At 55.4% G+C, this 230686-nt stretch carries 187 protein-coding genes, 1 tRNA gene and 1 riboswitch (1 of these 189 cut by a window edge); of the genes, 79 read left to right on the top strand and 109 right to left on the bottom strand.

Annotated features, from left to right (window positions below; all coding sequences use genetic code 11):
• The 8 genes in view from GOW92_RS08230 to GOW92_RS08195 are tightly spaced (at most 48 nt apart) and all read right to left on the bottom strand, a layout consistent with a single transcriptional unit that may run on beyond the window.
• Positions 1-976, bottom strand: the 5' portion of a protein-coding gene (locus GOW92_RS08230; RefSeq protein ID WP_170559728.1) for an acyl-CoA dehydrogenase family protein. It extends 794 nt beyond the left edge of the window; the window shows 976 of its 1770 coding nt (coding positions 1-976); the start codon lies at positions 974-976; the stop codon falls past the left edge of the window.
• A 12-nt stretch (positions 977-988) separates the two neighbouring features.
• A complete protein-coding gene (locus tag GOW92_RS08225; RefSeq protein WP_170559727.1) occupies positions 989-3289 on the bottom strand; it encodes a 3-hydroxyacyl-CoA dehydrogenase/enoyl-CoA hydratase family protein in 2301 nt (766 codons plus the stop codon).
• Positions 3290-4471: an acetyl-CoA C-acyltransferase gene (locus GOW92_RS08220; RefSeq protein ID WP_170559726.1), complete on the bottom strand. Its 1182-nt coding sequence runs from the start codon at positions 4469-4471 to the stop codon at positions 3290-3292.
• 24 nt (positions 4472-4495) lie between these two features.
• Positions 4496-6145 carry a long-chain-fatty-acid--CoA ligase gene (locus tag GOW92_RS08215; protein ID WP_170559725.1) on the bottom strand — a complete coding sequence of 550 codons (1650 nt, stop codon included), beginning with the start codon at positions 6143-6145 and terminating at the stop codon, positions 4496-4498.
• Positions 6146-6184: 39 nt separating this feature from the next.
• Positions 6185-7573, bottom strand: a complete 1389-nt coding sequence (locus GOW92_RS08210) for an amidase family protein (protein ID WP_170559724.1) — start codon at positions 7571-7573, stop codon at positions 6185-6187.
• Positions 7574-7607: 34 nt separating this feature from the next.
• Positions 7608-7985 carry a nuclear transport factor 2 family protein gene (locus GOW92_RS08205; RefSeq protein ID WP_170559723.1) on the bottom strand — a complete coding sequence of 126 codons (378 nt, stop codon included), beginning with the start codon at positions 7983-7985 and terminating at the stop codon, positions 7608-7610.
• 48 nt (positions 7986-8033) lie between these two features.
• Positions 8034-8681 (bottom strand): 3,4-dihydroxy-2-butanone-4-phosphate synthase, encoded by a 648-nt coding sequence (ribB, locus tag GOW92_RS08200; RefSeq protein WP_170559721.1) that lies wholly within the window; start codon positions 8679-8681, stop codon positions 8034-8036.
• Between the two features lie 10 nt (positions 8682-8691).
• The gene (locus GOW92_RS08195) at positions 8692-9825 is read right to left on the bottom strand and encodes an LLM class flavin-dependent oxidoreductase (RefSeq protein ID WP_170559719.1); all 1134 of its coding nucleotides are present in this window, start codon (positions 9823-9825) and stop codon (positions 8692-8694) included.
• Positions 9826-10004: 179 nt separating this feature from the next.
• On the opposite strand from GOW92_RS08195, the gene GOW92_RS08190 reads away from it, so the two are divergent.
• From GOW92_RS08190 to GOW92_RS08170, 5 genes are all read left to right on the top strand, one after another.
• Positions 10005-10976: a TetR/AcrR family transcriptional regulator gene (locus GOW92_RS08190; RefSeq protein ID WP_170559717.1), complete on the top strand. Its 972-nt coding sequence runs from the start codon at positions 10005-10007 to the stop codon at positions 10974-10976.
• A 250-nt stretch (positions 10977-11226) separates the two neighbouring features.
• Entirely contained in the window at positions 11227-13323 is a 2097-nt protein-coding gene (locus tag GOW92_RS08185) for a hydantoinase/oxoprolinase family protein (protein ID WP_170559715.1), read from the top strand.
• Positions 13323-14975 (top strand): hydantoinase B/oxoprolinase family protein, encoded by a 1653-nt coding sequence (locus GOW92_RS08180; protein ID WP_170559713.1) that lies wholly within the window; start codon positions 13323-13325, stop codon positions 14973-14975. The genes GOW92_RS08185 and GOW92_RS08180 overlap by 1 nt, the downstream gene beginning before the upstream one ends.
• Positions 14972-16039, top strand: coding sequence for a pyridoxal phosphate-dependent aminotransferase (locus GOW92_RS08175; RefSeq protein WP_170559711.1), 1068 nt, complete (start codon positions 14972-14974; stop codon positions 16037-16039). The genes GOW92_RS08180 and GOW92_RS08175 overlap by 4 nt, the downstream gene beginning before the upstream one ends.
• A complete protein-coding gene (locus tag GOW92_RS08170; protein WP_170559709.1) occupies positions 16036-16773 on the top strand; it encodes a maleate cis-trans isomerase family protein in 738 nt (245 codons plus the stop codon). Before GOW92_RS08175 ends, GOW92_RS08170 begins: the two co-directional genes overlap by 4 nt.
• A 54-nt stretch (positions 16774-16827) precedes the next feature.
• Here the strand turns inward: GOW92_RS08170 and GOW92_RS08165 are convergent, their stop codons facing one another.
• From GOW92_RS08165 to GOW92_RS08155, 3 genes are read right to left on the bottom strand one after another with little or no spacing between them, the layout of a single operon-like run.
• Positions 16828-17625 carry an iron chelate uptake ABC transporter family permease subunit gene (locus GOW92_RS08165; RefSeq protein WP_170559707.1) on the bottom strand — a complete coding sequence of 266 codons (798 nt, stop codon included), beginning with the start codon at positions 17623-17625 and terminating at the stop codon, positions 16828-16830.
• A complete protein-coding gene (locus tag GOW92_RS08160) occupies positions 17625-18371 on the bottom strand; it encodes a metal ABC transporter ATP-binding protein (RefSeq protein WP_170559704.1) in 747 nt (248 codons plus the stop codon). The genes GOW92_RS08165 and GOW92_RS08160 overlap by 1 nt, the downstream gene beginning before the upstream one ends.
• 2 nt (positions 18372-18373) lie before the next feature.
• Positions 18374-18886, bottom strand: coding sequence for a Fur family transcriptional regulator (locus GOW92_RS08155; RefSeq protein ID WP_170559700.1), 513 nt, complete (start codon positions 18884-18886; stop codon positions 18374-18376).
• 56 nt (positions 18887-18942) lie between these two features.
• On the opposite strand from GOW92_RS08155, the gene GOW92_RS08150 reads away from it, so the two are divergent.
• Positions 18943-20088, top strand: a complete 1146-nt coding sequence (locus tag GOW92_RS08150; RefSeq protein ID WP_170559698.1) for a zinc ABC transporter substrate-binding protein — start codon at positions 18943-18945, stop codon at positions 20086-20088.
• A 169-nt stretch (positions 20089-20257) separates the two neighbouring features.
• Here GOW92_RS08150 and GOW92_RS08145 read toward each other — a convergent pair whose 3' ends face one another.
• Together GOW92_RS08145 and GOW92_RS08140 are read right to left on the bottom strand one after the other, a co-directional pair.
• Entirely contained in the window at positions 20258-21508 is a 1251-nt protein-coding gene (locus tag GOW92_RS08145) for a M24 family metallopeptidase (RefSeq protein WP_368040264.1), read from the bottom strand.
• Complete coding sequence (locus tag GOW92_RS08140) at positions 21505-22290, bottom strand: HalD/BesD family halogenase (RefSeq protein WP_170559696.1); 786 nt, start codon at positions 22288-22290, stop codon at positions 21505-21507. Before GOW92_RS08140 ends, GOW92_RS08145 begins: the two co-directional genes overlap by 4 nt.
• Before the next feature lie 99 nt (positions 22291-22389).
• Here GOW92_RS08140 and GOW92_RS08135 point away from each other — a divergent pair, with 99 nt between their 5' ends.
• From GOW92_RS08135 to GOW92_RS08100, 8 genes are all read left to right on the top strand, one after another.
• Positions 22390-23280: a LysR substrate-binding domain-containing protein gene (locus tag GOW92_RS08135; RefSeq protein ID WP_170559693.1), complete on the top strand. Its 891-nt coding sequence runs from the start codon at positions 22390-22392 to the stop codon at positions 23278-23280.
• A 159-nt stretch (positions 23281-23439) separates the two neighbouring features.
• Positions 23440-24204, top strand: a complete 765-nt coding sequence (locus tag GOW92_RS08130) for an enoyl-CoA hydratase-related protein (protein ID WP_170559691.1) — start codon at positions 23440-23442, stop codon at positions 24202-24204.
• A 308-nt stretch (positions 24205-24512) separates the two neighbouring features.
• A complete protein-coding gene (locus GOW92_RS08125) occupies positions 24513-25001 on the top strand; it encodes a CBS domain-containing protein (protein ID WP_170559689.1) in 489 nt (162 codons plus the stop codon).
• Positions 25002-25025: 24 nt separating this feature from the next.
• Complete coding sequence (locus GOW92_RS08120) at positions 25026-26390, top strand: sodium:proton antiporter (protein ID WP_170559686.1); 1365 nt, start codon at positions 25026-25028, stop codon at positions 26388-26390.
• A 137-nt stretch (positions 26391-26527) separates the two neighbouring features.
• Positions 26528-26633: riboswitch (TPP riboswitch) on the top strand.
• A gap of 33 nt (positions 26634-26666) precedes the next feature.
• Positions 26667-27647 carry a thiamine ABC transporter substrate binding subunit gene (gene thiB / locus GOW92_RS08115; protein WP_170559684.1) on the top strand — a complete coding sequence of 327 codons (981 nt, stop codon included), beginning with the start codon at positions 26667-26669 and terminating at the stop codon, positions 27645-27647.
• Positions 27623-29170: a thiamine/thiamine pyrophosphate ABC transporter permease ThiP gene (locus GOW92_RS08110; RefSeq protein ID WP_170559681.1), complete on the top strand. Its 1548-nt coding sequence runs from the start codon at positions 27623-27625 to the stop codon at positions 29168-29170. The genes thiB and GOW92_RS08110 overlap by 25 nt, the downstream gene beginning before the upstream one ends.
• Entirely contained in the window at positions 29157-29849 is a 693-nt protein-coding gene (locus GOW92_RS08105) for a thiamine ABC transporter ATP-binding protein (protein WP_170559679.1), read from the top strand. Before GOW92_RS08110 ends, GOW92_RS08105 begins: the two co-directional genes overlap by 14 nt.
• A 66-nt stretch (positions 29850-29915) precedes the next feature.
• Positions 29916-31778 (top strand): adenylate/guanylate cyclase domain-containing protein, encoded by a 1863-nt coding sequence (locus tag GOW92_RS08100; RefSeq protein WP_170559677.1) that lies wholly within the window; start codon positions 29916-29918, stop codon positions 31776-31778.
• A 46-nt stretch (positions 31779-31824) separates the two neighbouring features.
• On the opposite strand, the gene GOW92_RS08095 is transcribed toward GOW92_RS08100, so the two are convergent.
• The 6 genes from GOW92_RS08095 to GOW92_RS08070 form a co-directional block, all read right to left on the bottom strand.
• Positions 31825-32790 (bottom strand): GlxA family transcriptional regulator, encoded by a 966-nt coding sequence (locus tag GOW92_RS08095; RefSeq protein WP_170559675.1) that lies wholly within the window; start codon positions 32788-32790, stop codon positions 31825-31827.
• 245 nt (positions 32791-33035) lie between these two features.
• Positions 33036-34013 carry an HpcH/HpaI aldolase/citrate lyase family protein gene (locus GOW92_RS08090; RefSeq protein WP_170559673.1) on the bottom strand — a complete coding sequence of 326 codons (978 nt, stop codon included), beginning with the start codon at positions 34011-34013 and terminating at the stop codon, positions 33036-33038.
• 145 nt (positions 34014-34158) lie between these two features.
• Positions 34159-35130 carry a 2-hydroxyacid dehydrogenase gene (locus GOW92_RS08085; protein WP_170559670.1) on the bottom strand — a complete coding sequence of 324 codons (972 nt, stop codon included), beginning with the start codon at positions 35128-35130 and terminating at the stop codon, positions 34159-34161.
• Positions 35130-36020, bottom strand: coding sequence for a succinate--CoA ligase subunit alpha (gene sucD / locus GOW92_RS08080; protein ID WP_170559668.1), 891 nt, complete (start codon positions 36018-36020; stop codon positions 35130-35132). The genes GOW92_RS08085 and sucD overlap by 1 nt, the downstream gene beginning before the upstream one ends.
• The gene (locus tag GOW92_RS08075) at positions 36020-37216 is read right to left on the bottom strand and encodes a malate--CoA ligase subunit beta (RefSeq protein WP_170559666.1); all 1197 of its coding nucleotides are present in this window, start codon (positions 37214-37216) and stop codon (positions 36020-36022) included. Before GOW92_RS08075 ends, sucD begins: the two co-directional genes overlap by 1 nt.
• A 28-nt stretch (positions 37217-37244) precedes the next feature.
• Positions 37245-38486, bottom strand: a complete 1242-nt coding sequence (locus GOW92_RS08070) for an aminotransferase class V-fold PLP-dependent enzyme (RefSeq protein ID WP_170559664.1) — start codon at positions 38484-38486, stop codon at positions 37245-37247.
• Between the two features lie 220 nt (positions 38487-38706).
• Here GOW92_RS08070 and GOW92_RS08065 point away from each other — a divergent pair, with 220 nt between their 5' ends.
• Positions 38707-39336: a response regulator transcription factor gene (locus GOW92_RS08065; protein ID WP_254452957.1), complete on the top strand. Its 630-nt coding sequence runs from the start codon at positions 38707-38709 to the stop codon at positions 39334-39336.
• On the opposite strand, the gene GOW92_RS08060 is transcribed toward GOW92_RS08065, so the two are convergent.
• From GOW92_RS08060 to GOW92_RS08040, 5 genes are all read right to left on the bottom strand, one after another.
• Complete coding sequence (locus tag GOW92_RS08060) at positions 39333-40817, bottom strand: oligosaccharide flippase family protein (RefSeq protein WP_170559661.1); 1485 nt, start codon at positions 40815-40817, stop codon at positions 39333-39335. The genes GOW92_RS08065 and GOW92_RS08060 overlap by 4 nt on opposite strands.
• Before the next feature lie 62 nt (positions 40818-40879).
• Positions 40880-41572, bottom strand: a complete 693-nt coding sequence (locus GOW92_RS24760; protein WP_217356526.1) for a glycosyltransferase — start codon at positions 41570-41572, stop codon at positions 40880-40882.
• 572 nt (positions 41573-42144) lie between these two features.
• Complete coding sequence (locus tag GOW92_RS08050; RefSeq protein ID WP_170559657.1) at positions 42145-43023, bottom strand: glycosyltransferase family 2 protein; 879 nt, start codon at positions 43021-43023, stop codon at positions 42145-42147.
• A 287-nt stretch (positions 43024-43310) separates the two neighbouring features.
• Entirely contained in the window at positions 43311-44123 is an 813-nt protein-coding gene (locus tag GOW92_RS08045; RefSeq protein WP_254452956.1) for a sugar transferase, read from the bottom strand.
• Positions 44124-44256: 133 nt separating this feature from the next.
• Positions 44257-45531 (bottom strand): hypothetical protein, encoded by a 1275-nt coding sequence (locus GOW92_RS08040; protein WP_170559655.1) that lies wholly within the window; start codon positions 45529-45531, stop codon positions 44257-44259.
• A gap of 195 nt (positions 45532-45726) precedes the next feature.
• On the opposite strand from GOW92_RS08040, the gene GOW92_RS08035 reads away from it, so the two are divergent.
• Entirely contained in the window at positions 45727-46848 is a 1122-nt protein-coding gene (locus GOW92_RS08035) for a methyltransferase, TIGR04325 family (RefSeq protein ID WP_170559653.1), read from the top strand.
• Here GOW92_RS08035 and GOW92_RS08030 read toward each other — a convergent pair.
• Complete coding sequence (locus GOW92_RS08030; protein ID WP_170559651.1) at positions 46824-47531, bottom strand: 4'-phosphopantetheinyl transferase family protein; 708 nt, start codon at positions 47529-47531, stop codon at positions 46824-46826. The two genes, GOW92_RS08035 and GOW92_RS08030, sit on opposite strands and share 25 nt — an antisense overlap.
• 68 nt (positions 47532-47599) lie before the next feature.
• On the opposite strand from GOW92_RS08030, the gene GOW92_RS08025 reads away from it, so the two are divergent.
• Positions 47600-49378: a CocE/NonD family hydrolase gene (locus GOW92_RS08025; protein ID WP_170559650.1), complete on the top strand. Its 1779-nt coding sequence runs from the start codon at positions 47600-47602 to the stop codon at positions 49376-49378.
• A gap of 24 nt (positions 49379-49402) precedes the next feature.
• Here GOW92_RS08025 and GOW92_RS08020 read toward each other — a convergent pair whose 3' ends face one another.
• From GOW92_RS08020 to GOW92_RS08010, 3 genes are read right to left on the bottom strand one after another with little or no spacing between them, the layout of a single operon-like run.
• Positions 49403-50500, bottom strand: coding sequence for a glycosyltransferase (locus GOW92_RS08020; protein ID WP_170559648.1), 1098 nt, complete (start codon positions 50498-50500; stop codon positions 49403-49405).
• A gap of 27 nt (positions 50501-50527) precedes the next feature.
• On the bottom strand, positions 50528-52747 hold the full coding sequence (locus tag GOW92_RS08015) for a GumC family protein (RefSeq protein ID WP_170559647.1): 2220 nt from the start codon (positions 52745-52747) through the stop codon (positions 50528-50530).
• Entirely contained in the window at positions 52744-54015 is a 1272-nt protein-coding gene (locus GOW92_RS08010) for a polysaccharide biosynthesis/export family protein (protein WP_170559646.1), read from the bottom strand. The genes GOW92_RS08015 and GOW92_RS08010 overlap by 4 nt, the downstream gene beginning before the upstream one ends.
• A gap of 296 nt (positions 54016-54311) precedes the next feature.
• On the opposite strand from GOW92_RS08010, the gene GOW92_RS08005 reads away from it, so the two are divergent.
• Genes GOW92_RS08005 through GOW92_RS07995 form a run of 3 tightly spaced genes read left to right on the top strand, consistent with a single transcriptional unit; the run spans position 54312 to position 59981 of the window.
• Positions 54312-56807 carry a condensation domain-containing protein gene (locus GOW92_RS08005; RefSeq protein ID WP_170559645.1) on the top strand — a complete coding sequence of 832 codons (2496 nt, stop codon included), beginning with the start codon at positions 54312-54314 and terminating at the stop codon, positions 56805-56807.
• The gene (locus GOW92_RS08000) at positions 56797-58338 is read left to right on the top strand and encodes a glucosamine inositolphosphorylceramide transferase family protein (protein WP_170559644.1); all 1542 of its coding nucleotides are present in this window, start codon (positions 56797-56799) and stop codon (positions 58336-58338) included. The genes GOW92_RS08005 and GOW92_RS08000 overlap by 11 nt, the downstream gene beginning before the upstream one ends.
• Entirely contained in the window at positions 58335-59981 is a 1647-nt protein-coding gene (locus GOW92_RS07995; RefSeq protein ID WP_170559643.1) for a hypothetical protein, read from the top strand. The genes GOW92_RS08000 and GOW92_RS07995 overlap by 4 nt, the downstream gene beginning before the upstream one ends.
• On the opposite strand, the gene GOW92_RS07990 is transcribed toward GOW92_RS07995, so the two are convergent.
• On the bottom strand, positions 59976-69818 hold the full coding sequence (locus GOW92_RS07990) for a non-ribosomal peptide synthetase/type I polyketide synthase (protein ID WP_170559642.1): 9843 nt from the start codon (positions 69816-69818) through the stop codon (positions 59976-59978). The two genes, GOW92_RS07995 and GOW92_RS07990, sit on opposite strands and share 6 nt — an antisense overlap.
• 707 nt (positions 69819-70525) lie before the next feature.
• Between GOW92_RS07990 and GOW92_RS07985 the strand changes: the two genes are divergently transcribed.
• Complete coding sequence (locus tag GOW92_RS07985; RefSeq protein ID WP_438826331.1) at positions 70526-70822, top strand: cryptochrome/photolyase family protein; 297 nt, start codon at positions 70526-70528, stop codon at positions 70820-70822.
• Between the two features lie 8 nt (positions 70823-70830).
• Here GOW92_RS07985 and GOW92_RS07980 read toward each other — a convergent pair whose 3' ends face one another.
• Entirely contained in the window at positions 70831-71838 is a 1008-nt protein-coding gene (locus GOW92_RS07980) for a GlxA family transcriptional regulator (RefSeq protein WP_368040263.1), read from the bottom strand.
• Between the two features lie 171 nt (positions 71839-72009).
• Between GOW92_RS07980 and GOW92_RS07975 the strand changes: the two genes are divergently transcribed.
• Positions 72010-72690, top strand: a complete 681-nt coding sequence (locus GOW92_RS07975; protein ID WP_170559640.1) for a GntR family transcriptional regulator — start codon at positions 72010-72012, stop codon at positions 72688-72690.
• A 13-nt stretch (positions 72691-72703) separates the two neighbouring features.
• Here the strand turns inward: GOW92_RS07975 and GOW92_RS07970 are convergent, their stop codons facing one another.
• The 7 genes from GOW92_RS07970 to GOW92_RS07940 all read right to left on the bottom strand — a co-directional run bounded on the left by GOW92_RS07970 (position 72704) and on the right by GOW92_RS07940 (position 80440).
• Positions 72704-73660 (bottom strand): ABC transporter ATP-binding protein, encoded by a 957-nt coding sequence (locus tag GOW92_RS07970; RefSeq protein ID WP_170559638.1) that lies wholly within the window; start codon positions 73658-73660, stop codon positions 72704-72706.
• Positions 73657-74634: an ABC transporter ATP-binding protein gene (locus GOW92_RS07965; protein WP_170559636.1), complete on the bottom strand. Its 978-nt coding sequence runs from the start codon at positions 74632-74634 to the stop codon at positions 73657-73659. Before GOW92_RS07965 ends, GOW92_RS07970 begins: the two co-directional genes overlap by 4 nt.
• 4 nt (positions 74635-74638) lie before the next feature.
• Positions 74639-75541: an ABC transporter permease subunit gene (locus tag GOW92_RS07960; RefSeq protein WP_170559634.1), complete on the bottom strand. Its 903-nt coding sequence runs from the start codon at positions 75539-75541 to the stop codon at positions 74639-74641.
• Positions 75541-76548 carry an ABC transporter permease subunit gene (locus tag GOW92_RS07955; RefSeq protein WP_170559632.1) on the bottom strand — a complete coding sequence of 336 codons (1008 nt, stop codon included), beginning with the start codon at positions 76546-76548 and terminating at the stop codon, positions 75541-75543. The genes GOW92_RS07960 and GOW92_RS07955 overlap by 1 nt, the downstream gene beginning before the upstream one ends.
• Complete coding sequence (locus GOW92_RS07950) at positions 76548-77642, bottom strand: M24 family metallopeptidase (protein ID WP_170559630.1); 1095 nt, start codon at positions 77640-77642, stop codon at positions 76548-76550. The genes GOW92_RS07955 and GOW92_RS07950 overlap by 1 nt, the downstream gene beginning before the upstream one ends.
• Positions 77643-77710: 68 nt before the next feature.
• Positions 77711-79294: an ABC transporter substrate-binding protein gene (locus GOW92_RS07945; RefSeq protein WP_170559628.1), complete on the bottom strand. Its 1584-nt coding sequence runs from the start codon at positions 79292-79294 to the stop codon at positions 77711-77713.
• A 225-nt stretch (positions 79295-79519) separates the two neighbouring features.
• On the bottom strand, positions 79520-80440 hold the full coding sequence (locus GOW92_RS07940; RefSeq protein WP_170559626.1) for a LysR family transcriptional regulator: 921 nt from the start codon (positions 80438-80440) through the stop codon (positions 79520-79522).
• 329 nt (positions 80441-80769) lie between these two features.
• Here GOW92_RS07940 and GOW92_RS07935 point away from each other — a divergent pair, with 329 nt between their 5' ends.
• From GOW92_RS07935 to GOW92_RS07925, 3 genes are read left to right on the top strand one after another with little or no spacing between them, the layout of a single operon-like run.
• Complete coding sequence (locus GOW92_RS07935; RefSeq protein ID WP_170559624.1) at positions 80770-84504, top strand: beta strand repeat-containing protein; 3735 nt, start codon at positions 80770-80772, stop codon at positions 84502-84504.
• Between the two features lie 59 nt (positions 84505-84563).
• The gene (locus GOW92_RS07930) at positions 84564-86321 is read left to right on the top strand and encodes a type I secretion system permease/ATPase (protein ID WP_170559622.1); all 1758 of its coding nucleotides are present in this window, start codon (positions 84564-84566) and stop codon (positions 86319-86321) included.
• On the top strand, positions 86318-87688 hold the full coding sequence (locus tag GOW92_RS07925; RefSeq protein WP_170559620.1) for an HlyD family type I secretion periplasmic adaptor subunit: 1371 nt from the start codon (positions 86318-86320) through the stop codon (positions 87686-87688). Before GOW92_RS07930 ends, GOW92_RS07925 begins: the two co-directional genes overlap by 4 nt.
• 71 nt (positions 87689-87759) lie before the next feature.
• Here GOW92_RS07925 and GOW92_RS07920 read toward each other — a convergent pair whose 3' ends face one another.
• The gene (locus tag GOW92_RS07920) at positions 87760-88377 is read right to left on the bottom strand and encodes a TetR/AcrR family transcriptional regulator (RefSeq protein WP_170559618.1); all 618 of its coding nucleotides are present in this window, start codon (positions 88375-88377) and stop codon (positions 87760-87762) included.
• A 206-nt stretch (positions 88378-88583) separates the two neighbouring features.
• On the opposite strand from GOW92_RS07920, the gene GOW92_RS07915 reads away from it, so the two are divergent.
• The 5 genes from GOW92_RS07915 to GOW92_RS07895 all read left to right on the top strand — a co-directional run bounded on the left by GOW92_RS07915 (position 88584) and on the right by GOW92_RS07895 (position 93036).
• Positions 88584-89513, top strand: coding sequence for an AEC family transporter (locus GOW92_RS07915; protein ID WP_170559616.1), 930 nt, complete (start codon positions 88584-88586; stop codon positions 89511-89513).
• A gap of 101 nt (positions 89514-89614) precedes the next feature.
• Positions 89615-90448, top strand: coding sequence for an S-formylglutathione hydrolase (fghA, locus tag GOW92_RS07910; protein ID WP_170559614.1), 834 nt, complete (start codon positions 89615-89617; stop codon positions 90446-90448).
• 3 nt (positions 90449-90451) lie between these two features.
• A complete protein-coding gene (sthA, locus tag GOW92_RS07905) occupies positions 90452-91909 on the top strand; it encodes a Si-specific NAD(P)(+) transhydrogenase (protein ID WP_170559612.1) in 1458 nt (485 codons plus the stop codon).
• Positions 91906-92361, top strand: a complete 456-nt coding sequence (locus GOW92_RS07900) for a YaiI/YqxD family protein (RefSeq protein ID WP_170559610.1) — start codon at positions 91906-91908, stop codon at positions 92359-92361. The genes sthA and GOW92_RS07900 overlap by 4 nt, the downstream gene beginning before the upstream one ends.
• A 54-nt stretch (positions 92362-92415) precedes the next feature.
• On the top strand, positions 92416-93036 hold the full coding sequence (locus tag GOW92_RS07895; RefSeq protein ID WP_170559608.1) for an HAD family hydrolase: 621 nt from the start codon (positions 92416-92418) through the stop codon (positions 93034-93036).
• A 1-nt stretch (position 93037) separates the two neighbouring features.
• On the opposite strand, the gene GOW92_RS07890 is transcribed toward GOW92_RS07895, so the two are convergent.
• The gene (locus GOW92_RS07890) at positions 93038-94273 is read right to left on the bottom strand and encodes an MFS transporter (RefSeq protein WP_170559606.1); all 1236 of its coding nucleotides are present in this window, start codon (positions 94271-94273) and stop codon (positions 93038-93040) included.
• 146 nt (positions 94274-94419) lie between these two features.
• On the opposite strand from GOW92_RS07890, the gene zapE reads away from it, so the two are divergent.
• Positions 94420-95478: a cell division protein ZapE gene (gene zapE / locus GOW92_RS07885; RefSeq protein ID WP_170559604.1), complete on the top strand. Its 1059-nt coding sequence runs from the start codon at positions 94420-94422 to the stop codon at positions 95476-95478.
• A gap of 79 nt (positions 95479-95557) precedes the next feature.
• Here the strand turns inward: zapE and GOW92_RS07880 are convergent, their stop codons facing one another.
• From GOW92_RS07880 to GOW92_RS07865, 4 genes are read right to left on the bottom strand one after another with little or no spacing between them, the layout of a single operon-like run.
• Complete coding sequence (locus GOW92_RS07880) at positions 95558-96832, bottom strand: bifunctional folylpolyglutamate synthase/dihydrofolate synthase (protein WP_170559602.1); 1275 nt, start codon at positions 96830-96832, stop codon at positions 95558-95560.
• The gene (accD, locus tag GOW92_RS07875; RefSeq protein ID WP_170559600.1) at positions 96829-97761 is read right to left on the bottom strand and encodes an acetyl-CoA carboxylase, carboxyltransferase subunit beta; all 933 of its coding nucleotides are present in this window, start codon (positions 97759-97761) and stop codon (positions 96829-96831) included. The genes GOW92_RS07880 and accD overlap by 4 nt, the downstream gene beginning before the upstream one ends.
• 60 nt (positions 97762-97821) lie before the next feature.
• Positions 97822-98718 carry a CPBP family intramembrane glutamic endopeptidase gene (locus tag GOW92_RS07870; RefSeq protein WP_170559598.1) on the bottom strand — a complete coding sequence of 299 codons (897 nt, stop codon included), beginning with the start codon at positions 98716-98718 and terminating at the stop codon, positions 97822-97824.
• On the bottom strand, positions 98711-101809 hold the full coding sequence (locus GOW92_RS07865) for an ABC transporter transmembrane domain-containing protein (protein WP_170559596.1): 3099 nt from the start codon (positions 101807-101809) through the stop codon (positions 98711-98713). The genes GOW92_RS07870 and GOW92_RS07865 overlap by 8 nt, the downstream gene beginning before the upstream one ends.
• A 246-nt stretch (positions 101810-102055) precedes the next feature.
• Here GOW92_RS07865 and GOW92_RS07860 point away from each other — a divergent pair, with 246 nt between their 5' ends.
• The 3 genes from GOW92_RS07860 to GOW92_RS07850 all read left to right on the top strand — a co-directional run bounded on the left by GOW92_RS07860 (position 102056) and on the right by GOW92_RS07850 (position 104805).
• Positions 102056-102817 carry a DUF6478 family protein gene (locus GOW92_RS07860; RefSeq protein WP_170559594.1) on the top strand — a complete coding sequence of 254 codons (762 nt, stop codon included), beginning with the start codon at positions 102056-102058 and terminating at the stop codon, positions 102815-102817.
• Between the two features lie 11 nt (positions 102818-102828).
• On the top strand, positions 102829-103188 hold the full coding sequence (locus GOW92_RS07855; protein ID WP_170559592.1) for a hypothetical protein: 360 nt from the start codon (positions 102829-102831) through the stop codon (positions 103186-103188).
• A 90-nt stretch (positions 103189-103278) separates the two neighbouring features.
• A complete protein-coding gene (locus tag GOW92_RS07850) occupies positions 103279-104805 on the top strand; it encodes an MFS transporter (RefSeq protein ID WP_170559590.1) in 1527 nt (508 codons plus the stop codon).
• 48 nt (positions 104806-104853) lie between these two features.
• Here GOW92_RS07850 and GOW92_RS07845 read toward each other — a convergent pair whose 3' ends face one another.
• The 6 genes from GOW92_RS07845 to GOW92_RS07820 form a co-directional block, all read right to left on the bottom strand.
• Positions 104854-106194 (bottom strand): S41 family peptidase, encoded by a 1341-nt coding sequence (locus GOW92_RS07845; protein ID WP_170559588.1) that lies wholly within the window; start codon positions 106192-106194, stop codon positions 104854-104856.
• 6 nt (positions 106195-106200) lie between these two features.
• Entirely contained in the window at positions 106201-107331 is a 1131-nt protein-coding gene (locus tag GOW92_RS07840; RefSeq protein ID WP_170559586.1) for a murein hydrolase activator EnvC family protein, read from the bottom strand.
• Positions 107328-108845 carry a 2,3-bisphosphoglycerate-independent phosphoglycerate mutase gene (gpmI, locus tag GOW92_RS07835; protein ID WP_170559584.1) on the bottom strand — a complete coding sequence of 506 codons (1518 nt, stop codon included), beginning with the start codon at positions 108843-108845 and terminating at the stop codon, positions 107328-107330. The genes GOW92_RS07840 and gpmI overlap by 4 nt, the downstream gene beginning before the upstream one ends.
• A 103-nt stretch (positions 108846-108948) precedes the next feature.
• Positions 108949-110622, bottom strand: a complete 1674-nt coding sequence (locus GOW92_RS07830; protein WP_170559582.1) for a sulfatase-like hydrolase/transferase — start codon at positions 110620-110622, stop codon at positions 108949-108951.
• Positions 110623-110697: 75 nt separating this feature from the next.
• Positions 110698-110934, bottom strand: coding sequence for a (Na+)-NQR maturation NqrM (gene nqrM, locus GOW92_RS07825; RefSeq protein WP_058277146.1), 237 nt, complete (start codon positions 110932-110934; stop codon positions 110698-110700).
• Positions 110935-110949: 15 nt separating this feature from the next.
• A complete protein-coding gene (locus GOW92_RS07820) occupies positions 110950-111975 on the bottom strand; it encodes an FAD:protein FMN transferase (protein WP_170559580.1) in 1026 nt (341 codons plus the stop codon).
• A gap of 374 nt (positions 111976-112349) precedes the next feature.
• Between GOW92_RS07820 and GOW92_RS07815 the strand changes: the two genes are divergently transcribed.
• The 3 genes from GOW92_RS07815 (at position 112350) to tviB (ending at position 115269) form a co-directional block, all read left to right on the top strand.
• Positions 112350-112874 (top strand): CBS domain-containing protein, encoded by a 525-nt coding sequence (locus GOW92_RS07815; RefSeq protein WP_170559578.1) that lies wholly within the window; start codon positions 112350-112352, stop codon positions 112872-112874.
• A gap of 84 nt (positions 112875-112958) precedes the next feature.
• Complete coding sequence (locus tag GOW92_RS07810; RefSeq protein WP_170559576.1) at positions 112959-113972, top strand: NAD-dependent epimerase/dehydratase family protein; 1014 nt, start codon at positions 112959-112961, stop codon at positions 113970-113972.
• A gap of 13 nt (positions 113973-113985) precedes the next feature.
• Positions 113986-115269 (top strand): Vi polysaccharide biosynthesis UDP-N-acetylglucosamine C-6 dehydrogenase TviB, encoded by a 1284-nt coding sequence (tviB, locus tag GOW92_RS07805; protein ID WP_170559574.1) that lies wholly within the window; start codon positions 113986-113988, stop codon positions 115267-115269.
• 44 nt (positions 115270-115313) lie between these two features.
• Here the strand turns inward: tviB and nqrF are convergent, their stop codons facing one another.
• Genes nqrF through GOW92_RS07775 form a run of 6 tightly spaced genes read right to left on the bottom strand, consistent with a single transcriptional unit; the run spans position 115314 to position 121176 of the window.
• Positions 115314-116537, bottom strand: a complete 1224-nt coding sequence (nqrF, locus tag GOW92_RS07800) for an NADH:ubiquinone reductase (Na(+)-transporting) subunit F (protein WP_170559572.1) — start codon at positions 116535-116537, stop codon at positions 115314-115316.
• A gap of 12 nt (positions 116538-116549) precedes the next feature.
• A complete protein-coding gene (nqrE, locus tag GOW92_RS07795) occupies positions 116550-117158 on the bottom strand; it encodes an NADH:ubiquinone reductase (Na(+)-transporting) subunit E (protein WP_170423419.1) in 609 nt (202 codons plus the stop codon).
• Complete coding sequence (locus tag GOW92_RS07790; protein ID WP_170559570.1) at positions 117158-117811, bottom strand: NADH:ubiquinone reductase (Na(+)-transporting) subunit D; 654 nt, start codon at positions 117809-117811, stop codon at positions 117158-117160. Before GOW92_RS07790 ends, nqrE begins: the two co-directional genes overlap by 1 nt.
• A complete protein-coding gene (locus GOW92_RS07785) occupies positions 117811-118626 on the bottom strand; it encodes a Na(+)-translocating NADH-quinone reductase subunit C (RefSeq protein ID WP_170559568.1) in 816 nt (271 codons plus the stop codon). The genes GOW92_RS07790 and GOW92_RS07785 overlap by 1 nt, the downstream gene beginning before the upstream one ends.
• Positions 118619-119827 carry an NADH:ubiquinone reductase (Na(+)-transporting) subunit B gene (locus GOW92_RS07780; RefSeq protein ID WP_170559566.1) on the bottom strand — a complete coding sequence of 403 codons (1209 nt, stop codon included), beginning with the start codon at positions 119825-119827 and terminating at the stop codon, positions 118619-118621. The genes GOW92_RS07785 and GOW92_RS07780 overlap by 8 nt, the downstream gene beginning before the upstream one ends.
• 5 nt (positions 119828-119832) lie before the next feature.
• Complete coding sequence (locus GOW92_RS07775; protein WP_170560751.1) at positions 119833-121176, bottom strand: Na(+)-translocating NADH-quinone reductase subunit A; 1344 nt, start codon at positions 121174-121176, stop codon at positions 119833-119835.
• Between the two features lie 288 nt (positions 121177-121464).
• On the opposite strand from GOW92_RS07775, the gene GOW92_RS07770 reads away from it, so the two are divergent.
• The 3 genes from GOW92_RS07770 (at position 121465) to GOW92_RS25140 (ending at position 123406) form a co-directional block, all read left to right on the top strand.
• Positions 121465-122580, top strand: a complete 1116-nt coding sequence (locus tag GOW92_RS07770) for a THUMP domain-containing class I SAM-dependent RNA methyltransferase (RefSeq protein ID WP_170559564.1) — start codon at positions 121465-121467, stop codon at positions 122578-122580.
• A 94-nt stretch (positions 122581-122674) separates the two neighbouring features.
• Positions 122675-122751: transfer RNA gene (locus tag GOW92_RS07765), tRNA-Pro, on the top strand.
• Positions 122752-123163: 412 nt separating this feature from the next.
• Positions 123164-123406, top strand: coding sequence for a glycine zipper 2TM domain-containing protein (locus GOW92_RS25140; RefSeq protein WP_170559562.1), 243 nt, complete (start codon positions 123164-123166; stop codon positions 123404-123406).
• Positions 123407-123956: 550 nt separating this feature from the next.
• On the opposite strand, the gene GOW92_RS07755 is transcribed toward GOW92_RS25140, so the two are convergent.
• The 8 genes from GOW92_RS07755 to GOW92_RS07720 all read right to left on the bottom strand — a co-directional run bounded on the left by GOW92_RS07755 (position 123957) and on the right by GOW92_RS07720 (position 131520).
• Positions 123957-125054, bottom strand: a complete 1098-nt coding sequence (locus GOW92_RS07755; RefSeq protein WP_170559560.1) for a M56 family metallopeptidase — start codon at positions 125052-125054, stop codon at positions 123957-123959.
• Positions 125041-125436, bottom strand: coding sequence for a BlaI/MecI/CopY family transcriptional regulator (locus tag GOW92_RS07750; RefSeq protein ID WP_170559558.1), 396 nt, complete (start codon positions 125434-125436; stop codon positions 125041-125043). Before GOW92_RS07750 ends, GOW92_RS07755 begins: the two co-directional genes overlap by 14 nt.
• A 66-nt stretch (positions 125437-125502) precedes the next feature.
• Positions 125503-125772, bottom strand: a complete 270-nt coding sequence (locus GOW92_RS07745) for a DUF2160 domain-containing protein (RefSeq protein ID WP_438826330.1) — start codon at positions 125770-125772, stop codon at positions 125503-125505.
• A gap of 143 nt (positions 125773-125915) precedes the next feature.
• On the bottom strand, positions 125916-126713 hold the full coding sequence (locus GOW92_RS07740) for a carbohydrate ABC transporter permease (protein ID WP_170415418.1): 798 nt from the start codon (positions 126711-126713) through the stop codon (positions 125916-125918).
• Positions 126710-127573 (bottom strand): carbohydrate ABC transporter permease, encoded by an 864-nt coding sequence (locus GOW92_RS07735; RefSeq protein ID WP_085807799.1) that lies wholly within the window; start codon positions 127571-127573, stop codon positions 126710-126712. Before GOW92_RS07735 ends, GOW92_RS07740 begins: the two co-directional genes overlap by 4 nt.
• Positions 127573-128646 carry an ABC transporter ATP-binding protein gene (locus GOW92_RS07730; RefSeq protein WP_170559554.1) on the bottom strand — a complete coding sequence of 358 codons (1074 nt, stop codon included), beginning with the start codon at positions 128644-128646 and terminating at the stop codon, positions 127573-127575. The genes GOW92_RS07735 and GOW92_RS07730 overlap by 1 nt, the downstream gene beginning before the upstream one ends.
• A 1-nt stretch (position 128647) precedes the next feature.
• Positions 128648-129697 carry an ABC transporter ATP-binding protein gene (locus tag GOW92_RS07725; protein WP_170559552.1) on the bottom strand — a complete coding sequence of 350 codons (1050 nt, stop codon included), beginning with the start codon at positions 129695-129697 and terminating at the stop codon, positions 128648-128650.
• Between the two features lie 83 nt (positions 129698-129780).
• Positions 129781-131520, bottom strand: coding sequence for an ABC transporter substrate-binding protein (locus GOW92_RS07720; protein WP_170559550.1), 1740 nt, complete (start codon positions 131518-131520; stop codon positions 129781-129783).
• A gap of 559 nt (positions 131521-132079) precedes the next feature.
• On the opposite strand from GOW92_RS07720, the gene GOW92_RS07715 reads away from it, so the two are divergent.
• Positions 132080-133339: an aminotransferase class V-fold PLP-dependent enzyme gene (locus tag GOW92_RS07715; RefSeq protein WP_170559548.1), complete on the top strand. Its 1260-nt coding sequence runs from the start codon at positions 132080-132082 to the stop codon at positions 133337-133339.
• Between the two features lie 130 nt (positions 133340-133469).
• Here GOW92_RS07715 and GOW92_RS07710 read toward each other — a convergent pair whose 3' ends face one another.
• The 7 genes from GOW92_RS07710 to GOW92_RS07680 all read right to left on the bottom strand — a co-directional run bounded on the left by GOW92_RS07710 (position 133470) and on the right by GOW92_RS07680 (position 139989).
• On the bottom strand, positions 133470-134396 hold the full coding sequence (locus tag GOW92_RS07710; RefSeq protein ID WP_170559546.1) for a 3-hydroxyacyl-CoA dehydrogenase NAD-binding domain-containing protein: 927 nt from the start codon (positions 134394-134396) through the stop codon (positions 133470-133472).
• Positions 134396-135136 (bottom strand): SDR family NAD(P)-dependent oxidoreductase, encoded by a 741-nt coding sequence (locus GOW92_RS07705; RefSeq protein WP_170559544.1) that lies wholly within the window; start codon positions 135134-135136, stop codon positions 134396-134398. Before GOW92_RS07705 ends, GOW92_RS07710 begins: the two co-directional genes overlap by 1 nt.
• On the bottom strand, positions 135136-135402 hold the full coding sequence (locus GOW92_RS07700; protein ID WP_170559542.1) for a hypothetical protein: 267 nt from the start codon (positions 135400-135402) through the stop codon (positions 135136-135138). Before GOW92_RS07700 ends, GOW92_RS07705 begins: the two co-directional genes overlap by 1 nt.
• Positions 135399-136193 (bottom strand): SDR family NAD(P)-dependent oxidoreductase, encoded by a 795-nt coding sequence (locus GOW92_RS07695; protein ID WP_170559540.1) that lies wholly within the window; start codon positions 136191-136193, stop codon positions 135399-135401. The genes GOW92_RS07700 and GOW92_RS07695 overlap by 4 nt, the downstream gene beginning before the upstream one ends.
• Complete coding sequence (gene betC, locus GOW92_RS07690) at positions 136190-137725, bottom strand: choline-sulfatase (RefSeq protein WP_170559538.1); 1536 nt, start codon at positions 137723-137725, stop codon at positions 136190-136192. The genes GOW92_RS07695 and betC overlap by 4 nt, the downstream gene beginning before the upstream one ends.
• On the bottom strand, positions 137722-138861 hold the full coding sequence (locus GOW92_RS07685) for an aromatic ring-hydroxylating oxygenase subunit alpha (protein WP_170559536.1): 1140 nt from the start codon (positions 138859-138861) through the stop codon (positions 137722-137724). The genes betC and GOW92_RS07685 overlap by 4 nt, the downstream gene beginning before the upstream one ends.
• A gap of 138 nt (positions 138862-138999) precedes the next feature.
• Positions 139000-139989: a GlxA family transcriptional regulator gene (locus GOW92_RS07680; protein WP_254452954.1), complete on the bottom strand. Its 990-nt coding sequence runs from the start codon at positions 139987-139989 to the stop codon at positions 139000-139002.
• A 279-nt stretch (positions 139990-140268) separates the two neighbouring features.
• Here GOW92_RS07680 and GOW92_RS07675 point away from each other — a divergent pair, with 279 nt between their 5' ends.
• Both GOW92_RS07675 and GOW92_RS07670 read left to right on the top strand, forming a co-directional pair.
• On the top strand, positions 140269-141966 hold the full coding sequence (locus GOW92_RS07675; protein ID WP_170560750.1) for a type I secretion system permease/ATPase: 1698 nt from the start codon (positions 140269-140271) through the stop codon (positions 141964-141966).
• Positions 141966-143282 (top strand): HlyD family type I secretion periplasmic adaptor subunit, encoded by a 1317-nt coding sequence (locus tag GOW92_RS07670; protein WP_170559532.1) that lies wholly within the window; start codon positions 141966-141968, stop codon positions 143280-143282. Before GOW92_RS07675 ends, GOW92_RS07670 begins: the two co-directional genes overlap by 1 nt.
• Before the next feature lie 13 nt (positions 143283-143295).
• Here the strand turns inward: GOW92_RS07670 and GOW92_RS07665 are convergent, their stop codons facing one another.
• Complete coding sequence (locus GOW92_RS07665; protein WP_170559530.1) at positions 143296-145347, bottom strand: dockerin type I domain-containing protein; 2052 nt, start codon at positions 145345-145347, stop codon at positions 143296-143298.
• A gap of 156 nt (positions 145348-145503) precedes the next feature.
• Between GOW92_RS07665 and GOW92_RS07660 the strand changes: the two genes are divergently transcribed.
• The 5 genes from GOW92_RS07660 to GOW92_RS07640 are packed head-to-tail and all read left to right on the top strand — an operon-like array spanning position 145504 to position 155039.
• Positions 145504-149385 carry an Ig-like domain-containing protein gene (locus tag GOW92_RS07660; protein WP_254452953.1) on the top strand — a complete coding sequence of 1294 codons (3882 nt, stop codon included), beginning with the start codon at positions 145504-145506 and terminating at the stop codon, positions 149383-149385.
• A 60-nt stretch (positions 149386-149445) separates the two neighbouring features.
• On the top strand, positions 149446-150252 hold the full coding sequence (locus GOW92_RS07655) for a SapC family protein (protein ID WP_170559528.1): 807 nt from the start codon (positions 149446-149448) through the stop codon (positions 150250-150252).
• Between the two features lie 2 nt (positions 150253-150254).
• On the top strand, positions 150255-151610 hold the full coding sequence (locus GOW92_RS07650) for a TolC family protein (RefSeq protein ID WP_170559526.1): 1356 nt from the start codon (positions 150255-150257) through the stop codon (positions 151608-151610).
• Positions 151598-153745 (top strand): type I secretion system permease/ATPase, encoded by a 2148-nt coding sequence (locus GOW92_RS07645; protein ID WP_170559524.1) that lies wholly within the window; start codon positions 151598-151600, stop codon positions 153743-153745. Before GOW92_RS07650 ends, GOW92_RS07645 begins: the two co-directional genes overlap by 13 nt.
• 22 nt (positions 153746-153767) lie before the next feature.
• On the top strand, positions 153768-155039 hold the full coding sequence (locus GOW92_RS07640) for an HlyD family type I secretion periplasmic adaptor subunit (protein WP_254452952.1): 1272 nt from the start codon (positions 153768-153770) through the stop codon (positions 155037-155039).
• Positions 155040-155110: 71 nt separating this feature from the next.
• Here the strand turns inward: GOW92_RS07640 and GOW92_RS07635 are convergent, their stop codons facing one another.
• The 3 genes from GOW92_RS07635 to GOW92_RS07625 all read right to left on the bottom strand — a co-directional run bounded on the left by GOW92_RS07635 (position 155111) and on the right by GOW92_RS07625 (position 159337).
• Positions 155111-155809 carry a response regulator transcription factor gene (locus GOW92_RS07635; protein WP_170559520.1) on the bottom strand — a complete coding sequence of 233 codons (699 nt, stop codon included), beginning with the start codon at positions 155807-155809 and terminating at the stop codon, positions 155111-155113.
• Positions 155809-157674 (bottom strand): hybrid sensor histidine kinase/response regulator, encoded by a 1866-nt coding sequence (locus GOW92_RS07630; protein ID WP_254452951.1) that lies wholly within the window; start codon positions 157672-157674, stop codon positions 155809-155811. The genes GOW92_RS07635 and GOW92_RS07630 overlap by 1 nt, the downstream gene beginning before the upstream one ends.
• 130 nt (positions 157675-157804) lie before the next feature.
• Entirely contained in the window at positions 157805-159337 is a 1533-nt protein-coding gene (locus tag GOW92_RS07625; protein ID WP_170559516.1) for a sulfatase-like hydrolase/transferase, read from the bottom strand.
• A 295-nt stretch (positions 159338-159632) separates the two neighbouring features.
• Here GOW92_RS07625 and GOW92_RS07620 point away from each other — a divergent pair, with 295 nt between their 5' ends.
• Genes GOW92_RS07620 through GOW92_RS07605 form a run of 4 tightly spaced genes read left to right on the top strand, consistent with a single transcriptional unit; the run spans position 159633 to position 163543 of the window.
• Entirely contained in the window at positions 159633-160757 is a 1125-nt protein-coding gene (locus GOW92_RS07620; RefSeq protein ID WP_170559514.1) for an ABC transporter permease, read from the top strand.
• A 1-nt stretch (position 160758) separates the two neighbouring features.
• The gene (locus GOW92_RS07615; protein ID WP_170559512.1) at positions 160759-161574 is read left to right on the top strand and encodes an ABC transporter ATP-binding protein; all 816 of its coding nucleotides are present in this window, start codon (positions 160759-160761) and stop codon (positions 161572-161574) included.
• A gap of 5 nt (positions 161575-161579) precedes the next feature.
• Positions 161580-162896 (top strand): MlaD family protein, encoded by a 1317-nt coding sequence (locus GOW92_RS07610; RefSeq protein ID WP_170559510.1) that lies wholly within the window; start codon positions 161580-161582, stop codon positions 162894-162896.
• Positions 162893-163543, top strand: coding sequence for an ABC-type transport auxiliary lipoprotein family protein (locus GOW92_RS07605; RefSeq protein WP_170559508.1), 651 nt, complete (start codon positions 162893-162895; stop codon positions 163541-163543). The genes GOW92_RS07610 and GOW92_RS07605 overlap by 4 nt, the downstream gene beginning before the upstream one ends.
• Before the next feature lie 42 nt (positions 163544-163585).
• Here GOW92_RS07605 and GOW92_RS07600 read toward each other — a convergent pair whose 3' ends face one another.
• From GOW92_RS07600 to GOW92_RS07590, 3 genes are read right to left on the bottom strand one after another with little or no spacing between them, the layout of a single operon-like run.
• The gene (locus GOW92_RS07600; protein ID WP_170559506.1) at positions 163586-165514 is read right to left on the bottom strand and encodes a vWA domain-containing protein; all 1929 of its coding nucleotides are present in this window, start codon (positions 165512-165514) and stop codon (positions 163586-163588) included.
• Positions 165511-166050, bottom strand: coding sequence for an RNA polymerase sigma factor (locus tag GOW92_RS07595; protein ID WP_170559504.1), 540 nt, complete (start codon positions 166048-166050; stop codon positions 165511-165513). Before GOW92_RS07595 ends, GOW92_RS07600 begins: the two co-directional genes overlap by 4 nt.
• 60 nt (positions 166051-166110) lie before the next feature.
• On the bottom strand, positions 166111-167691 hold the full coding sequence (locus tag GOW92_RS07590; RefSeq protein WP_170559502.1) for an FMN-binding glutamate synthase family protein: 1581 nt from the start codon (positions 167689-167691) through the stop codon (positions 166111-166113).
• A 216-nt stretch (positions 167692-167907) separates the two neighbouring features.
• Here GOW92_RS07590 and GOW92_RS07585 point away from each other — a divergent pair, with 216 nt between their 5' ends.
• Positions 167908-168315: a CrcB family protein gene (locus GOW92_RS07585; protein ID WP_368040262.1), complete on the top strand. Its 408-nt coding sequence runs from the start codon at positions 167908-167910 to the stop codon at positions 168313-168315.
• On the top strand, positions 168312-168674 hold the full coding sequence (locus GOW92_RS07580; RefSeq protein WP_170559500.1) for a fluoride efflux transporter FluC: 363 nt from the start codon (positions 168312-168314) through the stop codon (positions 168672-168674). The genes GOW92_RS07585 and GOW92_RS07580 overlap by 4 nt, the downstream gene beginning before the upstream one ends.
• Here GOW92_RS07580 and GOW92_RS07575 read toward each other — a convergent pair.
• The 6 genes from GOW92_RS07575 to GOW92_RS07550 are packed head-to-tail and all read right to left on the bottom strand — an operon-like array spanning position 168671 to position 175205.
• Positions 168671-170194: a DHA2 family efflux MFS transporter permease subunit gene (locus GOW92_RS07575; RefSeq protein WP_170559498.1), complete on the bottom strand. Its 1524-nt coding sequence runs from the start codon at positions 170192-170194 to the stop codon at positions 168671-168673. The two genes, GOW92_RS07580 and GOW92_RS07575, sit on opposite strands and share 4 nt — an antisense overlap.
• Positions 170191-171174, bottom strand: a complete 984-nt coding sequence (locus GOW92_RS07570) for an HlyD family secretion protein (protein ID WP_170559496.1) — start codon at positions 171172-171174, stop codon at positions 170191-170193. The genes GOW92_RS07575 and GOW92_RS07570 overlap by 4 nt, the downstream gene beginning before the upstream one ends.
• 33 nt (positions 171175-171207) lie before the next feature.
• The gene (locus tag GOW92_RS07565) at positions 171208-171534 is read right to left on the bottom strand and encodes a cytochrome o ubiquinol oxidase subunit IV (RefSeq protein WP_170559494.1); all 327 of its coding nucleotides are present in this window, start codon (positions 171532-171534) and stop codon (positions 171208-171210) included.
• On the bottom strand, positions 171527-172159 hold the full coding sequence (locus GOW92_RS07560; protein WP_170559492.1) for a cytochrome c oxidase subunit 3: 633 nt from the start codon (positions 172157-172159) through the stop codon (positions 171527-171529). The genes GOW92_RS07565 and GOW92_RS07560 overlap by 8 nt, the downstream gene beginning before the upstream one ends.
• Positions 172156-174246: a cbb3-type cytochrome c oxidase subunit I gene (locus GOW92_RS07555; RefSeq protein WP_170559490.1), complete on the bottom strand. Its 2091-nt coding sequence runs from the start codon at positions 174244-174246 to the stop codon at positions 172156-172158. Before GOW92_RS07555 ends, GOW92_RS07560 begins: the two co-directional genes overlap by 4 nt.
• Positions 174243-175205 carry a ubiquinol oxidase subunit II gene (locus GOW92_RS07550; protein WP_170559488.1) on the bottom strand — a complete coding sequence of 321 codons (963 nt, stop codon included), beginning with the start codon at positions 175203-175205 and terminating at the stop codon, positions 174243-174245. Before GOW92_RS07550 ends, GOW92_RS07555 begins: the two co-directional genes overlap by 4 nt.
• 185 nt (positions 175206-175390) lie before the next feature.
• Between GOW92_RS07550 and GOW92_RS07545 the strand changes: the two genes are divergently transcribed.
• The 7 genes from GOW92_RS07545 (at position 175391) to GOW92_RS07515 (ending at position 184913) form a co-directional block, all read left to right on the top strand.
• Positions 175391-176626, top strand: a complete 1236-nt coding sequence (locus tag GOW92_RS07545; RefSeq protein ID WP_170559486.1) for a lytic murein transglycosylase — start codon at positions 175391-175393, stop codon at positions 176624-176626.
• Between the two features lie 402 nt (positions 176627-177028).
• On the top strand, positions 177029-178657 hold the full coding sequence (locus GOW92_RS07540; RefSeq protein ID WP_170559484.1) for a peptide ABC transporter substrate-binding protein: 1629 nt from the start codon (positions 177029-177031) through the stop codon (positions 178655-178657).
• 66 nt (positions 178658-178723) lie between these two features.
• Complete coding sequence (oppB, locus tag GOW92_RS07535) at positions 178724-179647, top strand: oligopeptide ABC transporter permease OppB (RefSeq protein ID WP_170559482.1); 924 nt, start codon at positions 178724-178726, stop codon at positions 179645-179647.
• Positions 179648-179657: 10 nt separating this feature from the next.
• Entirely contained in the window at positions 179658-180587 is a 930-nt protein-coding gene (locus GOW92_RS07530) for an ABC transporter permease subunit (RefSeq protein ID WP_170559480.1), read from the top strand.
• Position 180588: 1 nt separating this feature from the next.
• The gene (locus GOW92_RS07525; RefSeq protein ID WP_170559478.1) at positions 180589-182394 is read left to right on the top strand and encodes an ABC transporter ATP-binding protein; all 1806 of its coding nucleotides are present in this window, start codon (positions 180589-180591) and stop codon (positions 182392-182394) included.
• 310 nt (positions 182395-182704) lie between these two features.
• Entirely contained in the window at positions 182705-183598 is an 894-nt protein-coding gene (gene galU, locus GOW92_RS07520; protein WP_170559476.1) for a UTP--glucose-1-phosphate uridylyltransferase GalU, read from the top strand.
• Between the two features lie 238 nt (positions 183599-183836).
• Positions 183837-184913, top strand: coding sequence for a DUF2793 domain-containing protein (locus GOW92_RS07515; RefSeq protein WP_170559474.1), 1077 nt, complete (start codon positions 183837-183839; stop codon positions 184911-184913).
• Positions 184914-184946: 33 nt separating this feature from the next.
• Here the strand turns inward: GOW92_RS07515 and fcl are convergent, their stop codons facing one another.
• From fcl to GOW92_RS07490, 5 genes are all read right to left on the bottom strand, one after another.
• Entirely contained in the window at positions 184947-185924 is a 978-nt protein-coding gene (fcl, locus tag GOW92_RS07510; protein WP_170559472.1) for a GDP-L-fucose synthase, read from the bottom strand.
• Positions 185925-185934: 10 nt separating this feature from the next.
• On the bottom strand, positions 185935-187059 hold the full coding sequence (gene gmd, locus GOW92_RS07505; protein WP_170559470.1) for a GDP-mannose 4,6-dehydratase: 1125 nt from the start codon (positions 187057-187059) through the stop codon (positions 185935-185937).
• A gap of 127 nt (positions 187060-187186) precedes the next feature.
• On the bottom strand, positions 187187-188071 hold the full coding sequence (locus GOW92_RS07500) for a phytanoyl-CoA dioxygenase family protein (RefSeq protein ID WP_170559468.1): 885 nt from the start codon (positions 188069-188071) through the stop codon (positions 187187-187189).
• Between the two features lie 271 nt (positions 188072-188342).
• A complete protein-coding gene (locus tag GOW92_RS07495; protein ID WP_170559466.1) occupies positions 188343-189212 on the bottom strand; it encodes a DUF5666 domain-containing protein in 870 nt (289 codons plus the stop codon).
• Between the two features lie 2 nt (positions 189213-189214).
• Entirely contained in the window at positions 189215-190045 is an 831-nt protein-coding gene (locus GOW92_RS07490) for a DUF6502 family protein (protein WP_170559464.1), read from the bottom strand.
• 153 nt (positions 190046-190198) lie between these two features.
• Here GOW92_RS07490 and GOW92_RS07485 point away from each other — a divergent pair, with 153 nt between their 5' ends.
• From GOW92_RS07485 to GOW92_RS07475, 3 genes are read left to right on the top strand one after another with little or no spacing between them, the layout of a single operon-like run.
• Positions 190199-191824, top strand: a complete 1626-nt coding sequence (locus tag GOW92_RS07485; RefSeq protein ID WP_170559462.1) for an amino acid adenylation domain-containing protein — start codon at positions 190199-190201, stop codon at positions 191822-191824.
• A complete protein-coding gene (locus GOW92_RS07480) occupies positions 191824-193137 on the top strand; it encodes a hypothetical protein (protein ID WP_170559460.1) in 1314 nt (437 codons plus the stop codon). The genes GOW92_RS07485 and GOW92_RS07480 overlap by 1 nt, the downstream gene beginning before the upstream one ends.
• Positions 193138-193139: 2 nt before the next feature.
• Positions 193140-193916 (top strand): enoyl-CoA hydratase-related protein, encoded by a 777-nt coding sequence (locus tag GOW92_RS07475; RefSeq protein ID WP_170559458.1) that lies wholly within the window; start codon positions 193140-193142, stop codon positions 193914-193916.
• 63 nt (positions 193917-193979) lie between these two features.
• On the opposite strand, the gene GOW92_RS07470 is transcribed toward GOW92_RS07475, so the two are convergent.
• The 4 genes from GOW92_RS07470 to GOW92_RS07455 form a co-directional block, all read right to left on the bottom strand.
• Positions 193980-195086 (bottom strand): lyase family protein, encoded by a 1107-nt coding sequence (locus tag GOW92_RS07470; RefSeq protein WP_170559456.1) that lies wholly within the window; start codon positions 195084-195086, stop codon positions 193980-193982.
• The gene (locus GOW92_RS07465) at positions 195079-196593 is read right to left on the bottom strand and encodes a tripartite tricarboxylate transporter permease (protein WP_170559454.1); all 1515 of its coding nucleotides are present in this window, start codon (positions 196591-196593) and stop codon (positions 195079-195081) included. Before GOW92_RS07465 ends, GOW92_RS07470 begins: the two co-directional genes overlap by 8 nt.
• 6 nt (positions 196594-196599) lie before the next feature.
• Entirely contained in the window at positions 196600-197067 is a 468-nt protein-coding gene (locus GOW92_RS07460; protein ID WP_170559452.1) for a tripartite tricarboxylate transporter TctB family protein, read from the bottom strand.
• Between the two features lie 69 nt (positions 197068-197136).
• Positions 197137-198096 carry a tripartite tricarboxylate transporter substrate binding protein gene (locus GOW92_RS07455; RefSeq protein WP_170559450.1) on the bottom strand — a complete coding sequence of 320 codons (960 nt, stop codon included), beginning with the start codon at positions 198094-198096 and terminating at the stop codon, positions 197137-197139.
• Between the two features lie 100 nt (positions 198097-198196).
• On the opposite strand from GOW92_RS07455, the gene GOW92_RS07450 reads away from it, so the two are divergent.
• From GOW92_RS07450 to GOW92_RS07440, 3 genes are all read left to right on the top strand, one after another.
• Positions 198197-199111, top strand: coding sequence for a LysR family transcriptional regulator (locus GOW92_RS07450; RefSeq protein ID WP_170559448.1), 915 nt, complete (start codon positions 198197-198199; stop codon positions 199109-199111).
• A gap of 155 nt (positions 199112-199266) precedes the next feature.
• Positions 199267-200025 carry a hypothetical protein gene (locus GOW92_RS07445; RefSeq protein ID WP_170559446.1) on the top strand — a complete coding sequence of 253 codons (759 nt, stop codon included), beginning with the start codon at positions 199267-199269 and terminating at the stop codon, positions 200023-200025.
• A gap of 186 nt (positions 200026-200211) precedes the next feature.
• On the top strand, positions 200212-201210 hold the full coding sequence (locus GOW92_RS07440; protein ID WP_170559444.1) for a LacI family DNA-binding transcriptional regulator: 999 nt from the start codon (positions 200212-200214) through the stop codon (positions 201208-201210).
• Here the strand turns inward: GOW92_RS07440 and GOW92_RS07435 are convergent, their stop codons facing one another.
• Together GOW92_RS07435 and GOW92_RS07430 are read right to left on the bottom strand one after the other, a co-directional pair.
• On the bottom strand, positions 201211-202344 hold the full coding sequence (locus tag GOW92_RS07435) for a Gfo/Idh/MocA family protein (protein ID WP_170559442.1): 1134 nt from the start codon (positions 202342-202344) through the stop codon (positions 201211-201213).
• A gap of 39 nt (positions 202345-202383) precedes the next feature.
• Entirely contained in the window at positions 202384-203487 is a 1104-nt protein-coding gene (locus GOW92_RS07430; RefSeq protein WP_170559440.1) for a Gfo/Idh/MocA family protein, read from the bottom strand.
• Between the two features lie 115 nt (positions 203488-203602).
• On the opposite strand from GOW92_RS07430, the gene iolC reads away from it, so the two are divergent.
• From iolC to GOW92_RS07415, 3 genes are read left to right on the top strand one after another with little or no spacing between them, the layout of a single operon-like run.
• Complete coding sequence (gene iolC, locus GOW92_RS07425; protein ID WP_368040261.1) at positions 203603-204583, top strand: 5-dehydro-2-deoxygluconokinase; 981 nt, start codon at positions 203603-203605, stop codon at positions 204581-204583.
• A 9-nt stretch (positions 204584-204592) separates the two neighbouring features.
• Positions 204593-205429 (top strand): 5-deoxy-glucuronate isomerase, encoded by an 837-nt coding sequence (locus tag GOW92_RS07420; RefSeq protein ID WP_170559436.1) that lies wholly within the window; start codon positions 204593-204595, stop codon positions 205427-205429.
• Positions 205426-206265 (top strand): class II fructose-bisphosphate aldolase, encoded by an 840-nt coding sequence (locus GOW92_RS07415; protein ID WP_170559434.1) that lies wholly within the window; start codon positions 205426-205428, stop codon positions 206263-206265. Before GOW92_RS07420 ends, GOW92_RS07415 begins: the two co-directional genes overlap by 4 nt.
• Before the next feature lie 9 nt (positions 206266-206274).
• Here GOW92_RS07415 and iolB read toward each other — a convergent pair whose 3' ends face one another.
• The 9 genes from iolB to GOW92_RS07370 all read right to left on the bottom strand — a co-directional run bounded on the left by iolB (position 206275) and on the right by GOW92_RS07370 (position 216310).
• Complete coding sequence (gene iolB, locus GOW92_RS07410; RefSeq protein WP_170559432.1) at positions 206275-207081, bottom strand: 5-deoxy-glucuronate isomerase; 807 nt, start codon at positions 207079-207081, stop codon at positions 206275-206277.
• A gap of 48 nt (positions 207082-207129) precedes the next feature.
• The gene (locus tag GOW92_RS07405) at positions 207130-208311 is read right to left on the bottom strand and encodes a phytanoyl-CoA dioxygenase family protein (RefSeq protein WP_170559430.1); all 1182 of its coding nucleotides are present in this window, start codon (positions 208309-208311) and stop codon (positions 207130-207132) included.
• 47 nt (positions 208312-208358) lie between these two features.
• Positions 208359-209258 carry a myo-inosose-2 dehydratase gene (iolE, locus tag GOW92_RS07400; protein WP_170559428.1) on the bottom strand — a complete coding sequence of 300 codons (900 nt, stop codon included), beginning with the start codon at positions 209256-209258 and terminating at the stop codon, positions 208359-208361.
• Positions 209255-211087 carry a 3D-(3,5/4)-trihydroxycyclohexane-1,2-dione acylhydrolase (decyclizing) gene (gene iolD, locus GOW92_RS07395; protein ID WP_170560747.1) on the bottom strand — a complete coding sequence of 611 codons (1833 nt, stop codon included), beginning with the start codon at positions 211085-211087 and terminating at the stop codon, positions 209255-209257. The genes iolE and iolD overlap by 4 nt, the downstream gene beginning before the upstream one ends.
• Positions 211088-211169: 82 nt before the next feature.
• Complete coding sequence (locus tag GOW92_RS07390) at positions 211170-211988, bottom strand: ATP-binding cassette domain-containing protein (protein ID WP_170559426.1); 819 nt, start codon at positions 211986-211988, stop codon at positions 211170-211172.
• 1 nt (position 211989) lies between these two features.
• Positions 211990-213114, bottom strand: coding sequence for an ABC transporter permease (locus GOW92_RS07385; protein WP_170559424.1), 1125 nt, complete (start codon positions 213112-213114; stop codon positions 211990-211992).
• Positions 213115-213196: 82 nt separating this feature from the next.
• Entirely contained in the window at positions 213197-214138 is a 942-nt protein-coding gene (locus tag GOW92_RS07380) for a sugar ABC transporter substrate-binding protein (RefSeq protein ID WP_170559423.1), read from the bottom strand.
• A gap of 136 nt (positions 214139-214274) precedes the next feature.
• On the bottom strand, positions 214275-215273 hold the full coding sequence (gene iolG / locus GOW92_RS07375) for an inositol 2-dehydrogenase (protein WP_170559422.1): 999 nt from the start codon (positions 215271-215273) through the stop codon (positions 214275-214277).
• A 134-nt stretch (positions 215274-215407) separates the two neighbouring features.
• Positions 215408-216310 carry a LysR substrate-binding domain-containing protein gene (locus GOW92_RS07370; RefSeq protein ID WP_170559421.1) on the bottom strand — a complete coding sequence of 301 codons (903 nt, stop codon included), beginning with the start codon at positions 216308-216310 and terminating at the stop codon, positions 215408-215410.
• A gap of 172 nt (positions 216311-216482) precedes the next feature.
• On the opposite strand from GOW92_RS07370, the gene ugpB reads away from it, so the two are divergent.
• The 8 genes from ugpB to GOW92_RS07330 all read left to right on the top strand — a co-directional run bounded on the left by ugpB (position 216483) and on the right by GOW92_RS07330 (position 223432).
• Positions 216483-217793 carry a sn-glycerol-3-phosphate ABC transporter substrate-binding protein UgpB gene (ugpB, locus tag GOW92_RS07365; protein WP_170559419.1) on the top strand — a complete coding sequence of 437 codons (1311 nt, stop codon included), beginning with the start codon at positions 216483-216485 and terminating at the stop codon, positions 217791-217793.
• Between the two features lie 61 nt (positions 217794-217854).
• A complete protein-coding gene (gene ugpA / locus GOW92_RS07360) occupies positions 217855-218736 on the top strand; it encodes a sn-glycerol-3-phosphate ABC transporter permease UgpA (protein WP_170415890.1) in 882 nt (293 codons plus the stop codon).
• Positions 218737-218756: 20 nt separating this feature from the next.
• A complete protein-coding gene (ugpE, locus tag GOW92_RS07355; RefSeq protein WP_170560746.1) occupies positions 218757-219593 on the top strand; it encodes a sn-glycerol-3-phosphate ABC transporter permease UgpE in 837 nt (278 codons plus the stop codon).
• Positions 219594-219596: 3 nt separating this feature from the next.
• Positions 219597-220652, top strand: coding sequence for a sn-glycerol-3-phosphate ABC transporter ATP-binding protein UgpC (ugpC, locus tag GOW92_RS07350; RefSeq protein ID WP_170559417.1), 1056 nt, complete (start codon positions 219597-219599; stop codon positions 220650-220652).
• Entirely contained in the window at positions 220652-221596 is a 945-nt protein-coding gene (locus GOW92_RS07345; protein ID WP_254452950.1) for a glycerophosphodiester phosphodiesterase family protein, read from the top strand. The genes ugpC and GOW92_RS07345 overlap by 1 nt, the downstream gene beginning before the upstream one ends.
• A gap of 191 nt (positions 221597-221787) precedes the next feature.
• Positions 221788-222207 carry a hypothetical protein gene (locus tag GOW92_RS07340; protein WP_217356524.1) on the top strand — a complete coding sequence of 140 codons (420 nt, stop codon included), beginning with the start codon at positions 221788-221790 and terminating at the stop codon, positions 222205-222207.
• A 98-nt stretch (positions 222208-222305) separates the two neighbouring features.
• Complete coding sequence (locus GOW92_RS07335; RefSeq protein ID WP_254452949.1) at positions 222306-222734, top strand: cupredoxin domain-containing protein; 429 nt, start codon at positions 222306-222308, stop codon at positions 222732-222734.
• Complete coding sequence (locus GOW92_RS07330) at positions 222731-223432, top strand: RNA polymerase sigma factor (RefSeq protein ID WP_170559414.1); 702 nt, start codon at positions 222731-222733, stop codon at positions 223430-223432. The genes GOW92_RS07335 and GOW92_RS07330 overlap by 4 nt, the downstream gene beginning before the upstream one ends.
• 120 nt (positions 223433-223552) lie before the next feature.
• Here the strand turns inward: GOW92_RS07330 and GOW92_RS07325 are convergent, their stop codons facing one another.
• From GOW92_RS07325 to GOW92_RS07305, 5 genes are all read right to left on the bottom strand, one after another.
• Positions 223553-224401: an enoyl-CoA hydratase/isomerase family protein gene (locus GOW92_RS07325; RefSeq protein WP_170559412.1), complete on the bottom strand. Its 849-nt coding sequence runs from the start codon at positions 224399-224401 to the stop codon at positions 223553-223555.
• An 85-nt stretch (positions 224402-224486) separates the two neighbouring features.
• Positions 224487-225275: an SDR family NAD(P)-dependent oxidoreductase gene (locus GOW92_RS07320; protein WP_170559410.1), complete on the bottom strand. Its 789-nt coding sequence runs from the start codon at positions 225273-225275 to the stop codon at positions 224487-224489.
• Between the two features lie 12 nt (positions 225276-225287).
• Complete coding sequence (locus tag GOW92_RS07315) at positions 225288-226253, bottom strand: LLM class oxidoreductase (protein WP_170559408.1); 966 nt, start codon at positions 226251-226253, stop codon at positions 225288-225290.
• 13 nt (positions 226254-226266) lie between these two features.
• Positions 226267-227043 (bottom strand): CmcJ/NvfI family oxidoreductase, encoded by a 777-nt coding sequence (locus GOW92_RS07310; RefSeq protein WP_170559407.1) that lies wholly within the window; start codon positions 227041-227043, stop codon positions 226267-226269.
• A 54-nt stretch (positions 227044-227097) separates the two neighbouring features.
• Positions 227098-227793, bottom strand: coding sequence for an NAD(P)H-dependent oxidoreductase (locus GOW92_RS07305; RefSeq protein ID WP_170559405.1), 696 nt, complete (start codon positions 227791-227793; stop codon positions 227098-227100).
• Between the two features lie 110 nt (positions 227794-227903).
• On the opposite strand from GOW92_RS07305, the gene GOW92_RS07300 reads away from it, so the two are divergent.
• On the top strand, positions 227904-228818 hold the full coding sequence (locus GOW92_RS07300; protein ID WP_170559403.1) for a LysR family transcriptional regulator: 915 nt from the start codon (positions 227904-227906) through the stop codon (positions 228816-228818).
• Positions 228819-229032: 214 nt separating this feature from the next.
• Here the strand turns inward: GOW92_RS07300 and GOW92_RS07295 are convergent, their stop codons facing one another.
• Positions 229033-230199 (bottom strand): nucleotide sugar dehydrogenase, encoded by a 1167-nt coding sequence (locus GOW92_RS07295; protein WP_170559401.1) that lies wholly within the window; start codon positions 230197-230199, stop codon positions 229033-229035.
• Between the last annotated feature and the right edge of the window lie 487 nt (positions 230200-230686).

Raw genomic sequence — 230686 nt, 5'->3', positions numbered from 1 at the left:
CCGCGCGTCCCTGAAGGCGTTCGTGGGCATATGATGTCGCAGTCTGAACTGCAGCTTCAGCCACGCCCAACCCTTGCAGGCCAACGGACAGGCGCGCGGCGTTCATCATCACGAACATCGCGGCCAGACCCTTGCCCTCTTCGCCGACAAGCCAGGCTTTAGTGCCCTCGAAGGAAATGGCGCAGGTGGGTGATCCGTGGATACCCATCTTGTTCTCGATCCTGGCAATGGTGATCGTGTTTTGCTCGTTCGTTGTGTTGTGGTCTGCATCCAGCATGTATTTCGGCGCCAGAAACAGCGACAGCCCACTTGGGCCAGGCTGGGCCCCTTCGACCCGTGCAAGGATCAGGTGGGCGACATTTTCCGACATGTCGTGATCGCCCCAGGTGATGAAGATCTTGTTGCCGGTGATGGCATAATACCCGTCATCATTGCGGACGGCCTTGGTGCGGATCAGACCAAGGTCGGTGCCGCAATGCGGCTCGGTTAGGTTCATGGTCCCGGCCCAATTGCCGCTGGTTAGTTGTTGGCAATAAACGATCTTCTGCTCGTCCGAACCATAGGCCATCAAGGCCTCAACAACGCCGAAATTCAACTCGTGGATCAACGCGAACGCCAGATTGGTTCCGGCCATGCCTTCGCGCAGGGCTGCGTGCAGGACAAAGGGCAGTTGCTGACCGCCATACTCTTCCTCCAGCGCCAACGCATTCCAGCCGTCTTCGCAGAACACTTTGTAAGCGTCGCCAAACCCGGGGGCGGCATAGACCTGGCCATCTACCAGCCGAGCGCCGGGGTTGTCGCCGGCCTCGTTGCAGGTGGCGAGATTATCGCGCACGAAACCATTGATCGCATCTACAACGGCAAAGAACGTGTCCTTGTCGCAATGCTCGTAGCCCGGCAGCGCCAGAGTTCTGTCGAGGTCCAGCACCTCATCCAGCAGAAACGCGATATCCCGTTGGGGAAGTTGATAATCCATTCTGCGCTTCCCTTAATTTTTCAGCGGTTTGCCAGTGGTCATAGTGTGGCGCATCCGCTCGATCGTCTTGTCCTGGCGGATCAGACGCATCATGCCCTCGGCTTCCAGCTTATGCAGCGCTTCTTCATCCAGCGTGCCACCATCGCCACCAGCCAGAACATGCGCCGTTTCACGAGCGATCTCGACCGTATAGGGCGCATCTGCCGTCGCTTCGGCCAAAGCGGCCAGCTTTGGTTCCAGCGCAGCGTTGATCGCAGCAGCGTCCAGCGCGATTTCGGCCTTGGCCGGAGCGGCATAGCCATTGACCAGTTCCAAGGCGGCCGATTTCGCGTCCGCCAACAACCGGTCCCGGTTCATCACCACACCATCGCCTGTACGCAGATAGCCGGCATGTTGCGCCATGGGGGCAGACCCCACCATCAGCGCCTTCGAGATGACATCAAATGCAGCTTCGGCCCCTTTTACCGGATCGCCCAATTCCGCTGTCTTGCGCAGCAACAGGGCCGTGGTTCCACCCCAGGCGGGCAACAGACCCACATTGGCCTCGACCAATCCGATGTTGCTTTCCAGCGCGGCCACGACCCGATCTGAATGCATCAGGATTTCACATCCACCACCCAGGGCCAGTCCGCAGGCAGCCGAGATAACAGGAAACGGCGCGTATTTGATCTTGCGCATCGTAGCCTGACCGATGGCAAGTTGCCCTTCGACCAGAGCCAGCTCTCCGGCATCTGCGCGGTCCAACGCCTTTTTAAGGTTGGCACCAACCGAAAAGTGATTGCCGTCCGAACCGATGACCATCGCACTGAAATCACGCCCGACAATTTCCAGCACATCACCGACGCCGGTCATGACCTGATCGTCCAGGGCCGCATTGGGAGCGGTGATCGTCAGCAGCGCGACACCATCGCCCATGTCACGCAGGGCAACGGCTTCGGTGGAGAAAACCGGATCATCCGTGAGGTCCGACGCAAAGATCACTCCGGGTCCGCGCGGTACATCCGCCTGTTGACCTAAGGGCAGCAGAACTTTGCGATCCCGGCCCTGCCCCGAATAGAAGCCGCCACGTTCCGCCGCCAATGCCAGCAAGGGCGGTACGTCCTGACCTTCTTCAGCAAGACGGGCAACAATCTTGGCTACGCCGATCTTATCCATCAGGCGGAACGGGCCCATGCGCCAGTTGTATCCCAACTCCATCCCCGCATCGACGGCCGCCGGGCTGCCGGTGATTTCAGGCACGCAATAGGCAGCATAGGAAAGGGTCGCACTCATAACGGCCCAGGCGTAGTCAGCCAGCCGGTCACCCTTTTGGTCGATGAAATCAATTCCAAAAGTCTTCGCCAGTTCCGGCGCCTTGGTTCGAGGGCGGTACTCCAGCGTGGTAAGGTCGATGGCTTGGGCAACGGTCTTTCCCGCCACGTCTCTGGACCGGCGATAAAACCCCGATCCATCACCTTTACGCCCGACATAACCTTTTGCCGCCATCCGATCGAACGTATCGACACCCTCGGTGTGGATCTGTTGCGGATCGTCGGCCTCAAGCAGCGACCGCATCGACAGGCGCGACTTGCCCATCAGGTCGATGCCTACCAGGTCGAACAGACCAAAAATCCCAGTTCCGGGAACACCGAAGGGGCGCGACAGAACGGCGTCGGCCTCTTCAACCGCGATACCACGCGCGACGGCCTCTCGGACAGCAGCGTTCATCCACAGTCCGCCCAGACGGTTGGCGATAAATCCAGGGCGGTCGTTGCAGGGCACAACGGTTTTGCCCAGTCGTTCATCACTATAGGCACGTGCGCGTTCCGCAACCGACGGATCGGTGTCGGGACCCGTCACGAGCTCAAGAAGGCGCATATATCGCGGTGGGTTGAAGAAATGGGTGATAATAAATCGTCTGCCCAACCCTTCATCCAAATCAGCCACCAGATCTGCCAGCGGTATTGTCGAGGTATTCGAGCTCAGGATAGCGTCATCGCGCAAATTCGGTGCGATTTTGGAATAGAGCTCACGTTTGACCCCGACATCCTCCAACACAACTTCGACCACCCAATCGCACGTCGAAAGCTGATCCAGATCATCGTCCAGATTGCCAGCTGTTAGCCGCCCCGCGTAAGCGGGATCAGCCAGTTGCGGAGTGAGGCCCTTGGTCATACGTGCGATGGCGCCCTTGGCCAGCGCAGAACGATCCTCTGCCCCTTCGGGCACAATATCCAGCAGAACCACCTGCGCGCCGGCATTGGCGAAATGCGCGGCGATACCCGCGCCCATAACGCCCGAGCCGATAACTGCGACTTTGTTAATCTCGCTCATTTACAGGACCTCAAACAGGCCAGCCGCGCCCATGCCGCCGCCAATACACATGGTGGCGACAACATACTTCGCGCCGCGTTTCTTGCCCTCGATCAGCGCGTGGCCGACCATGCGAGTGCCCGACATGCCATAGGGGTGGCCCACGGAAATCGCGCCGCCATCGACGTTCAAGATTTCATTCGGGATACCAAGTTTGTCACGGCAATACAGGGCCTGTGACGCAAACGCCTCGTTCAGTTCCCACAGGCCTATATCGTCCATCTTGAGGCCATTGCGTTCCAGCAATTTCGGCACTGCAAACACCGGGCCAATACCCATCTCATCGGGTTCGCAGCCTGCAACGACATAGCCCACATAACGACCCAGCGGTTCCAGTCCCCGCTTTTCGGCCAGCTTTTCTTCCATCACGACCTGCGCCGAGCCACCGTCGGACAGCTGCGAGGCGTTCCCGGCCGTGATCCATTTGTCCTCACCCATGACCGGAGCCAGAGCCTGCAAGCTTTCCAGCGTGGTCGACGGGCGGTTGCATTCATCCTGAGCCAGCGTGACCTCTTCATAGGTGATCTCGCCGGTTTCCTTGTTCTTGTTCGCTTTGGTGACGGTGATCGGAACGATCTCGTCATCGAACTTGCCCGCCTCTTGCGCCGCGGCAGTGCGCTGTTGCGACTGCAGGGCAAACGCGTCCTGCGCCTCGCGGCTGATACCGTAGCGGTCGGCAACGGTATCAGCGGTCTGGATCATCGGATCATAGAAACCGGGGATGTTTTGGTCGATCCAGCCCTCTTTCAGTCGATAGGTGTTGTCGCGCCCCATCACCAGCGAGATGCTCTCGGCACCACCGCCGACAACCATGTCACAGCCGTCGACCATGACCCGTGAACAGGCGCGTGTCAAAGCCTCAAGGCCCGACGAGCAGAACCGATTGATCGTCTGGCCCGACGCGGTGACGGGCAGGCCGGCGCGCATGGCAACCTGGCGGCCCAGATTTCCGCCATTCGCCCCTTCCGGCACGGCGTTACCAATGATCACATCTTCGATCTCGGACGGATCAACACCGGCGCGTTTAACTGCCTCGGAAACGGCGTAGCCACCATAGACGGCGGGGTGCGTGTCATTGAAGGCACCGCGGAAGGCTTTGCCAATGGCTGTACGGGCGGTCGAGACGATAACGGCAGAACGCATGGTTTTGATCCTTGAAGGCAGAAATTAGTTGTCTGTTGGAAGCTTGTAGTTCGCGAATTGCTCACGCAGGTGCAGCTTCGAGACCTTGCCAGTCGCGGTGTGCGGAAGCTCGGCCTGGAACACCACATCGTCGGGTGTCCACCACTTGGCAATTTGACCGTCATAGAGCGCCAGAACATCCTCGCGGCGAACATCCGATCCCTCACGCTTGACCGCAACGATTAACGGGCGTTCATCCCATTTTCGGTGCTTGGCGGCGATACAGGCGGCTTCCAGAATGTCCGGGTGGCTCATGGCGATGTTTTCAAGATCAATCGACGAAATCCATTCGCCGCCCGATTTGACGACATCCTTGGTCCGATCCGTCAGACGCAGATAGCCCTTGGGGTCGATCGCCGCGACATCACCGGTGATGAACCAGCCGTCTGCGGTAAAGGCATCGGCACCGGCCCCACCCCAATAGCTTTCAGCAACCCAATGGCCGCGCACCTGCAACATGCCAGAGGCAACACCGTCATGTGGCAGCCGCTCGCCTTCGTCATTGACGATACGCATCTCGACGCCATAAAGCGCGCGCCCCTGTTTGGTCTTCAGTGCGAGGCGGTCATCGATCGGCAGTTTATCCTCGCCCCATTTGGGCACCGAAAGCGTGCCGACGGGGCTCAATTCGGTCATGCCCCAACCATGCACAACGTCGATCCCGTGCCCTTTCTCGATTTGCTCGATCAGGGACAGCGGCGCGGCCGATCCCCCCATCATCGCGCGTTTGACCGTTTTCAAAGTGGTGCCCTGCTGATCCAAGTATTCAAACAAGGCCAGCCAGACAGTCGGCACACCCGAGATAATCGAGACCTCTTCATCGTCCATTAGTTCCAGAAGAGAGGCCGGGTCCATCCCCGGTCCCGGCATAACCAGCTTGGTGCCGTTCATCACGGCCGCATAAGGAATTCCCCAGGCACAGGCGTGGAACATGGGCACCACCGGCAAGGTGGCGTCGCGAGAACTCAGCGCCAGCCAGTCGCCGCCGGACACGCCCATAGCATGCAACACGGTTCCACGGTGGGAATACAGAACACCTTTGGGATTGCCGGTTGTGCCAGATGTGTAGCACAGCGCCATGGCTGCATTTTCGTCCAGGTCAGGCCAATCATAGGTCTCGGGCCTGCCCGCAATCAGGGATTCATAATCGCTGACTGTTGTCCTCATCTGGGGCACCTGATCCGGGCAGGTCAGGCTGTACCAACCGCGAACGCTGGGGCAGCGAGCCGAGACCGCATCAATCAGCGGCGAAAAAGTCGTGTCGAAGAACATATGCATATCTTCGGCGTCATTGATGATGAACGCGATCTGATCAGGATGCAGACGCGGGTTGATCGTGTGACAGATCGCGCCGATGCAAGCCAACGCATAGTACAATTCAAGATGGCGATTGTTGTTCCAGGCCAACGTCGACACACGGTCACCCGGCCCCACGCCCAGCTCGGTCAAAGCATGTGCCAGTTGTTGTGTCCGCCGACCCATGTCCGCAAAAGTGTAGCGGTCAATGGTCATGTCCGTATTGCGCCAAACGATCTGAGCCTCGGGATGAGCACCCATTCCGTGACGGAAGATGCTGGTCACAGTCAGCGGCATCGTCATGATCTGGCCGGTTAGCGTTGTCTTTTCAGTGCTCATTCGTAACTCCCAATGGGTATTGCCGCGCAACTGTGTCGGTCACAGAGGTGCGGTTGGCATTTCTCCGATGTCCTGTTCGATCTGCCAGGACATCTGCAAGACGCCCAGATCGTCAAAGCGGCGTCCGACCAATTGAATACCGATCGGCAGACCGTTTCGGTCCAGTCCGACCGGGATGCTGGATGCGGGTTGCTCGGTCAGGTTGAAGAGAAATGTATTGGCCCAGCTTTCGAACGGTTTTTTGGGATCAGACCCCGGCAGTTCGGCAGCAAAAGCGGTGTCAGGGGTCGACGGCAGCAGGACAAAATCATAACCGTCAATCAGCGCCAGCGCCCGTTCACGCAATGCCTGCGTATGGTCGTAGTTCCGCTGATGCTCGACCGCAGATAAAGCGCGTGCATCATTGGTCCAGTTCCGGATGTAGGTCGTTTTTGCCTGCTCAGTCTCGGGCCGACGCATCAGTTCGGACAGAGTTCGGATCTTGTAGAACGCTTCGGTAGGGGCCCAATCTGTACGGCTGAACGGCGCGGCTTCAAGATAAGAGATCCGAACGCCCATATCTCGCAAAACCTGCGCTGTCCGTTCCAGCGCCGCCTGCACATCCTCAGCCACCGGTTCGCCCAGACCAAGCTCGGGGACAACCAGAACCGACATGCCATTATTGTCTCCCCGCGTCAGACGCGAGACATAGTTCACGCCGTCCCGCTCTAAAGCCGCGAAATCGCGCGGATCTTCACCGGTCAGCACGTTCATATGCAGCGCGACATCGCCAAAATTGCGCGCCAATGGCCCTGCCGTGATCGCCGGGCTGTTGCAGACATAGTAGGGCACCCGTCCCTGGCTGGGTTTCAGGGCGGTTAACCCGCAATACGAGGCCGGAAGGCGGATCGATCCCACTATATCGGTGCCAATTGAAACCGGCTCGATCCCCGCGGCAACACTCGCGGACGCCCCCGAAGACGATGCACCCGTCGTGCGCGACACATCCCATGGATTGCGGGTAACGCCGTGCTTTGAACTCACGCCACCCGCAAGAATGCCATAGTCGCACATTGTGTTCTTGCCCAGGATCACGGATCCGGCCTCGCGCATACGCGCAACGGTCGGGTGATCAGTTGTGCTGATCACGACTTCGCCTGCTGCCGATCCGCGATAGGCGGGCATACCGACACAATCTATTGCGTCTTTGACTGTTGTTGGCACGCCGTCCAGCGGCCCCAACGGAATGTTGTCGTGCCAACGCTTTTCCGACGCTCTGGCTACATCAAGCGCATGCTCGGCATCCACATGGTAAATCGCATTGATCTGGGGATTGACCGCTTCGATACGGTCCAGCGCAGCCTGCGTGACCTCGACCGGGGAAAGCTCCATCCGGGCAAAGGCCTGCACCATGGCACGCGCCGAAAGTTGAGAATAAGGGGCCGTCATTTGTTGGAATACTGGCTCGATCAGATAGGGGGGATCAGTCTTCGGTGCGCTGGACGTAGTAGACCTTGGCTGCAATCTTCCAGCCCTCGACAGTGCGCACCAGCGACAGGTAGTCGATGAAGTATCGCGGCTGAACTGCGCAGTCGATCTTGACAAAGGCCGTGTTCGGCCCTGATTGGTCGATCGAGATTGTATGGCCATAAACCGGATATCCTTTGGATTTCGGGCTTTCGCGGCCGCCGATAACCTCTTTGTATTTCTTCAGCGTCATGTGGGTATAACTGCCATCCTCGTTGGCACAGCAAAGATCACACTCCGGCAGAAACATTTGGTCGGTTTTGCTGATGTCTCCGTCATGCAGGTTTTTGATGTACGCCTGCATAAGGGTTTCAATCTCGGCGAATGCGGTCATGCTATGTCCTTGGTCGTGAGTGTCGTGAAACGCGGATGGCGTTGGCCGTCAGGCCGCCTTGTCGGCAAGCAAAGCCCGACGGTACCTTTTCAGGTCTTCAATCGAGCCGACCTTCAGGCCATGTCGGGCTCCAAACTCGAGCAGATCTGGCAGGCGCGCCATTTCACCCTCATCATTCATTATCTCGCAGATCACACCGGAATCTCCCTGCCCGGACAGACGGGCCAGATCGACTGCGGCCTCGGTATGGCCTTCGCGCTGCAGAACGCCATCCGGTTGCGCCACCAATGGAAACATGTGCCCGGGTGAGATCAGATCTGTCGAACAACCGCTATCGGACGCCAAAAGCGCGATGGTCCGCGCCCGATCGCTGGCGGAAATACCGGTGGTGGTTCCCTCTTTCGCGTCTACCGAAATGGTGAACGCCGTATGATGCGGATCCGTGTTGAACGCTGTCATCGGCCTAAGGCTGAACTGCTCCGCCCGATGGGGCGGAATAGCCATGCAGATCAGACCCCGGCCATATCTTGCCATGAAGTTCACAGCGGCCGCATCCGCGCAGGCTGCCGGGATCACCAGATCGCCTTCGTTTTCGCGGCTTTCATCGTCGACAAGGATCACCATGCGGCCTTGTTCACAATCCGCGATGATCTCCTCGATGGGCGACAGCCGGTAAACCTCATGCAGGTCAAACATTGTCTTCCCCTTATCCGTTCAGAGGTTTGATAACGCCTTCGGCAAATTCGATCAGGGCTTCCTGCTCGATCTCATCGCCAAAGTAATTCACGTGGTGCCAGACAAAGAATTCCTCGATCTGATACCGCTCGGCCAGTTCACCGACCTGATCCAGAACCTGCTGGCGCGAACCATCCCAGACGCGACCCAGCGGCACGTGATACGGCGGCGCGTCATAGGCCGAGAACCAAAGGTTATCGAACATTTCGCGATACTGTTTGGTCTTGGCTGGGGTCTTGCCCATCATCAGATGCGCACCCAGTGCTAGAACATCGTTGTTGGTGGTTTGCGGCAGCCCGTTTTCATGTGCGGCCTTCAGACAGCTCTCAAGGATCACCGGCATGAATTCTTCTTTATCGGCGGTTACGAAGGATACCATCTTGGCCCCTTCCGACGCCCAGAACTTGGCGGTTTCCATCGAGTAGGAGAACGGCGCGTACACTTTCGGGTGTGGCTTCTGCAGCGGGCGCGGAACGATGCCCGACTTGCGCAGAATCTTGTTTTCATCAACCGGGCTGTCACCACCCCACAGCTTTGTCGGGTTGAACTCCCACTCGACGTTCGACGGGAAGTTCCAGAACTCGCCCTGATGTTCGGTCAGGTCGTCGGTCCATAGCGACTTGATCAGGCGCCAGTTTTCATACAGCGCGCGGCGGTTGCGCTGATCGGCCTCGGATTTGTCGGATTCAGCCGAGGTGATGTCCAGATGCTGGCCCATGGTTGCGGTCCAGCGCGGCGTGTTCCCCCGCGAGAAACCTGCGAACACGCGGCCGCCGGTCATGTGGTCCAGCATTGCGATGTCTTCAGCCGTTTTGATTGGGTTCATCGCGGTCAGGTTCATCCCCAACTGACCCACCGTGAAGTTCTTGGTGTGCTGGGCGATGTACATATTCCAGAACAGCGGGTTCGTGGTGCATTCAACGCCTTCGACCTGCATGTGATGTTCGGTCAGACAGAAGCCATCATACCCAAGCTCTTCGGCCAGAACCATCTGATCACGCAGGGTGAGCATCATCTTGTTAAACCGCGCTGGATCACGTCCGGCAAGCTGAGTGTCCTCACCATGTTGGCGTGCGAATGGAATGGCGAGAATCTTGAACTTCATGCAGGCGTCTCCCAGCGTGTTACTGAACGTTCACTAACATTCCCATATGACCAGTAATTCCGTCAAGCCCCGAAATGAGTTTCCCGACGTCGCCACGATGCTGCGACGATTTCCAACTGGACAACACATAGGGATTTCAACATGTTGCCTTCAGGTAAGGACCCAAGGAGGCAGACCGGGTGTTTTTGTATTCCGCCGCGCAAGTTGATGAATTTATTAAGAAATCGCAGCTGGATGGCGTTTGTGTCGCGTTAGCGATTGAAGCCGCACGCGAAGAACTCAAACGCCTTGGGGAAACACTGCGCCCGACACTGGTCAATACTTCCGCGACGAATCTGGCAACCCCTGGACAGGGGCAGGTCGAAGCTCAGGCCATGCGCATGTCGCCAGAGGATTCGTCGCTGAGTTCGTACCGTGTCTCGATCGTTCAAGCCGGGCACAATCCTGGCGAGGCCACCACGCTGATGGAAGTGACGTGCACGTTCTCTGTCGATGCGCAACTGGCAGAGACGCCAAAACCCGCTCTGCCCGAAAAGCCGCCCCGCGCTCTGTCGGACACCGCCGAGGAGCGGAGACGGCAGATATTTGAGGGCGCGTGCAAAGTGATTGCCAAACACGGATTCGGCAATGCTTCCATGCGCGAGATCGCCAAAGAATCCGGCCTGTCGGTTCCGCTGATGTACAAATATATCAAGGACAAGGACGACATACTGCACCTGATCACGACGATGTGCATGCAGGACATCATCGACTTTTTCGATACCGGGAAGCTGTTTACAGGACCCGCGGATCAGAACCTTGAAAAAGCGATAGATCGGTACATCGACTACATCGGGAAAAACCGCCGCTATATCAATCTGGTCTATTCGGAAACCCGGTCGATGTCCGCTGAGAACCGTGCGCGCGTTTTCGATATGGAACGTGATTTCATGGGGCGCTGGAAAGGTATTCTGGACAAAGGGGTCGAGCAGAAAGTGTTCCGCCCCATGAACACAGAGTTGATGGCCAACTATCTGTATTTCCTGTGCAACGTCTGGTCACTCCGGCATTGGAGCATCGGAAAGTTCCCGGAAAGCGAGATCAGGACCAGTCTGAAGGCGCTCATCATGGATGGGGTTTTGGCAGAAGCAGGCTCGGCGAAGAAGTCCTGAGTCACCCTAGTTGGCCTATATGCAACCCCCCTGAGTTCCAAGCGCAAGTTCCTGTCGCTTCTGGGCTATTTGGTCGCAAACCAACTTGCGGCACTTAGCGGCCGTGTCAAACTGCGTATATGACACCGCTCAGTAGTCCAAACCCTCTGGATCGCCGTGCAACCGGTTGTGACCTCGTCGTCAGTGGATGATCGCAGGCGTTCAGCGCCCATTGCTTTCTGCCCAGATAACGGACACTTCGGACAGCTTCATGACATCTCAATCCCTGCGCCTGGCCATAGATATCGGCGGCACCTTTACCGATACAGTACTCGTCTCGGGCGAAGAGGCCATATTAGCCTCGACCAAGACGCTCACGACGCATCAAAATCCAGCCGATGGCGCGATGGAGGGCGCAAAACGTGTCATGGCACAATCGCGCCGGTCGCTGAATGAGGTGACTGGCTTCATCCACGGCACGACACTGGCGACCAACGCGTTGATCGAACGTCGCGGCTCTGTTGTGGCGACCGTCACGACCGAAGGTTTTCGCGATATTCTGGAAATCGCGTATGAGCGGCGGTATGCGCAATATAACATCAACCTTGAAAAGCCAGACCTGCTGGTGCCACGCGAACGGGCGTTGACCATTCGCGAACGGATGGATGCCGGAGGGGATGTACTGATCCCGTTGGACACCAGCGCAATTGATGCGCTGCTGATTGAATTGGATGCCAGCGGGGCGGATGCTGTCGCAATCTGTTTGTTGCATGCCTATGCCAACCCATCGCACGAACGCAGGTTGCGCGACATTCTGGCGGAAAAACGCCCCAGCCTGACAGTTTCAATTTCCTCTGATGTAAGCCCAGAGGCGCGCGAGTTTGACCGGCTTTGCACTACGGTCGCCAATGCCTACATCCAACCGTTGATGGAAAGTTACCTGGCGCGGTTTGCCACTCGGTTTCAGGCAGAAGGCGTGAAATGTCCGATCCTGATGATGACGGCCAGTGGCGGAATGTGCACCGTTCAGACGGCCTCGCGCTTTCCGATCCGCCTGGTCGAAAGCGGCCCGGCAGGCGGGGCAATTTTGGCCGCACGCATCGCAGCGCGATCCGGGATTGACGGGGTGTTGTCTTTCGACATGGGCGGGACGACCGCGAAGCTTTGCCTGATTGACAAGGCAAAGCCGCAAACTTCGCGTCAGTTTGAAATCGCGCGCGCGGCGCGGTTCATCAAGGGATCGGGCATGCCTGTGCGCATCCCTGTTGTCGAAATGATTGAGATCGGGGCGGGTGGCGGTTCCATCGCCGGGGTCGACCGGCTGGGGCGTTTGACTGTGGGCCCAAAATCGGCCGGATCAGAACCCGGTCCCGTTGCCTTTGGCCGTGGGGGTACCGAACCAACCGTGACCGACAGCGACATAACCTTGGGCTATATCGTACCCGACACATTTGCCGAAGGGTTTATCAAAATCGATTCAGAAGCACCGAAAGCCGCGCTGAGCCGGGTCATCGGGGCGCGACTGGAGACAGACGCCGCAGGGGCCGCCGACGGTGTCAGTCGTATCGTCGATGAAAGCATGGCCAGCGCTGGCCGGATGCATGCCGTGGAATCGGGCAAGGACCTTGGATCGCGTACGATGATCGCGTTTGGTGGCAACGGGCCCCTGCACGCAAGCCGAGTGGCGCGTTCAGCCGGGGTTAGCCGCATCGTGATTCCGCCCAATCCGGGCGTCGGCTCGGCAGTCGGATTTCTGTTTGCTCCGGTCAGTTTTGAGATCGTCAGATCTCGCTATTCTCTGCTTGAAACGTTGGATCTAAACGGCGTCAATACCCTGCTCTCCGACATGATCGATGAGGCAAGCGGCGTAGTTGCCCAAGGCGCAGGTGGTGCGCCCACCAGAGTACAACGCACAGCCTTCATGCGCTATAACGGTCAGGGGCACGAGATCGAAATCGCCCTGCCCGACCGAGACTTAAACTTGAACGATGTGGAACCTCTCACCGCTGCGTTCGAGGCGGAGTATCGCAAGCAATTCTCGCGCCCAGTACCGGGGATGCAAATCGAGATCCTGAATTGGGCCGTCCGGGCCGCGACACCTGACGCGGAAATTCCAATGTTGCCGGAAACACCTACTTTGACAACGATCACTCCTGCCCAAACCCGCCCGATCATCTGCGACGTGGATGGTCAGATCAAACAAGCTGGTTTTGTGTCACGCGACATCCTGAATCCTGGCGACCGGATCTACGGACCAGCGCTGATTACGGAAACGCAGACCACCACTTTGGTCTCAGCTGATTTCTCCGCGCATGTGGACGCAATGGGTAACCTCATCCTTATCCAAGACAAGAAAGGAGGCGCATGATGGCTGCCGATCTTTCCCCTGCCCACCTGCAAGTCATGTGGAACCGACTGCTTGCGGTGGTCGAAGAACAGGGCCAGACACTGATCCGCGCCGCGTTCTCACCCATTGTGCGGGAATGCGGTGATATCTCAGCCGGAATCTTTGACGCCGAAGGTCGGATGCTCGCACAGGCGGTCACTGGAACACCGGGACACATCAACACGATGGCCGCGGCCGTGATGCACCTGCGCGACCATTTCCCGGTTCAGGACATGAAGCCCGGCGATATCTACATGACCAATGACCCATGGTTGGCCTCGGGGCATTTGAACGACTTTCTGCTGATGATGCCCGTTTTCAAAAACGGGCGGGTCGTTGGCTTTACCTCGTGCACATCGCATCTTGTGGATCTTGGCGGTCTTGGCATGGGACCTGAAGGGTCTGATATCTATGATGAGGGCCTGCTGATCCCGCCTTGCAAGCTGGTCGATCAAGGAGTGCCGAACGCCCTGCTGCTGGACATTGTCCGCGCCAACAGCCGCGAGCCCATCGCAAATGAAGGCGACATATACGCGCTGATCGCCTGCTGTGAAGCGGGCGGTGTTCGTCTGCTCTCAATGATGGATGAGTTCGGGGTTGGCGATCTGGATCAACTGGGCAGCTATATTATCGACACCTCGCGTCGCGGAACGCTTGAGGCGATCGCTGAAGTTCCGGCAGGTGTTTATGAAAACCTCTTGAAGATGGACGGCTATGAAAGCGAGTTGGAGCTGCACGCTACCTTGACGGTCAGCGCGCAGGGTATGCACGTGGACTTTACCGGAACCTCGGGCTGTTCGCGTAAGGGCATCAATGTTCCATTGAACTATGCCACTGCCTATACCGTATTCGCCCTGCGCTGTATCGTGGGGTCCGATATCCCGAATAACGCCGGATCATTGGAGCCATTTACTGTGGACGGTCCAATAGGGTGCATCCTGAACGCTCAGCGCCCTGTACCAGTCGCGATGCGGCACACGCTTGGGCAGGTCACACCAGATCTGGTGCTGGGTTGCCTACATCAGGCCCTACCAGATCAAGTGCCCGCCGAGGGTGCGTCCTGCATGTTTGATCTGCCGATGCGGCACGCCCCCGAAGTGGCCCGCGACGGCGGTCAGGAATTCGCGGTCGAGCCTGTGCATAATGGCGGCACCGGCGCGCGGCCACACGCGGACGGCCTGTCCGCAACCGCATACCCTTCAGGCGTGTTCGGATCACAAGTCGAAATCACGGAAAGCGTGGCCCCCGTCACTATCTGGAAGCGCGAGTTGCGCCCGGACTCCGGGGGCGCAGGCAAGTATCGCGGTGGTCTGGGCCAGCGAATTGAGATGACATCAGCCAATGGGGCGCCATTCATCGTATTCTTGTCGGTCGAGCGCCTCAAGTTCCCCGCCCTTGGTCGCATGGGCGGGCGCCCCGGCGCACCAGGGCGTATCCGTTTCCGCGATGGTGATAACGACATCCCAGGCAAAGGGGAACTGCGCGTCGAAGCCGGCGACTATCTGATCTTTGAAACTCCTGGCGGCGGTGGTTTTGGCGACCCGGTTCAACGGGATCCGCAGGCAATTTCCCTTGATCTGCATCGAGGGCTGATCAGCGCAGAAGGCGCAAACTCTTACAGAGGTACATCATGATCCGTCCGGTTCCGCACATTGGGTCGATGGCGGCCTATGCTTTGGCCGACCTTGGAGATGAAGACACCATCTCGCTGGCCCAGAATGAAAGCGCTTTTCCCACAAGCCCCGCTGCCATCAAAGCGGGCCGCGACGCAATGAGCGATCTGCAACTGTACCCCGATCCGGAATGGTCGGACCTACGCGCTGCAATCGCCGAAGTGCATAACGTCGATCCGACACGAGTGCTTTGCGGTGCGGGCTCGATGGAGCTTATTGGCTGTTTGATCCGCGCTTTTTCCGGGCGCGGCGACAGGGTTCTCGGCACAGATTATGGGTATGCTTTTGTCGCCTCAGCGTCTGCTCAGGTTCAGGCCGACTACGTCAGGGCGCGCGAGGTGGACCTGACAGTATCCGTAGACGATATCATTGTCGCGGTGACCCCCGAAACGCGGATCGTGTTTGTTTGCAACCCCGGCAACCCGACCGGCACTCTGATCCCCAACTCCGAAATCTTACGCTTGCGAGACGGCTTGCCCGCTGATGTTCTACTAGTCGTTGATCAGGCCTATGCTGAATTTGCCGATCAGATACATGACCCGGCAGAAGTCTTCTCGCTGACCGATCGGGGGGACACAGTGGTCTTACGCACCTTTTCCAAAGCTTATGGTCTGGCGGCTGCGCGCGCAGGGTGGGGGTATTTCCCCTCAGAGATTGCGACGGAGCTGCGCAAATTGCTCAACCCGAACAATATTTCCATTGCTTCGCAGGCAGCGGCGGCGGCTGCGATCCGCGATCAGGCGCATATGCAGGATGTGGTTGCCCGAACGGGTGAAATACGAGACCGATATGCCGAAGAATGTCGCGCGTTGGGCCTGACCGTTCCCCAAAGCCACACGAACTTTGTGCTATTGCGTTTTGCCTCGACCCAAGAGGCACAACGGGCAGATTTAGCGCTGCGGGCCGACAATCTTCTGATGCGCGGCATGGGAGGTTACGGTCTAAGCGACTGCCTGCGCGCCACAATATGCGAGGAAGCGGTCATGGATCGATGCCTTTTAGCCTTAAAAGGAGCGCTCGCATGACCGAAACACGAACTGCCGCAAAAATCGGTGTTCTGGTGCCCTTCACAAACACAAATCTAGAACCGGATTTGGAATTACTGAGACCGCCTAATACCACAATCCATTTTCAACGCATGGGCGGGTATGACGTGGATGAAATCCCCGGCTCGGACCAGATGGCGGGGTTGGGCGCATCGGATATCAGTCACGACTTGCGAATGATCTCGGGCGTGCGACCGGATGTTGTGTTGTATGGCTGCACCTCGGCGACGCTGACGCATGGGCCATCCTTTGACGCAGAACTGGCACAACAGATTAAGGCAGGATCTGGCGCGATTTCTCTGACCGCCGCGGGTGCGCTGATCGCAGGGATCAAAGCCGTCGGCGCGACAAAGGTTGGCTTTTCGTCACCCTATTTGGGCGAAATCAATTTACAGGCGATGGATTTCATGGCCCGCAACGGAATTTCGACCGTCAATTGTGCAGACGTGGGCCGCGAACTTGGCAATTATGGGCAAGGTGAATTAACCCCGGACGAGGTTTTTGAACTGGCCTGCCAGGCCGATCACCCGGATGCGCAAGCCATCGTGCTAAGCTGCACAGACATGCGCTCAGTCGAAGCGATCGAACAAATTGAGGCCGCGCTGGACAAACCCGTCATCACCTCAAATCAAGCGATGGTCTTCTGCCTGATGAAGGCATTGAACCTGCCGCAACACGAAGCATTGCCCGGGCGTCTGTTCGACGCCCTGTGACCCGCAGATGGCGGTTTGCGTCACACCAGCAGGATAGCAATGTTTGAATAATGTTCAGGACCTTGAATGACGCTGCCACCCAATCAAGCTGAAAAAGGCAAACAAAATGGCGGCGACACAGACGATGGAAGGTCCTGCGGGCGTGTCAAAAACATAGGCCGCCCGCAACCCTGCTACGGCGGACGTCGCCCCGATTGCTGCAGCAATCAGAGCCATGGTTTCAGGCGACCGTGCCAGACTGCGCGCTGCAGCGGCCGGTATTATTAGCATCGCCGCGATCAACAGAACGCCCACAACCTTGATTGCAACTGCCACCGTGATTGCCAGTGCAATCGTCAGGATCAATTGTTCACGCTTGGGGTCGAACCCACTGGCATAGGCCAGTTCTTCATTCAACGTCGCTGTCAACAGCTGGGACCAGCGCCAGGCGATCAAAACGACGACCAGTGCGGCTCCACCCCAGATAACGGCCAGATCCGAGCGTGACACGGCCAGGATATCGCCAAACAAATAGGCCATCAAATCGATCCGGACACCAGAAAGGAATGAGACCGCGACAAGACCAAATGCCAAAGCGGAATGCGCCATGACCCCCAGCAAGGTATCCATTGCGTACCCGCGACCTGCCAACAATGTCACCGTCAGTGCCATCAGCAGTGCAACAGCCAACGCTCCTGTAAAAACCGATATCTGAAAGGTTAGCGACAGGGCGATGCCAAGGATGGCGGCGTGCGCTGTGGCATCGCCGAAATAGGCCATACGTCGCCATACTACGAAACACCCCAGCGGCGCTGCAGCAAAGGCCACGCCCACTCCGGCCAGTGTGGCCCGGGTCATGAAATCATCAAGCATTATTCTGCGGCTTCCTGTGAGTCTTTTCCATGATGATGATCGTGGTTGTGATCATGGTCATGGCGGTAAAGAGCCAGCGCACCCCCCGTTCCGGTTCCGAACAACGCGCGGTATTCCGGGGCCGAGGCCACCACCGCCGGAGATCCCTCGCAACAGACATGGCCGTTGAGGCAGATCACTCGGTCGGAGGCACTCATAACCACGTGTAGTTCATGGCTTATCATGATGATTGCGCACCCTGTTTCGCGGCGCACATCTTCGATCTGGCGGTAAAACGCAGCCGATCCGGGCTGGTCCAACCCTTGCGTAGCCTCATCCAACAGCAGGATTTCTGGTCGGTTGATCAATGCCCGCGCCAGCATCACGCGCTGGAACTGACCACCCGAAAGCTGCGACATCTGGCGCTTGAGAAGATCAGGTACGCCCGCTGTATCCAACGCCGTCTTGCAATCCTTCTTGGACGCACGATGGGTCAACCGCATGAACCGTTCAACGGTGATCGGTAGGGTCGGGTCGATATGAAGCTTCTGTGGGACATACCCAATTTTCAACCCCGGCTTTCGTTTTACCTGTCCTGCAGACGGTTTGGTCGCACCGATTATGGCGCGCAGAAGACTTGTCTTACCCGAACCGTTGGGACCGACAATTGTCACGATTTCGCCAGGCTCGACACCCATGTTGACATGCTTCAACACAGTATTGGCCCCATAGCTTACGCTAAGGTCTTCTACGGTAATCAGGTTCATTTCTACGCCTTTTCGGTGCAGTCGGGGCAAACACCTTCGGCTTCTACAACGGTCCGTTCAATCTCGAAACCCACCGCCCGTGCCGCCGCGCCCAGCTCTCCTTTTGCAGGTGCGGAATGAGTTTCGGCGACGGCATCACATTTCCTGCAGATCATGAAGGCCGGGGAATGTGTCGCCCCGGGGTGGGCGCATGCGACAAACGCGTTCAAACGTTCGATTTTGTGGACAAACCCGTTGTCGACCAAAAAATCGAGGGCGCGGTAGGCTACAGGTGGCTGCGACCCGAAGCCTTCGTCGCGCAATCGATCTAGTATCGAATAAGCGCCAAGGGCCCGATGTTCCTGCAGCAGCATTTCCAGAACCTTGCGCCGAACGGGCGTCAGGCGCAGACCTTCTTCTTTGCACCGAGTTTCGGCAACAGCAAGGCTGCTTTCGACGCAATGGGAGTGGTCATGCTTTTGAAATCCGACGAGGGCGGAGTCATCAGCAGGTGCAGGTCTCGTCTCACTTGTCATGTTATTCCATATCATGTATGCCGCCGGCAACGTTATAAAATCACATAGAGGGTTTGATGTCCAGAAAGCTTCTTCCTGTTTCGATCACGGCTGCGTTGATGGGGGGCACAGCGATGGCCGACGCCCCGAGTGTTGCAGTTGATATTGCACCGGTGCATTCGCTGGTGGCGCGCGTAATGGAGGGTGTAGGTACACCAAACCTGATCGTGCAACCCGGCGCATCCCCGCATGAATACAACCTCCGTCCTTCCGAGGCCGACGCGCTTCAGAACGCAGATCTGGTCTTCTGGATTGGCGAAGACCTGACACCTTGGATGGAAGGCGCAGTCGAAACGCTGGCCGACGGTGCAACGGTCACAACACTGCTGGAAGCTGACGGGACCGTCCTGCTGGACTTCCGCGAAGGTGCTCTGTTTGAGGCGCACGATCACGGCGATGATGAGCACGCTGAAGGTGATGATCATGATGACCACGGCGACGAGCATGCCGAAGGCGAAGATCATGACGACCACGATCACGAGGATCACGCTGACGAAAAAGATCATGACGATCACGACCACGGCGATGAGCATGCCGAAGACAAGGATCATGATGACCATGACCACGGCGACGAACATGCCGAAGGTGAAGATCATGATGACCACGGCGACGAGCATGCTGGCCACGATGACCATCATGACCACGCGCATGGCGATCACGATCCGCATGCCTGGCTTTCGCCGGAAAATGCCAACAACTGGCTGAACGTGATTGCTGCGCAGCTTTCCGCGGCGGACCCAGACAATGCAGGCGCCTATTTCGCAAATGCAGCTGCGGCACGTGAAGAGATGGCAGCACTCTCAGCAGAGATCAACCAAGCTCTGGAACCCGTTCGCGGTGGCAACTTTATCGTTTTTCACGATGCCTATCAGTACTTTGAGAACGCCTTTGATTTCCCGGCGTCAGGTGCGATTTCCATCGGGGATGCTTCAGACCCCAGCCCAGCGCGGATTGCCGAGGTCCAGGGACGCATTCGTGAAGAAGGGATAAATTGCGTTCTGTCAGAGCCTCAGTTCAACCAAGGCCTCGTCGCCACCGTCATGGATGGGACTGAGGCGAAAACGGCAGTGATTGACCCGCTTGGTTCTGACCTTGAGCCCGGAGCGGCGCTCTACCCGCAAATGATCCGGAACATCGCGAAAACACTGGCTGACTGCCTGTGATCTGATCTCTCAGCCCGTTTTGTTTAAATTCCGGAACGGGCTGGTTATCACCGGGGGCAACAAGGTATCTAGTACACTTGTGTTGGCGCGTCTTGTTGTCCCCGGTGCGCGTACACGAATGCCCAATACATATGGCTTCTGTACAGCTTTTAAGCGAAACAGGAGAAATCTATTCGAATGGAAAACTATCCAGCCGTTCGCTGCCTGTTTCGGTGACAAGAACCTGCGTTTCCAGTTTAATGCTTTCTGATCCCTGCTCGGCAATCAAGCTTTCGACACACACGACCATGCCGGGTTCAAAACGCCCCGACATTGCTCCACCCCCCCAATCCACATGCAAGGGAACCACCGGCCATTCGTCGGCCATACCGACACCGTGAACCGCCAACGAATACCGATACGGAATGTAAGGATCAGGTATCCGCCAGCTTTTGTTGTTGAATTCGGCAAAGCTGACACCCGGGCCCACCAGTTCAAGGTTGTGGTGAATCTGCTGCAGTGCGGTGTCGTACAGGCGACGCTGTGCGGAAGACATGGGCGTGTAACCGCATGTCCATGACCGCGAAAGGTCGGCGCAGTAGCCGTACGGGCCGATCATGTCGGTGTCGAATGAAATCATCTCGCCCAGCTGGCAGGGCCGATCCGAACATTCTTGGTACCAAGGGTTCGTCCTTGGACCACATGTCAGCAACTTTGTTTCAAGCCAATCACCACCCGATCGCGCGTTTTCGAAATGCAGATGCGCCCAGAGTTCGCGCTCAGTCTTGCCGGGCGTGGAATGTTCGTAGATCCGCGCCATGCCCGCCTCGCACACGCGGATCGTCCAGCGCATCAACTCAATTTCATCATCTGATTTGATCGATCGCGCGATCTCTGTAAGGGGCGAGCCTGCTATAGGATTGAGACCGCGTGCTTTCAAAGCCTCGACACCGCTGCTTTCGAGCGTGTCGCAAGCAATCCTAAGATTATCCCCACCATACTGCCGGACGAGGTCCGCAATCTCATCTGCCCAAAGGTCTGTTGCCCTGTCCGTCTTGTCACCTGAAGCCATGAACATCCAGGTTTTGGCGATCCTCAATTCATCGATCCCGGGCAACCCTTCGCTTTGGTGAAGGCAACCCTTGAACTCGAACATAATAGACGGGCCATTGTTCAGGATCAGCGCATAACGCATGGGGTTATGCAACGTCCAAACCTGCATGTTGGAACAGTCGAACGCATAGCGGATATTGCAGGGATCATACAGCAGCAACGCCGCACAATTCACCTTGTCCATTTGCTGGCGAAGACGCTGCAGCCGATAGTCCCGTGCCTTATCCAGAACCACAGCGGGCACCGGGCTTTTCAGCGGTTTCTCCGCGCCTTCGCTGTTCAGGTAGGTCAGCTTACGCTCGTCCTTGAATGCGCCATCCCGGATCACGACGCGCGCCCATAAAATCCAATGCGTTCTTCGTCGGTGAATTGGACATTTGGCCGTTCATAGTATGAAAACACAGCGATGATGCGGTCGCGGTTGCCTTGCACAGGCGTGACACGGTGCGCCGTGTTTTTGCCCTTGAAGATGTTCAACATCCCAGGCTGGAGCTTCATCTGTGTTGGTTTGCGCCGGCCTTCCAGCAAATCCGCCACCCCATTGTAGTTCGGGTTGTCATCTGCGCGCAGGTCCTTTTCGTACTCAAACTCACCCCCCGCAAGCGGGGCCTGCAGCAGTAGTGTTGTGGTGAATTCCGACCTGTCGAAATGCCAATTCAGGGCCTGCCCAGCTGAGTATGCCATGACGTTCACACGGGCCAGCGGGTCGTCCATGACAAAAAGCTTGGGCTTTCCCATGACTGCTGCCAAAAATTGCGAAAATGGCGGCCACTCATAAAGACGTATCACTACGGCCTGCCCCAGCTGATCGGCACAAATCGTCCGGTTGGAAGTTTCAAACTGGGTCAGGGCCGGATGGTCATTACTGAGACCCTCGATTGACGTCTTGAAATAGATGTTGTGCCGCCGCTCATGGACAAACGCGTTTTCGTCGAAAACCGGCCGCAGATCAGAAACCGCAGATTGCAGTGCGTTGTCCCGAACAAAACCAGGCAAGTTGAACAATCCGTTCTGTGAAAGCTCGGACTTGCACCGTTCAATCAGGTCTTGCCAAGCCGCGCTGCCCGGCTGGTCCAGCGGATATAAGTCCAGATTGATGATCTCGCGCATCTTCGACCCTCCCTGTCTCCTATCCTGAGTAGGACTTGAAACAGAGTTTTATCAATAGGTATTCTTTTTATGATACGTAAGAATTTCTAAAGGTTGAACATGAAGCGAATTGCCCCGTTGAATGCGCTACGTGCGTTTGAGGCCGCAGCCCGGACCGGGTCATTTACCAAGGCCGCGCGTGAATTGAACGTCAGTTCGGCAGCCATTAGCCAGCAAGTAAAACTGCTGGAGGAGTTTTGGGAGGAAACGCTGTTCATCCGGCAAGGTAACCGGATCTGGCTGACGGATTCCGGGCAAACGGCCTATCCTGAACTTGCAGCCGCCATGACGCGCCTGTGGGATTTGTCCGACCGGATGCAGCGAACAACAAGTCGCCGAAAGCGCCTGATCCTAAGCGCGCCCCCATCTGTTGCCGAAACATGGCTGGCCTCAAAGCTATCCACACTGGACCTAAACAAACTTGAAACCCCGCTACACATTCGCGTCGAGGATGATCCCGTGGACTTTCAGTCCGACCAGATCGACATGCGGGTATTTTATGGTCATGATCTTTATGGGGATTTTCAGGTGGTCCCTTTGTTTTCCGACGTCATGATCGCGGTGGCCGCCCCGCAATATGCCGTCCAGTTCGACCACAAGCTTGATGATGTACCAGATCAGAACTTTATTCACACAGACTGGGGACCGGGTTTCGCCTCCTCCCCGGACTGGAACACCGCCTTGGACGGGCGGCGGATCATTGACCGCTCGGCCGGGCAACTTGTAGGACACAGCAGCACCGCGTTACGCTTTGCGCGCGGCAGTTTGGGCGTGGCTCTGGTTCCGCAGGAAATGGCGGCGATGGATTTGAAATCGGGCACCGTTGTCAGGATGAAATTGACGCCAATCCCACTGCAGCAGGACTACCGGATAGCGCACCCAAAGAGACTGAGCTCTCATCCAAGTGTTCAAATGGTCGTGGCCGCACTCCAGAGTGGAACCACCAACTGAGCTTTAGGCGAGGATCACACCGCACCATCCTGCAGCGACGTGAGGTAACCACCCAGATTTGTTGACGACAACCGTTTGCCCGCATACGAACTTGGCCAAACGCAGGAAACCAACACGCGACGCGGCACAGACCTCGCTGAACTCCCAAGGAATAACTCCATGAGCGAAAACATCATCGTCAGCACTCAGGATCGCGTCACCACAGTGACGATTTCCCGCGAAGAAAAGAAAAATGCGATCACTTTCGCCATGTATTCCAAGATGGCAGAGACCATCGAAAAATACGGTCAAACCGATGAAGCCCGGGCGCTGGTTATCACTGGTACCGGGGACATGTTCACAGCCGGGAATGACCTGCAGGACTTCATGACAGGCGGCCTACCCGTGGGCGACCAGGAAAATCCGATCGTACGGTTCCTGAACGCAATCCGGGATTGTCCGAAACCCCTGATCGCCGCCGTTAACGGGCCTGCAATTGGTGTTGGTTTAACCATGCTACTGCACTGCGATTTGGTCTACTCCTCGCAAAGCGCCACCTTCAGCGCGCCATTTGTCCAACTTGGTCTGGTGCCTGAGGCCGGATCCTCGATGTTGCTGCCAGCATCGCTGGGCATGGCCGTCGCGAACGACGTCTTGTTGGCCGGACGGGTCCTTACCGCAGCCGAAGCCTTGAACCATGGTTTGGTCGCGCGTGTCTTTCCCGACAGCGAGTTGATGGGCAAAGTGCAGGCGATCGCATATGCTATTGCGGCTTCATCCCCAGTTGCACTCAGGCAGTCCAAGGCGCTGATCCGCAACCAGCGTAACGAAGTTGCCGGACACATGGCCGCAGAAATCAAGATTTTTGCTGCGCAGCTGCAGTCTGCAGATTTCGCCGAAAGCGTTGCTGCCAAACTACAAAAACGAGCACCTAACTACGGCTAGTCGGCTTTCTTTGATCGACAATGGCTGACCATAACTCACAAGCAGCGCGAGTTACTTGCAAGGGCGCGCGGGCCTGCCAACAAAACGCAAACTGAAACCAAACTCGCGTCAATGGCCCGGCCAGCAAATGACTAAGCCCTAGCGACTTAATTTCATTACTGGGCTGGTCAATCCCGCCCGGCAATGAAATCAGTGCGCATCAACAAATTTTGATTCGCCCCAATCGGCTTTCGTAAGTCGCGCAGGGCGTATTCTGTGGCTTTAGGATGGCGCTTCACCCGAAAGCCGCTTGAAGTCAGAGGAAAAGCATGGGCCTAACCTGCTATGACGTGATGGTACCGCCAGAGGTACAAAAGACCATTCTGCCGGATGAAAGCATCGCCACGGCCTTTAACATCATCAGAGACAGCCGGGCACGGTTCCTGCCTGTCGTCGCCGAAGATGGAACTTATGTCGGTGTCTTTACCGCTCCGACTTTGCTGAAACTGATCCTGCCGAAAGCAGCGACAATTGGCTTGAACGATGATGCGTCGCGCGTGCCGATTGAATCTCTGAGTTTTATGAACCTGACGCGGGATGATTTCGAACAACAGCTGGAACGGCTGAAGTCCGAAAAAGTTCGCGACAACATGTCGAGGCCGTCAAACATCCCTGTTGCTGCACCCGACACACCGGTGATGGAAGGCATCTTCCTGATCTACAAATACAAACGGCACGTGATCCTTGTTGAACCGGAAACCAACCGTTTCGTTGGCACCGTAAGCGCCAACTCGCTTTTGGATCGCGCACTCGACTAACCTAATACGAACCGGACAAATACCTTGGCTACGCATTCGACGTCACACGGAGAGGCCGCTCTCTCTGTTCCACAACTATTGGGCATTGATCCGCTTTGGATCGCGACCGGAATTCTGATTTTGGTGTATGCGGTTCTGATCACCGAAAAGGTCAACCGCGCCATTTTGGCGATGCTGGGCGCGTCGCTGATGGTTCTTTTTGGCATCATCAATCAGGAACAGGCCGTAGCAGGTGTGGATGCCAACACTCTGGCTCTGCTTATCGGTATGATGGTGATCGTGGGGATCACCAGCAAATGCGGACTGTTCCAATATGTGGCGATTAAGGCTGCAAAAGCGGTGAAAGCCAATCCCACAGGCATCCTGATCATGCTTACGCTTATCACGGCTGTATTCTCGGCACTGCTGGATAACGTGACAACAGTTTTGTTGATCGCGCCGATTACACTGCTGATCACCGAAGCACTGGAAACTCGGGTCTTTCCGTTCTTCATCGCAGAGATTCTGGCTTCGAACGTCGGCGGCACCGCCACACTTATCGGTGACCCGCCCAATATCATTATTGGCTCTGCAGCGGGCCTGAGCTTCAACGAATTCGTCGTGAACCTGGCCCCTATCTCGGCCATATGTCTGGTTGTCCTGACCGGTATTATCTACCTGATGAACCGTAAGGAACTGGCCAGCATTCCGAAATCGGCAAGTGAACGGATCATGGGGTTCAACGAATCCGAGGCGGTCACCGATGTGGTCCTGATGATCAAATCTCTGGCTGTTTTGGCGCTGGTTTTGCTGGGCTTCACGCTGGGGCATAGCTACGGCATTCAACCAGGTACGTCGGCGCTGGCCGGAGCGGGTCTATTGATGTTGCTGGCCTACGGTCATCAAAGCGGTGAAGAGCAATCCGAGTCGGTTCACCACATCTTTGGCGAAGTCGAATGGGTCACGATCTTTTTCTTCGGCGGACTATTCGTCATTGTTGCTGGTGTTGAACATGTCGGTCTGCTGGCATTCTTCGGTGAGAAAGTGCTGGAGTTGACCCAGGGCGACATGATGTGGACCGCGTTCTTCATCTTTTGGGCCTCCGGCATTTTGTCCGCAATCCTCGACAACATTCCCTTCGTCGCAACGATGATCCCACTGATCGAGTCCACCGCAGACACGTTTGGCGGCAAGGACGCGATTGAACCTTTGTGGTGGTCGCTGGCGCTTGGGGCCTGTCTGGGCGGCAACGGCACACTGTTAGGGGCAAGCGCCAACCTGACGGTGGCCGCTTTTGCAGAAAAGGCCAAGCAGCCTATCGGCTTTATCGCCTTTGCGAAGATCGCGTTCCCGATCATGATCCTGACCCTGATGATCGCAAACGTATACATCTGGCTGCGCTACTTCTGACCCTTTAGCCCTTTGAGCCAAACGTGTTGCTGGTTCAAAGGGCGTCTGGTTCCGACAGGCCTACCCCGACAAATGGAAATCACACGGCGTTGAGACACCAATTTTGGTTGTCTTTTTGGTCAATCCCCCCTAGTGACGGCCTCACCTCGGGGAGCACGGCCTGCCGCGCTGAGATGCTTATCAAGCGAACCCGTAGAACCTGAACCGGCTAGAACCGGCGGAGGGAAGGGTTTCGGTTTCATCCATCCTTACCCTCTCGCCGCAATGGAGGATGACATGAAACATCTGCTAATTGCTGCGGGACTTCTGAGTGCAACTTCGGCCATCGCCGCCGACAAGCCTCAGCTAACCGTTTACACCTATGACAGCTTTGTATCCGATTGGGGCCCCGGCCCGCAGGTCAAAGAAGCCTTTGAGGCAACCTGCGACTGCGAGCTAAACCTCGTAGGCGTCGAAGATGGTGCCGCACTTTTGTCGCGTATCCGGCTTGAGGGTGAAAACTCTGACGCCGACGTCGTGCTTGGGCTGGATACCAACCTGATTACAGCGGCCCGGGAAACCGGCCTGTTTGCGCCCAACTCTGTCTCCGCCGACTTCGCTCTGCCGATCGAATGGACCGATGACACATTCACTCCGTATGACTGGGGCTACTTCGCGTTTGTTCACAAAGCGGATGCGACAGCGCCTGCGAACTTCCGGGAGCTGGCGGATAGCGATACCAAGATCATCATCCAGGATCCTCGTTCGTCCACTCCCGGTCTGGGTCTGTTGATGTGGGTAAAAGCGGCGTATGGTGATGATGCACCCGAAATCTGGGCTGGTCTTTCCGACAATATCGTGACGGTCACAAAAGGCTGGTCCGAAGCGTACGGCCTGTTCCTTGAGGGCGAGTCGGACATGGTTCTCAGCTACACGACATCTCCGGCTTATCACCTGATTGCCGAGGACGATGGCAGCAAGGCCGCGTCTGCTTTTGACGAGGGCAACTATCTGCAAGTTGAGGTTGCGGCAAAGCTGGCCGCAACAGATCAGGCCGAATTGGCGGATCAGTTTTTGCAGTTCATGGTCTCGGATGCGTTCCAGCAAATTATTCCGACAACCAACTGGATGTACCCGGCCGTAACCCCGGCAGAAGGTTTGCCTAAAGGGTTCGACACCCTGACAGTGCCGGCGAAGTCTCTGCTGTTTTCTCCCGATGAAGCCGCCGCTGTGCGGGATCAGGCACTTGCAGAATGGCAGAACGCGCTCAGCCAGTAAGCCAATGGCCAGGCATTGGCGCGGCGGCCCTGGTCGCTGCGCTGATCCTGGGCACCCTGGCAGCGGTTGCAGCTCGCGCTGAGACCAGCGGCGGCTTCACATCTGCCGACTGGGCTGCACTGCGCTTCACGCTAACCCAGGCCACGATGTCCGCATTTTTCAGCGTGGCGTTGGCCATACCGGTTGCGCGGGCTTTGGCCCGCAGGCGGTTCCGCGGGCGCCGGGCTTTGATTGCACTTCTGGGCGCACCCTTCATCCTTCCGGTGATTGTCGCAATCCTTGGTCTTTTACAGGTCTTTGGGCGGTCCGGATGGATCTCGGACATTATGGGCGTTTTCGGCCTGCCCCCCATACGGATCTACGGCTTGCATGGCGTCGTGTTGGCCCATGTGTTCTTCAATCTGCCTTTGGCCACGCGACTTGTGCTGCAAGCCTGGCAAGAAATTCCCGCCGAACGATTTCGTCTGGCCGCGCAGCTGGGCTGCAACGGAATGGCCATGTTTCGGCTGATCGAAATGCCAATGCTTAAACGGACCCTACCGGGTGTTCTGGCCGTGATCTTCGCCATTTGCCTAACCAGTTTCGCAGTTGCCTTGACCTTGGGCGGAGGACCACGGGCCACGACGATCGAGTTGGCGATCTATCAGGCCTTCACTTACGACTTCGACCTTGGCCGTGCAGCCCTGTTATCCGCACTACAACTTGCCCTGACAGCTGCGACCGCTTTGGTGGCACTAAAGTTCTCACGCGGGGATGGATTTGGAACCGGACTAGATCGCGCCTTGCGCCGTTGGGACGGAGGCTTGCCTGCCATAGATACCTTCTGGATACTCGCAGCGGCGGTCTTTCTGATGCTGCCGTTGGCGTCAGTGGTGATTTCAGGAATTGCTGGTTTTTTTGATATGCCTGCGATCGTGTTTCGGGCCGCGCTGATCTCGGTCCTGGTTGCCGCGGCAAGCACCGCAGTCCTGCTTTTGCTAGCCTTGCCAATGGCCACCGCTGCGGCCAGCGGCCGGTATGGATTTGTGGAACTCAGCGGTATTTTGGGTTTGGCGGCATCTCCACTGGTCATCGGTACGGGCCTGTTCATTCTAATCCGACCCATTGCAAATCCGACCACACTGGCATTGCCTGTCACTGCGCTGGTGAATGCCGCAATGGCCCTGCCCTTTGCATTGCGAATTCTGGTACCCGCAGCCCAAGACATAACCGCGAGACACGGGCGCTTAGCGCTTTCATTGGATATGGGAAAGTGGACGTTTTTCACTCGCGTTTTACTGCCGCGCATGCGTCCGCAGATCGGTTTCGCTGCAGGCCTCGGGGCGGCGCTGTCGATGGGGGATCTGGGTGTCATTGCACTTTTTGCCGATCCGCAGATCGCGACCCTGCCTTTGCAAATCTACCGCCTTATGGGTGCCTATCAAATGCAGGCCGCTGCAGGTGGGGCATTACTGCTTTTGTTGCTGTCTATGGGCGCATTCTGGCTTTTGGACCGAGGAGGGCGCTGGCATGCTGAAGCTTGATTGCTGTGTGATTGAAAACGGGAATTTCACACTAAGTGCCGATATTCAGATCAAGGTTGGCACCCGCGTTGCCATTATAGGTCCGTCCGGGGCGGGCAAATCCACTTTGCTGGAAACCATCGCCGGATTTCGAGATCTGAAACAGGGCCAAATCTTCTGGAACGGTCGACAGATTTCCAACCTACATCCCGGCAAGCGCCCGATGGCGATGCTGTTTCAGGACGGAAACCTGTTCCCGCATCTGACGGCAGATGAAAACGTTGCCTTGGGTCTGCGCCCGAATGGCCGTCTAACGAAAGAAGAGCAAACACAGGTTAGGTCTGCTCTCGACCGGGTTGCACTGCATGGTATGGGCGAGCGCAAACCCTCAGAGCTATCAGGAGGGCAGCAAAGCCGGGTCGCGCTTGCCCGCGTGCTGGTGCAACGGCGCGAACTACTGATTTTGGACGAACCTTTTGCCGCCCTTGGCCCGGCCTTGAAAGCCGAGATGCTGGATTTGGTAGCGGATCTGGTGGCCGAAACCAAAACGACCCTGCTGATGGTTAGCCACGATCCTCAAGATGCACGCCGTATAGCCAACCAAACGGTACTTGTCGCGGACGAGACGGTGTTTGCGCCCACTCAGACAGAAGAACTTCTTGAAAACCCACCGCCTAGCCTACGCGCCTATCTGGGCTAGTGGCGATCCGACGCGGTACGCCAACGAGGCGTTGAATCAGGTCGCCAAGCTAAATATCGTTCAAAGATGGTCAATGAAGTCGAACATTTGGAACGTCCCGACAAAGTCGATCCCAATGCCGTGCCGCGTCACAGCCCTCGGTCAAAGTTCAAAATCAAAATTTCTACACTGCTTGCGCTGACCATCGGTGGGCTTGTGGCGATTTCGGCAGGCGCAGTGTTGTTCCTTTCGACATTCGCTAATATTCGGAACACATCCGAGTTGCTGAACACCTCTGCCACGATGATCGTTGAATCAATCGAAGACGATATCTTCAGTCTGACAACTCCAATCGAGGAATTGACGAAAGCTCTTCAAAAGGATGCAAGCATCGGTGAAGTCGATCTGAACGACACCGATTTCCTAAAGGCCTATTTCAAAGGTGTAGCTGCGTCGGCGCCCTATTTGACAGACCTTGCCGTGGTCTATCCTGACGGCAGCCTTTTCATCACAACCCATATTGCTGGTCCGGACGGACCTTCGTTCGTCTCAGCTACTGAACCACCGGCAGCCGGCACGCTTCGATATCTTCAGGACGTCAAAGATTATGGCGAATTTTTCTGGAACGAGCCGTTCTTCGATCAGGGCAGAACACATATCTCAGCTGCTGTTCCCGCTTTTAAAGACGGCAAATTCCTCGGCGCAATTCTAGTGTCCTCTACAGTTCATCATTTCTCAGGCATTGTTGGCGAGCTTGGAAGCAAATTTGGCGCAACAGGTTTCATCCTCTATGGCAATAACCGGGTTCTGGCTCATCCCAAATTACTGGAGCTGTCGGCAAACGATCTGAATTCTGACACGCCCCTGCATTCAATCGCCGCACTGGACGATGCGGTCATCACACAAATGCTTATGCAATCCCCCGAATTCCATGGCATCGACGGCAATTTTGATGGGTATGTTGTCGAAATCGCCGAAGGCGATCACTTGATCCTGACCGTCACTGTTGACGATTTCGGATCGGAACCTTGGATTATTGGACAGTATTCCCCACTCAGCGACTGGAGCAATCAATGGACGCGGCTGAGTGATACCGCCTTTGTCAGCATTGGCCTGCTGTTGGTTTCTGTTATCGCAGCACTGCTACTGGCAAGAAGATTGGCGGCCCCAATCCGCAGATCAACCGAAGAAGCCACCAAGATCAGCGAACTCAATCTGGATCAGATCGACTATCTTCCACCGTCGCGCGTTACCGAACTGAATCTACAGGCATCCGCGTTCAACAAGATGCTCGACGGGTTGCGCTGGTTTGAAACCTACCTACCCCGGACCCTTGTGCGGCAGTTGCTAACGACCGGGGACACCAACCTTGTCGAACCCCGCGAAGTCGAGCTGACGGTCATGTTCGCCGACATCGTCGGATTTACGCCTGCATCCGAAGCCATGACCCCCCAAGCAACGGCCGCAATGCTGAACCGTCATTTCGAAATCCTGAACCGCTGTATCGAGGCCGAGGGCGGGACGCTCGACAAATACATCGGCGACGCAGCGATGGCGTTTTGGGGGGCACCGCAGGATCAAACGGATCATGCGGAACGCGCCTGTCGGGCGGCAATAGCAATCAAGCAAGCGTTAACTGAGGCTGAGGTCGACTACCGCGTCAAAATCGCGGTTCATACCGGGCCGTTGATTGTTGGTAACATCGGTGCGGTTGATAGGATGAACTACACCGTGATCGGCGATACGGTGAACACCTGTGCCCGGATCGAAACCCTGGTTGGCGATCTGCCAAGCGATGAGCAAACCCGGATATTAATCAGCGACGCAACGGCGCGCCTTATCAGCCCGTCATTCCATCTGATCCACTTCGGCGAATTCACTGTCAAAGGACGGTCGAAGAAGGTGAATGTCTATCAAATTGGCAATGCCGACGAGGCCAAACCAATCTAAAACCCTGTGGTTTATAGCACCAGAAAACCCTAAAGCGCCGATCGTATCACTCGGAACGACGCAACTGCTTTGGAGTCTTGCCGTATTCTGACTTAAACGTCTGGGCAAGCGTAGATGTTGAAGAGAAGCCACAGGCAATGGCGATGTCAATGATCGGCATTTGCGAATTCGAGACCAAGGTAAAGGCCTTTTTCAACCTGATTTTTCGGTAAAATTTGCCGGGCGATGTGCTCAGATGCAGCATGAACTGGCGTTCAAGCTGGCGGGTAGAAACGCCCACACGGCGGGCAAGGCTGGCTGTTGGCAGCGGGTGTTCGGTGTTTTCTTCCATAATGCGGATTGCGTTCTGCAACCGCTTTTCCAGAAAATTCGGGTTGGCACTAAGGCCCTTAGGCTGCTCTTGTGCGTGGCCACGGACGTCGTTCAGCATCAATTGACACGCCAGTTCTGCCCTGTCCTGAGGCTCCAACACCTCTGCCAGAATACCGATGATCGCTTCGGCGGTATGACCGTGTCCGGCGCAGGTCAAAACTGTTCCATTCCGGGCGACCAGGCTTTCGGAAAGCGTCGGGTAATCGCCAATTTCGCGCAGCAAACCAATGTCGCGCCAATGCGCCGTAACCGGTCCCGACTGTTGCGCTGTAGCCTTTATGTATTCGCGCGCTGCATCCGAAAACAACGCAACTGGCCGGTTGTGTTTTTGCATTGCTCGGACGCGCCGTATCCATGCGCTGACATCGCCCAATCGGCCGCCAACGACACACAGACAATCGCTTAAATACTGGTCGGCAATGGCGGGTTTTGCCCGTACAATCAGGTCTGAACTGCTGGACAACAGGCCAGGCGTGTCCGACTTAATCTGCCATCGAAAGAGATCACGGTTAAGGACATCGTTGGCCGTCTGCAAAACGGCAATGATGGATGACAGCTCCAGATAGGCAAACTCTGCCTGAACGAAAATCTCGAACGTTATCTGCTGTTCGGTATTTGGTTTGTCTGTGGGTGCTAACATTCGACGAGATCTTATTCTTCTTTGCCAGCGCGATGGCCCCAAAAAAGACCCGATCATTTTTGAGGGCAGCCGAACATTAATTGGCGAGGACCCAGTTTGAACCGATCATTTGACCGAAAGCAAGGCGCAAGTCCGCCAACCCTTCCGCTGCAGCCGTTGCGGTCAAACCTTTCCAACCGCATTCATAGATGCCAAAGCGCAGGACCCGAAGCCCCCACGCTGAGGAAAACCTGAGTTACAACGGCTCATGCCGCTGCAATTTGACCGGCCTTTTCGACCAATACTTCTGCCTGACGGATCGAGGCATAGTCGATCAATCTTCCATCCAGCGACACGGCCCCTTTCCCGGATGCCTCAGCGTCGGCCATGGCAACAAGGATTCGCTGCGCTTTGTTCACTTCAGCGTCGGATGGGGACATGACCTCATTCGCCAATGCGATCTGGCTGGGATGGATGGCCCATTTGCCTTCGCAACCCAGAACGGCCGCACGTTTTGCCGCCGCCGTGTAGCCGTCAGGATCCTGGAAGTCACCGAAAGGCCCGTCAATCGGGCGAAGACCGTTTGCGCGGGCTGCAACCACCATTCGGGCCAATGCATAGTGCCACATGTCGCCCCAATGGGTCAGACGGCCACCATCCGCATCCGCATCTGTCAGAACCGAGTAATCTGGGTTCACCCCACCGATAATCGTCGTCCGCGCGCGGGTTGAAGCGGCGTAGTCGGCCACACCGAAGTGCAGGCTTTCATTGCGTTTTGAAGCCGCAGCAATTTCACCGACATTCTGCATGCCCAATGCGGTTTCGATGATGTGCTCGAAACCGATCCGTTTCTTGTATCCCTTGGCATCCTCGATCTGAGTGACCAGCATATCGACGGCGTAGACATCGGCCGCGGTTCCAACCTTGGGGATCATGATCAGGTCCAGCCTCTCACCAGCCTGTTCGACCACATCGACCACGTCGCGATACATGTAATGTGTGTCCAGTCCGTTGATCCGCACAGACATGGTCTTGGCGCCCCAATCAATGTCATTTAGCGCCTCGATGATATTCTTGCGCGCCTGCTCTTTCTCGTCAGGGGCGACCGCGTCTTCAAGATCAAGGAAAATGACGTCCACATCCGATTTCGCGGCCTTTTCGAACATACCGGGCTGGCTGCCGGGAACAGCCAATTCGCTGCGGTTAAGGCGGGCGGGTGCTTGTTCGATGGAATGAAAGCTCATGTTTGTTGGTCCTTCGTCTTAGAGGGTCAAAGTGTGGGGATTGGGTAAAAAACCCACTGTTGAAACGGGGCAGTTTTGATCACGGGTCGTCCAAAAAAGCCGCCCACCCGAGACAGTTCGGCAGGCGACCAAGTTGGGGATGCACTCAGATCACGCGATCTCTCGGCGCGCGCCCAGCAAAAAAATCGCTGAGATTGTCCAGAACGCGGAACCCCATCGCTTCGCGCGCCTCGCGTGTTGCGCTGCCCAGATGCGGCAGCATCACAAGATTATCGCATTGCAACAGGTCAGGACTGATGCGGGGCTCGCCATCGAATACGTCCAAAGCCGCGCCGCCGATCATATCGAACATCAACGCCTGGATCAGCGCCCATTCATCAATCACCTCGCCGCGCGCGGTGTTGATAAGAAAGGCATCAGGCTTCATTAGGCTCAGCCGGCGCGAGTTGATCAGGTGCCGGTTCGCAACACCGCCCGGGCAATGCAACGACACAAAATCACACTGCGGCAGAAGATCATCAATCTCTTCTACCTGAGTTGCGTTGCACCGCGCCAGCACATCCTTTGCCACTTTGCTGCGATTGTAGACGAGGATGTCCATACCAAAGCCGTGATGAGCACGACGCGCCATCTCTTGTCCGATGCGTCCGTACCCTACGATGCCCAATGTCTTGCCGCTGACCTTCGTACCCACCAGATGCGTAGGCCGCCAGCCGGTCCAGTTGCCCGAGCGCAGTTCACGCTCACCTTCGCCTGCGCGCCGGGCCACCATCAGCAGCAAGGTCATCGCAATGTCAGCTGTGCACTCTGACAGAACGTCAGGTGTGTTTGTCACCGTCATACCCAAGTCCCGCGCCGCGGGTTCGCAGATATGGCTGTAGCCAACGCCATAGTTGGCAAGGATTTTAGTCTGCGCGCCAGTCACATCCAAGGCTTCGGCGTTCAGCGTGTCGGTAACCGTGGGCAGAACCGCATCATACCGCTTTAACGCGTCGCGTATCTCAGACGGAGACATGGGTTTGTCCCCGGTGTTGAGTACGGCGTTGTAACTCTCGGCCAGTTGCGCCTCAACGGCGGCAGGCCAACGCCGTGTTACAAGAACAGAGGGTTTTGTCATCACGCAGCCTTTCCCAAAACGCGGGCGATCGTTTCTCCGATGACAGCCGGGTTATCGGCAACCGTGACACCTGCGGCCGACAGGATTTCAACCTTTTCAGACGCACTTTCACCAAAGGCCGAGATGATCGCGCCCGCATGGCCCATGGTCCGGCCCTTGGGTGCGGTCAGACCGGCGACATAGGCGACTACCGGCTTGGTCACATGATTGCGGATGTACTCAGCGGCCTCGGCCTCTTGCGGACCGCCAATCTCGCCGATCATGGCGATGACTTCGGTGTTTTCGTCCTGTTCAAACCGCTCAAGAATATCCCGGAAGGAAGACCCGTTGATGGGGTCACCACCAATTCCCACGCTTGTAGAAACGCCAATGCCGCGTTCCTTGAGCTGGGCTGCGGCCTCGTACCCAAGGGTGCCCGAGCGGCCAATGATCCCGACATTGCCGGGCAAATAGATGTGTCCAGGCATGATCCCCAGCAACGCTTTGCCCGGGCTGATCGTTCCGGCACAGTTCGGGCCAGTCAGCACCATACGCTTGTCCTTGGGATAGCGGTACATGTAGCGTTTAACCCGGATCATGTCCTGGGCAGGGATGCCATCCGTGATGCACACGCAATAGCGAATCCCTGCGTCGGCCGCCTCCATAATGGAATCCGCGGCGAACGGTGGGGGTACGAAAACAAGGCTGGCATCCGCTCCGGTGGCTTCGACGGCTTGCTTGACGGTGTCAAATACCGGCACACCTTCGACGGATTCGCCACCCTTGCCGGGGACAACACCACCAACGACGTTTGTCCCATAGGCCAGCATGTCCTTTGTATGGAAACGCGCCATGCGTCCGGTGATGCCCTGAACGATAACGCGCGTGTCGCGGTCGAGAAGAATGCTCATTACACAGCCCTCATCTTGGTGTTTTGGGACAAGTCATTGCGCCATGCGCCGACCGCTCGTTCTGCGGCCTCCATCAAAGTAGTGGCACGGATGATCGGAAGGCCGGATTTGGCCAGAATTTTCTGACCCTCTTCGACATTCGTTCCGGCAAGACGCACAACGACCGGAATGTCGATCTCGATCTCGCGCAGTGCCTGGACGACACCTTCGGCAACCCAGTCACAGCGATTGATCCCAGCGAAGATGTTGACCAGTACCGCCTGAACATTGTTGTCCGACAGAACCAGCCTGAACGCCTTTGCTACTCGTTCTGGAGACGCTCCACCACCGATGTCGAGGAAGTTTGCGGGCTCTCCTCCGGCCAGCTTGATCGTATCCATCGTGGCCATAGCCAAACCGGCGCCGTTCACGATGCAACCGATATTGCCTTCCAGCCCAACATAGGAAAGACCGCGATCCGCCGCGCGGCTTTCGCGCGGATCTTCCTGGCTTTTGTCGCGCAGTTCAGAAATCTGGGGATGCCGGAACAGGGCGTTGTCATCAAAGCTCATCTTGGCATCCAGGGCCAACACGCGGTCATCACCTGTGACGACCAGCGGGTTGATTTCAACCATCGTGGCGTCCAGCTCACTGAACGCGGCATAGCAACCCTGCAATGTCCTCACCATTTGCTGAACCAGACGCGGTTCCAGCCCAAGGTTGAAAGCGATCTCGCGCGCCTGAAACTCTTGCAGGCCGACGGCAGGTTCCACAATAGACCGCACGATGCTGTCGGGGCGCTCGGCCGAGATGTCTTCGATCTCCATCCCACCTTCAGACGACGCGACGATCATCACCCGCTGGCTGGAGCGATCCAGCACGAAGCCCAGATAAATCTCGCGGTCGATTGGCACGGCAGACTCGACATAAACGCGGTAGATACCCTTGCCTTCGGGGCCTGTCTGATGTGTCACAAGCTTGCGGCCAAACAGATCGTCGCAGGCTTGATAGATCTCGTTTTCAGTGTTGCACAGCTTGACGCCGCCCGCTTTGCCGCGACCACCGGCATGGACCTGCGCTTTGACGATCCACTTGTCACCGCCCAGTTCGCGCGCGCGGTAGGCTGCCTGTTCAGGGCTGTAAGCCAAAGCGCCCGACGGCACGGCGACACCAAAATTCGAAAGAACCTCTTTCGCCTGATATTCATGAATATCCATCTGCAATCCTCCCGTTCATGCAGTGTGATTAAGCCGCGATCGACGTGCCGTACCGGCTTTCGAGCAGCGCCTCGATCTCTTCGAAATCGACCTGACAGCCCAATTCCTGCATCGCCTCGGCAAAGAGACGTACGATGCGGCTGACGGCCTCTCGGTTGAGCTGATTAAGGATACCGATCCGCACTTGCACAGGCGCGCTGAGCGTTGGCCAGATACCAAATCCTCTTGCCCGGCAGTTCTGCACCAGTTCCATCTCGCGACCAGCCAGTTCCGGCGGCAGATTGAGCACAACGAGGCTGGGCATATCCGACGTCACCTGACATCCCATGGCCGTCACGGCGTCGCGCAGAACACGTTCGTGGGTTTTGTACGAGGTCGATCGCCTGGCCAAACCTTCCAGCAATGTCAGTCGCAGAGCCTCATGGAATGCGGCGACGGCGTAGCCAGAATGGGTTCTGTGGTAAGTCCCTTTCTCAACGTCCTGACCGTCTACAATGCCCCAGTGCCGGGCTTCGAAAATCGGATTGTGTACGTAAGTGTAAGCACCAGTGGTCCTGAGGGATTCGATATAGGCGTCCGTAAAACTGACGGGCGCATATGTCAGTGGCAGGCAACAAAGCCCCTTTTGCGGGCATGAGGCCCAACCAGCGATCCCCGGATAGTCGTCAATCGAAAAATCCTCGACGCCCATCGATGAAACCGCATCGATCAAACCCATGACGCCGTGACGTTCACACGCATCCGAAAAGCCGCGCAGGTCGTTAACACGGCCAGACCCGGTTTCCCAATGCGCCATGAAAGCCCACTTGGGCTGGTGTTCAGCCAACGTGGTCTCGACTATTTCACCAGTTACCGGCTGGCCATGCGCAACATTGATGACGGTGACGCTAGCGGCCTGAGGATCCAGCGGATTGGCCTTATGTTCCTGAGGCGTGGCCGCTTTGATCCGCAAAGTCAGCGCGTCAATCCCGGAAAATGTCCCATTGGCAAAAGCCACGACCTTGTCGCCCGGCATAACGGCAGAGAACATAGTGTCCAACGCGCTCCAACCTGTACCGGCGACGGCGAACGTATAGGCATTCTGGGTGCCCCAGATCTTGCGAAGCATATGCTTACATTCAACCATGCCTCTGAGGACATCGCCCTGCATGTGATCGGCCACACCCGCATTGGCGAAGGCTTGCAGAACACGTGCATCGGTATTGCCTGGTCCCGGACCTGCAGCCAGAGTCTCAGGGATCTCAAGCGGAGGGAAAATCTGAATTGTCATCTGTTAACATCCTCGGCTGTGGACCGGGCACCAAAGCCCGTCATGTTGCATTGGCGATTAGGAAACGCGGACTTGCCCAACGACGCAACGTAACTTACTACTGCTTTAGGATGTCTATTTGTGTGGGGATATAACTACCCATTCAGGTAAAAATACCAAAGTATACCAAAAAACCACCCACCCATATGGGTAGTTTTTGCAGAAATTGGGTGAATATCAAATGGTTGAAACCACACAAGAACCGATTGACGTCATGCTGGCCGATAGTAATCCTTTGGTCCTGTCCGCCATGTCCGAGATATTTGAACGCGACGCACGATTCTCGCTTGTGGCCACCTCAGCGACGGCCGAAGGGTTTTTGGGTACGGTGATGCGGGTTCCTGTGAAAGTTGGCGTTATCGACTGGAACCTTCCCATTCTTGGAGCGGCCAAACTGATCGAGGTGCTGCGCGAACAGGCCAATGCCCCGCGATTTGTAGTTTACGGCGATACTTCCGGTGACGTTCCAAGGCTGGCAATGCAAGCCGGGGCTGCAGGGTTTGCTGCACGATCTGGCGAGGTCGAAGGCTTGTTGAAAACCTGCGCCGACGTTGCGGCCGGCAAGATGGTTTTTCCATTCATTGACGTCCGCAAAATGCAGCAGGATCCCATCCAAAGCCTGTCCCGCAAGGAACGCGCCATTCTTGAGGCATTGGCACAGGGCATGTCCAACCGGGATATGTCAAAAGAGCTGCAGATTTCCACCAACACGGTCAAATTTCACCTGTCCAACATCTATGAAAAACTGGCCGTGAAGAACCGAACACAAGCCATTGCATATTTCTACTCCTCGCAGATGTCGCGCGACTAGACTGAGTGTTCGGTCGCATCTGCTGTCGCTGGTTCCGGAAAATGTCTCTTTCGCAATGCAGGCCAAAGGCTTCTGTCAAAGACTAAAATGGCTGGTGCGAAGAAGACCATCATGCAGAACCCGATGAGCACAAATCGGATCAGATCGTGCAGGCCCGATAAAAGGTCAAAATGGTCTGCCAAAAATACCGGAAGGCACGCCACGACCAGTGCCGGCAGGACGGCCCATGATCTTAACAGGATGGTTTCCCACGCAATCCCTGCATAGCGCTTCATGATGATGGCGTTAATAACAAAGACAATTGCCGCCGCCACCAACTCAGCCGCGGCAATTGCTGTGATTCCAAAAGGCGCTGCTGCAAGAACCGCCCCTATCGCGATTACCGAATACAATGCCGTCACCCTAGGCAAAAGCCGTACTTGCCCGGCCAAAGTTAAAATCGCCAAACTCGCATGCCCGTTACACCGGATCAGCGCCGCAACGGCCAGAATGCGCAGCACAGGCGTGGCAGCCTCCCATCCGGGTCCAAGAATTCCAGCGGTAAGCATGTCCGCCATGATGAACACGCCAGTAAACAGAGGCACGGCTCCGTAGTACAGGATGGGGAAGAACCGCAAAGAGAGCGCGCCAAAGCCTGCGTGGCCGCCGTACTTGTCGCGAACCCGCCGGAAGAGGTTCCAAGACAATACACGCGTGGGCTCGCTCACGATCTCTTCAAAGGCTGCAACAATTCTCTGGGCGGCCCGGAAATAGCCAACAGATGTTGCTCCTAAAAACCCTCCAATGATTAAAGTCGCAGCGTAAATTCGGACATTCACAACGACCCGGGTCAAAATGATTTTCCAAGAAAACTCAGCGGCCTCGCGCAGTGTCGCAGGACCAACCATTTTGGGCGTGACTCTGCAGACAACAAAGCCGCTGACGCTCCAGATCACTGCGCTGGATAGACGGCCCCACGCTAGGGCTAATACACCATAGCCCTCAATCAGAGCCCAGATTGCGATGATCAGGTTTGCAAAGTCTGCCAATAGCGTGAGCATTGCGCCTGCTGTCAACCGGTTCTGCCAGATCAATACTCCGCTATAGGCTGCGCCGATCGAAGTAAAAATGACACTCACCGACAGAATCTGAATAAGCGGTTTGGCGGCCGGTTCGGAGACCATTGCTCCAACTGCACCACCGCCGGCCACACCAAGCGCAGCAATTGTGACCCCGCAGAAAATTGCGACGCTAAGGGTTTCTCGTATACGGGCCGGATTCCCATGCCATTGCATGATGTACTCTGGCCAACCAGCAGTTGATACCTGAGTCAGTATGACCACTACTGCCGCGGCAAGCGCAAAGATACCGAATTCGGCGGGCGTCATCAGGCGCACAGCTACCATAAAGATTGCGAACTGCGTCAATTGGGTGAAGACTTTGGACACCATTGTCCAAAGCCCGCCTTGCAGCACACTTTCTTCTTTCTTAGCCGCTGTCATTGGTCATTCCTGACGGATGAAGCACCCATTGCGCAGATGCTCGGGCCACTTTAAAACTCCCTTCACGAAACAGCTCGGGAATAGTCATCTAGAGCCCTCCGTGGTTCATTCTGCCCCCGCAGTATTTTGCCGTACAATTTCAGCAACTCTGCGCACCAATTATCTGGCGTTAAGGAGATTTCGCGGCCTCCACGAATAGCGTTTCCAGCCATCTTCCCAATGGTGGCATCATCCCTGGAAAACTCGAGCATTGCTGTCGCAAGCGCATCTCTGTCACCGGCCAAATAACTGGCCCCCATGTGTTGCGATCGGATGTCTTGGCTGAGCAATAGGCTATCAGACGCAAGGACTGGCACACCGCACAGAAGAGCTTCGACCGGTGCCAAGCCAAAGGGCTCCGGTCCTAAAGTCGGCGCCACAAGCATTCGCGCGTCACTCATCGCATGTTGCAATCCGGCGCGGTCTTGCCAACCGTCGAACTGATGTTCGGGAAAACTGGCGCGTAGCTGGATTAGATCTTGCCCGTCCCCGACAAAACGCACCTTTACACCGGCCTGCCTTCCTGCTTCGGCCAACACAAAAACACCTTTGTAGGCGTGTATGTCACCAACATATAGAAACTCACTGTTCAACTGGCTGGTAACCGGTTGGGGTAACAGAGGTTCTGACGGGTTGGCTATAGCAATGACCGGGCCCGGCGTGCCGTTCGGAAACAGTAGGCGTTCCATGCCCGGGTGGATTAACAAGGTCGTCACGTCCGGTAGTAACTTGCGTCGTGCCTGATTTTGCAGCGCTTGCCGCGACACCCGCCAAAGTTTCTGTCCATAACTACGCTTGTCACAGTTGTGCAGTATACATGACGCTGACATCGCAACGCGTGGACAGGTGTTTTGCTTGCGGAAATCAAAAAAAGCACCATTTGGGCAGCTTAGAAAGTAGTCGTGGGCATGCATAACTACCCGGCCTCTCACCGGCTTTAGAGGCCACAAAAGCGACGGCGACAATGTCTGGTGATACCCGTGGACATGGTAGAGGGTATCCGGGCAATCATTTCTTTTGACCCATGCGGCTAAGCGCTTCTGAACCTTCTGATTCCAAAGTCCCGACGCCGCTGCCGACAATCCACCCTGATCCAGCAGGCTTTGACCACCCATAGATATCAGCTCGATACCTAGAGGCATCTGATCGCCATCGTCGCCACAAAAAAATGTAACAGGGATGCCCTGTCTTGCAATCAACGCGGCCTGAAGAACTGCAAGCTTGGAAGCCCCACCTCGAACTTTTGCGAAGTCACTAAGTATTACCACGCGACTTGGAGCACGGCGCGTCATTTGAAACGCGCCACTTCTTCAGGATTAAGCCTGCCGCGCGCCAAGTCACCGAAGGCATGCAGGTTTCCTTTCAGGCGTCCAAACCGGTCGATTTCAGGCTCGGCCTTGAATGACCTGACAAAATTGCTTGCCAGATTCCTCCACATGATATTGAAAGCGCGATTAAACGCCATGGTCCGTTTTTTATACAGATAGACCGGGTTGGCAATTTGCGAGTATCCAATACACAACCCGTTTGATCGCCCAACCTTGGTTCCCAAATGGACACCTCGCAAATTGCTCGAACGCACGATGCGACCATGCGCAGCCATCTGACGTGAGAAATCTACATCCTCGAGCCAAGCATAAAGCTTGAGCCGCGTATCAAATAGTATTTTGTCCAACAAAGCTGGTGCAGCACGCAGCGCCATGTTGCAACCATAGCAATTGTAGACGTCTGTAATGTCGGGAGTATTGGTGGGCGTTGTTCGCGAGACCATACTCAATCCTCGCAAGTGGCTAATTCCTGGACCGTGTATTCCATCGGCCAACACTGTACCGGTTGCCATAACGACATCTTTCCGCGTCTTGAACAGATGTTCGAGGTTCGCCAGATAATCCGGCGCCATTAAAAAATCGTCATCTAAATACAGCAGGACATCATCTTCGTGCAGCATGCTCAAGGCTGTATTTCGTTGAATACAAGTGCCCCGTTCGCTTTGAACGATGCAGACCGGGAATGGCAAATCCGCAATTTTTTGAGCGTCAATGTCGTCGGCTCGGGCAACAACTACATTTACCAAATCTGGAAATCTCTTTTGGCGCGCTATGTCCAAAACTGTAGGAACCACAATTTCCGGGCGGTTTGTAGTCGGGATAGAAACGATTAATCGCATGATGCTAACACACTTTAGACATAATATTGCCGATAAACCGCCGCCACAGCCTGCATTGTTGACAGGTATTCGAACTCAGCGTAGCCGTGGTATTAATCATGAAAAAGAAAAGTCGAGCATAGCAAATGGCCCTCGTTCACGAGAATAAAACGTTGCGTTTCAACATCATCGAAATGATAGAATCCGCGTCACCTAAGTTACTACGCAGGCTGGTGATAGGCGGTTGTCTCCTCTTCTGGTTAGTCGTGATTTTATTTGTTTTCTTCTGACCGCAGTCCCGGGTTCCGCTACCGAGCGCCATCGCTCATGATCATCACTTTTATCGTCTTGAGAATGATCTCGATGTCGCGTCCAAATGACCGGTTGTTCACGTATTCAACATCCATTTGTACTCTTTCGGCATAGGTAGTGTTGCTCCGCCCACTGACTTGCCAATACCCGGTAATCCCCGGTTTGACCGAAAGGTAATCACTGAAATGCTCGCCATAGTGCGACGCTTCCGCAGCAACAACCGGGCGAGGTCCGACAATCGCCATGTCACCCACCAAGACGTTCCAGAATTGCGGCAGTTCGTCCAAGCTAGTCTTGCGAAAAAATTCTCCAACTGTAGTGATCCGCGGGTCATCATCCAGTTTCTGTTGGGCTTCCCACTGAGCGCGTGCTTCGGCGTCAGATTCCAGGATCTTTGCCAAACGCTCTTCGGCGTCTCGTGCCATCGTTCTAAATTTGAGGCAGTTGAATTCTTTGCCATCTCGACCGATGCGTTTGTGCCCAAAAAAAATGGGACCACCGTCCGTTATCAAAATGACAAGTGAGATCAGAATGAGAAAAGGGGAGAAAAAGATCAGCGCAAAAAATGCGAACAAGCGGTCAAACAACGATTTGAGAAAAGTGTCTGAACCACCGTTGTACTTCTTTAATCGACCAGAAGATGAGCCACTGAGCAATGAAGACTCTACCTCAGCCCCACGATTAAAATTCGTTCTCATTACACAGCCAATCGTTAATACAATAAAAAACACGCGTGACCCGGAAAACATCGGCCCGCAGTACAATTCCCCGCCATTCAAAGTATAAGTAAATCCCTGCCCAAGCCGCAACTTTTTTGTAAAATTGAGGAAGGGCAGCAGGCGTCCTGTGGATAACCTACTTCTTCAAGTCAGTTTGTCGCCAGAAGATCAACAGTACTCAAGTTTACCTCCGGACTGTTCCAGACAAAAAAATCCAACAAAGCTAAACGCGATTCGAAAACCCTTCGGCAGAAGGTGCTAGCGGCTCAATCGTGCGGCCCGCGAAAACCTGTTCACGGGCAACGACGCACAGCCCCGAAACCGCCATGAGAAGCAGAGTTGGATCCGGTGTCGTTGCTGAAACTAACATGGCTGTCAATAATGTCAGCGCGCAAACGCGACCAGCGCTAAACAACCGTAGCGTGCCGCGATCGGCTCCTGTAGCTGGCAAACCAATTGCGCTGAAAATGAACATCAAAAAAGCAATCGTTCCGGGAAAGCCCACACTTCCCAAAAGAACGGATGCAATGCCATTCCCCCGCAATGAGCCGACTCCGGCCCCAAGCCCCCAGGTTTGGAAGAAAGTGTCAAACCCAGCCGCGGCCCACGCACCGCGTTCCCGTCCTGATAGGGAATCTTGTTTGGAAAAAACCAAACGGTCTAGAATATCTGAAACGCTATCCATTACGACTGGCACCAAAAGTAACGCACTGATCGCAATGGCGAGAAACGAAACACCTATGACCATGAGATGCCCAAACCCACGAGACATACTGAAGCCCAAGAAAACTCTGAAATGCAGAGTCACGAAGAATATCCCCGCGGCAAGAGCGGCAATGCCTGTGCTGGACATGGCCAGCAAGGCGCCAACAAAATTGGCTGCTGCCAAGATGCCGTGGCTTTGCGTTCTGACAACCAAGTAAGACATGAAAAAGTAAGTAAAGAACGCAGCCGAAGCGGCCCCATAAGCGGACGCTTCGGCATATCCTCCGATCACCCTACTGAACGGCCCCACGAGATGTTCGTTTAGAAGGGTATAGTCGGCAGTTCTGACTAGGCTCAAAACCGCATCGGCACCCAGAAAGTCTAAGAGTCCAAGAACCACGTTAAGCGAGGCGGCCCAAACCAGTCCTTTTTCAATGAACTCTGCCCCGCGCCGTCTGGCGACAAAAACTGTCGCTAGAAAGAAGGCAAAGGACAGCAGGATATAGACCGATTGGGCTATGTTGGAGTTTGTAGGCCGAAGCGGCAGCATTACAGAACTGAAGAAGTTACTGACCTGTGGCCCTCTGTTTGTCACCGTCATTGGGAAAACAAGAAACTGCCCCTCGAAAAGGCGCACAAGGACGATTCCAGAGAAAACAGAGTAAAACGCAAAAACAAGAAGATAGATACCCGATGGAGGCAAACGGAAATCCGCCGACCCAGGCGCATGCGTAATCCGCCGTAAGATCAATAGAAAGATCGAAAGAATAGCCAATAAATTGGCAATGATCATTGAGAGACCACCGGCAACCAACGCGGCGAACATCCCAAATGGGATGACCGCTATGGCCATCAAAATCCCATTGTCAGCATTTCGTGCGCTGAGCCAAAGCCACAATAGCAAGAATGCGGCTGCAGCAGGATAAACAGCCATTATCGTCCTCGCTTACAATCTCGAGGCGTGAACCCCGAACGGAACATTTTTAAATTGGTCAAATTCACTGTTTCGTCTGTTACTCCGACAGGCATCGCAGCCCGAATCGGTTATAGGCAAGCGGCATATCGAAAATCGTTCTCTGTCAAAGTAACTGAGCATATTCAGATCGCGAACTGGAAGCACTATCACCCCAAAATTCGAGCAGCAATTGCCAACTATCCCTCACAATGTTTCCGAAATGTTAACAGTAACGAGCGCATTTGGCCTTTAGGTTTTCCCGAATCCGGTTTGAAAGTAGTTTGGCGGAGTATTTCTTTCGGGCTCAGAATTCATACTGGCGGTTTTTCTCGCTTTTTGTGCGGTGGTAAAATTTTGTTTAAATCACGAGAAACCCTAAAATTTAGCTTAAGTCTTTTGAAACGTGGGATTGGGCTCCCGGTTTCAGCGGCTTGGGCTCGGCTAATGACGACCGGCATTCGCCCTCCGGCCATGGTTGGCGCTTACCCAAACTATGCAACGGCCGCAGTTAAAGCCCACGGCAACGGGTATAATGATAAGGACGTGGCACAGGTGAACACCGACCTGATGCGCAAAACCGTTGTCTGGGATTACCCGGTCATTCATTGGATTAACGAAGTTTTTAGCGAAGGAATGCACCTGCTGGATGCAGGGGGGCATTTCGGGTCGAAATACATCGCCTTTCGGGATTTGTGTCCAATCGACAGGTTGCAGTGGACAGTTTACGATTTGCCCGTAACTGTCGATCTGGCCCGCGCCGCACAGGAGAGTCAGGAGTTACCTGCTGAAATTGTGTTTCAAGACGACCTTGCGAAAGTTGGTCAGATAGACGTGTTGCTAGGGTCGGGTCTGATGCAATACTTGGATATTTCTCTGGCTGAATTGATCGGCAAGCTCGACGCCCCACCCAAATACATCTTGCTAAACAAAGTCGCGACTCGCTGTGGCCCGACCGTTGTAACACTAGAAAAGATCGGGCCTGGCCGGGTGCCCTATCAAATCAGAAACAGAAATGACTTTGAAAAAAACCTAACCGAAATGGGCTATGTAATACGCGATCAATGGGACATCCCGTCTCTTGGTCGTATCATTTCAACGCATCCCGGTTTGGGCCCAAGTGTCAGCCGAGGCTATTTTCTGGAACGGCGTGAGTAGGCTCGGACGATCGGATCACCGGATCGCCACCGAAGCTCGACAGGGCCGCCTGTATCGCGCAGAGCCAACGCGCCAACCCAACCCGGCGCAGGTTCGAAATGAGTTAAAGTCCAACGTAAAGGGTCGTCGTCTTCAATCCGCGTCAATCGGGGGGGGACATCGGGCGAGAGGGTCACGTCGAAAGAATCAAGGGGCATGTACAACCCATGCCCCAGTGATTTCAGAACAGCCTCTTTTCTGGTCCAGCAGCGGAAAAACCCTTGCAACCAATCCGACGGTTGCAAGCACGACAACTCGGCGTATTCCACTGGAGAGAAATGATGTCTAGCCACCGCATCTTCGATAGGTCGCACCAACTCGATATCGAGACCCGGATGGGCATGCGAGCACACTGCCAATGCAGCCCGACCGCCAGAGTGACTGAGGTTAAACCCAGGGCCATTTTGCAGAAACGGCTTGCCATGCGGCCCGTACTCAAACTCGACCGCCTTGGCGTCGAGGCCAATGTAATCCGCCAAGATTCTCCGCAATCCGGCCCGACCTACAATGTACATGCTCCGATCACTGGATTTGACAAAACGATCGGCCCTTCGCAGTTCGTCAACCGACAGATCCTTACCAAAATGGTCGAGGTGTTCGTCCGCTTCTTCCAGAGACCACAGCCAAAGATCCACACTGAGCACGCAAAAAGTCCTTTCTTCTGATACCGAAACTACTCGTGGCGAACCCAGCAAGTCGATAGGGTGTTTAAATGAAACGCAAGGTTGTTCTTGTTATCTGTTCCGTGATTGCAATTGGTTGTTTAGTCCTGTTGGGCAAAACCCTTTTGGACAAAAACCGAAATCAAATCGCGTGGTGGGTACAAGCTGGTGCACCGGATTTTGCGGATGTCATGGTGACGGCGCCTGACGGCGTGCGCCTGGCGACGGATGTCTACCTTCCGGCTGAATCCGGTCCGCGCCCAACGGTTTTGATGCGCCTTCCCTACGGCAAACGAACCTACGGCGAAGTGCGGTTTTGGGTTGGAGAGCTGACACGCCGGGGCTTCGCTGTGGTCGCTCAGGACATGCGCGGACGGCACGGCTCAGAAGGGACATTTGCCCCATACCCCAACGAAGGTTCAGACGGCGCAGCCACGCTAGACTGGATCATTAATCAACCGTGGTCAAATGGACGGGTTGGAACGCTGGGTTGTTCAGCTTTGGGGGAATCCCAACTCATGTTAGCGGCTCAAGGACATCCAGCCCTTCATGCCATAGTTCCAATCGCAGCAGGCGGCGCAATCGGGTCGGTCGAAGGAAAGAACGCCTACTTCAGTGCCTTTGAAGGCGGGATCTTCAATCTGGCCGCCGGCGTCGGTTGGTTCGGTGCTGAAGGCGGCAAAACCGCGCCCACGTCTGGCTATCGTCCAATTGAACCGGGCGATGTACTCGACGGACTTCCTGTCAACGGCCTTGTCGAACGATTGCGCTCGGACGAGACCGATTATGAAGCTTTTTTGCAGAACTTCGACAATCCTCAATACTGGAAGGACGCCGGCTATATCACGGGCAACGAGTCGTTCTCGGTACCGGCACTATTCATTGATACCTGGCACGATCTCGGGATAGATTCGAGCCTAACTCTTGCCAAAACGTTGCAAAATAAGGGCGCATCTGTAAAGACCATCATCGGCGCTGGAACGCACTGCAACTACCTCGGTACGGACGGCGACACCGTGGTTGGCGATCTACCGGTCTCGCCAGATCGCCGCATCGGCTATGTTGATCTCATTAGCCGGTTTCTGGCTTGGCATCTGGGGGATGGACCCGTCGTTGATCTGCCCGCCTACACCTATTTCACACTCGTCGAAAATCGGTGGCACGAGGCCAAGAAATGGCCGCCTGCCGACACAACTCAAAAGCACCTGTATTTAAGCGCGGATCAGTCTTTGCTCTGGAAAAAAAGCGAAATTTCGGACTTAAAGAGCAACATTCTTTCCGACCCCGAAAACCCTGTTCCCTCGATCGGCGGCCCGATTTGCTGCACTGGAAATCCCGAAGATCTAGAAGGGCCTGTAATGCAGAACTCGATAGAGGCACGAGACGATGTGCTGTTATTCTCCTCCGCACCGCTGGAACAGCCAATGACAGTCGCAGGCCCAATCCAGGCAAAGCTAAGAGTCACCATTTCAACTCCGGATTCCGACCTCGTCTTGCGCATTACGGATGTAGATACGCAAGGAAATTCACTATTGGTGCAAGAGGGCGCATTAAGGTTGCGATACAGGGATGGATTTGAAGCACCCGACCTGATGACACCCGGACAGATCTACGAAGTAACAGTCGACATGCGCCAAATCGCATACAAGTTCGAAGCTGGTCACCTAATCCGGTTGCATGTGGCCGGAACCAGCTTTCCACGCCTTACGAGAAACACCAACACAGGCGGCCCAATCTATTCTGAAACAGAATTCATATCTACCGAGATCACCATTCTCAGTGACAATGACGAACCCTCCGCGCTGATCCTGCAAACCCTGCCGAATTGAAATAGGTCAAAAACAGCGAAGCGCCTAGACGGCCCAATCACTAAGGACAGCGTCAACGACGTTGGAGAATTCGCGCCGAAACCGTTCTGCACCGAACCCGCTTGCGTGTTCGCTAATGTCTCTGGAATTAAATTGCGCGCGTTCAAACCGATGAATAGTTTCCACAATCGAACTGCTTGATTGATCGTCGAAGAACAGGCCTGTACGGCCCTCAACAACACTGTCGCGCACACCGCCTTGGCCGTAGGCCAACACAGGTGTCCCGCAGGCCATGGCTTCGACAGGGACAATACCAAAGTCTTCTTCGGCCGGGAATATCAACGCTTTCGCAGTCTGATACAGACCCGGCAAGTCTGCACTGGGGACACGACCCAGCAACCGAACATTTGGAGGAAGGTTCTGCTCTAACTCGGACCGCTGGCTACCATCACCTACGACAACCAGTTGCCGGTCGAGATCACGAAAGGCCTCGATGACCAAGTCCGCCTTTTTGTAGGGAACCAGTTCAGAGACAAACAAGTAGTGGCTGCGTTTATTGGTCTCGTCAGGTAGGTGGTAGGCATCAAGATCGACCGGCGGATGCACAACTTGTGCGTCACGATGATAGTAACGCCGTATTCTCTGTGCCACAAAATTGGAATTGGCCACAAACTTGTCGACGCGGGCCGCAGTGCTGACATCCCAAATTCTAAGCCTGTGCGCGAGATGCGAAAAATACATCTTTTCGATCCGTGACAACCGCTTGCTATAGGCACCGTACTGATCCCAGATGTATCGCATCGGCGAATGTGTATAGCAAATATGAGGCGTGCCCGGTGGTGAGATGATACCTTTGGCCGGCCCACTTTCGGATGAAATGATCAGATCATAGCCCGACAGATCCAGTTCTTCGAGCGCCCGAGGCATAAAAGCCAGGTACTTTTGATAGTGGCGTCGCGCGCCCGGAAGCCTGGCAATGAATGTTTCATGGATGGGACGGCTTTTGAGCCCAGGTGACAGTTTGTCTGGATCGGCAACATGCGTGAATAGGTCAGCTTGAGGAAATAGGTTGACCAATTGTTCCAACACGTGCTCGCCACCGCGCATACCAGTCAACCAATAGTGAACAAGGGCAACTTTCATAACATCACTGTCTTACAAACACTCAAATCAATAGTTGTATTTGTACGAATAGCTCCCAAGATCACGCGCTGCTACATCCTGGCGACGTACCATTGTCATCACCGTTCCAAACACCTGCTGCCCATTCTCCTCCAACCTCGCAATCGAGCCAAGCACCACTTTGGCCGGTGTCTTTCCACTACGCACGGCGACCAGGGTTGTGTCGGCATGTTTGGTCAGCAGAATTGCATCTGACAAATACAGCACAGGCGGCGCGTTTACGATGATGACGTCGTAGCGAGCACTTACTCGGCTAAGCAATCCGGAAAACAAATTAGACGACAGCAAATCCGCAGCGCTCGCGCTTTCAGACGATGGTGAAATGACATCAACGCCAGCCAGATCGGATCGGATGGGTAAGTCCTTAATCTTTGCATTTCCATTAAGGTATTCTACCAAACACGGCCCGTCGGACGGTAGGTCCAATGCTTTTCGTACATCCGGATGCCGAAGGTCAGCATCCAACAACAAGACGGACGTTTTTGAAGTACTGATTGCCCGCGCCAAAGCACAACATAGCGACGATTTTCCTTCTGCCGGAACAGAAGACGTAATCATTATTACTTTGGGCTGACGGGATTTCCCCAGCCCGAACAGGCTCGTGCGAATGGTGCGCACGTTCTCCATGAACTGTGATTTTTCCACGCCCGACAGTTCTTGTCGCAGCCATCTGTACCTGCTCCCAAAATGCCGGACGTATGGGAGCAAAGCCAGATTGCGGCGCTGTGTCAGCGCTTCCAATTCATCCGCGGTGTTCACCGGCGACCGCGCCAGATTTCGCAAGAACACGAAAGCAGTAGCTGCAGAAAGGCCGAAAACAAAGGCCGCGATCATGTGCAGGGTCTTGCGCGGACCAGAGGGCACAGACGGAACCTCGGCCTGACCAATAATACGCGCTTCTGGAAGCTGGAAATCCGCCTGTGCGCTGGTTTCCTTGAAGCGCGAAAGAAAGTTTTCGTAGACTAGGCGGTTGGCATTAGCCGCCCGTTCCAGTTGCCCTAAACGTACCGAGGCCTTGGCCAGTGAATCCGCCCTCTCAGATACAACGGCGATCTGGCTCCTCAAAGCGTTCTCTCGATTGGTGGTCACGATAACGTCACCCCGCATTTCTTCGATCCTACGCCGCAATTCGGTATCAATCGATCGGTCAATATTCGCGATTTGCGCGTTAATTCGAACCATATCCGGATGCCGACGCCCGAGGGTGCTGGCCAATTGAGCCTCATTTGTCGTCAATTCCGCTCTTTGCTGGGTCAATGTTTCCAAAAGCGGTGAGGTCACAACATCTGATACTGCACGTAAACCGCCAAGACTTTGTAGCGCCTCAACTTGAGAGAGGCGCACTTCAGCATCCGCGCGCTCGGTTGAGCTGCCGACCAATTTAGTATTTAGTTCGGCCAATAGCTGGCTGATGCTTTCTTCATTGCCATCCGCGATTTCGATCATCTCGGCCTTGAAATCAACCACCGCTGCGTCTGCAGCTTCAAGTTGAACGCTCAATTCGGCCAACCTGTCAGATAGCCAAGAATTGGCACGCAATGTGGCATCCATTTTCGAGTCAAGTTGACTGTTAATGTACTGGTTTGCGATGGCATTGGTTATGTCTGCAGCAAGTACCGGATCGGTGCTCTGAAAACTCACTCCAATCACATAGGACACTCCAATCTGCGTTACAGACAGATTGTCTCGCACCGCATTGATAAGCCATGAACGTAGCGTTTCTTCGGGCAATCGCGCAGCGACCACATGTGGCGGATCGTCTCCGCGCAATAGACGTTTGGCCCGGCCGAATAGGCTTTCGCTGCGCTGTTGGCGGGGGTCGTATCGGGGATGCTCCAACAAACCCAATTCGTCGACAACCTGGCCAATCAGCACGTTCGACCGCATCGTCACGACCTCACCGGCCAGGACCGAGCTGTTCAGATTAAGGTCAGAAACCACTTCCTCGACAGGCGATACACTTTCTTCGCGCGTGTCGAGAATGATCTGCGAATAAGCGGTGTAAGTCGGAGGAACAAAGAGTAGATAAATAAACATCGCTGCGGCGCACCCGATGGCGGCTGCGGAAATCAATCGTGCATTGACCCGTAAAATCGAGAACAGATACATCACGTCGATAGATTGGTAAGCTAGGAAACCGGCATTCGATTTGGCAGCGCGACCCACTTCGCGCGGGTTGGACGACTCCGGGTTTCTACGCACGTTCATTGTAGTTCACCCAACGTTTCGGGTGGCTTCACCACGATAACCAGTAAGTCGCCCGGCGAAAGCTCGTCCCCGGGTCGCAACAGTAGCTTGCGAACACCGTTGTCTTCGCGTCGGCGCACTTGGAATTCGAGCAGCATTTCGCTCTCTAAACCAGAGGCCGCATTCATCCACTGATCCAAAAGCCCCAATCTATCTTCGATAGAATTTCTATTTGAAATCAGCTTCTTGATCTCGTTCCATATCCGCTGGGATTCGTTGAGCCGCTTCTGCTCCAGATCCGAAGCGAATTGGGACAATCGTCCCTTGAGAGTTGCAAGTTGCACCAATGCCTCGGACTGTCGCTCGCGTTGGTCCAACAGGCTGCTTTCTGCCTGAGAAGTCTTAAGCTCAAAGTCTCGGACATCAAATTTTGGGATCAAACCTCGGGCCGCCAGATCAATCATTCTCTCCAGCTCGGTTTGAGAAACATCCACAATCCTTTGCTGCACGACTTCGCGCTGCCGCAGGATGGCGATCTGGCTTTCAGCTTCGGACACGGCCTGTGTCAGAAGCTCATGCTGGGTTACCGCATTCTGCGTCTCCAACGTGATAACCTGATCTTCACTTGCTTTATGTTCGTCAAACAACTCTCGGTTCACTCCCGGGCGCAGGTCTGGCGGCAGGTTAGACCAATTCAAACTGTCCTCACCTTTCAACAATGCCTGAGCCCGTGCATATTGGGCGGCCAACAATGCAAGATCGTATTCAAGGCTGTTCAAGGTGCCTTTCAGATTTCTACGCTCTAGAACACGGGCTTCTTCGTTGTTTGCAGAAATCGCTGGACCCCCAGCCAAACCGACGGCTTGTTCTGCAGTCATGAAAGGCTGGTAGTCGAAGTTTCCCGGATTCTTAACATCCCCCAAAACCGAAATCGGCCGGAAACTTGCAACCGAAAGCTCGATCAAGGGGTCCACAAAAATCTCATTTTTAACGTATGTGCGATGAATCAAATCCCTCGCATCGCCAACCGCAATGGAAGATACCTGTAGACCGCCGATGTAAGGTAACTGCACCTCACCATCGAGGCCTACAGTAAATCGCTGCGGTGGTTCATTATCATCGAGAATATCCAACTCGAGCTCGTCACCCACGTTTATCAGATATCCATCAGGGGTTGTGGCCCGGCCAATACCGCCGACCATCACTGCGCTTACAAAAACGGAAACAGCGCACAGGCTACGCACGAGATTTCGCGCCGAAGCTAAATCAGAACCCTTAAGCCAAATCATCGAATCGCTTACAACTAAATAACAACTGTCACATGATAGCGAATAATTGTGCCCTGTCAGGAGCGTTTAACCCCGTAAGTTGCGAAGTGCGGGCTTAAACTTATGTTCGTTGCACGGCACCTGCAGTATTTAGCGAGTTTTATTTGACTCGCGCGACTGCGGCAGAGAAACTTGGATTGTGTAATTAGTACCCGCATTTTGCCCTGTTCGCCGCATGCCGGGAGTTTTTTGGCTCGTAGTAGCTTGCGAAACGTTTTTCCGCGTCCAGGGTGATTGGGTTTAGCGGAGCGATTTTAATGAAGGCATTGAAGCAGCAGCAGATAGTCGGAACCTTTCCCACTTCTGTTACCCAAAAACGGTGCTGGTTTATGGAGCAGATTCACCCCGGTAATAAGGGACTGAATCTAGCCGTACGGTGGGAATTGCGAGGACCGGTAACCAGCGACATGGTTCAAACTGCGTTCCAGAAGATCATCGACCGGCATGAGATTTTTCGAACACGTTTCGTAGAACAAAACGGCGAGCCTGTGCAGGAAGTCTTCGCACATGTGGAATTCAAACTCGATCTCGTTGATATCCTAAATGTCCCCGAAGCCGATCGCGCAGAGCGGATTAACTCGATTGCCATTGCACATTCAGAACAGCCATTCGACCTATCTGAACCCTGTCTCTTTCGCGTTGCGATGGTTCCAATGGAAACGGAACGCGCAGCTCTGTTGATTTCGGTACATAACAGCGTGTTCGATGGATACTCAATCGGTGTTCTGGGTCATGAACTGGGCGTACACCTCGAAGCGCTGCAGACTGGTACTGATCCTGATCTGCCAGAATTAACACTGCAATACGGTGACTTTTCTATGTGGCTTTCTGATTACGAACAGAGCGGCGCCATGGATGAAGAGGAAGAGTACTGGAAGCAAACCCTCGGTGGCATGGAATATTTCGAACTGCCGCTTGATCGACCGCGTGCGGCCTCAGAGCCCCTGCCCAAGTCCTTTGCAAGGGAACTTCCGCAGGACTTCGAAACCAACCTTTCTGAAACCGCAAGAGAGCTGGATACCTCAGTCTTTGCCCTGGGCGTTTCCGCTTTCAGCACGGCGCTAGAACGGTTTTCTGGCCGCAATGATGTAAGCTTTGCCATCCAGGTCGCAGGCCGAACAGAAATAGATTTGGAACCACTGATCGGGATTTTCACTAACCCCATCGTCATGCGTCTCGACATTGACGCAAGCAGATCAGTAATCGATCAAGGTCGCGCTGCTCGTGAGGTCGTAAATGGCGCTTTGGCACACCAGACATTGCCTTTCGATAAGCTGGTTCAGGTACTAAACCCACCGCGTGACCCGTTACGTATCCCGTTGGTTTCGATCATGTTTAACCTTCAGCGCGTTTTCTTAAACGAAAGAAAATATGGCGATGTAGAACTGGTTTCGGTTCAATCACACTCACCTGGTACGCTCTACGATCTCAATGTGAACATAATAGGTCGAAATTCGGGATGGCGTCTGGCGATAGACTACAATGCCAACCTGTTTGACGAGTCCACTATTCAGGCGTTTTCTGACCTTTTGCTCGAGGTGTTCCAAGCCTTAATGCGACGCGACCCCGCTCCGACCTCAGCGATAGCAGCAAATCGACCCACTAAGGTAAAAAACCCTCCGCTAAATCTGAATGGGTTTACGTCACTTGCAAAGCCAACACCGTCCCCGAACAACGTCAAAGCTCGACTGGCCTCCTTGTGGTCCGACATTCTTGCGCTGCCTGTTGATCACGTCGACGGAGATTTCTTTGATCTAGGCGGCTATTCCGTACTGGCTTTGCAAATGTTGTCGCGCGTAGGAGAGACTTTCGAAACCAGACCAAGCCTGCACGCGTTTTTGAATGATCCGACTCTGGACGGGCTAGCCAATCTACTGGGACAGACCGAACCTGTTGTAACAAAGCATCCAGCGCCTCGAGACGAAACGACGCCCGATTCAATCTGGTCTCTGGCCGAACTCAAATCCGCACCTGAAACCGCGCCCATCTTGCTGACGGTTAATCAACCATTCCTGTACCAATCACTAGGCAAAGAGATCGGAGCAATTTGCGCTGTTGCCAATATCGGTATCGCTGATCGGGCGCAGCTCAATGCACTGTCTCAAGCCGGATTCGACCCGGCGATTGAAGAAGCGGCATCAATTGTTCAAGACCGATACTCAGGGCGGGACATACTTTTGTGCGGGCTTTGCGTCGATGGTCGTGTCGCGTTACGGCTAGCCGAACAACTAACTGCTTTAGGCGAGCGGGTGCGTTGTGTTGGTATGATTGACACTTGGGCCCCCGGCGCAATTGGCAAGTTTTCACGGTCTCAACGCATACGCGATAAATGGACCGTTAGAATGCGCAGGCTTCGGTACTACCTAAGTCTACGGTGGTCTGGAAAGATCAGTACAACAGATCTCCTCGGTCAAAACGATTTTGCACAGCGCTTTCTCCAAGCCACAGAGCTCGCACCGCCGGCGTCTCCAACCGAAACGCTAGTCGACGAAACCGTGGATGTTTTAGTAAGCCAAACGCGGGCCTACAGCTTTGAACCATATGACGGCGAAGTTGTTCTTTTTATCACAAGATCTCAGGCGATGGTTCCTGAAGATGGCGTATTGGGTTGGTCGGAGCTGCTTTCGGCGGACACAGCTGTCTATCCGGTGAATGGCTGGCATGGTGACTCCCTCATGCGATCGGGCTTTGGCCGGATATCCGAAGTCTTCGATGCGAAGGCACGCCGATTGGAGAGCAACAGTGCAATATGAAAAGCTTAAAGTTGCACTGGTAACACCCTCGGGACTGTTTGGCTTGCAGGATTGGCAAGCGATATTGATCGACCGATTGCGAAGTGATCCCCGGTTTGAAGTTACGGGTCAGATTGTTGGCGGAATTGATCGGCGGGACCGTTCAGGAACACTTTTGATGCGCTTGTTAATGCGGGCCGAACAGGTTTTGGCTGCGCGACGTATTCTGCCTTATGATACTCAGGCTGCCGCAGATTTCCTTAGCACTCTCCCGGTTACCCAAGATCAGGCTGACCTTGCGCTTGCGCTTGGTCCAGCTTCGTTGACAAAGTATCAGTTGGCCCAGCTCCGCTTCGGAGAATGGGCAATTGCATTTGGCGGTATGAGCGACCCATTCAAGGCTGGCATGACAACTGGAGCGCGCCGCGCCCCCCATGTCCAAGTCGAAATCCATTCGAAATCCTACGAAGACCCAACTCAACGTGTTTTTCGGCAAACCAGCTACAACCGCAAACCAGGTAGTGTTTTGACGGGAGCGTTTGTAGCTGAAAAGTCGATCCTCTTTCTGTTCCATGCAATGAATGAATTGGCAGAGCGTCGCAGTGTGCCTGAAGCCAGGCAGCTTCCCGAGGCTACCGAGGCAAAACCTGACTTTGAATCCTCTCTCGTCTATGCATTCAACCTTGTAAGTGACGTGTCAGAAAAACTGAAATCTGAACGCCTTGCACGAGCCGGACAAATCAGAGAGTCTTGGCAACTTGGTAGCTCATCCGGTCCGGTCTCGGGGTTTCATCCAGGAAAGGCAAAAGGCCTGCCGCGATCGTCTTGCATAATGGCCGATCCCTTCCTGTTCGAGCATCAAGGGCAACAGTGGGTTTTTTTCGAAGCCATGAATGCCGAAGATATCAATGGTCGCATAGAGGTGGCGCGTCTGGAAGGAGACTGTCTCACCGAACCCGTTACCGCGTTGAAGTGTACTTATCACCTTTCCTTTCCTTTCGTGTTTCGGGCGGGAGACTCTATCTTTATGATGCCCGAAACCCAGGCAGCTAAACGCCTTGAGATATGGCGTTGCACCAAATTTCCAGAAGAATGGGAATTGCATGCCACAGCATTCGAGGGTCAGTACTTAGCAGATTCCAGCATGTATCTTGGGGATGATGGGCGGTGGTGGCTGATTACCAACTTATCTGATCATTTTGCTTTTCAGGATCATTCCAGCGAACTGTATCTGTTTGAGGTCGATGGCCCGGATCTCAAAACGATCAAACCTCATCCAAAAAATCCTGTCGTGTTTGGGTCAGACTGCGCCAGAAATGCAGGGGCAATCATCCGGCAAGGGGATCGGCTATTTCGGCCGTCGCAAAACAACAGTCATGGCGTGTACGGTTTTGGCCTGAACCTCATGGAAATTATCAAGCTTGACGAAAAAGATTACGAGGAGCGGTTTATCCGGCAGTTCACGCCCAAGGATCGACCTGGTGTCAAAGGCATGCATCATCTGAGTGTTGCCGGCGGCAAGATCGTGATGGACTGGAGCAGCGCAGAATGAAGTGGAATCTTGCGATCTCAGTTGTGTTTCTGGCGGGTTCAGCCATCGCCGACGAAGATGAGTTCAATCTTGGCGTACAAACGCATCTGGAACAGGGATGGAGCAGAGCCGCCCTCGATCTGGCGCAAGATCTGGGTGCAAGGCACCTTCGTGATGAGATTGGGTGGGCCACGGCGGAACAACGGCCAGGCGTTTACAACTTTGCGGTCGCGGACAAGTACATGTTGCCCCTGATTGAAAAAGGTATGGTACCGCTTATCGTCATCACCGACAGGAATCCTTTGTACGACAACGGCGATACGCCGCACAGTAAGGAGGGTCGCGAAGGTTTCGCCGCCTGGGTAAGCGCCATTATCAGCCACTATGGAGTCGATAATCTAAAGATCGAAATCGGGAATGAATTCAACTCGAGCGATTTTATCAGAGGTCCATTTACCCAGAACCCACCGGCATATCTGGCTGCACTGGTTCGAACGGTACGCGCGCGCCTGAAGAAAGATCATCCCGAAGCCAAGATCATTTGCAGCGGCTTAAACACAATTGCGATCGGGTTCTATCGAGAGTTTTTTCGTCAGGGCGGCCTGCAAGCCTGCGATGCGATTTCTGTTCATCCTTATCGCGACAACCCCAATACCGTCCTGCCAGAACTGAACCGTCTGAAGGCTTTGATGCAGGAATACGGTGGAGAGCGCCCAATCTACGTAACCGAGTTCGGCAATTGGTTTGAAGATCAGAGTGATGCACCTGATTACATGGTCTTGATGGTGACACAAATGGCGGCATCCGGGATAAACGACGCGTATTGGTATGCGTTGCTGGATGAGCCTTGGTGGCCCAACATGGGATTGCGCACGCAAAACGCTGAAAAACGAAAACCCGCAGCTGACTCATTTGAGTTTCTACAGCGAGAGCTCCTGCCATTCGGCCGTCCTGTCGCACGCGAAACGATTGAACCAGCGCGGATCTACGAATTTGGAAAGAACGGTGAAGCATTCGTCGCGTGGGGCAGCGGCGTGCTCGAAGTGAAAGGAGTGGCTGAGTTTTTTGACGCTCGCGGCCGCCCCATTGATCCTGTGAACACTCTGACAGATTCGCCAATTCTGATCATTGGACAGAATCTGAAAGTCGAGTTGTCAGTACAAACAGTACACGCGGACACGCGATACCAGTTCAATCAGGCACCATGGAGCTACTTTGCCAGACGCCCCAGCATCGGTCTGGTTCCGTTGGAAATCATCGATTGGTATTGGCCGAGCTACCGCGGCGCACCTGATCTTTCGCCTCTTCGCATCACTGACGACGGCGTGACGACCGCGCGGTTCAATGGCAATCCTTATACCGCCATAGAACGATTTACGGCACAAATGGATGGTCAATTTATAGTGAATGGGCAGTGGAAAGCCTCCTCAGAGACCGAACCATCGCGCCTGTCTGTCTTGCACAACGGAACACCTGTTCACGAGGCCGAGGTCACAAACGATGGCTATACTTTGCCCGAGATTGGATTGGAATTGCAATCTGGTGACACGGTGGATTTCGAAATCGCACCGACAGGCCCAAATGGCGATGGATCCGTAAAACGCCGGATCAAGATATCAGGGCCACCCGTTTCGCATCCGGGTGGCTCCGAAAATCGCTTATAGCCCCCGTCGGGCACCGCGACGATAGGATTTCAGCGAAGGTTTGCGCGGTGCGCTGTCCTCCTCTACCCGATTGTCAGCAAATGCGGCAAGGCGCGCAATTGAGGGGTATTCCAATAGGTGCCTCGCCTCAACGTTCAAATCAGCATCGATCATGCGCGCGGCAATACGGAATACTGTTAAGGAATCTGCGCCCAACGCAAAAAGGGTTTGCGACGTTGAAATTTGATCGATACCCAGAGCGTCTTCCCAGATTTTTGCCATTTTCTTTTCCGTCGGCGTACTGGGCTCAGTGTACAATGCGGTGACTGTAGCAACGACATCCGGATCAGGCAGAGCTTTGCGATCCAATTTTTCGTTGCCGGTTTTGGGCAGATTACTGAGGAATACCCAAGCAGTCGGCACCATGTAGTGCGGCAGCCGGTCGGCCAAAGCCGTAGTCAGGCTTTCCGGTTTGGGGTCATGTCCTGGCTCGGCAACGACATATCCGACCAGCTGCTTGTCTCCACGCGGCGAAGGACGCAAAGTCGCGGCGGCCGCCTGAACGCCGCGCACCGCGCGCATTGCCGTTTCAATCTCTCCAAGCTCGATGCGGAAACCGCGCAATTTGATCTGCCCATCATTGCGACCCAACACTTGGATTGTGCCGTCGACCAAACGACGGGCAACATCGCCGGTCTTATACAAAAGACGTGGGTGCCCGTTCAGGGACACTTCACGAAATGCTGCTTGTGTTAGATCGTCGCGTCGGAAGTACCCCTTGGCCAACCCTGTACCACCTATGTTCAGTTCGCCCTCAGCCCCGATTGGCAACGGCTGGTCGTCAGGACCAAGCACATGCAATTCAGTATTGGCTATGGGATGACCAATCGTAATCAGTTCGCCCGAATGAACCTTGGAAACAGCAGACCAGATCGTGGTCTCGGTCGGGCCATACATGTTCCAGAGATCGGCGCCGCTTTCCATCAACCTCTCTGCGAGATCGGCTGGCAAGGGTTCACCGCCCGCCAACATGGTCAAACCTTTGTCAGGCCGTAACCCAGCTTCAAGAAGCATGCCCCACAGCGTAGGCGTGGCCTGAATATGCGTGACATCGCCACGCTTCAAACGTTCGACCAATCGGAACCCGTCCAGAACGTCTTCTTGTGCCGCGATAACCACTCGACCACCCTGCAGCAACGGCAGGAACAGTTCCAGAACCGAGATATCAAACATCGTTGTAGTCACTGACAACATTACCGATTGCGGGTCGAAACCGGGTTCGTCCGCCATAGACGTCAGGAAGTTGATCACCGAGCGATGGCCGATCTCAACCCCTTTTGGCGTACCGGTAGAACCCGAGGTGAACATCACATACGCCGTTGGATCAACTCTATCTGCGATGATCGAAGGAATGCCACCCGCTCTTACTTGACTCATCTGAAGCTCAGGCAGATCAAGACCTTCAGCGCATTCGGGTAGATTGGCCTGATCGTGCAGGACAGCAGAAACATCTGCCGTCTCAAGTATCATGCGCAGCCGCGAAGCGGGTTGAGCGGGATCAATCGGCACGTAAGCGTTGCCGCTTTTCAGAACGCCGAGCAAAGCTGCCAGGCATTGTGATGACCGAGACATGGCCACGGCAATCCGGCCGCCGGAACCCCGAACAAGGGCCTGGATGTCAGCGGCGACCGCATCACTTAGCCGGTCAAGTTCCGTATAGCTGAGCTGTCCCAGATTATCCTCAACTGCGATCGCGTTTGGATAAGTTTTGGCAGTTTCCGAAATTAGCCTGTCGAGCGTTGTCGCCTGTGGCAATGCCTCGCTCGTTCGATTCACAGTCTCCAGCATCCACTCGAGCTCGTCGGCGGGCTGAACGTTAACCTTAGCTAGAGGGCGCGCGGAATCCTCTGCCAGTTCGGAAAGAACTGTCTCAAAGTACTTCATCCAACGCATCACCGTGTCTTCGTTATAAACGTCAGTGTTGTAATCGACATCCACTCGCAGACCGTCGCGACGTTCGATCACGTTAAAGAACAGGTCGAAATTCACAGCTGTTTTAGGGTTGGGTGCCGACGTCATGCTAAGCGGGCCCATATCTACGACCTCGCCCAGTCGTTCCAGATTGAACTGCACTTCTGTGAGCGGCAACCGGTTCAACGTGCGCTCGATATTCAGATCGCGAACAAGTGTTCCGTAGGTATAATCCTGATGGTCAAATGCATTCATTACCTGATCACGTACCTGCGTCAGAAAGTCAGCAACCGAAGCATTCGGGTCTTGAACGGCGCGGATCGGCAGGAAATTGACGCAGTGACCAACCATTTCGTTGTTGTCCAGCAAGGCCTGCCCGCCGGTTGGCACACCTATGACCAGATCATGAGACCCGGTCAGCCGTCCTAATACGATCTGCAACGCGGCAAACAGCGTTGCAAACAGCGTACAACCTTGCGCGGCACCGGCCTTACGTGCCGCTGACGCGACATCTCCCGATATGCGCGCCGTGCAAGTCGCACCGGAGAATGTTTTGATTGCAGGTCTAGAATGATCGGTTGGTATATCCGGCAATTCAGTAGGTTCTGAATATTGTTCTTCCCAATAGGCGCGCGTCGCCGGTCGCACATTTTTACCGGACTGAGTGGCGGCATAGGCGGCGAAAGACGGTGCCGGTGGAAGGTTCGCCGGCGTACTCGAAACCTCTTCTTTGTAAAATGCCACCAGGTCCGAAGCCAGTACGTTGTATGACCAGCCGTCGCATACGATATGGTGTGCATTGATGATCAGAACATGTTCTTCCGCCGACATCCGTGCAACGAAAGACCGTATGGGAGGCCCCGAAATCAAGTCGATTTCAATCGAAGAGTCTTCGTGCACAATGCCGGCCAACGCAGCCTCTGGGTCTTCTTTGTCACTCAGATCATGAAGCGTAAGCTGCAGTTCGAATGGATCGACAATGTTGAACGTCTCACCGTTTTTGGCAAAGACCTGACGCAACCCATCATGCCGTTCAATTACACGGTTAAGCGCCCGTTGTAAGGCGTCTTGGTTCAATGAACCCGTTAGACGGAACGAGGCGCTTTCATTGAAACTGCACGACGCTTTCTCTCCTAGTTGACTGGTCATCCAAACTTCGCGCTGTGCTTCGGTCAGGGGGATACCTTCGGTTGGCGGTTTGGCTACCGGCGTTGTAGCGACGGGTTTGGCTTTTCCGTCGCCGACAAGGATACCAACGCTTCTGAGCGCATCGACGGATTGTTCAAACGCGTTCACAACCGCATCGAAGTCCTGTTCAGTATGGGCAGTCGTAAAGAAGCAGGCATACCCGACCTGAACATGGATACCGGCCATCTTCATGAGCGGATAAAACAGGGCGGCATTGGGATCGAAGTCCATTAGTTTTGGAACAAACCAGCTTGAATAGCTTTCGACCAATTGCGGTAACCCGCGCGCTACAAGAATGGCATTCATCCTGCCGACTGCATCAGCTGTCCGGGCGGCCGTGCGCTGCCAAAGATCGGACCCATTGGTGCCCATATGTTCTAGCGTTGCGTCCACCGCGGCAACAATCAACGGATGACGAACGAACGTTCCTGCAAAGAAGGTTGGAGAAACTTCCGGGACCGAGTCATCACCGAACTGCCACATGCCGCCGTCGAGTGCATCCATAAACCGGGCTGAACCTGCAAGCATGCCAATTGGCATACCGCCTCCGATTACCTTGCCGTAGGTTGCCATGTCGGCCTGGATATCCCACTCGCCCTGCATTCCCCGGGCACCAACCCGGAATCCGGTCACAATTTCATCCATGACCAAGGCCGCACCGCTTTCGCTTGTGATATGGCGTAGTTCACGCACAAATTCCTTAGGGCGCAGGTTTGGATTTCGGCTCTGTACTGGTTCGACAACAACAGCAGCGACTGAGCCAATATTTTCGCGAATCCAATCGATGCTTTCTGGCGCGCCATACGGCAACACAACCATGTTGGACAGGCTCGAGCGCGGAATTCCCGGTGCAATCGGCAGAGCCGCAGGGTCGCCACCACGTGACTTGCCTTTAACCAATACTTCGTCGAACTGGCCATGGTAGTCACTGCCAAAAACTACGATCTGGTCGCGACCTGTTACCGTTCGTGCAATGCGCATTGCTGCCATCACAGCCTCAGACCCGGTGTTACAGAAGGTAGCACGCTCATGACCTACGAATTTAGCAAAACGTTCCAGAACTGGGCCGGCGAGGTCACATTGCGGTCCAATTGCAAAGCCACGTTCCATCTGACGTGATACAGCATCAATTACAAAGTCCGGCGAATGGCCAAAAGCTATTGGCCCGAAGCCACTGACCAGATCTATGAATTCATTACCATCAATATCCCACAGGCGCGCACCTTTGGAACGATCGGATACGATCGGGAACACCAACTCCTTCCATTCAGCGCGAAACCCAGCTGCCGTGCGTGGGTCGGCCATCACAGACCGGTAGGTCTGTACATACTCTTTGGATTTGGCGTGCCGCTGGCTGTAACTGGTTGCCAAGTCTCGCGCAAAGGCCAGTTGCTCGGACGTAAGGTCGCCGCCGCCTGCATTGGTTGCACGTCCAATCGAAAAGGTGCCTTTGCTTGCCGCATTTTTGGGCAGCGCAGGAATTGCAGGTTTAGTCTCTGTCTCGACTTTTTGTGTACTGGCCACGGCAGTAGGTGCCGCCGTCTGAGCTCCAGACAAAGCCTGAAGCTGTTGTGCAAAAAGTGACTGCATAGCAGCCACCTGCGCCTGCATGACAGCAGCGACTGACCCATCGCCAATCGGCGCGGAGGGCACAACTGATGGTGTCAATACCGCAGGAGCCGCTGGTTGCGTAGCGCTTTGCGTGACCTTTTGTGTGGCCTCCGGTTCAACCGAGGGAACAGCCGTTTCGGGGGGTAGGCTTTCATCCAGGTAATCAACGAGCGCCTCGGCGGACGGATAGTCGGACATTAGTTGCCGGAATGTCAGATCGATCCCATAATCAGCATTCAATTTTTGGGTGACCTGTCCGAGGAACAAGGAGTCAAACCCAAGTTCCAAAAATGTTGCCGGTGCATCTTCTGGCCCCAGATCTTCACCAGAAACTTCGCTCAAAATGGCTAGAATCTCACTGATCAGGCGCGGCTTGCGCTCAATCTGTTCTTGTGAATTGGATGTCGGCATAGAAGAGAACTCACTTACACTTGAAACAGGATTTACGATTGCCGTGGTCGGTGCGGGTGACGAGGAAGTTGCTGCTCCGATGGAAGGCGCTGGCGCATCGACCCAATGCAGTTTGCGTTGGAATGGATAAGTTGGCAGAGGTACGCGCCGGTTTCCGCGCGGACCCAGCTTGTTCCAGTCTACATCGACGCCACATCCCCACAGGCAGCCCATTGCAGCGGCCATCGCGACTTCATCCGTTTCTGGACGGGTGTGATCCGGCAAAGACTGTATCACCGCAATCGAGGCATCCCGCGGCAATGTTTGGGTGCTGAACGCAGATAACGTGTTCCCAGCGCCAACCTCGAGCAACGCGGCTGGATCTTCGGTCACGAGTGTCGAAACCGCGTCCGCAAAATTCACCGCTGCTCGCGCCTGGGTCGCCCAATATGACGGGTCTGTGCATTCATTCTCGGAAATCCAATCGCCCGTTACACAGCTGACATATGGAATTTTCGTTGGTTGTAGCGTTTTTTGAGTGACCGCTTCCAACAGGCCTTCACACACCGGGTCCATCATGCGTGAATGAAACGCATGAGAAGTGTGAAGACGTGTACACGGAATACCGGCCTCTTTCAGTCGATCGTCAATCGACGCAATTGCATCAAAGTCTCCGGCCAATACATTTAAACGAGGCGCATTGCGCGCGGCGACATCGACGGTATCATCCAGATAATCATCCAGAGCCTCAATCGGTGCTCTAACGGACAACATCGCACCGCCTGGCTGATCCTGCATCAGTTGGCCTCGTTTCGCGATGATCGACAACCCGGTTTCAAAATCCATGACGCCACCCAACGTGGCGGCGGTGAACTCGCCAACCGAATGGCCAATCATTGACGCTGGGCTTATGCCACGAGCCATCCACAGCTTTGCACAGGCGTATTGGGTCAAGAACAACGCTGGCTGAGTCAGGCGGGTTTCGCGCAACGCACGCGCGAGGTCCTGGTCACTGGCGTCTGCGAAACACAGCATTGTCTTTACGTCTAAGCCAAGAACCGGGCGTAATATTTCCGCACCTTTATCAATCCACTGCGCAAATTCAGGTTCGGTTTGGTACAGACCGCTGCCCATGCCCGGGTACTGAGATCCCTGACCAGGGAACATGAATGTTACAGTTGGTTTGCCCCGCATCGCAGGCTTACGGATAGCGGGTGCAGCGCGTAAGGTTTTGGCGACCTCTTCAGGATTCGAGCCCGCGACAGCCTGACGGTACTCAAAAACGGCTCGTCCCTCTTGCAAGGTATAGGCCGCATCCGCCAGTCTCGGCGCGTTGGGGTTCTCCAAGGCGTCCGCTAAGTCACCCTTCATCTCGGCCAAGGCTTCCGGCGTCTTCGCCGAAATGACAACCGTTTGAAGGGAAGCAGTCTCAGCGTCCTGCACTATTTGCGGCGCCTCCTCCAGCACCAAGTGGACATTGGTCCCCCCCACTCCGAAAGAACTGACACCGGCGCGCAATGGTCCATCCGACACCCAATCCGAGAGGGAACTCGGAACCCGGAACGGAGTACCTTCCAGTTCTATTCTAGGGTTCAGACTGGAGAAGTTTGCCACAGGAGGAATCTTGCGATGTTTCAGCATCAGCACTGTTTTGATTACGCTGGTTACGCCGGCAGCCGCATCCAGATGACCGATATTGCCTTTGACAGACCCGAGTGCACAGCCCCCTTCGACAGCTGCTTCGCCGAACGCCTGACGCAGCCCACTAATTTCAATAGGGTCCCCGAGAGGTGTCGCGGTTCCGTGGCATTCGACGTAAGTCACACTTTTAGGTTCGATTGCAGCATCTTTGTGCGCTCGGCGAATTGCATCCGCCTGACCGCGTACCGTTGGTGCCGTGTAAGATATTTTGTCGGCACCATCGTTATTGATACCGGAGCCCAGAATAACCGCATGGATGTGATCACCGTCTGCTACGGCATCTTTAAGTCTGCGCAATACAACAACGCCGGCACCGTGCCCGAAAACCGTTCCGCTGGCTTCAGCGTCAAACGGTCGGCACGTGCCGTCATCTGACGACAACCCACCTTCTTGCGCGATATACCCGCGCTTTTGGGGAAAGGTGATCGAAACGCCTCCCGCCAAAGCCATGTCGCATTGGCCCGCGCGCAATGCCAACAATGCCTGCGAAATCGCGGTCAGCGACGTCGAACACGCCGTCTGTACTGTCATCGCAGGACCGTGCAGGTCCAGCTTGTAAGACACCCGAGTTGCCAGGCAATCGCCAATATTGCCGGTAAGTTCAGAAATCTTACCGGTCTGATAATTCGACATATACGCCTCGGCTGCTTGACGGTCGGACAATATGTTTTGAATCAGATATGTGGTCGACGACGACCCCGCGTATACGCCCACCGGCATGCGTGTCCGCCATGGATCGTGCCCGCTGTTTTCCAAGGCATGATAGCAAATCTCAAGGAACACACGGGCTTGCGGGTCCATAGTTGCCGCCTCACGGGCGTGCATTGAAAAAAACTTGGCATCGAACATCCCTGCATCCGAAAGGATCGGGCGGGCCGCTACAAAACTGTCCGATGCACGTTGTTCCGGCGTGAAGCTATCTTCTAGTTCGCCCGATGAAAATGGCTTGATCATATTGTCGCCGTTCTGAATGTGCTCCCAGAACTCATCAAGAGACTGTGACCCGGGCAGTTTGGCTGCCATGCCCACAATTGCGATTGCATTCTCAGGTAAGTTCAGGTCAGCCCGTTCTTGAGCTCCTTGTTCTGGCTCCTGAGATGACAGCGACTCGTTTCCACTCATTTCGATCGCGGCGATTGCCTCGGACAAAGGGCCCAGACGCGGGACTTCGAACATGAGTGTGATGTCGAACCGTACGTTTAAACGTTTCATCACTTCCGCATGAACGCCAATCAGTTGCAGAGATGTTCCCCCTGCTTCGAAGAATGTTGCGTCTGAAGCCAACTCTCCGCAACCCAATGTCTCATCATAAATCTTCGCAAGAGTTCGTGCGATCTCGGCAGCGTCTAGCGGTTTACGGGTCGATTGGAATATTGGAGTTCGGGTTGATTGGAAAATTGGCCCAGTGTTGCCGTTGCTTTCCAAGTCCTTCGATTCGACGCTGTCGACCAACGCTTTTCGGTCGATCTTGTTGCTTGGGGTTAATGGAAAGTCTGCCACAACCCGGTTCGTCCGAGGCAGGGCGCCCTCCGGCAAGGCTCTCCCGAGTTCGGCCATAACCTCGCGGACGAAGGCGCGTTTATCAGCAGGCATATCGCCTGACGGTTTCAAAAAGGCTGTTATGCGTTTTTCACCAGTATCTGCCTTGGTCAAAGTAACCGCAGCATCCAAAATCATCGGCAATTCACGTAGGTGATGTTCAATTCCGTCCAGTTCAATGCGACGACCACCAATTTTTACCTGTCGATCGACACGCCCTAGAAATTCATAGACACCATCGTCGCGCCGCCGGACCAGATCTCCTGACAAGTACACTTGTCCGGTGTGAGTCGGGCGCGGATCTGAAATAAAGGACTCGGCCGTCCGTTCGGGTTTGTTGAGATAGCCAAGTGCCACACTCGGTCCCGCGGCAACTAGCTGCCCGACCTCTCCGGCCCCCAGTTCGTTATGGTTTTCGTTCACGACGAAACAGTCGCAGTGACCAGTCGGCACGCCTATCGGAATTGTACCACCAACAAGGTCCGCTTCGGTAACGACGTGCATCGTGGTTAGGGCGGAGTTTTCTGTGGGTCCGTAACCGTTTATGACTTCGATTCCGGGATGCGCATCTTTCAGACTACGAACATGTGAAGGGGACAGCACATCACCCGCCGCACCAAAACGGCGCAAACTGCTTAGCGCATCAAGGTGATGTTCGATCAGCAGATGTGACATTCCGGTGTAAAAGAAGGCGACACTTACACCATGACGGGAAATAGTTGCGGCAAGCTTGTCCAATGCCGGCTTGGGCTCGGCCACAACTGCGACCGACCCTCCGTTCAAAAGCGCGGGCCATGTTTCCCAAGTGAAACCGTCACACGCAATGGTCGAACTCGCCAACGTTATGTCGTTGGGAAGAACTTGTCCGATTGGTTGGTCAAATCCGAGCCGAACGATGGACCGATGAGGTAACACAACACCTTTTGGCTGTCCGGTCGATCCAGACGTATACATTATGTAACACGCATCCAGACCAGTTCTGTTCGGAAAGTCACGCTTCTCATCGGGATCAGAATTCAATAGGTCGAGCGCATTCAGACTGGCAACCTGGTTCGAATTCAGTTCATCGGCAATGGGCTTGTAGTGCTCCTCCCACAGGATAGCGGATGGTTTGGAATCCGCTATAACGTACCCTGCTTGCTTTATGTCATAGGCTGGGTCCAATGGCACAAAGGTCCCGCCCGCACGCATGATACCGCACATGGTTAGGATTGCTTCGGGCGTGCGATCCATGATCATCGCCACGTTGTCGCCCGGCAAAACACTCTTTGACATCAAATGCAGGGCAATTCGATCAGCGGCATCTGCAATTTCCGCGTACGTGTACTCCCGCTCGTCACCGATCAGCGCGACCTTGTCTGGTACGATAGCGCACACGCGAAGCATGCTTTGATAGAGGTCCAGCGCAGGATCAAACCTCAAAGAGCGCAAAGACCTGACGGCAGAACCATTTAACATATCAACCCCTTAAACCGACCAAAGGGGGTTATCGTAGCAAACAGCGCAAAATAGGTTGCGTCTTTGACAATTGCCCTACGAAATTTGCGCTACGACCCCTCAGGTCAAATACATCGGCAAAACAAACGAATTCGATGTAGACAAGCGTATTGTATGCTTTTCTGGCTGTCGACTGCAGGCTGCCCATGGCAGCATCAAAGAGTCTCTTTTGGTCGAATGAACTGGCATTCTGATCTGCATGGCATTGAAAACTTGGTAAAAATTTGCAGGAGGATGCAACAAGGTTCGTTTGAGCACGTCTTTGGACGACTCGCGTTTAAGTTCCAAAAGCCCGCCAATCCTTTTGCCATCGGACTATTTATTCCCATCCAGACACAATCAGGCCAGTCTGAGCCTTCAAAGCGGGAATTCGCGCTTTTTGCCCAAAGTCGATTCTGAGCCGTGAACCGAAAAAGAGAAACTTGGCGAAAGGTTCTACGCTTAACTTTTTCGGACATTTTGAGACGATGCTGTATTGGTAGGGTCGCCTTATAGCACGACAGCCTTGACCTCTGTCTCATGACCGAGCCCCTTTCCTGCACACAACACTCGTCCTTGATTGCTGTGCTTGGTGATCAACTCTCAATGAATACCGCTGCGCGCGGGTGATCGGAAGCGTGACACAAGCTTGATGACCGAAGTCATGGAAGAAGCTTGTTACCTGCGACATCACAAAAAAGGAGATTGCTTTCGTTCTTTCCGCCATGCGCCAATTCGCGGCGGAACTTAAGTCGGACGGGTGGACCGTGCGCTACGTTCAACTGAGTGAGCCGGACAATACGCAAAGTCTGATCAGCGAAATCGCCAGAGCGAAGCACGATCTAAGAATTAAGCGCGCGATTGTGACCGAGCCCGGAGAATACCGTCTGATCCAAAAGCTCGCGCAGTGCGAAGGGTTGGAAACGGGAGCCGATGATCGGTTCCTGGCCAACCATCATGACTTGCAAACATGGGCCACCTCTTAACTGTCATTTTAATGCGACCAAGACCTGCGGAAGTTATGCGGAGAGATCTTGTATCGACCACGGAAATGCACCGAAAGCCTGTCCGTGCTGGAAAACCCCGAGGCAAAGGCAATCTCGGACACGCTGAGATCGGTTTCATTCAAAAGAGCAAAGGCACGATCCAGCCGGAGGTTGTTGTAGTATTGGCCGGGTGACATTTTGGTGTGCTGCTGGAACAGGCGCTCCATATGGCGTCTGGACAGAGACGCCTGATCCGCCACCGCCTCGAGGCTAAGCGGCGTTTCAATATTATCCCGCATTATTTGGACCGCTTCGACCAGTTTGGCGTTTCGGGTCCCCAAAAGGGCTGAGACAGGCGAAACCTGTTTGCTGCCACTTTCGCCAACACGCCGATGCAAACACATCTCGGACACATTAATAGCAAGCGTATTGCCGAACAGTTCCTCAATCACTTCCAACATCATATCGGTGCTTGCATGCCCACCACCACAGGTGCGCAGTTTGCCGTCTATCTCGTACAGGTTCTGAGTTGGCGTCATTGAAGGGAAATACTCGCAGAATCCGGGGCGATTTTCCCAATGGACGGTGAACTTCTTATCTTTGATCAGGCCCGCTTTGGCCAACGCAAATGCCCCGGTGCAGATACCGCCGAAATCGCATCCATGGGCCTTTTGCCGACGAATCCAGTTGAGAACACGGTCATCGAAAGAAGCCATAGGTTCGGTACCGGAACACACGAAAGTATAAGCCCCCTGCTCGAGATCGTGCATGGGTTGGTCCGCCTGAATGCGAATGCCATTCGAGCATGTCACTGGTGCGCCATCTGCGGACAAGACGTACCATTCGAATAATTGCTTGCGGGCCAATTGATTTGAAATACGCAGAGGTTCAATAGCGGCGCTAAAAGCCAGCATCGTAGTTTTGGGCAGTAACAGGAAGTGAAAGGCTTTGGGCGGTCCATCATATGGAACGTCGACGGAAATCGCCCCCTTGGGCAAGAAACGCTGACTGTCCACTACACCCCTCCTTCGTGCTGAAATACGGAAACACGTCTTGTTTAACGTATCGCCACCTGTCCGCCCAAAACGCTTAAGCAATTTAAAGATATCAATAGTTGCAATACCCTTGGAAATCGAACGCTCATTTTGTATTTTGGATACAACTTTACACCGACCGAGACCACTCATATGCCCAGAACTCGCGCGATCGCACGCCAAAGTCTCCCGGAAGTCATTACAAACGATCTGCGGGAACGTATCCTAAGCGGAGAGATGGCCGAAGGTGAAACCATCCGCCAGGAAGCCTTGGCCGAAGACTATGATGTCTCGCGTATGCCCATTCGCGAAGCACTGAAACGGCTTGATGCAGAAGGTCTGGTGCAGCTTACAAACAACCGTGGTGCGTCAGTGACGTCGCATTCGCTATCGCAAATCGGCGAGATTTTCGATCTGCGCGTTCTGCTGGAAGTCGATCTGTTCAAACGTTCCATTCCGCAGATGACCGAAGCCAATTTCGCCGAGTGTGATAAGCTGCTCGATGACATGGAACGGTCTTACGAAGCATACGATGTAGGGCGTTGGGGCAGCCTGAATTACGCATACCACAAGGCCCTTTATGCGGCCGCTGATCGCGGGCTGACCACTGAAATCTTGCAAAGGGTGAATCTGCAATCCGATCGCTATGTCCGCATGCATCTTAGCGTGATGGAACAACGCGAGCCCGCCAAAAAAGATCACCGGCAGCTATTGTCTCTGGCGCGTAAAGGTCAGGTTAACGCCGCCTGTGATCTGCTGACCAAACATATTCAACGGACCAAAGACCAGTTGCTGGAGATGGTTGTAATGACCCGGAAAGGCGACACCAGATAGAAGTCTGCTGCTTTTAACCCAAAGGATGCAGGCAAGCCACTTTGTGATCCGCGCCGCTCAACTCTGGTGGCGCGGTGCGGCATTCCTCGGTTGCTAGCCAGCACCGTTGTGCAAAGGCACAGCCTTTAGGGATATTCATCGGCGACGGAAGCTCACCTTCCAGTTTGATCCGATCCTTCCTCGCTTCGGGATCTGCGCGGGGCGTCGTCGACAGAAGGGCTTTGGAATACGGATGCTGGGGCGCAGCAAACAGCTTTTCCTTCGGTGCCTTCTCGACCGCGCGACCCAAATACATAACAATCACATCGTCGGCAAAGTGCTTCACCACTGACAAGTCGTGCGAAATGAACAGGTAGGCAAGGTTCAGACGCTCTTGCAGCTCGACCAGCAGGTTCAGAATTTGTGACTGGATCGACACGTCCAGCGCCGAAACCGGCTCATCCAGAACCAATATTTTGGGATTCAGCATCAAGGCACGTGCAATGGCAATCCGCTGCCGCTGTCCGCCCGAAAACATGTGAGGATAACGATCATAGTGCTCGGGCCGCAGGCCCACGAGGTCAATCATTTCGCGCGCCCGCGCCTCGCGATCGGCCGCAGACATATCGCGGCGGTTAATGATCAACGGTTCCTGCAGGATTTGCCCAATCCGTTGCCGCGGGTTGAGCGAGCCATAGGGGTCCTGAAACACGATCTGCACCGTCTCGCGCATCTGGGCCCATTTCGACGGAGTGATGTCGACTCCGTCAATGGTCAGGCTGCCGGATGTCGGTTCTTCGATCATCGTCACCACCCGTGCAAGCGTGGACTTGCCGCAACCGGATTCACCGACGATGGCCAATGTCTTGCCCGGTTTTAGTTCAAAATCCACACCGGACAAAGCCTTGACCGTTGAGGGTTTTGACAGCAGCCCGCCTTTGACGGAATAAAACCTGGCCAATCCGCTGGCCTGTACGATTGGGGCGGTCATGCCAATTCTCCGGCTGTTATCTTTTCAACGTAGTGACACCGGGCCTTACCGAATTCCGCGCTGTGTGGGGTTGGAGGCAAGGACCGGCACAGATCGTCCGCGAATTGGCATCTTGGGCTGAACAGACAGCCTTTGGGCCGGTCGAACTGTCCCGGAACGACGCCGGGAATGGTTGGCAGCATTTTGGTGGTCGCCCGCTCCGGCAGCGCGCTCAGCAATGCTGTTGTGTAGGGGTGGCGCGGGGTGCGAAACAGATCCTTGACCGGCTGTTCCTCGACCTTTTGGCCAGCATATTGAACCTGCACCCGCTCGGCGGTTTCCGCGACCACGCCCATATCATGTGTGATCAGGACCAAACCCATCCCCTGCTCATCCCGAAGCCGGACCAGCAGATCAAGGATTTGCGCCTGAATGGTCACATCCAGTGCCGTTGTTGGCTCGTCCGCAATCAAAAGTTTTGGTTTGCAGGCGATAGCCATCGCAATCATGACCCGCTGATTCATACCGCCGGACATCTGGTGCGGGAAAGTGTTCAGGCGGCTTTCGGGCGCAGGGATACCGACCTGATCGAACAGTTCAATGGCGCGCTGATGGCGGTCCTTCCGGTTCAGGCCAAGATGGATGCGTAAGGCTTCCTTGATCTGGAAACCAACTGTAAAGCATGGGTTCAGCGACGACATCGGCTCCTGAAAAATCATAGCGATGTCCTTGCCGATGATCTTGCGGCGGTCACGGGCCGAGATCTGGGTCAGATCGATGCCTTCGAAACTCAGTTGTTCAGCGGTGATCGTAGCAGTCCATGGCAGCAATCCCATCAGCGCCAGCATCGACACGGACTTGCCCGAGCCGCTTTCGCCAACAATGGCCATTAGTTCGCCCTTGTCGACAGACAGATCAACGCCATCTACGGCCCGGAACTGACCCGAGGCGGTGGCAAACTCGACGGTGAGGTTTCGGATGTCCAACAGGCTCATGTCGTCAACTCCGCTTTAGCTTCGGGTCTAGCGCGTCGCGCAGACCGTCGCCCATCAGGTTGATGGCCAGCACGGTGACCAGAATGGCTAGGCCCGGGAACGTCACCACCCACCACGCACGCAAAATGAACTCACGCGCTTCGGCCAGCATGGTGCCCCATTCCGGCGTGGGCGGCTGCGCCCCCATGCCCAGAAAACCAAGGGCTGCAGCATCCAGAATAGCGGTCGAGAACGACAGTGCCGCCTGAACGATGATCGGAGCCAGACAATTAGGCAGCACGGTTTTGAACATCAGCCGGGCCTTGCCGGCACCGGCCACGCGGGCCGAGGTTACATAGTCCTTCTGCCGTTCCGCCAACACTGATGCCCGGGTTAGGCGCACGTAATGCGGTTGGAACACGATGGCGATAGCGATCATCGCATTGGTCAGCGAGGGTCCTAGGATGGCCACCAGAACCAATGCGAGCAGCAACGAAGGGAAGGACAGAATGATATCCATAACCCGCATGATCATTGTATCGACCCATTTGGGTGCGAAACCCGACAGCAGGCCGACAATCACCCCACCCGTCACGGCCACACAGACCACCACGATGCCGACAAAGAAGGAATAGCGTGAGCCCATGATCAACCGCGATAGCATATCCCTGCCCAACGGATCTGTGCCTAAGGGAAAGGCCCAGCTGCCGCCTTCTTGCCACGCAGGAGGTTGCAGGATGTGATTGCGGAATTGTTCGGTCGGATCATAAGGAGCCAACAAGGGCGCAAAGGCTGCGCAAAGTACGAAGGCCGAAAATACCCAAAGACCAAAAACGGCACCACGGTTTTCGCTGAAGTAATACCAGAACTCCCGCAATGCACTGGGGCGGTCTTCGGTTTTGGGTTGGGTCGCGGACAATTCAGCCATCACCGCCTCCGGATTTTGGGGTTGATGACGCCGTAAAGGACATCGACCAGCAGGTTCACTAACATGACGATCACCGCGATCATCAGCAGCCCGCCCTGCACCACCGGGTAGTCTCGACGGAAGATGCTATCGACCATCCACTTACCGATACCGGGCCAACTGAAAATCGTTTCGGTCAGGATGGCACCGGCCAACAAGGTCCCTACTGACAACCCGATTACCGTAATCACCGGGATCAACGCGTTACGCAGCGCGTGCAAACCATTAATCCGCGCGGGTGCGAGACCTTTTGCGCGCGCCGTACGGATGTAATCTTCGCCCAACACCTCCAACATCGCCGAGCGCGTCTGGCGGGCAATGACCGCCAACGGGATGGTGCCCAAAACAATGGTCGGCAGGATCAGATGTCGTACAGCCGAACTAAAGGCCCCCTCTTGCCCTGATAGCAAACTGTCGATCAGCATAAATCCAGTGACGCTTGGAAAATAATATAGCAGGTCGATCCGGCCCGAGACCGGTGTCCAGCCTAGATTGCCGGAAAACACAATGATCAACAGAAGGGCCCACCAGAAGATCGGCATTGAATACCCGACAAGCGCAGACGACATTAGCGCCCGGTCAAAGAACTTGCCCCGGTTTACGGCTGCGATTACCCCTGCTGGCAGGCCCAATGCCACAGCAAAGATCATGGCGCAGATCGACAGTTCCAGCGTTGCTGGAAACAGGGCAAAGAATTCATCCCAAACAGGTTTCTTGGTGACAAAGCTCTCGCCCAGATCGCCATGCAACACGCCAACCAGGTAGTCCCAGTATTGCTGCAGCACAGGTTTGTCGAAGCCCAGCTTCTCGACCATCTCCTGATAGCGTTCTTCGGTCATCCCGCGTTCACCAGCCATGACGATGATCGGATCACCCGGAAGAACCCGGATGAACATGAACGAAATCAGCGTGACGCCCAGAAATGTCGGAACGAACATGCCGAGGCGAGTCAGAAAATAGCCAAACATCAGCGACCTATGATTGTAAGATCTTTGGGAAAGCTGGTCAGCGAACGGCAACCATCATCGGTCACCAAGACATCATCTTCGATCCGAACGCCAAAATTGTCCAGATCATAGAGGCCCGGTTCGTTAGTCCAAACCATGCCCGCGCGCATGATCTGGCCGTTGCCACGCATGATGTAGGGCGCTTCGTGCACATCGCGGCCCAGCCCATGACCCGTTTTGGTCCGAATACGATCTCCATAGGGCGACGCTTCGAGGACGCAGGTTACCGCGTCGTCGACGTCATGGGCGGTCACGCCCGGTCGGCAGGCCTCGAACCCTGCCAAATTAGCGCGCAGAACCGTGTCGTAGACCGCCCTGCCCTCGTCCGAGACCTCTTCGACGAAGAATGTACGCGTGATATCTGCAGCAAACCCGTGTTTGCGGGCACCAAAATCGAACAGAAGGGCATCGCCCGGCCTGATCTGGTAGTCCGCCCGTGCCTTGCCATGCGGCCTTGCCGAATTGTCTCCGGCCGCGACGATCGGCGAAAACGCCAAAGAGGCCGCACCTTCAGCAAACAACGCCTGGATCAGCGCCTGCTCGATCTGCAGCTCTGTCTGACCGACGCGTACATCTACAATGACGCGCTCCAGCGCACGTTCCGAGATATTAATTGCCGCTTGCAGCGCGGCAATATCCTCGTCGGTCTTGATTATGCGAAGACCGGAAATCTCTCGTTCGGCATCCACGATTTGAAGGCCTGGTTGAGCATTCGCAAAAGCCACTGACACAAAGACCCGCATCACCTGCCCCTCAACCGCCAGCGATCGCAATGGCATATGTTCGGCAAGGGCCGCGAAAGCGTCGTCATAGCCGGCTTGGTCGCGCCAGTCGAAAACAGCGCCTTCAAATCCGACCAGTTCCCACGAACCCAATTCCAGATTGGGCACAATCGCAGCTGGTTCGCCCTCGGCCGGTATCACGACCACAAAGGGGCGCTCGTGGCTCATGAAGGGTTTTCCCAAAGCGCGGTTAAAATTCGGGCCGGGCACCAGCGCCACGGCATCTACTGACATGTCCTTTGCCAGTTGACGGTACTCGGACAAATCCGGCATTTGCGCCGACCTCCCAATAAAGAAAACCGGAGCCGCCAATTGGGCGGCTCCGGTTGGTGAGTGGTGAGTTATTCGACGCTTACACCATAAAAGATGTGGCCGCCCAGCGGGTGCACCTTGTAGCCCTGAACCTTGTTGCTCATCGGCATATAAACGACCGAGTGTGCTATGGTTGCCCAAGGGGCCTGCTCTTTGAAGATAACCTGAGCATCCTCGTACAGCTTGGTCCGCTCAGCCTGATCGGTGGACTGCTTGGCCTTCAGGATCAGATCTTCGAACGGCTCATGGCACCACTGTGCGCGGTTTGACGCTTCGCGACCGTCGCAGCCCAGCAGAACCGCCAGGAAGTTGTCTGGGTCTCCGTTGTCGCCGGTCCAACCCAGCAGAACGGCACCGTCACGGTCCAGATCTTTCGAACGCGAGAGATACTCGCCCCATTCATAGGACACGATCTCGACGTCGACACCGATCTTGGCGAAATCGGCCTGGATCAGTTCGGCCATACGACGTGCGTTGGGGTTGTATGGACGCTGCACCGGCATCGCCCAGACTTTCATCGACAGATCAGAAACACCTTCGGCTTCCAACATGGCCTTGGCCGCTTCCGGATCATAGGCATCGTCGGTGATTGCGTCGTTGTAGCCCCACATCGTCGGCGGGATCGGGTTTTTGGCAACCTGACCTGAGCCTTGGAACACCACGTCGATGATCGCGTTCTTGTCGATCGCCATGTTCAGTGCCTTGCGGACATTCGGGTTATCAAACGGCGCCATCGTGGTGTTGTAGGCCAGATAACCGACGTTCAGGCCCTCTTGCTCCATCATATTGATGTCAGCGTCATCCTGCATCGCCTGAATGTCGGCAGGGTTCGGATAAGGCATGATGTGGCATTCACCGGCCTTCAGCTTCTGATAGCGAACCGATGCATCCGGGGTGATCGCAAAAATCAGATTTTCAACATCCGCCGGGTCTTTCCAGTAGTCGGCATTCTGGGCGTAACGGATTACGGCGTCTTTTTGGTAGGCCACGAACGAGAACGGACCAGTGCCGATAGGCGCCGTGTTCAGCTTTTCAGGCGTTCCGGCTTCCATCATAGCATCGGCATACTCGGCCGACAGGATCGACGCGAAGTCCATCGCCATGTTGGCAACAAACGGAGCCTCGGGCTTGGTCAGCTTGAATTTGACGGTGTAGTCGTCGACCTTTTCGATAGAATCGACCAGATCAGGCATACCCATGCCTTTAAAGTATTCCCAGGTACCACCAGAGATCTGATTGTAAGGATGGGCGTCATCTTTCTGTCGCATGAACGAGAAAATCACGTCATCTGCATTGAAATCGCGAGTTGGCGTGAACTCGTCGTTCGAATGGAACTTTACGCCCTGACGCAGTTTGAACGTGTATTCCAGACCATCATCGCTGGCTTCAACGCTTTCGGCCAGACCGGGAATTACGTTAGTCGTGCCTGTTTCGAATTCGAGCAGCCGGTTGTAAATCGGGTGCGATGAGGCGTCAAAGGTGGTTCCAGCCGTAAAAAGCGCCGGGTCAAACCCTTCGGGTGAACCTTCTGAACAATAAACCAGCGTGTTGGCCTGCGCGGCCGCGCTGGACAGGGCAATTGCCGCTGTTGCAGCTAATAATTTAAGTTTCATGATTGTCTCCCAGAAAAATTTTCAATCGGCTTTCGCGTTGCTTTGTTGTCCAAGCAATTCCAGACGACTCTCATCGCCGCGAAATTTGTGCCCAATGTATCCAAAATACAAAATCCATTGTCAACTCACTTTGAGAGTTGAAGGAACGTGTAAACCAATGCACCTTGCAAAGACGAGAGACGACACATCTCGGTTTCATTGATGATTGCAAAGATTGACGAGTGACTACGGCGTGAAGGTCGGCGCAACACCAACCGGGGGTTGATCCTGAATATATTCACCCACACTGTTCAAAACTTGAGTTCTAGGACATCCCGGGCGGGTCGCAGCACCAAGATTGCGCAGGTTGCCGGGCCCCTCAAAAGGAACAAAGCACAAGGGCCACTTGTCTCGTTTGAATTGCTCGGCGGCCAGGGCAGATACAATTGTACAATCATCAGAATGGCAAATGTGCCGGCAGATCGTTTCAAACCTCAGTGCGCTCAGATCAAACCGCTTGGCGACTCGGATCGCAGGATCAACCTTGGGCAAACGGTCCTCAAGCTCATAGCCAAAACTGTGAGGTAGCCGGATGAAATCATGCGGAGGCACATCCTCTGGCGCAATAGAGGGGAGCATACAAAGTGGATGCCCCTCACGCATGGCCAGAAACAACGGCTCGGCCCAAATTGATGTGAAAGCCAGAGCGTCGCTGTTGTTGACTTTGGCCACCAGCGCCATGTCCAATTGATGATCTTCGACCATCTGCAACATATTTTGTGGAAGGTCTTCGATCATGGTCACACGCATCCGCGGGTACAAATCGCTGAACAGCCCTGAGAAGTACTGTGTCAGGTAGGGTGCAAGCGTTGGCGTCATGCCAATCCTGTACGCGACGGCCTCGGGGTCGCGGTATTGGGTGGCAGTGTCGCGGATCTGTTGTGCATCAGACAGGATGGATTCAGCTATTTTTAGGATGCTTTGACCAAATGCCGTTGGGCGCACTTCGTTATTCAGTCGTAGAAACAGTTCAACACCCAGTTCCTGTTCCAGCTTCTTGATCTGGTTCGACAGTGCAGGTTGCGATACGTTGCACGCAACCGCCGCCTGGCTGAACTTGCCATGTTTTGCGATGGCTAGCACATACTCCAAATCTCTGAAATTCATCCGCTTAATCTCTCTGCGGTCAAACAAAAGCGGCTCGAAACCACCCCTTTATGTACCTCAAAGCGGACACAACTGCATGAAATCCCGATCAACTCCGCTGACAAAACTGTTAACCGGCGAATTCGAATAGAACATCACGCGCGGCAGGAAAGTCATAACCTGTTGATTTATTTGATGTGGCACTTCCGGATTCTCACGGAAACCGTGACTATTTGCGTTGGTTATGCAGCCGATTTGCAGGATGAATTTCAGCTGACCCGGGGTGCCGTCTACCCCTTGGCTACGTGGAATGCCCGACACACAGGGCGGACTGCCAAACGTAACAATTTATGACGGAGTACCCCATGCTGTCCCAACTTCTGACAAGCCTGCGCGCTCGTCTCTTGACCACGTCTACAATAGCGCAAGAGACCACCCGCGACGGCCAAACCCTTTTCAACAACTTCTTTCAAAGCACCGTTGTAGATGACACCCCGGCTTTCGTGCTGGCAAATGACTTCTCGCGTCTGCTGAACTTTGGTGAAATCATCACCAACAACGCCGTTGCTGCCGTTCAGGCGCAGGGGCAGGATGTTGATGTATTTAACTTCCGCTCTGGTCGGATTGAGGCGAACACCGGCACCGACGCATTGGCCACCGGCGTTCAAGTCACTGGCAGCGCACAGGTTCGCAACTTTGGTGAGATTGCGGGTGAATTCAACGGCGTTCAGTTTGCCGGTGCTCAAAGCTCGGGCGGCCTGGACAATTTCCGTGGCGGCGTGATCAGCTCTGACAGCCGTGCGGTCGACATTCAGGGACAAGGCATTGATGTTCGCAACTTCGGTGACATCATCGGCACCGGCGATCAGCGCAATGGCACGATCTACACCAACAGCACGGCCGAAAATATCTCGATCTCGAACTTTACCGGCGGCACGATTGACGCGGGTGAAGGCAACCAGGGTGCCGGTATTTCGTTGCAGATCGGCGATGAGGTCGGCGAACGCGTGGAAACCGACATCTTCAACGGTTTCGGCGCGACAATTCAAGGCCGTGGCCAAGGGGCCGCCAATACCGGGCTGGCCGGCGACGGCATTCGCATTGACGACGGTGCCGAAGGGGCCACTTTGGAAACCGAGATCGTCAACAGTGGCCTGATATCGACCGAAAGCAACCAAGGCACGGCCGCCGGTATCCGCATCGCGGATGGCGTAAACGCCGAAGGCGAAATCCTGAACACGTCCACCGGCGTGATCGAAGGCCCGCGCAATGGTCTTTACATCGGCAATGGTGAACATGATCTGGACGTGCTGAACTTTGGCACCATCCAATCCGGAAGCCGGGCGGTGAACATCGATGGCTCGGGTGTCGACCTGATCAACGGCGGCGACATTCTGGGAACCGACGACCAGCGCAACGGCACCGTTTATGCCGACGGCACCGCAGATGACTTTTCGGTCCGCAATCTGGCCAATGGCACAATCGACGCGGGTGAGCACAACCAGGGCTCGGGTTTCGCAGCAGAAATCGGTGGAGCCGCCGATGGTGCCAACACGTTCTCGTTGGAAAACGACGGCCTGATCCAGGGTCGGGGCAACGGCGCAGCAGGCACTGGTCTGGCCGGAGATGGTATCCGCATCGGCAACCCCGGAAATCAGGGCAACGCCGAAGCGACCATCGTCAACCGTGGCGAGGTGCGTTCGGAAGGTGCCAACGGCACGGTAGCCGGTGCGCGCGTTGTGGATGGCGTGAGCTTTCAGGGCGAATTTACCAACTCCGGCACAATCTCGGGTGTCCAAAACGGCGTCTACTTTGGTAACGCGGATCATACGGGTGGTCGTTTCGTCAACGAAGCAGGAGGCGTTGTGTCCTCGGACAGCCGGGCGTTCAACATTGATGGCACGGGGCTTGAGGTCGACAACCAAGGCAACATCCTTGGCACCGGAGATCAGCGCAACGGTACGGTTTATGCTGACGGAACAGCTGATGACTTCTCGGTACAGAACTCAGGGCTGATCGACGCTGGTGACGGCAATCAGGGTTCTGGCTTTGGTGTGGAAATCGGTGGTGCAGAAGATGGTGCCAACACATTCACACTGGAAAACACAGGCGTAATCAACGGGCGCGGAAACGCGGGTGCGGCCACGCCGCTTGCCGGTGATGGCGTTCGGGTCGGCAACGTTGGCAACACCGGAACTACCGATGCGTCGATCTCCAACTTTGGCGGGATTTTCTCTGAAGGCGCCAACGGCACGGTCGCCGGCATCCGAGTTGTCAATGGCGTGAACTTCCAGGGTACATTGCTTAACGCGGGCGCCATCGAAGGCGTGCAAAACGGTGTCTACTTTGGCACTGGTGACCATTCGGGCGGGTCGTTTGTTAATAGTGGCACCGTTTCCTCGGACAGCCGCGCACTGAACATCGATGGTAACGGGCTTTCCGTTCAGAACCTGGGTGCCATTTTAGGTACAGGCAATCAGCGCAACGGCACAGTCTACGCTGATAGTACGGCAGACAACTACACCTTCACCAACACTGGTCTGGTGGACGCGGGCGAGGGCAACAACGGCTCGGCTGTTTCGCTGCAAACAGGTGACGTTTCAGGCGATGTCGTCTCGGCAGCGATTGTAAACGAAGGTGTCTTACAGGGTCGCGGCGATGCAACCGAGGGCAATCAGGTCGGCGACGGCCTGCGTTTGTTCACCGGACAAAATGATGCGTCCTTTGCCGGAGTCGTTATCAACGAAGGCCTGATTGCCGGTTCCGAACAATCGGATGCTGCAGCCGGCATTCGTATTGACGGCGGCTTGAACCTTCTTGGTGCCGTCCTGAATGAAGGCGAAATTCGCGGCACGGTCAATGCGATCGACGCATCAGATGCTGGTGACGTTACCATCGTCAACGACGACGAAGGCGTGATCAACGGCAATGTCCTGCTGGGCAACGGCAATGACATTTTCGTCGATCTGGGCACCACTAACGGCGACATCAGCGGTGGCGCAGGTGATGACGTTCTGATCGCAGGCGACGCTGACAACGTTCTGACCGGCGGTCTGGGCAATGACTTCATCGATGGTGGAGAAGGCAACGATACCGCCGATTTCTCGGATCTGGATGTCGCGGTCGAGGTCCGTCTGGACGCCAATGGAAACGGCACCGCCACGCGCGATACCGGGTTCAACGTCTCGATCGTGGATGCGGCTATTGTGGCTCCGGACCAGTTTGGTGCGAATATCCCGGATGGAGGCTGGTTTGTAGAAGAGGCCGTTCTGGGCAATCTGTACTACAACATTCACACCTCCGACTTTCCTGCCGGGGAAATTCGCGGGCAATTGCTGGTCGACAGCGATGTAACCGAAAACGGCATCCGCACAGTTTCGCTGAGCGGCGGTCTGGACGCATCGCAAGAACCCGGGCCGACATCGGATAGCGAAGCCACCGGCAACGCGACCGTTGTCATCACTCAGAACCTGGCAACAGGCGAAGCCACCTACTCGAGCGAGTTGAGCGTTGTGGGCCTTAACGAGGCCGACCTGAACACGCCGATCCCCGGTGTCGTATCAGCCATCCATCTGCACAACGCACCAGCGGGCGCAAACGGCCCGGTCGTGCAGGACACGCTGGTGGACGCGGGCGCGACGCTTGATGTTGATGCAACAGCCGGTACCGGAGTTGTCGGACTGGACGTGATCGACAATCAGATCGAAACCGACGTGCTGGTCTCGATCGAGAATGTCATCGGCTCTGACGATGGTGATGTGATTGTCGGCAGCGATCTGGAGAACGTTCTGAACGGCGCGGATGGCGATGACCTGCTGAACGGTGAGGGCGGCAATGACGTCCTGATCGGTGGCGAAGGCGCTGACACTTTCCTGTTCCAGGGCACCTTCGGTGATGACACAATCTCGGACTTTGAAACGGGCGTCGACAGAATTCAGATCGGAGATCTGGGTCCTGACTTCGACGGCGATCCAAGTACCGTTCAGGATGGTGACGACGCCGTCATCAGCTTCGGCGACGCAGGCTCGATCCGTCTAGCCGGTGTCGACGCCGCGGACCTGACCGAGAACGACTTCATCGTTTAACCAATCAACAGCGGGGCGGCCTAGGTCGCCCCGTTTGCCAAACCGGAAAGGGTTCCCTGATGTCCCAGAAAACCAATCCCGTGAAAGCCGCCTGGGGGTCGCTGCGCAAGGGTTTTGTTGCAGTTGCCTTCTTCAGCTTGTTTCTGAACCTTCTTATGCTGGCCGGTCCGCTTTACATGTTGCAGGTCTACGACCGCGTCCTGACCAGCCAGAATGTCGACACTCTGATCGCATTGACCACTTTGCTGGCCGGCGTTTTCGTCGTGGTCGCCTGTCTTGACCTGACGCGGATGCGCATTTTGGGTCGCCTGGCGGCCCGCTTTGAGCTGAGCGTTGGTGCGCCGGTCCTGGGCGCCGCGATGCGCCGCCGCGTACAAGGCGAAAGCGAGGCTGGCGAAAACCTTGTCGAGGACGTGAACGGATTTCGCGAATTCATCTCGGGAACCACCCTGACCGCGTTTTTCGACGCGCCCTGGATTCCGCTATACCTGCTGGTCCTTTATGCTCTTCACCCATATCTCGGTCTGCTTGGTCTGGCCGGCGCCGTTACACTGACGATCATGGCGCTGATCAACAACTCCCGCGCCCGTGAACCGATGCAGTCGGCGTCGCAAGCGCGCGGTCGTTCCGATGCGTTGTTCAGCACCAGTGACAAGAACGCCGAGCTGGTTCAGGCACTTGGCATGAAATCCGATTTGGTGCGGCGTTGGACCTCGCTTCAGGCTGAAGCCCATCAGCACAAAACCCGCGCCGCAGATCGGGTTGCCAGTTTTTCGGTCGTCTCCAAAACCGTTCGGATGGGTTTACAGTCGGCTATTCTGGGCCTTGGAGCAGCCCTCGCCATAACTGGAGAATCAACCGCTGGCGTCATGATCGCGGCGACCATCGTGCTGGCCCGCGCACTGGCCCCAATTGACCAATTGATCGGCCAGTGGCGCAGTTTTCTGGCAGCGCGCGGATCTTACTCCAAGCTAACTAAACTGACCGAAGAGTTTGCCGAAACTCCACCCAACCTGCACCTGCCCCGCGCGTTCAAATCCCTGGACGTCAAGATTGCGCAGGCGGGTCCTCCGCGCGCCATCAACGCCTCGCTCCGCCAGATTGATTTTGGCCTTATGCCAGGGGACGTTCTTGCGGTTATCGGGCACAGCGGTTCGGGCAAGACCACTTTGGGCAAAATGATGGCCGGTATCTGGCACCCCCAACGGGGCGAGGTTCTGCTGGACGGCAGCCCGATGTCCAAATGGAACCACGAGGATCTGGGCGAGCAGATCGGATATCTGCCACAGGATGTCGAGCTGTTCGACGGCACGATCCGCGAAAACATCAGTCGCTTTTCGGTGGCCATCGACGATGCAGAAGTTCTGCGTGCCGCGCGCGAGGCAGGTGTGCATGAAATGATCAGCACCCTTCCAGATGGATATGAAACACGCATCGGTCGGGGGTTCTTTCTGTCAGGTGGTCAACGCCAGCGGCTTGCACTGGCCCGCGCGCTGTATGGCGATCCGTTTGTACTGATATTGGACGAGCCGAATTCGGATCTGGATGCCGAAGGCGAACAGGCCCTGCGCGATGCGATCACGGCGGCGCAGTCCCGTGCTGCAATCTGCATCGTCATGACCCATCGTCCTGCAACGCTGCAAGCTGCCAACAAAGTAATGGTTCTGCGAAACGGCACTCAAACACAGTTCGGAGAAAAAGAGGACGTCCTGAAGGTCACTCGTCGGAACGTTCTGGACAAACCGACCCGATCCGGGGCGCAGGAACCCACCGCGCGCCCTGCTAATGCAACTCAGATAAGCGGAGCTGCCCAATGACCCAGTTGATGAAACGCACACAATCCCCCAACGTGCTTACCGCCCAGGATGTGCAAGTATTGGACATCACGACCGAAGCCTCTGGCATCAAACGCTATGTCCTGTTCGGGTTGTTTACCCTGATGGCTTTCGTCGGCGGCAGCATCTATTGGGCCTTCGCCTCGAAACTGGATGGGGCGGTCGTCGCGCCAGCATCGTTTGTGGTGGAAGGTGACCGCAAAACGGTTGAACATCTGGACGGAGGGATCATCGACTCGATCCTGGTCACGGATGGAGAATTCGTTCAGGCAGGTCAGCCCCTGGTGCGGCTGGACAGCTCGGAAATCGACGTGGATCTGAGCGTTCTAGGCAGCCAGTTGGGCGAATTGTCGGTACGCCGCGCCCGTTTGCTGGCACAGATTAGCGGTTCGGCCAGATTTGACGAGTCAACCGCGATGGCTGGTTTCAGCGACGGTATGCAGCGGTTGCATTGGCTATCGCCTTACCTGACGCAAAAACAATTGTTTAACGCCGAAGCCCGCGCGCGCCGGACCGAGGCCCAGATCAACGCGCAGCGCATTCAGGGCCTGCGCAATCAGATCAGTGGCCTGAACGAACAACGCCTCTCAACGCGGAACCAGATCGACATCACGCAGACTGAATTGTCCAACCTTCAATCCTTGCTGGACAAAGGGCTGGTGGCGGTGACACGGGTCAGCGCGCGACAGATCGAAATGGAACGTCTGGGCGGAATTGATGCGTCCTTGCGCACCCAGATCGCACAAGCCGAGGACCAGGTGCAGGAGTTGCAGTTGTCGCTGATCAGTCAAAAAAAGCTGCGTGACGAGGTGATCGCCGGGGAGCTTGCGGTTGTAGATGCTCAGCTTGATCTGATCCGCTCTCAGTATTCCGGGGCAGCTGAACGGTTGAAACGGACCAGGGTTCTGGCACCTGCCAGCGGAAGGGTTGTCAATCTGGCAGTATCCACAGCCGGAGGCGTCATTCGCCCCGGAGAGACGATCATGGATATTGTTCCCACCAATCAAGCTCTGATCGTCGAAGCCCGGGTCAAAACTGCGGATATCGACAAGCTGCAGATCGGTCAGGCAACACGCATTCGCCTGTCGGCCTTTACGCAAACCGATGTGCCCGAAGCCAGCGGCCGGATTTTTGACATTTCGGCAGACGCGCTTGAGGACGACCGGACCGGCGAACCATATTTCAAGGCGCGGGTGAAATTGGATGCCGATCAACCCACCGAAGTTGCGTCCCTTGATCTGGTGCCCGGAATGCCTGCGGATCTGTTCGTCAACACCGGTGAGCGCGCGGTCATCAGTTACCTGTCCCAACCGATCAGTGACCGTCTGGCCAAGACTTTTATCGAGTAACTAGTTTCACCCGCATCCGGCTGAACGGGTGCGGGTCGTTCGCGTTTTTTTTCGTTAGGGCAATTGGCAGTTCAGACGCCGTACCTTGCCATGAACATATCAACGGCTTGCAGGGCAATTGCATCTGTTTCTTCTTTGGAAAAGCTCTTTTGAACACCAATGGCAGCGCGCGTCCAAATCCGAACCTTGCAAAGCTCACTCAGTTGTTCAGCGGCCAATTGCAGATCGTCGATAGCCAGTTCACCCTTTTTGACCGCTTTTTCCAGATACGCGACCATCTGGCGTTGGCCGTTCTGCGGACCGGCTTCATAAAAAGTCTGACCCAGTTCCGGGAACCGGTCGCGCTCGGCTACACAGATGCGGAACATCTGTTGCGAGAAATCCGAAACCAGAAAAGCCGTCAGTTCGGTTGCGGCGATTGTCAAAACCTCGCGCGCTGGTTTGCAATCGTCGACCATTGCGACGACGTTCTCTGCCATCCGCTTGCACTCGACCTGCGCCACTTCCATGAACAAAAGACGCTTGTCTGGGAAGTAACTGTAAAGCGTCGCCTTCGACACCCCCGCAGCGCGCGCGATGTCGTCGACGCTTGCACCTTCGAAACCATCCGCCATGAAAACCTCTCGGGCTCCGCGCAGGACCTGATCAAATTTTCGGCCTGTACGCAGAATGACGGCTGCTTCGGTCATGTGCTCTCCTTCGGTCGTTTGGGTGACAAATGTATAAACCGTTCAGTTCAGATACAACAAATCGCACAATTAGCAGGCATCTGGCAACATGGGTGACGTCAGGTTTGCAATTGATCCGTTAAGTTTCTTGGCAACGATGGGGCTTGACGCCCACAAACGACCCGACATGGCTTGCGGCTTGCGTATTCCGTGCTACCAATTTGCGCATGGTTGATATCTTCCTGCGCACACTGCCTTTTTTCGCAATCATCGGCCTGGGATACTGGGCCGGGCGCAGTCGGTTTTTCTCGGAAGAAGCCACCGCCTACCTAACGAAATTCGTTTTCTATTTTGCGCTGTCGGCCATGCTGTTCCGCTTTGCGGCCACACTGCCTTTTGCCGAAATATTCAATGCAAGATTGGTCCTTGGGTACTTGATGGGCACTGCCGCTGTGTACGCCCTGGCAACGGTTGTCGCGTGGATACGACGACTCGACGTCCCGACCGCTGCGGTCGAGGCGCAATGTGCGGCCATTGGCAACGTCGGTTTTCTGGGTCTTCCCATGCTGGCGCTGCTGTTTACCGAAGCGGCGATTGGTCCGGTTATGTTGGTCCTGACCGTTGATCTGGTAGTGTTTTCGTCCCTGATCGTCATCCTGATCAACGGCGGGCGTGACGGCCGATTGACGCCTGCGACTTTCCGCCTGATCGGGATCGGATTACTCAAAAACCCGATGATCGTTTCGATCTCGGCGGGGCTTCTGTGGTCCGCGATGCAGATCCCCGTCCCTGTCCCCTTGAATGACTTCCTTACAATTCTGGGCGGGGCGGCCACACCAGGTGCATTGTTCGCCATTGGGGCCTCACTGGCCAGCAAATCCGCTGAACGTATTCAGATCGCGGGTTGGCTGAGCTTTTGTAAACTGGTGGTACACCCTGTCTGCGTTGCGGTTGTGTTGCTGTGGATTTTGCCTGTGGCGGCTTTTCCTGCTTCTGTCGCCATCGCTGCGGCGGCCCTGCCAGTGGCAGGCAACGTCTATATGTTGGCTGCGCATTACGGCGTGGCCCCGCACCGCGCGTCTGCTGCGATACTACTGTCCACAGCAGCCAGCATTCTGACGGTGCCATTGGCCATCGCCTGGGTTGGAACACCCTGATCCCGGCCTTTTGAAAAATGACACGCCAAAGCCGCTCAGCCTTTACGTATCGCGCGTGTAAGGATAGCCATGTCGCAAACCTAACGTAAGGACGAGACCAAATGGAAACCCTTTCGGAAAACGCATGTTTCGGAGGCGTTCAGGGCGTCTACCGCCACGCCTCGACTGCCTGCCAGTGCGACATGACCTTTGGTCTGTTCCTGCCAGCAGAGGCAAAGGACGGCCCGGTTCCGGTTCTGTGGTATCTGTCCGGCCTGACCTGCACCCATGAAAACGCCATGACAAAGGCGGGTGCTCAGGCTTGGGCAGCCGAGCAAGGCATCGCGGTGGTGTTCCCGGACACCTCGCCGCGCGGTGAAGGCGTCGCCGATCACGAGGATTATGATCTGGGCCAGGGTGCCGGGTTCTATCTGAACGCCACGCAGCAACCCTGGGCACCGCATTTCAACATGTGGGACTACGTTGCCGAGGAATTGCCTGCATTTTTGATCGACAATTTTGCAATCGATGGGGATCGTCAGGCCATCACCGGACATTCCATGGGCGGCCATGGCGCGCTGACTTTGGCCATGAACCTGCCGGGGCGTTTCCGGTCTGTGTCCGCTTTCGCACCGATCTCGAACCCGACGGGTGCGGATTGGGGTCGCAAACAACTAAGCGCCTACCTGGGCGATGATCAGGTAACATGGGCCAAGCATGACGCATCGGTCCTGATGAAAGAAAAAGGCTTTGACGGCCCTATCCTGATTGACACTGGCGCCAATGACCAATTCATCGATCTGTTGCGCCCCGAAACCTTGGCGCAGGCGATAGCGGAACGCCGCCAGCAGGCAATCTTCCGTCTGCAGCCAGGCTATGACCATTCGTATTTCTTCGTGTCGACCTTCATGGAAGACCACATCACATTCCACGCCGAGGCGCTGTACGGAGACTGAGGCATGAGCAAATACGACTATGACCTGATCATCATTGGGTCCGGCCCTTCGGGTCGCTCGGCCGCGATTCAAGCGGGCAAGTTGCAACGGCGCGTATTGGTGATTGACCGCAAGGACCGGTTCGGCGGCGTATCCGTCCACACCGGCACGATCCCATCAAAGACGCTGCGTGAAACGGTGTTGAACCTGTCTGGCTGGCGCGAGCGCAGCTTTTACGGACGTTCCTATCGGGTCAAGGATCAGATCCGGGCCGAAGACCTCAAGGCGCGCCTGCATATGACGCTGGATCATGAAGTTGACGTTCTGGAGCACCAGTTCAACCGAAACCACGTGGAAACATTGAACGGGTTGGCCAAATTCGTCGGTCCACATGAGATTGAAGTTGCCACTGATGCCGGTGACACCACACGACTGACGGCGGCAAAGTTCCTGATTGCAACAGGGACCAAGACCTACCGTCCGGACTATGTCCCATTCAACGGCAAAACCGTGGTAGACGGTGACGACTTTCTGGAGATGGCAGAAATTCCCCGCTCGTTGGTCGTGATCGGCGCCGGGGTGATTGGCGTTGAATACGCCACGATGTTCTCAGCTTTGGATGTTCGGGTTACGCTGATTGAACCGCGCGAAACCTTCCTGGATTTCATCGACAGCCGTTTGATCCATGATTTCACCCATCAGATCCGTGAAAACGGTGTGGATTTGCGGCTGGGCTCGGCGGTTGAAAAAATCGACGATGCCGGGGGGCATGTCGAAGTGACCCTTGAAAATGGCCGTCACGTGCGTGCCGAGATGTTGTTGTTCGCGGCTGGACGTATGGGGGCCACCTCGGCATTAAACTTAGAGGCTGTCGGTCTGGAGACCGATCATCGCAACCGGATCAACGTGGATCGAAAGACGTATCAAACATCAGTACCGCACATTTACGCAACGGGTGACGTGATTGGTCATCCCTCGCTGGCCTCGACCTCCTTACAACAAGGCCGTGTGGCTGCTTGTCATGCGCTTGAAACGCCGACCCTGCCGGAAAGCCCGTGGTACCCGTACGGCATCTACTCGGTGCCCGAAATCTCAACCTGCGGCATGTCCGAGGAAGAGCTGCAAGAGCGCGGCATCCCTTATGAAGTAGGCGTGGCGCGGTTCCGCGAAACCTCGCGCGGGCATATCATGGGGTTGGAGCACGGCATGCTGAAGATGCTGTTCTCACTGAAAACCCGCCGGGTGCTGGGCGTGCAGATCGTGGGTGAAGGCGCGACCGAGTTGATCCACATCGCACAGGCGGTGTTGAACCTGAAGGGCACGGTGGATTACTTCGTGCAAAACACGTTCAATTATCCGACCTTGGCCGAGGCTTACAAGATCGCCGGCCTGGATGCATTCAACCGGATGCCCATTCCGGAAGAATTCAAAGTGCGCAAGAAACCAGCGGAACCGACCAAGAAAGAGGCCAAGAAGGCGTGACGACCCTCTATATCGATGGGGATGCCTGCCCCGTGAAGGCCGAGGCTGAACGAGTTGCAACACGGCACAAAGTACCGATGGCACTGGTGTCAAACGGCGGGCTGCGGCCATCGGCGAACCCTTTGGTGAAGGTGATTATCGTGTCAGCGGGCGCAGATGAGGCTGACAAGTGGATCGCCGAACGCTGTGGGCCTAGTGACGTTGTGGTGACATCAGATATCCCGCTGGCCGCAAAGTGTGTCGAAGCAGGTGCGCGGGTTCTGCGACCCAACGGCGAGGCCTTTACTGCGGCCAATATAGGCCAGCAACTGGCCATGCGTGATTTGATGGCCGATCTGCGTGCCTCTAACCCATTGGGTTCAGGAGGCGGGGGAAAACCCTTTGGCAAAGCGGACCGATCCCGGTTTTTGGACGCTTTGGAACGGGAATTGAGGGCTGCACAGCGGAGCTGATGCTCCCGCTTGGTTCAGTTACACCAACCATGGGCTGCGTAAGAAGGTACGAATATGTCGGTGAAAGCTGTTGTTTTTGACATCGGGAACGTTCTGATCGAATGGCAACCCGAACGCTATTATGACCGGATCATCGGAGAAGAGCGCCGTCGCGCCATGTTCTCTGAGGTCGATCTGCACGGAATGAATGACCTCGTGGATCAGGGTCACCACTTCACTGATACGATCTATGATTGGGCCGAGAAGTACCCCGAATGGCGAGATGAAATTCGCATGTGGCACGACAAGTGGATCGAACTTGCCACGCCCGAAATCCCCCATTCAGTTCGCCTGCAGCGGGCTTTGCGGGCCAAAGGCGTGCCGGTTTTTGCATTGACCAATTTCGGGGTGCAAAATTTCGACTATGCGACGACGGTTTACCCGTTTCTCAACGAGTTCGACAAACAATACGTGTCAGGACGGATGCAGACCGTCAAACCGCACGTTCCGATCTATGAAATGGTAGAAGAAGACTGTGGCCTGCCGCCCGAAGCGCTGTTATTCACAGATGACCGGATCGACAATATCGCAACGGCGCGCGCCCGGGGATGGCAAACGCATCACTTTACCGGACCAGAAGGCTGGGCGGACCGGCTTGTGCAAGAAGGTTTGCTGACGGTCGAAGAGGCGCGATAGCTCAGGCGGTGGCCAATGATCGGTTTTCGCGAATGGGCAGGTGGACGATGGCGCTGAACGCGCCAATCGCAACGCCGATCCACCAGACCATGGTGTAGTCGCCGTACTGGTCGTACATCCGGCCGCCCAACCAGACCCCCAGAAAACTGCCGACCTGATGGCTGAAAAAGATGATCCCATACAGCGTGCCCATGTAGCGCAGTCCATAGAGATGCGCGACTAACCCCGAAGTAAGCGGAACTGTGGCAAGCCAAAGCGAACCCATGACCAGTGAAAACACGATGACCGACAGCGGTGTGATTGGGAACACAATGAAGGCCGCCGCGGCGAGTGTTCGCGCAGTGTAGACTCCTGCCAGAAGGAATTTTTTGGGAAAGTGATTCCCGGCCCAACCCGCCAACAGAGTGCCTGCAATATTGGCCAGACCAATTAGTGAAATTGAAACAGCCCCTAGTGCTGATGTGGTTGTGATGCCGATTGAATGCAGAACGCCGCCGGGTTGAATGGGTCCGCACATCTCGGTCACAAAAGCGGGGAAGTGTGCGGTAATGAAGCCAAGTTGATAGCCGCAGCTGAAAAAGCCTAAAAAAATCAGCGTGTAGGACGGGTCTCGGATCGCTTTGGTCAGGATCTGACCCATGCTCTCTTCGATCTCTGCCTTGCTAGCAGCCTGCGGGGCGCGCATGAACGGTAGCGTCAGTACCAGCGCCAAGATCGCTATTGCAAAGACGATGAATACTTGCTGCCAGGGCATAAAGCTCAGCATCCATTCGGCCGTGGGTGCCCCTAAGACTTGGCCAAAACTGCCCGCAGCGGTGACGATTGCAAGCGACATCGAGCGATTTTCGTCCGACGAGGCCCGCCCAACCACGGCAAGCACCACGCCAAACCCGGTGCCGGCGATACCGAAGCCCACAAGCCAGGCGTACATTTGATGTTCGAACGGAGTGACCGACCAAGCCGACAGAACCATGCCTGCCGCATAAGTCAGCGCACCAAGGATAATCGCACGCCTGTCACCGACTTTTTCCGAGATGGCTCCGAAAATCGGCTGTCCGATGCCCCAAGCCAGATTTTGAATTGCGATTGCCATCGAAAAATCCGTGCGCAACCAACCAAATTCATCCGCAATGGGTATCTGAAACACGCCGAACGACGCGCGCACAGCAAAACTTACGGTGATGATGATACACCCGACGATCAGGATCGGGTTCAGCAAGCGCGTGTCTTGGGGCATTGGGTCCTCAGGTATTCAGGAGGAGGACGTTAACGCGTTTGGCGTACGCGTCAATTCAGGAGTTTTGCTGTGCCGGATAAGCAAAATTGATACGTCTGTAAAAAGGCAGCTTTTCAACAGGCAAGCCGGGCGCTATGCCTCGAAACATGACCGGTTTGATTTCGCTTTATGACACGCAGGTGGCCGAAGGCATCCTGACCAGAGACGATGCGCAAGAGGCTGTTCTTCCCAATTTTGAACGCATCCGGGCCGCTTTGGCGGAACCTGTAAAACGCGGATTTTTTCGAAAAGCTCCGCCGCCGCCCAAAGGTCTGTACCTGTGGGGAGGCGTCGGACGCGGGAAATCAATGCTGATGGATATGTTCGTCGACTCTTTGTCAGACATCCCAGCCCGTCGCGTGCATTTTCACGCCTTTATGCAAGAAATCCACGCTGGCATGCACAAGGCCCGCAAGGACGGCGTCGAGGACGCACTGGCCCCTGTCGCCGCCTCGGTTGTCAAGTCGGTGCGCGTGCTGGCGTTTGACGAAATGCAGATCACAGATATCACGGATGCCATGATTGTTGGCCGATTGTTTGATTTGCTACATGAAGGCGGCGTCGTGGTTGTGACGACATCGAACCGACACCCTGATGAGTTGTACAAAGACGGGTTAAACCGTCAGCTCTTTCTGCCGTTCATCGCACATATCAAGGAACAGCTTGAAGTTTGGGAGCTGATCTCACCTACAGATTACCGTCAAAACCGGCTGGAAGGTGCGCCTGTCTATTTTACCCCAATTGGTCCCGAAGCACGTGAGAGTATTCGCAGCGTTTGGAATGATTTGACAGGCGGCCCGGCAGACCCGCTGATCCTACAGGTCAATGGTCGCGCGGTAGAACTGCCCGCCTTTCGCAATGGCGTTGCCCGTGCCAGTTTTTACGACCTGTGCGGTCGGATGCTGGGCCCGGCGGATTATCTTGCCATCGCGGACGAAGTCAAAGTGCTGGTGCTCGAAAATATTCCGCGCCTGTCTCGCAACAACTTCAACGAAGCTAAGCGGTTCGTCACACTGATCGACGCGTTGTATGAGGGAAAGGTTCGCTTGATATGCTCAGCTGCGGCCGAACCCGAGATGCTCTACGTAGAAGGCGAAGGCACGTTCGAGTTTGAACGTACTGCATCGCGCCTTCGAGAGATGCAGGATCAAAGCTGGGGGCAGTAGATGGCTCTGCCCCCTTCGCACTTTGCGCGAATCCCTCGGGATAATTTTGGCCAGGTGAAGCTGAGCGGGTGCTCTTTTGTCAGCCGTTTTCGCGCAAAATATTACCAGCCAGGTAGAGTGATCCGCAGATCAGCACCCGCGCCTGAGGATCTTTTTTGGAGATGGTCAACAGTGCCTCGGCCACAGTGGGAGCCGTGGATGCTGCGAGCCCAACCTGAGCGGCGGCTTCAGCGGTGTCTTCGGCGCTAAGCGTATTTGCCTCACCCGGGATTGAAACGGCCGTCAGGCTTTGCGCCTGTGCCGAGAGCGGAGCCAGATAACCGGTGACGTCCTTAGTGTTCAGCATCCCGCAGATCATATGGGTTGGACGCTCAGGCAGTTTCGCCAAGAGATCGGCCAAGGCCAGCCCGGCTGCCGCATTGTGACCACCATCAAGCCAAAGCTCTGCCTCGGGGGCCTGCTCGACCAACGGACCGGATTTCAATCGTTGCATCCGGGCGGGCCATTCAGCTCTGGTCACCGCTGCCTCGTAGGCGTCGTCACCAATATCCAGATGACGCAAGACCGCAAGCGCGGCCCCGGCGTTTTGGATCTGGTGTGCACCCAACAGATTTGGAAGCGGCAGATCGCGAAGGCCGGTTTCGTCCTGATAGACAAGCCGCCCGTTCTCTTCGGTGACGTGCCAGTGTTGGCCATGCACCAACAAAGGCGCACCTAAACGCGCAGCCGTGTATTCGATGACCTCGAGCGCCTCGTCCTGTTGCGGACCTACAATACAAGGAACACCGGGCTTAATAATACCAGCCTTTTCCGCCGCAATCTTTCCTAAGGTATCCCCCAGGAACTGCTCGTGGTCGATCGAAACCGGCGTGATGACAGTGACCGCCGGTTCATGAATGACATTGGTTGCATCCAGTCGTCCGCCCAACCCGACTTCAAGCAAAGTGTAATCCGCTTTGGCCCGGGCAAAGGCCAGCAACGCCGCGCAGGTCGTGATCTCGAAATACGTGATGTTTTCGCCACCGTTGGCAGCGTAGCATTCATCCAAAACCGCCGTCAGATCCGGTTCGGAAATCAGATTACCTGCCAGACGAATACGTTCGTGAAACCGCGCCAGATGGGGCGATGTATAGGCATGGGCCGACAACCCTGCCCCTTCCAGACCCGCGCGGATCATAGCCTGGGTCGAGCCCTTACCGTTCGTACCCGCAATATGGATCACCGGCGGCAGTTTGACCTGCGGATTGTCCAACGCGGCCAGCAAACGCCAGACGCGATCCAAGGTCAGGTCAATGATCTTGGGATGCAGCGCCATCATCCTTTCCAGGATGACGTCCGATGTCTGAGAGGTCATTTGTCTTCCGTGTCTTCAGCCGGAGTATCCGCCTTGGCATCTTCGGGCTCTGGTGCAGGCAGATCGCCTTTGACCGCCGGAGGCTGGTTCATCAGCATACGCGTGATTGTTATCAGTTCATCACGCATTTCGGTCCGCTTGGTTACGCGGTCCAGCATACCGTGATCCAGAAGGTATTCAGCACGCTGAAACCCTTCGGGCAGCTTTTCCCTAATCGTTTGTTCGATCACACGTGGACCGGCAAAACAGATCAGCGCATTTGGTTCTGAGATATGGACGTCACCCAACATCGCGTATGAGGCGGTCACGCCCCCCGTTGTCGGGTGCGTCAGCACGACGATATAGGGCAGGTTTGCCTCTTTCAACATCTCTACCGCCACGGTCGTGCGCGGCATCTGCATCAGGCTCAGGATACCCTCCTGCATCCGGGCGCCACCAGCGGCGGAAAACAGGACCAGAGGGCGCTTCAGTTTTACCGCCTCTTGCGCCGCAGCAATGATCGCGTTGCCGACATACATGCCCATGGACCCACCCATGAACGAAAAGTCCTGAGCAGCCGCGACGATTGGGGTTCGGCCAATTTCGCCTAAAGCGACCAGCATCGCCTCTTTCTCGCCCGTCTTCTTTTGGGCGGCTTTCATCCGGTCCGGGTACTTCTTTTGATCGCGGAATTGCAGCGGATCGTCCTTGGGCGCAGGTACCTCGACCTCGGTAAAGATCCCACCATCGAACAGGTGACCAAAACGTTCACGCGGGGTTATCGCCATGTGATGACCGCATTGGGTGCAGACGTTCTGGTTTTCTGCCAACTCACGGTGAAACAGCATCGTTCCACATTCATCGCACTTGTGCCAAAGATTTTCAGGCACTTCTCGGCGCGAGAAGATCGAATTGATCCGGGGGCGGACGTAGTTTGTGATCCAGTTCATGTCGGAACCTTGGCTTGTGCGGCGTTGACGTCAAATAAGACGCTACGGAAAGAAATGCAATCAACGCCTGAGCGCAATCCGCGCCGTAAGCCAACTGACAATCATTACGGCGAAATCCACATATAGCCATTGCCGCAGCGCCCCCGTATCCGACATATCGTAAGGAAGCAGATACAGCGCTAAACCACTCAGACCATCCGGCAAAGAAATAAACAGCAGCGCGACCATATTATTAAACAAATGCAAGGCAATAGCAGGCCCCAACGTCCCTGACCGAGCGGTCAGATCCGCTGCAATCAGCCCGAACATCGCTGACCAGACAGCAACCAAAAGCGCGTTGTCCCCAGCCGCGCCGGGGGCATAGTGACCTATCGCGAACAAAACTGACGGAATGCCCAACCAAACAATGGGGGACCGGAAACGCGCAGCGAGGCTTTGTTGTATATATCCGCGAAACAGCACCTCTTCGGCGCTGGTCTGAATCAGCACCGCGAATAGAGACAAGGGCAAAAACAACAGCCAAGTAGAAAACGCCATATTCTGAGTCAGCGTTGCGCCCATGTCGTACGGCGGCAGAACGGCCACGACGACCCCAACAATTAGCAACGCCCTAAAAACACGCCAGAATTGCCCAATGCATTCGCGCCACGGGCCACAGATCGAGCCTAGTGATCGATGCTGCAACCGTTTTGCGGCGATGGAAACGCCCAACGTGATGAACCCAAAGCTGGCCAAGAGCACCAATAGCGCAACCGGGGATGCACCGGTCAGCAGGTTTTGGGCCCATTCAACAGAGCCGAGACCCGCAACCAATCCAAAGAGAAAAAAGTTCAGCAGAATGCCAACCGCACCAACAATGATTAACCCGACCAGCAACCGCCAAAGCTCGGGCTGAGCGCGCGAAGGCGCAACCAGTCTCTCATGCGCTGCGTATCTGCCATGACGGATGTCAGACATCGTCTGCCGTTTCTCTAGCCGGTTCGTCATCTTCGAAGATTAAAGATGTTGCATTAGCGGCGTTCAACCTTTGGGAAATCGTGGTCAGGTAGCCAGCAACCGTTTGCAACAGTTGCATTGCTACGCCTGCGTCACTTTCGATAACTGCACGCAATTCCTCGGCCCCAATGCGCAGGAAAGAACAATTCTGGACCGCGACCAGATCAAACTGTCGGATTTCACCAGTTATAATCGACAAGTCTCCGATAAGGCGCCCCGGCTCGATGACTGATATCGTGCGCGCAGTTCCATTTCCTTCGTTCCAGATCAGGTCTGCTTCGCCCGATATACAGAGGTAAGCGGCATCTGGCGCCTGTCCCTCGGAAAAGATGATCTGCCCAGCCGCAGCATCATACCATTGCGCCGAAAACGCCAGCAGGCGTTGATTTCGACCGTCGATACCGGAAAACAGCTCGGTCGATGAGATGATCTTTAGCTTACGGCTTAGGTCGTCCGTTGTGCTGGCCTCTTCTTCTGGGCGGGTCCGCGAGACGCCGTCAATTCGGCCGTCCTTGATTTCCACGAACAGATCGTAGGCTTCGGGGTGGGCAAAGTGGTCTTCCATGAAGACCATGATGGAATCCGGCAGCAATTCTCGCAGTTTCAACCGGGTTCTCAGCCGGCTCTCGGAATCATGGCTGGCCAGAGCTTTGTCCAAAATCAGAACATCGGGGCGCTTGATACCCGCGCGCGAGAACGCGGCGCGTTCCTGAAACACCGTCGGTAGATTATTCCCGCCCAATCCCGACGGCAGGTCATAAATGATGGCCGCAGCCCGGCGGCGCAAGCCAGCTTCATTCATGGCCTCAGCGACAACGTCTTCGATTTCATCCCTATGCGCCCCGGCCATCAGGGAAACTCGCCCGAACAGCGCATTTTCCATAACAGTCATGCGCTCGATATATGTATCGGGCGTGACCGGGATAAACATCCCGTTCATCGAAGTACGCAATTGTTCCGCCTGCCCCTTTCGAATGGCCAAAATCTTGTCTTTATATTCATCGGGGAAATCAGGTCCGATTTGTTCTGCCGTCAGCAGGAACGGAACAGTCAACAATAAGGCCCGCTCGCCATCGCTGATCGCCGTATCCCCTTTGGCTTTGCGCCGCTCCTCGATATCAAGCAGACGGTGGAACATGTCCTTGGCCATGCCCAGACGCAGGAACAGCGGGTGATCTGCCCCGTCCCGTCCGAAGGTCAGATTCAGTGTCTCAAGCACCGCGCTTGCAATGCTCATTGCATCATCGTCCAGATCGTGATGGCGCAACATCCACATGAACCGATCATCACCCGCCAGAATGTCCGGTGAGATATCGCGCGACGGAGCGGCAAACAGCAAATTTCCCCCTAGTGGAACGGCCGGGTTGAAGTGGTCCGGATCGAACCTGTAAACATACCGTGCCAGATCTTTTTCTTCTAACCGCTGCGCGACTGAATCGCGCAGGTTGACGATATCGCGCGCCAGCGCAGAATGCTGTTCCGGATCGAACTGTGTACGCAAAGTCCGGCGGAACATGAACTCGTCAATGCCCATCGCCTCGACCAGTTGGAACCACCAGTTGCGGATATCCTCGATGTCTTCCAACCCGGCCAGACCCGGATCAATCCACTCATCCAATAGGGAATCCGGAGGGTTACCGGCCCGCACCGCTTCGATCTGCCACCGGCTTGGAGCTTTCTTCGAATCTGCTTCGTGTTGCGGATGGGTCCGCAGTGGCATCAAAAGGTTGTCGCCCAAGGTGCCGTCGAACAGATAGGGCCGGGAATAGGCATAGCCAATTCGCGCCGCTATCACGGTCTGATGCAGTTTTTGCAGATCATGGCCCGCAATTGTGACGCTGCCCTGAACCGGCAAAAGTTCTCGAGTCAACAGCTGCGCCAACGCGCTGCGCTCAGCCGCGCTTGATGACTGAATGGCAACACGGGCACCCTTGGGGATTGTAAGGTCGATGTCTTCAAGGATGGTTTTCCCGTCATCATCCCGTACTGTTATGTTTCGCAGGTCGATATCGCCTGTGAGATGCGGAATGGTCTCAGGCTCACCCACAAACAGCTCTTCGGGGATCATGTTGTCCGGAGCAAACCGCTCAGTCACGATTTCCCACCGCAAAGACATATCCTGAACCTGATTGTAGTAAGTCAGCAAGTCTTTCCATGGGCCACTGAGATCCTTGTATGCCCCCAGAGCGGCGACAAGCGCGCCAACTGTCACCTCACCGGTGATCGCCAGATAGCCGCCAACCGAATAGAACAGGAACGGCGTCATCTGCGTGATCAGATTGTTGAGGAACTTCATAAAGAACTTCTTGTTGTAGATCTTGAAACGGATCTCAAACAAGGTCCCTAACCGGTGACTGAACTGCGCCAAGCGATAACGCCAACCACCATTGGTGCGCAGATCGCTGATACCCGCAGCGCTTTCCCCGATTTCCGAACTGAGGTGGCGAACCTCCTGGATACGCTCTTTGTTCAAAAGGTTGATCTGGCGCTGCAGTTTTGGGATCAGCCATGCTTGCAACGGAATCAGGGCAATACTGGCCAGGCCGAACCAAACGCTTTGCATGAACAGAAAGGTGACAATGGTCATCATCTGACCGAACTGAAACACCGGTTGAGCAATCGCATCACCCATCAGACCGCCCATCGGTTCGGCTTCGGAGGTGATCATTGAAACAAGTTCCCCCTGGCTGGTCGTGGCGAAATACGATTTCGGGAATCGCATGGCGCGATGAATCAAAGTAAAACGCAGGCGGCGCAGCATACGCTCAGCCAAAACGCCTTTCATCGTATTGATACGCATCTTCATCAAGCCGCTGGCGATTACAGTGGCCAAGAAGGCAAAACAGAGGACCAGCAGATATTGGACCTGCGTGAAGGTGATACCCAGCAGCACAACGCTATCGCTAGGCGCACCAATTGCGTCGTTGATGATCTGTTTTGGCAACTCGAGCGAGGCATACAGAAACGGAAATGACAATACCGTCAGACACAACAGCACAAGCTGTTGCTTTTTCGAGTATTTCCAGATGAATGAAAATAAAGTGGGTTCCATGCCCCGGCCTTGCCCCAAAGAAGTTAATACGCTGTTTTTCGGATGATCCAAAGCAATCAGGTGCCGGACGGTAAGCACAGTCCCGGATGATTGCAAGAACGGCGATGGCGGCCTTAACAGACACTGGTGAACCCGCCCAGTCACAACCACGTCAGGTGCCGGATAGTTTTAACCGGATTTTGCGAATTCGGCCTTATCCTCGCCGCTGTCTTTGACTAAAGAAGGTCAAGTTCAGACGATGGGACCATGGGCAAACTGCTGGAGCGATATCTACACCGCAAAACGATTGCGCGTTGGCAACGCGCCGTGCAAGACGCGGCCGGGGCCACGAACCCCCAATTGCGACAACAGCGCGATGAGGCGCGCAAACTGAGGACGCAGTTGGATCGTTTGTTACGTGAAGCAAACGAGCGGCTGACGTTGCCCCTGATCGGATCAAAACAGTTTCCCAAACCTTTGGGTACGGACTGGTGCTGGCGACCTGACTTGTGGCGGGGCCCCCTGCCTCAGCCCGGTGTCGCCTCGATCCCGCGCAAGGTTGAGTTGGATCAACAGGTAAAGATCTTCCATGACTGCGCCCTGTCCGAGATCAGCGTACGGCAGACGCGAAACACCGACGAAAAGGATCTGGCCGCTTTTGGCCTTGGCATCGAAGTTTTCGGATTTTCCGGTTCATTTCTTTCTATGTCACTCGATTTGCCGCCTGAGGCTGTGCAAGGCCTGACGCGACAGCACCTGATGCGGGTCGATGCACAGATCGAAACGGAGCGCCCGCTGGAAGTGACTGCGCGATTGAACATTCAGCACGGTCCAAACACCGATTCTGTTCCGCGGTCTCTGGATTTGACGGCAAACTCGAACGTTTTAGACTTTGATCTTGCCAACCTGCCGTTGAACGAACGGCGCATAGACAAGATATGGCTGGATCTGGTTCTGACCAACCCGGCAATGAACCGCATCGTCCTGCGGGACCTGACTCTTTGCCGCCACCACCGCGCCGACTTGTGAGGGCAATGGCCATGACACAACCAACCCTAACCCCCACCCTGTTTGAAAACGGCATCTGGCGCGGGTATCTGCAGGCAGACTCCGAACCGCAAGTCGAAGTCCGTTACCTGGGACAGACACTCGAGGGCATAGAGGTCTCTGCCACTGATGGCGGATGGGAACTGAGCGTCCCGGTACCAACCGCCGCGATTGCTGACGGAGTGCATTGCTTTGTGATTGCGGATGCAGGCTCATCAAGGAAGATCGGTGAATTCACAATCATTGCGGGGGTGCCAGCCGCAGAAGACTTGCGGACAGAAATTGCATTGCTGCGCGCAGAACTAGACATGCTGAAACGGGCCTTCCGAAGATCTCAGGCGCCTTCAGACTGACCCAGCCCCGGATCGTATCCGGGCCTTCCCCTATCTTTCAGGCGGATTCCGTGCATCATAAACACCAGCCGGAACAATCGGGGTGCGCATATGGACCGCAGCAGTATCGTCAAGGTCATCGCCCTGATGGTGACAGGTTTTGGAATCGGTATCGATTTCACCGGCGCTCTTATTCTTGTCCCGGCCATCGAAAACAGTTTTGACGCTGACATTACCAGCACCCAGTGGGTTCTGAACATTTACGCCCTGTTTTTTGCAATGACCATGGTCGCTGGGGGGCGGTTGGGGGACATGTTCGGGCATCGCAAGATGATGATCATCGGGCTGTCAATTTTCCTGTTTTCATCGGTCATGTGCTTCGTCTCACCCAGCTTAGACTTTCTGATCGCCGCCCGCGCGTTGCAGGGGATAGGGGCAGGCTGTGTCTGGCCCTGCACTCTTGCCTTTGGAGCGACCAAAATCTCACGCCCGGAACACCGCGCCATGATCATGGGGATGATCCTTGCTGGCGTAACCGCCGGCAATGTCTTTGGCCCGTTGATCAGCGGCGCGGCCGTTAATTTTGGTGATTGGCGGCTGTTTTTCCTGGCCAATGTGGTTTTTTCCACCATCTCGATGATCACCGCCCTAATCCTGATGGAACGTGAAACGCAACACAAACAGGGCGAACACATAGATTTTGCTGGAATGGGCGTTCTTTCATTTGCAGTTCTGCTTCTGCTGTATGGCCTGGACATCGGTGCGGACTGGGGCTGGACATCAGTTCCACTGTTGATGCTGTTCTTCGTCAGCGCCGCCTTGTTCTTCCTGTTCCCAAAGGTCGAAAAGCGCGTGAAAGAGCCGCTCTTGTTGCCGCAAATGATGCAAAACCGAGAGTTTCGGATCACGCTGGGCCTGAACATGTTCAACGTATCAGCTGCATTTGTCGGGCTGCTATATTTTCCTCAGTACATGCAGAAGGTCCTTGGTTGGTCCGTTTTCGAGTCCGCGATAGGGCTTGCCCCGCTGACACTTCTGCTGGCCGTTGGCTCGATTGTATCTGGCACTCTTTACAATGATTTCGGGCCAAAGCGCCTGTTGTTTTGGGGGTATCTGATCGCAACTATAGGCGCGCTCAGTATTGTCGTCCTGCCCGCCGAGCTGGGTTATTTTCAGATCTTGCCCGGCATGGCGATGATCGGGCTGGGCGCGACGCTGACGGTTGGGCCATCGGGCACTGCAGCCGTTTGTGCCGTCAAACCCGAGCGCGCGGGATTGGTCGGCGGGCTGAGTTTTATGACCCATCTGGTTTATGGGGCTGTGTCCGTCGCAATTGCGACCGCAATTATGTATGTCATCAGCCTGTCCAGCCTTAACAAGCAGTTGACGGCGGACGGGATCAACATGTCGGAAACCGATCAAAAGGCGATCAACGGTGGAACGCTTGCGACCGACACCGCTCGCGCTGTCATGAAAAAGCTCAGTTCGGAAGAGGCCGAAAAGGTCAAATCTGCTATCTCGGCCGCATTTGACACAGGTATGAACATGGCCTTTGTATTCGCTGCCGTCTCGGTCTCGGTCGGCATTGTTCTGGCAATGATGCTTGACGAAGAAAAACTGCACAAGGTTGAGGGATGATCCCAGCCATTGCAACAAGGGCCGCCAGTAATGGCGGCCCTGTTAATTTTACTGTGACGGTCCGTTGGGATTAAACGCCGACAAACCTTTGAGGATGTCGATGGCGTAGGCCAGCTGATAATCCTCTTCCCGCAGTTCAGCCGTGGCTTCGGCCTTGGCGCGGTCTTCTTCGATTTGACGGATTTCGTCTTCACTCAGGCTGTCGTTGTTCAGGCTGCCGCGCAGATCTGCTTCGGATCGTGTGCGGGCATCTGCCTCTTCGTCCTCGGCATCTGGTGCAGGACGTGGCTGTTCGACGATGATGTCAGGGCTGACACCAAGCGCCTGAATCGACCTGCCCGACGGCGTGTAATAGCGCGAGGTCGTCAGACGCATCGCGCCGTCGCCGCGCAAAGGCATGACCGTTTGGACCGACCCTTTGCCAAAGCTCTTGGTGCCCACAACGATTGCACGGCGGTGGTCTTGCAGCGCGCCGGCCACGATTTCCGATGCAGAGGCGGATCCGCCATTAATAAGGACAACAATTGGTTTACCTTCGGCCAGATCACCTGCTGTTGCATTGAATCGCTCGCCGTCGCTTGGGTCGCGTCCACGGGTGGACACGATCTCGCCTTCGTTCAGGAAAGCATCCGAAACTTTGATCGCTTGGGTCAGCAGCCCGCCGGGATTGTTCCGCAGGTCAAGGACAAAGCCATTGACCTTGTCCAGACCACCAGCTTCTTCGATCTGTTCATTCAGGCCTTCCTGCAGGTTCGGGAAAGTCTGGTCGTTGAAAGTGGTGACACGCAGAACAACGCTGGTGCCTTCGGTTCGGGCGCGCACGGCTGTCAGTTTGATGGTGTCGCGAATGATGGTGATGTCGAATGGCTCTTGCTCGCCCTCGCGGACGACCGTGATCACGATTTCCGACCCAACAGGACCACGCATCAGATCCACGGCCTTGTCCAATGTCAGGCCAAGGATACTTTCACCATCGACATGCGTGATGAAGTCACCGGCCTCTATTCCCGCTTCGTCGGCCGGGGTATCGTCGATCGGCGAGACAACTTTGACATAGCCTTCTTCCTGCGTGACCTCGATGCCTAATCCACCGAATTCGCCACGTGTCTGCACACGCATCTGCTCAGCATCATCTGGCGAAAGATAGCTGGAATGCGGATCAAGCGACGTGAGCATGCCGTCGATGGCCGCTTCGATCAGCTCTTCCGGCTCGACGTCTTCAACATACTGGGCGCGGATACGTTCAAAAATATCACCGAACAGATCCAATTGCTCGTACACGCTGGCCTTCCGGTCAGCCTCTTGCGCCAGCAAAGGACCAGCAATTTGTGTGGTTGCGATTACACCTGCCACGGTTCCGGCCAGACCGGCCATCAGAAATTTCTTCATACTCGTTTATCCATCCTTGTCGGTCCGAAACCATGATTCCGGGTCCACGGGGCTATTATTCTGTCTTACCTCTATATAGAGCGTTTCTGACCGGTCAGTTCCAGTGCCATCACCGCTTGTTGACAAAATTGCGCCGATTTCGGGCGATTCACCGGGCATCAAACCCACTGGAGTACCTTCTGGGATCACCTCGCCCATGTCTCCGTAGACCTCTTGAAGGCCTGCAAACACGAACAACAACCCTGGTTGCGGCTCGAGGATCGTCACGTTCCCAAGCTCTAACAATGGTCCGCGGTACCGGATCGTTGCTGCGGTTGGCGTTGTAACAATTGCCCTTGGACGGGTGGCAAGGATTACACCGGGGCGCGTAACACCCGCCGCATCGGTTTCATCTGTACGGTGCAAAACAACGCCTTGGGTCGGCAAGGCAATCTGTCCCTTGCGGTCAGAGATATCTGCGTTTGTCTCGGAAATCTCGCCTTCGGAAATCTCGGACAACCCGCTGGCAAATCCGTCAAGTGTTTCGGTTGATGAGATCAGAATAGCAGTTCGCACAGGATCCTCGACAAAGCGACGCGGTAAATCCGTGCGGTCGGCAATCGCCTCACTAAGGCTGGTGCGCGCGTTTTGCACGCCGGTCAGCCCTTCGACCAGTGTTTCTGCCGCGCTTTGCTGCAGTTTTCGAAGCGTCTGAACCTCTTGCAGATCATGGGTCAGCGCCTGGACGCGCGCGTTCAGACCTGGTGTAACCTCGGACAGCATCATACCCGCCCGTGCAGAACCAAGGGGACCGGATGGGTGCAACATCAGAACAGGCGGTGCAGTGGTTTCGATGGTTTGCAGGACTCCCAGCAGCTGCGCCACTTCCTTTTCCCGCGACCGCAGTTCTGCGGTCAGCTGCGCCTCACGTGTTGCCGCCATGCGCAACCCGTCACGCATAGCCGAAAGCCCGGCCTCATAAGCCTGAATGGTCTCGGTCAGAGCCCGTACGCGGTCTCGGGCCCCATCAGCCTCGGTCAGGTTAATCGACGCCTGCTCTAGCATCCGGGCGGCATTCAACGCCGCCGTGGCTGGATCATTCTGCGCATTGGCAGACGCCGCAAAGCACATCGCAAGGACAAAAGCGCGCACTCTCATGACAGCAGGCTGTGCCCCGTCATCTCGGGCGGTTGCTCAAGGCGCATTAGCTCCAACAGCGTCGGGGCCAGATCGGAAAGGCGCCCATCGCGAAGCGATGCACCCTTAGGCCCGCCAACAAGCGCCACAGGCACCGGGTTCAGCGTATGCGCGGTATGTGGTCCGCCGGTTTCGGGGTCAACCATGACTTCGCAATTGCCGTGATCTGCTGTGACAATCATCGCACCGCCGACCTTGTTCAACGCCGCCACGACCTGCGACAACCCCTGATCAACGGCCTCACAGGCTTTGATGGCAGCCTGCAAATCGCCCGTGTGACCAACCATGTCAGGGTTGGCATAGTTGGTGACGATCAGATCGTAGCCTGCCTCAATAGCCTCGACAAACTTCGCCGTCACCTCGGCCGAAGACATCTCGGGTTGCAGGTCATACGTCGCCACCTTGGGCGACTTTGGCATAAACCGGTCTTCACCTTTCTCGGGCTTTTCCTTTCCACCATTGAGGAAGAAGGTGACATGAGGGTATTTTTCAGTCTCGGCCAAACGAAACTGGCGAAGTCCTTGTTTGGCGACCCACTCACCCAAAGTGTTCACGATTTTCCGTTTGGGAAACACGGTTGTCATATAGGTATTGTGGCCATCCGAATACTCGACCATCCCGAGCAGAGCTGAGAGCTGCGGTCGCGTACCCGTATCGAAGTCCAAGAAGCCGGGTTCGCCAATTGCACGCAGGATTTCACGGGCGCGATCAGCGCGGAAATTTAGGCAGAAAAAGCCGTCACCATCTTGGATGCCTTCGTAGCCTTCGAGAACAGTGGGAACGATGAACTCGTCTGTTTCAGACTGGTTATACGCATGATCCACTGCACCATGCGCGGTGACAGCGGGCCGGCCCTGCCCCTTGACCATCGCCTCATAGGCCTCACTTACGCGTTCCCAGCGATTGTCCCGGTCCATCGCGAAGTACCGCCCGCAAACCGAGACGATCCGCGCGCCTGCAGGCAAGCGATCTTCAAGTTCTGACAGGTAGGTAAATGCCGATTTAGGAGCGACATCGCGCCCGTCCGTCATTGCGTGTAGTGCCACCGGAACACCCGCATCCGTAATCGCCTTTGCCGCAGCGACGATGTGGTTTAAATGGCCATGCACGCCACCATCTGAGACCAGCCCCATCAGATGTGCCGTCCCGCCAGCAGCTTTCACTTTGGTGATGAAGTCCTGCAACGCGGCATTTTCAAAGAAACTGCCATCCTCAATCGCAAGGTCAATCTGCCCTAGATCCATCGCAACGACCCGGCCTGCGCCGATATTGGTATGACCGACCTCGGAATTCCCCATCTGGCCGCTGGGTAAGCCAGCGTCCGGCCCGTGCGTGATTAGTTTCGCATGCGGCCCTTTGGTCATGATCGCATCAAAGGTCGGCGTTTTCGCGAGGTATGGTGCGTTGGACCGCGTGTCTTCGGACAGGCCCCAACCATCAAGAATACACAGGACGACGGGTTTGGGGGCGTTCATTGCGGCTCTCCGGATTTCTGCTCTGGTCCGTCTTGTATCGCCTGACATTTGGCAATTGAACCGCATTTTGCCCGCGACGGGCCAGAATTAATACTCAGGCCGCTCACCCCTTGTTCACGAGCTCTGTGAATGGACGTGCTTTCCGACCGCGATATTTGACGGTCAAATCCAGAGGCGCATCGTTTTCGTCATAGACCCCAACCACAATGCCCCGGCCCCGACTTTTTGTCCGCATCTCGATCAATTGCCGTTCCGACCGGGTCGTGCGCTGCGACTGGCGACGTGTCCAGGCGAACAGGTGATCGTACATTTGGGCAATAACATCCGCATGGTCCGCGCTGTCGCCCAGATCCGTCAGTTCATTCGGGTCATCCTCAAGATCAAACAGGATGGGCCGATGGCCGCCTTCACAGTGGATTAGCTTCCACTTTTTGTTGGCTGCCATGAACATGACCGCGTCGCGGACCGAGGCATTCAGCTTGTCCGCAATTGGTGATGCCGAGTAGTCGTACTCACAGATGACCACATCGCGGTACGTATCATTCTGCTGCCCATGCAAGATCGGAAGCAAGGAATGCCCTTCAAGGATATGCCCCGCGATCTCACCGCCCGCTACATCTACAAATGTCGGAGCAAGGTCGATGGATTCAACCAGCGCATCGCTTACGGTTCCACGCGTTCCATCCGCTTCTGGCGAGGGATCGTAGATGATCAGCGGCACCTTGGTCGAGGCATCCTGAAAGAACGTTTTCTCGCCCATCCAGTGATCGCCTAGAAAATCGCCATGATCCGATGTCAGCACGATCATCGTGTCCTCCATCCGGCCGGTCTTCTCCATCCATTCAAACAGCCGCCCCATCTGATCATCGGCCTGTTTGATCAACCCCATATAGGCCGGGATCACCGCATCCCGCACATCCTGCCGAGAGAAAGTCTGCCCGACTTTTGTATCCATGAATGCATTCAGCACTGGATGCGCATTCTGACGTTCTGCATCGGACCGAACAACTGGCAACACATGCTGGGGTCCGTACATCGAGGCATAGGGTTCAGGCACAATGTATGGCCAATGCGGCTTGATAAAGCTCAGATGACAGCACCAAGGGCCGTCATGGGACTCCATGAATTCCATACCACGACCGGTCAGATAGGGGGTTTCGCTGTCTTCTTCAGCGATGTTCGCAGGTTCATCCGAGTTTTTCAAAAACCAGCCGGACAAGACATTGCCATCCGCATCCAGCCCCGAGTTAGCAAAGTCGTGCCAGGGGTTGTCACTCTCATACCCTTTTGCAGCCAGATGCTTATTGTATTCCTTTGCGCCATCCGGATCATAAAATCCGTCGGGTCCTTCGGGCAGCATACCGTCATCGCGTTCATACACATCAAACCCGCATTCCGCGACGCGCGCGCCGATCAGACTGTCAGGCTCCAATCCCAGCCGCTCCATGCCTTCCGCATCTGCGCGCATATGGGTCTTGCCGACCAGCCAGCAGTCCATGCCCGCCTTGCGCAGGTGATCCCCCATCGTGATTTCACCAACTTTCAGCGGAATGCCGTTCCACGACGCGCCATGCGAATGCACATAGCGACCGGTGTAAGTCGACATGCGCGAGCTGCCGCAAATCGGGGATTGGATATAGGCCCGGTCAAATCGCACACCTTTGGCCGCCAGCCGATCAATGTTGGGCGTATGCAAATGCGGATGCCCGTAACAGCTGAGGTAATCCCAGCGCAGCTGATCGAACATGATGAACAGGATGTTTTTGGCTTTGGGCAAACCCGCGTCCTCCCCCAAGATGCTTCAGGGGACTACTTAGCCATTTCCAACACCATAGCGAAGCGCAAACTGCGTTCAGGCCTGACGCTCCATCTGCTCAAGCATCTTTTTGGCACGTTTGCACTGCAACTGATCGCGCAGGGGCGAGTCCGGGTCGACATCCTTTTGGCAGACCACGCACTTGTCCGCGCCTGAAATTGCATTCAGACCACCACAGCTACCTTTGATCGTCTTGCCCATCAGCATGACACCCAGCGACATGCCGACCACGATGATCAAAAGCAGAAAAAAGGCTATGATAAAGGTACTCATCGCGGTTCCTACTTGTCAGTTGGTGCCCAATGCGTCTTTGAACGCAGTGCTGTGAACGGTAATATAGGCATCGTCGCCGCCTGTCACATCCCGCGAGATGAAATACACGGCAAGTTTATGTTCTTCCGCCAGTTCCATGCCCTTTTCCTGACCCAGCGCCAACATTGCCGTCGCCCAGGCATCGGCCATCATCGCATTTTCGGCCAGAACCGTGACAGACGTTGTGCGATGTGTGATCGGACGACCCGTCGTTGGGTCAATGATATGCGAATACCGCACACCATCCTGTTCAAAGAAATTCTTATAGTCGCCAGAGGTCGCCATGCCGAGATCGTCCAGCTGCACAACCAACTGTAGATTCTGCGCGCCCGCTTCGGGCTTTTCAATCCCGATCCGCCAGGCTTCTCCCTTGTCGTTTTGCCCCATGGTGACCAGATCACCACCGATCTCGACCATGTAGTTTTCGATCCCCGCATCGCGCAGCGTCGCAGCCACGGCGTCGATGCCGTATCCTTTAGCGATTGCGGACAGGTTGATGCCAACGCCAGCGTCCGATTTGGCCAAAGTCCTGTTTTCGCTATCCAGTGCCAACAGGCGTTCCTGACCGACGCTGTCCAGCGCCGCCTGAATCTCGGCGTCCGACGGCACAGGATCTTCCGGCTTGCGCGGACCAAAGCCCCACAGCTCGATCAGCGGGCCAAGCGTGACGTCAAACGTGCCGCCGGATTTCTCGTGCACATCATTTGCAGCATCGATGACCAGCGCGAATTCTTCGGAAATCTCGGTTGGGTCAGTGCTGGTCGACGCCGAAAACGTCGATACCTCAGAATTCGGGTCCCAGTTGGACATCTTGGCGTTCACGTCAGCCAGTGTTTCTTCGACCGCAGTACCCAACGCGGTTTCATTCACATCCGTGCCGATGGCGGTTATGTTGAATGTTGTACCCATGGTCTCACCGGACAGGCGCACAACCTCGGGATCCTCGTCAAAAAGACATCCGGAAACAAGTGTTGCAACAGCCAGAACAGGCAAAAGGCGCATCGAGAGACCTCCTGAGGAAAACCGTGCCCGGCATATGCCAGTGGCCTCTTGCAGAGTCAAACCGACTTCACAACTTCAGCGGCAAGAACCCCAGAACCAATAACCCGACGCCGGCTGGCACACCGAATAACCAGGCTTTTTTCTGCCAGCCTGTCGCCTGCCGTTTCCACGTCATTCTAAAGTTGTGCCCGCAAACGACCACGAAAAAGAAAATCAGCGCTGCGACGGGTGGGGTTAGATAAAGGTCAGACAACAGTCCGGATATCCTTGTTTTGCGGCAGTTTTCCCCGGTTTGGACATTTGCACCCTATACAGACCGCTATGCTGCGGTAAGGTGTAGGGGAAGCCATCTCAAAAATAAGAGGAGATTGCCAATGGCCCCAACCTCATATCAGCCCCCCACCCGCGGCGACAAGGCCGATACAAGCACGCACAGCCAATCGGTGGAATCCAATCTGTCGCACACGCAGACGACAGTCGCAAAATTGCTTTCGGGCAAAGGGGATGCTGTATTTGCGGTGCGCCCAAACGACACGATCCATTCAGTCGTGAACACCCTCAGGGACAAGCGGATTGGCGCAGTGGTCGTGACCGACCAGAATGGTAAACTTCAGGGCATTCTGTCCGAACGCGACATCGTTCGGCGCATGGCTGACACGCCCGGCCAGACCTTGCCGCAATCCGTCGAAGATCTAATGACGCGCGAGGTCAAGACTTGTTCACCGGACGACCTGTTGAACGATGTTCTCAAAACCATGACCGAGGGGCGCTTTCGTCACATGCCCGTTGTTGCCGACGGCAATCTGCGTGGCGTAATCACGATCGGTGACGTGGTGCATTTCCGGCTGAAAGAGCTAGAGTATGAAGCCCTACGCATGAAACAAATGATCGTTGGCTGACCTTTTTGGCAGAAACCCCTTGACCTTAGCAGACTGACAGTATCCTTGATGCCAAAATTGGTTCGGTCATAGGTCGGGGGAAAAATGAAGCGCGTTCTGGTGACGGGTACAGCAGGGTTTATCGGGTTCCATCTTGCAAAACTGTTGCTTTCGGAAGGCTTCCGCGTGCACGGCTATGACGGGATGACAGATTACTATGATGTCGCCTTAAAAAACCGTCGACATCAGATGCTGCTTCAAAATCCCGGCTTTTCGGCAACCGAGGGTTTGTTGGAAAATCACGATAAGCTCAAGCAGGTTGGGGAAGAGTTTCAACCTGACGTAATTGTGCACCTCGCTGGACAGGCGGGCGTGCGATACAGCTTGGAAGATCCGCGCAGCTATATCGACTCGAACATAGTCGGTACGTTCAATGTGATGGAAGTTGCCCGCGAACATAAGGTTGAGCACCTGTTGATGGCCTCTACATCGTCGGTCTATGGCGCGAATGAGGTGATGCCCTTCACCGAGGTTGAAAAAGCTGACACGCCTCTGACCATCTATTCGGCGACCAAAAAGGCGAACGAGGCGATGGGTCATTCCTATGCGCATCTTTGGAACCTGCCTACAACGATGTTCCGGTTCTTTACTGTCTACGGTAGCTGGGGGCGGCCTGATCTGGCTCTTTACAAATTTGTGGATGCCATACTGGATGACCGCCCGATCGACATCTACAACCACGGCGACATGTATCGTGATTTCACCTATGTTGATGACCTTGTACGCGGGATCAGGTTGCTGATCGACAGCCCGCCTGTGCGCCCTGACGGCAGGGATGATATCGTCGAGGGCGACAGCCTTTCGCCTGTAGCGCCCTGGCGCGTGGTCAATATTGGAAACGGTGACAAAGTACGCCTGTTGGATTTTGTCGAGGCAATTGAAGAAGCCGTCGGGAAAAAGGCAATCAGAAACTACATGCCCATACAAATGGGCGATGTCCCCGCCACCTGGGCCGATACCGACCTGTTGCAGCGATTGACCGGGTATCGCCCCCAAACCGACTTCAAGGTCGGGATCGCACGGTTCGTGGAATGGTTCCGCGACTATCACGGAAAATAAGCTGATTTCCCGCATGCTCGAAACAAATCCCAGTTCCCGAAGAATCGCTGTCATTGGCCTGGGCTATGTCGGCCTGCCGCTGGCCGTCGCGTTTGCCAAGATCGGTTCGGTAACTGGGTTTGATATCAATGCAGAACGCATAGACGCCTTGCGCGCGGGGCGAGATAACACTCAGGAAGTCGAAGCCGAAGACCTGACCGCTGCGATTGGATTGACCTTTACCTCGGAACCGTCCGATCTCGTGAAATGCGATACCTTTATCGTGACTGTTCCGACGCCGATCACAGCGGGCAAACAACCGGATTTAGCCCCTTTATTGAGTGCATCCGAGACGGTCGGGCACATTCTGAAAAAAGGTGACCTGGTGATCTACGAGTCCACGGTCTATCCCGGCGCGACCGAGGAAGATTGTGTGCCGGTGCTCGAACGGGTTTCCGGGTTGAAATTCAACAGGGATTTCTTCGTCGGATACAGCCCGGAACGGATCAATCCTGGCGACAAGGCTCATCGGATCTCGGATATTTGCAAGGTGACCTCAGGCTCGACCCCCGAGGCGGCAGATCTGGTAGACGCGCTTTATGCCCGGATCATCGCGGCAGGTACACACAAAGCTGAAAGCATCCGTGTGGCCGAAGCCGCAAAGGTCATCGAGAATACGCAACGCGACCTGAACATTGCGTTGGTTAACGAACTGGCAATGATTTTTGGCCGTCTCGGCATTGATACCGATGCGGTCCTGCGCGCAGCCGGTACCAAATGGAACTTTTTACCCTTCCGTCCTGGCCTGGTTGGTGGTCATTGCATTGGAGTCGATCCCTACTACCTGACTCACAAAGCCGAGGCGGTCGGCCATCATCCACAAATCATTCTGGCCGGTCGACGTCTGAACGACAGCATGGGCGGCTACGTTGTGTCACAACTGGTCAAGCGAATGACTCGCATCGGGATTGATGTTGGCTCCGCCCGTGTTCTGGTCATGGGGCTTACATTCAAGGAAAACTGTCCCGATTTGCGCAACACCAGAGTCGTCGACATTATAGAAGAACTGACCGACTACGGCATCAAAGTCGATGTGCACGACCCCCACGCCGATGCATCCGAAGCATTGGCCGAGTACGGCATTTCCCTTGTCGATGTCCCCGAAGAACGCGCTTATGACGGCATAGTTCTGGCCGTGGCACATCAGGAGTTTCTAGCTGTCGAACCCGCGCAAATCAGAGCGTTCGGAAAAGACACTAGCGTCGTCTTCGACGTCAAGTCGGTCTTGCCCATAGAAGACAGCGACCTTCGTCTCTAAGCCCAAAAGAAAACCGGCGCCCTTGAGCGCCGGTTCTTTGTCTCTTACCCGCCAAAATCGTCGAGCATGATGTCTTCGCGATCCACGCCCAGATCCAGCAGCATGTTGATGACCGACTGGTTCATGATTGGCGGACCACACATGTAAAACTCACAATCCTCAGGCGCCGGGTGGTTCTTGAGGTATTCCTCGAACAGAACGTTGTGGATGAAGCCGGTATAGCCTTTCCAATCGTCCTCGGGCTGCGCGTCCGACAGGGCGACATGCCATTCGAAATTGTCGAACTCTTCCGCCAGCTGGTCGAAATCCTCGACAAAGAACATCTCTTTTTTCGACCGGGCACCGTACCAGAAACTGATCTTACGATCGCGGTTTTCCAGACGCTTGAGCTGGTCAAAGATGTGGCTTCGCATTGGTGCCATACCAGCACCACCACCGATGAAGACCATCTCTTTCTGGGTGTCGCGTGCAAAGAACTCCCCGAACGGACCAGAGATTGTCACCTTATCACCCGGTTTCAGGTTGAAGATATAGGATGACATCTGACCCGCCGGGATACCTTCAGAGCCCGGAGGCGGCGAGGCGACACGGACGTTCAGCATGATCATGCCTTTTTCGTCCGGGTAATTGGCCATCGAATACGCGCGCTCGATCGGTTCGTTCACAACCGATTCATACTGCCACAGATTGAAGCGGTCCCAATCTTCGCGGTATTCTTCCTCAACGTCAAAATCGGTGTACTTCAGTTGGTGCGCAGGAGCTTCGATCTGAATGTAGCCACCGGCACGGAAGTTCACGTCCTCGCCTTCTGGCAGGTCCAGAGTCAGCGCTTTGATGAAGGTCGCCACGTTTTCGTTCGAACGAACCGTGCACTCCCATTTCTTGACGCCAAAGACCTCTTCGGGGACTTCGATATTCATGTCCTGTTTGACCGCGACCTGACAGGACAGACGGTCACCACAAGCAGCTTCACGCTTGGTGATGTGACTCTCTTCGGTCGGCAGGATTGACCCGCCGCCCGAATGCACACGCACACGACACTGCGCGCAAGTACCACCGCCGCCACAGGCAGACGGCACGAACAGCTTTTCTGCCGCAAGTGTCTGCAGCAGCTTGCCGCCCGCGGGAACGGAAATGGTTTTCTCACCGTTGATGGTTATGTTCACATCACCTGTCGATACCAGTTTCGAACGGGCGGCCATAATCAGAGCCACCAGAGCAATAACGATCAGGGTGAAAAGGACGACGCCCAGGCTAAAAGTTTCCATGCGAGCTTCTCCTTACAACTTCACGCCCGAGAAGGACATGAAGGCCATCGCCATCAGACCCGCGGTTATGAAGGTGATGCCAAGACCCTGCAAACCATCCGGAATGTCCGAGTACTTCAGCTTTTCACGCACACCAGCCATCGCAGTGATCGCCAGCGCCCAACCAAAGCCCGAAGACAGACCATAGGTGGCGGCTTCGGCGAAGTTATAGTCACGCTCAACCATGAACAGCGAGCCACCCAGGATGGCGCAGTTCACCGTGATCAGCGGCAGGAAGATCCCCAGCGCGTTGTAGAGCGGCGGGAAGTACTTATCCAAGACCATCTCAAGGATCTGAACCATCGCCGCAATCACGCCGATATACGAAATCAGGCCAAGGAAGGTGAGGTCCACATCGGGGAAACCAGCCCAAGCTAGCGCGCCTGGCTTCAACAGGTAGTTGAGCAGCAGGTTGTTCGTGGGCACGGTGATGGCCTGAACGACCATCACAGAAATACCCAGACCCAGCGCGGTCGAAATCTTCTTAGATACGGCGATGAAGGTACACATGCCGAGAAAGAAGCTAAGCGCGAGGTTTTCAACAAAGATGGCCTTCACGGCCAGTGAAATCAGACCTTCCATCAGTGGGCCTCTACCTGCTGAATTTTGTATTCACGTTCTTCGACCTGGTTTGGCTTCCATGTGCGGAAGGCCCAGATGATCAGACCGATGATAAAGAACGCGGACGGCGGCAGCAGCAGCATGCCGTTGGGCACGTACCAACCACCATTGTTGACGGTCTGTAGAATGGTGACGCCAAACAGCGACCCGTTGCCGAACAGTTCGCGAATGAAACCAACCAGCAGCAGGATCAGGCCATAGCCCATACCGTTGCCCATACCGTCGATAAACGACGCGACCGGAGGATTCTTCATCGCAAATGCTTCGGCGCGACCCATCACGATACAGTTGGTGATGATCAGGCCAACGAAGACCGACAAGGTTTTCGAAATCTCGAAAGCATAGGCTTTCAGGATCTGGTCCACCAGGATCACCAGCGAGGCGATGATCACCATCTGCACGATAATCCGGATCGAACCCGGGATCTGGTTGCGAAGGCACGAGATGAAGAAGGACGAGAATGACGTCACGAAGATCACCGCCAGCGCCATCACCATAGACACCTGCAGTGACGAGGTCACCGCCAGCGCCGAACAGATACCCAGCACCTGCAGCGTAATCGGGTTATTGTCGACAAGCGGGTCGACCAGCATCTCTTTCTTGGTCTGGGACATCAAATCTCTCCTGCTTGCAGTTTGGCCAGGAACGGAGCGTAGCCCGCATCACCCATCCAGAATTTCACCAGGTTATCGACACCAACCGAAGTCAGCGTGGCACCAGCCAGGGCGTCAACATAGAATTCAGGGCCGGCGGCGGGTTGTGACTTGGACACGGTGATCTGCAGATCCCCCGCCTCATCCCGCAGTTTTTTGCCATTCCACAGTGCTTTCCAACGAGGGTTGTCCACCTCAGCACCAAGACCGGGCGTCTCACCGTGCTGATAGAATTGCAGGCCGTAGATGTCGTTACCGTTGCTTTCCAGCGCGATGAACCCATAGAGCGTCGACCACAGACCATAACCCTGAATCGGCAGGATGACCTTGTCGAGCGCTCCGCTGTCATCACGCAGCAGATAGATCACGCGGTACAGAGCCTTGCGACCGATACCAGCAGGGTCATCATCCAGCGCAACGCTCAACTCAGGGTCACTGGCAGCGGCCAGATCGTCGAAAGTGGCCGGATCGAATTTGTCGTCCACAAACTCGCCAGTCGACAGTTCAAGTACATGCGGCTCGAACTTTGCGAATGCTTCAGAGACATCGATGCCCGGCTCGTAAACGCCTGCCACCTGCAGAACGTTGATCTGCTTGTCCTTCAGCGCGTTCGCTTCCTGCACAGGGCGCAGGCTTACGGCTGCAGCTGACACGACCATCGAAGCCACAAGGCAGACTGCTACGGCGATAAAGATCGTTTTACCCACCGAGTCCGGCGAGGCCGCCAGGAACTTGGCAATCGCGCCCTTGGGTTCTGGGGATTGCGTATCAGACATGGCGACGCGCCCTCCGTTTGATGTTTGCCTGAACGACAAAATAGTCGATCAGCGGTGCAAAGACGTTACCGAACAGGATTGCCAGCATCATGCCTTCGGGGAAAGCGGGGTTCACCACACGGATCAACACAACCATGATACCAATCAGGGCGCCGTAGATGTAGCGACCCATGTTGGTGTGGCTGGCCGAAACAGGCTCGGTCACCATGAAGGCCAGACCGAAGGCGTAACCGCCGACGACGACATGCCAGTACCAGGGCATCGCGAACATCGGGTTAGTGTCCGACCCAATCAGGTTGAACAGCAAGGTAAGACCTATGGTGCCTGCCAGACAGCCAACAATCAGGCGGAAATTGGCGATGCGCGTCATCAACAGAAATGCCAGACCGATCATACAGGCCAGCGTCGAGGTCTCGCCAAAGCTGCCCTGCATCTGACCCAAAAACGCGTTCCACCAGGTAAGTCCCTCGATGGCCAATGCCTGATACCCTTCTGAGGCGGAAACCGACAATGCCGTTGCCCCCGAAAAGCCATCAACCGGGGTCCAGACCGTGTCACCCGACATATTCGCCGGATAAGCAAAATACAGGAACGCGCGACCAACAAGCGCAGGGTTCAGGAAGTTTTTGCCAGTACCGCCAAAGACTTCTTTACCGATGACAACGCCGAAGATGATACCCAGCGCGACCTGCCAAAGCGGCGTGGATGCGGGCATGATTAGCGTGTAAAGCATTGAAGTAACAAGGAAACCCTCGTTCACCTCATGGCCGCGAACAGTTGCAAACACGACCTCGAAGATACCACCTGCTACAAGTGTGACGATGTAAATCGGCAGGAAGTACATCAACCCGTGCATCACATTGGCGAAGATGCTGGCAGGATTCAGTGAGATACCGAACATCTGCAGGATGGCGATCCGCCAGCCAGTGGCTGAATCCGGACCCAGCGCGGCAATGGCCGAGTTTGCCTGATAGCCGGTGTTATACATCCCCCACAGGATACAGGGGATCGTAGCGATCACGACATAAGTCATGATCCGCTTCATATCCACGTAGGACCGCGCATGGGGCGCGACAGAGGTTACGGTTTTCGGAGTGTAGATGAAGCTTTCGACCATCTCGTAGATGGGGAAATACTTCTCGTACTTGCCGCCCTTGGTAAAGTTCGGCTCGATCCGGTCAAAGAAGTTGCGCAAACCCATTCGGATCAGCCCTCCTTTTCAATCTTTGTCAGGCAGTCGCGCAGCGCCAGCCCATATTCATATTTCGCCGGACAGGCAAAGCCGATAAGGCCAAGGTCCTCTTCGTCCAGCTCCAGCGCACCTAGCGCCTGTGCAGTATCGGTGTCCATTACCAGCAAAGCGCGTAGCAATTGCGTCGGCAAATAGTCCTGCGGCATCAGCTGTTCGAACGTACCGGTCGGCACCATTGCACGGCGTCCACCATTCAAATTGGACGTGAATGCAAACAGCTTCTTGGCAAAGGCCGAGCCAAGAACCGGCTGAACCGCGTATTTCGACGGCATCGGAAGAATCCAGCCCAACGTATGCTGATCATGGTCTTCGCGGATGATGCTGATCTGACGCGCGAAACGGCCCAGAAAGGCCTCCGGACCCGCTGCATGGCGGCCAGACAGGATAGAGCCAGAAATAACGCGGGCGGTTCCGTCCACATTGATTTCGTCACGCGTCAGATCGTCGGTCGATGCGCCCATGACTGTGCGGATCAGGCGGGGCTGGCGCGCGCCAGGGCCTGACAGGGCAACCACGATGTTGGGGTCCAGATGACCCGTCTGCATCAGGCGACCAATCGCGATCACGTCCTGATAGCCGATCGTCCAAACCTGTTTCTCACCGGCCAGCGGCTCAAGGAAGTGGATGTGCGTTCCAGCCAGACCGGCAGGGTGCGGTCCGGAAAACGCTGCTGCTTCGACACCCGGAACGTCCGCGCCCGGAAGGGCGTTGCCCTCTTTTTGGCACAGATACGTCTTACCCTCGGTCAGCTTGGCAACAGCGTTCAGGCCGGCAGCAAAGGCGTCACCTGCATCTTGAATAATGGTCGCAGCATCAGCAGCCAGAGGTTCGCTATCCATGGCCGTCACGAAAATTGCCGCGGGCGTGGTTCCCGGTGTTGCCATCTTGGAATACGGCCGCGTACGGAAGGCAGTCCACAATCCGGCTGCACACAGGCGTTCAGTCACGCCTTCGGCCGTTTCGGCGTTGCCCACGCCGGAAAAATCCAGGCCTGTGTCGTTGACGTCAGAGACTTCGATCACAACGCTCTGCAGAACCCGACGCGCACCACGGTTGATGGCCACGACTTTGCCGCTGAGCGGGGCGACCATTATCGCCTCGGGCACATCCTTGTGACAGAACAACGGTGTGCCCCGCCGTACCTCTTCACCCTCCTGAACCAGCATGCGTGGTTTCAGGCCCAGATAATCGGCCCCCAAAACCCCAACAGACCTGAATTCAGGACCCGGCTGGATCGTCTGCTCTGGCGCGCCTTGCACCGGCAGCTCCAACCCTTTTTTCAGTTTGAAAGTTTGCATGTCGCTACGGTCTTCCAAGCCTCTTTCCTGCAACACATCGTTCCCACCACTGCATAGTGGCACAAAACGATCTGTATGTGGGAGCCTGAGAACAAAAAAGGCGCATAGCACCTGCTTTTGTTCCAAGCTTCGATTTGATCACGGACCCTTTACGCGGGGATGGTGCCAAACGCAAACCCGTTGCCGCCTAAATTGCCGATAATTTGTCAATTTAACTTGAAGGGCTGCATTTTGAGCCCGCTAAAATTGTATATCGCGCCCGCAACGCTTCCGGTGTAAGCACCCGGGATGGAACCAAACGACAATTTTGAGATTTTTCTGGTCGCAACGCCCGGCCTTGAAGCCCCACTGCATGCTGAAGCAGTCGAGCATGGATTCGCAGGTGCAAAGCCCGTGCCCGGCGGTGTCACCTGCAACGGTGGGTGGTCGGAAGTTTGGCGCGCGAACCTTTGTTTGCGCGGAGCGAACAAAGTTCTGGTGCGATTGGGCGGATTTCCCGCCGTCCATCTCGCGCAACTGGACAAACGAGCCAGAAAATTCCCCTGGGCAAACTTTCTAAGCCCCGATGTTCCCGTCAAGGTCGAAGCAACAAGTCGCAAATCCCGAATCTATCACGCGGGTGCCGCGCGACAACGCATCGAACGGGCGATTACGGAAACTCTGGGCGCTCCTGTTTCAACAGATGCGGCCGTGCGTGTTCTGCTTCGGATAGAAAAAGATCTGTGCACCTTTTCGATAGACAGCTCAGGCGAACCGTTGCACAAGCGCGGCCACAAGCCCGCCGTCGCAAAAGCCCCAATGCGCGAAACGATGGCTGCGATGTTCCTCAGAGAGTGTGGATTTGATGGGTCCGAGCCAATTCTGGATCCGATGTGCGGCTCGGGCACCTTTGTCATTGAAGCTGCCGAAATTGCACTGGGGTTGCCCCCGGGCCGCACGCGCAGCTTTGCCTTTGAATATCTGCCGAGTTTCGACTCGGACGTTTGGTCCACGATGCGCCAGCAACCGCCTTTGGCCAAACCGGACATGATTTTTTTTGGCTCGGACCGTAATAGCGGGGCGATTGAAGCATCGACCAAAAACGCCGACCGCGCTGGAGTTGCAGAACTCACCATGTTTCAGACCCGCTCGGTCAGTGACATAAAGCCTCCGTCAGGGCCTTCGGGTCTTGTTATTGTCAATCCACCCTATGGTGCACGGATCGGAGACGAAAAACGCCTGCGATCGGTTTACGGCAGCCTGGGAAAGGTACTGCAATCCAGGTTCAAAGGCTGGCGTGTCGGCATCGTCACCAGCAGTGCAAGCCTGGCCCGATCTACCCGTTTGCCCCTATTGCCGCCGGGGCCGGTTGTGGACCATGGCGGCACAAAAATTCGGCTGTATCAAACCAGCGTACTGACCTGATACTGCGTCGGCAAAAGACCGGTGCAATTCAAATAATCCATGCGAAAACCCTCTTGCACATCCAAATACGCGGGTATAGATCACGCGCCACGGTCGGAGTGTAGCTCAGCCTGGTAGAGCACTGTCTTCGGGAGGCAGGGGTCGGAGGTTCGAATCCTCTCACTCCGACCAATAAAACAAGGGTCGAATGCAGACATACATTGTCTTTTGACCATAAAAGTTACCTTCCCGCCAATAATAGGTTACTGTGGGTGTTTCACGTCTCACGTTTCTGACCCAAACGTCGTAGTTGGACCGGGACCAATCAAACGATTGGCTTCAGAAAACACACTTCAGCATCAGTACCACGTTGCTGCCCCGAACCTTCAAGCGCATGATTGACCCTGCTACCAAAGCTTCTTCGCGCGTACGTTAAGACGTGGCTCACTCCTTAACCGCAAAACGGCATTTCTCAGCCGGCGAAACAACCCACTTGGGCGGTTTCTTGCGCCTGATCCCCCGGCAGTTTGGAGAGAGGTACGGTAGACCCCACATGTATTGAAACCAGAGTTCATTACTTACGTGCGAATGTGAGGAAACCGACATGAAGAAGACAACCGTGGCTTGCCTGTTTGGTGGCGTATTGCTTCTGGCGGCATGCGGAGCCCCGACAACCCAAACTCAAGCTCAAGTACAAAACGACGCTCGCTGTGCCGCTGGTGTTCTCGGAGGTGCTGCTATTGGCGGCGTCTTGGGTAACCAGATTGGATCAGGCACCGGCAAAACCCTTGCCACGGCGGCCGGTGCTGGGCTTGGAATGTATGCGGGCCAATCGGCATGTAATTGACAAGGAAACAGACAGTTACGAGAGGGATCAACAGATAAGCCGGCCAATTGCCTTGCGTTTAAGCAGTTATGCACTGAACCGAGGCGCCAAGGCGTATAATGAAAACTCGCTCAGTATCTGGTGCGTTGGAACGCTTTGTGTCCAACGGCAACTCGTGCCCTATGTGGCCAGCGTGCTGAATCGCTTGAAAATCTGGAACGGGTTTTGTCCCAAACTGTTGAAAGTGCCGGTATCTGCGAGATTCGGGGCGCGCTTACGTCTGCGGCGAGTACTTCGCCTCCCACTTGTTCAATGTGGCGTGGTCGACCCACACACCGCGCACTGTAGATAAAGTACACCGCGTGAAGATCCACATTCTTGCGGAAATGGCAGCCGTTCAATTGGACCGGACCAATTCGAGAACTACTTGCGCAAAACAAATGCCAGAATAGGCTGCCACGTCAATCTGACCCAAATGTCTACGACACAACCCAATCAAGCGGTTCAATGCCTAGTGTTTGGTATTGAAGACGTCGGCGCGACGAGCCAAGCCACAGATCACCGCACCACTTTAGTTCCCCTGATTGCGGGCCTCTAGCCGTTCAAGGTTCACAACCGTCGAAAGCATCAATCGATCGTGGCTCCAATCCTGAGTTTGGCGCACTGACGCGGAACTGATGGCAAGAACGGTTGCCAAAGATAATGTCAGCCCAAGGAATACAGCAGGCAGCGGAGGAGTTGTCGCTGGTGCTTCGGTCAGGGCAATCACACGCAAACGCAACACATGCTTTGCTTTTGTCCCGTTCACCAATGCCACATGAAGAATACGTGGGCTGTTTATCGTCAGAGACCGCGAACAGTAATCCAGCAAACAGGCCGTATAGTCTTTGGCGTCTATGCCTTTGCGCGAGACGACGGACTGGTCACAGGCCAGCTCGCGCAGTCGGTCAAACTGGTGCTTGATCACCAGATAGGCCGGGTTCCAGAACAGTAGCGGGCGCAAGAGTTCAAAGCCAAGTTCCCACTCCACGTCCAACGCGCGGATGTGCTGGAATTCATGGGCCAAAGCGAACCGCATTTCACGCGGTGTATTGAGCAGATGGCTGGGTAAGACCACGTGACGACGGCGTAGACCGCGCACAGCAAATGGCACGGTAATCCGGTCCGACAACCGAATGTCAACCTTGGATGATTGCCGCCAAAGAAAGCTGGATCTCACGGCTTTGCGAATTGCCCAAGCATCGCGCACTACCCTTACGGTCAGGACTGTCGATACAAATGCGAAAGCAATAAGTGCAAAGGTTACAACTAAAGACGAACCGGACAGGACGTGATCAAGCCAACGTTCGCGCGTATTCAGCAAGGTTTCAAACTGCGCAGCAGGCATGGCAATCTCACCGCGCAAATAGGCCGCTACGGCCAGATCCCCCAGCGCGACTGCGCGTCCCGGCCATAGGAACCCAACAACCGCCGATACTCCCATTGCCAAAATTGGGCTCAGCACGACGCAGATGCAAAGTGCTTTGAGTGATCGCAGTTGCGCGACAGACTCAAATCGCATCGATGATCGAGTCAACACCGCGCGAGCCGTCAGCCAGATCAGGGCTGACACCCCAAGTACAACATTAAACTCGAGAAAAGCGTCGAGAACCGGTTTAACCGCCGTCATTTTGCAGTCTCCTCTCTACCAGTGCTCGAATTTCCTCCAGATCATCTTCTGTCAGTCCCGCATCGTCGACCAGCCTTGCAACCAAAGTTGCAGGGGTATCGTCGAACAGCGTTCGGGAAAGATTTTGTAGCGAACGCGACTGATACCTGTCTTTTTCCAGAAGTGGCCGGTACGTCAGCGACTTGCCGTTTTTCTCACTTTCTACAAATCCCTTTTCATCGAGAATGCGCAAAATTGTTGCGCCGGATGTGTAGGCCAGATTTCGATCCGGCGGCAAACGATCAAGAACATCACGGACCGAGCCCTGACCTAGCGCCCAGAGTTCGTTCATGAACTCCAGCTCTACTTCGGTCAGTAAGTTTGTTGTTTTTTTCTTTCGCATCAGTCTCGGTGTCGCCATTTTTTAGTATGCCTGACAGACAAGCATCCTTTCGCAGTTTCGCAAAGCTTAAACTTTCCAGAAGACGAAGATGCCCCAGCCGATGGACATAAACAGCGGCGTCCAAACCGGTTGTCCCACCAATCCGAGCCAGGCCAAAAAGATGTAGGCCGACCCCAGAAGCGTGATAAACAGTCGGTCGCCCAGCGTGGTGGTCAAACCCAGCACGCCGCGCCGTTCGATCCCATCGCGAAATTTGAACCCTTCCAAAACGCCAATAAGTGCAATTGCGGAAAATATTCCTACAAAAATGGCGAGCGTTGCTGGTGTCCATGCCATCCAGAAATCGGGCCACAGCGCATCGGTCCACGAGAAGCCTTTCTCCACTTGCTTGCCGACATTACCCCATCCGGTTTGCGCCTGTGCAAACGCCGTCGAAGGAAGGATGGAGAGGGCGAGAATTAGTTTACGCATATCGAACCTCACACACGTCCCATCGCGAAACCGCGCGCGATGTAGTTTCGGACAAACCAGATGACGATGGCACCAGGGATAATGGTCAGGGTACCGGCGGCGGCCAATAGACCCAGCTCGTACCCGGCGCTTGAAGCCGTTCGAGTCATCACTGCGGCGATGGGTTTTGCCTCGACCGCAGTCAGGGTTTTGGCCAACAGCATTTCCACCCACGAGAACATGAAGCAGAAGAAGGCTGCAACACCGACACCCGCTTTGATGTTCGGAAGGAAGATCGTCACGAAGAAGCGCGGGAAAGAGTAGCCATCAACGTAGGCAGTTTCATCCAGTTCCTTAGGAATGCCACGCATGAACCCTTCCAGAATCCAAACGGCCAGCGGCACGTTGAACAAGGTATGGGCTAGCGCCACGGCCAGATATGTGTCGAACAGGCCGATGGAGGAATAGAGCTGGAAGAATGGCAGCGCGAAGACCGCAGCCGGTGCCATCCGGTTGGTCAGCAGCCAGAAGAACAACTGCTTGTCGCCAAGAAACCGATAGCGCGAGAACGCATAAGCGGCTGGCAAGGCAACACACACCGACAGCACTGTGTTGATCGTCACGTAAGCTATCGAATTGATGTAGCCCCAATACCAAGTTGGGTCCGTGAAGATCGTGACGTAGTTTTCCAGCGTAAAAGTCTGGGGGAATAGGGAAAAGCCCGACAGGATTTCGTTCGTGGTCTTGAAGGACATCGCAACTAGCCAATAGATCGGCAGCATCAGGAACGCGATATAGAGGATCGGGATAAGGGACCGCTTCTTCATTGCGCGTCATCCTTTGTCATCAGAGTGTAGAAGACCCAGCTGACCAGCAGCGTGATGGCGAAGTAAATCAGGCTCATCGCGGCCGCAGGGCCAAGGTCGAACTGTCCCAGTGCGATCTTCACAAGGTCAATCGACAAAAGGGTGGTTGAGTTGCCGGGGCCGCCTCCTGTCAGAACGAAGGGCTCGGTATAGATGTTGAAACTGTCCATGAACCGCAGCAGAACTGCGATAGTCAGGACGGTCTTCATCTTTGGAAGCTGAATGTAACGGAACACCGACCATGGGCTGGCGCCGTCGATCTTCGCGGCCTGGTAATAGGCATCCGGGATGGACACGAGGCCCGCATAGCACAGCAGCACAACCAGCGAAGTCCAGTGCCAGACATCCATGACGACGACAGTGATCCAGGCCGACAGCGGCTGTTGCGTCATGTCATAGTTGATGCCAAGCACGTCATTCAGGAAGTATCCAAGCAGGCCGATTTTCGGCAGGGTAAAGATGTTCCACATCGAGCCAACCACGTTCCACGGGATCAGCATCGGCAGGGCCATCAGGACCAGACAGACGGGCACCCAGAACCCTTTGCGCGGCATCGACAAGGCGACGATGATGCCCAAAGGCACCTCAATCAGAAGAATTAGGAAGGTGAACAGGAACTGCCGTCCCAGCGCGGCCTGAAACCGGTCGGACCGCAGGATTTGTTCGAACCATCCCAGACCTTCCCAGAAGAACTGGTTGTTGCCGAAGGTTTCCTGCACCGAGTAGTTGACGACCGTCATCATCGGCACCAGCGCGTTGAACGCGACAAGGGCCAGAACAGGCAGCACAAAGAACCATGCTTTTTGGTTTTCTGTTCTCATCAGCTGCGCTCCTCGGTTGCGATCCAGCCGTCGCGGTAGACGCGGGATTGTTCTGATTTGAATTGCAGGAAAACCTGCGAGCCCGGCTCAGGCACGCTGTGTTCGGTCACGGCCTTCAGGGCGGTGTTGCCGACCATTGCGCTGACCACGTAGTGGCGACCGATATCCGAAACCTTGGTCACATGCGCCGGAATGCCGGTGTCGCCGAAGCCAACATATTCTGGGCGGATACCCAGATCGGTGCGGCCCCCCTCTCCGTGGGTCGGACCCTCCAGCATCACCTCGTGGCCTTCGAACACCGCGCGGTCGCCCTTGGCCTCACACGGTAGAACATTCATGCCGGGTGATCCGATGAAGTGGCCGACAAATGTATGTTGGGGGCGCTCGAACAGTTCAACCGGCGTTCCGATCTGCACCACCTCGCCTTCCTGCATCACAACCACCTCGTCCGCGAAGGTCAGGGCTTCGGTCTGGTCGTGGGTCACGTAGATCATCGTGGCCTGCACACGCTGGTGCAGCTCTTTCAGCTTGGACCGCAGCTTCCATTTCAGATGCGGGTCGATCACGGTCAGCGGCTCATCGAACATCACCGCGTTCACGTCATCACGGACCAGACCGCGCCCCATCGAAATCTTCTGCTTGTTATCCGGGCTCAGACCCGAGGCACGGGCATTCAGCATATCCGTGACGTCCAGCATCTCGGCAATCTCATCGACGCGACGTTTGATCGTCGCCGCATCAACACCTCGGTTTTTCAGCGGAAACGCCAGGTTCTCGCCTACTGTCATCGTGTCGTAGATTACTGGGAACTGGAATACTTGCGCGATATTTCGCTGGTCAGGCGGTAGAGCCGTAACGTCGCGATCATCGAAAAGGATCTGGCCCTCGGACGGCATCAACAAGCCCGAGATGATGTTCAACAACGTGGACTTGCCACAACCCGACGGCCCCAGCAGCGCATATGCCCCACCATCGCGCCACGTCACGTCGATCTCCTTCAGCGCATAGTCCTCGGGGCCTTTCGGCGTCGGCATGTAGCTGTGTTTTAGGTTTGAAAGCTTGATCTGCGCCATGTCAGGCCACCCTTTTGCCGTCTTGGCCGAAATACCGGCAATGGGCCGGGTTCATGTAAAATCGGTGATCTTCGCCCACCTGATACGGGTGCACGCCAGCCGCCAAAGAAACCCAAGCATCATCCCCGTGCTGGAAATGCGCACTGGAATCGGAACCCGATAGCTCTGTGACAATCACACGACCTGTCAGTTCCACATCGGCATCGGAAGTGCGGGTGGGAGTCACTCGGTGCGGTCGTACTGCGACCATGTACTCGCCGTCCGCCATATCCGAAACGGCCCAGCCGCCGCCGCCCGCAAGCTGTGCCTGCGCAGCTGCCACGGTGACGCGGGCCACATTAATCGGCGGATCCGAAAACACGCGCGCAGCGGCAATGTTCTCAGGATTTCGATAGATATCAGCAGTGGGGCCAAATTGCGTAACGTGCCCGTCTTCCATAAGGGCTGTATAACCGCCCAGCAACAGCGCTTCTTCGGGTTCCGAAGTGGCGTAGACTACCACGGCTCCACGACCGGCAAAAAGATCTGGTAGTTGTTCGCGCAGTTCTTCGCGCAGTTTGTAGTCCAGGTTTGCCAGAGGCTCGTCAAGGAATACGGCGCGGCTTTCTTTCGCAATAGCGCGCGCCAATGCGGTACGTTGCTGTTGCCCACCCGACAACTCATGCGGGCGGCGATGCAGCATAGGGCGCAGTTGCAGCAGGTCAGCAGCCTCTTCCACGCGGCCTTCGATTTCGGATTTTGCCATGCCAGCCACGCGCAAGGGCGAGGCGATGTTGTCGAAAACGGTCATGTGGGGGTAGTTCACGAAGAATTGGTGAACCAAGCTGATCTGCCGCTTTTGCGTGTTCAGCCGAGTCACATCCTGCCCGTCCATTAAAACCTTGCCCTGGGCAATCGGATCCAGCCCGGCCATCATCTTGATCAGAGAGGTCTTGCCCGATCCTGTCGCGCCCAGCAACACATTGAAATGGCCGGTTTGCAGCGCCAGGGTCGTGGGTTTTATATGGATGACGTTGCCAACGCGTTTGGTGGCATCTTGTAATTCGATCATGTCCGTGGGTTCCGGTACTTCAGTGCATCGCACTGGTCTTTAAGGTGGGGGCGCCGAGACCGGCACCCCCGGGTTTTTGAAACTTACTGAGACTGCCAACGCTGAACCAGTTCGTCATAGTTGACGGTCTGGCCTTGCGGTTTTTCGTTCTCAAGCTTGGCCTTTGGCGAGCCCGCTTTTTCCAGCCAGAAGGCGGGATCCTGCGGTTCGTTCAGGCGAGGCCCACAGCCACCGTAAACACCGGCGCTTTCATCTGCGGCCTGCATCCGAGCCATGGTGATGTCCATCTCTTCAGCCAGACGGTCCATCGCCTCTTGCGGGGTGAATGCGCCCGAGTTCACGTCACCAATCTGCTGCCACCAGATCTGGGCAAGCTTTGGATAGTCCGGCACGTTGATGCCGGTCGGCGACCATGCCACACGATCAGGCGAACGGTAGAACTCGACCAGACCACCCAGCTTGGGTGCGCGTTCGGTGAACGACTCGTGGTTGACCGAGCTGTCGCGGATGAAGGTCAGACCCACATGGGACTTCTTCACATCGACAGTCTTAGACGTCACGAACTGGGCGTAAAGCCAGGCCGCCTGAGCACGATCCGCAGGGGTCGACTTCAGGAATGTCCAGGAACCCACGTCCTGATAGCCAACCTTCTGGCCTTCTTCCCAGTAGGGGCCATGCGGGCTGGGCGCCATCCGCCAAAGCGGCGTGCCTTCGTCGTCCACGGTGTTGTTGCCTTCAGACTTCGGCTTCACCATGTCGGCGGTAAAGGCAGTGTACCAGAAGATTTGCTGGGCCACGTTGCCCTGGCTAAGCGCTGGCAGCGACTGGTAAAAGTCATAAGATGCCGCACCCGGAGGCGCATAATTTCGCAGCCATTCGTCCCACTTGCGGATCGCGTAGACCGCAGCCGGACCGTTTGCAGCACCACCGCGCGAAACGGACGCACCAACAGGGTTACAGGTGCCCGCTTCCATGCGGATGCCCCATTCATCAACGGGAACACCGTTCGGCTCGCCCACGTCACCGGCACCGGCCATAGACAACCAAGCGTCGGTCATCCGCCAACCAAGGTCAGGCGCACGCTTGCCGTAATCCATGTGGCCGTAGATCGCCACGCCGTCGACTTCTTTCACGTCATTGGTGAAGAACTCGGCGATATCCTCATAGGCGGACCAGTTGACCGGAACGCCCAGATCATAGCCGTATTTCTCTTTGAACGCGGCCTTGTTTGCTTCGTCATCGAACCAGTCCTTGCGGAACCAATAGAGGTTCGCAAACTGCTGGTCGGGCAGCTGATACAGCTTGCCATCTGGACCGGTGGTGAACTGAATGCCCATAAAGTCATCCAGATCCAGAGTTGGCGAGGTTGTCGCCGCCCAGTCGCCGCCCATCATGTCGGTCAGCGGATAAGCCAGTTGCAGACGCGAATGCGTACCGATCAGGTCACTGTCATTGACGTAACCGTCATACAGATTCCGGCCGGTTTGCAGCTGTGTCTGAACCGCCTGAACCACTTCGCCTTCACCAAGGATCTGGTGATTGACCTTGATGCCGGTGATTTCCTCGAACGCCTTAGTTAGAACCTCAGATTCGTAGGAATGGGTCGGAATGCCTTCGGACAGAACGTTGATTTCCATGCCAGCATAAGGCTGTGCAGCTTCGATGAACCACTGCATTTCCGACATCTGTTCGTCTTTCGACAGGGTCGATGGCTGGAATTCGTCGTCGATCCAACGTTGTGCTGCGGCTTCGTCGGCCCAAACGGGACCGTGCCCCGCAATGACGGCAGCCGCCGCCACTGCGGAAAGTAGATGTCTCCGCATCTCTTTCCTCCCAAAAATTATGGTTTTCCGGCGCGAACCGGATAGCAGGCAGCATCAGCGATTTTTTGCGCACCTGTCAAACTAAATTTTTAGTAAATAGACCAACAAAAGGCAAATTATTGAAAATAAAATATATTTTAAGTGAACTTGCGTATCTACTAACTGCAGGAAAGACTCCAGTCGTAGTGAAAAGCAACCTTCAGAAGGTTTGCACAAGCCGGCAAAAAACTTAGTCGAAGTCGTGAAAGCTGATCACGATATGTTTCGCATATGTCACCACACACTCATGCCAACAGAAGACGCCATTCTTATCTGGATCTCCGGGATAAACGCCGGGAATTTTTAATGAAAGAATAGTTCGATAGCGACACAAAACGACGGTACAGCGCAATCATGTCACGTTCTCGCTTGACAGGATGGCAGCATGCGGCCTGAACATTTCAGTTCGCAGAAACTTCGATAAAGATGTCGACAGTTTCCCGAAAAAAAATCTTATCGCGGTGACCAAGCCTTACCGAACGATCGTAAACCGCGCTCTGACTACGCACAGGACAAACCTATGATCCAAGACAACCCCGCCCTCATCGACGCCATACGCGACCGGTTTGCCCATGTCAGCACCTGCCCGTTTCAAGGCGAACGCATCTTTTTCGAGAACGCTGGCGGAGCGCTGACTTTGAAATCTGTCGCTGAGACGTCAGCCTTTTATGCAGCGATCCCAGACAATCCTGGACGCATAAACCCAGCGGGTCAGGGAACCCAAGGTGTGATCAACAAGGCCAAAGAAGACTTGGCTGTTTTCATGAACACGTCTTCCGGACAATTCTTTGCAGGAGAGAGCGGAACAGAGCTGCTGTTTCGCATGATCCGCACCGCTTGTCTTGTCGCGCCGAAAGGATCAAAAATAATCGGCTCGTCCATCGAACACCCAGCCACACGCAGCGCGGCGCGTCGCTGGGCCGAAATTGCGGAGCTGGATTACGTGAATGTTCCGCACGACAACGACACCGGATTGGTTACGGCCGCTGACTATTCCGGGCTGATGACGCCAGATGTGGCGGTGGCAACGATCTTGCATGCCTCGCCCGTGACCGGCATGGGCATGGATGTGGCGGCGATTTCCGCAGCGATCCGTGCTGTAGCGCCGGATTGCTTGATCATCGTCGATGGAATTCAGCATGCGGCCCACGGGCAGTTGGACCTAGACGCCTATGATGTCGACGGATACGCAATCTCACCCTACAAAGTGTTTTCGCGCCACGGCTACGGCATTGCGTGGATCTCCGACAAGCTCAGCGCGTTGCCGCACGACATGCTGATCGACGCCCCCGCGACCGGGTGGGAGTTCGGGACACGCGATGCAGGGTCATATGCAACTGTATCGGACGTGGTGGCGTATTTTGACTGGCTTGGGGGCGAGGTTTCGGGCGAGACCGAGCCGCGCAAGCGCATTGAAGCTGCGGGCCGGGCTATTCACGCCTACGAGACTCATCTGACCAATACTGCCATCAATGGAACAGGAAACCTGCCGGGACTGCGCGATATGGATCACGTCACCGTTCTGGCCGGAGCTGACAACCCGGCACGCGAAGGGCTGGTGTCAATTGCGATCGAGGGGCGCGCATCCGAAGATGTGGTCGAGATTTTGAACCAACAAGGCATTCGCACCCATACCCGAAAGGCCGACCACTATTCCGGCAACGTTCTTACACCGCTGGGGTTGACGGACTGCATCCGCATTTCCTTTTGCCACTACAACACCGAACAGGAAATCGCCCGTCTTCTTGGGGCTATAAAGGTATTGGGCGAAAACGGCTGACTATGCAGCTGAACACATGCAAATGCGCGGTGTTCAGCCACACATCAAAGCGTCGTTGGGCGCGCGGCAAAGGACCGATTGGCGTCAACTCGGCGATGATCGTCGTAAACCTTTGCACAGCAGCCAATTGTCAGCGCAAACCCGCAACTGATTTTTGCAATGCGACGATCATGGCATCGCGTTGCCGTGACAGCTCGGCCGGTGATTTTCCGCGCGCTTCGGCTTCAACGCCGTCAACCAATTGTCGGGTCACATCGTCGTCCAAGTGAACGTCACCCAAATCATCCCACCATCCGTTGAATGTGTGGGAAAAATGATCGCAAAAAGCCTGCAGTCCACCTTCAGCGGCCCCAAGGTTGAACAACATTGTCGGGCCCATAGCGGCCCACCGCAAACCCGGACCCGCCCAGACCGCCTTATCGACATCTTCGACCGAAGCAACGCCTGATGTCACCAGATGGATAGCCTCTCGCCAGATCGCGGCTTGCAGGCGATTGGCCACGTGACCTGGAACCTCTTTGTTGACGCGGATCGTGGTCTTGCCGAGGCTTTCGTAGAAACCCTGCGCCGCCTCGACCACACCATTGTCCGTTTTGTCATTTCCCAGAACTTCAACCAAAGGTATCAGATGCGGTGGGTTGAACGGGTGCCCCAGAACGAAACGAGCCGGGTTTTTCCAACCCCGCTGCATTTGGCTAAGCGTCAACCCCGAGGCGGAACTGGCGACAATCGCATCAGGTGCCAATGAGGGCTCGATCTCGGAAAATATCGCGTGTTTGATCTCCAGACGCTCTGGCACGTTTTCCTGCACAAACCCTGCACCTGCGACAGCGCTGGCCGCGTCCCGGCAGAAGGTGATTGCATCGGGTGTCCCCTGCTCTGCCAGCCCTAATTCGACCATTGCTGGCCATGCCATTTCTACATAGGCGCGCACTTTCAGTTCAGCGTCCGGGGCCGGATCATACATCGCAACTGAACGGCCAGATGCCAGAAACAACGCGGCCCAACTGGCGCCAATCACCCCGCCCCCAAGGCAAGCCGTATGCTGAGTGTGCATCAAAACAATCCCGGATTAAGGGGTGAGGCAGCCGTCATACCACCATCCACCGTGAACAGCTGACCCGTGGCAAAACCGGCCTCATCCGAAGCCAGCCAAACCGCCATGCTGGCGATATCCTCGGGCCTTCCAAAGCGCCGAGTTGGATGCCGCTTCAGTGCATCCTGACGTGCCGCTGTCGGGTCAGACGCCAGATCAAATCCCGCGTCGAGCATTCCGGTTTCGATCCAGCCAGGGCAGATCGCATTGCACCGGATTTCAGGACCATGATCGACAGCAATCGACCGCGTCAGCCCGTGCACGAACGCCTTGGACGCATTATAAAGCGCCATCGAAGGGTCCGCGGCCTTACCCGAGATCGACCCAATATTGATAATCGAGCTCCCCTCGGTCATCCGCGGGATGTAAGCGCGGCAAAGGTTGAATACGCCCCGACAATTCGTGCCAATCACAGCCTCCCAATCGGCATCCGTACTGTCGGCGACGGATTTTTCGACCTGAACACCCGCATTGTTGACGAGGATATCCGTGCCATTGGTCGTGTGTGCCAGATCTTCAACTGCGTCAGCGTTAGCGACATCCAGCGGGTACCAGATAACATCATCTGGCAACCCGTCAGGTCTTGCCCCGCGCCCACAGGTCGTGACAACGGCACCTTCCCTGAGGAACGCGTCGACAATCCCGCGCCCAATCCCTTGGCGGCCCCCAGTAACCAGCGCTCTTTTTCCAGCCAACCGCATCAAAGCACCTCCGGCATTTGGGTCATTTTTTCCCCGTTCGCAGGTTCTGGCGCGGGTGTTACTTCCCCCACATCTTTGACCGTATCAAGGTTAATCAACATGTTTGTCTGGATGCCTCTCTTACAGAATGCTGACCAATAATCACTCATGTGCCGCCAACGGGCCAATACTAGTGCCTCGGCCTGCTGCGCGAAGGCGATACCATCGCTCAGAGTCAAATCTCCAATTTCTAGTTCTGTTTGGAAACTCGGCTTTACAACTTTCAAAGCTTCATCTGCTGAACCTGCGCGCTCAGCCCTCCGTCCAGAACCCAGAGCTGTCCGCTAGCATAGCGTGCCTCATCCGAAGCCAGCCAATTCACCAGATTGGCTATGTCATCCGGCGTACCGTAAGTACGCATAGGATGCACGTCGCGAACTGCCTGCTGCAGTTGACCGATCGACTTGCCGCCCGCGCCTGACCCGTCGCCGGTAAAAAAACTCTGCAACATAGGTGTATCGACATAACCCGGGCAAATCGCATTCACGCGGATACCTTCAGGCCCGTGGTCACAAGCCATCGCTTTGGTCAAAGCGTGCACCGCGCCCTTCGTTGCGCAATAGGCGGCCAAACCCGGATCGGCGATGAACCCGTCATAGCTACCGAAATTGATAATCGAAGCGGAAGCCCCAGATGCTGCTGCCTTACGCATCAAGGGCAGACTGTGTTTCGAGGTCAAAAAAGTCCCCGTCACGTTGACTGCGAATGACAGGTTCCATTCCTCAAGTGAGGTTTCTTCGATGGTCTTTTCAATCTCTATTCCGGCGGCGTTGACAAGGATGTTCAGCTGACCTGCTTCGGCAGCAACTTGTTCCATCGCGGCAATTGCATCTGTTTCTTTGGTGACGTCGAGTTTAACAAAAATGCTGCCATCATCGTCATGAGACGCCAATGACCCCTCGGGCGTAATATCCGCTGCAAAGACCCGCGCGCCCTCGCGTAGAAAGCGGGAAACGATGGCGCGACCGATCCCGCCGCGCCCTCCGGTGACCAAAGCGGTTTTGCCTTTCAGCATCATTTGTCAGTCTCCTTTAACGGCGGATAGCGATAGCGGGTTGCCGCCGCCGTCCAGTCCACGTGGTTGCGAACGTATTCCTGCGCCGCGTCTCTCGGCGGGTTGTAATCCCATGCTTCTCCGGCGCCCGCTTCCATTGCGGCGTGAAGTGCCCGGCGAGATTTTTGAGTTGCAATCACGTCGGCGCGCAGTTGTTCGCTGTCCCAGCGGCGCGCGACTTCTTCAGAAAACGCAGCGGCCTGCTCTGCAAATGCCAGATCGCCAGCGACATTGACCTTTTCAAGCGGATCGGTGGCAAGGTCATAAAGCTGCGGCGGATCAGGGTCGCAGTGGATGTATTTCAGCGATCCGCGTCGGATCATGAAGACAGGATATGGCGTCATCTCGGCGCAATATTCGCCGATGGCTTCGTCAACCGGATCACATTCACCACGCGCAAGCGGCATCAGTGAACGGCCGTCAACGGGCTCGCCGAGCATGTCATCAATGCCGTCGGCGATATCGACAAAAGTCGGAAGCATATCAACCAACGAACACGCGTTTGGGGCCTCACCCTGCTTCACCCCCGGACCCGCCATGATCAACGGCACCCGGGCCGAGTGTTCGAAGAAGTTCATTTTATACCACAGGCCGCGTTCTCCCAGCATATCGCCGTGATCTGCGGTCACGATGATAATGGTATTGTCCAACTCTCCTATGTCGTCCAACGCCGTCACTATAGCTCCTACCTTGCTGTCGAAATAACTGACATTAGCCAGATAGGCGCGACGGGCCCGGCAAACTTCTTCTTCGGTCAGCGGTACATAACTCGCCTCGATGCCGTCCATCACCCGACGCGAGAAAGGATCTTGATCCTCGGGCATCAACGTGAACTCCGGCATTGGTACTTCTGCATCCGAGTAGAGGTCCCACCATTCCGGCTTGGCCACATAGGGATCGTGCGGGTGGATGAAGCTGGTGACCAAACAAAACGGCGATTTGTCCCCAGCAGCACGATCCCTGCCGCGGTCGATTAGCCAGCGTCGCGCGGCGAACTCGACCTCGTCATCATAGTCGGTCTGAAAGGTCGCTACAGCAGTGCCGCTTTCTTTGACCGTTTGCATGTTGTGATACCATTTGTCGATTCGTTCGTCCGGAGCCTCCCAGTCTGGAGTCCAGGCGAAATCGGCTGGATAGATGTCCGTCGTGACGCGATCCTGAAACCCGTGTTTTTGGTCTGGACCGATAAAGTGCATTTTGCCAGACAAACATGTGCGATATCCAAGCGCCGTCAGGTAGTGCGCGAACGTTGGGACTGAGGCCCGGAACTCGCTGGCATTGTCATAGGCCGCGATCCGACTAATCAATTGGCCAGACATGAAGGCGAAACGCGATGGAGCGCACAGGGGTGAGTTGCAATACGCCGCATCGAACCTCATCCCGCGGGCCGCAAGTTCATCAACGTGCGGTGTTTTCACGGTCGGGTGGCCATAGGCGCCGCAAAACTGCGGCGCCAGTTGGTCAGCCATGACCACAACAATGTTCGACCGTGTCACGGGGCCGCCTTTGCATAGGCATCAAGAACCAGCCCGTGGAAGTGATGCACCGCGTGTTCAGATTTACCTGAACCGCTCGGGTCATGCACAATACGCCCTTGCGTGAACGCAGGCGTGCTCATCCCGCGCTGAACGCTTTCGACGATGTCGATGTCTTCACGTTGCAGGACTTGGTCCAGATAGCGGATCGCCTCAAGCTCTGCTTCGTCCGGTTCCGGGGTCTCGAGAAAGAAATCATAAGTTTCCAGCGTCCGATCGGGACCGATGGGGATGATATTCAGAACGATCATCGAAGATCGACCTGGGTAGCGCATCAGGCAGGTCGTTGGCCACAACCACCAAACGGCGTGCGTGCGCACAGTCGCGTTCGAGACGTTGTAGGCGGTGTTGGTACCCTTACCAGCCTCGGCCATGTGGCTGGAGTAAATGCCATATGTGGTCACTTTGTAGGTGTCCATATCCACCAGGTCGCAGAAGTCCTTATGCGCAGTCGGGCAGTGGTAGCATTCAAGGAAGTTGTCGACCACGTTCTTCCAATTGGACTTGATGTCATAGGTCAGGCGATGGCCAAAAGTCAGTTTTTCGATATCCGGGGCCCAATGACGTATTTCCGTCTCAAGTTCTCCGGACACCTCGCGCAACGGGCGCGCAGATGGATCGAGGTTGACGTAGATAAAGCCCGCGAACTCTTCGACCTGCACCTGATCCAGACAAATGTCCCTGGTGTTGAAATTGGTCAGACTCTCGGTCTCGGGCGCGCGAACAAGCTGACCATCCAATTTATAAACCCACGCATGGTAGGGGCACATGATCCGCGTTGTCTGGCCTTCACCGGTCAGCAAATGATGTGCCCGATGCTTGCAAACGTTATAAAAAGCGCGCAGTTCGCCTTCACGATCACGCACGACTGCAATGGAACGGCCAGCAATCTCGACCGTGACAAAGGATCCGGGCGTGCGGAGTTTTTCGACATGACACACCCATTGCCAGGTCTTTGCGATGATTTCGTTTAGGTCGACCTGATTCCACGCAGGATCGACATAAGCTTCGGCCTTCAAAGAGTTCGTGTTGAAAGGATCTGGACTGAAACCTTCGGATATCCGTTTGAATTGGTCTTTTGACGGCAGATCGCGCATCGGAAACTCCACGGCTCTGGGGTAAACAACGACCCATTGGCTGGCTCACAGCGTCAATAGTCAGACCATTTTCACCCGTTTTCTTAACTTTTTTCGCCGTATATTTTACATTTTACGCCAATCGGAAATAGCCCATTATTATCCCTTGGATTTGCGATGCATCGGCCATGCCCGAAACTCAAACGGGACCCGACCATCCACCCTGTCGCGGGTCGGCGGCAACCCGAAACGCTCTTTATACGCACGGCTGAAATGCACCTGACTGGCAAATCCGGATGCGACTGCCACTTCGGCAATAGGCAGTTCCGTCTGCGTTACCAAGCCCCGCGCTCGGTCCAATCGGATATCCCGGTAATACAGAGCGGGCGTCTTCTTGATGTAGGTTCCAAACAATCGGTCCAGCTGGCGGTGAGATATCCCAGCCTTCTTGCAAATCTCGGGCACAGGAATCGGATTTTCCAGATTGGCCTCCATCTCCTGAATGGCCGCCCTTAGCTTGGCAGGAACCGTTGAGCCCAAAGGTTCGCTGTGTTGTGGCTGCTGCAGATCCGAAGGCCCTCTGAGACGATCGTGAAAGATATATCTGGCAGCCGCATTTGCCAGAGCGCTGCCGCAAACGCCTTTCACAATCTGCAATCCAAAGTCCACGGAGGCGTTACCGCCGCAACAGGAAATCCGGTTTCCATCCAGTACAAACAGGTTTTCGACAACGTTGACATCCGGGTAAAGCTCTTGAAAAGCATCGATATGTTCGTAGTGAACAGTCGCCCGGCGCCCCTTCAGCAGTCCGGCCCACGCCAAGATGAATGCTCCGGTATCCAACCCACCCAAGGTGGCACCGCTACGCGCCCACTGACGCAGTGCGTTGCCCGTTTTCTGAGTTACATGCTTTTCAGGCGTCCAGCTTGTTGAAACCACCACGATATCGGCCGCATCGACATCGCCCAGCGCCACAGTATTTATTCCGGCCCCATTGCTTGCGATACAATAGCCGCCATCCTCGGACACAAAGTCCCATTTGAAATAGAGCGTCCCATCCAGATAGTTGGCCGCTCGAAACGGATCAATAAATCCCATTGTAGCGGCCAGATTAAAGCCGGGCGCAACCACGACAAGAACGCGGGTCATGGGGTCTGAGATGTTTTCCATGTGGACTCTGCCTCAATTGCGCTACGTGAAGATCAAAGAAAATATCAATTCGATCAACACGAAAGTCGGATGCCAATAACCCTGTTACTAATGCTGTCGGCGGCATATGGACAATCCGTGACGACATGCATTTCCACTGTTGGGACATGAGTCTAGGATGCGCGCGAATGCTAGCCCATTCGCAACCCGAGCAACAGAAAACGAGAAGCTTCGTTCGTGAATATTGAGAACCGCATGGCCGCCCAGCCAAGACATGAAATGCAATCAGCGCGCAATCAAGGCATCACATTTCTGGCGCTGGCATTTCTGTTCAGTATCTTTGTCAACTTGCTGATGCTGACCGGACCCTTGTTCATGTTGCAAGTCTATGATCGCGTTCTTGGGTCACGAGCGGTCGAAACCCTGGCGGCGCTGTTCCTGCTGGTGGCACTTTTGTACGGCCTTATGGCGATGCTCGATTTCGCACGGGGCCGAATCGTGGCGCGTTTCGGTGCGCGATTTCAGTCACAATTGGACGAACGCGTGTTTGATGCGACCCTGCGCCGATCGCTACACCCGCGTGCGCGCGCCGCGCCTGCAACGGCGTTGCGGGATCTGGAGTCCATCCAAAACCTGTGTTCCTCCCCGGTATTGTTGGCCGTCATGGACATCCCATGGACACCGGTCTTTATCGCTGCGATCTTTCTATTCCATCCTCTTCTGGGCTGGTTGGCGGTAGGTGGCGGTTCGCTTTTGGTGGTAATCGCGCTGCTGAACCAGGTGCTGACCCGTCGCAAGGTCGCCATGGCGCAGTCCGCTTCGGCAAAGGCCAACATCTTTTCCGAACATGCCAGACAAGCGGCCGAGGTCGTACGCTCGCAGGGCATGCAAGAAGACATCACACGCAGATGGCAGCGGCAGCGCACAAACGCCTTGCAACAGACAATTGCCGCCAGCGACTGGACCGGCAGTTTTTCGTCGGTGACAAAATCGCTGCGGCTGTTTTTGCAGTCTGCAATGCTGGCACTTGGGGCATTGCTGGTTCTGCGCAATGAACTGACCCCCGGCGCGATGATCGCAGGCTCGATCCTGTTGGGTCGCGCTTTGGCGCCGGTCGAACAGGTCGTTGGACAATGGGCCGTCGTGGAACGTGCCCGAACTGCATGGACTTCGCTAAACCGGTTTTTGGACGCCACGCCACCCGAAGCACAGCGCACCAAACTACCCGTGCCCGAAGCGCGCCTGACGGCCAAAGGCCTGACAGTGATCCCCCCCGGTGCGGATACTCCAACCCTGCGCAACGTCTCGTTGAACCTTGAACCCGGACGAGCGCTTGGTGTTATCGGAAAAAGCGGATCGGGAAAATCCACACTGGCCAAGGCGCTTTTGGGTATTTGGCATCCGGCAGCAGGCGAGATCCGGTTGGGAGGCGCAACGCTGGATCAGTATGATCCAACGGATCTGGGTCAGCATATCGGATACCTTCCGCAAGAGGTCACGTTGTTTAATGGAACAGTCGCCGAAAATATCGCGCGTATGTCAGAAGAACCCGACCCCGAGGCCGTGGTAAAAGCAGCCAAAAAAGCCAACGCACATGAGTTAATTCTTACTCTTGAAAAAGGCTACGACACGATCTTGGAAGGCAATGACAGCCAGTTGTCAGGCGGTCAGAAACAACGGATCGCACTTTCTCGCGCGCTGTACGGAAACCCCGTTTTGCTGATCCTGGACGAGCCGAACTCGGCGCTGGATGCAGATGGGACAGAGGCACTGAACGCCGCCATCCGCGACCTCAAGGCCGCAGGAAAATCAGCGATCATTATGACTCACCGACCTCAGGCGATTTCGGAATGTGATGATCTTGCGGTTGTCGAGCGCGGGCAGGTTGTTAAATCCGGACCACGTGATGAGGTTCTGGGCGCAGTTGTCCAAAACGCCGGATCAATCAAGCGCAACCTCAGCAAGGCAAGCAACTGATGCAAAATACAGCAGAAAAAAACCCGAATCCGGTGTGGCGCATAACGATCCCTGCCCTGGTCGGTTTTTCGGCCCTTGCTATCCTTGTTGGCGGTTTGGGCGTTTGGGCAGTCAACACGCGTTTGGCCGGGGCCATCATCTCTCAGGGTATTATCGAAGTAGAAAGCAACCGTCAGGTGATTGAACACCCGGACGGTGGAGTTGTTGGTGAAATCTATGTGCGCGACGGTGATGCCGTCACCAGTGGCGATCTGCTGTTGCGATTGGATGATACATTTCTGTCGTCGGAGAAAACCATCGTCGAAGCCCAGTTGTTCGAATTGTTGGCTCGCAGAGCCCGGCTAGAGACCGAGCGCGATGGCGCAGATGCGAACGCTCTGGCCGCTCAACTGGCCGAGATTCAACAGCAAGAGAGCATAGGGGATGATCTGATCGCCGGTCAGCAACGCCTGTTCGAGGCGCGGTTAAACACACTGAACCAGCAAACCGAACAGCTGAGCAAACAAACCATTCAGATCGAGAGCGAGATTGACGGCACCGAAGCGCAGCTTGTCTCGCTGCGCCGTCAGGTCGAATTGATTCAGGCCGAACTGGATGATCAGCAAAGCCTGCTTCAACGTGGCCTCACCCAGGCCAGCCGTGTTTCGGCCCTACAGCGCGAAGAGGCCAGCCTAACCGGGGATATTGGTCGGCTGGAAGCCGCCGCAGCGCGCTTACGAGGGCAGATATCAGCGACCGAAATCGCGATTGTCGAGCTTGAGGCGACGCGGCGCGAGGAAGCCATTTCAACCCTGCGTGACATTCAATCCCAGATTTCAGAACTGGCCGAGCGTCGCCTGTCGCTGGACACCCGCCTTTCGCGACTGGATATCCGAGCGCCTGTATCGGGCACGGTCTATGGGAGTCAGGTCTTCGCGTTGCAGTCTGTGATCCAACCGGCAGAACCAATGATGTACTTGGTACCGCAGGACACGCCTCTGTTGGTGGCCGCACGGGTCGATGCGATCCACGTGGACCAGTTGCATGTTGGCCAGCCGGTTTTATTACGGTTTCCCGCATTCAATCAGCGTGAAACACCGGAAATTGACGGCCAGGTTATCACAGTCTCTGCGGACACGTTTACTGACGACAATACGGGCCAGACATTCTATCGCGCCGAGGTTGTTCCGCAAGACGGGCAAGTTGATCGCCTGAACGGCCAGGAACTGTTGCCCGGAATGCCCGTGGAAACACTTATCAAGACGGACGAACGTACGCCGCTGTCTTATCTCGTCAAACCATTGGCGGATTATTTTAACCGGGCGTTCCGCGAATGATCGTCTGGTCGCTCTAAGGCGCTTCGAGGTTTCCCAATAGGATCGAGGTCATATCGGCGGCAATCAAACCGTCAAAAGCGACCACATTGGCCCCGGTGTCATAAGAGACGTTGGTGCGCGTGATCCCCAAAAGATCCGCGTCGGCGTCAATGAAAATCCATTCCGGGCGAACAGAAGTGGGTTGTCCGACGGCCACTTGCAGGATCGACAATGCATCGAATGCATTTATGGAACCATCCCGGTTGATATCTGCCGCGATCAAATTCTCGGGCGACGCCGGTCCCCATGTCGGGTCCAGCCCGACCGAGATACGCAGGACCTGCAACGCGTCCAAGGCGTTGATGTCTTTGCTTGCGGTTGAATAGGTCTTGATGACGTCAATCTCACCCTCAAAAGTGCCGGGCGGCAAGCTCAGGTCGAACTGCCCATTACTGTCTGCGCGTGCACTGATCGTGGCACCGCCATTTGGGGTGAAGCTGATCTCTGCATCACTGAGGCTGGGATTGGCGGTTTCGGAATTGATTGAAACAGCCCCTACTACCCCATCGGAACTGCCCGGATCGAGCCCCGCAAAATCGCCAAAATCGACGGGGATGTGATCGGGGCCGCCAAATCCCGCGCCAAACACCTGAGCGCTGGTCAGCGGACCACCTGTGGCGGAGTTCACGTTTATCGTCTCATTGAGGTATTCAATCCGTGCACCCTGCACCGTCGCGGTAAAGGTCAACTGTCCGGGGGTTCTAAGCAACGGAAAATCGAACATGTCCAACCGATCGATTCCGACCTGAAAATCCGTAATCGTGGAGGTTTGCGCCCCGTATTGCATAACAAAAATGTCGGCACCCGCCCCGCCTGTCATCGTGGTCGCAGCGGAACCCGCAATCAGTATGTCATCCCCGCCACCGCCAACCAGGGTCGTGGGAAGGATACTGCCGCTGAGCATATCATGCCCGGCTGTGCCATTTACGGTTTCAAAACCGCTGCGCACGACACCCAAGCCCGTGACATCCACGGTAAGCTGGGTCAGCCCTGCGTCCTGTTGCGAAGCAACCAGAATCTGCAGTTCGTCGCCGACCTGCGCGACACTGAAAGATTCCACATTCTGCAAACCGCTTTCGAGCGTATCGGCAAAACTTTCCAAATGCACCAATTGCCCGTCAGGTGTCATGGTGAACAATGTGATTCCATCATCACCACCACCCGCGACCACAAATACATGCCCGTCGACCTCGACCACCGACAGATCCTTAACCGATTCAAACCGTGTGTGAAGCGAATCCAGGACATGGTCGGTTGGGATCAAACGACCGTCTGCAGCCAGTTCCATCACACTGAGAGAGTTGCTTTCAGCCCCTGCGACCACAACCCAAGACTTGCCATGCGCCTGCATCACTTCGACAGCAGTGGGCGTCGCTATTCCCAAAGTCGTCAGGGCCTCGCTATTGTCTACCACGGTTATGGCACCGTTCCCCGCATCAACCCGGTATGTCGAGACAGTGTTGTCGACCGCGTCGACCGAGACCACAAAACTGTCTGCACCTATACGTACGCCATCCATCGAAACAGATCGCTCCTCGATCACGCCCGAGGACGTCAATGTGCCGTCTCCGTTCACCGTATAAGTCACAATCCGCCCGGTATCTTCATGTGCCATCATCAACATGTCGCCGGATCCGGTCGACAGTTTCACCAGGGCTGATATGTCACCACCGCCTGTCAATGTCCCGGTTTCACGCAAGGTTCCAACTGTCCCATCGGGGTTCAATTCATACCCCACCAGACCGTTTGCAGTGTCGATATCCAGGACAAGTTGATCACTGCCGCCGAAAGAAACTGCTGTACCGGTGCGACCAACCTGAAACATGATCGAGCCACTAAAATACTGGGTATCGACCAGTTGTGGAACAGCGCCATCGATAAGCTTCCAGACGGCAACACCCCCGCCGGGGCCGGTCAGACTGTACAAATACGTGTTCCCGTTAAACGTTTTTAAAGCCGTATCACGGATACCTGAATCGAGCGCTGTGCTCCCTGTTGCAACCACGCCTTCGAACTGAAGCATCATATCAAATCACCCCACGCCACTCCTGGCAGTGATTGCAGGATGATCCGATGCCCGGCCCGATACCAAAGCGGAATTGTGGTGAAAACGAGGAGTTCGGTTTCAGTTTAACACAATTTTTCCTGTTCCGACCGCATGAGTCACAGAAGCGAAAGACTGATGAACAAAACCTGGCCTGCCCGGGCGGACGCAGACATCATATGTGAGGGTAAGATGACCAAAGAACATGATCCCAAAACCAAACCTGCAGATTCTGGATCAGACAATGGTCGCAAGGACCACATTCGCCGGTGGATTGATGGCAAAATACGACGTTGGGCCGGGCGCGGCATCGCCGGGGGACTTGGTTCTACGCTAATGGCTCTGCCTGCTTTGGCACAGGCAACGATTGAAGAACTTTATGCTTTTCAATTTGCTGAAACGATCCCCGGCGTTCAGTCAGTGAAGCTACTGAAAAATGGCGATGTTCTGCTGAAGATGGTCGACGGTCGCACGATGATCGTCGCCGCTGAAAATGTTCAGATTCTGGACAGTGGCGCGATAATGATCGCCGAAAACGCCGTGAGTGAAATTGCGCAATTCAGTTTGGCCGCCGAAGCAGGTGGTACAGCTGCCGCTGGAGGCGGCATCAGTGGCGTCGGTGCAGCATTGGGCGGATTGGGCCTGGCTGGCGCCGCGGCGGCAGGTGCTGGCGGCGGAGGAGGAGACGATGGCGATTTCCAACCCGTCCCACCAACAGCACCTCAGGTTTTGAATCTGGCGCAGGCGCAATCCACTGCACTCAGTAGCGCGGAAACGGATATCGGAGTCCCGGATGGAACCGAAACGGTGGAACTTTCTATCGGCTCTTTGGTCAAGACTGTGCCACTCAATCCAGACGGGGGCTGGAGCATTTCGCTGACAAGCGTCGAAGCGGCCGGCCTGCCACAAGGTGTGCAGAACGTCACTATTCGCCACCTGGACAGCGGCGGGCAAGAGCTGTCGGTTGAGACCCTATCCTTCAACATCGACACCATTTCCCCCACTTTGACAATTTCCGGTTTGTCAGACGGTCCGGTCGTAAACGCCGCGGAAAGCGCAACGGATCTAACCGTCTCTGGGACGACAAGCGCGGAAAATGGTCAGACAGTAACTCTCACTCTGAACGGCGAAATATATTCCGGCACCGTATCTGACGGCCAGTGGGTCGTAACCGTTCCTGCCAGTGACCTTGCCGTGCTGCCGGATGGGGAAACATTCGTTTTGACGGCAGATGTTTCAGATGCGGCGGGCAATCCTGCGGCCCAGGTCAGTGAAAGCATTGGGACGGACTTTTCGGCCCCTACACTCAGCTTGAACCCGCTGCCTGTCGATAAGATCGAATTGGTAGATGTACAGAACGATATGGAACTGAGCGGATCGACAACGGCCGCTGATGGTCGGGCGGTTGTCGTCGAATTTGGCGGACAGACCTATTCGACAACGGCCTCTGACGGAAGCTGGAGTGTTACCATTCCGTCCGCTGACCTTGCAAACTTGCCCTCAGGCACCCCGGTGTCGGTAGAGGTTGTTGTCAGCGATGCAGCTGGAAACACCTCAGTTCCAGCAAAAGCCTCGGTTCCGGTGGATCTAACTGGTCCTGCGGTTTCCATTTCGCCACTGTCGATCGGTTCCGCTCTGAACGCCGTAGACGTTGGTTCAGATTTGGTTGTCTCGGGGATTACAGGCAACGTGGAAGACGGCCAGCAGGTCACTGTCATGCTGGACGGCCAGAGTTACACCGGCGTCGTATCCGGCAACAACTGGTCAGTGACCATACCTGCGGCCGACCTTGGGGCATTGGCAGACGGAGATGCGTTTACCATCACTGCAGATGTATCAAATGCTGGCGGGATTGCAGCCAGCCAAGCCAATACTCCTGTTTCCAAGGATGTCACCGCCCCGACCGTGACGATCGACGGATTTTCCGATGGTGCTGTTATGAATGCCACCGAGCGCGGCACAGACCTGACCATCACTGGAGCAACCAATGCGGAGGACGGTCAAACTGTAACCGTTTCGCTAAATGGGTTGGACTATACTGGCACTGTCTCTGCCGGTGCCTGGAGCGCGACAATACCCGCAGCAGATCTGAACGCGTTGTCCGATGGTTCAACAATCCCGGTGACTGCAAATGTGACAGATGCAGCGGGAAATCCAGCAGTACAGGCGAACGGCAGTTTTGACACTGACTTTACGCCGTATTCCATCGCCATAACCAACTTGTCCGACGGTCCGGTTATGAACTTGGCTGAACGGGGCACGAATCTGATTGTCTCCGGGACCTCAGATGCCCCGGACGGCACCACAATCACCGTTGAAATCGTCAGGCCAGATGGCACTGTTGACCTGAGTCACACCACAACGGTCAGTGGCGGAAGTTGGACGTTGGTTGCCCCTGCGGCCGGCCTGAACAGCCTGCAAGACGGAGAAACCTACGGTGTAAATGCGTCAGTTTCCGACACTGCTGGAAACAGCGCAGGTGCCAGTGCCGGATTTAGCACGGACTTCACCGCACCAACTGTTACGATTGACCCATTACCCGTCGGATCGGTTCTGGATGTCTCGGAAAAAGGCAGCGATCTTTCCATTTCTGGCGCGACATCAGCCGAAGATGGGCAAGTTGTTACCGTCACGTTGGATGGCCACCCATATACGGGTATCGCCTCAGGTGGTGCGTGGTCGGTCACTGTACCTGCGGCAGATCTTTCCGGATTGTCGGACAGTACAAATTTCACCCTTACAGCTGCGGTCAGTGATCAGGCCGGAAACAGCGCCATTCCGGCGACCACAACGCTGGCCACGGACTTCCGGCCTTTGTTGGGCCTGAATACTGTGGGGACAAACAATTCGGTATCACTCAGCGACGCGCAGAATTCCGGGTTCGTTGTGTCTGGAACTTCTGTTGGCCTCAGCGCTGGCCAAGCGGTGAACGTAACACTCAACAGCAACTCGGTCGGCACCGCCACCATCGCAGCCGATGGCACCTGGTCGCTTGCGGTTCCGGCATCTGAATTCACAGGCGTTTCGGCTGGTGAAGATCTGAACTTTCAGGCTCAGGCGACAGTTTCGGGTGGCCCTGATCCCCTGCCGGCAAACGGAGAGGCGACAGCACACACACCCGGCGCCTACGTCATTGCTGAAGCAGGCCGGAGTGGTTCGACAATCACCTTCCAGGTTTTCGCAGATTCAGATCGCGACATTTCCAGCGGTCTTGCGATGACGCTCGAGTTGGGATTTGATCCGTCGGTCGTTACCTTTGACGCTGGATCAGATGCCGGGAACAGTGCTTTCGGTCTGTATCTGTCCAACCCGGTCGGAAGCTCCGTAGTCAACTTTGCTGGTGTCGCGACAAGCTTTACGGACCTGGACCAACCCTTGGTGACATTTACCATGAGCGTTCAGGACCCCGGTCAACCAATTGAGCTGTCGCTCAACACCCCCGATGGGGGCCCGACGACCGTTATTTTTGGGACAGATGGAAATGACACGTTAGTCGCCAGTGAAGTGGACAGCTTTGTTCGAGGCCAAGACGGCGACGATGCCATCAACGTCTCCGACGCGGGTCGCGATATTGTTGTATTCGAAGCAGAACCAGCGGCCAACGGAGTGGACACGATCACCGGCTTTTCAATCGGTGCTGCGGCGGATGTGGCTGATGCGTTGATGTTCAGTGGCCTTGATCACTCTACTTTGCGCGGCAATGGCACAGGGGTTGAAACGTTAAGTGTAGGCAGCGCGGTTGGAACCAACACAGGCGTCATCGGTTTGACCACCGTCCTGACTGATCTGTCAGCCAGCACGATCGAAACCGCAGTCGAAAGCCTGACGGGAATTCAAGCGGGCGACGAAATCTACTTATTGGCGACAGATGGAGACGACAGCGTTCTGGTCAAAGTCGACTACACAGCGCCGGCTGCAGCTACCGTCGAAACAATGGCGCATTTCGCAGGGTTGGACAGTCTAAGCGGACTGAACCCTGACAATATCCTGATCACCGACCCGACCGGAGCATCAGCCTGATCTAAATCGGACTGCCGGTGTTGATGACCGGCAGCCATTCCAAACACCAAAGGATCAAACATGGCAGAGAACGGCCTGTTTCCAGTCACATATGCGCGACACGGCGACCGACATTGGAAGCGTTTTTCATCCTATCACTTCGCCGAAACTCAGCACGCTTGCCCTATTGTCGAGAAGGAAACTCTGCTCGTTGCGGCCGCTTTTCCAATAGTGTTTCGCAATAATGAGGGCAGCATTGAACCCGTAGCACTGCTTTCACTGAAAGCAGATTCGCTAACCCCTTTCGTATCCAACGACGGCCAATGGTTGGCCGCCTATGTTCCATCTGCATTGCGGTGCCCACCATTTCAGGCGGGTTGGCCAATTCAACCCGAGTGCAGTCCGCAATTGCTGGTCGACGAATCTTCCGGACTGGTGACCGATTCCTCGGAAGATGAACCGTTCTTTACTGATGCTGGGGAGTTGACGGCTGAGCTTTCAAACGTCCTCAGGTTTATCAGCGCACGAGAAGCCGCGGTTATAGAAACTCGGTCCTTGTGCGACGTTATTCAGGGACTGGATTTATTGAAACCCATGGCAGGCTACGAAAACGTTGCACTGTCGACCGGGTATCTGAGCCTGGATACCAGGCGCATGAATACTCTTTCGCAGGCAGAGAAACATGCACTGTTCGATGTCGGGGCAATTCAACTTCTGCACGCTCATCAGGTTTCACTTTCGCACATTGCCTGGCTGTCTAGGGTGCAAGAGCGGCTGGGGCGGCCAAAACCCACGAGCCAATATACCGAAAATTCAGAAATTTCGCATTTCCTCTACGCCATGGCAGACGCGCGGAATGAAGAGCTTTTCGTGATTGGTGAGGTGTGAACATGCGCCTGCGTAGCTGCAACCATGGCCTAAAATACCTTGCGTGCCAGTTCATTCTCTTGATGGCTGCGTGTGCGCCTCCACCTGACCTCACCGACGTAAAGGTATCTCTTTCTGCGGGCTCTGTTGGGGTTGGCGCCCAGCCTCCTGTCCCGCGCCTGGCCCAAAGCGAATTTGGTCAGCGGGTTCGCGCGGCCGTCGAAACAAACCCAAACCTCGCGCAAAGCGCGACTCGGCTAAAGGTTGCGGACGCCAACGAAACCGCCGCCAAAGGCGCTTTCCTTCCACGCGTTTCATCGGGCATAAATGCGCGATCACAGCGCATAAATTCCGATATTGCAGACTTCACGCCGTATTTGCGGGTTTCGCAACTCGTTTATGACGGCGGCGCCGCATCCGGAGAGCTTGCTGCTGCTCAGGCCCGCGTACTCGAAAGCCAGGGCGGTCAGCTGCAAACCGCGGCGGCACTGACCCTTGCTGCGATCGAAGCATATGTCGTTGTTCTTGATCGGCGCAAAGTTCTGGAGATTTCAGACCGCAACGTAAAGGTGCACGAAGAGATCGTGCGCCAGATCACAGAACGCACTGCGCAAGGTGTGGGGTCAAGCGCCGACGTATTGACCGCGCGTTCGCGCATGGCGGACGCTCGCACTCAGCTTGCCGATGCAAAGGCGTGGGTAGACAGAGCCGAGGCCCAGTACCAAGAAGTCTTTGGGCGGCCTCCGGGTACTCTTGCCACCCCGGTTGCGGCGCCCAAACTGGCCAGGTCCGACTCGCAAATCGTTTTGGACAGCCCGCAGGTGCGCCGCGCGAATGCTGCTTTGGTGGTCGCACAGGCCGAGCATAGCGCAGCGATTGCGCGCCGACAGCCAGGTGTGGAAATCGCGGCCTTTGCAGATCGCAATGACAGCAACAACGCAAATTTCGGTGTCGATTTTTCCGTAAACTACGAATTGGACAGCACTGGTCAACGTCGGGCCGCCATTGCTGCGGCCCAGGCCCAGGTTAGAGAAGCAGAGTTTGCCCGCGAAACCTTAATAAGGGAAATTCGCCGCGAGTTGGAGTTCATCCGATCAGATCAGAGCGCTGGCGCGGTTCGCTTACAAGCGGCTCGTTTGGCTGTCCAAGCCAACGCCGAAAGCGTCGAGGCTGCGCGTGCGCAATTCACCATCGGTCGACGCACCTTGGTCGAAATTCTGGACGCGCAACGAGATTATGTGAACGCACAGCAAAGACTGATTTTGGCAGAACAGAGCTTTTTCCTCACGAACTATGCCGCTCTCAGCCTGACCGGAGACATTTTAGACTACCTCGGCATTTCAATTAAAAACTTGGGTGGAGAATTATGGCCGAATTGAATTCCTCGGCAGTTGCACAAGAGCTTTCCCAATTGGAAACCTGCCTGCTGCATGTGGCTTCGCATCTTGATCGCTCGCTCACAATCGCGGCTCTTCACGCGGGGCAATCCGGCGCAGCAGGCCACCTGACCGAGCGGGACGTCATTGAAGTGGCCCATAATGCTGGGTTGCAGGCAGGGTTTGGTTCACGAAAGCTAGCGCATTTCGACGACACTCTGGTTCCCGCGATATTGCTTCTGGAGAACGACAAAGCAGTTGTGTTTCACGGGCGCAGCTCGAACGGTCTTCTTCTGATTTTTGACCCCACGATAGGTGAGGGCATCGGAGAGGTGGAAGAAGACGCAATAGGGAAATGCTACACCGGATACGCATTTTTGTTTCGGCGCAACCACATTAAGGAAACGTCTAACCGAAACAAGACTGCTTCCGGGCATTGGTTTTGGTCGGCCATGCTGGCAAACCGCTGGTCTTATGCGCAAGTGGCGCTTGCCGCTGCGGTTGCTAATTTGCTGGGCCTTTCCACCTCAGTTTTTATAATGGTCGTCTATGACAGGGTTCTTCCGAATGAAGCAACGGAATCCCTTATCGCATTGACCGCAGGAGTCGGGCTTGCCCTCGTTTTCGATTTCATCCTCAAACTCTTGCGCGCCGGGTTCATAGATCGGGCCGGGCAAAAGGCCGATATGTTCATGGGCCGACGCGTTTTTGATCAGGTTCTGAACATCAAAATGAAATCCCGGACTGGTTCGACCGGCGCTATGGCCAGCACGATCCGCGAGTTTGAAACACTGCGCGAGTTCTTTACCTCGGCGACTTTGGTCGCTCTTGTGGACCTGCCTTTCATTGCCGTTTTCATTTTGGTCATCCACCTCGTTGGAGGACCATTGGCGCTGATACCTGCCCTCGCCGTACCGATTGTTTTGTTTGCGGGATTGGCGGTTCAACCAATGCTATCGCGGTTGGCTGAAAAGAGTTTTGCGGACGGGCAGTCAAAACAATCCGTTCTTGTCGAAACAGTTTCCGGTCTTGAGACCATCAAAACAACTGCTGCCGCCAGACAAATGCGTGCGCGATGGGAAGATGCAATTGAGCGACAATCCACACATGGAATCCGCAGCCGAACAGTTACTCAATTCGCATTAAATCTGACGGGTTTCACGCAACAGGCGGCGCAGGTTCTGATTGTTTTCTATGGTGTTTTTCTGATCACAGAAGGTCAGGCAAGTATGGGCGCGCTTATTGCGTCCGTGATGCTGACTGGACGGGCACTAGCGCCGCTTGGACAACTTGCCCAGACACTCACACGCGTGAATCAGGCGCGCAGCGCGTATCGAAATCTGAACGCTTTGATGCAGGCGGAAAATGAGCGGCCCGAAGGGCGCAATTGGGTCAGCCGACCGCACGTGGACGGCCGAATTTCATTCAAGGACGTGCATTTTGCCTATCCGGACCAAGTCGAGGATGCCCTTTCAGGGGTCTCATTCGACATAGAACAAGGTGAAAAAGTCGCAATTTTGGGCGCGATCGGATCCGGTAAAAGCACCATCGCGCGTCTGATGTTGGGACTGTTCGAACCGAAGGCGGGTTCGGTTATGCTGGATGGGGTCGATATCCGACAAATCGACCCCAGCGATTTACGTCGCAATATTGGTTCGGTCTTGCAGGATGTTTGGCTGTTTTCTGGCTCAATTCGCGACAACATTGCCAGTGGCGCGATCCGGCCCAGGGATCAGGATTTGATCAGGGCCGGTCAAGTAGCCGGGGTTGAAGATTTCGTCGCGCACTGCCCCAACGGTTATGACCAGCAACTGGCTGAACGTGGCGAGGGAATATCGGGCGGCCAGCGTCAAGCTATTGCCCTTGCCCGAGCGCTGATTGGACAGCCACCGGTCATGCTGTTTGATGAACCGACCAGTGCAATGGACGTAAAAACCGAAGCCGAGGTCATCAAGCGTCTGAAACAGGAAACAAAAAATTCTACAATGGTAATCGTCACGCACCGCACCAGCCTGCTTGATCTGGTTGACAGGGTCATTGTGATCGAACGCGGCCGGGTCGGTGCCGATGGCCCGAAGAGCATGCTGACCCAACGTGCGCGTATGACAGGGAGACACCTGAATGTCGCGGCATCCTGACCTGGCGAAAATGGCGAGAGAAATGCGGGGCAGATCTCCGCTGGGGGAGTCTCTCTTGTTGGTTGTTATCTTTACCTGTCTCGTGTCCGCTGGTTTTTGGGCATATGTAACGGAACTGGACGACGTGACGCGCGTAGATGGCCGGATTGTGCCGTCAGCGGACGTTCAATTGATTGAAGCAACCGAACCTGGCGTTTTGCAATCCTTGTACGTCTCAGAAGGAATGGTCGTCGACAAAGGAACGCTTCTGATGGAGTTCGACACAACGCAGATCAACAGCCAGTTAAGTCAGGAACAACAGAGAGCCTTCGGTTTGATGGCACGTGCTCAACGATTGCAGGCAGAGATTGACCGCACCCAGCTTACATTTTCAAAAAAGCTCACCAATGGGGCTCCAGAAGTTGTGAGGTCCGAAACCGCTTTGTATCAAGGTCGCCAGACGGAACTGGCTGCTGAAATCGCCATTCTGGAGCGGCAACGAGAACAGCGCCATCGCGAGTATGAGGAAGGATTGGCAGACCAGGTTACGGCTGAAGCGACACTCGAAATTCTGGCCGAAGAACGCACGATAATGACTCCTTTGGTGAAAAAGCAGATGGAACCCACAACGACCCTTTTGTCGCTGCGCCGCAGCGCCGCCGAATGGGAAGGTCGCAAAGTCCGTGCGGTGGCGGCAACCAACAGGTTGAAAACCGGCCTCGAAGAAATCGACGATCGTATTCAAGCCGCACATAGCAGGTTCCGGAGCGCAGCCCTGACCGACCTTGCTGTAACAACGGCGGAACTCGTAGCACTTCGACCGTCTCTACCGGCGCTGCAAGACCGCGCCGACCGAGCACAGATAAAATCGCCGGCACGCGGAGTCGTTAATCGCGTTCACCGTACCACGATTGGCGGTTTGGCCCGTAGCGGCGAAGAGCTGATCGAGATTGTTCCACTGGATGATAGGCTTCTGGTCGAGGCCTATGTTCGCCCCGAAGACATTGCTTTTTTGCACGCAGGTCAGCCTGTTAAGGTAAAAATTACCGCCTATGACTTTGCGCGTTATGGCGCGTTGGACGGAGAGATTACCCGCATAGGCGCAAACACAATCACGAGACCGGAACGCAATAACGAAGAGGTGTTTGTCATCGAAATTCAAACACGCCACGCGATCCTGGACGCAAGTGGCGTGGCAGTCGAGATCATTCCCGGGATGATTGCGGAGGTTGATATTTTATCCGGCAAAAAAACGGTTCTGGATTACATTTTGCAACCGGTGATAAAGATCAAGGATCGCGCACTTCGTGAATAATCCAGCGCAGAGGAAAATGCTGAATCGATGCCGCAGATTTTTGCGCAGCCGGACGTCGTTTTGGCCAAAAGCTACCATTCAACATCGCCCAAAAAAATATATCCGGCACCATATATAGTCTTGATCAAGCGAGGGTTTTTGGGGTCTTCCCCCAATTTGGTTCGCAACCGGGAGATTCTGACATCCATCGCGCGATCAAAGCTGTCCCCGGCAGCGCCGCCCAGCGCTTCCTGCATCTGAGCGCGGCTGATCAAGCGTTTGGGACTTTCCAGAAACAACCTCAAGACTTCTCCCTCTGCATGGCTGAACGGGGTTTCGGCACCGGAGTCGTCTTCCAGGATGTAACGGTCAAAGTAGGCCGTCCAGCCATTGAAACGCGCGACGTCAGATTGTGTTGTCTGCACCCTGGGGGATCGCAACCTCGCACGAATGCGCGCCACGACTTCGGCCGGGTCGAACGGCTTAGTGATATAGTCGTCCGCCCCCAATTCCAAACCTGTAACTCGATCCTGCACCTGCGCGCGACCAGAGATAATGATGACCGCAGCTCCTTGCTCCAGCGCCAGTCGGTGTACCAACGCAAGCCCGTCCGTGTCGGGCAAGGACAAATCAACCAGACACACATCAGGCGTGACCCGTTTGAGCGAGGCCTCAAATTCCCGCGCACGCGCAAAACTCTGGGTTCGGAAACCAGCCTCTTCAAGTGCGTCGGTGAGAATGCGCCGAATTTCGGGCTCATCATCGACAATAGTAACTAATGGCTGGGTCATCAGGCTGCCTCGTCTCGGATCAGGGCCGACAGCTGCGCCCGAGTGAAAGGTTTACGTAGCACCGGCGCGCGTTTCAACGCCTCGCGATGCAACGGATCGGAATAGGGTAACGATGTCATAAGGATGCGGGGCAAATCAGGCTCTAACGTGGCCAAAAGGTCCAATCCCGTCCCATGCCCTTCAAGACGTATATCGGACAGCACCAAAGCAATGTCTTTAACATCTTTTGCCAGGGCAACGGCCTCGTCATAAGAGGTCGCCTCGATCACCGCGAACCCGATGTCGACCAACATGTCCCGAAACTGGCTGCGCAGTTCATCGCTGTCTTCAACCAACAATACCAACCCTTCTTGTACCGGAGGGGCCGCGCGGTACGGCATGCGCAAAATGACCGATGCACCTGACGGAGTATTACGCAGGCTCAGATCGCCCCCGGCCAGCTTAACTGTGTCGTAGACCATCGGCAGACCAAGACCCGAGCCTTTATCGCCTTTGGTTGTAAAAAACGGGTTCAAGGCCTTACGCAATGCGTCTTTCGAAAACCCGGGACCAGTGTCTGACACGGTGATTTCAGTCCAAATTCCCCCAACAGTATGGGCGCTGATTGTGATCTGACCAGTTTCGCCACAAGCGTCACGCGCATTCAAAACGAGGTTCAGCAAGGCGTCCTGAACCATTCCGGGATCCAGCATAAGAGCTTTGTCCGGCAACGTATTCACCACCGACAGGCCGACCCCACGCGGCAAAGACGGAGAGGCCAGAATGCGCAGATCTTCCAGCAACCCGCGCATGTCTGTCGCTTTTGGCTGAGGTGTCCGGTTGCCAGTCATATCGGCAATGCGATTCAGCAATTGTCCGCCCCTGCGAGCTGTCTGCTTGGTCGCGTCGATCAGTTCTAAGGCCTCTTCCGACAAATCCATTTTTTCCAGTCGAGACTGCATGCCCAGGATAATGGTCAATAGGTTCGAGAAATCATGCGCCAACCCGCTTGTCATCTGTGCAGCCATCGCGCGACGACGGGTTTGCTGCAGCGCGACGCGAGCCTGTGTCTCTTCGGTGATGTCGACGGACATGATGTAAACGCCACCCTCGCCATCAGGCGTAAAAGATACGCGAATTCGTCTGGAATCCTGGTCTTCGGTAAACTCAAAAACAGAGGTCTCGCCGGCGTAGGCCTTTTGCAAATGCGTCTCGACGCGAGTAAAGGCAGCATTGCCCAACGCTCGAGAAATATGCATGCCCAAAATCTCGGACGGGCGACCGGGCATGACCGAGTTGAGCCGCCGGTTGGAGTAATCATAGCGGCCATCGGCATCTAAATGCGCAATATGGGCCGGCATCATTTCGGTCGTCATACGAGTGCGCGCTTCAATCTCGGTCAACTGGCGCTTAGCTTCTTCCAGCGCCGAATTGGTTGCCGCCAGTTTTCTGTTCGTTGCTGACAGTTCTTCAGCACGATCGAGCAACTGGCCAGAAAGTTCCTCAGATCGGGCACGCAGCAGGGCTTCAGCCTGTTTTGTATTGGTAATGTCAGTATAGACCGCGACCCACCCGCCCTTGGGTAGGGGGGCACCCTCGACCGAAATAACCTGACCGTTCGCACGAATACGTTCGATATAATGAGATTCGAATGTCAAAGCCTGATTGACACGCAGATCCACGGCCTCTTCGACGTCATCGACGTATCCATACTCACCATTGGATGCGAGGTATCGGATTGTGTCGCTGAATAGTGCGCCGGGCTGAACAAGATGGTCGGGCAAATCAAACATCGTTTGAAACGGGCGATTGCTGACCACCAGCCGAAGCTGGCTGTCATAGATCGACAGGGCCTGGCCGATCAGGTTCAGACCAGCTGTCGTCATAGACTTTATCTGTTGCTCGGATATTTCCAAACCCATCCTCCCCGCGACACATGCGTAACACTGGATCTGCAACAGGTGTAGAGGGCAAGAGCGCGACAGATTGGAACAACGCGCCGCAAGAGTTTTGCTTTCAATACCTGGGTTGGGTCTTGGGGCCATCCGCAGTAATGGAATTCAAAGACAGTGTATGATCCATATTTTGCATGCGATGACGCAACATTTGCCGGGTTAGGCGCGTCAAAACCGCCGTATATTCGGGATCTTTTGCTAAGTTCCGCAACTCTCCACCATTCTGATTATCGAACAGAATGGGCGGAAGATCTGCTGCAAACTCAACTAGAGTGAAACGCTCATCCCTCAGGATGCCCAGACATGAATCGCTATTACCCGTACCCAAAACCTGCTGCCAGATCGTGGGTTGCTCAGGTTCGGCAAAATCCAACTCGCTAAAGGAATATCTGCGCCAATCGTCAGGGGTATGTCCTTGCATCAGTGGCAGTAACGACCGGCCATCCATTGAATTCGGGATCGTCTGACCAATCCAATCCAATATCGTCGGAGTTATGTCGACGGATTCCGTCGGTACGGAAATCACTGATCCGGCCCGCGATTGATTGTTCGGGTCCCGGATCATCAATGGTGTTTTATAGGCTGCATCAAACACCGACATTTTGCCCCAGCTGTGTCTGTCACCCAGCATTTCTCCATGATCCGCAGTGATGACAAGCAACGTGTCGTCGTATTGACCGCTATCCTTCAGAAATTGGACGACGCGCCCGACATGATGATCAACCTCGGTCGCAAGGCCCAGATAAACGGCGCGCAGCGTTTGGATGTTTTCCAGCGTTGGCTCAACCCCGTCAAAGCCCAGAACAAAGTCTCCGGCAGCCGTATTGTCGATTGTCGGGCCAAAAAACGGGTGCATCGCTCGTTCTTCCGACGGATCGGCAAACCCTTCCGGCCGGGGCAATGTCGATGGGTCGTACATGTCGTTGTAGGGTGCAGGCGCCACCAAGGGTGGGTGTGGTCGGATATAGGTCAGATGCGCAAACCAGTTTTGGCCGACAAAAGGCGCCATGCCGTTGAGAAACACATCCGTCAGGAAAGCTGTGTCGCTGTCTTCAGCCCGGTACATCGCCGGGTCGTTCAACTGGGGATGGCATCCCTCCGGTGCGACCGGTTTGTGGACGTCCCAATAATCCGCGAATTCATAGCCTTTCTGCATCAGGTGGCCGCGCCACGGGTAGGACTCTTCCAGCCGCATTTCGAGAACCTCGTGAAACCCCGCCATTGGGTGTTCGTAGGATTTCAGGATCGGATCGTTGTGATCATGCACACGCGGATCTGCAGATGTATCTGTGTACCCAAACAGCATCGGCAGATAGCCCGCCTTACGCATTTCGGTGGCGACGTTCGGGGTATCGTGCCGCAACGGGGTTCCATTGCGAACTGATCGGTGGTTCATCGCATATTGCCCAGTCAGGATTGACACCCTCGATGGGCCGCAGGGATTGGTCACCGAAAAATGCCGTTCAAACGTAACGGCCTCGGCCATGAAAGACCGCAAGTTCGGCAGATCAACATGGGCCGCCAAAGCGCCGTTCAGGCAATCGGCGCGCAACTGGTCTATGATGATAAACAGAACATTTTTGGCGTGCCCCATTTCGCTCTCCCTGATTCCACATCGCAGTTGCCAGAATGAACTCTGTCTTGGTTCGCAAAGCCCGGCAACACCTGAGTCACGACCCTCCGGATTTTCCCTTTGGGCGCCCTACCAGCGGAAACGAAACAGAAAATTGAAACGGTCTTGCAGCAGCAAGCCCCGTGGAGCGCCAATGCCATTCAACCAACTCTTTTGTGTGGGTGTATGTCACCTCGACGCAATTGAGCGGTAAGAAATACATGCCAGCTCGCAAAAACCCGTTGCAGGTCAAAGTCCTTTGCCATCACATACGCACATGACGCAGCCAGTGATACAGTCGGACCGTGACGCCAACGGCGTTTACCTGCGGGTTTCGGGTGATCTGCTGACCCAATCCCTGGACACGGTTGAAAAGGTGTTTGAAGGGTTTCGCGCGGGTAGTGACACGCTGACCGTCGATCTTTCGGAAGTCGGTGCACTGGATACCGGTGGCGCATGGCTGATTGCCGATGTTGCGCGCCGCGCAAAGGCAAGTGGCGCTACCGTACGTTATGAAGGGTTAAAGCCCGCCCATTCCGCGCTTTTAGAGACCGTGGCGGAAAACATTCCCGACGACCCCGGTGTGGCAACTGAAAAACGTAGTTTTACCGACTGGGTTGCAAGCGTCGGGGAACGCACCGCCCAGGCCGGAAAAGACATGCTATCCCTGCTGGGCTTCCTGGGTTTGACGCTGCATCGCCTTATCCGTACAATTCTGATGCCGCACCGTCTTCGCAAAGCGGCGCTGGTTTCACAGATGGAAGAGACCGGCTTCAAGGCCATTCCGATCGTTGCACTTATGGGTTTCCTGATCGGTGTTGTGCTGGCTTTTCAGGGTGCGACCCAGCTAAAGCAATTTGGTGCCGAGATTTTCGTGGTCGAACTGATCTCGATCTCTGTTCTGCGTGAGTTGGGTATCTTGCTGACCGCGATCATTGTCGCGGGTCGTTCAGGCTCGGCCTTTACGGCCTCGATCGGTTCAATGAAGGTTCAGGAAGAGATCGATGCAATGCGCACATTGGGCTTGGACCCTATCGAGGTTTTGGTAATCCCACGGGTCGTCGCCCTGTTGATCATGCTACCGATCCTCGGCTTCATCGCAGATATTTCCGCTCTGATCGGCGGCGGATTGATGAGTTGGATTGACCTGAACGTCAGCCCCGGCATGTTCATTACACGTCTGAAGGAAAACACCGGTATTTGGCAATTCGCCATTGGAATGATCAAAGCCCCCTTCTTCGCTTTGGTCATCGGCGTTATCGCGTGCTGGCAGGCAATGCAGGTCAAAGGGTCAGCCCAGTCTGTTGGGCAAAGAACCACCGCTTCGGTCGTTCAGTCCATTTTCCTGGTGATCGCGTTGGATGCCCTGTTCTCGATCTTCTTCTCTGTGATGGAGGTCTGAAGTGGACGGCACAACGCTAGAGCAAACATCCAAAGCGGACGCACAGCGCGAGGCTGTTATCCGCGTTCGCAATCTTACAAACCAGTTTGGTCCACAAGTTGTGCACCAAAACCTGAATCTGGATGTTTGGCGTGGTGAAGTTTTGGGCATTGTCGGAGGATCCGGAACGGGCAAGTCAGTCCTGCTGCGCACGATTGTGGGGCTGAACAGACCTGCGGCGGGCAGCATCGAAGTGCTAGGTGTCGATGTGTTGAACGGCCCAGAACAGGAACGTCGTCGGATCGAACGGCGCTGGGGCGTTGCCTTTCAGGACGGGGCGCTGTTTTCGTCTCTGACGGTTCTGCAGAATGTGATGGCACCGCTGCGCGAACATACAGGGTTGAGCGAAAGCCTGATGTGCGCACTGGGTAACCTGAAGATCAGCCTCGTCGGCTTGCCGCCGCTCAGTTGTGGCAAGTTGCCATCTGAATTGTCCGGCGGGATGCGCAAACGCGCCGCTCTTGCCCGCGCCTTGGCATTGGACCCCGAGATCGTCTTTCTGGACGAACCGACCGCCGGCCTCGACCCGATCGGGGCCGCTGCATATGACGAACTGATTGGTGAGCTACAGCATGCTTTGGGCTTGACCGTCTTTATGGTCACGCATGACCTCGATAGTCTTTACGCCATTTGCGACAGGGTCGCAGTTCTCGCAGAAAAACGCGTTCTGGTTGAAGGTCCGATTGAAGAAATGACCAAAGTCGACCATCCTTGGGTTCAAGAGTATTTCACCGGCCCCCGGGCTCGCGCGGCGCAAGAGAAGGGGCAGGACAGGTAAAGGCTATGGAAACCCGGGCAAACTACATCCTGATCGGCGCGTTCACTATCGCGGGCATCCTTGGTGCCTTCGGGTTTTTCCTGTGGCTCGCGAAATTCGAAGTTTCACGCCAATACGCATATTATGATGTCTTGTTCGACAACGTCTCCGGCCTTTCTGCCGCTGGCGGTGTAAGCTTCAACGGCTTGCCCGTCGGGCAGGTGATTTCGCTGAACCTGGATGATGATGATCCGTCAAAAGTACGCGTGAAGCTTGAGGTGGATGCCGACATCCCCGTTACGGAAGACACAATCGCACAGTTGCAATCTCTGGGCGTAACTGGCGTCAGTTATGTTGAACTGACAGGTGGCAAAAGCGGTGACAAGCGTTTGGCCGAGAACAGCGTGATCAAAAGCAAACGCAGCGCGATTCAATCATTGTTCGAGGGCGCCCCGAAAGTTCTGGATGAGGCGGTTACCCTGCTTGAAAACCTGAACGCAGTCGTTGACGACAAGAACCGACAGTCCGTCAGCAATATTTTGGACAATCTGGCGTCTGCGTCTGGTCGGCTGGACAAAACCCTGACGGATTTTGAAAACCTGTCCACTGATCTTGGAGGGGCGGCCAAGCAGCTTGGAAACTTTACAACGCGGCTTGATAAACTGGCGGACACGGCCGAAACCACCCTGACAACTGGGACGGATACGCTCAATAGCGTAAAAACCGCCTCAGAGTCTGCAACCGAGGCATTGGATAGCGCAAAGGGCACAATCGAAACGGCCGATCAAATCATCCAGAACGACCTGAAACCCTTTATTGATCGGGCTTCGACACTGGCCGAACGCCTGACGGGCTTATCCGACGAAGGTAGTGTCGCTTTGGCGACCGCGACTGAGACTTTCGTAAACGCAAACAAGACACTTGGTTCGATCACGGCCACGATGGAAACGGCAAACACCACTTTGGCATCCGCGGAACGTGCCTTTGACTCGGCCAACGAAGTGATCAACAAAGATGTCGGCGCAGTCATGGACGATATCCGAAATGCGGCCAATCAGGTCGCCTCAACGGTGACTAATGTTACGAGCAAGCTGGACGATATTTCGGCCGATATCCTCAATGCATCGCGATCGGCATCCGAGTTGCTAGGCACAATTGATGGCATCGTCCAGAACAACCGGAGGCAATTGTCCGACTTCCTCCGCGTCGGCCTGCCGCAATTCACACGTTTCGTAGAAGAGTCCCAACGACTGGTAATCAGCCTAGATCGGCTGGTGGACAAAGTCGAACGTGACCCGGCACGCTTCTTACTGGGAACCCAAGCTTCGGAGTTTCGCCAATGATCAGGCTGTTCTTTTTGGTGCTGGCGCTGATGTCGCTGGGTGCCTGCACCGGGTTGGGTACGCTTAGACAGGCATCCAAACCAAACGACCTTTATCTTTTGACGCCCAAAAGCACTTTTTCGTCTTCCTTGCCCCGCGTCCAAAAACAGATCGTGGTGCAAGAACCCACGGCAACGGCGGCCGTAAATACAGACCAGATCGCCATTCAGCCGACCCCGTTGCAAGTACAATATCTGCCACGCGCCAGGTGGGTCGACCGTGCGCCGCTTATCGTTCAGGCGCTGCTGGTCGAAAGCTATGAAAACAGCAACAAAGTAGCTGCCGTTGGCCGGTCTACTGTGGGCCTGCGCGCCGACTACGTTATTGTTCCAGACCTGCGCGAATTTCAGGGCCTTGTTGTAAGTGATGTTGAGGGAACAAAAACCATTCGCGTCGAAGTCCGAATGAACATCAAGATCATCGATGAATTCGAAGACAAGATTATTGCGTCCAGTTCGTTTCGGGAAGTTGTCAACTCTGCCAGCGACGCAACGCCTGATCTTGTGAAAGCCTTTGATGTGGCCTTGGGAAAGACCATGCGAGACGCCGTAGAGTGGAGCGTGCGCAGGATCAACACACATGCGGCCAATAACCAAAGATCATATTGACGGGATACAGGCGCTGAACGAGGCAGCGCCTATTTCTTGCTTTTACCGCGTCAGCGTTTGCGCAAGCCGCATAAGCGTGACTGCTTCGGCCCTGTAGCCAAAGGGGTCTTCACCACGCGCCGCATTCGCCAATTTGATCGCGTCCTCATAGGACCAGCGGCCCAAATAATCTGCTCCACGCAACAACTGCCCAAAACCGGCAATTGCATAAGAAAAGCGTACATCGTCCGTAGGCTCGCCCTGTGTCGACAAAATGGGCTGCTCGATCAACTGGCTCTTTTCGGATCCTGGCAATTTGTAGCGCAGTTTGAAGAACCCTATCTCATCCGAGCCATCCCGAACCGGTTGGGCACTATAGCGCAATGGATCGTTCAGGATCGCATCTGAACCAACAGGCGTGACCTCGTAAATCGCAGTAACCGAATGGCCGGCACCGATATCGCCGGCATCCACTTTGTCATTAGCGAAATCCTCGCGCCGCAGCGCGCGCGTCTCATATCCGATCAAGCGATACTCGGCGATTTGCGCCGGGTTGAATTCGACCTGAATTTTGACGTCGTTTGCGATTGGGAACAAAGCGCCTGTCAACTGATCTACCAGAACCTTTTGCGCCTCGCTCAGCGTGTCGATATACGCGGCCTGTCCGTTTCCATTCTGCGCAAGGGCCTGCATTGTGGCATCGTCCAGATTGCCTCGCCCAAAACCCAGAACACTCAGAAATGTTCCGCTGTCGCGTTTACGAGCAATGAAGTCTTTCAGCGCGTCAGGATCAGACAAGCCGACATTGAAGTCCCCATCCGTTGCCAAAACAACCCGGGTGACCTCACCATCGGCCCCCATACCTTCGGCCACGAAGTAAGCCTGCTGCAATCCGGCCTGTCCAGCGGTCGAACCACCCGCCTCAAGCTGGTCGAGCGCACCCAGGATTTTGTCGTGCTCAGCGGCCGAAGTGGGTTCCAGCACCTGTCCGGCGCTGCCAGCATATGTCACGATTGAAACCTCGTCTTCGGCGCGCAACTCCGACAACATCAAACGGAACGATTGCTTGAGCAGCGGCAGTTTACTGGCATCCTGCATGGACCCGGACGTATCGACCAGAAAGACCAGATTCAGCGGTGGCCGGTCCACAATCTGCGGCAACGCCCCTTGGATGCCGATATGCACAAGCTGAGTTCCTTCATTCCAAGGAGTCGGCGTCACAGTGATCGTAGGCCGGAACGGTGCGTCGCCTTCGGGTGCGGGATACGAATAGGGAAAATAGTTAACCATCTCTTCAACACGGACGGCATCTTTTGGCGGAAGCTGACCTCGCATCAATGATGACCGTACGATCGAATATGAGGCCGTATCAACGTCGATCGAAAAGGTGGAGACAGGTTCTTCGTTGGTGACTTTCAGAGGGTTGTTTTCGGCGTTTGCAAAAGCCTCAGTATCCGGCAATGGCAGGCTTCCCACATCTGGTCGAACCGTTTTTTGGGCAGATTCGCCCGTCGCGATACCAAAACGCGCGCCATCTTCAAAACCCAAGTCTGCAATGCCTTGTTGAGGAGCGGCTACTTTAGATTGGGCGGGAGCGGCATACTCTTCAACCATGGCCGGGGCCGCAATGACGGGTTCTTCCAACACCGCAGAATCCGCTTCGGATTCATAAACGGGGCTTTCGCTGCGCGAAAGCGGTTGCACGACGATGTCGCGGGATTGGGGCACGATCATTACCAAAGCAACAGCGGCGATTGCAGTTGTGGCGGTCAGGACACCGCGATGTGAGATAGCATTCAACATGGATTTCGCTCCTTCTGTCATGCGGGCCAAAGGGCCTCGCTTAACAGTCGGACGCATCACAACGCGTGATCCTTGGCTGTGGACGAAATTATTCTGCGCCAGTTTCAGATTTTCTGCTCGCCGCTTAGCATCTGGTTCCGGCGTCGCGGCATCCATCATAGCTTTAAAGTCATCAAGATCATCGGTCATTGTGCCAATTCCTCTTGTCGCTGGGCGCGCAAACGTTTTCGAATGTCGGACATGCGCCAGGACACAGTGCCTTCGGACACACCCAGAACTGCGGCAGCTTCGGCGTGGGTCATTCCGTCCTCGAGTGTCAGGGCCAGAGTGTCCTGCAACTCGGGCGGCAGCGACCGCATTGCGCGTTGCAACCAATCCACCGCTTCGGCCGCTTCAGTAGCCTCTGCTCGTCGCATCTGTTCCACATCCCCCCACCCTGCGGCAGCGCGACTGTGACTTGCTTGGCGACGTCGCGCATCCTCGGCCGCGTTGACGACGACACGATAAAGCCAAGTTGTGAACTTGGCCTGCGCTCGAAAACCAATGATTTTGGCGGGTAGTGCCGCACATATGTCCTGTGTCAGATCCTCGGCTTGATCAGCCCGTCCTGTCAGGCGAAAAGCCAGACGAAAAACCCGGTCATAATGGCGCTGCAACAGGGTTGCAAACGCCTCAGCGTCCCCGCCCGCTGCGGCTCTGGCCAGGTCCTCATCCGATGTTTTCATACGCATCACACTGAGTATGACGGATCGAAAACGTCAATCCTTGGCAACGTTGCAAAAAAATTAGAAGCGGTCTGCCGAGGCGAGTTTCCAATCGGCGGCGAAGTCAGACGGTATTTGGTCGGTCAGCAACACACCCTCGTCGATGAACGTATAGAGTTCGGCGTATGACCGTTCGCGTTCGTCTGCCGTTCGACGACGAATATCTATCGGTCGAAGCTCTGACACCTTATCTTTGCCCATCGCGCCCAAAAGCTCGCGGAAACTTTCCAGGGTCGCATCGTGAAAGCGGTGTACGCGCTGGCGTTTTTGGGGAACATTGACTGCCCTGCCCCGTATTGGGTCCTGAGTGGCTACGCCGGATGGGCAGCGGTTCGTGTTGCAATGCAACGCTTGAATGCATCCTACGGCAAACATCATCGCACGGGCCGCATTGCACATATCTGCCCCCAGCGCGAATTTTTCGACCATATCGTAGCCTGTGGCCACCTTACCCGAACAGATAATCCGGATTTTGTCGCGCAGACCAACGCCACGCAGGCAATTATTGACGAAGATCAGCGCTTCGTTCAACGGCATGCCCAAACGGTTGGTGAATTCGACCGGAGCGGCACCTGTACCGCCTTCGGCGCCGTCAATCGTGATGAAATCCGGTAGAATGCCGGTTTCCAACATCGCCTTGCAAATCGCCATGAATTCCGACGGTCTGCCAATACACAGTTTGAATCCGATCGGCTTGCCGCCAGACATTTCCCGCAGATGTTGCACAAAATGGATCAACCCTGTCGGACCTTCGAAGGCCGAGTGAATGGGCGGAGATATTACGTCCTGATGTTCGGGTACGCCGCGAATTTGGGCAATCTCCTGATCTACTTTTGAGGCAGGTAACACCCCTCCATGTGAAGGTTTGGCTCCCTGCGAAAGCTTAATCTCGATCGCTTTTACGACGTCCTTTTTGGCTTTTTCGGCAAACAGGTCCTTGTCGAAACCACCATCGGACGTGCGGCAGCCAAAGTAGCCTGTTCCGATCTGCCAGATGATGTCTCCACCCTCGGCCAGATGATGCGGGGACAGTCCGCCTTCTCCGGTGTTATGCGCAAACCCCCCATCCTTTGCCCCGCCATTTAGCGCGCGGATAGCATTAGCGCTAAGCGCACCAAAACTCATGGCCGATACATTCAGCCGAGAGGCACTGTATGGTTGCGTGCATTGCGGCCCACCCAGTGTGATCCGTTCCTCGCTTTCGTCCACATGCTTGGGGGCAAGCGAATGGTTCGCCCGATGGTATCCGACTGTCAGAACGTCGTACTGCGTACCAAAGGCCTGCGTATCCACCTGCCCCTTGGCGCGCGAGTAGACCAAAGACCGCACGATCCTGTTGAAAGGGCGACCGCTTTCGTTTGTTTCCACAAAATACTGCCGGATCTCCGGGCTGACGAATTCCAGCATGTACCGAAAATGCCCCAGGACCGGATAGTTGTTCAGCACGTTGTGCTTGGTCGTCAGCATATCATAAAGGCCGATCACTGCGTACGGAATGAGCACGACCAGAAACCAATGCGCGGGTGGCCAAAAAAACCCCCACAACAGCGTCAGCGGCAGACAAACATAAGTAATGAAGTAATAGAGTCTGCGTACAATCATTCGTGCTCTCCCAGGGTCGCGTGGTTTCCAGCCGGCTATGGCAGGTGAGGCCTTCGCCAAACGTGGGGCAAATCACCGTTAGATTGCAAGTGATTGTGCCGCCATTCACGTAATCGGGCGAAGATGTGAAATGTGATCAAGTGGTTGGTCACGGTTGATCCGAGTAACGTCAGCTATTATCCCCAAGGTAACGGGATATGGGCAGGACGACAGGCCGTGACACAAAAACGAACGCATGTTCGGACCACGGCATTGATGTTCGCAGCCGTGTTCGTTGGTGGCGCAACAGGATCGTTGCTGCGCGAGCTTTTTTCGGTGAACATACCTGGTGCTGGATGGCTGACGCAGACTTTTGGCATCAATATCGTGGCGTGTTTCGTACTTGGTTGGCTGTATTCGGTGCGAAACCGTGTCCATGCCCATGTGCTTCATCTCGGCGCAGTTGGGTTCTGCGGGGGTTTGTCGACTTTTTCCTCTTTTGTTGCCGATTTGGAGCGGTTGGCAATGGCCAACATCTGGGCGGCGGCCTCGGCCGCGGCGTTGGAGATCGCAGCAGGTCTGGCCGCCGCTATTCTGGGTGAAGCCATCGGTCGACGCATTCACCTGCAGAGGGCTTCGAAATGAGCGAGTTGTTCCTGCATGCCATGTTCGGGTTAGGCGGCGGATTGGGTGCCGTTTTGCGCCACTGGATCGCTTTGCGGGTTGTTCATGACCTGCCGTTTTCGACCCTGATTGTAAACGTTCTGGGCAGCCTGCTGCTGGGTCTGTGGATCGGATATCTCGGCGGGTCAACTGAGATGGGCGAAGAAGAAAGGCGCCTTGTCTTTGGCTTTTGCGGGGGCTTCACGACCTTTTCTAGTTTCGCCTATCAATCGCTGGAATTAAGGCGCGAGAGAACCATCGCGTTGGCGGCGGGCAATATACTGCTAAGCTTGGGTCTGTGCTGGGCGTCCCTGGCTTTTGGCCTGTTCCTAATGCGTTAATGTGCGGGCACTGACGCCTGCGTTCCCGGTTTCGGTGCCTTACAAAAGAGCAGCAGCGGAATGGTTGCTAATGCCAAAAGCCCAAGGTTGTTGAATACGGTCAGATACGAAATCAATTCAGCCTGCTGCGCAATTTCCTGCCCCAGAATGGCGGCCCCCTCTGCACTATCCGGTGTCAAGTTCAGGGGCGCAAGATAGGCTTGTGCGGCCGGGTTATAGGGCGTCACGTTTTGACTGAGAACAGCTGTGTTTGTCTGAAGCCCACGAACGACCCAAGTGCCCACCAGAGAAATACCAACCGATGACCCAAGCTGGCGGGTCACATTGAACAGGCCGGATGCTTCGTCCTGACGGGTCTTCGAGATGCTCTCGAAAGCCAAAATCGACATTGGCACAAACACCAGTCCCATACCCAGACCACTTACTGCTCCTGGCCAGGCCAGTTCCCAAAAACCTGCATCCATGTTGAGCCTGCCCATCATGAAATTGCTGACGGCCGTCAGAAACATGCCCAAACCAGCCAGAACGCGCGGGTCAAAACGCGTGACCAGAACTGCGCCGGTCAGGACCATCGACAGCCCCGCCGCGACGCCTCGCGGTATAAACAGATGTCCGGATGTGATGACTGGATAGTCCAGCAGATTCTGAACGAAAGTCGGCAGGATCGCGATACCTCCAAAAAGGGAAATCGCAAATCCGGCGATGACCAGATTACACAGCGCAAAATTGCGATCCGCGAAAAACCGCAAATCGACTACCGGCTTCTCGGTGGTCAGAACATGAATTATGAACCCAAGCGCGCCCAAAATCGACGCGATGACAGCAACCTGAATGACCCGCGATGACAGCCAGTCTTTGGTTTCTCCCTGATCCAGAAAAAATTGAAGGCAGCCAATTCCGATGGCCAGAAGGGCAAGGCCGGTCCAATCGATGCGGACTTCTTCTGTTTCATCGTCCGGCAACTCTCCGGCCAGCAAAAGCAACGCCATCGCAGCCACCGGCAGGTTCACGAAGAACACCATGCGCCACGAAAAATATTCGGTCAGGATCGCCCCGACCGTAGGCCCCAATACCGGAGCTACGACGACCCCCAAACCGAAGACCGCCATCGCCTGCCCGCGCTTTTCGCGGGGGAACGCATCGAACAATATAGATTGGGACAACGGGATCAGAAACGCGCCGAACATGCCTTGAGCAAGGCGAAAAGCGACGATTGTCTCAAGGCTCCAGGACAGGCCACACATGACCGACATCGTCGCGAAGCCGGTCACGGCGGTCAGGATCAGGCGTCGACGGCCGACGCGGCGGGCAACAAAACCGGTCAGTGGCATGACCACAACGGCAGAAACGATATAGCTGGTCAGAATCCACGTGGCTTGATCGGTTGTTGCACCAAAGGCTGCCTGAATATGGGGCAACGCGACATTCACGATTGTGCTGTCCAGCACCTCGAGAATAGCACTTAGAACAACTGCAACCACTATCACCGGATTGACGTGGCTTGCCGCCGAAGACGTCATTTTTGGGCCTGCGGCGTGGTGGTGTCCACGGTCACCTTGCTGCTGCCACCTACGCGCAATGGTGCGTCCGTCGGGTCAAGCTCCACCCGCACTGGAAAGCGCCGCGTGACCTTGACCCAATTTCCGCTGGCATTCTCGGATGGCAACAGTGAGAATGTATCTCCCGACCCCCGTCCGATTGACGCAACCTTGCCTGTCAGAGTGACGCCCGGCATCATGTCGATCTTTACCGTGACCTGCTGACCCGGACGTATTCGTGGCAGAGAAGTCTCTTTGAAATTGGCGTCTACCCACCAATCAGACGACTCGACTATGGAAAACTGCGGCGCGTTGGCTGAAACCGAAGATCCAGGTCTAAGGGTCAGGTTGGCGATCCACCCATCTGCCGATGCAAAGATCTTGGTCCAATTTTGATTGGCCTGCGCAATTTCCACTTGGGCTTGCGATGACAGTATATCGTCCTGTTTGGCCGCCAGACCACTTTGCAAGGCCAATAGAGCGGATTGGCTTGTGGTAAGTTGCGCTGCGGCGCGCGCAAATTCCGAACTCGACTGATCCAGTGATGCCTGTGCCAGATCACCATCTGAAAACAAAGCCTTAGCACGTTCCAGATTGCTTTGCGCGGTATTGTAAGCCGACTGCGTGCTTTCGACCACCGCTTGTGCGGCCGCGATCTGTGTACTGTAAGACTGCGCTTGCTGCACCGCGCTATCGAGGTTGGCCTTGGCTTGATCGACCGAAGCTTTGAATTGCGTATCGTCGATCGTGAACAACAAGTCCCCTGTTTTGACCGGCTGGTTTTCAATCACAAGCACTTCGGCAACCTGACCGGTGACCTGTGGCGCCACGTAGATGATGTTCGCCCCCACATAGGCATCGTCGGTCGAAGGGTAACGTTCCTGATGCCGCCAATACACCAAAAGACCAGCCGCAATTGCGCCCACAATGACCGCAGCACCGATGACCTTGAGAGATTTCATAAACCCGTCCCCTTCGTTCGGCTCAGTCAGATGTCACATTGGAAAGGTGTGCATCCGAACCGCCAGATTACCCATGATCCAAACCGTTCCAAGAATGATGATCAGCAGCACCAGTGTGGAGAACAGAATTAGATCGAGATCCTCGCGACTACTGCGACGTCGGTCGATATGCAGAAAATAGACCAATTGTACGATCAGCTGCGCCAGCCCAAGCAGGCTGATCGCAAGGTAGACGCCTTTTGTTTCAATGCCGTATCGATAAGCGATTCCGAAAACGGCAAAGGTCAACAAAAGAGACCCACCGTAGCCGATTACATAACGGCGACGCTCGCGGCGATGCATTTCGCTGCGTTTATCCATAGGTCAGCCCCCCGAAATAGACGATTGTGATGATGCCGATCCAGATCAGGTCGAGAAAGTGCCAGAACAGCGCCAACCGCACCACGCGTGACATCAGCAGATCGGTCAGGCCGAAGATCCGTAGCTGGATACCAAGTACGATTAACCATAGGCACCCGGTTGCAACGTGCAATCCGTGTAAGGGCACCAACCCATAAAATGCTGACAGAAAACCGCTGCGCTGAGGGATACCGCCTTTTTCGGCCATCGCCATGAAATCGCGGATTTCCAGAACCAGAAAACTGAGACCCAATAGCAGTGTAACGGAGAACCAGAATACGATCCGCCATCGCGGAAGGTTGTATTTTAGCGCCAGCATCGCCAGACCCACGGTGAGGCTGCTGGTCAAAAGAATAAGTGTCTGGGCAAAGATGCTTTGTAGGTCGAACAGTTCGTGTGGCCCCGGTCCGCCGGCCTGTGCATCAATCATCGTGATGTAGATCGCGAACATCAGTCCGAAATAAACCAGATCGCTCATCAGAAAGACCCAGAAGCCGAAGGTAACGACTTCGCTTGCCCTGTCAGCACTTGCGTGCCGACGTCCGAGGTTCAGACCGGGGTAGCTGTGTGTAGGCGCGCGTTTCATGTCACGGCCTCCAGATCAGGGCAGGCTAGTCCGCGGTTTTCCGGAGCTGTTTCGTGATCGCGGTCGACAGGCGTGGAATTGTGAACCAGATCCAACCAGGCTTCGTGCTTCTTGCGCACCTCTTCTGCCGGAATGACGCGCTCTGTTTCGGCTTTGAACGTCCATGCTATAAAGGACGCAAGCATCAAGAGTGTCATCAATGCTGCCAGCCACCAGATCCACCACACCAGCGCAAACATCCAAACCCCGCTGAGCACGCAGAGAAGGAAACCTATTCCGGTGTTGAGCGGCACCGAGATGTCCTCATAGGCATCGGGCGCCGGGTACGCGTTGCCACGTTCTTTCGCGGCGGCGAAGTTATCGCGATCGGTCACATGAGGGATGATTGCAAAATTATACGGAGGTGGTGGGGCCGGAATCGACCATTCCAATGTCCGCGCATCCCAAGGATCGCCGACCGGAACGCGGGTCTTTTCACGTTCGCGAATACTGACCCACAATTGGATGACCACTGACAGCAAAGCAGCCAATATGATCAATGCGCCGACAACGGCGACGATCATGTATGGGTGAAAACTTGGGTCCTCCCAACTGAATGACCGGCGTGGCATGCCCATCAGGCCGACAAAGTACAATGGAAGGAAGGTCAGCATGAAGCCGACAGTCCACAGCGCAACCGAAGCTCGGCCCCAGAATTCGTTGAGGCGGAAACCGAAAGCCTTGGGGAACCAGTAATTGTAGCCGGCGAGCAACCCAAACAGCACCCCGGGCAGCAGCACGTTGTGGAAGTGGGCGACAAGAAAAAGTGTATTGTGGACCTGATAATCAACTGTTGGGTTCGCAAGGATCACACCGGAAAGCCCGCCGATCACAAACAACATCAGGAAAGCCAGCCCATAAAGCATGGGCACCGAAAACCGGATACGTCCCCGGAACAGCGTCGCCATCCAGTCATAGACTTTCACACCGGTCGGGATTGCGATCAGCATGGTGGCAATGCCAAAGACGGCGTTGATCAGCGCGCTTTGGCCCATAGTGAAGAAGTGGTGCAGCCAGACGGTGAACGACAGCACTGCAATCGACATGGTGGCGATGACCAGTGAATTGTAGCCATACAAGCGCTTGGCCGAGAACGTCGCAAAGACCTCGGAATAGATGCCATAAGCTGGCAGAACCAACAGATAAACCTCAGGGTGGCCAAACAACCAGAAAAGGTTGGCATAGTTCATCATATTTCCACCAAGGTCGTTGGTGAAGAAATGAAAATCCAAATACCTGTCAGCTGCCAGCATCAATGCGGCAACCCCAAGAGGCGGCATGGCAAAGACGATCAGGATTGAGCTGCAGATGATTGTCCAGCAATACATCGGCAGGCGCATAAACTTCATGCCCGGTGCGCGCAGTTTATAGATGGTGACGGCAAAGTTGATGCCTGTAAGTGTGGTGCCGATGCCTGACACGACGATGGCCCAGATCCAGTAGTCCGGACCGACACCGGGATTGAACGTAGCTCCGGTATATGGCGGATATGCTGTCCAGCCGCCGGTCGAAAACTCGCCCACCACAAGCGAGACCATCAGCATCATCCCGGCCGAGACGGTCAGCCCAAGACTGATCTGGTTCATCACGGGAAAAGCCACATCGCGCGCGCCGATCATCAGCGGTATCAGGAAATTCGCAAGACCGAACACAAATGGTACGGCGACGAAGAAGATCATGATGGTTCCGTGAGTACTGAAGAGCTCGGCAAAATGCTCGGCCTCCAGAAAGCCATCGCCTGGCCCCGCCGCCTGCTGAGCTCGCATCACAACGCCTTCCAACACGCCACGCGCCAGCATGACAATTGCAAAGACGATATACATGATGCCGATCTTCTTGTGGTCCGTGCTGGTCAACCACTCGCGCCACAAAGGTCCCCACAGGCGGAACCACGTCAGTATTCCAACAACGGCAATGACGCCGACGATTACGATCCCAGCCGCCGCATTGGCGACAATTTCGTTCGTGTTGGGATTCTGTATAAGCCCTGCAATCGGAAACGCGTCCCAGTCTAAGCGGCCAAAGAAGCCAGACCCATTGGTGGTCATCGCTGTGCCTCCTGCCCGAATTCTACCGTCCCCGGCTGTTGGTCTGCGGTCAGGGCCTTGCCGCCGTGATACCGATGCACAATCGAGCTAAACAGGTTGTTGTCCTCCAGCGTGAAATATAACGCGTTATCTGGCATTTGCGCAGTTCCCAACGCGGCCTGGACCTCGTCCCGATCCGATCGCATAGCCAAGATGCGGTAAGTTTCGTCGTTCAGCGCAATGCTGTTGCTGCGCACCTTGTCGACCCATTCGTTGAATTCCTCGGCGGACATGGCAACGGTTTGGAACTTCTGTTTGGTGAACCCCCGCCCGTTATATTGCGTGTTCTCGCCCTGCATTGTGGCGGGCACATCCGACACGATATGCAATTCCGTGGTCATACCAGGCATTGCGTAAATCTGACCTGCCAAAGCCGGAATCATGAAGGACTGCATCACGGTATCGGTCGTCAGCGTCATGGCGACCTGCTGTTTGACCGGAATACCCAGCTCTCCAACGCTGGCGATGCCCAGATCGGGGTAGATGAACAACCATTTCCAATCCAATCCGACGACCTGAACGTTCAGCGCAGGCATTTCGCCAAAGCGATCCGAATATGGGTCCAACCGGTGGGTCGCCTTCCAAAGATAGAAGGACAGCAGCGCGACAATCAGGACTGGCACGCCCCACATGACGAACTCCAGCCTCCCAGAGAAATCCCATTTGGGCCGATATACGGCATCGCCACCCTTGCGTCGCCGGTACCGGAGGGCGATCAGCGGCACCAAAACAAGAACCGGAACCACGGCCAAAAGGATCAGGGCTGTTGCGCGGAAAAGATGAAGTTTTTGGACAGAGGCAATCGGACCCTGCGGGTCCATGAAACTGTCACTGGCGCAAGCAGCCTGGGCCGTTACAGAGAGAGCCGCGGTGGCGATCACGAATTGCATCGCCTTTGGTGACATTCGGAAAAGAGCCACGCCTGTTTATCCTCCTGAACCAACCTCTCGGGCCAACTATCGGCAGACAAATGAAATTTCTCAAGGTTTTTTCCTAAAGGCCCAACGTTCCGCGACGAACCCAGACCACCAGCGGGTATAGGCACAGACAAATTGCAGGAAAGCCGCTGTTGACTTGCCGCTCTGGCCAAGCCAGACCTTGGGCGATGCGATGGATCATTTTCGTCCTGGGTTTTTGGTGCCTAACTACTGGTGCAACCGCGCAAGATCGTGCTGCGGTTGAAAAACAATTCCAATCGTGGTTGCAAGAAACCGTCTGGCCAAGGGCGCGGGCCAAGGGCGTATCCAGACGCACAATGCAGCAAGCATTTGACGGTGTCACTCTCAATTGGAAACTGCCTGATCTCGTGCCGCCGGGACAACCGACCAAAACTCCCAAAGATCAAAAGCAGGCTGAATTTGGATCTCCGGGTCGTTATTTCAGTGCGGGTTCGGTTCAAGGTGCCACGTCAGTCGGGCGGCAGATGGCCCGGCGGCACGCAGCAACCTTGTCGCGTGTCGAAGCCGAAACCGGCGTTCCGGCCCGCATCATTCTGGCCATCTGGGGACGTGAGAGCGGATATGGGCAAGTCCCTATTCGGCACAACGCCTTCCAGGTGCTGGGCACTAAAGGGTTCATGAGCACCCGTGCTGACTATTTCACAAAAGAGCTGATCGCAGCGCTGCAAATCGCAGAAGCGGGCGATGCGCCGCCAGGAGTAATGAAAAGCAGCTGGGCGGGCGCTTTGGGCCAGCCACAATTCATGCCGTCCAATTTTCTGACCTATGCGACCGACGGGAACGCGGACGGAAATGCCGATATTTGGACCTCGGCCGAGGATACCATTGCTTCCATCGGGAACTATCTGGCGAAGCATGGCTGGCAAACGGGGCGCGATTGGGGGTTCGAAGTCACAGTACCGGACAGCATCTCCTGCGCACTGGAAGGCCCCGATCAAGGCAGACCCATTCGAGACTGGAATGGAATGGGTATTGAGCGCGTGTCGGGCAAACCATTTCCAAATCATGAACTGTCCGGAGAAGGGTATTTAATGATGCCCGCCGGGCGAAACGGTCCCGCCTTTGTTGTTACGCCCAACTTCTATGTCCTCAAGGAATACAACAAAAGCGATCTGTACGCCTTGTTCGTTGGGCATGTCGGGGACCGCATACAGTACGGTGTCGGGGATTTCTCAGGCCGTTGGGGCAGGATTGACGCCATGTACCGATCCGATATCGCAGCCATGCAGCGCAGACTGGAACAACAAGGCCACGACGTCGGAGGGGCGGATGGCCTACCCGGCTTCAAGACCCGCCGTTCGATCGGGCGTTGGCAGCTGGCGAATGATCTGTCTCCGACCTGTTTTCCAAATGCGCGCCTGAAGACTGCGTTGACCCGTTAGCGATTCGCCCTGCTACCGGCGGCCTGTTTGCATGTGACCCGACGGTAAGCGCTCAACTGAAATCGAACCCCTTCACGAAAATGTCACGAACCCCACATGTTTCAGTATAATATTTCCGACTGAACCCCGTTTCCATTCACAATCCACCTCTGGTTGCTCAATTTTCAGGCAAAGGCTTTAACCTTTTTTGAAATAATGCCACGTTCGGCATCAGTGAAAGGCGACTTTTGCAAACACGTTCCCGACTGCAAACCGAAAGACTGCGACGCGGTGTTCATTGCGATCTGAAAAAGCAAAATTCGAACCAGTCCCGGTCTCTTTATGGGTCGGACAAACATGGTGGTCCTCAGCCATCCTGAAAGGATGCGCGTGGGTCGCCGAAAAAAACGGGAGTTGAAACACATGAACAAGTATTTTCGTACATCTCTTGCGGGGCTTCTGACCTCGACCATGATTACAGGCGCTGCCTTTGCCGCCGGAACCCATCCAGAAACCGGCGAAGCGCTGGCGGATGACCAGACCTTTACCTATCGTATTCTTGACGAGCACAGCTCAGTCGACCCTCAGGTTGTTGAAGATGTATCCGGCGCCGAGATCGTTCGTGACCTTTTCGAAGGCCTGATGAACCAGGACGAAGACGGTAACCTGATTCCTGGTGTTGCGACCGGCTTTACAACCAACGACACCAAAGACGTCTACACCTTTACTCTGCGCGACGATGCGAAGTGGTCGAATGGTGATCCGGTGACAGCAGGCGATTTTGTATACGCCTGGAAGCGCGCCGTCGATCCCGCCCTGTCCTCGCCTTATGCGTGGTTCATGGAACTGATGTCGATCGAGAACGCATCGGAAATCATCGCAGGTGACAAACCGACTGACGATCTGGGCGTTAAAGCCATCGACGACAAAACGCTTGAGGTCAAACTGAGCGCGCCGCTGCCGTACTTCCCGCAGATGACCACACACTCGACCACATTCCCTGCCCCGCAGAAAGTCATTGAAGAGTTCGGCGACGCGTGGACCAAACCTGAAAACATCGTATCGAATGGCGCTTATGTTCTGACCGAGCATCTGCCGCAGGAACGTTCGGTCCGTGAGCGGAACGAGAACTATTGGGACAATGACAACACCATCATCGAAAAGGTTGTCGCCTTGGTCATCAACGATGAAAACGTTGCTCTGACCCGTTACCTGGCAGGTGAGCTGGATCGCACCGAAGTTCCCGCCGGTCAGTTCCCGCGTCTGCAAAAAGAACACCCGGAAGAGGCGATCAGCTTCCCGCGTCTGTGTAACTACTATTACACGTTTAACCTGTCCGATGGCGGCCCCGAAGCCTTTAAGGACCCGAATGTCCGTCAGGCGCTGTCGCTGGCCGTTGACCGTAAAATCATCACTGAAAACATCATGGCTGGTGGACAACCACAGGCTTACACCTTTGCACCGGCAGCGACCGCAGGCTTTGACGTTCCGGACGTAGAAATGGCGTCGATGTCTCAGGCAGAGCGTGACGAACTGGCCAAGGAACTGCTGGCCGCGGCTGGTTATGGTCCCGACAACCCGCTGAGCTTCGAGATGGTCTACAACACCTCGGAAGCGCACAAAAAGGTTGCCGTGGCGCTGAGCCAGATGTGGAAGCAAAAGCTGGGTGTAAACGCTGAACTGGCCAACATGGAATGGAAGATTTTCCTAGAAGAACGCGGAAACCAGAACTTCGATCTGGCCCGTGGCGCATGGTGTGGCGACTATAACGAAGCGTCGACCTTCCTCGACCTGCTGCAGTCGGATTCTGGCTATAACGACGGCAAGTATAACAACGCCCGCGTTGATGAACTGCTGTCCGAAGCTAAAACTTCTGACGATGCTGCACCTCTGTACACCGAGGTCGAGCGCATTATCGCGCAAGAGACCCCCGTTATCCCGATCTATCACTATGCTGGCGTCTACATGATGGACAGCGATGTCGGTAACTGGCCGGTCAACAACGTAGAGCAGAACTGGTATTCCAAGAACCTCTACAAAACCGCCGAATAATCATCCTTAGACCATGCAGTGCCCCGGAGTTTTCTTCGGGGCAATGCCAATAATTGGGGGCATGAAATGCTTGCCTATATCGTCCGGCGGTTGTTAATGGCCGTCCCAACGATCCTATTGCTGATCGTTGCAAGTTTCTTTTTGATGCACTTCGCGCCAGGTGGGCCTTTCACCTCGGAACGGCCTCTGCCGCCCGCGGTTCTGGCCAATATCGAGGCGCGGTACGGATTGGATCAGCCGCTGTGGAAACAGCTTTGGGACTATCTCTACAACATCGTCGTGCATTTTGATTTCGGCCCGTCCTTTAAGTTTAAGGACCGTGATGTGAATGACATCATCGCGCAGGGTTTCCCGATTTCGCTGACCTATGGATCGCTGTCGTTTCTTGTTGCTACTTTTGTCGGTGTCAGCCTTGGGATTGCTGCTGCCATCAAGCACAATAGCTGGATCGACTATTTCGCAGTTGGTCTGGGCATCGCAGCACAGGCGCTGCCGAACTTCATCATGGGCCCAATCCTGATCCTGACCTTTACCTTGTGGCTCGGATGGCTGCCGGGCGGTGGCTGGAATGGCGGTCAGTGGCCGTATCTGATCATGCCGGTTATCGCGCTTGCCACCTCGTATATGGGATCCATTGCGCGGATCACGCGGTCATCGATGCTGGAAGTTCTAAACTCAAACTTCATCCGCACGGCCCGCGCCAAGGGTCTGCCAACCAGAACCGTGATCTGGCGTCATGCGCTAAAACCCACTCTGTTGCCTGTCGTGTCCTATCTGGGCCCGGTTTTCGTCTATGTACTGACCGGTTCGGTCTTTGTGGACATCTATTTCTCTACCGGCGGATTGGGGCAAGCCTATGTGGGGTCCGCGCTGTCGCGTGACTACGCAGTGCTGTTAGGGGTCACGATCCTTTATGGCGTCCTGACCGTTCTGGTGAACCTGTTGACCGACCTGGCCTATGCCTGGTTCGATCCGAAAATCCGTTACTGAGGGGCTGGCAATGCTTGGTAAATCACAAAAAGCCGCCCACTTGGCCGAAGACATCACCGATTACACGGTCATTCAGGGGCGATCACTTTGGCAGGACGCACGGATGCGTTTTGTTCGCAACAAGGCGGCCATGGCCAGCTTGTTCATTCTGACAATGATCGTGTTGTTCACAATCATTGGCCCTTACTTTGCCGTATGGAGCAACGAGGAAATCGACTGGAATGTCATGGGCGATGTTCGCGGCATGGGAATGCCGTCGGTAGAGACCGGACATTTCTTCGGCGTCGACGATCTGGGGCGTGATCTTTACAGCCGCGTCATTCAGGCGACGACAACATCATTGCTTGTGGGTCTGATCGGTGCCGCTACGGCCCTGATCGTTGGTACCTGCTACGGTATTGCCGCGGGCTATATCGGTGGCCGCACTGATGGCGTGATGATGCGCTTCGTCGATATCCTGCTGGCCATTCCGGCGACGCTGGTCATCATCCTGTTGCTGGTTGTCGCGGGTCGATCGTTCGTCATGCTGTTTATCGCACTTGGCGCGGTTGGCTGGCTAACGATGGCACGGATTGTTCGAGGCCAGACCCTGACTCTAAAAAATCGCGAGTTCATTGAGGCCGCTCGCGCAGCTGGGGTTAGCGAGTTCACCATTATGTATCGCCATATCCTGCCCAACCTTCTGGGCGTGGTGATTGTTTATGCCTCGCTGCTGGTACCGGAAATGATCCTGACGGAAAGCTTCATCTCTTTCCTCGGTCTTGGGATCTCAGAACCCTACACGTCGCTGGGTCGATTGATCGCCGAAGGGGCCGGGACGATGGGCTATGGCACCTTGTGGCAACTGTTGTTCCCGCTGACATTCTATGTCGCAATCATCATAACCATGTTCTTCATTGGTGATGGCCTGCGTGACGCTCTGGACCCGAAGGATCGCTGATATGAGCCTGTTTTCCGTAAAAAACCTGGGCGTCCAGTTCAACACCGCCGATGGCGTAGTCGAAGCCGTTAAAGGCATCAGTTTTGACATCAATCCGGGCGAATGCCTGGGTATCGTGGGCGAAAGCGGGTCGGGTAAAAGCCAGACCTTCATGGCCGCGATGGGCCTGCTGCCACCTGCGGGGCAAGCGACCGGTTCTGTCATGCTGAATGGCCAGGAAATTCTGAACCTGCCTGTCAACAAGCTGAACCAGATCCGTGGCGACGATGTCGGCATGATCTTTCAGGATCCGCTGACCGCCCTGACCCCGCACCTGCGGATCGGCCAGCAAATGCGCGAAGTTCTGCAGGTTCACGAGGGGTTGCAAGGTTCGGCTGCTCGGGCGCGCTGCCTGGAATGGCTGGACCGTGTACGCATCCCCGAGGCCAAACGGCGGCTGGACCAATATCCCCACGAACTGTCAGGCGGAATGCGCCAGCGCGTGATGATCGCAATGTCCATGCTGTGTAACCCAAAGCTGTTGATTGCGGATGAACCCACAACAGCGCTGGATGTGACCGTTCAGGCCGACATTCTGGACCTGATGGTACGCCTGCAAAAGGACGAAGGCACGGCGATTGCCCTGATCACACATGACATGGGCGTCGTCGCGCGTATGTGCGACCGCGTTCAGGTCATGCGTCTGGGTCAATTCGTTGAAGCTGGTGAGACGCGCGAAATCTTCCGTGCGCCGAAGCATGAATACACACGAACGTTGCTTGAAGCGATGCCGCGCATTGATGCCGGCGACGCGCCCAAGGCTCTTGATAAGGTTGATGACCCTTTGCTGAAGGTCGACGATGTCAAAGTGCACTTTCCAATCCATGTTTCGGGCGGCTTGTTTGGGCACAAAGTCCCGCTGAAAGCCGTTGATGGTGTAAGTTTTGATATCCGCAAAGGCGAAACGCTGGGCGTTGTGGGAGAGTCCGGCTGCGGTAAGTCAACACTGGCGCGGGCTGTTCTGCAATTAATCGAACCCAGCGCGGGCAACGTCAGTTGGTTGGGCCATCCCATTGTTGGCCTGAAAAGGCGCGAACTGAACAAGTACCGCAAGGACTTACAGATCGTTTTCCAGGACCCCTTGGCCAGCCTCGATCCGCGTATGACCATCTCGGCCTCGATTGCCGAACCGCTGAAAACGTATCGCCCTGATCTAACTGAGCGCGAACGCAAAAAGCTGGTCTCCGAAATGATGGAGAGGGTCGGCCTGAAAGCCAACATGATCAACCGATATCCGCACGAGCTTTCGGGCGGTCAGAACCAACGTGTCGGCATTGCCCGGGCGATGATCAACAAACCCAAGCTGATTATCTGTGATGAAGCAGTGTCGGCATTGGACGTGTCGATTCAGGCGCAAATCGTGGAACTGTTGCGCGAGTTGCAGCAGGAGTTTGGTCTTTCGATGATCTTCATCAGTCATGACCTTTCCGTGGTACGCGCTGTATCGAACCGGATCATGGTTCTGTATCTGGGCCGGATCGTGGAGTTGGGTGACGGAGAAGTGATCTGTTCCGATCCGATCCACCCATACACGAAATCGCTGATCTCGGCGGTTCCCATTCCGGACCCAGACGTTGAACGCAGTCGAACACGGCTGAAACTGCCGGGCGAGCTGCCTTCGCCGATGGATCCGAAGGCCGCGTTGCGGTTTCTACCCAGCCGTTTGGCGGCTGGCGAGACTGACTATGTTCCGCAACTTAGTGAGGTAAAACCTGATCATTTTGTGGCCGAGCACGACTCGCTCGAAGCAATCATGGGTAAGGCATGACCTTCCTGCCCCGAAGCAAGTTCTTGCGTTCGGGGCAGGTTCCTCCTGGCAATATCAAGGGCTAATAATTGTTTCCCCTTTGAAGCCAATATACGCTGAAAAGCGCTTTTTATATTAATTTAGTGCAGCAACCGAGGCTATAGTCTGGCCGTTTTGAACACGGTATTTTGACTTCCCAATTCAACGGTGGCACGATTTCTCCAACTTGGCTCGCATTGCCTAATTGCGTTGATTGTTCTAGCCGCGCGCACTATGAGGTGGCGTCAACAAAACGCATTCATTCGGACAAGACATTTTGCTGAGAGGTAGCATGGCACGTAAGGTCACAAAGGCGATTTTTCCGGTTGCAGGTCTCGGCACTCGTTTTCTGCCCGCGACAAAATCAGTGCCTAAAGAAATCATGACCCTGGTTGATCGCCCGCTGGTTCAATACGCAATCGACGAGGCCCGGGCTGCCGGTATTACCGAATTCATTTTTGTAACGTCGCGCGGGAAATCGGCGCTTGAGGACTATTTTGACCATAATCAGATCCTTGAGCAATCGCTTAAGGAAAAAGGCAAAGACGAACTGCTAAAAACACTGAATGCCACCAACATGGAAAGCGGGGCAATTGCCTATATCCGGCAGCACAAAGCCTTGGGGTTGGGTCACGCCGTGTGGTGCGCGCGTCGCCTGATCGGAGATGAGCCATTTGCGGTCATGCTGCCCGACGACGTTATCGCAGCGGAAAAACCCTGTTTGCAGCAGATGATTGAGGCCTATGAGGAAACCGGCGGCAACATGGTTGCCACCATGGAGGTCCCTCCGGAGAAGACAAGCTCTTACGGCGTTCTGGATGTGGGCGACAACATCGGCACAGCAGTACGCGCGCGCGGAATGGTCGAGAAACCGAAACCGGAAGAAGCGCCGTCAAACCTGGCAGTTATCGGCCGTTACATTCTGCGTCCATCGGTTCTGTACAACCTCAATCAGAACAAGCTGGGCAGCGGAGGCGAGATTCAACTGACGGACGCCATCGCCGAAGACATCAGAAACGGTGTCCCTGTCTTCGGGTATAAATTTGATGGCCAGCGGTTTGACTGCGGATCAAAAGCTGGTTTCCTGCAGGCGACTGTTGCATTTGCGCTGGCACGCGATGACCTTCGCGAGGATCTGCAGGAATATCTGCACGACGTTATCGTCACAGGTCAGGCAGCTCAGTAGCTAAAAACTGCGGCCCCCTAAACGGGACGAACAGTATGAATTGAGGGGCAAACTGCAAACACCGCAGTTTGCCTTTTTTCGTTTTGAAAAACACCGTGCGATTATACGCCCACCATTCAGGGAAAGCTTTGGCACAACATTAACCGAGCGTTCGTTTAGGTCAGGCGGAGTTTATTTGCGGCGCGGCAGTTTAGCGCGCAATGCAATTGTCGATCCGACAGCCAACGGAGGATGCTCTTTGTCCCAAAATTCGCCCAAATTGAACCTGCCATTCCTGCAACCTTCGCAGGCGCAAAAGCACGTCACGCATAACGAAGCCCTAAGACGCCTGGATCTGGTCGTCCAGCTAAGTGTCATGTCTACTGATGCCACGACCCCACCCTCTGTGCCAGCACAGGGGCAACTTTACGCTCTTGGATCGGCACCCATCGGGGATTGGTCAGGCCATGCAGCCGAACTTGCTGCCTGGTTGGACAATGGCTGGCATTTCATAACGCCCGAAATGGGATGGCGTGCGTGGGACCAAGAGAATGAACGCTTGAAAGTCTGGAACGGATCGGCATGGGTCGAGCCCGCAACCGCGACGCAAAATCTGCCTGGCATCGGGATCGCCACAGGGCACGACACAACCAACCGGCTGTCGGTGCGCGCCCCGGCGACGTTGCTGAGCCACGAAGGGGCCGGGCATCAACTGAAGATCAACAAGGCAAATGCGGGCGAAACCGCATCCCTTTTGTTTCAATCCAACTGGACCGGACATGCGGAAATGGGTCTGTCCGGGACCACGGGTTTGTCCATCAAGGTCTCGCCGGATGGCAGCAATTGGTCCGAGGCCCTGAGCTTTGATCCAACGTCCGGGGTTGCTACTGGCACGGCCGTGCAAAACAGCGCGGAAGACACAACTGCGGGGCGCCTAATGCGGGCTGACTATGGTTACGGACCCGGCAATCTACTGGGGTCAGTCACCCAAAATGGTGGAACCCCGACGGGCGCTGTTATTGAAAGAGGAACCACAGCGAATGGTGAGTTTGTCCGGTTTGCTGATGGCACTCAGATCTGTACCGCCACGCTGAATGCTGTGGCCTGTACAAATACCGAAGGTGCCTTGTACGCAAGCGCATCCGAAACCTGGGTTTTCCCGGCGCCTTTTGCTGCGAGCGCCAATCCGGCAGTCAGCGGCAGCGGGGGTGCGACCGGCAGGTTTATCGGATTTGATGGAGTGTCCGAAGCTCAAGTCGTTTACAAAGTTCTCTCGTCTGCTTCTGATGCGACAACATTACCTGCAACGGCCATGGCCATAGGGCGCTGGTTCTGATCCATCCGACTGCCCGGATCTTGGTTCGGGCGGTCATTTCGCGCGAAGTTCTGCCTCGGCTTGCTCCAGAAACCAAGCATATGTTTCGCGAATACCGTATTCCAGCCCGATAGTCGCGCGCCATCCCATGTCCGCCAACCGGGAAACATCCATTAGCTTTCGCATGGTACCATCCGGCTTACTGGCATCCTGTGTAATTCGCCCAGCAAACCCGGTCACCTTTGCCACCATCGCCGCCAGTTCTGCGATCGAAACATCCTCCCCACATCCCACATTGATATGGCTCAGCATGGGTTGGGTGTTGGCCTCGTACACTTCACGAGGCAAGTCCAGTACAAACAGAGACGCCTCGGCCATATCATCAACATGCAGAAACTCGCGCCGGGGTTTGCCGGTCCCCCAAATGACAACCTCTTCGAGACCATCTCTCTGCGCCTCGTGAAATCGGCGGATCAGCGCGGGCAAGACGTGACTGTTTTCCGGATGAAAATTGTCGCCGGGCCCATAGAGATTAGTCGGCATTACCGAACGGTAGTCCACACCGTGTTGCCGATTGTAGCTTTCGCACAGTTTGATACCTGCGATCTTCGCCACCGCGTAGGGTTCGTTTGTCGGCTCTAGAACACCGGTCAACAGAGCATCTTCACGCATTGGCTGTGGCACAGCGCGCGGATAGATGCAGGAGCTGCCCAATTGCAGCAGGTTCTTTACGTCAGCGATAAATGCCTGATGGATCACGTTGCACTCGATCATCAGGTTTTCGTAGATGAAGTCCGCCGGATAGCTGTTGTTGGCATAAATTCCACCGACTTTAGCCGCCGCCAATATGACGACATCCGGTCGCTCGGACTGCATGAAATCTTGGACAGCGGCCTGATTGGCCAGATCAAGCTCGGAATGCGTCCGGGTCACAAGCTCCAACGCCTCGCCCGCCGCCTGGCGAGCTTGCAAGCGGCGCAGAATTGCTCCACCAACCATGCCCCGATGCCCGGCCACATAGATCTTACGCATGCCGCGCGCCTCAGCCATTTTCCAGAGAGACCGGCATTTCGTAACCATGCTGTTTCAGCAAAGCATGGCGTTTAGCAGTCTTCAGGTCCTCGGTGATCATTTCAACGCACATTTGCTGAACGGTCAGTTCCGGCTCCCAGCCCAGTTTGTTTTTGGCGTTCGAAGGATCGCCAAGCAATGTTTCCACTTCAGCCGGGCGGAAATACTGCGGGTCAATGCGCATGATCACGTCACCTGACTTTAATGCAGGGGCGTTATCGCCTTCGACAGATTTGACGGTGGCAACTTCGTCCACGCCCTCGCCCGAGAATTCAAGCGTCACACCCAGCTCAGCGGCAGACCATTCGATGAATTGGCGGACCGAGTACTGAACACCTGTTGCGATAACGAAATCCTCGGGGGCGTCCTGTTGCAGCATCAACCATTGCATCCGAACGTAATCCTTTGCATGCCCCCAGTCGCGCAAGCTGTCGATGTTGCCCATGTAAAGGCAGCTCTCAAGACCCTGGGCAATGTTGGAGAGACCACGGGTGATCTTGCGCGTCACGAAGGTTTCGCCCCGGCGTGGGCTTTCATGATTGAACAGGATACCGTTGCAGGCATACATGCCATACGCTTCGCGGTAGTTCACTGTAATCCAATAGGAATACAGCTTGGCCACCGCATAAGGGGAACGCGGATAAAACGGCGTTGTCTCGCGCTGCGGCGTTTCTTGGACCAATCCGTACAGTTCTGACGTGGACGCCTGATAAAAGCGCGTCTTTTTCTCAAGACCCAGAAACCGGATCGCCTCTAGCAGACGCAAGGTACCAATCGCGTCCACATCAGCGGTGTATTCCGGCGATTCAAAACTGACCGCCACATGGGACTGGGCACCAAGGTTATAAACCTCGTCCGGCTGAACCTCCTGAATGATGCGGGTCAGATTGGATGTATCACTTAGGTCACCATAATGCAGGTGCAGGCGCGGATTTGGCACATGCGGGTCCTGATAAATGTGATCAATACGCTGCGTGTTAAACGAAGACGCACGGCGCTTAATCCCGTGAACTTCATACCCTTTTTCCAGCAAAAGCTCGGCAAGATAAGATCCATCCTGCCCCGTAATTCCAGTCACCAATGCCGTTTTTGTCATAGCCGCGATCCGAGAGTATCTGATTTGCTTTTGCAGTTTCAGAAACAGCAATATACCCCTGAATGCAACCCTACGCCGCCGTCAGGCTTTGATTTCACAGACGTTGGATACCATTGGCGCAAGCGTTTCAGGACGACGCATATAACGGCACGGATCCCTTTGCGCCTTCCGCCAGAGCTTTGCTTTGATCGTTGCGAACCTTTTCATACAGCGCCAACGCGTCCGCAGAAAACAACTCGGTTGGAGGCTGGACGTGAACGAAGTTGCTTTGGCCGTCCTGACCGCGCGCCAGCATTGCATAGTCGCGTTCTGCCACCAGTTGTTTGGCATTTGGGTTGAGATATCGGATCGCAAGACCAATGCGCCGGTCATCGGATTGATTGGGACCAGATCCGTGGATCGTCAGCCCATGATGCAGCGACATTTGCCCTGGTGCCAGTTCGATGTGGGTTTTATCTTCCTCGGCGACATCCACAGCAACCTCTTGGCCGCGCGACAGAAGATTGGTGTCTGAATACGTATCCTTATGAGGAAGGATCGGGTTCTTGTGACTGGCACGCACAAAATCCATACATCCACTTTCTACCGTTGCCGGAGACAACGCGATCCACGCAGTGATCTGATCCGGGGTTTCGCCCATTCCCCAATAGGTTAGATCCTGATGCATGCCTACGGTATGAGCTGTGTGTGGCTCTTTGATAAAGAATTCAGCTGACCAGACCATAATATCCGGGCCCAAAACGCCTTCGACCACGTCCAGCACGCGGGAATCCATCGCAACCCTGGCCGCAAGCGGCATCACCAGATGCGCGTTGACGCGTTTGTAAGTGTTCAACGGCAATGGCAGGTCTGCGTCAAGCCATTCCTGCTCAATCCGCTCAAGTTCTGCGCGGGTTTCAGCGGCCTCTTCCTCGGAAAAGATGGTCAGCGGGAAAAGAAAACCGTCCTCCCAATAGCTGTCGGATTGCGCCTGGCTAAGTGCGACGTCGCGCGATGGGTTGCTTTCAGACATCTGGCCTACCTTCTCAAAAACTTGCTCGATCAGAGGAATTGCCCAGCGCTGCCCGCAGGGCACCTAACGTGTGTGAGACGATAAGTTCAGTATTGCCTCTGGGGCAAGTAACCTCGAGTTTCATTTCTGACACGCTTTCGTGTCCTCGAAATTTTGATGTGCCCCGTAAGGATTGGAAGCCCAGTATTGGAAGCCCAGTACAGATCAAGGGTGCCGCCAGTTCTATTCAGTTCAAAGGCATCATATGAAGGTCAAGACGGGATCGCGGGCTTCAACACCCCAGCTGACCAAAGATTTCAGCGTTGCCTGAATCTACCAGATCACTGCCATCGCCACAGCGGATAACACGGGTATTCGGGTCGATCATTTCGGGTTGATCGCTATAGGCGACCATGCCGCTTCCCAGAACCGTATAAAGTCCACTAGGCTGAGGTGCAGAGTAATAGCCCTGAACCTGAACAACGCCGACCGCACCGGCGAACAAACCTGTTTCCAACCGCTCTGCCTTGATCCCATCCGGTGTTGGCTGTCCGATCACGCGGACAAGGTCACCGGGTGACAGATGTTGCGGTTCAAATCCATTGATAGCGCTTGCTCCGATCAATGCTCGGGCCTGAGCGTCAAGCCCAAGGTAAGTGCCCGACAGCCTTGCTTGATGCTCGGTGTTTGTCAGTTTTTCGATGCGTGAGGCGCGCACAGCCTGACCTTCCCACAACCCGCTGATTGCGACCCAATCGCCAACCTGAATGTCAGCACGACCTGCGACTGTAACTTCGGTCCCAAGAACTGATACCAAGCCGTCCCGCACAGCCGTCGCAGGTCCGACCAAGGGCAGGACTTGCCGGATATTCTGTGCGTGCCACCCGCCATTATCCCGAGTCGCTATGACTGCAACGGTGTGACCCGGCTTCAACTCGCCCGCAGTAATCACGGGCACCGAACCGGCAACCTGCATCTCGTCGTCGAACAGAATATGCTGCCCATTCACATGGATGCTGCCCAGATGGGTAATTGTCCCAACGATACCCGTACCGATAATACCGCCTTCGCGCTCGGTTTTGGCGTTGTCCTCTGCATTACTCGGAGCGGACAGCCAAGACACAATGAGCAATGTCGCGAGCACACGAAGAAACACATCCATACTTACTCATCCTCTTCCGTGAATTTGCCTTGCGGCTGCTGCGGTGCGGGCAGGACAAACACACCCATTGCAAACCGACCGCTGTGTCCGCCGTCACTCTCCTTTTCCTGCAACCCCCGGGCGAGAGTATTGACCTCTTGCAACAACGATTGCGCCCGCTCAGACGAAAGTTGGCGCAATTCGTCAATCGACTCTGGCGACAGATGTGAATACCGCACTGCACGGTCGAAATTGCGAGGTGCGTCCGGTTCTGCCAACAGGTTCTGCGTTGCCGCCTCTAAATGTGCGGACAGCGTTGCCTCATAGGCCGCGACTTGTTCAGCACTACCAGCAGTTGGAAGAAATGCTTGAGATACCAAACGAAGCTGCCCCTTTTCACCATGCTCCACGCTCATTTGGTCAATCAGTGTTTCCAGAACGGTACCAGGCGCCATGTCCACCCGCGTGCGTCGCACCAGGTCATCAAATCCCGGACCAGTTTCGTCGCCTTTACGACTCAGCACCCGAGGGGCACCCGTTTCATCCAGAAATTCAGGGGCAGTCGACCAGTAACTGATGACCAGAGCTGCCGCATTGGAGCTGCGCTTCTTGGGGGCATCATCACCAGTATTTCGCAGGCGTTTGACATCCTTGCGATGCAGACCCGTCAACAGGCTGGCGCGACTGTCGCTTAGCTTTTCGTCCGCAGTTTGTTCGGCTGCCGTCAGCAAGGCCTGTTTCAATGCTTCGGTTGCGGTTCCAAGCGTAACCCCATGCGCAACCATTGCCTGCGCCAGCGGGACCAGCAACGCAGACAGCGCGGCTTCAAGGGGAGGTTTGGGTTCATTCGACATCTGGGCACTCGTCACAGGTTGGTAGCTGATAACATCTTCCTAGAATTAACGAATTCAACGCTTTCGTGTTCAAAATGTGATCGAATGTGATCAATAATGGGAATTTTTCCCATTATCACTATGGTGTGACCCCCTCTTGAACTGGAGAATGCCATGCACGTTATCGCAACCGATCCCCAGACAAACTACCCCCTTCTGACGCTAAACGACCTCTCTCGCGCTGCAGGGCCGGATGCGCTGGATGCGCTGAGCCCCGAAGATCAGGAGCAGTTTCTGGCTTTTGGCTGGGGGCCGCAGGTTCTGCCTCGCCATGCCACCATCGCCGACGCGCTGTGTCAGTCATTACTGAGGCAGGCCGATGCCACAGCGGTAGAATTTGCCGATCATAGCCTCACCTATCGGACGCTGGACGAAGCCTCGAACCGGCTGGCGAATGTCATGCGCGCCCATGGTGTGAAACGCGGCGACGCTGTGTGCTTGTTCTTGCACCGTTCGATCGAAATGATCGTGGGAATCGTCGCGGCCATAAAACTTGGGGCCGCCTATATTCCCCAGCATGTCGGTGTCGCGCCAACAGAAACCTTGCGCCATGTTGCCAAGGTAACCGATGCAAAAATCATCCTCAGCCTGAGTGAACTAACAGACCAAGTCCCCGTTAGCTTGAATCAGACGCTGATCACCATTGATACGACGATGTTTGACCCGATGCTGGACGCTCCGGCACCCGGTCCCGCGTATCGGGCCGACCCGGACGACTTGGCGATGATACTGTTCACCTCAGGCACAACCGGCGTTCCGAACGGTGTACAGGTTACGCATCGGAATCTGGCTAACATTCTGCTGACCAGCCCCGGAGATCTGGGGATGCGGCCGGGCCTGCGCGTCGGACAGATCCTGTCGATCTCATTCGACATGGCGGCGTGGGAGATCCTTGGCGCTTTATCCAATGGCGCGACGCTGGTCATTCGCGGCAAGTCAATTCAGGAAACGGCTGAGAATGTGGATATTCTGATCGCCACGCCATCGATCCTGAACGCGCTAGACGACACCCGTTGCACTCAGGTCAAAACTGCTGCCGTAGCAGGCGAACCCTGTCCGCGACCGCTGGCCGATCGCTGGTCTTCCTTTTGCACCTTCTACAATTCCTGTGGTCCAACCGAGACCACCATCATCAATACAGCCGAGCCCCACTTCGCCGACAAGCAGGTTCTGTCAATTGGGCGCCCTACACCGAACAACACGGTCTATGTTCTGGACGAAAACCTGCGCCCGCTACCCATCGGCGAGAAAGGAGAGATGTGGGCAGGCGGCGATTGTGTCACAGCTGGTTACCTCGCCAACCCCAAGCTGACAGCCGAGCGTTACCGGCCTGACCCATTCCGGCCTGGCCACATGATGTTCCGCACCCGTGATCTGGGCCGCTGGACGGATACCGGTGAGCTTGAGCATTTCGGGCGCGTTGACGATCTGGTCAAAGTACGCGGTTTCCGGGTTGAACTGGACGGCGTTACGACGGCGCTTGAGGCATCGCCCTGCTGTCAGCAGGCAGTGACCTTGCAATATGACAGTCGCAATCTGGTCAGCTTCATCTCACCATCTTCGGCATGCCCCAAGAGGGCCGCGCGATCTGTATCAGATCGACTGCCATACTACTGCAGCCCCACCGTTGTGGTCCCGATGGATGCCCTGCCCCGCACTCCGCGTGGGAAGCTGGACAAGCGTGTTCTGCTCGATCTGGCGCGCAGCCATATCGCAGCAACCGGTGCGGAGTTGAACTGATGACAACGCAGACGACAAACCTTGAAACTAGCGGCCTAAACTGGCGGCGTGTCACACGTCACCCGGCCCTGATGGAGTACCGACGTCTTGCGATTCTTGTTGCGTTGGCAAATCTGGCCGTCTTTGTGATTGGATTGCGCGACGGGGCCTGGTTCACAGAAAACGCTTTTGCGCTTGGTCCGATTGCGGACATGGCGTTGATCAACATCAGCCTGGGCATCCTGATCCGGCAGCAGCGGGTGGTCAACACCCTGTTCTGGCTGGCCACCCGTATTCCCACATCGTGGCCGCTGTGGATCCGCTGGGGGGCTGGCAAAGTGTTCCACTTCGGCGGGTTGCATTCGGGCGGCGCTGTGGCCGGGACCATCTGGTTCGGCTTTCTTCTTTTTGCGATGGTTTGGAACCGCGTGGACGGAGCCACCGCGCCGTCGGATCTGACACTGGGCCTAAGCGCGACAATGGTCGCCCTGATGACAATAATGGTGATATCGGCTCTCGGCCCGATCCGCGCGCGGTTCCACAATACGTTCGAGAAAACGCATCGCTTTGTCGGTTGGACGGTCCTGGGGTTGTTTTGGGCCCAGACTATCTCGGTCACAAGTGACATGGGTGGGATGTTGCTGCACAGCCCGGCCTTCTGGATGCTCTGCCTGATCACTCTGTCGATCCTGTCCCCTTGGCTGACCTTGAAACGCGTGAAGGTTCGGATCGAAAAGCCGTCGAACCATGCAGTGATTGCGCAGTTTGACTATGGAGATACTCCGTTCCCCGGCAGTTCGAACGCGATCAGCCACACCCCGTTTGGCGAGTATCACTCATTCGCCAATATCCCATCCCCGGACCAGCCGGGTTACCGATTGGCCATCAGCCGTGCGGGCGACTGGACCGGGCGTTTCATTGACAATCCGCCCAAAAAAGTTTGGGTCAAGGGCATCACCACATCCGGTGTCGCGCGGATCGAAGTGCTGTTCAAAAAGGTGGTGTATGTGGGCACTGGTTCAGGTATCGGCCCGATCTTGCCGCATCTGTTGGCTAAGGATGTGCCAAACCGTCTGATCTGGTCCACTCGCAGCCCGCGCAAAACCTATGGTGACGCGCTGGTGGATGAGATCGAAGCCAACACCGAGCAGCCTTTGATCTGGGACACGGACAAAGACGGCAAACCCAATCTGTCGGCCCTTGCCATGCAAGCCGTTCGCGACAGCGGGGCTGAGGCGGTCATCGTGATCTCGAACCAAAAGCTGACCCGCAAGGTTGTGCATGACATGGAAAGCCTGGGCATTCCTGCCTATGGCGCAATTTGGGATAGCTGAGCATGTTTGAGACTATCGAAACCGAAACACGGGGGCGGGTCGCAACGATCCGCTTCAACCGTCCCGATCAGCTAAACGCGCTGAATACGCAACTCATGAACGAAGTCCTGACCGCCGCGACCGCGTTTGACAAAGATCCCGGCATCGGCTGCCTGATCCTGACAGGCAATGACCGGGCCTTTGCCGCCGGGGCAGATATCAGTGAGCTTGCGGTACAGACCTGCGCGACAATGCAGGCCAGCGATTACTTTGCCGAATGGGACAGGTTTGCGGCGCTGCGTCTGCCCAAGGTGGCAGCGGTCAGTGGCTATGCCCTGGGCGGCGGGTGCGAGGTTGCGCTGATGTGTGACATCATTCTGGCCGCGGACACTGCGAAATTCGGTCAGCCCGAAATCAAAATTGGCTGCATTCCGGGGATTGGTGGCACGCAAAGGCTTACGCGGCTGATCGGCCGTGCCAGGGCCATGGATATGATCCTGACCGGGCGCATGGTTGACGCGTCAGAGGCTTTGCAGATGGGTCTGGTCAGTCGCGTAGTGGCAGAGGGTACCTTGTTGAACACCGCGCATGAGGTGGCTGATACCATCGCAGATTACGCCGGTGACATCGTCAGCATGGCCCGCACCTGTATAAACATGGCCGACCAGAGCACCCTAGAAACAGGTTTGCGGTTTGAACGGCAAATGTATCAAGCGCTGTATGGATTGCCTGCCCAGCAAGAAGGTATGAACGCCTTTCTTGAAAAGCGTGAGCCGCAGTTCAGACCAGAAACCCAGTGAGCTTGTCCCATGGCCTCAGTCACCGTTCGAAAACCGAGCGGTGATATGACCAACCTGGCTGCTTTAATGCGGTTTTCCTGCGGTGCTTTTCTCAAAATCGGCAACCTTGAGAGCCATGGCTTCAGAATCCACGATTAGGTTCGCAAAGATCGTTTCGACCCAAGACAAGGCGCCTGATGTGAGCAGGAACGTCTCGGGTACAACGATCCATTCGCCAATCCACATACCCCCAGACCGCTCGTGTTGATGAGTGGTGAACTCGCCAATCTGTTCGGCACGCTGTCGTCCAAGCCGGGCGACAGCCTCTCCAAATTCCGACGCGCGTTGGTTCTGTTTGTGCGCCATAGCCGAAGACACGCCTTTACCGGCTTCATGCACTTCGGACCATTCGGAGATATCTGAAGAAGACAACAAATTGACGTTATGCGAGATCTTGCACAGCGTCGCACACAATCCGCCCAGCGCAATTACAACGTCGGCAAGCCCGTCGCGTGCGTTTTGCCAATGGGGTTCAATCGTGTTCAGACCCAAGGTGGCTGCAACGCCTTCCTTGATGCGATGCCCCGTCCCGTTTTCGTAACCCTGCAGATCACCAACGGGGCCACCAATCTGAACATTCAGACCCCGCGCGCCCGCTTCTTCCAGCGCTTGTGCACGCCTCTGCAGTTCGCCTTTCCAGACGGTCAATTTGGTCCCGACCCGAATGGGCAAGGCATGTTGGCCATTCGTACGACCGATCATGACAATGTCGCCAAGCTGATCGATTTGTTGCTCAATGGCGCTGTTCAGTCTTTGCAGCCCGGTCTGGATGTGCACCAGACCGATCTTCATTTGCAAAGCCAGCGCAGTGTCCATGATGTCCTGCGTTGTCGCCCTGTAGTGGACCTTTGTTGCATGCTCGCCGACCCGGACTCTCAATTGCTCGACAAGTCCAACGATCGGACGCCCGACAAGCATCATGTCTTCGTGCAGGCGCTCGATGTCCAGATTACAGACCGAAACTGCATCCAACGCATCTGCCGCCTCTTGCGGGATCAGGTTTTCCAGCGCCTGATGGCGGGCCAGCGTCTGTTCAACCTTTAGCCAGGCCGAGATCGTGGCGTGTTGCGACCAGATGGACCGCATATCGGCGCTGGAAAAGCAATCGCGGTATAGGGAGTGTTCAAGCATCTTCCAGCTCTCCCTTTGCGATCTTGCGCTCTTTCATTATCCCTCGGATACGGAAAGCAACCGCGCCTGCGCCGATGACCAGAAAAGCCAGCGCGATCGGACGTTCGACAAAGATCAAAGCGCCACCTTCCGACATCAGCAACGACTGGCGGAAGGTCTCTTCCGCACCTTTGGCTAGCACGAAGGAAATGACGAACGCCGCCACGTTGAAGTCGAATTTACGCATCAACCAGCCAGCAAAGCCCGCGCAGGTCATGACCGTGACGTCAAACATTGATCCGCGCGCCGAATAGGCTGCAACAAACGCGGTGAGAAAGATCAGCGGATACAGGACATTGGTGGGGATCTTCAGGATCAGGCCCGCAACCTGAGTGGCACCGAAGTAACCGATAAGACCATAGGCCAGAATACCCAACATCCCGCAGGCGAACAGTTTATAGACCAGCTCTTTGTCAGTCAGGAACAGAGTTGGCCCAACCTGAATGCCGTGGATCAGGAAAACACCCAAAAGGATAGCGCCAATCGTAGACCCCGGGATCCCCAGCGTCAGCAACGGCGCCATCGACGGGCCGGACACCGCGTTGTTTGCAGCTTCGGGTGCTGCGACGCCTTCCAACGCGCCCTTGCCCCACTTTTCGGGGTTTTTGGCGCGGCGTTTGCCTTCACCGTAGGAAATAAAGGCTGCAATGGCTGAACCCAGCCCGGGCAGAACACCGATGCCTGCACCGATAAAACCGCCACGGAACGCATGGGGCAGACAGGGTTTGTATTCTTCCCAGGTTAGGTTGTTGCCACCTGCCGTGCTTTCGTTCTCTTCGGTTTCGCCTGTTGCCTTGCGGCGTGTTTCCAACTGGGCAAAAACCTCACCCAGAACGAATACACCGATCATCAGGGGCACAAGACCAATCCCGTTGGACAAGTCAAACGAGCCAAAGGTATAGCGTTCTTCGCTTGAGATGGGGTCCAATCCGACCATAGCGATCAAAATGCCCATTAAAGCAGATGCCAGTCCCTTGACGATTGAGTTGCCGATAACCGAGCCGATGACCACGAAGGCCGCAAAATAGATCGCAAAGGTTTCAGGCGGGCCCAGCTTGAGCGCAATGGCCGCAATGAATCCGACACCAATGACCAGCAGGATATCCCCCATGAGATCACCAATGACCGAAGATATGGTCGCGACTTTCATTGCCTTTCCGGCCTTTCCGGCGCGCGCAAGCGGATAACCGTCGATCTGTGTCGCAGCACTGGCCGCAGTGCCGGGCGTGTTGAACAGAATTGCCGCGATCGAGCCGCCATAGCGGCCGGACTTTCCGATCACATACAGGAAGGCGAGCGCAAAGAGCGGGGACATATAGAACGTAATGGGCAACAGCATGGCAATCGCTGCAGATGCGGTCAGACCAGGCGTGGCCCCAACAACCATACCCACGGCTGCGGCCAGAACTATGGCAAATAGCAAACTGGGATCAGTTATGACCGAAAGAAGTGCGGGAAAAATTTCCATAACGATTTACCCCTGTATCCAGCTCAGCAGGTCGAAGACCTCGCCATAGGGCGGGTACACGCCCAGCAGCACAAAAAAGATGAGGTGGAAGATCAACGGGCACAGAACGACAGAAATCGCCAGACCGATCCGACTGCGAACTCCGAAAAAGTACAAAACGATTGGCGCGGCGATCGCAGTTGGCAAAAGGTAGCCGAACCAGCGGAACGATTGCTGATAGATCAGGGCGATGATGAACAGGCCAATGATCTGCAGCGTTGCGCCGTTATCCTGTTCCTGACCGGCGTCGCCAACCGGTTGACGGACGGCGCTTAATAGTAACAGGCCGGAAAGAAATAGCAGTGCAATTGATGCTGAAAACGGTACGATGCCAGCCCAGGTATCCCCCGGCGAAGCTGCCGGCACTTGCCAGGCGCCCCAAATGGCAACGATGGAAATAAGGGCAAGCACAAGGCCTTCTGCATAGGCGCGCATATCGTTCCTCCCTGATTACGGTAGATACAAAAAGGCCGGATGAAGAGTATCCATCCGGCCCCGAGGACTTTAGTTGGTCAGACTTTCGACCAGGGGAGCGGCGTCCTCTTTCATTGCGGAAAGCGTCGTTTTGGCGTCCGCGCCATTTTGGTAGACAGGGCCTGTGCCGCGCGACGCCAGCAGTTCGGCGAATTCGGGTTTCGCTGCGATTTGCTCCAGTGCAGTTTCCATCGCGGCGATCACCTCAGCCGGCGTGCCCTTCGGAGCAAACACGATCACCGGAGAGGAGACGGCGGCAAACGGAATGCCCAACTCGCCGAACGCAGGGACGTCTTTCATGATGCCATCGCGTTCCTGACTGTTGACGGCCAACGCACGAAGCTGCTCTTCAAACCCTGCAAGCTGCTGAACACCCAGGAAGCCAAAGTCGGCCTGTTCACCGATCAGTGCGGCACGGGTCGGTCCGCCACCTTTGAACGGTACGTCCTGCGCATCGATGCCGTTATTGGCCAGGAAGCCCATGCCACCAACATGGTGGAAGCCCCCACGACCCGAATGGGCCCAGCGCAGTTGGCCTGGATTGGCTTTGGCCGCGTCAATCACGTCCTGAACGGACTGGAACGGGCTGTTCAGCGGGACCATCAGCGATGTTTGCAGTTGACCGACCTGGGCAACGAACTCAAAGCTGTCCAGCGCGTCGATATCGGTGTCGCGTGTCATGGTCGATAGCAGGAACGAGCCACCCGAGGTCATCATCAAGGTATAGCCGTCGGGGCGTGCACCCACGACCGAGTTTGCACCGTTCAGGCCGCCTGAGCCGGGCTTATTCACAACAACAACAGGAACGTCCAGTACCCCTTCGGCTGCCGCCGAAATTGCACGTGCATAAGCGTCTGTACCGCCGCCGGCCTTGTAAGGAACAACCAGATTGATCGGGCGCTTCGGCCAGTCGGCTGCGAAACTTGCTGTTGCGGTTGCAGTAACGGTTACCGCCGCAAGGACAGCAGTGAGAATAGTTCTACGCTTCATAGCATCCTCCCTAAGATGCGATCCAAATTAGTTTAAAATCAGTGTTAAATAAAATGCAAAGGTGTTATCTTATCTTGCAAATAAGTAAAGAGTCGACCTGATGAATATCAAAGCCCTTCGCGCCTTTCGTGCCACCCTTTCGGAAGGAACGCTGGTCGCCGCATCTGAAATCCTGCACCTGAGCCAGCCAGCAATCAGCCGCTTGATTTCCGGCCTTGAAGCGGAATTGGGCCTGACCCTTTTCGATCGTAGTGGTCGTAATCTGTCACCCACGCGAGAAGGCTTGGCGTTCTACCGCGAAGCGGGGCGTATCTTGGATAACCTTGATGAAGTTCCTCGCATCGCCGCAGAGATCCGAGCAGGGCGTACAGAAACACTGCGCGTCGTCACAATGCCGCGTATCGCCCGCGCGATTTCGGCGCCGGCGCTTGCGATGTTTTTGCAGGCCCACCCAGACACGAACGTAACTCTGGACATCCGCGCGCGGCGCGAGGCCAGTAAATGGCTTGCCGGACGTGAATATGACATTGGCATCGGGGCATTGCCGGTCGAGCATCCAGGCGTAAAGACAAAGCCCCTGCTGCGGGTGCGAGCGCAGGCTGTTCTACCAGCTGCTCACGCTTTGTCTGTCCGCAAAACAGTTACAGCCACAGATCTTGCCAGCGAGCCCGTCATTCGACTGATGAACGGGCTTCTACTACGCGAACAGCTTGACGACATCTTCCGGTCTGCCGGCGTCAATCCCCGTCATACCTGCGAAGTGGCTGCGTCACAGCTTGCCTGTTCGCTTGTGGCGGAAGGCGCCGGCATAACAATTGCTGACGAGTTGGTCGCGGCACAGGAAACAACAGAACGTTTAGCCTTGGTTCCAATCGCACCCGAACGTTGGATGACCTTCGGCCTGTTGTACCCCGCAACGCAGGAAAGATCCCAGGCTCTTCAGGACTTTGAGGACGTTCTGTTTTTGCAGGCGTCAAAGCTATGCAAAAATAGCCCAACTTTGACTCTCGCCTGATAGCCGCTGTCCTGAAGACACTGGTGCGTGTCTGCGATCCCGAATGGGCTTCTGCACGATTGCAACAGCGTTGATGCTCAAGCATCTTGAAACCTCCAACCCAAGGATATTCATCAGCTGCGCGAATTGCGTGGCGCATCTGACGGACACCTAGAATGATGAAGTTGAGCGCAGCCGTTTCAGATTGTCGGGTTATCAATTTACCCGAGAACAAAGGCAGACGGCTTCATATGACCAATTTGATGAACAGGCACGGTCTCGATTTCTCATTTTCGGAAGGAATTACAGGACAAAGCCATGCCTTGAACTGCGCCAAAGCACATCTTGCGGCATTGGAGTCAATCAAGACGCTGCCAGCTTTAGTTCTGGAGGATGATGTCGCACCGATAACCGAAAGCCTCACCATTCCAGAAATTCCAAGTGACGCGGACATAGTTTACTTGGGCGTTTCACCTTTCGGTTGTTTTCCCTGGACACGTAGCAATGTTCGACGCTTTGGCCATCGCGCGCATTACAACCTCGCTCTCGCCTCCACTGAAGACGACAATTGGCTAAGGTTACACTCAATGGCCGGTGCAATAGCCATTCTTTATGCGTCACAAACGGGGCTGGAGACATGGCGAAATGCGATGCTTGCGGCCATAAAACGAAGTAAGCCGTTTGATGTGTTCACTGCGTACAAAATGACCTCTTTTAACGTTTACGCACCTCACCGCCCCGTTTTCTTTGAAGAGCCCAGCCTGCAACGCCCGCTTAAGCATGTTACCCGTGAACAAAGACTTCGATGGACGACAAAACCATTGCCGCCAACTCAGGAAGGAACGATCGTCACAACGCCCACCAAAGGCGGGACAATCCGCGTTCGTGCTGAACTGTGCGGAGAAAATCGTCTTGAATGGTCATTGCTTCAATGAGGTCAACAAAAGGGTGCGACCAAACCGATGATCTTGTACTGTCAGATCCGTGACATGTTCTTTAGCGAAGAACCCAATGACTTTTTCAACCCACTCTTGCAACCGATTGCAAATCTGGCGCAATAGGGCGTAGTATTTTCCTATGAAGTTGAATGAAAACTATCCCCGAACCCGTCGGTGCTTGTCATGAGTGTGACCCTCAAGGAAGTGGCCGCGCTGGCCGGTGTGTCCCGTTCCGCAGTATCCCGAACCTTCACAGAAGGCGCATCTGTCTCACCGAAGACACGCAGCAAGGTCGAAAAGGCTGCGGCTGAACTGGGGTACAGTCCAAACGCACTAGCCTCCTCCCTTACCACCGGCCGGACCAAGTTGATCGGGCTGATTTCCAACAACTTCCACAATCCCATTTTCCTCGAGGTCTTCGACCAATTCACTCGTGCATTGCAAGAACGCGGACTGCGCCCGCTAATTGTAAACCTGACCGATGAAACAGAACCGGCGAACTCAGTTCGAATGTTGCGGCAGTATTCTGTGGACGCCGCCATTGTCGCCTCATCCACCTTGCCGCCCAGCTTTGCCAAAGCATTCCACGATGCAGGCGTTCCGGTCGTGCATACTTTCGGTCGATCTGCGACGTCGCCCGAAGTGCACGTTGTAGGCATCGATAACGTGGAGTGTGGGCGCATGGCGGCACGAGAACTGGTATCGCGGGGATATACTCATATTGGCTATCTGGGCGGTCCAAAAGATGCGACATCGGCTATGGATCGTTTTCGCGGATTCATGGAAGAAGTAGAAAAGCACCCCAAACTTCAAGTTTCGCATTCTTTCGCAGGCGCATATTCATTCGAAGCCGGGCGCGAAGTAATGCTTCAGCAACTGGCGGACAGCCCTGCCGAAGGGTACTTCTGTGGCGACGATATTCTGTCCATAGGCGCCCTGTCCGCATTGTCAGATCATGGGCTGAAACCTGGCAAAGATATTGGCGTCATCGGTCTAAATGACATGGAGATGTCGCGCTGGGAAAGCGTGGATCTGACGACGATTCACCAGCCCATCAAGCAAATTATTACTGCCTCCGTCGATCTGGTCGAAGAGATGCTGAAGGACCCCGAGCGTTACCCCGAGGCCCGAATTTTCCCGTGCCGAGTGATCGAGCGGGGCACGTTGCGGCCCCGCCCGTGATCAGCGGAACATTGGCGGGCGCGCGTCCGTCCACGCCCCATCGTTTTTTGACGAAGCCACTGCGGCGTGCACGGCTGCGATCGACCGAACCCCGTCAGCGGGTGTGGGCAGACCATCACGTGCTTCTCCGCGAATAGCGTCGGCCAGATCGCAATAGATATTGGCAACAGCCAGCGGGAACCCCTCGGGATGGGCGATCGCCACGCGGGACAATCGTTGTGCATCGTCGTGTAGACCGCCCTCGCCTTTTTCGATGATTTGCGTCCGGCCACCAACAGGCGTGTAGATCAGTTGATTGGGCTGTTCCGACGCCCAGCGCAGCCCTCCGGTTTCGCCGAAAACTTGAATGTCGAAACCATGCTGCCGTCCGATCGCTACGGATGACGTCCACAAACGGCCAACCGCACCACCTTCGGTTCGGAAGTTGATCATGGCGTCGTCCTCAAGTTCGCGGCTTGAAATGGTTGACGCCATATCGGCAGACAAGGTCTTAACCTCATCATCGCTTATAAAACTGGCCATGTGCAGCGCGTGGATGCCACAATCAGCGAACTGGCCGGACACACCCGCCATCGCCGGATCATAGCGCCACCGCACCCGCGGATTATCGGCGTCTGTCGCATCACCATGGTGGCCGTGGCTGAAATTAGTCACGACCAGACGCACTTTGCCAATGTCTCCGGCGCGGACCATCGCTCGGGCCTGTCGCACCATCGGATAGGCGGAATAGCAGTAGTTCACTGCACATATCCTGCCCGAAGCTTCTGCGACGCGGACAATCTCTTCGCCCTCTTCCACAGTCATCGTCATCGGCTTTTCGCAAAGTACGTTAAACCCGGCTTCCAGGAACGATTTGGCAATCTCAAAATGGGTTGAGTTCGGCGTGGCGATCGTGACTAGGTCGACCCGGTCGGCACGGTCCTTTTCACCCGCCAGCATTTCCTGCCAGTCGCCATAGGAACGATCCGTCGCCACGCCAAGCCTTTGCGCATATTCTCGCCCGACTTCGGGGCGGTGATCCAAAGCCCCGGCTGCCAACTCGAACATCCCATCCGCCAACGCCCCCAACCGGTGCGCGGGTCCGATCTGACTGCCTTCGCCGCCACCAATCATTCCCCATTTCAGCTTTGCCATGGTTCTCGTCTTTCTTTGATTGTCTCTTTGTTCTTACGTTTAGACGGTGCTGACGTCTTGCCATTGCCTTTGCTCTGACGATTTCAGCGCAGCTGCCAGCACGCAGTTGACCTCATGCCCATCGCGGAATGTGGGCCAAATAGCTTTGCCTGAATGGATGGCCTCAAGAAAGTCCTTAGCCTCGATGATAATTTGGTCCTGATAGCCGGTTCCGTGGCCCGGGCCCTGACAAAATGGTTCGTAATCAGGATGGGCCGGGCCGGTCAGGATCTTTGTGAAACCTCTTTCAGCCTCTGGCCCTTCGCGCCGATAAAGCCAGAGTGCGTTTTGATCTTCCTGATCGAAACGGATTGCCCCCTTAGTACCAGAAATCTCGTAGGCATAGCCCATCTTTCGTCCCGTCGCGATGCGGCTGACATAGATATTGCCCATCGCGCCGCTGGCGAAACGGCACATGATCTGTGCGTGATCATCATTGGTAACGGTGCCACCGGGGCGTTCTTGATGAACAGTTTCTACCTCTGCCATAACCTCAGCAATTGGACCGATCAGGGCCAGCGCGCCGTTGATCATATGCGGGGCGAGATCGCCTATCGTACCGTTGGCCATACCTGTAGTCCGCCATGTGGCCGGGGCTTCGGGATCGGCATAGAAATCTTCGGTATGCTCACCGCGGAACCAGGTGATGTCCCCTAGTTCTCCGCCAGCAATCAACTGCCGGGCAAACTGCGTTGCAGGGGTTCTGACATAGTTGAACCCGACCATATTGGTGACGCCTGCTGCCTCGGCTGCGGCGACCATCGCGCGTCCGTCATCCAACGACGACCCAAGGGGTTTTTCGCATAGCACCGGCTTGCCCAAAGCCAATGCAGCCTCTGCAATCTGTCTGTGAGTTGTTTGAGGCGAGGCAATCACGACGGCATCCACAGCCGGGTCGTTTACCAACACAGCCCAATCCGAGGTCGCGCGATGAAATCCATAAGCCGCGCGGTACCGTTCGGCGCTTTCAGGGGTGGACGCACAGATCATCTCAAGACGCGGCCGCAACGCCGTGTTGAACACCGCGCCAACGGCTGACATCGCGACCGAATGAGCTTTGCCCATATAGCCACCGCCAATGATTCCAATTCCGATTTCAGACATCTGCAACGGCTCCGAACAATGTATTTGCAACCGGTTGCAAAATCAGTATCGTGTGAATCGATTCAACGCAAGGACCAACGATCCTCGCCAGCCCCTTTTTGCCGGAGGACACGACGTGAGTGCTTTGATAGACGGTATCAAAGGAAACCGGTTTGCGGTCTTCGGGCGTGCAGGCATGGACCTGTATGCCGATCCGGTTGGCGTCAAAAGCGAAGACGCCAATGCGTTTCACGCCGATCTGGGCGGGTCATCTGCGAATATCTGCGCCGGGTTGGTCAAGCTGGGCAGTCGGGCGTCGCTGATCACTTCGGTCTCAGACGATGCTGTTGGCCGCTTCTGCCTGAACAAGCTGGCGCACTACGGGGTAGACACTTCTTACATCCGGATCGTCGGTGGTGAATACCGCATGTCGCTTGCGGTTTACGAAAGCCGGCTCGAAGATTTCCAGAACGTCATCTATCGCAATGGCGCCGTCGACTTTCAGGTGACTGAGGAGGACATGGACAAGGTCGATTACGGTGAATTTTCAGCAGTGATATCTGCCGGAACCGTATTTGCAGCAGAACCCTCGCGCAGTGCCACGTTTCGTGCCTTCGACAACGCCCGCAAGGCAGGGTTGCCAGTGATTTTTGACATCGACTACCGCCCCTACAGCTGGCCATCCCCTGAGGTGGCTTCCGAGGTCCTGTCGCGCGCAGGCGAGGCAAGCGATCTGATCGTTGGCAATGACGAAGAGTTCGGGTTTATGGCAGGCGGCATTGAAAAAGGCTTTGAAAAGGCCAAGGAACTCGCCGCGAAACCGGGTCGGATCGTGATCTACAAAATGGGCGAAAAAGGCGCGGTAACCTTCGTGGACGGACAGGAAATCGAAACAGGTATCTATCCGGTCACCGCCGTCAAACCCAACGGTGCCGGTGACAGCTTTATGGCGGGTCTACTGGCCTCTATCGCCGCCGGGAGCGAGCTTAAGGATGCGGTCATGCGCGGCTCAGCCTGCGCCTCGATCGTCGTGTCCAAACCGGGCTGCGCTCCGGCCATGCCAACAACGCCGGAACTGGACGCATTTCTTGCCTCTCATCCCGGCCCAGCGACATAGGAACCCCTCATGCACATCGCTCCCTATGAAAATCAGAACAAACCGATCGTCGACGTCGAGGATTCAACCGTTCCGCTGAATTACTTTAACATCGTCAAACTGAAAAAAGGCGAAGCGTTCGAGTATCAGGTGCCGGGTTATGAAACCTGCATCGTCCCGGCCACCGGCAGTGTTGATATCGATGTAGAAGGCGTGCAATTCGCCAAGCTCGGAAATCGGGGCGAGGACGTCTGGGACGGTGACCCAGAAGGCGTCTACGTACCGGTTGGTGCGAAAGCCCAACTGGTTTGTGTGTCCGCCGACGCCGAGGTCTTCATAGCCGGTGCCAAATACGACAAGGTGCTGGAACCCTTCGATGTTCGCGAACACGATTTGGTTCAATACGGCAGTGATGACACCAAAACGCATCGCAAGATTAAACACATTCTCGGACAAAAACAGCACGACAAAGTCGGACGCCTTTTGGTCAGCGAGCTTTTCACCGTTGGTCAGGGCGGCTGGTCCGGATTCCCCAGCCACAAGCATGATACGAACCGCCTGCCGGATGAAACCCGGCACGACGAAACCTATAACTTCCGATTCAAACCGAACTGGGGTTCGGGTCTGCAAATGTTGCAACGTGAGGACAACGAGCCGGGCGACGCGTACCATATCGTCGACGGATCCACGATCTGCATCGACAATGGCTATCATCCATGCTGCGTGCTGCCAGGATACGAGATGTACTATTTCACCATTCTTGGCGGCCTAAGCCAGCGCTCGTTGGTGCAATTTTTCCAACCAACGCATGCCTACCAGATCGAGACGATTCCTGGCATCAAAGATATGATTGCAAAGTTCAAATGACCTTAGTCACTCTGAAGGACGTCCTGACCCCGGCTCATATGCAAGGCTACGCCGTCGGCGGTTTGGTCACACTGGGCTGGGAAGACATGCGCGCTTATGTGGCCGCGGCCGAGGCTGAAAACGCCCCGGTGATCCTGCAGGCTGGCCCCAGCTGCCGCGAACACACGCCGCTGCCTGTTCTGGGCAAAATGTTTCGCTATCTGGCCGAAAATGCTTCGGTACCAGTCGTGGCGCATCTGGATCATGGCTATACCTTCGAGGACTGCAAAATCGCGCTGGACAGCGGGTTCACATCGCTGATGTTCGACGGGTCGCGCAAGCCGCTGCAACAGAACATCGATGAGACCGCTGCTATTGCCGAAATGGCCCATGCTGCGGGGATTTCCTGCGAAGGTGAGATCGGGTTTGTGGGGTACTCGGGCGGCGAGGGGTCAAACGGCACAGACCCGACCGAGGCCGCCCAGTTCGCCCGCGAAAGCGGTGTGGACGCGATGGCCATTTCAGTTGGAAATGTCCATCTGCAACAGAACAAAGAAGGCGGGTTGGACGAGGCACGTATCGCCGAAATCGACGCTGCGACGGACGTTCCGTTGGTCATTCACGGCGGTTCTGGTGTGCCCGTGGAACAACGCAGCCGATTGGCGAAGGGAACGTCGATCTGCAAGTTCAATATCGGAACCGAACTGCGCATGGCGTTTGGAAACGCTCTGCGCGAGGCAGTCAACCGCGATGCGGACAGGTTTGACCGCGTGACGATCCTGAAAGAAACCCACGACCCGGTTGAAGCGGCAGCCCGCATGGTCATTCGGGCCCTTGGTGCGCCCGCGCAATGGTAAGCGTAGGCGTTACGCGTCGCGCTCCATAATCCATTCGACTTCGGGGGCTGGGACAAAGCGCCATTTACGCAGCGGACCAGCCATAACATTCAGATAATACATCTCGAATCCATAGGGAGCGCCGCATGGATGATGACCGCGCGGTACGCAAACGACATCGCCATCCGAAACAGCCATAGTCTCATCCAACTGCCCATCATCAGTATAAACACGCTGAATCCCGAACCCGTTTGCCGGGTTCAGGCGATGATAGTAGGTCTCTTCCAAATAGGTGATCCGCGGATAATCATCCTCGTCATGACGATGGCTGGGATATGAGGACCAATGCCCATTTGGCGTAAATACTTCGGTTACCAGCAGACTGTCGGCGTAATCTTCATTCTCCATCGCGATGTTGTTGATGTAGCGGGTATTCACGCCTTTACCTCGTTCGGTCAGAGTTATTCCTTCCGGACCGATGCGGCGGGCCGCGTGGCCACCTTTTCCGGGCGCTGAACACACCGCTATCACGCAATCCGTTTCGGCTGTGGCCCTCCATTCGGTCCCGTTCGGCAGATACAGGCAGTGCGGTGGTGTTTTTTCGAATACGTTCATCCGATCACCCAAAACACCCCAATCGCGGTCAGCACCGGCAATGCTGGCCTTGCCTTCGACCATGACCAAAATGACCTCGCGGTCGCCTGTCGCTTCAGCGACTGTGTCACCTGCTTTCAGGTGGTGCAGGCCAAACCCGACATAGCGCCACCCTGCGCTGGCCGGGGTGATATCATGCACTTTTCCTCTGGTCCCAAAGGGCTTTTTGAGCAGGTCGGCCATGTGTTCTTCTCCGTCTGAGGCAGGCTAAATTAGCCTGCCCATTTTGCGTCAGGCAGCTTGTCTTGATTGCAGCGCCGAGAATGTCTCGGCCAATTGGGCTTCGGTCCAGCCTTCAGAAACGGCCCGACGCAGAATGTCGGCCTGGCTCGCTGGCGCGTTACCTCCGACCGGGGGGTCCGTATCCAGGTTTGTCGGGAACGGGTACCCCTCAGCCGTGGCGGCGATGGCAGCGTCCAATTCGGTGCCGACCAATGCGCCACGTTGTTTCAACGCGACAAGCGATGGAAACACAGCCTCTGACATGGACCGCCGGTCAACGGCTTCCATCGCGCGGCCAAAGGCAGATGAGATTTGCAGCAGGTTCGCCATCCGGTCGATATCTGCACTGCAGTTCTCACCAGCGGCATGGAACAGCGCAGGGTTAAAGAACACAGCATCCCCCTTGTCCAGCGCCAGCTGGATATAGCTGTCTTCGAAAAATGCGCGATGGTCTTCGTTATGAAACGCCAGATAGCCCGGGGGATAAAGCTGCGAGAATGGGAGCAGTTTGGTCGGGCCGCTTTCAACCGGCATGTCGCAATGGGCAACCGCCCCCTGCAACGTCAGCGATGCCGTGACCAGATGCGCGTGCGCGGGATAGCGCGCTGCGCTATCCGCACTTTGAAACCCAAGGTGGTAATCCCTATGCGCCTGCTGCGCCTGACCACCCGGACGCACCTGGTTGATCTGCGCAGTGACCTGATAGTTCGGCCCCAGCCACGCTTCGCAGGCGGCGGCAACAGCCGTATTCCCAAAGTAGAGTGCAAATCCCTCGGGATCTCGCAGGCATTGCTTTTGCAGAGCGTTCCAGATCCGATCATTTGCACCTGAGGCAGCAAAGTGATCGCCCTCTCCCGCGCTGCTTATTCTTTCTTCATCAATGATCCGGCGAAAGACATCAGTCGCGCGATCAATAACAGAGGTTTCAGCGAACGCAGTTTTCAGAACAATCACACCCGCCAAGTTGTTCAAAACATGCCCCCACTCTGCCAGCAAAGCTTTGCGCCTACCGGTGTCCTCCAGTGCAGGGCGCAGGGCGTGCATATCGTAGATTGGAACATTTTTTTCGATCGCGGCGGCGTGCGGGACGTCCTCGGCCAAAAGGTTTTGCGAGGTCAACACCTTGAATTCATCCAGATCACAGGATTCCCGGTCGAAGTAGCCGACAAAACCTAGTTCCTGATTTACCATGAGATTTCTCCTTTTTCATGGCTTCGGTGTCACCCCGCTGGGGGTAGTTACAATTGGACCTCCAATCCTGCCCGTCCACAGACGTCGAGAATATGCTCGTAACCTTTCTTGGAGTATTCATATGGCGGCGCCTTGGCCGGGTCCTGTTCGGCTTCGACAACGATCCAGCCGTCGTAGTCCATGGACTTTAGGGCATTCGCCACGGCCTGAAAATCGATACAACCATCGCCCGGCACGGTGAAAGCTCCGGCAACGACCGCGTCCAGGAAACTCCGGTCATTTTCTTTTACGTCCTGCACAATGGCCGGGCGGATGTCCTTAAAATGCACATGATGTACGCGATCGCCCCAGCGGTTCAGCGTTGCCATCACATCGCCACCACCGAATAGCAGGTGGCCGGTGTCAAAACAAAGGTTCACCTCGGGACCTGAACCTTCCATTAGCCAGTTCACGTCATCCTCGGTCTCGATTATCGTGCCCATATGGTGGTGGTAGGCCATCGGCATACCTTGGTCGGCCATCCATTTCGCCAGTTCGGTGATCTTGGCTGCATAGGCCGAAATCTCATCTCTGGACATTTTCGGACGCCTATTGACCGGTGTTCCTGCCTGACCCTGCACGGTGTTCGAGCATTCCGCATAGACGATGCAAGGGCTGTTTAAGGCGACAAACTGTTCAACCTGCTCCCGAACTGCTTCGCGTTCTGCCGCGAAATCATTGATCAGCGACTCGCCCGAGCACCATCCGCCACAGAGCGCAATGTCATTGCCATCCAGATAGGCACGCAACCCTTCTGTATCGCCGGGCATCCTCTGGCCGCGCTCGACGCCGGTATAGCCAATCTCACGCGCCTCTTTCAGGGCCTGTTCCATCGTGTACGACGCCGTCAGATCTGGCAGATCATCATTCTGCCAAGCGATCGGAGAAATCCCGATTTTCACGCTCATTTCGTGTTTCTTTCCTTAATCGCCAGCTCATAGGCCGCGCGTTTTTCGTTCACTTCGGGGCGGATGCTGACCTCGGGCACCGCAACTTCCCACCACGTACCGCCGTATTCGGTCGACGGGTACGGATCGGTGTCGATGACCACCACATAAGGTCCTTTGACATCGCTACGTTTAGCCAGAGCGTCTTCCAGTTCGGCAATTGAGCTAACCTTGACCGAGGTCGCCCCCATCGCCGCAGCGTGCGCGGCAAAATCGATGGCCGAGGGGCTTTCATGCACCGCGTGATCCAGCAGATTGTTAAACTCGGCGCCACCAGTGCCCATTTGCAAACGGTTGATGCAGCCAAAGCCCCGGTTATCGGTGATCACCACGGTGAACGAGATACCCATCATCGCCGCCGAAGCCATTTCCGAATTCGCCATCATATAGGTACCGTCACCGGTAAAGCAGATCACGTCACGATCCGGCTGGGCCATTTTGATGCCCATAGCGCCAGCAATTTCATAGCCCATGCAGCTAAAGCCGTACTCCATGTGATAGGCACCGGGACGCGGGGCTTTCCACAGCTTGTGCAATTCTCCGGGCATGGTGCCCGCCGCGCACATGACAACAGTATCGTTGTTCGAAGCGCGCTGAACCGCGCCAACGACTTGCATATCGGTTGGCAGCGCATTGCCGTCGCCAGGGGCATCCGTCAACTTGTCAACCTTACTATACCAATCAGCCTTAAGTGTATCCGCCACAGGTTCGGCACGGTATCCTTGCAAAGCCGAACCCAGCTCCTCAAGTCCAACGCGCGCATCTGACTGCAGGGGCATCGCGCTGTGCTTTTCGGCATCATATGCGGCGGTATTCAGGCAAATCATTTCGCGCTGCGGGTTCGAAAACAGACCCCACGAGCCGGTCGTGAAGTCCTGCAGGCGAGAGCCAACCGCCAATACCAAATCAGCCTCAGCACAGACCGAGTTTGCTGGTTCCCCGCCGGTCACGCCCACGGGTCCTAGGTTCAGTGGATGATCCCATGCCAGCGCGGATTTGCCAGCCTGCGTCTCAGTGATCGGGATGTTATGCGTTTCCACAAAACTCTGCAGTGCATCCGTCGCGCCCGAATAGTGAACTCCGCCCCCGGCCACGATGACCGGGCGCTTTGCCGCTTTGATGGCCGCGACGGCGCGGGCCAGTTCATCCTCATCCGGACGAATGCGGCGCTGATACCAGACGCGCGGCTCAAAGAAACTTTCAGGATAGTCATAGGCCTCGGCCTGAACGTCCTGACAGAATGCCAAAGTCGCCGGTCCACAATCAGCGGGGTCTGTCATCGTGCGGAACGCCCGCGGCAACGCGGTCAGCAGGTGCTCGGGCCGTGAGATACGGTCGAAATACCGGCTGACCGGTTTGAAGCAATCATTGGCGCTGACCGTTCCATCGCCAAAGCTCTCGATTTGTTGCAGCACAGGATCTGGGCCACGCGTCGCAAAGACATCGCCTGGAATGATCAGAACCGGCAAACGGTTCACATGGGCCAGCGCGGCGGCAGTCACCATATTCGTGGCGCCCGGCCCGATCGACGAGGTCACCGCCATCGCCCGCGTTCGCCGCATTTGTTTAGCGTAAGCGATAGCGCAATGAGCCATCGTCTGTTCGTTGTGGCCGCGATAAGTCGGCAGGCTGTCCTTGACGGCGTGCAATGCCTCCCCGAGCCCGGCCACGTTCCCGTGGCCGAATATTGCCCAGACACCTGCGATGAACGGCTCTCCGGCCTCGTTCATTTGCGCGCCCAAGTAGCGGACCAGAGCTTGCGCTGCGGTCAATCTGATAGTCTTGCCCATATTGATCCCTTTCAACTTGAGGCCACTCAGGCCAATTCGTTGAATACCAGTTTTTCGAAAGCTGGGTCTGCGCAGGATCGCGTCAGACCGTTCCGCCCAAAGACCCTTCCAGCTGAGCCAGTTCCTGACCACCCGCCATCAGGTCTTGCAGTTCCTCAGGTGAAATCTCGCCTCGTTTGGCCGTGCCCAAAGTTTGACCCCGGTTCAACACGGTAAACCTATCGCCGACAGCCAGCGCGTGACGAACATTGTGGCTGATAAACACCACACCCACACCCTGACTGCGCACTTTGTCGATGGTCGCCAGAACGTTCGAGGTTTGGCGTACGCCAAGGGCCGACGTCGGCTCGTCCAGGATCAGGATCTTAGCGCCAAAGTGCACGGCACGTGCAATCGCAACTGTCTGACGCTCTCCGCCTGACAACGTTCCCACAGCCTGATCGGGGCCACGCAGGTTGATGCCCATCTTACGCATTTCTTCCATGGTGATTTCGTCGGCAAGTTTCTTGTCGAAGAAATTGATCCCCGCGACCTTGCGCGTCGGCTCATTTCCCATGAAGAAGTTCCGACTGACACTCATCAACGGGATCATTGCCAGATGCTGGTGCACCGTCGCAATCCCCGCCGAAATCGCGTCGCGCGGGTCTTCGAAATGCATCGGTTTGCCTTCAAAGAAGATTTCGCCCGACGTTGGCTTGTGCACACCAGACATGGTTTTGATGAAGGTCGATTTGCCCGCGCCGTTGTCGCCCAGCAAACAATGGCATTCGCCGGGGTTCAGATCAAAACTGACCCCCGCAAGCGCAATGACTGAGCCAAAATGCTTTTGGATGTCGACCATGCGGATGATCGGCTCGTTGGCCTGCACATCGCCGTGATGGAATTTGGTATCTTCGGTCATCTCAGCGTTCTCCTGTGATGATGCGACGAATGTAGGTGTTCAGGATCACGGCGCCCAAAAGGATCACACCCAGGAACACCCTAAACAGCGAGCTTTCGACCCCCGCAAAGAACAGGCCCTGCTGTACGACGCCGAATATCAATGCCCCCAGCGCGGCCCCGAGAACCGAACCATATCCGCCGGTCAGGAGCGCACCGCCGATAACCACAGCGATGATTGCTTCGAATTCCTTGAGCAAACCGCGATCCGCCCCGGCCGAACCGAACTCCATCACCTGGCAAGTCGCAAAAACGGTGGCGCAGAAGGCCGTGAACATGAACATCAGTATTTTGACCCGGTTCACCGGTACACCCGAGTTCCGCGCAGCCTCGGCATCGCCACCTGCGGCGAAAATCCAGTTTCCGAACTTGGTCTTTGTCAGCAGCACGTGGCCAAAAATGATAATGACAGCAGCCCAGACCAACAGCATCGGAATACCATCGACGACGGGTTGACCTGCGCGTGTTCCACGCTCGAAGGTTTCGATCACGCCATTATCGCCCAGCCAGACAAATAATCCCTGCCCAACTTTGCCGCCGAAAAGCGAGGCTAACCAATCCCCCTCGGCCACGTCGCGAATACCACCGATGATGGTTTTGCGCTCGATCGTTTGCGGCAGATAGATAGTGAAACCGCGCAGGATAAACAGAAAAGCCAGCGTCACGATAAAACTGGGCAGCCCGGTTCGCACAACGATAAAGCCGTTGACCGCTCCGATTGCGACGCACAGCGCGAAGGTCACAATAATCGCCATCCAGACCGGCCAGCTGAGTGTGACCGAGAATATCGCGATCATCATCCCTGCGAACCCGATCATGGACCCGACGGACAAGTCAAACTCGCCAGCAATCATCAGCAGACATGCACCGACCGCGATGATCATGAATTGGGCAGAAACAACCGACCAGTTCATTACGCCTTGGGCGGTGAACATGCCGCTGTCAAAGGCGAACAGCAAGAAGAAGGTGAAAACTGCAACGGTACCAACCATACCGCCAAGTTCAGGACGTATCAGTGCCTGGCGCAGCGATGAGATCTCTTTGATCCGTTCGTCGCCGCCATTCGCGGGTTGCGCTGATTCAGCCATGGTTGCCTCTCCTCACGCGTTACAGAATGCTTTGAGTTTTATGCGGCGCGGACGCATGTCAGCGTCCGCACCGGTTTGAAGATCAGCGGTATTCGCCCGCGAACTCTTCGATCTTTTCCAACCCATCCGCGGTTACAAAACCGGGGCCCGAGTTGATGTTGTTACCCGGCAGAACGCCGTAGCGGTGGTAGTTGGCCATAACCACGACCGGCAGATAGGCCTGCAGGAAAGGTTGCTGGTCGATACCCCACTGGATAACTCCGCTTTTGATGCCTTTGACGATTTCACCACCCAAGTCAAAAGTGCCAAAATAGATGTCACCGGCCATGCCGTTTTCTTCCAGCGCCAGAATGGTCGGGTCGGCCGAAGTCGGGCCAAGCGTCAAAACCGCGTCGGTGTCGGGATTTGCCGACAAGTATGCCAAAACGCGGTTCTTGATTTCAGCCGGGTCCTGGCCCGCATCAATCATCTGTTCACCCAGTTCGATACCCAGACCGTCGGCAAAGCCCTGACAACGTTCCTGGCTGGACGGTTGCACGATGTAGTGGTTCACACACAGGAACGAACCGATGCCATCATCCTTGGCACGCTGCCCGGCGGCAAAACCTGCGTCATATTCCGGTTGGCCAACATACATCAGTGCACCGACTTCGCGCGCCTTTTCCGGAGTGCCGGTGTTCATGATGATGACGTCGATACCAGAATCCACAGCCGCCTTAATTGGGCCTTCCAGAATATCAGGGTCGGCCAAAGTGGTGATGATACCGTTGGGGCCCGAAGCCGCAGCCTGATCAATAATCCGCGCCATATCGGCGAGGTCACCTGTTGGCGGGTTACGATATTCGACCTCAACGCCCATCTGATCGCCGGCTAGGGCAATGCCGTTTTTAATGGTGTTCCACCAGCTGTCGCTGTCCGGAGCATGGCTGACCAGAATGTATTTTTCGCCTTCTGCGGCAACGCCTGTGGCGCCAGCAAAAGCGACAGCGCTGGCCATCAGCACCCCTTTTACGAACTTTTTCATTTCCATTCCTCCCAATAGAAAAGTCAAACTTGGTGCCGGGTCAGCCCGGCCATTCGGCTAAACCGAATCTCCTTTGCTCCGATCGGTGATCAGGCTTCCTTCAGTTTCCGGAAATCCGATCATTTTGCAACCGGTTTCAAAAAACCTCCTCAATCGCAACAGGCCGTCCGGATTGCGCCGAGCGCGTTGCAGCCTCGGCCATCGCCAAAGCAGCGACACCATCCCCGAGAGTTACCGGCACATCTGAACCGGACCGAATGGCACGCGTAAACGCATCCCACTCGGCGCGGTAAGCGGACATGTAGCGTTCAAGAAAGAAGTATGTTGGCTTCGCTCCGGTCACGCCGTCCGCGGTTGATTTAACAACTGAGTTTTCAAGAACATTATGCGCCTGCAAAAGACCATGCGACCCGAGCAATTCGACCCGTTGGTCATACCCGTAAGATGCCCGCCTTGAGTTCTTGATAACCGCCAGGCTGCCATCCTGGTAAGTCATTGTTACCACTGCTGTATCCACGTCTCCAGCCCGCCCGATTTCCGGATCGACAACCGACGTCCCGACAGCTGATATCGTGACAGGCATCCGCCCCATCAGGTAGTTGGACATATCAAAGTCATGGATCATCATGTCCCGGAACAACCCGCCCGATACCTTGACATAACTTATCGGAGGCGGCGATGGATCAAAGGACGTGATGGACAACAGTTCGGCTTTCCCGACCTCACCCGCATCAAAGGCAGATTTCAGGGTCTGAAAATTGGGATCGAAACGGCGGTTAAAACCAAGCATGACAGGTTGACCGGTCATGCCTGCAGTCTTTTGGCAAATCTTCGCTCGCTCAAGGTCCAGATCGACGGGTTTTTCGCACAAAACTGCTTTTCCGGCCTGTGTTGCAGCTTCGATCAGATCGGAATGCGTATCGGTAGGCGTTGCGATCAGAACCGCATCAATCGTTGAATCACCGATAATCTCGTCTGAGCTTTGCACACTGGCCCCGTATTCAGCCGCCAAACCGACGGCAGCGTCATTCACCGCGTCTGAAACAGCGGTCAATTCGGTTTCGGGATGGGCCGATATCGCCGCCGCATGCACGCGACCAATACGTCCGGCGCCCAGCAATCCGATCTTTAACATACGGTCCCCCGAATCAATTCTCAGGTGACACAATCATGATTTTTGCAACCGGTTGCAAGAATTAATTTCAGCGCTTCCGGAACTGACGACAACTCTTTTTGAACACATCGGCAACGCGGTTTGAGTTCGCCTTATTAATCCGCCTTGAACGGCTCGAGGCTTTCGCGAAACTGTTCGATGAATTCCAGCGTCACCAGTGACGGTTGCTTCAGAATCGGGCGCACCAGTGAGAGGGTGTGCGGCAAAAATGGCTTGAACGGTCGATAACTCAGTCCCTGCGCTGTGTATTGGACGGCGTCCAATTCGCTCACGACGGAAACACCAACACCTTTTACAACCAATTCACAGGCCGCAGTGAATTGCCGGACTTCAATGTGGGAATTCAGTTCGACATTCGCATTTTGAAATGCCCGTGAAAGCCGTCCGAAAAAATCGCTGTCGCGTCGGGTGTGAATAATTTTACTATTCACAAGGTCCGCCGGTGTAACCTCGGAGAGGTCTTCCAATTCACTTCCGGCAGGGAATACGCAAACCGTTCGGACGTTGATATCCCAGCTTTCGACAGCGGGATGGCCGTTAAAGCTGTCTGTGATCCCAAAGTCATACTGTTCGCCGATCATCCATTCGAGAATGCGCTCGGGCCTGTCTGGCTCGATCGTCAAGGTAACGCCGGGCCGGTCTCTCAAGAACGTGGCGACAACGTCAGGCAAGTGGCTGGTGGCAAACCCGGGTAGGCAAGCAACACGGATGTGCCCTGCTTTGCGCTGTGTGATATCCTGACTGACGTCAGAGATTTGCCTCATAAGCTCGAGAACACGCTCAACGCTGGGCAAGAGATACCGAACCTCTTGCGTTGGCACCAACCGGCCCTCGCGGCGATCGAAAAGCTGAAACCCAAGTGACTTTTCAAGATCCGACAGCAGTCTGCTAACGGCTGGTTGGCTTACACCCAAATCTGCTGCTGCCGCTGTGACAGAGCCGTTGGTGGTTACAGCCATAAGGGCTTCTAGCTGCCGGACCCTAAGAATTTGACTCATTACCGATCCCAATCTACCGCCCCATCTCATAACATTATGTTATTTTTTTATCCAGTAAATTGGGCTTGAATTATATTTCTGTAACGTTAACGTCGTGAAATCGTCATGTGTGCCGTTTACCCGTTGCGGTCGGTATTCAACGAAGCATCGAACCTGATGCATGGGAGGAATCATGAAAAAGAATTTTCTCGGCGCTCTCGCCGTAACAACTGCATTGTCCCCAGTGGCGGCAATGGCGCAAACCGAAGTTCAGTTCTGGCATGCCTTTACTGGGCGTCTGGGCGAACTTGTAAAAGCGCAGGTTGAAGAATTCAACGCCAGCCAAGATGAGTTTGTCGTGGTCGAAAGCCACAAAGGCAACTACTCGGAAACCCTGAACGCGGGCATCGCCGCCTTCCGCGCCGGTGAACAACCCCACGTCCTGATGGTCTTTGAGGTTGGCACCGCTACGATGATGTCGGCCGAAGGCGCGATCAGGCCGGTCTATGAAGTGATGGCCGAAAGTGGCGCGTCATTTGATCCGGACGCATATATTGGCTCTGTCAAAGGGTATTATACGACCACTGACGGTGACATGCTTTCGTTGCCCTTCAACTCTTCCACACCGGTTCTGTGGGTCAACCGCGACGCGTTCGAAGCGGCCGGCGTTGATCCGGACACGGACCTGTCCACTTGGGAAAAAGTTGGTGACGTGCTTGAGCAGCTGAAAGCTGGCGGAGAAGACTGTCCGCTGGTCACCGCATGGCAAAGCTGGATTCACCTTGAAAACATGTCGGCCTATCACGACGTCCCGTTTGCCTCACAGGATAACGGCTTTGCCGGTCTGGATACCGAGCTGATGCTGAACGGCCCGGCGCAAGTGGCGCACCTGACCGCTATGGGTGACTGGGCCAAGGATGGCAAATTCATCTACACTGGTCGCAGAAATGAGGGCGGCGCGAATTTCCGGTCGGGTGAATGCGCCTTGTTCACCGAAAGCTCTGCCGGATACGCGGGCATCAAAGCAGAGGCCGAGTTTGATTTCGACGTGCGTCCCCTGCCCTATTGGGAAGCTGTCACCAGCGAGCCGCAAAACACCATTATCGGTGGTGCATCCCTTTGGGTTATGGAAGGCCATGATCCCGAAGAATATAAAGGCGTTGGTGAATTCCTGAGCTTCCTGTCCTCGTCCGATGTTCAGGCCAATTGGCACCAGAACACGGGTTATCTTCCGATCACGGCCGAAGCTGGTGAGGTGACCCGTGCAGCGGGCTTCTATGACGAAAACCCCGGCACTGACATCGCAGTTATTCAGATGACCGCGAAAGAGCCGACTGCGAACTCGAAGGGTCTGCGCCTGGGTTCCTTTGACCAAATCCGCGGCATCATCGACGAAGAGCTCGAGGCCGTCTGGTCCGGTGAAAAGACCGCTCAGGAAGCGATGGACAGCGCAAAAGAGCGCGGTGACGCGTTGCTGCGCCGGTTCGAATCCGCCAATCAATAAGGCGTAACTTCATGCGGGCCCCATCCGGGCCCGCATTTTCTTTCTTCGGTGGATTTTCTGGATGGAAAAACGCGTCACTTTTCGCGGCTGGCTGTTGCCATTGGCGTTGATCGCCCCTCAGGTCATCATCTCCGCCGTCTTCTTCTTTTATCCCGCTGGTCAGGCGGTTTGGCAGTCCCTGTTCATACCTGACCCGTTCGGCCTGTCATCTCAGTTTGTGGGGCTGGGAAACTTTGAATTCCTGCTCAGCGACAAATATTACCGCGCGTCTTTCGTCACAACGGCCGTGTTTTCGACGCTTGTGACACTCTGTTCGATGATCCCTGCGCTGTTTTTGGCAGTCATCGCGGACCGGTTGATCAAGGGGTCGGGCGTCTATCGAACATTGCTGATCTGGCCTTATGCCGTTGCCCCTGCCGTGGCCGGTGTGCTGTGGCTGTTCATGTTCAATACACGGGTCGGTGTGGTATCATGGTACCTTAGCCAACTTGGCTATGACTGGAACCATGTCTTGAACGATACCGAAGCTATGGGGCTGGTTGTCGTCGCCTCGGCCTGGGGCCGCATCAGTTATAACTTCCTGTTTTTCTTTGCAGCGCTGCAATCTGTGCCCCGATCCGTAATCGAAGCGGCGGCGATTGACGGGGCCCATTTCTGGCGCCGGTTCTTCACGATCGTATTGCCGCTGCTATCCCCGACAGCCTTCTTCTTGCTGGTAGTCAACGTTGTCTACGCCTTCTTTGAAACCTTCGGCGTTATCCACACAATCACCGGCGGCGGCCCGCAACAGGCGACGACGATTCTTGTCTACAAGGTCTTCTCAGACGGGTTTGTCGGGCAGGACCTTGGCTCATCCTCGGCACAATCGGTCATTCTGCTGATCGTGGTCGGCCTGCTGACCGTGATCCAATTCAAATACGTGGAAAAGAGGGTGCACTACTGATGGCGGCCCAACAACACGGAATGGTCGAAAAGCGCGGCGCGGGCATCTGGCTGACCCATGCGTTCATGGTCCTTGGCGTTTTGATCATCTTCTTCCCGATCTGGCTGGCCTTTGTGGCCTCGACTGTGACCCAGGCAGACATCGTCTCGCCGCCTATGCCCGTTGTGCCGGGCGATCAGTTCTGGGTGAATTACAAAGCAGCGCTATTCTCGGGCATAAACGTGCCCGTCGCGACGATGTTGTTCAACAGTCTGGTGATGGCCATTGGCATTGCCATAGGTAAAATTGTCATCTCGCTGCTGTCCGCTTTTGCAATCGTCTATTTCAAGTTTCCGGGCCGGACGACGTTCTTTTGGTTGATTTTCCTCACCCTGATGCTGCCGGTCGAAGTGCGGATCGTTCCAACGTTCGAGGTTGTGGCCGGGTTTGGCATGCTCAACAGCTACTATGGATTAATCTTTCCTTTGATCGCCTCGGCAACGGCAACATTCCTGTTCCGTCAGTTCTTCCTGACGATCCCCGATGAACTGGCCGAAGCTGCCCGCGTGGATGGCGCGCGACCGATGCGGTTCTTCATCGACATCGTGGTGCCCATGAGTCGAACCAATATCGCGGCGCTGTTTGTGATCCTGTTTATCTACGGCTGGAACCAATACCTGTGGCCGCTGCTGATCACCACCGATCCAGAAATGAACACCATCGTGATGGGAATCAAACAGATGTTCCCGTCTGGCGATGATTTTGCACATTGGCCAACGATCATGGCCACCTCAATTCTGGCGATGATCCCGCCAGTCATCGTGGTGGTGTCGATGCAAAAGCTCTTTGTCCGCGGCCTAGTCGATAGCGAGAAGTAGGAAATGGCAACAGTAACCCTAGAGAATGTCAAAAAGAGCTTCGGCCCGACGGATGTGATCCACGGCATCGACATAAATATTGCGGATGGCGAGTTCATCGTGATCGTTGGCCCATCAGGATGTGGAAAGTCCACACTTCTGCGCATGGTTGCGGGCCTTGAAACCGTGACGGACGGTGAAGTTCGAATTGGCGAAGAACGGGCCAACGAGAAAGAGCCGATGGACCGCGACATCGCCATGGTGTTCCAGAACTATGCGCTTTATCCGCATATGTCGGTGCGTCAGAACATGGGTTACGGGCTGAAGATCGCCGGGTTGCCCAAAAATCAGATCGATCAAAAAGTGACCGAGGCAGCAAAGCTGTTGCAGTTGGAACCTTTGCTGGACCGCAAGCCCAGACAGCTATCAGGCGGTCAGCGTCAGAGGGTCGCTATGGGACGTGCCATTGTCCGCGAACCGGCTGTTTTCCTATTTGATGAGCCGCTTTCGAACCTGGACGCCAAACTGCGGGTTCAGATGCGCCTGGAAATCCGCGAACTTCAGGAAAAGCTAGGAGTCACCTCTCTGTATGTTACGCATGACCAGGTCGAAGCCATGACGATGGCGGACAGGATGATCGTGATGAATGGCGGTATCGCCGAGCAGATCGGGACACCACTGGAAGTATACGAAACACCAAGAACTCTGTTCGCGGCGCAATTCATCGGTAGCCCAGCGATGAACGTGTTTGATGCCCGGCGCGAAAACGGGACGGTCAAGATCGGGGATGTTGAGATCGGCACATCCGAGGGGCCTGATATCAAGATAAAGTTAGGGGTAAGACCAGAACATCTTTCGTTAGACGAAAATGGCCCGCTGGAAGCTGCGATTCAGATGGCAGAACCATTGGGGGCAAACACACTTTTGCACGGCCGGTTGATGGGCTCTGGCGGCGCGATCACGATAAGTCTTCCGGGAGTCCACCCGATCGAAGGCCGACATCCGAACATGCGGTTTTCGGTTGCCTCAGAGAACATGCACCTGTTTGATCACTCAACCGGCGAAAGGCTGGAGGGCTGATGACGTTTCCACAGGTCGAGGCCTTTCGTGGCGGTGACAACCTGATCCGGGTTGTGGGGCATCGAGGTGCCCGAGGCATTCTACCTGAAAACAGCATGATTGGCTTTGACTTCTCACTGTCGATCGGCGTTCCACTCCTTGAGTTTGATGTTGTCCTTACGGCAGATGACGTGCCGGTCATAACCCATAACCACCGGCTGCACGCTCCGACTTTTCGTGACGCCAATGGACGGTTTTTGGTGGGAGAAGAGCCAAAGGTTTCCTCGCTGACCGTTGACCAGATCCAACAATTCGACATCGGACGATTGGACGGGCATTCCGCCTACGGTCGTCGCTTCCCGGATCAGGCTCAGATGGATGGTGTTCGGGTTCCGAGGCTAGTGAACTTGCTGGAACTGGTCGCTGACCCAAAATACGCCGATGCCTGTCTCATGCTCGAACTGAAGTCGGATCCGGACTTGGCCCACGACGCATCCTATAGACAGAAATTCGTAAAGTGCGTGCTGCAAGAGCTACACACGACAAGCATGTCGTCACGCGCAGTCCTGCACAGCTTTGATTGGAATTTGTTGGAGGAATGCCAGCGGCAAGCTCCCGATATGCCATCTTCCTACCTGACTCAGTTGCCAGATAATGCGGACGATATAGGCGAGGACTCTTCGAAAGCGGTCTGTCCGGACTTTCGCGGCCGTCACGATGAAATTCCAAATTTGGTCAAGGAAGCTGGTGGCGCGCTTTGGTGCCCGTACTTTGCGGATGTGACTGCGGAAAGCGTGGCTCTTGCTAAAAAGCTGGGCCTGTGCGTCGCTGTGTGGACCGTCAATGAAAACGCCGAGATCGGCAGGATGATTGAACTGGGAGTGGATTCAATCGTGTCTGACTATCCTGGACGGGTGCAAAGGCGTCTGTCGGATTTGGGTATGAGGTGGAGTGCCACCCAGTAGCTTAGCCAGCCTTGGCGTGAGTGTCCCAAACACGTTCCTGATCGCCAGGTTTCCCTTTTCATCTGACCACAGCACTGTTGGCTAATAGAAAAACACTGAAGAAACTTGGGAACCTTTTCACCCGCAACGCATCCAATAACACAGGTGCCAATTTTGACGCGCCGGATGTGAACCTTGGAAAGGACAAGCCCATGACTAAGCTTTCTATGTCTGCAATCGGACTGTTGTTCGTCTCTGCAACGCTCGCCAATGCGCATGACGAAAATGCTCTGATGAACGCGCCCGCCGGTGATCCTTATGTGAAAGTAAGCGACGTACTGCCACTGCCGGAATTTATCCCCGGCCTCGGCACGCTGTTTGTAGACCCCGCCACCCTGCCCGCCGGTCCGTTTCTGGCCTACGATCGCGAAGGTCAGTTGTCAGCTACGGTCTATATGGCCCCGCTCGACGATCTGCAGAACGGGGTTTCGTTCAACGGGCTCAATCTGGGATCGCACACCGTCAGCTCGACAGATGTGTACTTCAATGCCGGCCACCCCGGAGTTGAGAAACCCCACGCTCATGTTGTTCTGTTCCACGATGAAGGAGCAAAAGAACGGCTGGCCGAATGATCTGTACAAGACGTCAAGCACTTTGGCTCGCAGGTGGCACAATTGCCTCGTGCGCAGTCTCGCGATCATCGGGTGCGCAAACCCTAACCAACATTGATATGCGCGGCAGCGCGCGTGGCCAGGTGGTTTGGTTTGATCCCTTCGGCCTTTCTGTAACTCCGGGCTCTACCATCCGTTTCACCAACTGGGACAGTGGAAACAGCCATACAGTGACCACCTACCACCCCAAATTTTATGACCGAATGCGCCGCATTCCAGCGGCGGCGGAACCTTGGGATAGCGACTTTTTGCTGCCAGACGAGTTTTTCGAGGTCACGCTGACGGTTCCCGGCGTGTACGATTACTATTGCTTACCGCACGAGATGGCGGCGATGGTCGGCCGCATTGTGGTTGGAACTCTGGCCGATGCGGGTTGGGAAGGAAGCTCGAAAGATCGGACTGACGTGTCAAATCAGGTTCTGGCAGTCTTACCATCGGTAGAGGATATCATCGCGAAAGGTACCATCAAGCGGAAGGACGGATCATGACGATCGGGACAAGTCGCAAGTCAGAAGCAAAAATTGAAACGGAAAAATCCGAAGCAGAGCTAGTGGACGACGCCCGGAACGGAAGCGAATTTGCTGTCCGCGAACTTGTCCGACGCCTGAACCCCCGTCTGTTCCGAGTAGCCCGCGGAATCGTTGATACAGACGCCGAGGCAGAAGACGCACTGCAAGAGGCTTATATGTCAGCTTTCAGCAAATTGGACAGTTTTCAGGAACGCGCGAGCTTTTCGACCTGGGTTACCCGGATCGTCATCAACGCCTCGCGCATGCAACGCAGGCGGGTTCGTTCAGAAGAAGTGTACGATACCGTTGAGGAACCCCACCAGTCGCGGGTCCTTGCTTTTCCCGGTCAGAATGCAGAACTGCCCGATGCCGCCTTAGGCCGCGTACAACTCCGCGGGCTATTGGAAACGGCGGTTTCCGAACTGCCACCCGATATGCGTCTTCCGTTTCTTTTACGTGAATCCGAAGGTATGAGCGTGACGGCCATCGCTCGTGTGCTTCAGATCAACCCGATCACCGTAAAAACGCGCCTTTTCCGCGCGCGCCTCCGACTCCGCTCAGCGCTGGAACGAAAGGTGCGGGGTGGTTTTGAAACGATCTTTCCATTCGGTGGCAAGCGGTGCGCAAATATGGCAAGCCGCGCGATCGGGTGCTTGCGGGCTGACGGCAAGCTCTAAATGCCAACTGGCCAGCGATCAATGATTAATAAGGAGCGGATAGTCTGACTAATCGCCAACCCTGCCACAATGACCGGCCACCCAAGACAAGGAGCAGCCGGTCAAACGATCCATCAGTAGTTAGCCAGTGATCTCCTGCACTTTCATGACAAGCTCACCCCAATTGCGTTGGTTTTCGATGTCATGCTCCAAACCCTGTTCGTCGGCGATCGTGAAACGCTTGATCGCGGGCGTCTTGCTCGTCGCTTGATAGAGCCAATAGGCTTCGGCTTTCAGAGCTTCGGCAATGGGTTTGTCAATGGATTCATAAACCATCTGCTTGCACGCGTTGATCGATTCAGCCGGGAATTGAGCGATGCGTTTTGCCAGCGCATCGACATAAGGACCGATCTCATCGGGCTCCAAAGCTTTGTTGATTGTCCCCATGCGTTCGGCATCTTCTGCATCATAGTCCTGCGCACTTAGGATAATTTCAAGCGCACGACCAAGACCGGTCTGGCGGGCCATCCGGGACGCGCCGCCGCCACATGGCAAGATGCCCATGCCAACTTCCATTTGCATGAACTTGTACTTCCCACGCGCGGCAAACCGCATGTCCAGCGCAAGCGCCAGTTCATGCCCGCCACCACGGGCAAAACCTTCCAGTTTTGCTATCGTCGCCTGCGGAACTTTGCTGAGGCGCTCGCAAACGGATTGCAGGTCCAGCAATTGGGCATCTTCACGTGAAACAGCCTCGGTCGACATGTCTTTGAGAAGCTCGGTGTCATAGTGGCAAACCCAGATTTCGGGATTTGCGGACTGGAAAACCACAATTTTAGTGTCCCGGTCCCGTTCCAGCCGCATTGCAAGGCTGTTGAGGTCGGCCAACATCTCCTGACCCTGAACGTTTACCGTTCCGAAATTGAAAGTCACGGTGGCGATTGCGTTTTCCACATGGACATCGAAGGTTTGGAAGTTCTCGTATTTCATCGGACAGTCCTTTCTTGGCCCTCGGCAGCAAAGATGCGAGGGGTTGGGTTGAAACAAATGGGGTAACGCGTCGATGGCGCGCGGGTTAACTTTGCCGGCGCGTAATCGCTTGAATTGCGTTCATCACATCCATTGAGTGCTCGGCATTCTGGGCTGACGGGTGCGGATCGGCGAACGCACCACTGTCATTGTCGTAATAACGTCCCGACGCGCCTGAGAACTGTTCGCTCAACGCTGCATCGATCAGGATGTCCGCGCCGATGTTGAGGTCGTTGCCTGCAACACCGAAGCCATCCTTGACCATCTTTGAGGCAAGCAGCGAGCCTGGATTAACAGCAATAATGGCTGGGCCTTCCGGCAAAGCCTTGGCCCATTCGCGCGTCCATATGGTAATAGCCAGCTTGCTTTGGGCATATGCATCCATATCAGACAGGGGCGTATTGCCCTGCATGGCACGCAGGTTCACCGGTGCTTGAGCCGCCGACGAAAGGTTCACGACACGGCCGGATTTAGGCATCATCGGCAACAGCAATTCAGTCAGCAAGTACGGCGCAAACGTGTTGACGACAAAGCGGATATCAAGCCCGTTCCCCAGCACCGGTTTCGGAGCCTTCAGCACGCCCGCGTTGTTGATCAAAATATCCAGAGTTTCGTGTTTCTCCCGGATTGCACCAGCAAGCGAAACCACTTCCGACAAGTCAGAGAGATCAGCAACGTATGTCTCTGCTTCGCCGCCCACCTCTTCAAGGGCAGCTTCCAGCTTTGACGCGTTCCGACCATGTAGAAGAACCCTGTGGCCGTCAGCCGCAAGTTTTTTGGCCGTGAGCAGCCCGATACCATCGGTCGCGCCCGTGACAAGAATGGTCTTGGTCATGTGGGTATTCCTTTATGAAAAGTCTGGCAGAAGATCATCGGCCAGACGTTTTAGCGTCGTGTCGATGGGGTTTTGGTTAAATCTCAGGTTCAGGGCTACGTGGTTGATCCCCAAAGCTTCAACCTCGCTAAGGTAGCGGCGGAGGAAATTCGAACCGGATCGGAAACCCAGATGTATCGGTCGCGCGGGGGCGTCAGGATCATCAAGCAAATCGACATAGAGCGATTGCATGACCGGTTTGTCCGGTTGCCCCATCTGCGCCAGTTTATCTCGGTATTCTGCCACGACGCGCGTTTGTGATGCGATATCCCTTGGATAGGTCATCCAACCGTCGCCGTTCTGCGCCACCCAGTCGGGGGATTGCTGGCTGCCTCCTGTAATTAGCAGCGGCAAGCGCGCACCCGCAGGTTTAGGCAAAAGGTCAATTCCGCCGGAAAGATTGCCCTGCATGCTTGCATGATTGGGATAAGGTGCGCCAACCGCGCGGATATAGTCGACGCTGTCGCGAAACCGCTCCCCACGATCCGAGTAAGTTTGGTTCATGGCCGGATATTCTTCCGGCCGATCGCCGGAAGCCACACCCAACAGCAGCCGCCCTCCCGACAACACATCCGTCGATGCAGCAGCTTTTGCAACGTGTGCTGGATGGCGCAGGGGCAAAACGATGCTTGCTGTTCCAAGTGCAATACGATCCGTCACAGATGCCAGCGCACCCAAATAGACAAAAGGGTCCAAGATCTGCCCCGGATCGCCAAAACTTGGCACGTTGAAGGGCACATCCCGCAGCCAAAGCGCTGAGAAACCCTGACGCTCGGCTAGTTGAGCCGCTTCAATGTGACCTGTCATGGTCGGTTCTGCGCCGACCGCGTAGGCTTCCAAAGGCAGAACGAGCCCAACGCTCAGCCGATTGGGGCGAAACACTTGGTTGAACCCGTGGTTGATCGTGGTAAATGCCGCAGTCTGAGTCTTGTCGAACATACTGGATCCTCGCTCAATACCGCACCAATGTACGGCTCTCGATACTTTTGCGCGGGGTTGTTACCGTCGGGTCTTCGATCATATCAAGCGCGCTATGCGCGACCGACGGTAGTCCTTGATTGTCATAGATGTTGAAGACGGCAACCTCATCCGGCGTCATCTTAGACAGGTAAAGCCATTCGTGTCTTTTGTTACCCACAAGCCCCATAATCTGGCCCTGACGGTCCGGATAGATCAGGTCGAGTAAAATCCAGTCGTCCGGATCAATGCTTGAACTGCGCACAAATCCCAGAGGTGCACTGTTGATTGCGTGCTCAACAGGACGCCAGACGTTAACAAAGGCATAGTGGCCTTTCGCCCATTCCGCGGCCTTCTCATCGCCAAGCAATTCAATCAGACGTTGCCAGGCTCCATCCTCACTATAGTCACTATGAACATTTCGCGCCGGCTTGCGGGCGGCGTCCGGGTCATCCACCCGGACCGTATGATCAAAGATCACGACCTCGCGGGCCGATAGTTTATCTGTTAAAAGCCGCGTGAGTTCCTGATCATATGTCTTTTGCCAGTGGTTGTTTGTAAACGCGCCAATGGAACTTGGGGCAACGACAAACTCGAACCCGTCCTCGGCGAAGCGTAAAGGCTGCGCCGATCCACGCATGTCGGTCAGCGACACTTTGGTGGGTGCCAGTTCGGGCGAAACCAGATTTCCAACGATACCGCCGGCATCCAGCTCAAACGCTTGCCGCTGTGCTTTGTGGATATGATAATTCACGATACCAGTTTTCTGCATCGGATCACTCCTTGCTTGTGCTGATCGGGCAGCCTTTACCGTGTTAAAGGGGTATTAGAACCAGCTCACTGTTTCGGCCATCGGACGGCGGGTCTTTGGGAATTGAGGGTCGCTTGCACGATGCCCAAAGGCGAACATGACGGCTGGCTTCCATTTAGTCGTATCCACGCCGAAATGTTCGGAAAGGGCCGTTGTGGTCAGCTCCATATCAAACCCTTCAATTGGACAGGAATCGATCCCCATCAGGGCCGCTGCTGTCATCATGTTGGCAAGTACGATGTAGGCTTGCTTACCGGACCAATCCGAGATCTCTCGGTCGGACATGACGCGGTGGTCTGTCGATTGGAATTTACCATAGGCGCCATTGAACAATTCGATGACATCGTCAGGCAGTTGCTTCACCGAACGATAGTGATCCTGCAGATAGTCCGATCCCGCGGTCATGGTTTCTGCCGTACTGGCAAGGATCAGACCGAAATGGCTGGCGGTGCCCAATTGGCCCTTGCTTCCGTTCATCATCCCATTTGCGCCCCAGGAAAACTCGCGAAAGTGCTCGCGCATCTCGGGCGACTGTATGACCAGAACTTTGAACGGCTCGTGCCCAAAAGAGGTTGGAGACAAGCGCCCGGCCTCAAGAATGGTTTCAAAATCAAAATCGCTGATCTTTTTATCCGGGTCAAAGATCTTGGTCGCGTGCCGGAAATTGAAGGCTTCGATAATCTGTAACTGGACGTTTGAGCGGGCAGGCATGTTTGGCTCCATTTGGTGTGTCTATCGTTGAACCCGAAATACCACTTGCAGAAACCGAAAAAACCGGCAAAAAACGGTTTCAGTTTTCGGTTTTTGCATATAATAGAGCTATGAATACCCAAACCCTTCGTCTTTTTGTGCTTGCAGCAGACAAGTTAAACATCTCGGCCGCGGGGCGCGAACTGGGGCTGGTTCCAGCTGTTTCCAGTGCGCGGCTTGCCAAACTGGAACATCAGCTGGGCGTCGAACTTCTTCATCGGTCGACGCGCAAAGTGTCCTTGTCACTTGAGGGTGCCGAGTTCCTTCCATACGCACGTGAGATTCTGGCGCAGGAAGATGCTGCGCTGGCGGCGTTGGGGCAAGGTTCTGCCGAAGCCACTGGCACCCTTCGCTTTACCGCACCCAGTACATTTGCCCAGCTATACATCGCCCCGATCCTCGCCAAGTTTCAGGATCAACACCCCGGAGTAACATTGGACTTGCGTCTGTCAGACACGCAGTTTGACTTGATCGAAGGCAGCTACGATCTTGCGTTGCGCAACGCGCCGCTGATCGACACCAGCCTCAAGGGGCGCAAGCTTGCCAATGACAAACGCATACTTTGCGCAGCTCCTGATTATTTGGAGACTTATGGCGAACTCAAAACACCGGACGATCTGGCAAAACACAAACTGATAGCGTTTCGGCAAATCCGGGCGCGAACGCTGAAGACAGCACATGGCGCCACTGCGACGTTCGACCCTGATGCAACCAACTGCCCACTGATTATGGATGACGGCCTCAGCCAAAAGCTGGCAACAATTGCGGGCGCGGGCATCTCGATGAACTCGCTTTGGAGTATTCAGGAGGAGCTTGCCTCAGGTGCGCTCAGGCATGTTCTACCCGAATACGAAGCCGCTGAGGAGAATGTGTTGTGGCTCATTTACCCAAAATCAAATGTGCTGTCGCCCAAAGTCCGGGTTTTCATGGATTTCCTGGTCGCCGAGATTGGGGCGAACCCACCATGGGAAAAGTCAGAGAATTAATCCTGTGGATGGGAGCTTTGACAGCGGTGGAAGCTATTGCTCCGCAACCCTCTTTCCATCAACGCGGCCAACAGCGATCCAAACCTGCCGGTAGAGCCAAGAAATCACAGAACCAAATGCCATCGGAATCCACGACCTATCCCAATAACTGGCACTAATGCTGCCAATCGTCAGTTGTAATCACATTTACGTCTGCTTTCTTTCTGCCATACGTTCAGTCCGCTCCAAAAAGATCTCGGGTGAAAACCTTAGCAGACACATCCGCGATTTCATCTGTCAGCCGGTTGGTAACGATCATATCCGCCTCGGCTTTAAAGGCATCAAGGTCGCGGACTACTCGACTCCGATAAAACTCATCGTCTTCCAGCACCGGTTCATAAACGATTACCTTAATGCCTTTGGCTTTCAAGCGCTTCATGATCCCCTGGATCGAAGACTGTCGGTAATTGTCTGACCCCGCCTTCATCACAAGACGGTAGACGCCGACCACTTTGGGACATTTCATCAGAATCTGGTCGGACAAGAAATCCTTGCGGGTCCGGTTCGCGTCCACGATTGCCCGTATCAGGTTTTGTGGGACGTGGTTGTAGTTGGCCAGCAGCTGCTTGGTATCTTTTGGCAGGCAATAACCGCCATAACCGAAGGAAGGATTGTTATAATGACCACCAATCCGTGGATCGAGGCTGATGCCTTGGATGATCTGCCGAGTATCCATACCACCAGCCATTGCGTAACTATCGAGCTCATTAAAGAACGCTACGCGCATCGCGAGATAAGTATTGGCAAAAAGCTTGATCGCCTCAGCCTCATCCAAATTGGTAAACAGGATCTCGACATCATTCTTCAAGGCCCCTTCAAGGAGCAAATCCGCAAATACACGCGCTCGTTCAGACCGTTCGCCCACGATAATTCGTGACGGGTGCAGGTTGTCGTATAGCGCGCGTCCTTCGCGAAGAAACTCGGGCGAAAAGATCACCTGTTCGGTCTCCATCCGGGAACGCAGGTCGCGCACAAAACCCACAGGGATAGTGGACTTGATAACGATCGTGGCGGTGCGATTTACTTGTAGAACTTCGGCAATAACAGCTTCGACACTAGAGGTATCAAATGAATTCGTCTTCGGATCATAGTTTGTAGGGGTCGCGACGATAACGTAATCAGCATCTTCGTAAGCTGCGCTGCCATTCGTGGTGGCGCTGAGGCTCAGTTCGCGCGCGGTAAGAAACTCTTCCAGTTCAGGATCCACAATCGGGCATCGGCCGTCGTTGACCATCTGAACGCGTGTCTCAGAGATATCGACCGCCGTAACATTGTTATGCTGCGCCAAAAGCACCGCATTGGACAGCCCCACGTAACCGAGGCCAGCAACTGCAATTTTCATGGTTTTCATCCGAAGAAGACAGGAAGGTATATATGTATGGTACTGTTGCGTTCTGAGTTTTGGGCACGATTGTCGCCAGAATCACAGGGGACAACAGGGGCAATGAGCATCACAAGGAATCTCGAACAATATGACTTAACAGTGCAATCTGCTTATAGACGCCTTTTGACCGAGACAACCCGGGACCCAATTTCGCTATCAAAAAAGTCTGCTGATATGTGCATTGTAGCGCGACCGTCAATTTGTAGTCTTGAACTTCGTTGGGAATAACAAGCTCATCACGTTGTGCTATCAGGCTGGGTTCGGGTGAAGAGATCCCCTCTGCCTATTTACGCAACGATGTCAGTCGTAATTGCCAGAATTCGAACCGCGCCCATTTGAAAAATGTTGACTATTTCTTGAGTAGGTTACTAAGAGCTTAGGAATGACTTGTCCCTCATTGCGTGTTTAACGATAGATAACGGTTAGGCTTTACAGTAAATATGTT

This window comes from Ruegeria atlantica (assembly GCF_013032505.1).
Taxonomy (GTDB): Bacteria; Pseudomonadota; Alphaproteobacteria; order Rhodobacterales; family Rhodobacteraceae; genus Ruegeria; species Ruegeria atlantica_F.
This window is presented reverse-complemented; position numbering and strand designations above follow the sequence as displayed.

Bases quoted from the DNA above. Each gene is read 5' to 3' on its own strand.
- GOW92_RS08225 (WP_170559727.1), bottom strand. From the start codon at position 3,289: ATGAGCGAGATTAACAAAGTCGCAGTTATCGGCTCGGGCGTTATGGGC.
- GOW92_RS08220 (WP_170559726.1), bottom strand. From the start codon at position 4,471: ATGCGTTCTGCCGTTATCGTCTCGACCGCCCGTACAGCCATTGGCAAA.
- GOW92_RS08215 (WP_170559725.1), bottom strand. From the start codon at position 6,145: ATGAGCACTGAAAAGACAACGCTAACCGGCCAGATCATGACGATGCCG.
- GOW92_RS08210 (WP_170559724.1), bottom strand. From the start codon at position 7,573: ATGACGGCCCCTTATTCTCAACTTTCGGCGCGTGCCATGGTGCAGGCC.
- GOW92_RS08205 (WP_170559723.1), bottom strand. From the start codon at position 7,985: ATGACCGCATTCGCCGAGATTGAAACCCTTATGCAGGCGTACATCAAA.
- ribB (WP_170559721.1), bottom strand. From the start codon at position 8,681: ATGTTTGACCTGCATGAGGTTTACCGGCTGTCGCCCATCGAGGAGATC.
- GOW92_RS08195 (WP_170559719.1), bottom strand. From the start codon at position 9,825: ATGAAGTTCAAGATTCTCGCCATTCCATTCGCACGCCAACATGGTGAG.
- GOW92_RS08185 (WP_170559715.1), top strand. From the start codon at position 11,227: ATGACATCTCAATCCCTGCGCCTGGCCATAGATATCGGCGGCACCTTT.
- GOW92_RS08180 (WP_170559713.1), top strand. From the start codon at position 13,323: ATGGCTGCCGATCTTTCCCCTGCCCACCTGCAAGTCATGTGGAACCGA.
- GOW92_RS08175 (WP_170559711.1), top strand. From the start codon at position 14,972: ATGATCCGTCCGGTTCCGCACATTGGGTCGATGGCGGCCTATGCTTTG.
- GOW92_RS08170 (WP_170559709.1), top strand. From the start codon at position 16,036: ATGACCGAAACACGAACTGCCGCAAAAATCGGTGTTCTGGTGCCCTTC.
- GOW92_RS08165 (WP_170559707.1), bottom strand. From the start codon at position 17,625: ATGCTTGATGATTTCATGACCCGGGCCACACTGGCCGGAGTGGGCGTG.
- GOW92_RS08160 (WP_170559704.1), bottom strand. From the start codon at position 18,371: ATGAACCTGATTACCGTAGAAGACCTTAGCGTAAGCTATGGGGCCAAT.
- GOW92_RS08155 (WP_170559700.1), bottom strand. From the start codon at position 18,886: ATGACAAGTGAGACGAGACCTGCACCTGCTGATGACTCCGCCCTCGTC.
- GOW92_RS08150 (WP_170559698.1), top strand. From the start codon at position 18,943: ATGTCCAGAAAGCTTCTTCCTGTTTCGATCACGGCTGCGTTGATGGGG.
- GOW92_RS08140 (WP_170559696.1), bottom strand. From the start codon at position 22,290: ATGCGCGAGATCATCAATCTGGACTTATATCCGCTGGACCAGCCGGGC.
- GOW92_RS08135 (WP_170559693.1), top strand. From the start codon at position 22,390: ATGAAGCGAATTGCCCCGTTGAATGCGCTACGTGCGTTTGAGGCCGCA.
- GOW92_RS08130 (WP_170559691.1), top strand. From the start codon at position 23,440: ATGAGCGAAAACATCATCGTCAGCACTCAGGATCGCGTCACCACAGTG.
- GOW92_RS08125 (WP_170559689.1), top strand. From the start codon at position 24,513: ATGGGCCTAACCTGCTATGACGTGATGGTACCGCCAGAGGTACAAAAG.
- thiB (WP_170559684.1), top strand. From the start codon at position 26,667: ATGAAACATCTGCTAATTGCTGCGGGACTTCTGAGTGCAACTTCGGCC.
- GOW92_RS08110 (WP_170559681.1), top strand. From the start codon at position 27,623: ATGGCAGAACGCGCTCAGCCAGTAAGCCAATGGCCAGGCATTGGCGCG.
- GOW92_RS08105 (WP_170559679.1), top strand. From the start codon at position 29,157: ATGCTGAAGCTTGATTGCTGTGTGATTGAAAACGGGAATTTCACACTA.
- GOW92_RS08100 (WP_170559677.1), top strand. From the start codon at position 29,916: ATGGTCAATGAAGTCGAACATTTGGAACGTCCCGACAAAGTCGATCCC.
- GOW92_RS08095 (WP_170559675.1), bottom strand. From the start codon at position 32,790: ATGTTAGCACCCACAGACAAACCAAATACCGAACAGCAGATAACGTTC.
- GOW92_RS08090 (WP_170559673.1), bottom strand. From the start codon at position 34,013: ATGAGCTTTCATTCCATCGAACAAGCACCCGCCCGCCTTAACCGCAGC.
- GOW92_RS08085 (WP_170559670.1), bottom strand. From the start codon at position 35,130: ATGACAAAACCCTCTGTTCTTGTAACACGGCGTTGGCCTGCCGCCGTT.
- sucD (WP_170559668.1), bottom strand. From the start codon at position 36,020: ATGAGCATTCTTCTCGACCGCGACACGCGCGTTATCGTTCAGGGCATC.
- GOW92_RS08075 (WP_170559666.1), bottom strand. From the start codon at position 37,216: ATGGATATTCATGAATATCAGGCGAAAGAGGTTCTTTCGAATTTTGGT.
- GOW92_RS08070 (WP_170559664.1), bottom strand. From the start codon at position 38,486: ATGACAATTCAGATTTTCCCTCCGCTTGAGATCCCTGAGACTCTGGCT.
- GOW92_RS08065 (WP_254452957.1), top strand. From the start codon at position 38,707: ATGGTTGAAACCACACAAGAACCGATTGACGTCATGCTGGCCGATAGT.
- GOW92_RS08060 (WP_170559661.1), bottom strand. From the start codon at position 40,817: ATGACAGCGGCTAAGAAAGAAGAAAGTGTGCTGCAAGGCGGGCTTTGG.
- GOW92_RS08050 (WP_170559657.1), bottom strand. From the start codon at position 43,023: ATGCGATTAATCGTTTCTATCCCGACTACAAACCGCCCGGAAATTGTG.
- GOW92_RS08040 (WP_170559655.1), bottom strand. From the start codon at position 45,531: ATGATCATTGCCAATTTATTGGCTATTCTTTCGATCTTTCTATTGATC.
- GOW92_RS08025 (WP_170559650.1), top strand. From the start codon at position 47,600: ATGAAACGCAAGGTTGTTCTTGTTATCTGTTCCGTGATTGCAATTGGT.
- GOW92_RS08020 (WP_170559648.1), bottom strand. From the start codon at position 50,500: ATGAAAGTTGCCCTTGTTCACTATTGGTTGACTGGTATGCGCGGTGGC.
- GOW92_RS08015 (WP_170559647.1), bottom strand. From the start codon at position 52,747: ATGAACGTGCGTAGAAACCCGGAGTCGTCCAACCCGCGCGAAGTGGGT.
- GOW92_RS08010 (WP_170559646.1), bottom strand. From the start codon at position 54,015: ATGATTTGGCTTAAGGGTTCTGATTTAGCTTCGGCGCGAAATCTCGTG.
- GOW92_RS08005 (WP_170559645.1), top strand. From the start codon at position 54,312: ATGAAGGCATTGAAGCAGCAGCAGATAGTCGGAACCTTTCCCACTTCT.
- GOW92_RS07995 (WP_170559643.1), top strand. From the start codon at position 58,335: ATGAAGTGGAATCTTGCGATCTCAGTTGTGTTTCTGGCGGGTTCAGCC.
- GOW92_RS07990 (WP_170559642.1), bottom strand. From the start codon at position 69,818: ATGTTAAATGGTTCTGCCGTCAGGTCTTTGCGCTCTTTGAGGTTTGAT.
- GOW92_RS07975 (WP_170559640.1), top strand. From the start codon at position 72,010: ATGCCCAGAACTCGCGCGATCGCACGCCAAAGTCTCCCGGAAGTCATT.
- GOW92_RS07970 (WP_170559638.1), bottom strand. From the start codon at position 73,660: ATGACCGCCCCAATCGTACAGGCCAGCGGATTGGCCAGGTTTTATTCC.
- GOW92_RS07965 (WP_170559636.1), bottom strand. From the start codon at position 74,634: ATGAGCCTGTTGGACATCCGAAACCTCACCGTCGAGTTTGCCACCGCC.
- GOW92_RS07960 (WP_170559634.1), bottom strand. From the start codon at position 75,541: ATGGCTGAATTGTCCGCGACCCAACCCAAAACCGAAGACCGCCCCAGT.
- GOW92_RS07955 (WP_170559632.1), bottom strand. From the start codon at position 76,548: ATGTTTGGCTATTTTCTGACTCGCCTCGGCATGTTCGTTCCGACATTT.
- GOW92_RS07950 (WP_170559630.1), bottom strand. From the start codon at position 77,642: ATGCCGGATTTGTCCGAGTACCGTCAACTGGCAAAGGACATGTCAGTA.
- GOW92_RS07945 (WP_170559628.1), bottom strand. From the start codon at position 79,294: ATGAAACTTAAATTATTAGCTGCAACAGCGGCAATTGCCCTGTCCAGC.
- GOW92_RS07940 (WP_170559626.1), bottom strand. From the start codon at position 80,440: ATGAATTTCAGAGATTTGGAGTATGTGCTAGCCATCGCAAAACATGGC.
- GOW92_RS07935 (WP_170559624.1), top strand. From the start codon at position 80,770: ATGACGGAGTACCCCATGCTGTCCCAACTTCTGACAAGCCTGCGCGCT.
- GOW92_RS07930 (WP_170559622.1), top strand. From the start codon at position 84,564: ATGTCCCAGAAAACCAATCCCGTGAAAGCCGCCTGGGGGTCGCTGCGC.
- GOW92_RS07925 (WP_170559620.1), top strand. From the start codon at position 86,318: ATGACCCAGTTGATGAAACGCACACAATCCCCCAACGTGCTTACCGCC.
- GOW92_RS07920 (WP_170559618.1), bottom strand. From the start codon at position 88,377: ATGACCGAAGCAGCCGTCATTCTGCGTACAGGCCGAAAATTTGATCAG.
- GOW92_RS07915 (WP_170559616.1), top strand. From the start codon at position 88,584: ATGGTTGATATCTTCCTGCGCACACTGCCTTTTTTCGCAATCATCGGC.
- fghA (WP_170559614.1), top strand. From the start codon at position 89,615: ATGGAAACCCTTTCGGAAAACGCATGTTTCGGAGGCGTTCAGGGCGTC.
- sthA (WP_170559612.1), top strand. From the start codon at position 90,452: ATGAGCAAATACGACTATGACCTGATCATCATTGGGTCCGGCCCTTCG.
- GOW92_RS07895 (WP_170559608.1), top strand. From the start codon at position 92,416: ATGTCGGTGAAAGCTGTTGTTTTTGACATCGGGAACGTTCTGATCGAA.
- GOW92_RS07890 (WP_170559606.1), bottom strand. From the start codon at position 94,273: ATGCCCCAAGACACGCGCTTGCTGAACCCGATCCTGATCGTCGGGTGT.
- zapE (WP_170559604.1), top strand. From the start codon at position 94,420: ATGACCGGTTTGATTTCGCTTTATGACACGCAGGTGGCCGAAGGCATC.
- GOW92_RS07880 (WP_170559602.1), bottom strand. From the start codon at position 96,832: ATGACCTCTCAGACATCGGACGTCATCCTGGAAAGGATGATGGCGCTG.
- accD (WP_170559600.1), bottom strand. From the start codon at position 97,761: ATGAACTGGATCACAAACTACGTCCGCCCCCGGATCAATTCGATCTTC.
- GOW92_RS07870 (WP_170559598.1), bottom strand. From the start codon at position 98,718: ATGTCTGACATCCGTCATGGCAGATACGCAGCGCATGAGAGACTGGTT.
- GOW92_RS07865 (WP_170559596.1), bottom strand. From the start codon at position 101,809: ATGGAACCCACTTTATTTTCATTCATCTGGAAATACTCGAAAAAGCAA.
- GOW92_RS07860 (WP_170559594.1), top strand. From the start codon at position 102,056: ATGGGCAAACTGCTGGAGCGATATCTACACCGCAAAACGATTGCGCGT.
- GOW92_RS07855 (WP_170559592.1), top strand. From the start codon at position 102,829: ATGACACAACCAACCCTAACCCCCACCCTGTTTGAAAACGGCATCTGG.
- GOW92_RS07850 (WP_170559590.1), top strand. From the start codon at position 103,279: ATGGACCGCAGCAGTATCGTCAAGGTCATCGCCCTGATGGTGACAGGT.
- GOW92_RS07845 (WP_170559588.1), bottom strand. From the start codon at position 106,194: ATGAAGAAATTTCTGATGGCCGGTCTGGCCGGAACCGTGGCAGGTGTA.
- GOW92_RS07840 (WP_170559586.1), bottom strand. From the start codon at position 107,331: ATGAGAGTGCGCGCTTTTGTCCTTGCGATGTGCTTTGCGGCGTCTGCC.
- gpmI (WP_170559584.1), bottom strand. From the start codon at position 108,845: ATGAACGCCCCCAAACCCGTCGTCCTGTGTATTCTTGATGGTTGGGGC.
- nqrM (WP_058277146.1), bottom strand. From the start codon at position 110,934: ATGAGTACCTTTATCATAGCCTTTTTTCTGCTTTTGATCATCGTGGTC.
- GOW92_RS07820 (WP_170559580.1), bottom strand. From the start codon at position 111,975: ATGCGCCTTTTGCCTGTTCTGGCTGTTGCAACACTTGTTTCCGGATGT.
- GOW92_RS07815 (WP_170559578.1), top strand. From the start codon at position 112,350: ATGGCCCCAACCTCATATCAGCCCCCCACCCGCGGCGACAAGGCCGAT.
- GOW92_RS07810 (WP_170559576.1), top strand. From the start codon at position 112,959: ATGAAGCGCGTTCTGGTGACGGGTACAGCAGGGTTTATCGGGTTCCAT.
- tviB (WP_170559574.1), top strand. From the start codon at position 113,986: ATGCTCGAAACAAATCCCAGTTCCCGAAGAATCGCTGTCATTGGCCTG.
- nqrF (WP_170559572.1), bottom strand. From the start codon at position 116,537: ATGGAAACTTTTAGCCTGGGCGTCGTCCTTTTCACCCTGATCGTTATT.
- nqrE (WP_170423419.1), bottom strand. From the start codon at position 117,158: ATGGAAGGTCTGATTTCACTGGCCGTGAAGGCCATCTTTGTTGAAAAC.
- GOW92_RS07790 (WP_170559570.1), bottom strand. From the start codon at position 117,811: ATGTCCCAGACCAAGAAAGAGATGCTGGTCGACCCGCTTGTCGACAAT.
- GOW92_RS07785 (WP_170559568.1), bottom strand. From the start codon at position 118,626: ATGTCTGATACGCAATCCCCAGAACCCAAGGGCGCGATTGCCAAGTTC.
- GOW92_RS07780 (WP_170559566.1), bottom strand. From the start codon at position 119,827: ATGGGTTTGCGCAACTTCTTTGACCGGATCGAGCCGAACTTTACCAAG.
- GOW92_RS07775 (WP_170560751.1), bottom strand. From the start codon at position 121,176: ATGCAAACTTTCAAACTGAAAAAAGGGTTGGAGCTGCCGGTGCAAGGC.
- GOW92_RS07770 (WP_170559564.1), top strand. From the start codon at position 121,465: ATGGAACCAAACGACAATTTTGAGATTTTTCTGGTCGCAACGCCCGGC.
- GOW92_RS25140 (WP_170559562.1), top strand. From the start codon at position 123,164: ATGAAGAAGACAACCGTGGCTTGCCTGTTTGGTGGCGTATTGCTTCTG.
- GOW92_RS07755 (WP_170559560.1), bottom strand. From the start codon at position 125,054: ATGACGGCGGTTAAACCGGTTCTCGACGCTTTTCTCGAGTTTAATGTT.
- GOW92_RS07750 (WP_170559558.1), bottom strand. From the start codon at position 125,436: ATGCGAAAGAAAAAAACAACAAACTTACTGACCGAAGTAGAGCTGGAG.
- GOW92_RS07745 (WP_438826330.1), bottom strand. From the start codon at position 125,772: ATGGCATGGACACCAGCAACGCTCGCCATTTTTGTAGGAATATTTTCC.
- GOW92_RS07740 (WP_170415418.1), bottom strand. From the start codon at position 126,713: ATGAAGAAGCGGTCCCTTATCCCGATCCTCTATATCGCGTTCCTGATG.
- GOW92_RS07735 (WP_085807799.1), bottom strand. From the start codon at position 127,573: ATGAGAACAGAAAACCAAAAAGCATGGTTCTTTGTGCTGCCTGTTCTG.
- GOW92_RS07730 (WP_170559554.1), bottom strand. From the start codon at position 128,646: ATGGCGCAGATCAAGCTTTCAAACCTAAAACACAGCTACATGCCGACG.
- GOW92_RS07725 (WP_170559552.1), bottom strand. From the start codon at position 129,697: ATGATCGAATTACAAGATGCCACCAAACGCGTTGGCAACGTCATCCAT.
- GOW92_RS07720 (WP_170559550.1), bottom strand. From the start codon at position 131,520: ATGCGGAGACATCTACTTTCCGCAGTGGCGGCGGCTGCCGTCATTGCG.
- GOW92_RS07715 (WP_170559548.1), top strand. From the start codon at position 132,080: ATGATCCAAGACAACCCCGCCCTCATCGACGCCATACGCGACCGGTTT.
- GOW92_RS07710 (WP_170559546.1), bottom strand. From the start codon at position 134,396: ATGCACACTCAGCATACGGCTTGCCTTGGGGGCGGGGTGATTGGCGCC.
- GOW92_RS07705 (WP_170559544.1), bottom strand. From the start codon at position 135,136: ATGCGGTTGGCTGGAAAAAGAGCGCTGGTTACTGGGGGCCGCCAAGGG.
- GOW92_RS07695 (WP_170559540.1), bottom strand. From the start codon at position 136,193: ATGATGCTGAAAGGCAAAACCGCTTTGGTCACCGGAGGGCGCGGCGGG.
- GOW92_RS07685 (WP_170559536.1), bottom strand. From the start codon at position 138,861: ATGCGCGATCTGCCGTCAAAAGACCAATTCAAACGGATATCCGAAGGT.
- GOW92_RS07680 (WP_254452954.1), bottom strand. From the start codon at position 139,989: ATGACCCGCGTTCTTGTCGTGGTTGCGCCCGGCTTTAATCTGGCCGCT.
- GOW92_RS07675 (WP_170560750.1), top strand. From the start codon at position 140,269: ATGCAATCAGCGCGCAATCAAGGCATCACATTTCTGGCGCTGGCATTT.
- GOW92_RS07670 (WP_170559532.1), top strand. From the start codon at position 141,966: ATGCAAAATACAGCAGAAAAAAACCCGAATCCGGTGTGGCGCATAACG.
- GOW92_RS07665 (WP_170559530.1), bottom strand. From the start codon at position 145,347: ATGATGCTTCAGTTCGAAGGCGTGGTTGCAACAGGGAGCACAGCGCTC.
- GOW92_RS07660 (WP_254452953.1), top strand. From the start codon at position 145,504: ATGAACAAAACCTGGCCTGCCCGGGCGGACGCAGACATCATATGTGAG.
- GOW92_RS07655 (WP_170559528.1), top strand. From the start codon at position 149,446: ATGGCAGAGAACGGCCTGTTTCCAGTCACATATGCGCGACACGGCGAC.
- GOW92_RS07650 (WP_170559526.1), top strand. From the start codon at position 150,255: ATGCGCCTGCGTAGCTGCAACCATGGCCTAAAATACCTTGCGTGCCAG.
- GOW92_RS07645 (WP_170559524.1), top strand. From the start codon at position 151,598: ATGGCCGAATTGAATTCCTCGGCAGTTGCACAAGAGCTTTCCCAATTG.
- GOW92_RS07640 (WP_254452952.1), top strand. From the start codon at position 153,768: ATGCGGGGCAGATCTCCGCTGGGGGAGTCTCTCTTGTTGGTTGTTATC.
- GOW92_RS07635 (WP_170559520.1), bottom strand. From the start codon at position 155,809: ATGACCCAGCCATTAGTTACTATTGTCGATGATGAGCCCGAAATTCGG.
- GOW92_RS07630 (WP_254452951.1), bottom strand. From the start codon at position 157,674: ATGACGACAGCTGGTCTGAACCTGATCGGCCAGGCCCTGTCGATCTAT.
- GOW92_RS07625 (WP_170559516.1), bottom strand. From the start codon at position 159,337: ATGGGGCACGCCAAAAATGTTCTGTTTATCATCATAGACCAGTTGCGC.
- GOW92_RS07620 (WP_170559514.1), top strand. From the start codon at position 159,633: ATGACGCAGCCAGTGATACAGTCGGACCGTGACGCCAACGGCGTTTAC.
- GOW92_RS07610 (WP_170559510.1), top strand. From the start codon at position 161,580: ATGGAAACCCGGGCAAACTACATCCTGATCGGCGCGTTCACTATCGCG.
- GOW92_RS07605 (WP_170559508.1), top strand. From the start codon at position 162,893: ATGATCAGGCTGTTCTTTTTGGTGCTGGCGCTGATGTCGCTGGGTGCC.
- GOW92_RS07600 (WP_170559506.1), bottom strand. From the start codon at position 165,514: ATGACCGATGATCTTGATGACTTTAAAGCTATGATGGATGCCGCGACG.
- GOW92_RS07595 (WP_170559504.1), bottom strand. From the start codon at position 166,050: ATGAAAACATCGGATGAGGACCTGGCCAGAGCCGCAGCGGGCGGGGAC.
- GOW92_RS07590 (WP_170559502.1), bottom strand. From the start codon at position 167,691: ATGATTGTACGCAGACTCTATTACTTCATTACTTATGTTTGTCTGCCG.
- GOW92_RS07580 (WP_170559500.1), top strand. From the start codon at position 168,312: ATGAGCGAGTTGTTCCTGCATGCCATGTTCGGGTTAGGCGGCGGATTG.
- GOW92_RS07575 (WP_170559498.1), bottom strand. From the start codon at position 170,194: ATGACGTCTTCGGCGGCAAGCCACGTCAATCCGGTGATAGTGGTTGCA.
- GOW92_RS07570 (WP_170559496.1), bottom strand. From the start codon at position 171,174: ATGAAATCTCTCAAGGTCATCGGTGCTGCGGTCATTGTGGGCGCAATT.
- GOW92_RS07565 (WP_170559494.1), bottom strand. From the start codon at position 171,534: ATGGATAAACGCAGCGAAATGCATCGCCGCGAGCGTCGCCGTTATGTA.
- GOW92_RS07560 (WP_170559492.1), bottom strand. From the start codon at position 172,159: ATGAAACGCGCGCCTACACACAGCTACCCCGGTCTGAACCTCGGACGT.
- GOW92_RS07555 (WP_170559490.1), bottom strand. From the start codon at position 174,246: ATGACCACCAATGGGTCTGGCTTCTTTGGCCGCTTAGACTGGGACGCG.
- GOW92_RS07545 (WP_170559486.1), top strand. From the start codon at position 175,391: ATGCGATGGATCATTTTCGTCCTGGGTTTTTGGTGCCTAACTACTGGT.
- GOW92_RS07540 (WP_170559484.1), top strand. From the start codon at position 177,029: ATGAACAAGTATTTTCGTACATCTCTTGCGGGGCTTCTGACCTCGACC.
- oppB (WP_170559482.1), top strand. From the start codon at position 178,724: ATGCTTGCCTATATCGTCCGGCGGTTGTTAATGGCCGTCCCAACGATC.
- GOW92_RS07530 (WP_170559480.1), top strand. From the start codon at position 179,658: ATGCTTGGTAAATCACAAAAAGCCGCCCACTTGGCCGAAGACATCACC.
- GOW92_RS07525 (WP_170559478.1), top strand. From the start codon at position 180,589: ATGAGCCTGTTTTCCGTAAAAAACCTGGGCGTCCAGTTCAACACCGCC.
- galU (WP_170559476.1), top strand. From the start codon at position 182,705: ATGGCACGTAAGGTCACAAAGGCGATTTTTCCGGTTGCAGGTCTCGGC.
- fcl (WP_170559472.1), bottom strand. From the start codon at position 185,924: ATGCGTAAGATCTATGTGGCCGGGCATCGGGGCATGGTTGGTGGAGCA.
- gmd (WP_170559470.1), bottom strand. From the start codon at position 187,059: ATGACAAAAACGGCATTGGTGACTGGAATTACGGGGCAGGATGGATCT.
- GOW92_RS07500 (WP_170559468.1), bottom strand. From the start codon at position 188,071: ATGTCTGAAAGCAACCCATCGCGCGACGTCGCACTTAGCCAGGCGCAA.
- GOW92_RS07495 (WP_170559466.1), bottom strand. From the start codon at position 189,212: ATGGATGTGTTTCTTCGTGTGCTCGCGACATTGCTCATTGTGTCTTGG.
- GOW92_RS07490 (WP_170559464.1), bottom strand. From the start codon at position 190,045: ATGTCGAATGAACCCAAACCTCCCCTTGAAGCCGCGCTGTCTGCGTTG.
- GOW92_RS07485 (WP_170559462.1), top strand. From the start codon at position 190,199: ATGCACGTTATCGCAACCGATCCCCAGACAAACTACCCCCTTCTGACG.
- GOW92_RS07480 (WP_170559460.1), top strand. From the start codon at position 191,824: ATGACAACGCAGACGACAAACCTTGAAACTAGCGGCCTAAACTGGCGG.
- GOW92_RS07475 (WP_170559458.1), top strand. From the start codon at position 193,140: ATGTTTGAGACTATCGAAACCGAAACACGGGGGCGGGTCGCAACGATC.
- GOW92_RS07470 (WP_170559456.1), bottom strand. From the start codon at position 195,086: ATGCTTGAACACTCCCTATACCGCGATTGCTTTTCCAGCGCCGATATG.
- GOW92_RS07465 (WP_170559454.1), bottom strand. From the start codon at position 196,593: ATGGAAATTTTTCCCGCACTTCTTTCGGTCATAACTGATCCCAGTTTG.
- GOW92_RS07460 (WP_170559452.1), bottom strand. From the start codon at position 197,067: ATGCGCGCCTATGCAGAAGGCCTTGTGCTTGCCCTTATTTCCATCGTT.
- GOW92_RS07455 (WP_170559450.1), bottom strand. From the start codon at position 198,096: ATGAAGCGTAGAACTATTCTCACTGCTGTCCTTGCGGCGGTAACCGTT.
- GOW92_RS07450 (WP_170559448.1), top strand. From the start codon at position 198,197: ATGAATATCAAAGCCCTTCGCGCCTTTCGTGCCACCCTTTCGGAAGGA.
- GOW92_RS07445 (WP_170559446.1), top strand. From the start codon at position 199,267: ATGATGAAGTTGAGCGCAGCCGTTTCAGATTGTCGGGTTATCAATTTA.
- GOW92_RS07440 (WP_170559444.1), top strand. From the start codon at position 200,212: ATGAGTGTGACCCTCAAGGAAGTGGCCGCGCTGGCCGGTGTGTCCCGT.
- GOW92_RS07435 (WP_170559442.1), bottom strand. From the start codon at position 202,344: ATGGCAAAGCTGAAATGGGGAATGATTGGTGGCGGCGAAGGCAGTCAG.
- GOW92_RS07430 (WP_170559440.1), bottom strand. From the start codon at position 203,487: ATGTCTGAAATCGGAATTGGAATCATTGGCGGTGGCTATATGGGCAAA.
- GOW92_RS07420 (WP_170559436.1), top strand. From the start codon at position 204,593: ATGCACATCGCTCCCTATGAAAATCAGAACAAACCGATCGTCGACGTC.
- GOW92_RS07415 (WP_170559434.1), top strand. From the start codon at position 205,426: ATGACCTTAGTCACTCTGAAGGACGTCCTGACCCCGGCTCATATGCAA.
- iolB (WP_170559432.1), bottom strand. From the start codon at position 207,081: ATGGCCGACCTGCTCAAAAAGCCCTTTGGGACCAGAGGAAAAGTGCAT.
- GOW92_RS07405 (WP_170559430.1), bottom strand. From the start codon at position 208,311: ATGGTAAATCAGGAACTAGGTTTTGTCGGCTACTTCGACCGGGAATCC.
- iolE (WP_170559428.1), bottom strand. From the start codon at position 209,258: ATGAGCGTGAAAATCGGGATTTCTCCGATCGCTTGGCAGAATGATGAT.
- iolD (WP_170560747.1), bottom strand. From the start codon at position 211,087: ATGGGCAAGACTATCAGATTGACCGCAGCGCAAGCTCTGGTCCGCTAC.
- GOW92_RS07390 (WP_170559426.1), bottom strand. From the start codon at position 211,988: ATGACCGAAGATACCAAATTCCATCACGGCGATGTGCAGGCCAACGAG.
- GOW92_RS07385 (WP_170559424.1), bottom strand. From the start codon at position 213,114: ATGGCTGAATCAGCGCAACCCGCGAATGGCGGCGACGAACGGATCAAA.
- GOW92_RS07380 (WP_170559423.1), bottom strand. From the start codon at position 214,138: ATGAAAAAGTTCGTAAAAGGGGTGCTGATGGCCAGCGCTGTCGCTTTT.
- iolG (WP_170559422.1), bottom strand. From the start codon at position 215,273: ATGTTAAAGATCGGATTGCTGGGCGCCGGACGTATTGGTCGCGTGCAT.
- GOW92_RS07370 (WP_170559421.1), bottom strand. From the start codon at position 216,310: ATGAGTCAAATTCTTAGGGTCCGGCAGCTAGAAGCCCTTATGGCTGTA.
- ugpB (WP_170559419.1), top strand. From the start codon at position 216,483: ATGAAAAAGAATTTTCTCGGCGCTCTCGCCGTAACAACTGCATTGTCC.
- ugpA (WP_170415890.1), top strand. From the start codon at position 217,855: ATGGAAAAACGCGTCACTTTTCGCGGCTGGCTGTTGCCATTGGCGTTG.
- ugpE (WP_170560746.1), top strand. From the start codon at position 218,757: ATGGTCGAAAAGCGCGGCGCGGGCATCTGGCTGACCCATGCGTTCATG.
- ugpC (WP_170559417.1), top strand. From the start codon at position 219,597: ATGGCAACAGTAACCCTAGAGAATGTCAAAAAGAGCTTCGGCCCGACG.
- GOW92_RS07345 (WP_254452950.1), top strand. From the start codon at position 220,652: ATGACGTTTCCACAGGTCGAGGCCTTTCGTGGCGGTGACAACCTGATC.
- GOW92_RS07340 (WP_217356524.1), top strand. From the start codon at position 221,788: ATGACTAAGCTTTCTATGTCTGCAATCGGACTGTTGTTCGTCTCTGCA.
- GOW92_RS07335 (WP_254452949.1), top strand. From the start codon at position 222,306: ATGCGCGGCAGCGCGCGTGGCCAGGTGGTTTGGTTTGATCCCTTCGGC.
- GOW92_RS07330 (WP_170559414.1), top strand. From the start codon at position 222,731: ATGACGATCGGGACAAGTCGCAAGTCAGAAGCAAAAATTGAAACGGAA.
- GOW92_RS07325 (WP_170559412.1), bottom strand. From the start codon at position 224,401: ATGAAATACGAGAACTTCCAAACCTTCGATGTCCATGTGGAAAACGCA.
- GOW92_RS07320 (WP_170559410.1), bottom strand. From the start codon at position 225,275: ATGACCAAGACCATTCTTGTCACGGGCGCGACCGATGGTATCGGGCTG.
- GOW92_RS07315 (WP_170559408.1), bottom strand. From the start codon at position 226,253: ATGTTCGACAAGACTCAGACTGCGGCATTTACCACGATCAACCACGGG.
- GOW92_RS07310 (WP_170559407.1), bottom strand. From the start codon at position 227,043: ATGCAGAAAACTGGTATCGTGAATTATCATATCCACAAAGCACAGCGG.
- GOW92_RS07305 (WP_170559405.1), bottom strand. From the start codon at position 227,793: ATGCCTGCCCGCTCAAACGTCCAGTTACAGATTATCGAAGCCTTCAAT.
- GOW92_RS07300 (WP_170559403.1), top strand. From the start codon at position 227,904: ATGAATACCCAAACCCTTCGTCTTTTTGTGCTTGCAGCAGACAAGTTA.
- GOW92_RS07295 (WP_170559401.1), bottom strand. From the start codon at position 230,199: ATGAAAATTGCAGTTGCTGGCCTCGGTTACGTGGGGCTGTCCAATGCG.